At 58.9% G+C, this 227,992-nt stretch carries 220 protein-coding genes, 1 pseudogene and 1 riboswitch (1 of these 222 running past the window's edge); of the genes and pseudogenes, 124 read left to right on the forward strand and 97 right to left on the reverse strand.

Annotated elements, in window-relative coordinates:
* Positions 1 to 118 carry the 3' end of a DUF6473 family protein gene (locus tag FIU92_RS02790; protein WP_254705347.1) on the forward strand. Its footprint begins 686 nt before the window's first position, so only the last 118 of its 804 coding nucleotides appear in the window; its start codon lies beyond the left edge, outside the window; the stop codon is at positions 116 to 118.
* 50 nt (positions 119 to 168) lie between these two features.
* Here the strand turns inward: FIU92_RS02790 and FIU92_RS02795 are convergent, their stop codons facing one another.
* From FIU92_RS02795 to FIU92_RS02820, 6 genes are all read right to left on the reverse strand, one after another.
* On the reverse strand, positions 169 to 1,098 hold the full coding sequence (locus FIU92_RS02795) for an electron transfer flavoprotein subunit alpha/FixB family protein (RefSeq protein ID WP_152457107.1): 930 nt from the start codon (positions 1,096 to 1,098) through the stop codon (positions 169 to 171).
* Complete coding sequence (locus FIU92_RS02800; protein WP_152457108.1) at positions 1,098 to 1,856, reverse strand: electron transfer flavoprotein subunit beta/FixA family protein; 759 nt, start codon at positions 1,854 to 1,856, stop codon at positions 1,098 to 1,100. Before FIU92_RS02800 ends, FIU92_RS02795 begins: the two co-directional genes overlap by 1 nt.
* Positions 1,857 to 2,047: 191 nt before the next feature.
* Complete coding sequence (locus FIU92_RS02805) at positions 2,048 to 2,620, reverse strand: cob(I)yrinic acid a,c-diamide adenosyltransferase (protein WP_152457109.1); 573 nt, start codon at positions 2,618 to 2,620, stop codon at positions 2,048 to 2,050.
* Positions 2,621 to 2,824, reverse strand: coding sequence for a twin transmembrane helix small protein (locus FIU92_RS02810; RefSeq protein WP_152457110.1), 204 nt, complete (start codon positions 2,822 to 2,824; stop codon positions 2,621 to 2,623).
* 78 nt (positions 2,825 to 2,902) lie between these two features.
* Positions 2,903 to 3,730: an SDR family NAD(P)-dependent oxidoreductase gene (locus FIU92_RS02815; protein WP_152457111.1), complete on the reverse strand. Its 828-nt coding sequence runs from the start codon at positions 3,728 to 3,730 to the stop codon at positions 2,903 to 2,905.
* Positions 3,731 to 3,799: 69 nt separating this feature from the next.
* Positions 3,800 to 4,429, reverse strand: coding sequence for an SH3 domain-containing protein (locus tag FIU92_RS02820; protein WP_254705348.1), 630 nt, complete (start codon positions 4,427 to 4,429; stop codon positions 3,800 to 3,802).
* Between the two features lie 203 nt (positions 4,430 to 4,632).
* Here FIU92_RS02820 and parC point away from each other — a divergent pair, with 203 nt between their 5' ends.
* From parC to FIU92_RS02840, 4 genes are all read left to right on the forward strand, one after another.
* The gene (parC, locus tag FIU92_RS02825) at positions 4,633 to 6,981 is read left to right on the forward strand and encodes a DNA topoisomerase IV subunit A (RefSeq protein ID WP_152457112.1); all 2,349 of its coding nucleotides are present in this window, start codon (positions 4,633 to 4,635) and stop codon (positions 6,979 to 6,981) included.
* A gap of 96 nt (positions 6,982 to 7,077) precedes the next feature.
* Positions 7,078 to 7,668: a hypothetical protein gene (locus FIU92_RS02830; protein WP_152457113.1), complete on the forward strand. Its 591-nt coding sequence runs from the start codon at positions 7,078 to 7,080 to the stop codon at positions 7,666 to 7,668.
* 115 nt (positions 7,669 to 7,783) lie between these two features.
* Positions 7,784 to 8,959, forward strand: coding sequence for an elongation factor Tu (tuf, locus tag FIU92_RS02835; protein ID WP_152457114.1), 1,176 nt, complete (start codon positions 7,784 to 7,786; stop codon positions 8,957 to 8,959).
* 177 nt (positions 8,960 to 9,136) lie between these two features.
* Positions 9,137 to 10,084, forward strand: a complete 948-nt coding sequence (locus tag FIU92_RS02840; RefSeq protein ID WP_152457115.1) for an aldo/keto reductase — start codon at positions 9,137 to 9,139, stop codon at positions 10,082 to 10,084.
* A 332-nt stretch (positions 10,085 to 10,416) separates the two neighbouring features.
* Here FIU92_RS02840 and rpe read toward each other — a convergent pair whose 3' ends face one another.
* Positions 10,417 to 11,106, reverse strand: coding sequence for a ribulose-phosphate 3-epimerase (gene rpe / locus FIU92_RS02845; protein ID WP_152457116.1), 690 nt, complete (start codon positions 11,104 to 11,106; stop codon positions 10,417 to 10,419).
* 169 nt (positions 11,107 to 11,275) lie between these two features.
* Positions 11,276 to 11,986, reverse strand: a complete 711-nt coding sequence (gene phnF / locus FIU92_RS02850; protein WP_152457117.1) for a phosphonate metabolism transcriptional regulator PhnF — start codon at positions 11,984 to 11,986, stop codon at positions 11,276 to 11,278.
* A 103-nt stretch (positions 11,987 to 12,089) separates the two neighbouring features.
* On the opposite strand from phnF, the gene phnG reads away from it, so the two are divergent.
* From phnG to phnN, 8 genes are read left to right on the forward strand one after another with little or no spacing between them, the layout of a single operon-like run.
* A complete protein-coding gene (gene phnG, locus FIU92_RS02855) occupies positions 12,090 to 12,548 on the forward strand; it encodes a phosphonate C-P lyase system protein PhnG (RefSeq protein ID WP_152457118.1) in 459 nt (152 codons plus the stop codon).
* Positions 12,548 to 13,123, forward strand: coding sequence for a phosphonate C-P lyase system protein PhnH (phnH, locus tag FIU92_RS02860; RefSeq protein WP_152457119.1), 576 nt, complete (start codon positions 12,548 to 12,550; stop codon positions 13,121 to 13,123). Before phnG ends, phnH begins: the two co-directional genes overlap by 1 nt.
* A gap of 3 nt (positions 13,124 to 13,126) precedes the next feature.
* Positions 13,127 to 14,215 (forward strand): carbon-phosphorus lyase complex subunit PhnI, encoded by a 1,089-nt coding sequence (locus tag FIU92_RS02865; RefSeq protein WP_152457120.1) that lies wholly within the window; start codon positions 13,127 to 13,129, stop codon positions 14,213 to 14,215.
* Positions 14,212 to 14,808, forward strand: a complete 597-nt coding sequence (locus FIU92_RS02870) for an HAD family phosphatase (protein WP_152457121.1) — start codon at positions 14,212 to 14,214, stop codon at positions 14,806 to 14,808. The genes FIU92_RS02865 and FIU92_RS02870 overlap by 4 nt, the downstream gene beginning before the upstream one ends.
* Positions 14,805 to 15,665 (forward strand): alpha-D-ribose 1-methylphosphonate 5-phosphate C-P-lyase PhnJ, encoded by an 861-nt coding sequence (locus tag FIU92_RS02875; protein ID WP_152457122.1) that lies wholly within the window; start codon positions 14,805 to 14,807, stop codon positions 15,663 to 15,665. The genes FIU92_RS02870 and FIU92_RS02875 overlap by 4 nt, the downstream gene beginning before the upstream one ends.
* Positions 15,662 to 16,432, forward strand: coding sequence for a phosphonate C-P lyase system protein PhnK (phnK, locus tag FIU92_RS02880; protein ID WP_152457123.1), 771 nt, complete (start codon positions 15,662 to 15,664; stop codon positions 16,430 to 16,432). Before FIU92_RS02875 ends, phnK begins: the two co-directional genes overlap by 4 nt.
* A 22-nt stretch (positions 16,433 to 16,454) precedes the next feature.
* Complete coding sequence (gene phnL / locus FIU92_RS02885) at positions 16,455 to 17,138, forward strand: phosphonate C-P lyase system protein PhnL (protein WP_152457124.1); 684 nt, start codon at positions 16,455 to 16,457, stop codon at positions 17,136 to 17,138.
* Positions 17,135 to 17,683, forward strand: coding sequence for a phosphonate metabolism protein/1,5-bisphosphokinase (PRPP-forming) PhnN (gene phnN, locus FIU92_RS02890; protein WP_152457125.1), 549 nt, complete (start codon positions 17,135 to 17,137; stop codon positions 17,681 to 17,683). Before phnL ends, phnN begins: the two co-directional genes overlap by 4 nt.
* Here the strand turns inward: phnN and FIU92_RS02895 are convergent.
* On the reverse strand, positions 17,665 to 18,348 hold the full coding sequence (locus tag FIU92_RS02895) for a DUF1045 domain-containing protein (RefSeq protein ID WP_152457126.1): 684 nt from the start codon (positions 18,346 to 18,348) through the stop codon (positions 17,665 to 17,667). The genes phnN and FIU92_RS02895 overlap by 19 nt on opposite strands.
* Before the next feature lie 52 nt (positions 18,349 to 18,400).
* On the opposite strand from FIU92_RS02895, the gene FIU92_RS02900 reads away from it, so the two are divergent.
* A complete protein-coding gene (locus FIU92_RS02900) occupies positions 18,401 to 19,543 on the forward strand; it encodes an alpha-D-ribose 1-methylphosphonate 5-triphosphate diphosphatase (protein ID WP_152457127.1) in 1,143 nt (380 codons plus the stop codon).
* Here FIU92_RS02900 and FIU92_RS02905 read toward each other — a convergent pair whose 3' ends face one another.
* Genes FIU92_RS02905 through FIU92_RS02935 form a run of 7 tightly spaced genes read right to left on the reverse strand, consistent with a single transcriptional unit; the run spans position 19,544 to position 26,037 of the window.
* Positions 19,544 to 20,020 (reverse strand): class I SAM-dependent methyltransferase, encoded by a 477-nt coding sequence (locus FIU92_RS02905; protein WP_152457128.1) that lies wholly within the window; start codon positions 20,018 to 20,020, stop codon positions 19,544 to 19,546.
* 10 nt (positions 20,021 to 20,030) lie between these two features.
* Positions 20,031 to 20,786 (reverse strand): polysaccharide deacetylase family protein, encoded by a 756-nt coding sequence (locus FIU92_RS02910; RefSeq protein WP_152457129.1) that lies wholly within the window; start codon positions 20,784 to 20,786, stop codon positions 20,031 to 20,033.
* Positions 20,783 to 21,925 carry a glycosyltransferase family protein gene (locus tag FIU92_RS02915; RefSeq protein WP_152457130.1) on the reverse strand — a complete coding sequence of 381 codons (1,143 nt, stop codon included), beginning with the start codon at positions 21,923 to 21,925 and terminating at the stop codon, positions 20,783 to 20,785. The genes FIU92_RS02910 and FIU92_RS02915 overlap by 4 nt, the downstream gene beginning before the upstream one ends.
* Positions 21,922 to 22,506, reverse strand: a complete 585-nt coding sequence (locus FIU92_RS02920; RefSeq protein WP_152457131.1) for a histidine phosphatase family protein — start codon at positions 22,504 to 22,506, stop codon at positions 21,922 to 21,924. Before FIU92_RS02920 ends, FIU92_RS02915 begins: the two co-directional genes overlap by 4 nt.
* The gene (locus FIU92_RS02925) at positions 22,503 to 23,579 is read right to left on the reverse strand and encodes a glycosyltransferase family 4 protein (RefSeq protein ID WP_152457132.1); all 1,077 of its coding nucleotides are present in this window, start codon (positions 23,577 to 23,579) and stop codon (positions 22,503 to 22,505) included. The genes FIU92_RS02920 and FIU92_RS02925 overlap by 4 nt, the downstream gene beginning before the upstream one ends.
* Entirely contained in the window at positions 23,579 to 24,826 is a 1,248-nt protein-coding gene (locus FIU92_RS02930; RefSeq protein WP_152457133.1) for a glycosyltransferase family 4 protein, read from the reverse strand. The genes FIU92_RS02925 and FIU92_RS02930 overlap by 1 nt, the downstream gene beginning before the upstream one ends.
* Positions 24,823 to 26,037, reverse strand: coding sequence for a glycosyltransferase family protein (locus FIU92_RS02935; protein ID WP_172978457.1), 1,215 nt, complete (start codon positions 26,035 to 26,037; stop codon positions 24,823 to 24,825). The genes FIU92_RS02930 and FIU92_RS02935 overlap by 4 nt, the downstream gene beginning before the upstream one ends.
* A gap of 386 nt (positions 26,038 to 26,423) precedes the next feature.
* On the opposite strand from FIU92_RS02935, the gene FIU92_RS02940 reads away from it, so the two are divergent.
* On the forward strand, positions 26,424 to 28,799 hold the full coding sequence (locus FIU92_RS02940; protein WP_152457134.1) for a mechanosensitive ion channel family protein: 2,376 nt from the start codon (positions 26,424 to 26,426) through the stop codon (positions 28,797 to 28,799).
* Between the two features lie 23 nt (positions 28,800 to 28,822).
* On the opposite strand, the gene FIU92_RS02945 is transcribed toward FIU92_RS02940, so the two are convergent.
* Genes FIU92_RS02945 through FIU92_RS02965 form a run of 5 tightly spaced genes read right to left on the reverse strand, consistent with a single transcriptional unit; the run spans position 28,823 to position 36,047 of the window.
* Entirely contained in the window at positions 28,823 to 30,178 is a 1,356-nt protein-coding gene (locus FIU92_RS02945; RefSeq protein WP_152457135.1) for a CoA transferase, read from the reverse strand.
* A complete protein-coding gene (locus FIU92_RS02950) occupies positions 30,175 to 31,329 on the reverse strand; it encodes an ABC transporter permease (RefSeq protein ID WP_152457136.1) in 1,155 nt (384 codons plus the stop codon). Before FIU92_RS02950 ends, FIU92_RS02945 begins: the two co-directional genes overlap by 4 nt.
* Positions 31,326 to 32,354, reverse strand: a complete 1,029-nt coding sequence (locus FIU92_RS02955) for an ABC transporter permease (RefSeq protein ID WP_152457137.1) — start codon at positions 32,352 to 32,354, stop codon at positions 31,326 to 31,328. Before FIU92_RS02955 ends, FIU92_RS02950 begins: the two co-directional genes overlap by 4 nt.
* Before the next feature lie 14 nt (positions 32,355 to 32,368).
* Positions 32,369 to 34,282, reverse strand: a complete 1,914-nt coding sequence (locus tag FIU92_RS02960; protein ID WP_152457138.1) for an ABC transporter substrate-binding protein — start codon at positions 34,280 to 34,282, stop codon at positions 32,369 to 32,371.
* The gene (locus FIU92_RS02965; protein WP_152457139.1) at positions 34,275 to 36,047 is read right to left on the reverse strand and encodes an ABC transporter ATP-binding protein; all 1,773 of its coding nucleotides are present in this window, start codon (positions 36,045 to 36,047) and stop codon (positions 34,275 to 34,277) included. The genes FIU92_RS02960 and FIU92_RS02965 overlap by 8 nt, the downstream gene beginning before the upstream one ends.
* A gap of 275 nt (positions 36,048 to 36,322) precedes the next feature.
* Between FIU92_RS02965 and FIU92_RS02970 the strand changes: the two genes are divergently transcribed.
* The 7 genes from FIU92_RS02970 to FIU92_RS03000 all read left to right on the forward strand — a co-directional run bounded on the left by FIU92_RS02970 (position 36,323) and on the right by FIU92_RS03000 (position 44,251).
* Positions 36,323 to 36,778, forward strand: a complete 456-nt coding sequence (locus tag FIU92_RS02970; RefSeq protein WP_254443953.1) for a class I SAM-dependent methyltransferase — start codon at positions 36,323 to 36,325, stop codon at positions 36,776 to 36,778.
* Between the two features lie 18 nt (positions 36,779 to 36,796).
* Positions 36,797 to 37,426: a glutathione S-transferase family protein gene (locus FIU92_RS02975; RefSeq protein WP_152457140.1), complete on the forward strand. Its 630-nt coding sequence runs from the start codon at positions 36,797 to 36,799 to the stop codon at positions 37,424 to 37,426.
* 111 nt (positions 37,427 to 37,537) lie between these two features.
* Positions 37,538 to 39,940: an FAD-dependent oxidoreductase gene (locus FIU92_RS02980; protein WP_152457141.1), complete on the forward strand. Its 2,403-nt coding sequence runs from the start codon at positions 37,538 to 37,540 to the stop codon at positions 39,938 to 39,940.
* Positions 39,941 to 39,942: 2 nt separating this feature from the next.
* Positions 39,943 to 41,487 (forward strand): trimethylamine methyltransferase family protein, encoded by a 1,545-nt coding sequence (locus FIU92_RS02985; RefSeq protein ID WP_152457142.1) that lies wholly within the window; start codon positions 39,943 to 39,945, stop codon positions 41,485 to 41,487.
* On the forward strand, positions 41,488 to 42,162 hold the full coding sequence (locus tag FIU92_RS02990) for a TetR/AcrR family transcriptional regulator (protein ID WP_152457143.1): 675 nt from the start codon (positions 41,488 to 41,490) through the stop codon (positions 42,160 to 42,162). It abuts the gene before it with no gap.
* A complete protein-coding gene (locus FIU92_RS02995; protein ID WP_152457144.1) occupies positions 42,159 to 43,463 on the forward strand; it encodes an FAD-binding oxidoreductase in 1,305 nt (434 codons plus the stop codon). Before FIU92_RS02990 ends, FIU92_RS02995 begins: the two co-directional genes overlap by 4 nt.
* Positions 43,464 to 43,519: 56 nt before the next feature.
* The gene (locus FIU92_RS03000) at positions 43,520 to 44,251 is read left to right on the forward strand and encodes a hypothetical protein (RefSeq protein WP_152457145.1); all 732 of its coding nucleotides are present in this window, start codon (positions 43,520 to 43,522) and stop codon (positions 44,249 to 44,251) included.
* Positions 44,252 to 44,257: 6 nt separating this feature from the next.
* On the opposite strand, the gene FIU92_RS03005 is transcribed toward FIU92_RS03000, so the two are convergent.
* The gene (locus tag FIU92_RS03005; protein ID WP_371419740.1) at positions 44,258 to 44,620 is read right to left on the reverse strand and encodes a DUF3307 domain-containing protein; all 363 of its coding nucleotides are present in this window, start codon (positions 44,618 to 44,620) and stop codon (positions 44,258 to 44,260) included.
* A gap of 244 nt (positions 44,621 to 44,864) precedes the next feature.
* On the opposite strand from FIU92_RS03005, the gene FIU92_RS03010 reads away from it, so the two are divergent.
* Positions 44,865 to 47,861 (forward strand): cyclic nucleotide-binding domain-containing protein, encoded by a 2,997-nt coding sequence (locus FIU92_RS03010; protein ID WP_172978520.1) that lies wholly within the window; start codon positions 44,865 to 44,867, stop codon positions 47,859 to 47,861.
* Positions 47,862 to 47,864: 3 nt separating this feature from the next.
* Here the strand turns inward: FIU92_RS03010 and FIU92_RS03015 are convergent, their stop codons facing one another.
* The 9 genes from FIU92_RS03015 to FIU92_RS03055 form a co-directional block, all read right to left on the reverse strand.
* The gene (locus FIU92_RS03015) at positions 47,865 to 48,152 is read right to left on the reverse strand and encodes a helix-turn-helix transcriptional regulator (RefSeq protein WP_152459822.1); all 288 of its coding nucleotides are present in this window, start codon (positions 48,150 to 48,152) and stop codon (positions 47,865 to 47,867) included.
* A 111-nt stretch (positions 48,153 to 48,263) separates the two neighbouring features.
* The gene (locus FIU92_RS03020) at positions 48,264 to 49,496 is read right to left on the reverse strand and encodes a mandelate racemase/muconate lactonizing enzyme family protein (RefSeq protein ID WP_152457147.1); all 1,233 of its coding nucleotides are present in this window, start codon (positions 49,494 to 49,496) and stop codon (positions 48,264 to 48,266) included.
* Positions 49,497 to 49,515: 19 nt separating this feature from the next.
* Positions 49,516 to 50,610 (reverse strand): Zn-dependent alcohol dehydrogenase, encoded by a 1,095-nt coding sequence (locus tag FIU92_RS03025; protein ID WP_152457148.1) that lies wholly within the window; start codon positions 50,608 to 50,610, stop codon positions 49,516 to 49,518.
* Between the two features lie 82 nt (positions 50,611 to 50,692).
* Positions 50,693 to 51,892, reverse strand: a complete 1,200-nt coding sequence (locus tag FIU92_RS03030; protein ID WP_152457149.1) for a TCR/Tet family MFS transporter — start codon at positions 51,890 to 51,892, stop codon at positions 50,693 to 50,695.
* Between the two features lie 100 nt (positions 51,893 to 51,992).
* Positions 51,993 to 52,706 carry an alpha/beta fold hydrolase gene (locus FIU92_RS03035; protein WP_152457150.1) on the reverse strand — a complete coding sequence of 238 codons (714 nt, stop codon included), beginning with the start codon at positions 52,704 to 52,706 and terminating at the stop codon, positions 51,993 to 51,995.
* A 12-nt stretch (positions 52,707 to 52,718) separates the two neighbouring features.
* Positions 52,719 to 53,507, reverse strand: a complete 789-nt coding sequence (gene pcaD, locus FIU92_RS03040) for a 3-oxoadipate enol-lactonase (RefSeq protein ID WP_152459823.1) — start codon at positions 53,505 to 53,507, stop codon at positions 52,719 to 52,721.
* Positions 53,508 to 53,566: 59 nt separating this feature from the next.
* Positions 53,567 to 54,541 (reverse strand): threonine/serine dehydratase, encoded by a 975-nt coding sequence (locus FIU92_RS03045; RefSeq protein WP_152457151.1) that lies wholly within the window; start codon positions 54,539 to 54,541, stop codon positions 53,567 to 53,569.
* The gene (locus tag FIU92_RS03050) at positions 54,538 to 55,368 is read right to left on the reverse strand and encodes an alpha/beta fold hydrolase (protein WP_152457152.1); all 831 of its coding nucleotides are present in this window, start codon (positions 55,366 to 55,368) and stop codon (positions 54,538 to 54,540) included. The genes FIU92_RS03045 and FIU92_RS03050 overlap by 4 nt, the downstream gene beginning before the upstream one ends.
* Entirely contained in the window at positions 55,368 to 56,054 is a 687-nt protein-coding gene (locus tag FIU92_RS03055) for a haloacid dehalogenase type II (RefSeq protein ID WP_152457153.1), read from the reverse strand. Before FIU92_RS03055 ends, FIU92_RS03050 begins: the two co-directional genes overlap by 1 nt.
* Positions 56,055 to 56,180: 126 nt before the next feature.
* On the opposite strand from FIU92_RS03055, the gene FIU92_RS03060 reads away from it, so the two are divergent.
* Positions 56,181 to 56,609, forward strand: a complete 429-nt coding sequence (locus tag FIU92_RS03060; protein WP_152457154.1) for a peptidylprolyl isomerase — start codon at positions 56,181 to 56,183, stop codon at positions 56,607 to 56,609.
* A gap of 271 nt (positions 56,610 to 56,880) precedes the next feature.
* Here the strand turns inward: FIU92_RS03060 and FIU92_RS03070 are convergent, their stop codons facing one another.
* From FIU92_RS03070 to fabA, 3 genes are read right to left on the reverse strand one after another with little or no spacing between them, the layout of a single operon-like run.
* Entirely contained in the window at positions 56,881 to 57,672 is a 792-nt protein-coding gene (locus tag FIU92_RS03070) for an enoyl-ACP reductase (protein WP_152457156.1), read from the reverse strand.
* A gap of 5 nt (positions 57,673 to 57,677) precedes the next feature.
* A complete protein-coding gene (gene fabB, locus FIU92_RS03075) occupies positions 57,678 to 58,907 on the reverse strand; it encodes a beta-ketoacyl-ACP synthase I (protein ID WP_152457157.1) in 1,230 nt (409 codons plus the stop codon).
* A gap of 31 nt (positions 58,908 to 58,938) precedes the next feature.
* A complete protein-coding gene (gene fabA / locus FIU92_RS03080) occupies positions 58,939 to 59,448 on the reverse strand; it encodes a bifunctional 3-hydroxydecanoyl-ACP dehydratase/trans-2-decenoyl-ACP isomerase (RefSeq protein WP_152457158.1) in 510 nt (169 codons plus the stop codon).
* 186 nt (positions 59,449 to 59,634) lie between these two features.
* On the opposite strand from fabA, the gene irrA reads away from it, so the two are divergent.
* A complete protein-coding gene (gene irrA, locus FIU92_RS03085; RefSeq protein ID WP_152457159.1) occupies positions 59,635 to 60,051 on the forward strand; it encodes an iron response transcriptional regulator IrrA in 417 nt (138 codons plus the stop codon).
* Between the two features lie 6 nt (positions 60,052 to 60,057).
* On the opposite strand, the gene FIU92_RS03090 is transcribed toward irrA, so the two are convergent.
* Positions 60,058 to 60,954, reverse strand: a complete 897-nt coding sequence (locus FIU92_RS03090) for a LysR family transcriptional regulator (RefSeq protein WP_152457160.1) — start codon at positions 60,952 to 60,954, stop codon at positions 60,058 to 60,060.
* 83 nt (positions 60,955 to 61,037) lie between these two features.
* On the opposite strand from FIU92_RS03090, the gene FIU92_RS03095 reads away from it, so the two are divergent.
* Entirely contained in the window at positions 61,038 to 61,859 is an 822-nt protein-coding gene (locus FIU92_RS03095) for a phytanoyl-CoA dioxygenase family protein (protein ID WP_152457161.1), read from the forward strand.
* On the opposite strand, the gene FIU92_RS03100 is transcribed toward FIU92_RS03095, so the two are convergent.
* Positions 61,842 to 62,705, reverse strand: coding sequence for a hypothetical protein (locus FIU92_RS03100; protein ID WP_152457162.1), 864 nt, complete (start codon positions 62,703 to 62,705; stop codon positions 61,842 to 61,844). The two genes, FIU92_RS03095 and FIU92_RS03100, sit on opposite strands and share 18 nt — an antisense overlap.
* A 123-nt stretch (positions 62,706 to 62,828) precedes the next feature.
* Between FIU92_RS03100 and miaB the strand changes: the two genes are divergently transcribed.
* The 10 genes from miaB to cmk all read left to right on the forward strand — a co-directional run bounded on the left by miaB (position 62,829) and on the right by cmk (position 73,315).
* Positions 62,829 to 64,148, forward strand: a complete 1,320-nt coding sequence (gene miaB / locus FIU92_RS03105) for a tRNA (N6-isopentenyl adenosine(37)-C2)-methylthiotransferase MiaB (protein WP_152457163.1) — start codon at positions 62,829 to 62,831, stop codon at positions 64,146 to 64,148.
* 172 nt (positions 64,149 to 64,320) lie between these two features.
* Positions 64,321 to 65,085 carry an outer membrane protein gene (locus FIU92_RS03110; protein WP_254705349.1) on the forward strand — a complete coding sequence of 255 codons (765 nt, stop codon included), beginning with the start codon at positions 64,321 to 64,323 and terminating at the stop codon, positions 65,083 to 65,085.
* A 135-nt stretch (positions 65,086 to 65,220) separates the two neighbouring features.
* Entirely contained in the window at positions 65,221 to 66,243 is a 1,023-nt protein-coding gene (locus FIU92_RS03115) for a PhoH family protein (RefSeq protein WP_152457164.1), read from the forward strand.
* A gap of 36 nt (positions 66,244 to 66,279) precedes the next feature.
* Positions 66,280 to 66,774 carry an rRNA maturation RNase YbeY gene (ybeY, locus tag FIU92_RS03120; RefSeq protein ID WP_152457165.1) on the forward strand — a complete coding sequence of 165 codons (495 nt, stop codon included), beginning with the start codon at positions 66,280 to 66,282 and terminating at the stop codon, positions 66,772 to 66,774.
* Positions 66,775 to 66,810: 36 nt separating this feature from the next.
* Positions 66,811 to 67,698, forward strand: a complete 888-nt coding sequence (locus FIU92_RS03125; protein ID WP_152457166.1) for a hemolysin family protein — start codon at positions 66,811 to 66,813, stop codon at positions 67,696 to 67,698.
* The gene (gene lnt, locus FIU92_RS03130; RefSeq protein ID WP_152457167.1) at positions 67,695 to 69,200 is read left to right on the forward strand and encodes an apolipoprotein N-acyltransferase; all 1,506 of its coding nucleotides are present in this window, start codon (positions 67,695 to 67,697) and stop codon (positions 69,198 to 69,200) included. The genes FIU92_RS03125 and lnt overlap by 4 nt, the downstream gene beginning before the upstream one ends.
* Before the next feature lie 41 nt (positions 69,201 to 69,241).
* Positions 69,242 to 69,291: riboswitch (SAM-SAH riboswitch) on the forward strand.
* 5 nt (positions 69,292 to 69,296) lie between these two features.
* Positions 69,297 to 70,478 (forward strand): methionine adenosyltransferase, encoded by a 1,182-nt coding sequence (gene metK / locus FIU92_RS03135; RefSeq protein ID WP_152457168.1) that lies wholly within the window; start codon positions 69,297 to 69,299, stop codon positions 70,476 to 70,478.
* A 97-nt stretch (positions 70,479 to 70,575) separates the two neighbouring features.
* Complete coding sequence (gene trmB, locus FIU92_RS03140; RefSeq protein WP_172978458.1) at positions 70,576 to 71,286, forward strand: tRNA (guanosine(46)-N7)-methyltransferase TrmB; 711 nt, start codon at positions 70,576 to 70,578, stop codon at positions 71,284 to 71,286.
* 68 nt (positions 71,287 to 71,354) lie between these two features.
* Positions 71,355 to 72,701: a 3-phosphoshikimate 1-carboxyvinyltransferase gene (gene aroA / locus FIU92_RS03145; RefSeq protein ID WP_152457170.1), complete on the forward strand. Its 1,347-nt coding sequence runs from the start codon at positions 71,355 to 71,357 to the stop codon at positions 72,699 to 72,701.
* Positions 72,698 to 73,315 (forward strand): (d)CMP kinase, encoded by a 618-nt coding sequence (cmk, locus tag FIU92_RS03150; protein ID WP_152457171.1) that lies wholly within the window; start codon positions 72,698 to 72,700, stop codon positions 73,313 to 73,315. Before aroA ends, cmk begins: the two co-directional genes overlap by 4 nt.
* A gap of 21 nt (positions 73,316 to 73,336) precedes the next feature.
* Here the strand turns inward: cmk and FIU92_RS03155 are convergent, their stop codons facing one another.
* Entirely contained in the window at positions 73,337 to 73,813 is a 477-nt protein-coding gene (locus FIU92_RS03155; RefSeq protein ID WP_152457172.1) for a YHS domain-containing (seleno)protein, read from the reverse strand.
* Between the two features lie 217 nt (positions 73,814 to 74,030).
* Between FIU92_RS03155 and FIU92_RS03160 the strand changes: the two genes are divergently transcribed.
* The 10 genes from FIU92_RS03160 (at position 74,031) to FIU92_RS03205 (ending at position 84,377) form a co-directional block, all read left to right on the forward strand.
* Complete coding sequence (locus FIU92_RS03160; RefSeq protein WP_152457173.1) at positions 74,031 to 74,567, forward strand: hypothetical protein; 537 nt, start codon at positions 74,031 to 74,033, stop codon at positions 74,565 to 74,567.
* A 207-nt stretch (positions 74,568 to 74,774) separates the two neighbouring features.
* Positions 74,775 to 76,460 carry a tryptophan halogenase family protein gene (locus FIU92_RS03165; protein ID WP_152457174.1) on the forward strand — a complete coding sequence of 562 codons (1,686 nt, stop codon included), beginning with the start codon at positions 74,775 to 74,777 and terminating at the stop codon, positions 76,458 to 76,460.
* A gap of 212 nt (positions 76,461 to 76,672) precedes the next feature.
* Positions 76,673 to 76,906 (forward strand): DUF6525 family protein, encoded by a 234-nt coding sequence (locus tag FIU92_RS03170; protein WP_152457175.1) that lies wholly within the window; start codon positions 76,673 to 76,675, stop codon positions 76,904 to 76,906.
* A 231-nt stretch (positions 76,907 to 77,137) separates the two neighbouring features.
* Entirely contained in the window at positions 77,138 to 78,814 is a 1,677-nt protein-coding gene (gene rpsA, locus FIU92_RS03175) for a 30S ribosomal protein S1 (RefSeq protein ID WP_068337749.1), read from the forward strand.
* A gap of 270 nt (positions 78,815 to 79,084) precedes the next feature.
* Entirely contained in the window at positions 79,085 to 79,369 is a 285-nt protein-coding gene (gene ihfB, locus FIU92_RS03180) for an integration host factor subunit beta (protein ID WP_050603110.1), read from the forward strand.
* A 7-nt stretch (positions 79,370 to 79,376) separates the two neighbouring features.
* A complete protein-coding gene (locus FIU92_RS03185) occupies positions 79,377 to 79,727 on the forward strand; it encodes a lipopolysaccharide assembly protein LapA domain-containing protein (RefSeq protein WP_171117412.1) in 351 nt (116 codons plus the stop codon).
* A gap of 11 nt (positions 79,728 to 79,738) precedes the next feature.
* Complete coding sequence (locus FIU92_RS03190; protein ID WP_152457177.1) at positions 79,739 to 80,380, forward strand: phosphoribosylanthranilate isomerase; 642 nt, start codon at positions 79,739 to 79,741, stop codon at positions 80,378 to 80,380.
* A gap of 224 nt (positions 80,381 to 80,604) precedes the next feature.
* Positions 80,605 to 80,763, forward strand: coding sequence for a hypothetical protein (locus FIU92_RS22695; RefSeq protein ID WP_171170914.1), 159 nt, complete (start codon positions 80,605 to 80,607; stop codon positions 80,761 to 80,763).
* Between the two features lie 68 nt (positions 80,764 to 80,831).
* Positions 80,832 to 82,079 carry a tryptophan synthase subunit beta gene (trpB, locus tag FIU92_RS03200; RefSeq protein WP_152457179.1) on the forward strand — a complete coding sequence of 416 codons (1,248 nt, stop codon included), beginning with the start codon at positions 80,832 to 80,834 and terminating at the stop codon, positions 82,077 to 82,079.
* Positions 82,080 to 82,724: 645 nt separating this feature from the next.
* Entirely contained in the window at positions 82,725 to 84,377 is a 1,653-nt protein-coding gene (locus FIU92_RS03205) for an Ig-like domain-containing protein (RefSeq protein WP_152457180.1), read from the forward strand.
* 54 nt (positions 84,378 to 84,431) lie between these two features.
* On the opposite strand, the gene FIU92_RS03210 is transcribed toward FIU92_RS03205, so the two are convergent.
* From FIU92_RS03210 to FIU92_RS03240, 7 genes are all read right to left on the reverse strand, one after another.
* Positions 84,432 to 84,806 (reverse strand): DUF2237 family protein, encoded by a 375-nt coding sequence (locus tag FIU92_RS03210; RefSeq protein ID WP_152457181.1) that lies wholly within the window; start codon positions 84,804 to 84,806, stop codon positions 84,432 to 84,434.
* Between the two features lie 9 nt (positions 84,807 to 84,815).
* On the reverse strand, positions 84,816 to 85,979 hold the full coding sequence (locus FIU92_RS03215) for a serine hydrolase (RefSeq protein ID WP_152457182.1): 1,164 nt from the start codon (positions 85,977 to 85,979) through the stop codon (positions 84,816 to 84,818).
* Positions 85,980 to 86,062: 83 nt separating this feature from the next.
* A complete protein-coding gene (gene pth, locus FIU92_RS03220; RefSeq protein ID WP_152457183.1) occupies positions 86,063 to 86,743 on the reverse strand; it encodes an aminoacyl-tRNA hydrolase in 681 nt (226 codons plus the stop codon).
* A gap of 141 nt (positions 86,744 to 86,884) precedes the next feature.
* Positions 86,885 to 87,538, reverse strand: coding sequence for a 50S ribosomal protein L25/general stress protein Ctc (locus FIU92_RS03225; RefSeq protein ID WP_152457184.1), 654 nt, complete (start codon positions 87,536 to 87,538; stop codon positions 86,885 to 86,887).
* Positions 87,539 to 87,787: 249 nt separating this feature from the next.
* Positions 87,788 to 88,954 carry an alpha-hydroxy acid oxidase gene (locus FIU92_RS03230; RefSeq protein ID WP_152457185.1) on the reverse strand — a complete coding sequence of 389 codons (1,167 nt, stop codon included), beginning with the start codon at positions 88,952 to 88,954 and terminating at the stop codon, positions 87,788 to 87,790.
* A 147-nt stretch (positions 88,955 to 89,101) separates the two neighbouring features.
* Entirely contained in the window at positions 89,102 to 89,893 is a 792-nt protein-coding gene (gene trpA / locus FIU92_RS03235; protein WP_152457186.1) for a tryptophan synthase subunit alpha, read from the reverse strand.
* Between the two features lie 78 nt (positions 89,894 to 89,971).
* On the reverse strand, positions 89,972 to 90,460 hold the full coding sequence (locus FIU92_RS03240; RefSeq protein WP_152457187.1) for an acyloxyacyl hydrolase: 489 nt from the start codon (positions 90,458 to 90,460) through the stop codon (positions 89,972 to 89,974).
* A 199-nt stretch (positions 90,461 to 90,659) separates the two neighbouring features.
* Here FIU92_RS03240 and ychF point away from each other — a divergent pair, with 199 nt between their 5' ends.
* Positions 90,660 to 91,757 carry a redox-regulated ATPase YchF gene (gene ychF, locus FIU92_RS03245; RefSeq protein ID WP_152457188.1) on the forward strand — a complete coding sequence of 366 codons (1,098 nt, stop codon included), beginning with the start codon at positions 90,660 to 90,662 and terminating at the stop codon, positions 91,755 to 91,757.
* Positions 91,758 to 91,779: 22 nt separating this feature from the next.
* On the opposite strand, the gene FIU92_RS03250 is transcribed toward ychF, so the two are convergent.
* Positions 91,780 to 92,136: a nuclear transport factor 2 family protein gene (locus FIU92_RS03250; protein ID WP_152457189.1), complete on the reverse strand. Its 357-nt coding sequence runs from the start codon at positions 92,134 to 92,136 to the stop codon at positions 91,780 to 91,782.
* Between the two features lie 157 nt (positions 92,137 to 92,293).
* On the opposite strand from FIU92_RS03250, the gene FIU92_RS03255 reads away from it, so the two are divergent.
* From FIU92_RS03255 to fdhF, 3 genes are all read left to right on the forward strand, one after another.
* Positions 92,294 to 93,175: a LysR family transcriptional regulator gene (locus FIU92_RS03255; protein ID WP_152457190.1), complete on the forward strand. Its 882-nt coding sequence runs from the start codon at positions 92,294 to 92,296 to the stop codon at positions 93,173 to 93,175.
* Positions 93,176 to 93,260: 85 nt separating this feature from the next.
* The gene (locus FIU92_RS03260; RefSeq protein WP_152457191.1) at positions 93,261 to 94,964 is read left to right on the forward strand and encodes an NAD(P)H-dependent oxidoreductase subunit E; all 1,704 of its coding nucleotides are present in this window, start codon (positions 93,261 to 93,263) and stop codon (positions 94,962 to 94,964) included.
* Positions 94,965 to 94,977: 13 nt separating this feature from the next.
* Positions 94,978 to 97,761, forward strand: coding sequence for a formate dehydrogenase subunit alpha (gene fdhF / locus FIU92_RS03265; protein ID WP_152457192.1), 2,784 nt, complete (start codon positions 94,978 to 94,980; stop codon positions 97,759 to 97,761).
* Positions 97,762 to 98,038: 277 nt separating this feature from the next.
* Here fdhF and FIU92_RS03270 read toward each other — a convergent pair whose 3' ends face one another.
* The 4 genes from FIU92_RS03270 to FIU92_RS03285 all read right to left on the reverse strand — a co-directional run bounded on the left by FIU92_RS03270 (position 98,039) and on the right by FIU92_RS03285 (position 105,449).
* Positions 98,039 to 102,127, reverse strand: a complete 4,089-nt coding sequence (locus FIU92_RS03270) for a translocation/assembly module TamB domain-containing protein (protein WP_254705350.1) — start codon at positions 102,125 to 102,127, stop codon at positions 98,039 to 98,041.
* Positions 102,124 to 103,932 (reverse strand): autotransporter assembly complex family protein, encoded by a 1,809-nt coding sequence (locus tag FIU92_RS03275; protein ID WP_152457193.1) that lies wholly within the window; start codon positions 103,930 to 103,932, stop codon positions 102,124 to 102,126. Before FIU92_RS03275 ends, FIU92_RS03270 begins: the two co-directional genes overlap by 4 nt.
* A gap of 152 nt (positions 103,933 to 104,084) precedes the next feature.
* Positions 104,085 to 105,071: a type I glyceraldehyde-3-phosphate dehydrogenase gene (locus tag FIU92_RS03280; RefSeq protein ID WP_152457194.1), complete on the reverse strand. Its 987-nt coding sequence runs from the start codon at positions 105,069 to 105,071 to the stop codon at positions 104,085 to 104,087.
* A gap of 54 nt (positions 105,072 to 105,125) precedes the next feature.
* Positions 105,126 to 105,449 carry a hypothetical protein gene (locus tag FIU92_RS03285; RefSeq protein WP_152457195.1) on the reverse strand — a complete coding sequence of 108 codons (324 nt, stop codon included), beginning with the start codon at positions 105,447 to 105,449 and terminating at the stop codon, positions 105,126 to 105,128.
* A gap of 326 nt (positions 105,450 to 105,775) precedes the next feature.
* Here FIU92_RS03285 and FIU92_RS03290 point away from each other — a divergent pair, with 326 nt between their 5' ends.
* Positions 105,776 to 106,132: a hypothetical protein gene (locus tag FIU92_RS03290; protein ID WP_152457196.1), complete on the forward strand. Its 357-nt coding sequence runs from the start codon at positions 105,776 to 105,778 to the stop codon at positions 106,130 to 106,132.
* Between the two features lie 15 nt (positions 106,133 to 106,147).
* Here FIU92_RS03290 and FIU92_RS03295 read toward each other — a convergent pair whose 3' ends face one another.
* Positions 106,148 to 107,083 (reverse strand): glyoxylate/hydroxypyruvate reductase A, encoded by a 936-nt coding sequence (locus tag FIU92_RS03295; RefSeq protein ID WP_152457197.1) that lies wholly within the window; start codon positions 107,081 to 107,083, stop codon positions 106,148 to 106,150.
* A 130-nt stretch (positions 107,084 to 107,213) separates the two neighbouring features.
* Here FIU92_RS03295 and FIU92_RS03300 point away from each other — a divergent pair, with 130 nt between their 5' ends.
* The 4 genes from FIU92_RS03300 to FIU92_RS03315 all read left to right on the forward strand — a co-directional run bounded on the left by FIU92_RS03300 (position 107,214) and on the right by FIU92_RS03315 (position 109,895).
* On the forward strand, positions 107,214 to 107,441 hold the full coding sequence (locus FIU92_RS03300) for a hypothetical protein (protein WP_152457198.1): 228 nt from the start codon (positions 107,214 to 107,216) through the stop codon (positions 107,439 to 107,441).
* A 7-nt stretch (positions 107,442 to 107,448) separates the two neighbouring features.
* Positions 107,449 to 108,255: a thioesterase family protein gene (locus FIU92_RS03305; protein ID WP_152457199.1), complete on the forward strand. Its 807-nt coding sequence runs from the start codon at positions 107,449 to 107,451 to the stop codon at positions 108,253 to 108,255.
* Positions 108,256 to 108,327: 72 nt separating this feature from the next.
* Positions 108,328 to 108,975, forward strand: coding sequence for a DUF1007 family protein (locus FIU92_RS03310; protein WP_152457200.1), 648 nt, complete (start codon positions 108,328 to 108,330; stop codon positions 108,973 to 108,975).
* The gene (locus FIU92_RS03315) at positions 108,960 to 109,895 is read left to right on the forward strand and encodes a nickel/cobalt transporter (RefSeq protein ID WP_152457201.1); all 936 of its coding nucleotides are present in this window, start codon (positions 108,960 to 108,962) and stop codon (positions 109,893 to 109,895) included. The genes FIU92_RS03310 and FIU92_RS03315 overlap by 16 nt, the downstream gene beginning before the upstream one ends.
* Before the next feature lies 1 nt (position 109,896).
* Here the strand turns inward: FIU92_RS03315 and truA are convergent, their stop codons facing one another.
* On the reverse strand, positions 109,897 to 110,664 hold the full coding sequence (gene truA / locus FIU92_RS03320; RefSeq protein WP_152457202.1) for a tRNA pseudouridine(38-40) synthase TruA: 768 nt from the start codon (positions 110,662 to 110,664) through the stop codon (positions 109,897 to 109,899).
* Positions 110,665 to 110,771: 107 nt separating this feature from the next.
* On the opposite strand from truA, the gene FIU92_RS03325 reads away from it, so the two are divergent.
* The 6 genes from FIU92_RS03325 (at position 110,772) to ileS (ending at position 120,356) form a co-directional block, all read left to right on the forward strand.
* Positions 110,772 to 112,187, forward strand: a complete 1,416-nt coding sequence (locus FIU92_RS03325) for a YcjX family protein (protein ID WP_152457203.1) — start codon at positions 110,772 to 110,774, stop codon at positions 112,185 to 112,187.
* Complete coding sequence (locus tag FIU92_RS03330) at positions 112,184 to 112,639, forward strand: GNAT family N-acetyltransferase (RefSeq protein ID WP_152457204.1); 456 nt, start codon at positions 112,184 to 112,186, stop codon at positions 112,637 to 112,639. Before FIU92_RS03325 ends, FIU92_RS03330 begins: the two co-directional genes overlap by 4 nt.
* Positions 112,632 to 113,621, forward strand: coding sequence for a YcjF family protein (locus tag FIU92_RS03335; RefSeq protein WP_152457205.1), 990 nt, complete (start codon positions 112,632 to 112,634; stop codon positions 113,619 to 113,621). Before FIU92_RS03330 ends, FIU92_RS03335 begins: the two co-directional genes overlap by 8 nt.
* A 60-nt stretch (positions 113,622 to 113,681) precedes the next feature.
* Entirely contained in the window at positions 113,682 to 114,392 is a 711-nt protein-coding gene (locus tag FIU92_RS03340; RefSeq protein ID WP_152457206.1) for a VIT1/CCC1 transporter family protein, read from the forward strand.
* Positions 114,393 to 114,570: 178 nt separating this feature from the next.
* Complete coding sequence (locus FIU92_RS03345) at positions 114,571 to 117,279, forward strand: DUF2339 domain-containing protein (RefSeq protein WP_152457207.1); 2,709 nt, start codon at positions 114,571 to 114,573, stop codon at positions 117,277 to 117,279.
* A gap of 164 nt (positions 117,280 to 117,443) precedes the next feature.
* The gene (gene ileS / locus FIU92_RS03350; RefSeq protein WP_152457208.1) at positions 117,444 to 120,356 is read left to right on the forward strand and encodes an isoleucine--tRNA ligase; all 2,913 of its coding nucleotides are present in this window, start codon (positions 117,444 to 117,446) and stop codon (positions 120,354 to 120,356) included.
* 40 nt (positions 120,357 to 120,396) lie between these two features.
* On the opposite strand, the gene FIU92_RS03355 is transcribed toward ileS, so the two are convergent.
* A complete protein-coding gene (locus tag FIU92_RS03355; RefSeq protein WP_152457209.1) occupies positions 120,397 to 122,355 on the reverse strand; it encodes a hypothetical protein in 1,959 nt (652 codons plus the stop codon).
* Positions 122,356 to 122,489: 134 nt separating this feature from the next.
* Here FIU92_RS03355 and FIU92_RS03360 point away from each other — a divergent pair, with 134 nt between their 5' ends.
* Both FIU92_RS03360 and FIU92_RS03365 read left to right on the forward strand, forming a co-directional pair.
* Positions 122,490 to 122,945 (forward strand): methylated-DNA--[protein]-cysteine S-methyltransferase, encoded by a 456-nt coding sequence (locus FIU92_RS03360; protein ID WP_152457210.1) that lies wholly within the window; start codon positions 122,490 to 122,492, stop codon positions 122,943 to 122,945.
* Between the two features lie 76 nt (positions 122,946 to 123,021).
* Positions 123,022 to 123,489: a hypothetical protein gene (locus tag FIU92_RS03365; RefSeq protein ID WP_152457211.1), complete on the forward strand. Its 468-nt coding sequence runs from the start codon at positions 123,022 to 123,024 to the stop codon at positions 123,487 to 123,489.
* 21 nt (positions 123,490 to 123,510) lie between these two features.
* Here the strand turns inward: FIU92_RS03365 and FIU92_RS03370 are convergent, their stop codons facing one another.
* The 4 genes from FIU92_RS03370 to fsa form a co-directional block, all read right to left on the reverse strand.
* Positions 123,511 to 124,206, reverse strand: a complete 696-nt coding sequence (locus tag FIU92_RS03370) for a phosphatidylcholine/phosphatidylserine synthase (protein WP_152457212.1) — start codon at positions 124,204 to 124,206, stop codon at positions 123,511 to 123,513.
* 68 nt (positions 124,207 to 124,274) lie between these two features.
* Positions 124,275 to 125,195, reverse strand: coding sequence for a tyrosine recombinase XerC (locus FIU92_RS03375; protein ID WP_152457213.1), 921 nt, complete (start codon positions 125,193 to 125,195; stop codon positions 124,275 to 124,277).
* Positions 125,192 to 125,899: a DUF484 family protein gene (locus FIU92_RS03380; protein WP_152457214.1), complete on the reverse strand. Its 708-nt coding sequence runs from the start codon at positions 125,897 to 125,899 to the stop codon at positions 125,192 to 125,194. The genes FIU92_RS03375 and FIU92_RS03380 overlap by 4 nt, the downstream gene beginning before the upstream one ends.
* Positions 125,900 to 126,096: 197 nt before the next feature.
* Entirely contained in the window at positions 126,097 to 126,750 is a 654-nt protein-coding gene (fsa, locus tag FIU92_RS03385; RefSeq protein WP_152457215.1) for a fructose-6-phosphate aldolase, read from the reverse strand.
* 88 nt (positions 126,751 to 126,838) lie between these two features.
* Between fsa and FIU92_RS03390 the strand changes: the two genes are divergently transcribed.
* From FIU92_RS03390 to FIU92_RS03405, 4 genes are all read left to right on the forward strand, one after another.
* On the forward strand, positions 126,839 to 129,034 hold the full coding sequence (locus tag FIU92_RS03390) for a primosomal protein N' (RefSeq protein ID WP_152457216.1): 2,196 nt from the start codon (positions 126,839 to 126,841) through the stop codon (positions 129,032 to 129,034).
* Positions 129,035 to 129,113: 79 nt separating this feature from the next.
* A complete protein-coding gene (locus FIU92_RS03395; protein WP_152457217.1) occupies positions 129,114 to 130,346 on the forward strand; it encodes an MFS transporter in 1,233 nt (410 codons plus the stop codon).
* A gap of 66 nt (positions 130,347 to 130,412) precedes the next feature.
* Positions 130,413 to 131,291, forward strand: coding sequence for a 50S ribosomal protein L11 methyltransferase (locus FIU92_RS03400; protein WP_152457218.1), 879 nt, complete (start codon positions 130,413 to 130,415; stop codon positions 131,289 to 131,291).
* An 89-nt stretch (positions 131,292 to 131,380) separates the two neighbouring features.
* Positions 131,381 to 131,737, forward strand: a complete 357-nt coding sequence (locus FIU92_RS03405; RefSeq protein ID WP_224857539.1) for a hypothetical protein — start codon at positions 131,381 to 131,383, stop codon at positions 131,735 to 131,737.
* A gap of 113 nt (positions 131,738 to 131,850) precedes the next feature.
* On the opposite strand, the gene FIU92_RS03410 is transcribed toward FIU92_RS03405, so the two are convergent.
* A complete protein-coding gene (locus FIU92_RS03410; protein WP_152457219.1) occupies positions 131,851 to 132,066 on the reverse strand; it encodes a DUF1127 domain-containing protein in 216 nt (71 codons plus the stop codon).
* A 333-nt stretch (positions 132,067 to 132,399) separates the two neighbouring features.
* Between FIU92_RS03410 and ruvC the strand changes: the two genes are divergently transcribed.
* From ruvC to FIU92_RS03500, 18 genes are all read left to right on the forward strand, one after another.
* The gene (gene ruvC / locus FIU92_RS03415; RefSeq protein WP_152457220.1) at positions 132,400 to 132,897 is read left to right on the forward strand and encodes a crossover junction endodeoxyribonuclease RuvC; all 498 of its coding nucleotides are present in this window, start codon (positions 132,400 to 132,402) and stop codon (positions 132,895 to 132,897) included.
* Positions 132,894 to 133,571 (forward strand): Holliday junction branch migration protein RuvA, encoded by a 678-nt coding sequence (gene ruvA, locus FIU92_RS03420; RefSeq protein WP_152457221.1) that lies wholly within the window; start codon positions 132,894 to 132,896, stop codon positions 133,569 to 133,571. Before ruvC ends, ruvA begins: the two co-directional genes overlap by 4 nt.
* A 4-nt stretch (positions 133,572 to 133,575) precedes the next feature.
* Entirely contained in the window at positions 133,576 to 134,595 is a 1,020-nt protein-coding gene (gene ruvB / locus FIU92_RS03425) for a Holliday junction branch migration DNA helicase RuvB (RefSeq protein WP_152457222.1), read from the forward strand.
* A 63-nt stretch (positions 134,596 to 134,658) separates the two neighbouring features.
* Positions 134,659 to 135,282 carry a hypothetical protein gene (locus FIU92_RS03430; RefSeq protein ID WP_171171017.1) on the forward strand — a complete coding sequence of 208 codons (624 nt, stop codon included), beginning with the start codon at positions 134,659 to 134,661 and terminating at the stop codon, positions 135,280 to 135,282.
* Positions 135,279 to 135,662: a tol-pal system-associated acyl-CoA thioesterase gene (gene ybgC / locus FIU92_RS03435; protein WP_152457224.1), complete on the forward strand. Its 384-nt coding sequence runs from the start codon at positions 135,279 to 135,281 to the stop codon at positions 135,660 to 135,662. The genes FIU92_RS03430 and ybgC overlap by 4 nt, the downstream gene beginning before the upstream one ends.
* Positions 135,663 to 135,772: 110 nt before the next feature.
* Positions 135,773 to 136,468: a protein TolQ gene (gene tolQ / locus FIU92_RS03440; RefSeq protein WP_152457225.1), complete on the forward strand. Its 696-nt coding sequence runs from the start codon at positions 135,773 to 135,775 to the stop codon at positions 136,466 to 136,468.
* A 2-nt stretch (positions 136,469 to 136,470) separates the two neighbouring features.
* On the forward strand, positions 136,471 to 136,947 hold the full coding sequence (gene tolR / locus FIU92_RS03445; protein WP_152457226.1) for a protein TolR: 477 nt from the start codon (positions 136,471 to 136,473) through the stop codon (positions 136,945 to 136,947).
* Between the two features lie 9 nt (positions 136,948 to 136,956).
* Complete coding sequence (locus tag FIU92_RS03450; RefSeq protein WP_152457227.1) at positions 136,957 to 138,060, forward strand: energy transducer TonB; 1,104 nt, start codon at positions 136,957 to 136,959, stop codon at positions 138,058 to 138,060.
* The gene (tolB, locus tag FIU92_RS03455) at positions 138,057 to 139,376 is read left to right on the forward strand and encodes a Tol-Pal system beta propeller repeat protein TolB (RefSeq protein ID WP_152457228.1); all 1,320 of its coding nucleotides are present in this window, start codon (positions 138,057 to 138,059) and stop codon (positions 139,374 to 139,376) included. The genes FIU92_RS03450 and tolB overlap by 4 nt, the downstream gene beginning before the upstream one ends.
* Before the next feature lie 72 nt (positions 139,377 to 139,448).
* Entirely contained in the window at positions 139,449 to 139,955 is a 507-nt protein-coding gene (gene pal / locus FIU92_RS03460; RefSeq protein ID WP_152457229.1) for a peptidoglycan-associated lipoprotein Pal, read from the forward strand.
* A 4-nt stretch (positions 139,956 to 139,959) separates the two neighbouring features.
* Positions 139,960 to 140,784: a tol-pal system protein YbgF gene (gene ybgF, locus FIU92_RS03465; RefSeq protein ID WP_152457230.1), complete on the forward strand. Its 825-nt coding sequence runs from the start codon at positions 139,960 to 139,962 to the stop codon at positions 140,782 to 140,784.
* Positions 140,775 to 142,034: a tRNA lysidine(34) synthetase TilS gene (tilS, locus tag FIU92_RS03470; protein WP_254705351.1), complete on the forward strand. Its 1,260-nt coding sequence runs from the start codon at positions 140,775 to 140,777 to the stop codon at positions 142,032 to 142,034. The genes ybgF and tilS overlap by 10 nt, the downstream gene beginning before the upstream one ends.
* A 75-nt stretch (positions 142,035 to 142,109) precedes the next feature.
* Positions 142,110 to 144,026: an ATP-dependent zinc metalloprotease FtsH gene (ftsH, locus tag FIU92_RS03475; RefSeq protein WP_152457232.1), complete on the forward strand. Its 1,917-nt coding sequence runs from the start codon at positions 142,110 to 142,112 to the stop codon at positions 144,024 to 144,026.
* A gap of 97 nt (positions 144,027 to 144,123) precedes the next feature.
* Positions 144,124 to 144,720 carry an MOSC domain-containing protein gene (locus FIU92_RS03480; RefSeq protein WP_152457233.1) on the forward strand — a complete coding sequence of 199 codons (597 nt, stop codon included), beginning with the start codon at positions 144,124 to 144,126 and terminating at the stop codon, positions 144,718 to 144,720.
* Between the two features lie 144 nt (positions 144,721 to 144,864).
* Positions 144,865 to 146,541, forward strand: a complete 1,677-nt coding sequence (locus tag FIU92_RS03485; RefSeq protein WP_152457234.1) for a formate--tetrahydrofolate ligase — start codon at positions 144,865 to 144,867, stop codon at positions 146,539 to 146,541.
* Positions 146,542 to 146,601: 60 nt separating this feature from the next.
* Positions 146,602 to 146,907: a chorismate mutase gene (locus tag FIU92_RS03490; protein WP_152457235.1), complete on the forward strand. Its 306-nt coding sequence runs from the start codon at positions 146,602 to 146,604 to the stop codon at positions 146,905 to 146,907.
* A 53-nt stretch (positions 146,908 to 146,960) separates the two neighbouring features.
* Positions 146,961 to 147,851, forward strand: coding sequence for a bifunctional methylenetetrahydrofolate dehydrogenase/methenyltetrahydrofolate cyclohydrolase FolD (folD, locus tag FIU92_RS03495; protein WP_152457236.1), 891 nt, complete (start codon positions 146,961 to 146,963; stop codon positions 147,849 to 147,851).
* Between the two features lie 264 nt (positions 147,852 to 148,115).
* Entirely contained in the window at positions 148,116 to 148,814 is a 699-nt protein-coding gene (locus FIU92_RS03500) for a LytTR family DNA-binding domain-containing protein (protein ID WP_254705352.1), read from the forward strand.
* A 2-nt stretch (positions 148,815 to 148,816) separates the two neighbouring features.
* Here the strand turns inward: FIU92_RS03500 and pdeM are convergent, their stop codons facing one another.
* The 15 genes from pdeM to FIU92_RS03575 all read right to left on the reverse strand — a co-directional run bounded on the left by pdeM (position 148,817) and on the right by FIU92_RS03575 (position 164,496).
* Positions 148,817 to 149,479, reverse strand: coding sequence for a ligase-associated DNA damage response endonuclease PdeM (gene pdeM, locus FIU92_RS03505; protein ID WP_152457238.1), 663 nt, complete (start codon positions 149,477 to 149,479; stop codon positions 148,817 to 148,819).
* A 40-nt stretch (positions 149,480 to 149,519) separates the two neighbouring features.
* On the reverse strand, positions 149,520 to 151,931 hold the full coding sequence (locus FIU92_RS03510) for a ligase-associated DNA damage response DEXH box helicase (RefSeq protein ID WP_152457239.1): 2,412 nt from the start codon (positions 151,929 to 151,931) through the stop codon (positions 149,520 to 149,522).
* A gap of 40 nt (positions 151,932 to 151,971) precedes the next feature.
* On the reverse strand, positions 151,972 to 153,279 hold the full coding sequence (locus FIU92_RS03515; RefSeq protein WP_152457240.1) for an ATPase: 1,308 nt from the start codon (positions 153,277 to 153,279) through the stop codon (positions 151,972 to 151,974).
* A gap of 116 nt (positions 153,280 to 153,395) precedes the next feature.
* Positions 153,396 to 153,941, reverse strand: coding sequence for a prepilin peptidase (locus FIU92_RS03520; protein ID WP_152457241.1), 546 nt, complete (start codon positions 153,939 to 153,941; stop codon positions 153,396 to 153,398).
* 3 nt (positions 153,942 to 153,944) lie between these two features.
* Positions 153,945 to 154,796: a lipopolysaccharide assembly protein LapB gene (locus FIU92_RS03525; RefSeq protein ID WP_152457242.1), complete on the reverse strand. Its 852-nt coding sequence runs from the start codon at positions 154,794 to 154,796 to the stop codon at positions 153,945 to 153,947.
* Positions 154,797 to 154,826: 30 nt separating this feature from the next.
* Entirely contained in the window at positions 154,827 to 155,369 is a 543-nt protein-coding gene (locus FIU92_RS03530; RefSeq protein WP_371419729.1) for a tetratricopeptide repeat protein, read from the reverse strand.
* Positions 155,370 to 155,426: 57 nt separating this feature from the next.
* Complete coding sequence (locus FIU92_RS03535) at positions 155,427 to 156,401, reverse strand: type II secretion system F family protein (RefSeq protein WP_152457243.1); 975 nt, start codon at positions 156,399 to 156,401, stop codon at positions 155,427 to 155,429.
* A gap of 10 nt (positions 156,402 to 156,411) precedes the next feature.
* Entirely contained in the window at positions 156,412 to 157,380 is a 969-nt protein-coding gene (locus FIU92_RS03540) for a type II secretion system F family protein (protein ID WP_152457244.1), read from the reverse strand.
* Between the two features lie 11 nt (positions 157,381 to 157,391).
* Positions 157,392 to 158,834 carry a CpaF family protein gene (locus FIU92_RS03545; RefSeq protein WP_152457245.1) on the reverse strand — a complete coding sequence of 481 codons (1,443 nt, stop codon included), beginning with the start codon at positions 158,832 to 158,834 and terminating at the stop codon, positions 157,392 to 157,394.
* Between the two features lie 25 nt (positions 158,835 to 158,859).
* Positions 158,860 to 160,095 carry an AAA family ATPase gene (locus FIU92_RS03550; protein ID WP_152457246.1) on the reverse strand — a complete coding sequence of 412 codons (1,236 nt, stop codon included), beginning with the start codon at positions 160,093 to 160,095 and terminating at the stop codon, positions 158,860 to 158,862.
* A 199-nt stretch (positions 160,096 to 160,294) separates the two neighbouring features.
* Positions 160,295 to 160,924, reverse strand: coding sequence for an OmpA family protein (locus tag FIU92_RS03555; protein ID WP_152457247.1), 630 nt, complete (start codon positions 160,922 to 160,924; stop codon positions 160,295 to 160,297).
* Between the two features lie 17 nt (positions 160,925 to 160,941).
* On the reverse strand, positions 160,942 to 162,348 hold the full coding sequence (locus FIU92_RS03560; protein ID WP_152457248.1) for a type II and III secretion system protein family protein: 1,407 nt from the start codon (positions 162,346 to 162,348) through the stop codon (positions 160,942 to 160,944).
* 195 nt (positions 162,349 to 162,543) lie between these two features.
* On the reverse strand, positions 162,544 to 163,422 hold the full coding sequence (cpaB, locus tag FIU92_RS03565; RefSeq protein ID WP_152457249.1) for a Flp pilus assembly protein CpaB: 879 nt from the start codon (positions 163,420 to 163,422) through the stop codon (positions 162,544 to 162,546).
* A 291-nt stretch (positions 163,423 to 163,713) separates the two neighbouring features.
* Positions 163,714 to 163,953 (reverse strand): hypothetical protein, encoded by a 240-nt coding sequence (locus tag FIU92_RS03570; protein ID WP_152457250.1) that lies wholly within the window; start codon positions 163,951 to 163,953, stop codon positions 163,714 to 163,716.
* A 312-nt stretch (positions 163,954 to 164,265) separates the two neighbouring features.
* Positions 164,266 to 164,496, reverse strand: coding sequence for a Flp family type IVb pilin (locus FIU92_RS03575; protein WP_117869713.1), 231 nt, complete (start codon positions 164,494 to 164,496; stop codon positions 164,266 to 164,268).
* Positions 164,497 to 164,849: 353 nt separating this feature from the next.
* On the opposite strand from FIU92_RS03575, the gene FIU92_RS03580 reads away from it, so the two are divergent.
* Complete coding sequence (locus tag FIU92_RS03580; RefSeq protein ID WP_152457251.1) at positions 164,850 to 165,716, forward strand: lytic transglycosylase domain-containing protein; 867 nt, start codon at positions 164,850 to 164,852, stop codon at positions 165,714 to 165,716.
* 37 nt (positions 165,717 to 165,753) lie between these two features.
* Here the strand turns inward: FIU92_RS03580 and FIU92_RS03585 are convergent, their stop codons facing one another.
* The gene (locus tag FIU92_RS03585) at positions 165,754 to 166,380 is read right to left on the reverse strand and encodes a CoA transferase subunit B (RefSeq protein ID WP_152457252.1); all 627 of its coding nucleotides are present in this window, start codon (positions 166,378 to 166,380) and stop codon (positions 165,754 to 165,756) included.
* Positions 166,380 to 167,084, reverse strand: coding sequence for a CoA transferase subunit A (locus FIU92_RS03590; RefSeq protein WP_152457253.1), 705 nt, complete (start codon positions 167,082 to 167,084; stop codon positions 166,380 to 166,382). Before FIU92_RS03590 ends, FIU92_RS03585 begins: the two co-directional genes overlap by 1 nt.
* Before the next feature lie 163 nt (positions 167,085 to 167,247).
* Here FIU92_RS03590 and FIU92_RS03595 point away from each other — a divergent pair, with 163 nt between their 5' ends.
* The gene (locus FIU92_RS03595) at positions 167,248 to 167,625 is read left to right on the forward strand and encodes a hypothetical protein (protein ID WP_152457254.1); all 378 of its coding nucleotides are present in this window, start codon (positions 167,248 to 167,250) and stop codon (positions 167,623 to 167,625) included.
* 72 nt (positions 167,626 to 167,697) lie between these two features.
* Here the strand turns inward: FIU92_RS03595 and topA are convergent, their stop codons facing one another.
* The 3 genes from topA to tldD form a co-directional block, all read right to left on the reverse strand.
* Complete coding sequence (topA, locus tag FIU92_RS03600; protein ID WP_152457255.1) at positions 167,698 to 170,325, reverse strand: type I DNA topoisomerase; 2,628 nt, start codon at positions 170,323 to 170,325, stop codon at positions 167,698 to 167,700.
* 167 nt (positions 170,326 to 170,492) lie between these two features.
* Positions 170,493 to 171,617 carry a DNA-processing protein DprA gene (dprA, locus tag FIU92_RS03605; protein WP_152457256.1) on the reverse strand — a complete coding sequence of 375 codons (1,125 nt, stop codon included), beginning with the start codon at positions 171,615 to 171,617 and terminating at the stop codon, positions 170,493 to 170,495.
* 238 nt (positions 171,618 to 171,855) lie between these two features.
* Positions 171,856 to 173,277 (reverse strand): metalloprotease TldD, encoded by a 1,422-nt coding sequence (gene tldD / locus FIU92_RS03610; protein WP_152457257.1) that lies wholly within the window; start codon positions 173,275 to 173,277, stop codon positions 171,856 to 171,858.
* A gap of 176 nt (positions 173,278 to 173,453) precedes the next feature.
* On the opposite strand from tldD, the gene coxB reads away from it, so the two are divergent.
* The 11 genes from coxB (at position 173,454) to FIU92_RS03660 (ending at position 183,413) form a co-directional block, all read left to right on the forward strand.
* Positions 173,454 to 174,365, forward strand: coding sequence for a cytochrome c oxidase subunit II (gene coxB / locus FIU92_RS03615; RefSeq protein ID WP_152457258.1), 912 nt, complete (start codon positions 173,454 to 173,456; stop codon positions 174,363 to 174,365).
* 88 nt (positions 174,366 to 174,453) lie between these two features.
* Positions 174,454 to 175,404 carry a heme o synthase gene (gene cyoE, locus FIU92_RS03620; protein ID WP_152457259.1) on the forward strand — a complete coding sequence of 317 codons (951 nt, stop codon included), beginning with the start codon at positions 174,454 to 174,456 and terminating at the stop codon, positions 175,402 to 175,404.
* Positions 175,401 to 175,562 carry a hypothetical protein gene (locus FIU92_RS22700; protein WP_171170832.1) on the forward strand — a complete coding sequence of 54 codons (162 nt, stop codon included), beginning with the start codon at positions 175,401 to 175,403 and terminating at the stop codon, positions 175,560 to 175,562. Before cyoE ends, FIU92_RS22700 begins: the two co-directional genes overlap by 4 nt.
* Entirely contained in the window at positions 175,562 to 176,137 is a 576-nt protein-coding gene (locus FIU92_RS03625; RefSeq protein WP_152457260.1) for a cytochrome c oxidase assembly protein, read from the forward strand. The genes FIU92_RS22700 and FIU92_RS03625 overlap by 1 nt, the downstream gene beginning before the upstream one ends.
* Positions 176,138 to 176,159: 22 nt before the next feature.
* Positions 176,160 to 176,975: a cytochrome c oxidase subunit 3 gene (locus FIU92_RS03630; RefSeq protein WP_152457261.1), complete on the forward strand. Its 816-nt coding sequence runs from the start codon at positions 176,160 to 176,162 to the stop codon at positions 176,973 to 176,975.
* A gap of 157 nt (positions 176,976 to 177,132) precedes the next feature.
* Positions 177,133 to 177,810: an SURF1 family protein gene (locus tag FIU92_RS03635; protein WP_152457262.1), complete on the forward strand. Its 678-nt coding sequence runs from the start codon at positions 177,133 to 177,135 to the stop codon at positions 177,808 to 177,810.
* The gene (thrC, locus tag FIU92_RS03640) at positions 177,807 to 179,195 is read left to right on the forward strand and encodes a threonine synthase (RefSeq protein ID WP_152457263.1); all 1,389 of its coding nucleotides are present in this window, start codon (positions 177,807 to 177,809) and stop codon (positions 179,193 to 179,195) included. Before FIU92_RS03635 ends, thrC begins: the two co-directional genes overlap by 4 nt.
* On the forward strand, positions 179,192 to 180,454 hold the full coding sequence (locus tag FIU92_RS03645; protein ID WP_152457264.1) for a pitrilysin family protein: 1,263 nt from the start codon (positions 179,192 to 179,194) through the stop codon (positions 180,452 to 180,454). Before thrC ends, FIU92_RS03645 begins: the two co-directional genes overlap by 4 nt.
* A complete protein-coding gene (locus FIU92_RS03650) occupies positions 180,454 to 181,038 on the forward strand; it encodes a GNAT family N-acetyltransferase (RefSeq protein WP_117869702.1) in 585 nt (194 codons plus the stop codon). The genes FIU92_RS03645 and FIU92_RS03650 overlap by 1 nt, the downstream gene beginning before the upstream one ends.
* A gap of 102 nt (positions 181,039 to 181,140) precedes the next feature.
* Positions 181,141 to 181,959: an MBL fold metallo-hydrolase gene (locus tag FIU92_RS03655; RefSeq protein ID WP_152457265.1), complete on the forward strand. Its 819-nt coding sequence runs from the start codon at positions 181,141 to 181,143 to the stop codon at positions 181,957 to 181,959.
* 38 nt (positions 181,960 to 181,997) lie between these two features.
* Positions 181,998 to 183,413 (forward strand): FAD-binding oxidoreductase, encoded by a 1,416-nt coding sequence (locus FIU92_RS03660; protein ID WP_152457266.1) that lies wholly within the window; start codon positions 181,998 to 182,000, stop codon positions 183,411 to 183,413.
* 36 nt (positions 183,414 to 183,449) lie between these two features.
* Here FIU92_RS03660 and FIU92_RS03665 read toward each other — a convergent pair whose 3' ends face one another.
* The 3 genes from FIU92_RS03665 to FIU92_RS03675 all read right to left on the reverse strand — a co-directional run bounded on the left by FIU92_RS03665 (position 183,450) and on the right by FIU92_RS03675 (position 184,973).
* A complete protein-coding gene (locus FIU92_RS03665) occupies positions 183,450 to 183,932 on the reverse strand; it encodes a fasciclin domain-containing protein (RefSeq protein WP_152457267.1) in 483 nt (160 codons plus the stop codon).
* A 170-nt stretch (positions 183,933 to 184,102) separates the two neighbouring features.
* Positions 184,103 to 184,642 carry an adenine phosphoribosyltransferase gene (locus FIU92_RS03670; protein ID WP_152457268.1) on the reverse strand — a complete coding sequence of 180 codons (540 nt, stop codon included), beginning with the start codon at positions 184,640 to 184,642 and terminating at the stop codon, positions 184,103 to 184,105.
* Positions 184,643 to 184,724: 82 nt separating this feature from the next.
* The gene (locus FIU92_RS03675; RefSeq protein WP_152457269.1) at positions 184,725 to 184,973 is read right to left on the reverse strand and encodes a hypothetical protein; all 249 of its coding nucleotides are present in this window, start codon (positions 184,971 to 184,973) and stop codon (positions 184,725 to 184,727) included.
* 105 nt (positions 184,974 to 185,078) lie between these two features.
* On the opposite strand from FIU92_RS03675, the gene FIU92_RS22705 reads away from it, so the two are divergent.
* A complete protein-coding gene (locus FIU92_RS22705; RefSeq protein ID WP_171117543.1) occupies positions 185,079 to 185,252 on the forward strand; it encodes a hypothetical protein in 174 nt (57 codons plus the stop codon).
* Between the two features lie 7 nt (positions 185,253 to 185,259).
* Here the strand turns inward: FIU92_RS22705 and FIU92_RS03680 are convergent, their stop codons facing one another.
* Entirely contained in the window at positions 185,260 to 185,889 is a 630-nt protein-coding gene (locus tag FIU92_RS03680) for a LysE family translocator (RefSeq protein ID WP_152457270.1), read from the reverse strand.
* 356 nt (positions 185,890 to 186,245) lie between these two features.
* Here FIU92_RS03680 and FIU92_RS03685 point away from each other — a divergent pair, with 356 nt between their 5' ends.
* Complete coding sequence (locus FIU92_RS03685; RefSeq protein ID WP_152457271.1) at positions 186,246 to 186,911, forward strand: hypothetical protein; 666 nt, start codon at positions 186,246 to 186,248, stop codon at positions 186,909 to 186,911.
* Positions 186,912 to 186,948: 37 nt separating this feature from the next.
* Here FIU92_RS03685 and FIU92_RS03690 read toward each other — a convergent pair whose 3' ends face one another.
* Positions 186,949 to 187,821, reverse strand: coding sequence for an S-methyl-5'-thioadenosine phosphorylase (locus FIU92_RS03690; RefSeq protein WP_152457272.1), 873 nt, complete (start codon positions 187,819 to 187,821; stop codon positions 186,949 to 186,951).
* Between the two features lie 66 nt (positions 187,822 to 187,887).
* Complete coding sequence (locus FIU92_RS03695) at positions 187,888 to 188,448, reverse strand: hypothetical protein (RefSeq protein WP_152457273.1); 561 nt, start codon at positions 188,446 to 188,448, stop codon at positions 187,888 to 187,890.
* Positions 188,449 to 188,614: 166 nt separating this feature from the next.
* On the opposite strand from FIU92_RS03695, the gene FIU92_RS03700 reads away from it, so the two are divergent.
* Positions 188,615 to 190,249: a SulP family inorganic anion transporter gene (locus tag FIU92_RS03700; RefSeq protein WP_152457274.1), complete on the forward strand. Its 1,635-nt coding sequence runs from the start codon at positions 188,615 to 188,617 to the stop codon at positions 190,247 to 190,249.
* 31 nt (positions 190,250 to 190,280) lie between these two features.
* Here FIU92_RS03700 and FIU92_RS03705 read toward each other — a convergent pair whose 3' ends face one another.
* Entirely contained in the window at positions 190,281 to 190,919 is a 639-nt protein-coding gene (locus FIU92_RS03705; RefSeq protein ID WP_152457275.1) for a CatB-related O-acetyltransferase, read from the reverse strand.
* Complete coding sequence (locus FIU92_RS03710; RefSeq protein ID WP_152457276.1) at positions 190,919 to 191,524, reverse strand: flavin reductase family protein; 606 nt, start codon at positions 191,522 to 191,524, stop codon at positions 190,919 to 190,921. The genes FIU92_RS03705 and FIU92_RS03710 overlap by 1 nt, the downstream gene beginning before the upstream one ends.
* A 71-nt stretch (positions 191,525 to 191,595) precedes the next feature.
* Between FIU92_RS03710 and FIU92_RS03715 the strand changes: the two genes are divergently transcribed.
* The 5 genes from FIU92_RS03715 (at position 191,596) to FIU92_RS03735 (ending at position 194,649) form a co-directional block, all read left to right on the forward strand.
* Positions 191,596 to 192,090 (forward strand): GNAT family N-acetyltransferase, encoded by a 495-nt coding sequence (locus FIU92_RS03715; protein ID WP_152457277.1) that lies wholly within the window; start codon positions 191,596 to 191,598, stop codon positions 192,088 to 192,090.
* Positions 192,091 to 192,142: 52 nt separating this feature from the next.
* Complete coding sequence (locus FIU92_RS03720) at positions 192,143 to 192,886, forward strand: EcsC family protein (RefSeq protein ID WP_152457278.1); 744 nt, start codon at positions 192,143 to 192,145, stop codon at positions 192,884 to 192,886.
* A gap of 132 nt (positions 192,887 to 193,018) precedes the next feature.
* Positions 193,019 to 193,480, forward strand: a complete 462-nt coding sequence (locus FIU92_RS03725) for an NUDIX hydrolase (protein ID WP_152457279.1) — start codon at positions 193,019 to 193,021, stop codon at positions 193,478 to 193,480.
* 72 nt (positions 193,481 to 193,552) lie between these two features.
* Positions 193,553 to 194,008: a DUF1178 family protein gene (locus FIU92_RS03730; RefSeq protein WP_152457280.1), complete on the forward strand. Its 456-nt coding sequence runs from the start codon at positions 193,553 to 193,555 to the stop codon at positions 194,006 to 194,008.
* A 2-nt stretch (positions 194,009 to 194,010) separates the two neighbouring features.
* Positions 194,011 to 194,649, forward strand: coding sequence for an SDR family NAD(P)-dependent oxidoreductase (locus tag FIU92_RS03735; RefSeq protein ID WP_152457281.1), 639 nt, complete (start codon positions 194,011 to 194,013; stop codon positions 194,647 to 194,649).
* Here FIU92_RS03735 and FIU92_RS03740 read toward each other — a convergent pair.
* Complete coding sequence (locus FIU92_RS03740; protein ID WP_152457282.1) at positions 194,643 to 194,999, reverse strand: hypothetical protein; 357 nt, start codon at positions 194,997 to 194,999, stop codon at positions 194,643 to 194,645. The two genes, FIU92_RS03735 and FIU92_RS03740, sit on opposite strands and share 7 nt — an antisense overlap.
* Positions 195,000 to 195,164: 165 nt before the next feature.
* Here FIU92_RS03740 and FIU92_RS03745 point away from each other — a divergent pair, with 165 nt between their 5' ends.
* From FIU92_RS03745 to FIU92_RS03770, 6 genes are all read left to right on the forward strand, one after another.
* Positions 195,165 to 196,403: an aspartate kinase gene (locus FIU92_RS03745; protein WP_152457283.1), complete on the forward strand. Its 1,239-nt coding sequence runs from the start codon at positions 195,165 to 195,167 to the stop codon at positions 196,401 to 196,403.
* Positions 196,404 to 196,449: 46 nt separating this feature from the next.
* Positions 196,450 to 198,693 (forward strand): phosphoenolpyruvate--protein phosphotransferase, encoded by a 2,244-nt coding sequence (gene ptsP / locus FIU92_RS03750; protein ID WP_152457284.1) that lies wholly within the window; start codon positions 196,450 to 196,452, stop codon positions 198,691 to 198,693.
* Positions 198,694 to 198,842: 149 nt separating this feature from the next.
* Entirely contained in the window at positions 198,843 to 200,288 is a 1,446-nt protein-coding gene (gene zwf / locus FIU92_RS03755; protein WP_152457285.1) for a glucose-6-phosphate dehydrogenase, read from the forward strand.
* Between the two features lie 2 nt (positions 200,289 to 200,290).
* Positions 200,291 to 202,096, forward strand: a complete 1,806-nt coding sequence (edd, locus tag FIU92_RS03760) for a phosphogluconate dehydratase (protein WP_174818384.1) — start codon at positions 200,291 to 200,293, stop codon at positions 202,094 to 202,096.
* Between the two features lie 3 nt (positions 202,097 to 202,099).
* Entirely contained in the window at positions 202,100 to 202,732 is a 633-nt protein-coding gene (locus FIU92_RS03765) for a bifunctional 4-hydroxy-2-oxoglutarate aldolase/2-dehydro-3-deoxy-phosphogluconate aldolase (protein WP_152457287.1), read from the forward strand.
* Between the two features lie 51 nt (positions 202,733 to 202,783).
* Positions 202,784 to 203,974, forward strand: coding sequence for an alanine--glyoxylate aminotransferase family protein (locus FIU92_RS03770; RefSeq protein WP_152457288.1), 1,191 nt, complete (start codon positions 202,784 to 202,786; stop codon positions 203,972 to 203,974).
* A 130-nt stretch (positions 203,975 to 204,104) separates the two neighbouring features.
* Here the strand turns inward: FIU92_RS03770 and FIU92_RS03775 are convergent, their stop codons facing one another.
* Complete coding sequence (locus tag FIU92_RS03775; RefSeq protein WP_152457289.1) at positions 204,105 to 205,214, reverse strand: pyridoxal phosphate-dependent aminotransferase; 1,110 nt, start codon at positions 205,212 to 205,214, stop codon at positions 204,105 to 204,107.
* Between the two features lie 70 nt (positions 205,215 to 205,284).
* Here FIU92_RS03775 and FIU92_RS03780 point away from each other — a divergent pair, with 70 nt between their 5' ends.
* Positions 205,285 to 206,373 (forward strand): SMP-30/gluconolactonase/LRE family protein, encoded by a 1,089-nt coding sequence (locus FIU92_RS03780; RefSeq protein WP_254705353.1) that lies wholly within the window; start codon positions 205,285 to 205,287, stop codon positions 206,371 to 206,373.
* A 66-nt stretch (positions 206,374 to 206,439) separates the two neighbouring features.
* A complete protein-coding gene (locus tag FIU92_RS03785; RefSeq protein WP_152457291.1) occupies positions 206,440 to 207,222 on the forward strand; it encodes a crotonase/enoyl-CoA hydratase family protein in 783 nt (260 codons plus the stop codon).
* Here the strand turns inward: FIU92_RS03785 and FIU92_RS03790 are convergent, their stop codons facing one another.
* From FIU92_RS03790 to FIU92_RS03805, 4 genes are all read right to left on the reverse strand, one after another.
* Positions 207,223 to 207,555: a DUF1992 domain-containing protein gene (locus FIU92_RS03790; RefSeq protein ID WP_152457292.1), complete on the reverse strand. Its 333-nt coding sequence runs from the start codon at positions 207,553 to 207,555 to the stop codon at positions 207,223 to 207,225.
* 40 nt (positions 207,556 to 207,595) lie between these two features.
* Positions 207,596 to 208,759, reverse strand: coding sequence for a benzoate/H(+) symporter BenE family transporter (locus FIU92_RS03795; RefSeq protein ID WP_152457293.1), 1,164 nt, complete (start codon positions 208,757 to 208,759; stop codon positions 207,596 to 207,598).
* Positions 208,760 to 208,897: 138 nt separating this feature from the next.
* Positions 208,898 to 212,059, reverse strand: a complete 3,162-nt coding sequence (locus FIU92_RS03800; RefSeq protein WP_152457294.1) for a valine--tRNA ligase — start codon at positions 212,057 to 212,059, stop codon at positions 208,898 to 208,900.
* 79 nt (positions 212,060 to 212,138) lie between these two features.
* The gene (locus tag FIU92_RS03805; RefSeq protein ID WP_152457295.1) at positions 212,139 to 212,867 is read right to left on the reverse strand and encodes a dienelactone hydrolase family protein; all 729 of its coding nucleotides are present in this window, start codon (positions 212,865 to 212,867) and stop codon (positions 212,139 to 212,141) included.
* A 113-nt stretch (positions 212,868 to 212,980) separates the two neighbouring features.
* Here FIU92_RS03805 and FIU92_RS03810 point away from each other — a divergent pair, with 113 nt between their 5' ends.
* Positions 212,981 to 215,272 carry a xanthine dehydrogenase family protein molybdopterin-binding subunit gene (locus FIU92_RS03810; protein ID WP_152457296.1) on the forward strand — a complete coding sequence of 764 codons (2,292 nt, stop codon included), beginning with the start codon at positions 212,981 to 212,983 and terminating at the stop codon, positions 215,270 to 215,272.
* The gene (locus FIU92_RS03815; RefSeq protein WP_152457297.1) at positions 215,250 to 216,326 is read left to right on the forward strand and encodes a DUF2235 domain-containing protein; all 1,077 of its coding nucleotides are present in this window, start codon (positions 215,250 to 215,252) and stop codon (positions 216,324 to 216,326) included. Before FIU92_RS03810 ends, FIU92_RS03815 begins: the two co-directional genes overlap by 23 nt.
* Positions 216,327 to 216,329: 3 nt before the next feature.
* On the opposite strand, the gene FIU92_RS03820 is transcribed toward FIU92_RS03815, so the two are convergent.
* The 3 genes from FIU92_RS03820 to FIU92_RS03830 all read right to left on the reverse strand — a co-directional run bounded on the left by FIU92_RS03820 (position 216,330) and on the right by FIU92_RS03830 (position 217,772).
* On the reverse strand, positions 216,330 to 216,821 hold the full coding sequence (locus FIU92_RS03820; protein WP_172978460.1) for a hypothetical protein: 492 nt from the start codon (positions 216,819 to 216,821) through the stop codon (positions 216,330 to 216,332).
* Positions 216,778 to 217,074: a hypothetical protein gene (locus FIU92_RS03825; protein WP_152457299.1), complete on the reverse strand. Its 297-nt coding sequence runs from the start codon at positions 217,072 to 217,074 to the stop codon at positions 216,778 to 216,780. Before FIU92_RS03825 ends, FIU92_RS03820 begins: the two co-directional genes overlap by 44 nt.
* 122 nt (positions 217,075 to 217,196) lie before the next feature.
* Complete coding sequence (locus FIU92_RS03830; RefSeq protein ID WP_152457300.1) at positions 217,197 to 217,772, reverse strand: GcrA family cell cycle regulator; 576 nt, start codon at positions 217,770 to 217,772, stop codon at positions 217,197 to 217,199.
* Positions 217,773 to 217,898: 126 nt separating this feature from the next.
* Between FIU92_RS03830 and FIU92_RS03835 the strand changes: the two genes are divergently transcribed.
* On the forward strand, positions 217,899 to 218,702 hold the full coding sequence (locus tag FIU92_RS03835) for an ABC transporter permease (protein ID WP_152457301.1): 804 nt from the start codon (positions 217,899 to 217,901) through the stop codon (positions 218,700 to 218,702).
* A gap of 75 nt (positions 218,703 to 218,777) precedes the next feature.
* On the opposite strand, the gene FIU92_RS03840 is transcribed toward FIU92_RS03835, so the two are convergent.
* Positions 218,778 to 219,662 carry a DMT family transporter gene (locus tag FIU92_RS03840; protein WP_152459828.1) on the reverse strand — a complete coding sequence of 295 codons (885 nt, stop codon included), beginning with the start codon at positions 219,660 to 219,662 and terminating at the stop codon, positions 218,778 to 218,780.
* Positions 219,663 to 219,935: 273 nt separating this feature from the next.
* On the opposite strand from FIU92_RS03840, the gene FIU92_RS03845 reads away from it, so the two are divergent.
* Together FIU92_RS03845 and argF are read left to right on the forward strand one after the other, a co-directional pair.
* Positions 219,936 to 221,123 carry an aspartate aminotransferase family protein gene (locus FIU92_RS03845; protein ID WP_152457302.1) on the forward strand — a complete coding sequence of 396 codons (1,188 nt, stop codon included), beginning with the start codon at positions 219,936 to 219,938 and terminating at the stop codon, positions 221,121 to 221,123.
* Between the two features lie 76 nt (positions 221,124 to 221,199).
* Positions 221,200 to 222,126: an ornithine carbamoyltransferase gene (gene argF / locus FIU92_RS03850; protein ID WP_152457303.1), complete on the forward strand. Its 927-nt coding sequence runs from the start codon at positions 221,200 to 221,202 to the stop codon at positions 222,124 to 222,126.
* Here argF and FIU92_RS03855 read toward each other — a convergent pair.
* Positions 222,123 to 222,719, reverse strand: coding sequence for a ferric reductase-like transmembrane domain-containing protein (locus FIU92_RS03855; protein ID WP_371419741.1), 597 nt, complete (start codon positions 222,717 to 222,719; stop codon positions 222,123 to 222,125). The two genes, argF and FIU92_RS03855, sit on opposite strands and share 4 nt — an antisense overlap.
* Before the next feature lie 8 nt (positions 222,720 to 222,727).
* On the reverse strand, positions 222,728 to 223,216 hold the full coding sequence (locus tag FIU92_RS03860; protein WP_152457305.1) for a twin-arginine translocation pathway signal: 489 nt from the start codon (positions 223,214 to 223,216) through the stop codon (positions 222,728 to 222,730).
* A gap of 216 nt (positions 223,217 to 223,432) precedes the next feature.
* On the opposite strand from FIU92_RS03860, the gene FIU92_RS03865 reads away from it, so the two are divergent.
* The 5 genes and pseudogenes from FIU92_RS03865 (at position 223,433) to FIU92_RS23175 (ending at position 227,381) form a co-directional block, all read left to right on the forward strand.
* Positions 223,433 to 224,266 (forward strand): phytanoyl-CoA dioxygenase family protein, encoded by an 834-nt coding sequence (locus FIU92_RS03865; protein WP_152457306.1) that lies wholly within the window; start codon positions 223,433 to 223,435, stop codon positions 224,264 to 224,266.
* A gap of 119 nt (positions 224,267 to 224,385) precedes the next feature.
* Positions 224,386 to 224,538 (forward strand): annotated as a pseudogene (locus FIU92_RS03870) (pirin family protein); the annotation flags it as partial.
* A gap of 241 nt (positions 224,539 to 224,779) precedes the next feature.
* A complete protein-coding gene (locus FIU92_RS03875; RefSeq protein ID WP_152457307.1) occupies positions 224,780 to 226,417 on the forward strand; it encodes a recombinase family protein in 1,638 nt (545 codons plus the stop codon).
* A 184-nt stretch (positions 226,418 to 226,601) separates the two neighbouring features.
* A complete protein-coding gene (locus FIU92_RS03880; protein ID WP_152457308.1) occupies positions 226,602 to 226,799 on the forward strand; it encodes a hypothetical protein in 198 nt (65 codons plus the stop codon).
* 144 nt (positions 226,800 to 226,943) lie between these two features.
* Positions 226,944 to 227,381 (forward strand): Bro-N domain-containing protein, encoded by a 438-nt coding sequence (locus FIU92_RS23175; protein WP_152457309.1) that lies wholly within the window; start codon positions 226,944 to 226,946, stop codon positions 227,379 to 227,381.
* Positions 227,382 to 227,992 lie beyond the last annotated feature (611 nt).

Here is a 227,992-nt window from a genome sequence, read left to right on the forward strand (position 1 = left end):
TCTCGAAGATGTTATGTTCGGGACGCTTCAGCAGCCGATTGCGGAACATATGATCGGCCCGTCCGCGCATCGAGAAATTGCCGAACACCTGCTGATCGCCTTGCGGAACCTGAACTGAAAAAGGCCCGCCTGTTGGCGGGCCTTTGCGGATCAATCCGGATATCCGGTTCAGCCGAGCTTTTCAGTCAGTTCCGGTACCGCCTGGAACAGGTCTGCGACCAGGCCGAAATCGGCGACCTGAAAGATCGGCGCCTCTTCGTCTTTGTTGATCGCCACGATGACCTTCGAGTCCTTCATGCCGGCCAGGTGCTGGATCGCGCCCGAAATACCGACGGCGACATACAGATCCGGGGCAACAACCTTGCCGGTCTGACCCACCTGCCAGTCGTTCGGTGCATAGCCCGAGTCAACGGCCGCACGCGACGCACCAACCGCGGCACCCAGCTTGTCGGCCAGCGTTTCGATCAGTTTGAAGTCCTCTTCTGAGCCGACACCACGGCCGCCCGAAACAACGACGCCAGCCGAGGTCAGCTCTGGACGGTCGCTTTCCGCCACCTTGTCCTCGACCCATTCCGACAGGCCGGGGTTTTCGCCGACCGACACGGTCTCAACCGCGGCCGAGCCGCCTTCGCCGGCGGCGTCAAAGCTGGCGGTCCGGATGGTGACGACCTTCTTGGCGTCGTTCGATTTCACGGTCTGGATCGCGTTGCCCGCGTAGATCGGGCGCTCGAAGGTCGAGCCGTCAACCACGCCGGAGGCATCCGAGATCACCATCACGTCCAGCAGGGCTGCAACGCGGGGCATCACGTTCTTGGCGTCGGTGGTGGCCGGTGCCACGATGTGCTCGTAGCCATCGGCCAGGCCCACGATCAGGGCTGCGGTCGATTCCGCCAGGCGGTGGCCCAGCGACGGGTCTTCGGCGACCAGCACCTTGGAGACACCGTCGATCTTGGCTGCGGCCTCACCGGCAGCAGCGGCAGACCCGCCTGCGGCCAGAACGGTTACGTCACCCAGCACTTTCGCGGCGGTCACGGCCTTTGCGGTCGCATCCATCGCAAGTTCGCCGTTGTTCACTTCGGCAAGCAGAAGTACAGCCATTACACAGCCCCCGCTTCTTTGAGTTTCTCGACCAGCTCGTCAACCGAGCCCACGATGATGCCTGCCGCGCGTGCCGGCGGCTCTTCGGTCTTGACGATTTCCAGACGCGGCGTGACGTCGACGCCGTAGTCGGCGGCGGTTTTTTCATCCAGCGGCTTCTTCTTCGCCTTCATGATGTTGGGCAGCGACGCATAGCGCGGCTCGTTCAGGCGCAGGTCAACGGTGATGATGGCGGGCATCTTGACGCTGATGGTCTGCAACCCGCCATCGACCTCGCGGGTGACCTTGGCGGTGTCACCTTCGATGTCCAGTTCCGAGGCAAAGGTGCCCTGGGACCAGCCCAACAGCGCCGACAGCATCTGGCCGGTGGCGTTCATGTCGTTGTCGATCGCCTGCTTACCTGCCAGAACAATGCCAGGCTGCTCTTCTTCGACCACTTTGGCCAGGATCTTGGCAACGGCCAGAGGCTCGATATCGGTGTGTACATCGTCAGCCGCCACAACCAGGATTGCGCGGTCGGCACCCATGGCCAGCGCGGTGCGCAAGGTTTCCTGCGCCTGCTTTACGCCGATCGAAACAGCAACGACTTCGTCGGCCTTGCCGGCTTCTTTCAGGCGGATCGCTTCCTCTACTGCAATTTCGTCGAACGGGTTCATCGACATTTTGACATTGGCGAGATCAACACCGCTACCGTCCGCTTTCACGCGGACCTTCACATTGTAGTCAATCACGCGTTTGACAGGCACCAGTACCTTCATTGTAGCGCTTTCTCCTCAAAAAAACGGTAAGCCGCGCAGGCGACTCCACCAATGCTCTCGACCGACTAGATAGCGCCTGCCGCAGTGGCACAACAGAGCAAAATCGTCACGTCATGGCGTCGGGACGTCGCGTTTTGCAATTTTTTTGCCAAGAGGCGAAAGAATATTACCCGCGACTCTGTATTTCGCGATCAGCGGTTCGCGCCCGGAACCCACAACACGTCGTCTTTGCCGTTTGCGTTTGCGCAGCGTGCTGCAACAAAGAACCAGTCGCTGAGACGGTTGAGGTATTTGACCGCCACGTCGTTGACGGGCTCCATATTCGTCAGCTCGACCGCAAGCCGTTCCGCCCGACGTGAAACGGTCCGGCAGACGTGCAGATGTGCTGCCAGACGCGAGCCACCGGGCAGGATGAAGCTGCGCAGGGGTTCCAGCGTCTCGTTCATTGCGTCGATCTCGGCTTCCAACCGGTCGATCTGGGCAGGCACGATGCGTAGGGGGGGATAATCGGCCTCGGCGTCTTTTTCCATGTCGGGGCGACAGAAGTCGGCGCCCAGATCGAACAGGTCATTTTGAATGCGCGACAGCGCGGTTTCGACATCACCTTCGGCCTCGGTCCGTGCCACGCCGACAAAAGCGTTCAGTTCGTCCACGGTGCCATAGGCTGCGACGCGGCCCGAATATTTTGCCACGCGCTCTCCATTGCCTAGGGCGGTTTTCCCGTCATCGCCAGTGCGTGTGTAGATTTTGTTGAGTACGACCATTTATTGAACTCCCTGTCCGCGCAGATACACGAAAAGCACGATCAGCAACACGGCGATGAACTGAAAGAGGATGCGCAGGCGCATCATCTTGTTGCTTTTCTTGGCCGCTTCCATGCCGCCTTTGCCGAAATTCGCGATGCCTAAGGCCAGCACTACGACAACTGCCGCCATAGCCAGAAGCAGAATGACCATCACAAGGTCCATTTGAAGTCACCGTCCGGTTTTTTTCGATTACCACCCATCTAGCGTCAGGGCGTCGAAAAGCGAACGGGAAATATCGTCTCAGATATCCGAAAGGATTCGATCAGTGGCGTTTGTAGGCAGAATGCGGCGCAGTATCCCGGCGATATATGTCGGAGTGGTCACGTAGTAACGTGGTTTGGGGCGTCGGGCCTCGACCGCATGGGCCAGCTTGTCCGTGACGGCAGAGGCGGGCAGTTCAAATCGGTCTGGCCCACTGCTTTCATAAAGGCGCTTAAGCAGTGAGCCTTCATACTTCTCCCGAATGGCCGAGTTTTCCCAGTCGATGTATTTCTCGAACAATGGGATCGCCTTTTCCCGGAGTTTTGAGGTGATGGGGCCGGGCTCGATCAAGACGACGTGAATGTCGGTATCCCGAAGTTCCAGCCGCAGCGTGTCGGTCAGCCCTTCGATCGCGTATTTTGTGGCGACATACGCGCCGCGCCACGGGAAGGCGACAAGACCCAGAACCGAGGAACACTGCACAATCCGGCCATGACCCTGTTCCCGCATGACGGGAATGACCTGTCGGGTCAGCTCGTGCCAGCCAAAGACATTGGTCTCAAATATATGGCGCAGGCCATCCGTCGGAACATCCTCAACCGCGCCGGGCAAGCCATGTGCGCCATTGTTGAAAAGGGCATCCAGCGAGCCGCCTGTAGCCTCGAGAACGTGGGACAAACCCGATGTAATGCTGTCTGCATCAGTGTAGTCGATTCTGGGGCTTTCAAAGCCTTGTGCGCGTAGGCGATCACAGTCGCGTTGCTGGCGGCAGGATGCAAAAACGCGCCAGCCTCTTGCACGCATACCGTGTGCCGCGTCCAGACCGATGCCTGACGAGCATCCCGTGATAAGAATCGATTTCTGCATATGCCTTCCGAGCCTGATCCCCGCCCATAGCTATGGCGGGGTTTGCGGCAGGGCAATGACACTTCGATGTCAGTTCGTTGTTTTCCGGACGAGTGATGCCGAAATCCACCCAACCTGTTGCCCCGGCAACACGCGCAGGCGCAACCAGCCGGTACCTGAATCCCCGAATACCTCAACCTGCTGGCCGATCCTGGCTTTGCCGATGATCGGATAGATCGTCCCCGGCCCATCACGCAGGTTAACGCGGGTTCCCGAAATTTCACGGATATCCTTGGCGGCCTCGACAGGGGCGGGCAGTTCAACCGTTGGCAGCTCGGCGTCGGTGGTTACCTGTTCGAGAGAGGCCAGACCCTGTTCCAGCGACGCAAGGGTCAGAGTGACGTTTTCGTCAGCGAACAGTGAGGGGTTTGCCTTCAGGCCAGCTGCGACTTGCGACAGCAGCGCTTTGGTTTCTGCTTCGTCCAGCTCGGCCACGGGTTCAGTGACCGGTGCGACCGGCGCCGAGGGCTTTACCGCAGCACGCGCGACCAGAGTTTCGGCGGGCGCGGGTTCGATAGCTGGTTTCGAAGGCCTCGGGGCAATGGCAACACGCTCCGGCTCCGCTGTGCGGACTCCGCGCGGCTCAAAGTCAGGACCTCCGCTCATCACGTAAAAAGTCCAGCCGAGTGCGGCGAAAGTAACAAGTACAAGGCGCGTCATGGCGCATCCCCCAATTCAATCGTAACAACAAAATAGGCAGCAATCATTCAATTGTTGGAATGGTAGCATAATAGAAGGGCAGAGTCGAAAATTCGGGGAAAACACCGACTTGCCTCCCCCTGTTGCAAAAAGCCCGACTTGTCCCCAGTAAAATACGCGTTGCTTGCTTTACCAAGGCGTTCTTGCGTCGTATCACATCATATATGAACGATACGATCGACGACCCCAACATGGAGGCCCCCAACCACGGGGGTGAGGTTGCAGAACCGCTGCGCCGCGCGATAGGCGAGCGTTACCTGACCTATGCGCTGTCCACCATCATGCACCGCGCCCTGCCGGACGCGCGGGACGGATTGAAGCCGGTGCACCGGCGAATCCTCTATGCGATGAGAGAGCTGCGACTCAGCGCAACCGGAGGTTTTCGCAAGTCCGCCAAGATTTCCGGCGACGTGATGGGCAATTACCACCCGCATGGCGACGCCGCGATTTACGACGCAATGGCGCGCCTGGCGCAGGACTTCAACGTGCGTTACCCGCTGGTCGACGGGCAGGGGAATTTCGGGAATATCGACGGCGACAATCCGGCGGCCTCGCGATATACCGAGGCGCGGATGACCATCGTGGCCGAGGCGCTGCTGGAAGGTCTGAACGAAGACGCCGTGGATTTCCGCGACAACTATGATGGCACGCTGACTGAACCGGTGGTGCTGCCTGCGCAGTTTCCGAATCTTTTGGCCAACGGCGCCAGCGGTATCGCCGTCGGCATGGCGACCAACATCCCACCGCACAACATCTCGGAGCTTTGCGACGCCTGCCTGCACCTGATCAAAACGCCTGACGCGCGGGACGACACGTTGCTGAACTATGTCCCCGGCCCGGATTTTCCGACCGGTGGCGTGATCGTCGAACCGCCCGAGAACATCGCGCAGGCCTATCGCACAGGGCGCGGCTCGTTCCGGCTGCGCTGCAAGTTCGAGGTCGAGGATCTGGGGCGCGGCCAGTGGCAGATCGTGGTCACCGAGATTCCCTATCAGGTTCAGAAATCCAAGCTGATCGAAAAGATCGCGGAACTGATCCAGACCAAGAAAATCCCGATCCTCGCAGATGTGCGCGACGAATCCGCCGACGATATCCGTCTGATCCTTGAACCGCGTTCGAAAAACGTGGACCCCGAGGTGCTGATGGGCATGTTATACCGCAACTCGGACCTCGAGGTGCGGTTCAGCCTGAACATGAACGTATTGATCGATGGGGTGACGCCCAAGGTCTGTTCGATGAAGGAAGTGTTGCGCGCCTTCCTCGATCACCGGCAAGAGGTGCTGCTGCGCCGCTCGCGTCACCGCATGGCCAAGATCGACCACCGGTTGGAAGTGCTCGAAGGCTTTATCGTCGCCTTCCTGAACCTCGACCGTGTGATCGACATCATCCGCTATGACGACGACCCCAAAGCCGCGCTGATGCGCGAGGACTGGGGCATCGACCACGTTCGCGCCACCGATGAATCTGGCTACGTCACACCCAAGCCGGGCGAGGGTGAGCTGTCGGAAGTTCAGGTCGACGCCATCCTCAATATGCGCCTGCGCTCCTTGCGTCGTCTGGAAGAGATGGAGCTGGTTCGCGAACGCGACGCGCTGATGGAAGAACGCGCCAATCTCGAAGATCTGCTGGCCGATCCCGCCCTGCAATGGGCCAAGATTGCCGAGCAATTGAAAGAAACGAAAAAGACATTTGGCAAAGACCACGAAGGCGGTGCACGCCGCACCCGGTTTGCCGAGGCGGGGCAGGTCGAGGAAGTGCCGCTTGAGGCGATGATCGACAAGGAACCGATTACGGTCGTCTGCTCGCAAATGGGCTGGATTCGCGCCATGACCGGCCATATCGACCTGAAGCGTGAGTTGAAGTTCAAGGACGGCGACGGCCCGCGTTTCATCTTCCACGCGGAAACGACCGACCGGTTGCTGGTCTTTGCCTCGAATGGCCGATTCTATACCGTCAGCGCAGCCAACCTGCCCGGCGGGCGCGGCATGGGCGAGCCCTTGCGCCTGATGGTCGACCTGCCCAACGAGGCGCAGATCATCGACATTCTGATCCACAAGCCAGGGCGCAAGCTGCTGGTGGCCTCGGACGCGGGCAACGGCTTTATGGTGCCGGAAGATGACGTGCTGGCGCAGACGCGCAACGGCAAACAGGTGCTGAACGTCAAGGGTGGCGAGACCGCGATGATCTGCAAGCCGGTTGACGGAGACCACGTCGCCGTGGTGTCGCAAAACGGCAAGTTCCTGGTTTTCCCAACCCAGGAACTGCCCGAGATGACGCGCGGAAAAGGCGTGCGTTTGCAAAAGTACAATATGGCACGCGGCCGGCAGGGAACGCTCGAGCTGGATGGCGGATTGTCGGATGTAACGACCTTCAACTGGGAAGAAGGCCTGAAATGGTCCATGGGCGGCGACAAGACCCGACATGAGGCGGATATGACGCAATGGCTGGCAAAACGAGCCAGTGTCGGGAAAAAACCGCCCTATGGCTTCCCGCGCGACTATAAGTTTTCGTGATCGCGCTGCTGCGCGGGTGAATTTCCGCCGATACGGCTTTGCACAACCCGTATCGGTGCGCTAGATCAACAAAAAACAGGCCTATCGAGACGAGACATGTTGCGCATTCTGACGCTGATCACCGGACTGGCCCTGATGGCCGCTTGCACACAGACACAGGTGTATGAGCCGCCTGAATCCCTAGGAGAATTCAAGCTTCGTGTGAATTATGCCTTTGCGGACAAGGCCGTTCAGGGACCTGTATCGCGGGACGCCACACCTGACGAATGGACGAAGGCGATCCAGAACGCGGTTGATATTCGTCTGGGGCGTTACGAAGGCAAACAGGAATATGACCTTGGCATCAGCCTTGAGGGTTACATGCTGGCCCCGCCGGGGATCCCTGTGATCTACAACCCCAAAAGCACTGCGATTGTGTTGGTCAACGTCTATGACGTGAAGAAAAAAGAGTTTCTGGCCAAGGGTAAGCAATTCCAGGTGCTGGAAGACACCACCGGCGGAAGTGCCCTCAAAGGATCGGGGCATGAGCGCACAAAAGAAGAACAGATGAGCGGTCTGGCCCTCAAAATAGCCGACCGTGTCGAGGAATGGCTGGCTGAAGAGCACAAGGAAAATGGCTGGTTCGACAAAAGGCCGGACCTGATCCAGCCTCTGGAATCTGTCGAGGTCACGCAAAATCCAACGTGATCGGCGCATTTCCCTCAGGATGTGCTTGATTTTCCCCTTTGAACCAAATATCTCGCGCGCGCAGATGTAACCACGGGACCAAGGGTCCCCCAAATCGCAAAAGGGCGCCTGAGGAATGGCAAAGGAAAAGTTTGAGCGTACAAAACCGCACGTCAACATCGGCACGATTGGCCACGTTGACCACGGCAAGACCACGCTGACCGCAGCGATCACCAAGTATTTCGGTGACTTCAAAGCGTATGACCAGATTGACGGTGCGCCGGAAGAAAAAGCGCGCGGCATCACCATCTCGACCGCCCACGTGGAATACGAGACCGACAACCGCCACTATGCGCATGTCGACTGCCCCGGCCACGCTGACTACGTCAAGAACATGATCACTGGTGCGGCGCAGATGGACGGCGCGATCCTGGTTGTGAACGCCGCTGACGGCCCGATGCCGCAGACGCGCGAGCACATCCTGCTGGGCCGCCAGGTTGGCATCCCGAAGATGGTCGTGTTCCTGAACAAAGTTGACCAGGTTGACGACGAAGAGCTGCTGGAACTGGTTGAGATGGAAGTTCGCGAACTGCTGTCTAGCTACGACTACCCCGGCGACGATATCCCGATCATCGCAGGTTCGGCTCTGGCGGCGATGGAAGGCAACAACCCGGAAATCGGCGAGAACAAGATCCGCGAGCTGATGGCGGCTGTCGATGAGTATATCGACACCCCCGAGCGTGCCGTTGACCAGCCGTTCCTGATGCCGATCGAAGACGTGTTCTCGATCTCGGGTCGTGGTACCGTTGTGACCGGTCGTGTCGAGCGTGGCGTGATCAACGTTGGTGACGAGATTGAAATCGTCGGCATCCGCGACACCACCAAGACGACCTGCACCGGCGTTGAAATGTTCCGCAAGCTGCTGGACCGCGGTGAAGCGGGCGACAACATCGGCGCGCTGCTGCGTGGTGTTGACCGTGACGGCGTTGAGCGTGGCCAGGTTCTGTGCAAGCCGGGTTCGGTGACCCCTCACACCAAGTTCGAAGCCGAAGCCTATATCCTGACCAAGGAAGAAGGCGGTCGTCACACCCCGTTCTTCGCGAACTACCGTCCGCAGTTCTACTTCCGGACCACGGACGTGACCGGCACCGTGACCCTGGCCGAAGGCACCGAGATGGTCATGCCCGGCGACAACGTGTCGTTCGGCGTTGAGCTGATCGCGCCGATCGCGATGGAAAACGGCCTGCGTTTCGCGATCCGCGAAGGCGGCCGCACCGTCGGCGCCGGCGTTGTGTCGAAAATCATCGAGTAATTCGCGCAAGCGAATGATCAGACGGAAAGGGCGTCCGGCGGGGCGCCCTTTTTGTTAGGATTCAAATGCCATGCTTCCCTCGATTTCGAGATAGCACGCCAATACGCCAAGCTTGCGTTGAACGGCGACCCTCGACAAAATTGCAGTCAGAAATGTACTGTACGGGAGGATGGTGGGATGACCAAGCATGTTGAAATCGGCCGGACTGGAGTCAGGCTGCCGCAAATAGGGTTCGGTTCAACAGGCCTGGGAAGCATACCTCAGATATATGGGTACGAGGTAGACGAAGTCCGTGCGCTGGACACAATATGGGCAATTCTCCAGCGCCCGGATGGCTTCATTGACACAGCGCGTGGGTACGCGATGGGTCGAAGTGAAGAGCGTATCGGGCAAGTCATTCGTGAACTGGGGGGGTGGCCTGAAGGCCGGGTTCTGTCCACGAAACTGGACCGGGACATGGAGAGCAACAGGTTTGATGCGACACAAGCGCGAAGGTCACTTGAAGCAAGTCTTCAGGCCCTCGGGGTGGAACAGGTGGATATTCTCCATCTACATGACCCCGAATACGCTGCAGATATTTCGGAAGTGACCGGCACCGGCGGTGCACTTGATGAGCTGTTCCGGATCAAGGAAGAAGGTCTGGCGAAGGCAGTGGGGCTTGCAGGCGGCCGGATTGACGTCCTGATGCCGATGCTGCGTGATCGCGAGTTTGACGTCCTTCTGACACACAACAGGCATACGGTGGTCAACGTGAATTCCGCTCCAATGATCGAGCTTGCGCGGTCCAAAGGTGTGGCGGTTCTGAATGCGGCGCCCTATTCCGGAGGAATTCTGGCCAAGGGAAGTTCTGCTCATCATTATTACGTCTATCAGCAGGCGACCGAAGCCGTTCTGGGCCCGGTTCGTGCAGTTGAGAGTATCTGTTCTCGTTACGATGTACCGTTGGGGGCGCTTGCGTTGCAGTTCTCCGTCAAGAACGCAGACATTGCTTCAACAATCTGCGGGGCGACATGGCCGCAACATGTGGACCAAACATTCGAATGGGCCAACTGGGCTATTCCGGATGCGGTTTGGAGCGAGTTGGCGGAACTGGGTCAATCCCAAAACGATCCTGAAACTGGGTAGGGTCTATCGGTTTTTACGTTGCGCGGTGGCTCATCACCCATTTTACAAACCGTATTGGGGTCCTGGTCGCATTTCGCCCCCTGCCAAGTCCTGCGAACCTCACCAATACACGCGGGTTCTCAACAAGAACGTCAAGGTGGGATGTTTCCCGCCATTTGGGTTTGATGAAGGGTGGTGATGCGCGTCTGTCATCCTCTCAACCGCAATGTCAAGGAAACGGGCAGAGCGCCTTATTTGGGCGTGTTCCGCGCGGGCTTAAGTTCTTGTTTGACAAGGGCTGCGATCCGCACCGGCGGCTGACAGTCTTGCTGACAGCCGCCGGTGATTGCAAATCAGGACAGCGCTGATTCAGCCGCCGCCCGGACGGCGCGGATGTTGTCTCCGTAGACCTGTGGGGTTGAAACCGATCCGCCCTTGAACACCGCGGAACCGGCCACCAGCACATCCGCACCTGCCGCTGCCACAAGCGGAGCGGTTTTCGGGTCGACGCCACCGTCGATTTCAATATGCACCGGACGATCACCGATCATCTGACGCAGTTTTTTGACCTTGCCGGTCATGTCGATGAATTTCTGGCCCCCAAAGCCGGGGTTCACGGTCATCACGCAAACCAGATCCGTGAGGTCCAGCAGATGCTCGACCGCTTCGGCAGGGGTGCCGGGGTTCAGGGCAACGCCGGCCTTCATTCCGGCGCCGCGAATGGCCTGCAAGGTGCGATGGGTATGAGGGCCAGCCTCGACATGTGCGGTCAGAATGTCCGCTCCGGCATCGGCATAGGCCTGGATGTAGGGATCGACCGGCGTGATCATCAGGTGAACGTCCATCACCGTTTTCACATGCGGGCGAAAAGCTTTCACGGCCGGAGGGCCAAAGGTCAGGTTTGGAACGAAATGGCCATCCATCACGTCAACATGAACCCAGTCGGCGCCCTGCGCTTCGATGGCCTGAATTTCCTGCCCGAAATTGGCGAAATCGGCGGACAGGATAGACGGCGCGATCTTGATGGTGCGGTCAAAGCTCATGGTGGCCTCGTTTCAGCTGAAGAGTCGCGGATGCGTATACCCCTGCGCCGGTGGGATGGATAGCCCCCGCAATCGCCGTGTTGCCACAAAACTCTCACCGCGCGGCATCTGACCCAATGGGCTGAGACCTGGGACCGGCGGTCGGAAGCGGCTGAGAACCTGTGTTCGCTTATGCCTCGTTCAGGGTCAGCGTTACACGCTCACCCGCGAAAACTGTGCGGCCGTACTCGACTGGCCGTCCATCCGGGTCGGCATTGACGCCGACCGAGAAGAGAACAGGAGCACCTTCAGGCAATTGAAGTTGCAGCGCCTGCGTTGCGGTCGCCCCGCGCGCGGTCAGGCGAGTCGTCACGCGGACGTAATCCCTGACGCCGCAGGCTTGCAGCGCTTTGGTTACCGACTGGGTTTCGGTCAGTGTCTGCAAGATTTCAGGAAACCGTTCCGCGGGGAAAACGCTCTGAAACAGGGCTATGGGCTGCCCGTCCGCCAGGGACAATCCGTCATAGACGTGCACCGGATCACCCTTGTTCAGGCCCAGAGCTTCGGCTTCGGCTTCATCGGCGACGCGCGTGGTCAAAGCCAGGATTTTCTTGCCCGGTATCTTGCCGCTGGCCGAGATGTTCTTGTGATAGCGCACCCTTTTGCCGATCGGATAGTTCGTTGGCCGTGCCGCAACAAAAACGCCCGCACCGCGCCGAGCGTGCACCAGACCCTGATCAGACATGTCAGCCAAAGCGCGCCGTACCGTGTGGCGGTTGACGCCATAGGTGGCGGCCAGCTGGGCTTCGGTCGGCAGGCGATCTCCGGTTTGATAGCGCCCCTCGGCGATGTCCGACGTCAGGCGCAGGGCAATACTTTTCCAGATCGGCGTTTTGCTCATTTCACCAAACCTTCAAACGGTCGCAGATTGCGTTTTAACAACCTGTCGGTTAATATTTGTCTAGTTGTATAGTTCATGTAGACAACCTGTCCAAGAGGCTTTGATGGCAAACCAGACGGAAATCGGGATCAAGGCACGGAAGGAATGGATGGGTCTGCTGGCGCGCGCGCCGGACGCCGCCCTGATGACGCTGTGGGACGGCATTCAGGACTGCCCGAGTTTCGAATGGCTGCGCAGGCCCGAGGTGGGTGGTGTCATGGTGCGTGGCCGCATCGGAGGAACCGGCGCTTTGTTCAACCTGGGCGAAATGACCGTTACGCGCTGCTCGGTCGTGTTGCAGGATGGTACGGTCGGTCATGGATATGTTCAGGGCAGGTCGAAATCCAAGGCAGAAGCGGCGGCATTGATTGATGCGATGATGCAGACGGCCGCTGCGGATGATTTGCAGGAACGGCTGCTTGATCCGCTGAGACTGCAAATGCAGTCGATCAAGACAGCGCGCGCAGCAAAGGCAGCGGCCACCAAGGTCGAGTTTTTCACGCTGGCTCGGGGGGAAGACTGATGCCAGATCAAATGCGGTTCTCGGGGGGCTTTCAAGACGCACCTGTCGATGCGGCACATGCATTCCGCACGGCCATGACCGTCATGGCGCGTCCGGGTGAAATCCGCGCCCTGATTGGCTGTGAACCACCTGCGCCCCTGTCCGTTGCGGCCGGCACACTGCTTCTGACGCTTTGCGACGCCGAGACAAACGTTCACCTGGCGGGTGAAGCCGACACCGATGTGGTGCGCGAATGGCTGACCTTTCACACGGGTACACCGATGGTGGCGGCGGAAGAGGCTGATTTTGCCCTTGGCACGTGGGATGCACTGGCGCCGCTAAACACCTATCGTATCGGGACGCCGGAATACCCGGACCGGTCCGCGACACTTGTTGTGGAATGCAGGCGCCTGGAGCAGAACGGTGCGGTTCTGAGCGGCCCCGGTATCCGGGACACGGCGCGGCTTTCTCTGTCGGATGTTCCGGCTCTTCAGAACAATGCGCTGCTTTACCCTTTGGGGTGTGATTTTTTCTTCACCTGCGGTGAGGCGGTCGCGGCTCTGCCGCGTAGCACGCAAATCAGGTCCAGGGGGTAAGCCATGTATGTCGCTGTCAAAGGGGGCGAAAAAGCCATCGAAAACGCCCATGCGTGGCTTGCCGAAGAACGCCGTGGTGCGACAGATGTCGCGGAACTGAGCCTTGCGCAGATCCGTGAACAGTTGAGCCTTGCGGTGAACCGGGTCATGGCCGAGGGGTCGCTGTACGATCCCGACCTTGCTGCGCTGGCGATCAAACAGGCACGCGGCGATCTGATCGAGGCGATTTTCCTCGTCCGCGCTTACCGCACGACCCTGCCTCGTTTCGGCTATTCCAATCCCGTCAAAACCGGCGACATGGCCTGTGATCGCCGGATCTCGGCCACGTTCAAAGATGTTCCCGGTGGTCAGGTTCTGGGGCCAACCTTCGACTACACCCACCGACTGCTGGATTTCAAGCTGGCGGCCGAGGGCGAAATTCCAAAGGCGCCTGAAGGCCCCATGCGGCTGGAACCGACGCCACATATTACCGCATTCCTGAAGGATGAGGGTATCATTCAGGATGAACCGGCCCGCGATGACGTTCCGGGCGATCTGACCCGTGAACCGATGGAGTTCCCGTCCACCCGCCCGGTGCGCCTTCAGTCACTGACCCGTGGGGATGAGGGTTTTGTGCTGGGCATGGCTTATTCGACCCAGCGCGGTTACGCCCGCAACCACGCCTTTGTCGGAGAATTGCGTATCGGCAAGGTCGTGGTTGAGCTGGACATCCCCGAGTTGGGCTTTGCCATCGACATCGGCGAGGTCGAGCTGACCGAATGTGAAACGGTGAACCAGTTCACCGGTTCGAAAACGGAACCGCCGCAGTTCACGAGGGGATATGGGCTGGTCTTTGGCCAGTCTGAACGAAAATCCATCGCGATGGCGCTGGTCGATCGGGCCTTGCGGTGGGAAGAGTTGGGTGAAGACAACGTTGGTGCGCCCGCGCAGGATGAAGAATTTGTCCTGAGCCATGCGGACAACATTCAGGCCACCGGCTTTCTCGAACATATCAAGCTGCCGCATTACGTCGATTTCCAGTCCGAGCTGGAACTGGTCCGCAAACTGCGTCGAAAGGCCGAAGAGCGCATGTCAGAGGAGGCCATGGAATGAAAGCCGTCGTTTTTGATATCGGAAACGTGCTGGTCAAATGGGATCCGCATCTGGCATGGCTGGAGGAGATGGGCAGCCGCGAGGCGGTGGCAGAGTTCCTGACGCGCATCAATTTCCTCGAACGCAACCTGCGGGCCGATGGAGGAGAGATGTTCGCCGATCTGGCCGCTGAACTGGAAAATGCGGAAGATCGGCAGCGCCTCAGTGTTTACGTTGAACGTTATGCCAGAACCGTTCCGCAAAAGATCGAGGGAAGCTGGCGCCTGCTTTACCGCCTGAAAGAGAAAGGCACTCCGGTTCACGCGATCACCAATTGGTCAGCGGAAACCTGGCCTGTCGGCGTGGGGGCACATCCCGAATTGGGCGAAGTGTTTGGTGTCACCGTCGTGTCGGGGCAGGAGAAGCTTTTGAAGCCTCAGCCAGAGATTTTCCATCTGCTGTGCAAGCGGGCCGGGCTTTCACCCGAGAACTGCATTTTCATCGATGACGGGCCGCACAATGTCGAAGGCGCGCGTGCGGTGGGCATGGATGGGATCCACTTCACCGCGCCGCACGCGCTTGAACGCGCTCTTTCAGAAAGAGGCTGCTTATGAGCGCGTACAATTTCGCCTATCTGGACGAACAAACCAAGCGAATGATCCGGCGGGCGATCCTCAAGGGCCTGGCCATACCGGGGTATCAGGTGCCGTTTGCCAGCCGCGAGATGCCGATGCCCTATGGCTGGGGTACCGGGGGCGCACAGGTTTCAGCCGCGACGTTGACGCCCGAGGATACGTTCAAGGTGATCGATCAGGGCGCAGACGACACGACCAACGCCGTATCCATTCGCAAGTTCTTTGAAAACACCGCAGGGGTCGCCACCACGGAAAAGACGGAACAGGCCACAATCATTCAGACCCGCCACCGCATCCCCGAGGCGAAGTTGCGCGAAGACCAGATCATCGTTTATCAGGTGCCGATTCCGGAACCTCTGCGCTTTTTGGAACCGCGCGAGACCGAGACGCGCAAGATGCACAGTCTTGAGGAATACGGGCTGATGCATGTGAAACTGTACGAGGATATCAGCCAGCACGGGGCGATTTCGACCGCTTATGCCTATCCGGTGAACGTGGCTGGACGCTATGTCATGGACCCGTCCCCAATTCCGAAATTCGACAATCCAAAGCTTGAGATGGACGCGATCCAGCTGTTTGGTGCCGGGCGCGAGCAGCGGATTTACGCGGTGCCTCCGCATACCAAAGTCGTGAGCCTCGATTTCGAGGACTACCCGTTCGAGGCCACCAAGGCCGATCATCCCTGCGACCTGTGCGGGGCCGAAGACAGCTATCTGGACGAGGTCATCACGGATGACGCGGGCAACCGGATGTTTGTTTGTTCCGACACGGATTACTGCCGGTCACGCCGCGAGGCGGGTTACGAGGATCGATTGGCTGAAGAGAACGCGCAATGATCCCTCTGTTGCAAGTCAAAGGCATTGAGAAAAGCTATGGCCGCCGGATCGGCTGTGCGGATGTGAATTTTGATCTCTTCCCCGGAGAAGTGATGGGGATCGTTGGTGAAAGTGGGTCGGGCAAGTCGACCTTGCTCAACTGTATGGCCGGCCTTCTGAAGCCGGATGCCGGGCAGGTGATCTTTGATACCCGTGCAGACGGCCCGGTCGATACGGTCACAATGTCCGAGCCAGAGCGCCGGATGCTGAGCCGCACCGATTGGGCCTTTGTCCACCAACACGCGCGCGACGGGTTGCGGATGTCTGTCAGCGCCGGAGGCAACATCGGCGAGCGGCTGATGGCTGTCGGCGGTCGCCACTATGGCAGCATTCGGGGCAAGGCCATTGACTGGCTGGGCCGGGTCGAGATTGACGAGAGCCGCGTCGATGACCGCCCCAGCGCGTTTTCGGGCGGGATGCAGCAGCGTTTGCAGATCGCGCGCAATCTGGTGACAGGTCCTCGGCTGGTGTTCATGGACGAACCGACCGGTGGTTTGGATGTGTCGGTACAGGCGCGTTTACTGGATTTGTTGCGTGGACTCGTGCGTGAGATGAGGTTGAGTGCGATCATCGTCACCCATGATCTTGCCGTGGTGCGTCTGCTGGCGGATCGGTTGATGGTGATGAAAAGCGGTCGCGTGGTCGAGGCCGGGCTGACGGATCAGGTGCTGGACGACCCGCAACATGCCTATACGCAGTTGCTGGTGTCCAGCGTTTTGCAGGTTTGAGGCTTTGGGGAAAGATGAAGCGATGATTGAACTTGTTGACGTCAGCAAAAGCTTCACCCTGCACAATCAAGGCGGCGCCACGATCCCGGTGGTTAAAGGCGCGTCTCTGAAAGTGGAGCCGGGTGAGTGCGTCGCCCTGACCGGGCCGTCGGGTGCAGGCAAATCCACGCTGATGCGTGTGATCTACGGCAACTATCTGGCGGCCACTGGTCAGGTGCTGGTCGCAGGGTTGGACGTGGCCAGGGCTGAACCGCGGCAGATCTTGTTGCTGCGTCGTGACACCTTGGGCTATGTCAGCCAGTTCCTGCGGGTCGTGCCTCGGGTGTCGGCGTTGGACGTTGTGGCAGAGCCGCTGCTGGCCGTGGGCTGTGACAGGCAAGTGGCAATGGACAGGGCAGCCGGGTTGCTGAAACGGCTGAATATTCCCGAACGTCTGTGGACCCTCAGCCCGACGACCTTCTCGGGCGGCGAAAAGCAGAGAGTGAACATTGCGCGGGGCTTTGCGCATGAATATCCGGCAATGCTGTTGGATGAACCGACCGCAAGCCTGGATGCGCAGAACCGGGAAACCGTTTTGTCCCTGATCGAAGAGGCCAAGAACAATGGCGTGACGATTGTCGGGATTTTTCACGATCTCGACGCGCGCGAACGGGTCTGTGACCGCGAGGTCGATGTCTCGGACTTCACGCCGGGGATGGCTGCATGACGCTTGCTCCGGTCATAGCGGTCGTGGGTCCTTCGGGGGTCGGAAAGGACAGCGTAATGAACGCGCTGGTGGCCCGGACGCCGGGTGTTCAGAGGCTGCGGCGGGTGATTACCCGTCCCGAAGGCGAAGACGGCGAAGATTTCGACCGCGTCTCGGCCGAAACATTTCAGCGGATGGAACGGGATGGCGCGTTTGCGCTGAGTTGGCATGCGCATGGGCTGTATTACGGTGTGCCGAAGACGATCACGCGGCAGCGGCAGGTGGCCGAGGCCGTTTTGGTCAACCTGTCACGAACGGTGTTGCTTGAGGCGCAGGAGGTGTTTGGTGATCTGATCGTGATTTCCCTGACGGCAAAGCCCGAGGTTCTGTCCGAACGCTTGTCCTTAAGAGGGCGGGAAAGCAAGGCGGAACAGACGCGGCGTCTGGACCGGGCCCAAACGTCTTTGCCCAACGGTTTGAACCAGGTCCTGGAAATCGACAACTCCGGTGCGATGGAAGATACGGTTGCCGAAATCCTGTCGCACCTTCAACCGGAAAGCCCGTAGCGATGGATAAGGTGGAAGCGCCCGTCCTCAGCCTCGCCCGCAAGGGCCAGATCCGTGATCTGGAAGGGCTGCGGCAGCAATGGGACCAGACGGGTTTGCAGCGCGTTCCGAGTTGCTCTCAGGGTTGGTTTGTCCAGCTTGCCGCTCAGCGTGATGTGAAAGCGGAACGCGTCCAGTACGTAAGGATAGCCCCACTGAGCCAGGTTGGCGTCTTGCTCTGGGGTCAACCCGGCGGCGCGGCGGCGGGCCAGTTCGGCCCCAGAGGTGGGCGCACGAAAACAGTCCAATTCCCGAACACAGGCCGCGGCAAGCGCATTCAGCGCCTGGATCTCACCCAGTGGACGCAGGGCCAGAAAACGCCCAAACCGGGCGATCTCCAGGCCATCCAGCGACACAGGTGGTTGGCGGGAGGCGAGCGAGCTGCACGCCTCTTGCAGGGCTTCGAATGTTTTGCCGTCGCGCAGTCTGAACGGTGGCTTCAGTGTCGCGTGCAGCCCGTACTTGCGCGGCACCTCCGTGACGGCGGCAACGTCGATTCCTTCGACAATCGGATGGGCAACCGGCTTTCCCGCCTCGATGTCCCAACCCAGCCAGCTTGTTGCAAATTTCGCCCATTCCTTTCCCGCGGGCGGCGCAAAATAGATCGCGTATCGCGTGAATGTCATATCGGCCTCCTTTTGCGTGGCCTTCCTCGGTCTCAACATGCGTGAAGTTCAGATGACAGAAGACTTGATCCTTGCCAATGCCACGCTTGTATTGCCGAACGAAACCGTAACCGGCAGTGTCCGGATAGTGGGTGAGGCCATCGCTGAAATCGACACCGGAAGCGGGGTTCCCGCGGGCGCGATAGATTGCGAAGGCGACTATGTCAGCCCCGGCCTTGTCGAGTTGCACACGGACAACCTTGAACGTCACATTCAACCGCGCCCACAGGTGAACTGGCCCCATGCCGCCGCAATTCTTGCGCATGATGCGGAATTGGCCGGCGCCGGGATCACGACAGTGTTCGATGCCATGCGGGTTGGATCGATCCCGTCGGGCGCGCGGCGGTATGGGAAATACGCCCGAGGCCTGTCGCAGGAGCTGTGGGATCTGCGCGAACAGGATGCGCTCAAGATCAGCCACTTTCTGCACTTGCGGGCCGAGGTGTGTTCGGAAACTCTGGTTGAAGAGCTGAGCGAATTTGGAGCGGAAGACAGGGTTGGTATTGTGTCCATAATGGATCACACGCCCGGTCAGCGTCAGTTTCGAGATATGGGCAAGCTGGAGACCTTTCTGAAGGGCAAATATGCCATGGATGATGACACGTTCTTTCAGCACGTGGCGCAATTGAAAGGGCTTCGAGATCGCAATGGCGCACTGCACGAGGTCGAAGCTGTCAAAGCTGCCCGCCGTTTCGGAGCAGTATTGGCCAGCCATGACGACACGACTGAAGATCAGGTGAAAGTGTCCGCAGGTCACGGCATCCGTCTGGCCGAGTTCCCCACAACCGTCGAAGCGGCACGCGCCTGCCACAAGAACGACATTCGGGTCATGATGGGCGCGCCGAACATAATCCGCGGGGGGTCGCATTCAGGCAATGTTGCTGCCTACGAGCTGGCCCAGCTTGGGTATCTGGACATCCTGTCTTCGGATTATGTGCCGTCGGCCTTGTTGCTTTCGGCGGTTAGGCTGGGCGAGATCTGGGGCGACATGGCGCGGGGGATGAAGACAGTAACGCTGGCCCCGGCTCGGGCCGCAGGGTTGGAGGAGCGGGGCGAGTTGCGCGCCGACGCCCGCGCCGATGTCATCCGCTTCCGGATGCGCGCGGGTGTACCCGTCCCGAGTTCGGTCTGGGTGCGCGGTCGACGCGTGGCGTAATCAGGCCGTGTAGAACAGGTAACGGTCCGGGGCGATTGTCTTGGGCCCCTGGATCTGGGCAAAGCCGACCAGGGGCTGACCTGAAATCAACAACCCTCCGGGCTGCATGACTTTTGCGATCAGCGGGCTGAGACGCTCTGCTTCGGCGACGTCCTCGTGCTTGATGCCGCGTCCGAAATCGTAATGCGCCAGCGCGATCCTATGCCCGTCGGCCGCCAGTCTGAGCAGCATCGGTTCAGCCTCACCTTGCAGGAAATCCTCGGCCGGGGGGGTGCTGTCCGGATGGCATTGCAGGACCCGGTCCATCACCCAGATCCGGCGCTCTGGCAGGATTTCACGCAGATGGTCATAGGTGCGGCCATTGCCCAGGCCCATATCCAGCACATCCCCCGGCTGGCCACTGATCCGCTCGGCCGCCCAGTTCAGTCCGTCACGTTGGGCCGTCAGTCGGCGCAGCATGGAATCCAATCGGCTCATGGTGATGTCCTCATTCGTTCTCTGGCGCGACCCAGGCTGTGGCGGGCCCGCTCAGCAATTTGCGCAACAGGGCCTCGGTAAAGGTCCAGATGTCCTGATCATGGACCAGATGATGGGTCAATATGCCGAAGGGCTCGGTGTTGTCTGAACGGCCTTCGCGTCGGTCTCGCAGAAGACCAGCAGTCTGCGCGATCAGGGCGTCGGGTGAGATCAAGCCACGCGACCCGCGCCAGTCGATCGGATCAAGGTGGGTATTGATCTGCTCAAGCCCCGGTGCGGCCAGACGTGATTTGCGGGGCGTTGCGGTGGACAGGATGCGGTATCCCAGCTTTGGCAACTGCTTGGCCATCTCGGGTGCAATGCGATTCCAGGGGGGCACGAACATCTGTCGCATATTGTCACCAAACACGGACCGAAGACGCGCCATCCCGGCCTGCGCATCCGTCACCATCACGTCCAGCGGACGGTCGAGCCGAAACTCGGCCTTCTTCTCGCCGCGGGGCGCATGGTTTGTATGCGCCCACCCGTGTACGACCGGAATAAGAGACGCGCGCCCGGCGACGTATTCCGCCAGCGCGGGCGTCGCGTCGCGTGGAATGACGGCCAGATGCACGGGCAGGCCCAGTTTGTCGGCCAGCTCGGAAAGGCGGTCCAATTGCGGTGTTGGCGCAATGGCATCATCATCGCGCCACCACACAGGCAAGGGCAAGCTTTCGGCACGCCAATGGTTCAACTCGACGTCAAGTGGGCGCCAGTCGGGGTTCATGTGCGCTGCTCCAGCAGGCGCTTGGCGATGTGGACGGATTGGATGGCCCCGTCAAAACCGAAATCCTGTTGTACACGGGGGCCGTCGGCCACGACACGCTCCACCGCCCGAGCCAATGTCGCCCCGCTCAATGCTCTGCTTTCCAGAACTTCGATTGCGGGCAGATCGGACAGGCTTTGCCCGCGCAGCCCTTGTTCCACCTCTTTGCCGTCGTCGAAAGGCACAAACACGGCGGGGGTGCCACTTTGAAGGATATCCATGGCAGTGTTGTAGCCGCACATGCTCACTGACGCCGCTGCCAGGGGCAGCATCTGGCGGAAATCCGGCCGCACAGGTTCCAGAACAACCGAAGCACCTTCGGCCATCCGGGACAATTCCGCGATCCGAGCCTTTGCATCCGTTCCACCGACCAGCAGGCGCCAGCGCCTGTTGGGCATCTTTCGGGCGGCCTCGATGGCCGCGCGAAAGATCGGTTGCCCGACGGATCCGCCGCCAGCGCTGACCAGGATTTCATCCTGGCCCGCCGCGTCGGGGTGAGGTTGGGGCAATGCAGGCGCCACAAAGCCGGTGTAGTGAAGTCGCTTGGCCAATCGGTCCGACACCGGCCAGCTGACCGACAGGGGCGTAACGCTTTCGGTCGAATGAACCAGAATGCCGTTATAATACCGAGACACGATTTCATCCGCGCGCTCGGCCTTGGCGGGTTTGGAGGGCGGAGCCAGAATGTCGCGGACCGATCCGAGAATGACGGGACGCTCAGGCAACGCGCTTGCCGCATTCAGGGCCGCATCGAACTCGGCCGACAGTGATCGGCGACCAAAGGGGTAAAGCTCGGTGATCAGGATCTGCGGCTGGAAGCTGTTCACCGCCTGCACCAGGGCGGCCTCGCGCGTGGCGTGATAGGCCGCGTCAGCCTCGTCGCCGCTTTCGGTCAGCAAACGGGTGAAGTTGGTTCCGTCTGATCTGAGCGGCGGCAAGCCGAACAGGGTCATGCCCGTGCTGTCCAATTGCGGCGCGGGCACGCCACCCGTCACGACCATGACGTCGTGGCCATCATCCCGAAAGGCCCGCCCCAATGTCAGCGCCCGGCTGAGATGCCCGGTGCCCAACAGGTGCGTGACGATGATCATCACCTTCATTGCGGGGCCTCGTATTTGATCAGGCGAACGGGGTCGGCGTCGGCGGTCATGGTCTTCATGTCGACGATATACAGCCGATTGCGTTTGATCTTAAAGGGGGCAGGTCCTTCGAAATTCCAACCCCATGCCCAAGCCAGAATGACCCGCATGATACCGATATGACAGACCGCGACCGTATCTTGCCGCAGCGCGGACAGCCAGGGGCGAAGCCTGTCCCGAACCTCGGCCGGGCTTTCTCCGTTTGGTGGACGGAAATCCCAGCCCCAATGCTCGATATGACGATATCCGCTGGATGCGTCCGCGATCAGGTCGACCCCGCGCTGACCTTCCCAATCGCCCCAGTTCATCTCGGTCAACGCGTCCGCGGTTTTCGGGTCGCGACCGGTCACGATTTGCGCCGTCTCACTGGCGCGGTGCAGGGGGCTGGACCAGATGTCAGCCTCGGCCCAGTCCTGTGGCAATCCATAGCCCGCCAATTCGGCTCGGGCGTCATCGTCCAGCGGTATGTCGCTGCGCCCCTGGATTCGTCCCGCTCGGTTCCAATGGGTGTGCCCGTGTCGGAGCAGTGCAAGCCGGGTCATGATACGTCCTTCAGCAGGGGTCGGAGGGTTGCCCACAAGCGCTCGGTCGCCTGTGGCATCAGGTGGCGCTCTGCCACGTAGTTGCGTGCCGCAGCGCCCAGAGTGTGGCGCAGCGTGGAATCCGACAAAAGGGCCTGCATGCCATCCGCAAATCCCCTGGCGCCACTTTCGACGGATGGATAGGCCGCCGGGGACAGAACATCGCGTACGCCGGGCCGATCCTGAGCAACCACAGGCAATCCCGCAGCCTGCGCCTCGAGGTAAATCATGCCGTAAGCCTCATTCACTCCGGGCCATGCAAGCAGAGATGATTGTTGATAGACGCGTTGCAGTTCTTCCCGGTCAAGCTGACCCAGAAAACGCACCCGCTGTCCGAACGGCGCCATCAGCGCCTCAACCTGCCTGCGCGCCGGGCCGTCTCCTGCGATGTTCAGGTGCCAGTCCCCGGTCAAATGCGCCAGGGCCTCGGACAATATCTGATAGGACGCCAGCTTGTCCCCATGCCGCATCATGCCGACGGTCAGCATGGGTGCGCCACCTGTAGCGGCCGGAGGCAGTTCCGAGATCGGCAGGAACGGAGGCAATTCGACCAAAGCCTGATCGCCAAAGCGATCCCGCTCCAAAGTGATCAGGTCGTTGGCTGTATGGTAAAAGATCACATCCGCTGCATCGCAGGCCTGATGCGCCGCCTTGGCGAACTCAGCCCACGGTCCGTTTAACCGACTGGATGCGCGGGTGCTTTCCAGTTGCACATAGGGAATGCCGCGCGCCTTGCAAACCCGAGGGCCCAGCAGGTCAGGTGCCTTGTAATAATTGTGGTAGGTCACCCACAGATCGGTATCTGATGGCATGTCAGAGACAAGTCGTTTCGCTTCATCTTCTGCCGCGCGCCTCAAGGCTTGTTGCAGGTCTTCGTCGCCGCTTTTGTCATAGATGCGCAAGTCGGTCGCCAGAGCGACCGTATCACCCTCGGCGGTCAGCGCCTGCATCAGATTCCGGGCCATTTCACGGTCGCCCGAAGGTTTCGGGCTGTCAGGAGATTTCATCGGGGCATAAAACGCGACCCGCGCCATTACGCGTTTTCCATGCACATGGAATTGAGGCGTTCCGACAGCCGTGCGATGCCGGGGGACATCCGGAACTCGGCGATCAGGCGATCATAGGCCGCATGCGCCATCTGTGACGCTTGCTGCGGATTGGCTGACAAACGTTCCACGGCTTCCGCAAGTGCAGAGGGGGCGTCATCGGACAGAACCCCATGTGTTCCGGTTTCGATAAACTCGGGGATCGCCGAGACCGGTGTCGACAGGATTGGCAACAACTGAGACGCGGCCTCCATCAACACATTCGGCAACCCGTCGCGGTCTCCGTCCTTCGCGATGCGGCTGGGCAGAACGAACAGGTCGGCATCACGCATCGCTGCGATGACCTCGGGCTGGTCGCAAGCCCCTTTCCAGGTGATCCGGTTCGCAATGCCGGCTGCGTTCGCCTGTGCCCGCAAAACGTCACCCAATGCGCCGCCGCCGATATGGGTCCAGTGCCAGTTCAGGTCATCGGGCAGCAATTCAAAGGCCGCGATCAGACGATCGAAGCCTTTTTTCTCGACCAGCCGCCCGACGGAAATCATGTGAAAAGGGTCATTCACAGTACGCAGCTTTCGCGTCGGAGGCTTGGGAAAGCGAGACAGGTCCAAACCGTGATAGATCAGGTCCACGCGCTTGGGGTCATCGGCCAGGCTGCGCAGATGCTCGGCTCCGATGGCTGTGCAGGTGGCGCCAAACGTCGCCCCGTAGGATGCGGCTTGCAGCTTTTCACGTTTTTCCCAATCCGGCGACGTCCAGATATCCTTGGCATGAGCCGAAAAACTCCACGGCAATCCGCGCATGATGGCGGCGTAACGGGCAACGGATGACGGCGTGTGCATGAAATGAGCGTACAGCCCTTGCGTCCGGGCTGGCAATTCCGCGGCCAGAACGCAGGCTTGCCCAAACCGGCGGATGCGATTGGGCGTCGGGTCGCGCTTCAAGTCCTGACGCCAGATCCGATAGGCCCTGTCGTAACCGGGAAGCGTTTGGGCCAGGGCCCGTGCCGCCCAGACCCGTTTGGGTTCGTCGTGAAGATACTCGGGCAGGTATCGAACCCGTCCTGTGAACCGGTCGTGCAAGGGATGGCGTTTCGTATCGGTCGGATGCCGCAAAGACCAGATGTCAAAGCGATGCCCGGCCTCCTGCAAGGCGACAAGTTCCTGCGCAATGAACGTTTCGGACAGTCGTGGCCAGCCTTTGACCACAACCGCCAATCGAGGAGAATCTGAGGTCATCCGGTGGCTCGTTCCTGTTCCCAGGTCAGCAGGCTTTCGATGCGGTCGGTGACATAGTCCAGCCCGTCCAGCAATCCGCTTTGTATCGCCTGCGACGGCAGGGATTGGTGCGGCAATTCCCGAATGGCGCGGATCATCGCCTCTGGCGTCAGGCCATCCCGGTTTTCATCCAGCATTCGGACAAGGCCCAGCCCTTCTGCGCGCGAGGCCCTTATCCACTGTTCCAGACGGGGCGTGGTGCGCGGGACGATGACAGCGCGTTTGTCAAAGGAAAGAACCTCGCAGAACGTGTTGTAGCCGCCCATGCAGACGACGCCTTCGGCCCCTGCAAACAGCGTTTCGATCTGGGATTCGAACCCAACGGCGGTGACGCGACCGTTCAATGCGGCAACGCGGGTTTCGAAATCTTCGCGCAACTCACCGGACAGGAAGGGGCCATAGACCAAAACCGCCCGCGGCGACAGGTTTGGATCTTTTTCATAGGCAGACAGGACGAGGTTGACCATCGCCTTGCCGTCGCCGCCGCCGCCGGGCGTGATCAGGATATAGGGTTGTTGCGGAGGCTCACCGACCGGACCAAGATCGCGGCGCAGATATCCCGTCCAGTGGATGCGGGACTGTGCCGCGGCGCTCAGCGGCAACCCCTTTGTCGGGTCGTAAATCGACTGCAAACCGTAAACCCAGATTTCGTGATAAAACCGTTCGGTGGCTTCAACCGCTTCCTTGCGCGCCCACTCGGCGGCCAGGACTTCGGGTTCATCCAGAACATCGCGCAACCCAAGCACCATTTTGGTTCCGCAGTTCTGTTGCAGGTGGTTCAGTGTCGGCAGCAGCTCACCCCGGAACCCCGTCGGTTCCTTGTCGACGATCAGCACATCAGGGTCGAACTGCTGAACAGCGGTTTGAATCAGACCCGACCGCAACTCGGTCACTTCTTCGATGCCCATCCCGATGGTGCGTGCAGCATAAGACCCGTCTGCGCGTTTGGTGACACCGGGCAGGCGCACGTGGTCAACGCGACGGGGAAAGGTAAACCGTCCGGCCACGGGTGATCCCGTCAGGATCAGCGCAGACGCGCTTTGGTCCGCCTGCGTGATCGCGGCCGCCAAAGCCCGAGACCGGCGAAGATGGCCCAGCCCGAACGTGTCGTGACTGTAAAACAGGATACGCGGTGCGCGGCCCGGTTTGGAATTGGTTTTGCCTAGGCTCATAGTGTTGCCTGTCTTCTTGATCCCGGTTCGAAATCCGCGCGTTTGCAAGCGTTACTGTATATATCCCCGTCACACTTGCCAAAGGAGGAATTGCTCTTCCGCAAATGTTCCAAGCATTGCGATTTGGCAACAGCATATTGACGGTTTCGCGTCATGTCGCACCAAGGCTTGAGAGGGATCGCAAAAGAACCGGTGAACTGGCAAAGGGGCAGGGCCTACAGATCCCGTTCATATTCAATTTTCGCCAGATTGAAAACATCCGGAATCAGGCAGTGCGCCAAGAACACGCCCGGACACGATATTGAGCAGGGCGCGCCCGAGTGTTTGAACTGCCTGAAACCCTTCTGTAATCTGACCGCTATCGGAAAAACTGGATGCAAAACCCCATGAAACATACCTTTCTGGCCGCAACACTTCTGGCTTTGTGGGCTTTTGTACTGGCGCTTCCGGTCAGCGTTTCAGCGCAAACATCCTTGATTCCGGGATACAACGCGGACAGTTCGTCTGCGTCCTCGCCGGAAAGCGATCTGGCTGCCGCAATTCGCGCCGCCAGCGAAGCCGGGGCCAGTGTGATTGTCATCGACAGCGCCGGGCAGGTTGTGACAACGGCAGGCGGCACGGATGCGGGCACGAATGATGCGGCGGGCGATTCGAACAATCCCATGGGTGAGGGATCGCAGCTGATGAAGGCGCAGGAGCGGTTCTCGAAATTCCGTGAGTCCATGCAATCGCGGCTTGAGGCGCTGCCGTATTCGGTGTTCGAAGTAAAGTATATCCTGCGCCAGACCAGTCCGGACGGTCGCATTCAGACCTATGTGGAAGTTCTGGGCTGGAACATCCTGTTCCTGTTGTTGGGGCGCTGGCTGTCTATCGAGATATACGGGAAACGCATCGCGCGCCGCTGGGTCGTGGCGCGGATCAAGGATGAACCGCAGGGTTACCGAGAAAAGATGCCCTTCCTTCTGTTCCGGTTCCTGATGGGGATCGGAGCGACGATCTTTGCCATGCTCATGGCCCTGATCGTCGGATATCTGTTTTTTGGCGAAGCGGACGATATCTCGATCCAGTTCACGGTCACGGCGATCTTCACGGCGTTCTTCCTGTCGCGCACGGTGTCCGATCTTTGGCGGATGGTATTGTCACCTTACCTGAGCCAATATCGGCTGCCACCGTTCTCGGACCGGGACGCCAAGCGGCTGTATCTGTGGGCTTCGGCACTCGCGACCTATGACATCACGGTTGTCCTGTTTTCGACCTGGGTTGCGGATTTCGGGCTGAACTACAACGTCTACGCCATGGTCTATGGCTGCCTTACAATGGTGGGCGCTTTCGGCAATATTCTGATGATCCTGTTCAATGCCCGGGCCATTTCAAATGCCATCCGGGGCGGAAGAGCGCCGGATCAGGTCTCGTGGTTGTTGCGGTTCGTATCCTTCGGCTGGGCACCTGCACTGATCGTCTATGTCGTGTTCAGCTGGTTCCGTCTGGCGGTTGATCTTGCACTGGAGAACCCAACGCCGCTGCCGCTGATCGCAAGCAGCTATATGATCTTCATGTCCGTCGTCGTTGCCTATGGTGCGATGAACTACGTGCTGGAGCGGTATTTTGACCGTTCGCGCAAGATCAACGAGATAAACGAAGAAACCGCCGCTGCCGAAGCGGATGCCGAGCCCGTGGAAACGCCCGAGGCAGAACAGCGCAAACAGTATCTTCTGACCTATGAGGATCTGGCGCGCCGGGTGGCCGGAATTCTGGCCTTTGTGATTGGTGTCTATGCCCTTGTGGTGATTTGGTATCCCGATGCGGACTGGAGCGAGGACCTGCCAGTTGCACGCGTGCTGGATGTAATGGTCATCATTTTCATCGGCTACATCCTGTTTCATTTCTTTCGCATCTGGATCGACAGCAAGATAGCGGAAGAAGTAGATGATGGCACCGAGGCCGAACTGGGCGATGAGGGCGGGGAAGGCGGGCAAAGCCGGCTGGCGACGCTGCTGCCATTGTTCCGCGGCGCAATTCTGGCCGTTGTGGTCGTGACCATCATGCTGATCGTTCTCATGGAACTTGGTATCAATGTCAGCCCGCTGTTTGCCGGTGCCGGTGTGGTTGGCCTGGCTGTCGGTTTCGGATCTCAAACACTGGTGCGAGACATCTTTTCCGGGGCGTTTTTCCTGATGGATGATGCCTTTCGGAAGGGTGAGTACATCGATATCGGAGACGTCAAGGGAACGGTCGAGAAGATCTCGGTCCGGTCCTTCCAGCTGCGTCACCATCTTGGTGCGCTGAACACGATTCCTTTTGGCGAAATCAAGGTTCTGACGAACTATTCCCGTGACTGGGTGATCATGAAACTGCCGCTGCGCGTGACCTATGACACTGACGTGGAAAAGGTGCGAAAGCTGATCAAGAAGCTGGGGCAGGAGTTGCTGAGCGATCCTGTGATCGGCGAAAACTTCATACAGCCGCTGAAGTCCCAAGGCGTGATCGAGATGCAGGATTCAGCGATGATCATCCGGGTCAAGTTCATGACCAAACCGGGCGATCAGTGGCTGGTGCGCAAGAAGGTCTATCAGGAAATTCGCGAATTGTTCGCGCGGGAAGGCATCAAATTCGCGCATCGCGAAGTCACCGTGAGGTTGGCAGACGGCAAAGAGGCCGATGACCTGACGCCGAAACAGCGTGAGGCGGTAACAGGCGCGGTGCAGGCCGCGATCGATGAGGACTACCTGGACGATATCGGCCCTGGGGGCGATGATCGATAGGGGCGCGGCTGCGTACCGGATGGTCAGTTGGCGTCGAGCGGCCAGACAGGTTCCGAACTGCCCAGTTTCGACGCAGGCAAATCCCAGCGCATCGTCGCTTCGCCGACCCTCAGCGCAGGGTTGAGGCGATGGCCCGGCCCCCAGCCGGACACCTCCGTCGCCGTGCCGTAATCCGTTGTTGCCGGGGTGATGGGCGCGGATTGTGCTTCGTCTTTGCCGAGCACGGCCAGAAGTTCGGCGGTGCGCGCCAGAGAGAGATGCGCGTGCATGATGGAATTGCCTGATGCGGCCTCGGCCAGTGCGGACAGGACGGCAGCCGCCATCAGATAGCCGGTCGCGTGGTCCAGAGCTTGAACCGGCAACGGGGTCGGCTTGTCCGCGTTCGCCCACTCCATCCCGGCATGGGCGATACCCGCGCTCATCTGGACAAGGCTGTCAAACCCGCGCCGGGTCGACCATGGACCTTGCCAGCCATAGGCATCCAGCGTGACTTCGATCCGGTTCGGAGCCAGCTCGTCACGTTTGGCCCGGGTCAGACCCAGTGCCTCCAGCGCGCCGGGTCGATACCCGTGTACGAACACATCCGCCTGAGCCAGCAACCCATGCAATCGTTCAAGGCCGGTTTCGGATTTCAAATCAAGATAGGCGCAGCGCTTTCCCAGCGATATGTCGGGGATCACCCCCGGTTCATCCCAGCCAGGTGGGTCGATGCGCAAGACCTCGGCTCCGAACCCTGCAAGCGTTCGGGTAGAAACCGGGCCGGCCAGAACGCGCGTCAGATCCAGCACCCGTAACCCGGCCAGAGGCCGATCAGCGGTGGCCCGAGGTCTGTCGCGCAGATTGACATAGCGCGGTCCCTGCCATCCGATCAAAGGGTCGCGCGACACGGCGCGGCCTTGTGGGTGATCAAGCCATTCCGCCCGGCTGCGCATGGCAGCGGCCACCCCACCTTCGGCAACAACCGCCGTTTCCAGATCCGATATCGCCCACGACCTGACGGCTTTTGCCACGGCTTCACGCTCTGGCCGGGTGCCAAGGACTTTCAACGCGGCAGAGCGATGGCGGGGCAGGTTTGTGTGCAGCCTGATCCAGCCATCAGCGGCTTTGTAGTCGCCCGCGACCGCATCCCACAAACTGGGCATGTCCCAACCTTCCGGTTTGAAGGAATAGCCGAACCACAGAGATGCCAGCCGATGATCGATCGAGACTTCGGGTGCGTTCGTGGACAGGTTGATCGCCTGGATCAGCCGGGCCATTTCCCGCCCCACGGCTGCGAAACTGGCGGTGGCCAATTCGGAAACGGCAAAGGCGCTTGGCAGAACACCGGCACCGACCCTGTGATAGCTGCCGGCAGCGGGAAGCGTGGCAAGAAGACTCATTGCTGATAGGGGTCGAGACTGTCGCGCAGCCCGTCACCAAGGAAGTTGAACGCCAATACCACGACAATGATCGGCAGCATCGGGATTGCCGTCCAGGGATAGATCTCGATCGACGCGAGGTTCTGCGCGTCATTCAGCATCACGCCCCAACTGACTGCGGGTGCGCGCAGGCCGAGGCCAAGAAAACTGAGCGCCGTTTCCCCCAGGATCATGGCAGGGATCGACAATGTGGCCGATGCAATCAGGTGCGACATGAAGTTGGGCAGCAGGTGCTTGCGGATCACACGGCCCGAACTTGCCCCCATCATCTCGGCGGCTCTGACATATTCCTCTTCCCGCAAAGACAGGAACTTCGCCCGAACCGAGCGCGCCAGGCCCGGCCAGTCTAAGATGCCCAGAATGATCGAAATGATGAAGAACACCGCGACCGGGCTCCAGTTCGAAGGCACGGCGGCGGAAAGGGCCAGCCACAGCGGCAGTTCCGGCAACGAACGCAGGATTTCGATGACGCGGTTGATGGTCCAGTCGATACGCCCGCCGAAATAGCCGGCCATCGAACCGAACAGGATGCCAAGGAAGAAGGACACCGAGATACCGATCAGACCCACCGTCAAAGACAGTTGCGCGCCATAGAGAATACGGCTGAAGATGTCTCGGCCCAGACGGTCGGATCCCCACAGGAACAGCGTTGTCCCCTCTGGCGGGCAGAACAGGTGTGTGTCCGACGGTATGAAACCGGCCAGCTTGTATTCAGAGCCTTCGCAGAAGAACCGGATCGGGCGCGGGTCTTCCGTGTCGGGGACGAACTTCCATTGGAAGGTTTCAAGGTCCGCCTCGGCGACGATCGGATAGACATGTGGGCCGATGAACTCACCCTCGTGAAACCAGTTTACCGATTGTGGCGGCGCGTACAGGTGCTCTCCGTTTCGGTCATTTGGCCCGTAAGGCGCAATAAACCCGGCAAAGGGCAGCATTAGATAGCAAAACAGCAGGAAGATGCCTGAGATCAGGCCCAGCTTGTGGGTTTTGAACTTGCGCCAGACCAGAACCCAGTTGGGGGCATCCAGATCGGCGCGTTCCAGCTGTTGAATCGAGGCCTGTGGATCAAACGGCGCGTCATCGACATAGCGGTTGTCAGGACGATCAGTCATGCCTCGCGCCCCTCATACCGAATGCGCGGATCCAGCATCACCAGCAGGATATCAGAAATCATCGTGCCGATCAGCGTCAGCAGGGCGACGAACATCAGGATGAACGCGGACAGGAATTGATCCTGCGTCTTCAAAGCAGTCAGCAGAGTAGGGCCAATGGTTTGCAGGCCCAGAACGACCGATACCAGAACCGAGCCGGACACCATCGACGGCAACAGGTTGCCGATATCGGCGACAAAGGGGTTGAAGGCCACCCGCAGGGGATACTTGGTCAGCATCCGTGACGGGGCCATGCCCTTCGCGATGGCGGTTTCCACATAGGGTTTGCCGAGTTCGTCCAGCATATTCGCGCGCAGACGCTGCATCATCGCCGATGCCCCTGAAGTGCCGATGACGAAGGTCGGTACGATCAGGTGGATGAGGATGGACTTCAATTTCTCCCAGCTCATCGGCTGGCCTTCGAAACTGGGATCCATCAAGCCCCCGATCGGCAGGTTGAAATACTGGTGGCCATAATAGAACAGGATCAGCGCCAGCAAAAAGTTCGGCGTTGCAAGCCCCAGATACCCCACGAAGGCCGAGGTATAGTCGATCCATGTCCGGGACCGAGCGGCGGCAATCACACCCAGCGGCAATGCGACGGCATAAACAAACAGGATCGCAGCCAGATTGACCACAACCGTCAACCAGAGTGTGTCACCGACGATTTCGGAAACGGGACGGTCGAATTCAAAGGACCACCCGTAATTGCCCTGGATCAACCCCGAAAACCCGTGCGGTCCGGGCCAGAATCCCATCCAGATCAGGTATTGTTCCCACATCGGACGGTCCAGAGCGTATTCAGCGCGCAGGAACTCTGCCTTTGCGACACCTGCCGACTGGCCCGAGGCCTGAAGTTCAGCGATCTGGTTGCTCAGATAGTCGCCGGGCGGAAGGTTGATGATTACAAAAACCAGAACCGAGACCACCAACAAAGTCAGCAGCATCGTGAAAAAGCGATACACCACGTAGCGCAGCATGATCATTTAGCTGCTCCTGCTCAGTCGGCGAAAAAGAACTCGTCCGGGCGGTGAATGCCGAAATGTGCACCGGGTTCCCAGGCCCACATAGCCTGTTCCGGAACATTTCGCAGGCGGTTTGACACCACAATGGGCTGGGGCGCGCCGTTCAGGATGCCTATGGCATAGACCTGATCGGCATGGATTTTCAACATCTCGGTCCAGACAGCTGCGCGTTCTTCATCGGTCGTGGCGATTTGCCATTCATGCTCCAATTCCATCAGGCGCTGCGCCTCTGGCATGTCGGGGGCTTCACCCGCTTCGCCACCGGTCTGATAGTGCTGCCCCCATTTTGGCCAGGCCAGGAACACCTGATCTGTCGGGGCCAGATAAGCCGGGGACGTATGCGCCTGCGGAATACCATCATCCCAACCGAACCAGACGGACGCCATCGAATTGCCCGCGAACACGCGGTTGCGTAGGATGTCCCTGTCCAGCGGGCGCATGACCAGTTTGACACCGATTTCACGCCAGGTATCGGTTACGATCTGAAGCGCGTTTTCGACTTCCTGCCGCTCACCTGCGGTTTCGATTACCAGTTCCATTGGGCGACCGTCAGGCAACAGGCGAATGCCGTTCTTGTCGCGCTGATCCAGACCAGCATCATCCAAAAGCGCATTGGCCTGATCAACATCGTATTGCGCCCAGGCCGCAGCGTTTTCTTCACTGTAGAAGGGCGAGGCGGGAAGAACCGAGTTCGCGGCGGGGTGTGCGAGTTTGAAGTAAAGCGCCTGGTTGATGGTCTGCCGGTCGATGGCCAACGACAAGGCGCGCCGCACGCGAACGTCCCTCAGTACATCGCGCCAGACATCATCAGAAAAGTTCAGGTTCGGGTAGATCGCGATCTGCGAGGCCACGCCGGTTTTCCACAACAGCGTTTTGTATCCGCCTTGTGCTTCGCCTTTCTTGAGGATCGACGCGTCTCGGAAGGCAAGGCCACGGCCTTGCAGGTCGCTTTCACCGGCGTTGGTCTTGGCCGCAACAAGACCGGGGGCGACGATCTCCATCTCGACCACGTCAATATAGGGAAGTTGCACCCCCTTGCTGTCGATCCGGTGATAATAGGGGTTGCGCACAAAGTTGTGACGGATTTTCTTGCCCGAACTGGCGTTCAGCCATGGCTGCAACGTGGGAAGTTCGTGGTTGTCGAACTTGTAAAGATTATCCAGCTTGTTGTGCAGCGCCGCCCAGCTTTTGACCCGGGCATCTTCAACCTGAAAGGCAAGCTCTTCCGCGTCCGCGTATTTCTCGTGATACTGTTTCAGAAACGCGGCCGGCCGGTAAATAAACGGCGGTCGTGCTTGTGCCAGAGATTGCAGGAAGTTCGGGTTCGGGTCGTCCCATTCGAAGATCACGGTGGTCTCATCGGGAAACGTGACCGTGGGCAATTTACCTTCGACGATCAGAAAATCGGGTGGGCCTGACGGGCTGAGCAACTCGTTGTTGGCGACGTCTTCCCACCAATAGCGGAAGTCTTCCGAGGTAAAGGGTGAGCCGTCCGACCACTTGTGCCCTTCGCGCAGTTTCAGGGTAAATTTGCGATTGCCCTCGTTTTCATACGAGGCCAGCAGGTCGGGTACCAATTCGTAATCTTGGTTGAACCCAACCAACCTTGCATAGCCATAGACAACCATCTGCCGGATATCTTTGGATCGCGTGACCATGGTGCGCAGAGTGCCACCCGGTTTCCCGAATTCTCTTCCTTTTGCGGCCAGATCCACAATCAGAGGGTCCTTGGGCAAACGCTCCTGCACTGGCGGAAGATTGCCGCTTTCAACCTCGGCGCTCCAGAAGGCGCTTTCCTGAGGTGTTGGGATTGTATCTGCCGCCGCGGGCAGGATCCCTGAAAACGCCAGCATAGCAGCCAGCAGCAGAGGGCGAATGGTATTAAACATGGCAACGTACCTTATGGCCCGGTTCCAATTCCACCAGTGAGGGTATCACGGTGTCCGAGAAACGAAAGGCTTCATCCCAACTGTCCGGCGCGCCGGCACCCAGAGAAACCAATTGAAGGTCAATCGGGCGATTGATGTCGGGTTCGGGTTGAGCGGCAATCAGCGCCTTGGTGTATGGATGGCGCGGATTGTAGAAAAGAGTTTCGGGCGGTGCCTGTTCGACGATCAGACCCCGCCTCATGACAGCAACTTCGTCAGCGATCCGTGCGACAACGGCCAGATCATGTGAGATGAACAGGTAGGACAGGTTCAGGCTGTCTTGCAGGTTTTCCAGCAAGGTCAGGATTTGTTCCTGAACAGACACGTCCAATGCCGAGGTCGGTTCGTCGCACACGATCAACTGCGGGTCCAGCATCATGGCCCGCGCCACTGAAAGGCGCTGTCGCTGCCCTCCGGAAAACGCGTGCGGATAGCGTTTGAGCATATCACCCGTCAGGCCGACGCGCTGCAACATCTCGGCGGCCTTGTCCCGCTGTTCGGCTGTTGTGCCGATGCGGTGGATTTCCAGTGGTTCGGTCATGGCGTCCTGAATGCGCATCCGGGGGCTGAGCGAACTGTAAGGGTCCTGAAAAACCATCTGTGCCTTGCGCTGAAACGCTGTGCGCTGGGCTCGGGTCATGTTGTGCACCGTGATCGGGTCGGCATCGGGGGCGGTACGAAACAGGACTTCACCACCGGGGTCGGGCAATTCAGCCCCCAAGGCGATGCGGGCCGCCGTTGTCTTTCCCGATCCGCTTTCACCGACAATTGCCAAAGTCTTGCCGCGCGCCAGGTTCAGGTCGACACCTCGGCAGGCATAGATTGCTTTGTCAGACTGCCATCCTTTGCTGGACCGCATGGTGTAGGTCTTGGACACATCCTTCATCTGCAGGATCAGATCCGTGTCGGGCATCGGTATACCCACCGCGTCCTGATCCGGTATTTCCGGCGCGGCTTCAAACAGCTGCTTGGTGTACGGGTGTGCGGGCGCGGTCAGGATCGGGGCGGCGGGGCCGGCCTCCATGATACGTCCCTTGTGCATGACGACGACCTGCTCGGCCATGTTGGCGACGACACCCAGATCATGAGTCACCAGAATGAGCGCCATGCCGGTTTCACGCTGCAATTCCTTGATCAGGCCCAGAACTTGCGCCTGCGTGGTCACATCCAGTGCGGTGGTCGGTTCGTCCGCGATCAGCAATTCTGGTTTTGACACCATGGCCATGGCGATCATGGCACGTTGGCGCATACCGCCGGACAACTCGAAAGGGTAGGAGTCATAGGCGCGCTGTGGATCAGGGAACCCGACGCGTTCGAACTGCGTCAGGACCTTTTTGCGTGCCGCGGACTCGGACAGCCCACGATGTAGCCACAAAACCTCGCTGACCTGATTGCCAATCTTGTGCAGCGGGGACAGCGATCTCATGGGCTCCTGAAAGATCATTGAAACCCGATTGCCGCGGATGTCGCGCAGCTCACGTTCGGAAACCGTGGTGAGCTCGCACATGCCCTTGGAATCGTTCAAGGTAATCGTGCCGCTTCGAATCTGCGCCGTGCGGGGCAAGATACGTAAGGCGGCGCGGCATGTGATTGTTTTTCCCGATCCCGATTCACCGACCAGGGCAAGCGTCTGTCCGGCTTGGACATCGAAGTTCACATCCGTGACCACGGAATTGCCCGTACCAAAGCCGATGCTGAGGTCTCTTACGGACAACAACGCGCTCATGCGGGTTTTCCACCCGTTTGACCGTTCGATGACATCGGTTACTTCAACTCCCCGTGATTTTTTGTTCAGTGTCGCGCGGTTCCGCCCGTCTAGTCAAACCCGTTCTTGGGCCGAAATGTCGCGAAATCGTGAAACTATGGGCTTCGTCGCTACACAAAGTCTTGAGATTTTGCCATCAAGGACGGCATCGGGCGCATTTATGCTCTCGATTGCTATCAAGGAGATATTTTCCGGTGTCCGAGAATCAAAGCCGTCTGGATCTGTTCATTGATCGCATGGTGTCACAGCGCGCTTGTCTGGATTACGCAATCCGGCACACTGCGGGCATGACAGGTCCGGTTTTCGAATTGGGTTTGGGCAACGGGCGTACGTATCACCATCTTGTGCAGCACATGGATGGCCGCCCGGTCTATGTGTTCGAACGCGCGGTGGCCTCGCACCCCGACTCGACCCCGCCCGAAGATCACGTGATTCTGGGCGATGTGCGGGATACCCTGCCTGCATCGGTTGAGCGGTTCGGCGCGTCAGCCAGCCTGATCCACGCGGATCTTGGTGGGCACAATCGCGAAAAGAATGACAAATTCGCGCGGTTTGTATCTCCGCTCATCGAGCCTTTGCTTGCTCCGGGCGGGCTGATGGTCTCAAGTGATCGGATGTATTTCGAAGGGCTGACCGAGATGCCGTTGCCCGAAGGCGCCGTCGAAGGGCGCTGTTTCATATATCGCCGCTGACCGAAAAGGGGTAACGGCATGATTTTTTACGATTGCTCCACTGCTCCAAACCCTCGTCGTGCGCGGATGTTCATTGCCGAAAAAGGATTGGATATCGAAACGCGTGAGGTCTCGATTGCGAAAGGTGAACAATTGAGCGAAGCCTTTCGCGCCGTGAACCCTCGGGCCACGATCCCGGTTCTGGTAACGGATGACGGAACCGTTCTGACGGAAAATCTGGGCATTGCAGCTTTTCTGGAGGCACGGTTTCCCGAACCGCCTTTGATGGGCCGAACCCCCGAGGAAAAAGGATTGGTTCTGATGTGGAACGCGATCGTCGAACATCAGGGCGGGGCATCGATTGCCGAGGCTCTGCGCAATGGACATCCTGCCTTCAAGGATCGCGCCATTCCGGGCCCCTCCAATCATGCGCAGATTCCCGAACTTGCACAGCGCGGGCGCGAGCGTGTGGCATCCTTCTTTGAAATGCTGGAATCACGTCTGACGAAAAGCCCTTTTGTGGCCGGTGACGTGTTTTCCCTGGCGGATATCTCGGCTTTCGTTTTTGTCGATTTCGCCCGCGTCATCAAGATGCGTATCCCGGAAGACAACGCGGCCACCCTGGCGTGGTTTCGAGCCATCCAATCTCGTCCAAGCGCAAGTCTGTAAACCTGCCGAACCGTGCCGTGTTGCGTTGTGATCGGCACTGTACAGAAATGTCTAGACAGATGTGAACAGTGCCACTAGCGTCTCCTCAGATTCTGTTCAGGGGAGGTCGGGATGAAATCCCAATATCGCGTCGTGATCATCGGAGGAGGCGTTGTCGGGGCCTCGGTTCTGTATCACCTGGCCAAGTTTGGCTGGTCGGATGTCGTCATGTTGGAGCGGCGGCGGCTGGCGTCTGGGTCGTCCTGGCACGCAGCGGGAGGAATTCATGCTTTGAACGCCGATCCGAACATGGCGTCTTTGCAGGCCTATACGATTGATCTGCTCAGCGAGATCGAGAAGGAATCAGGCCAGAATATCGGCCTGCACATGACCGGTGGTCTGACGCTGGCGGGAACCCCCGAGCGGTGGGAGTGGTTGCAGGCCAATTACCGCATCTTCCAGTCCATCGGCATTGATGACTGTGAACTGCTGAGCCCGGAAGAGGCGCAGAAACGCTGCCCGATCATGTCCACCGATGGCATTCTGGGCGCGATGTGGGCCGACCGCGAAGGCTATATCGACACCACAGGCACCGTGCAGGCCTATGCCACAGCCGCGAAAAAGCGCGGGGCGGAATACTATGAGGAAACCAAGGTCGAGGATTTGATCCAGACGGCGGATGGCTGGCAGGTGGTGACCGACAGGGGCACGATCACTTGCGAACATGTGGTCAACGCCGCCGGCCTGTGGGCCAAGCAGGTGGGGCGCATGGCAGGGGTCGAACTGCCGGTTTCTCCGCTGAAACACCATTACCTGATCACCGACACGGTGCCCGAGGTCGCAGCGGCCGATTTCGAGATGCCGATGACCGTGGATCTTGAGGGCTTCACCTATATGCGGCAGGACCAGAAGGGCGTTCTGGTCGGCATTTATGAGGTCGATCACGAACACTGGGCCATGGACGGCGCGCCGTGGAATTATGGCGAAGAGCTATTCCAGGAGCAGCTGGACCGCATCGAAAACGAACTGACGCTGGGGTTCGAACGCTATCCGGCGATCCAGAACGTGGGCATCAAGACATGGGTGAACGGCGCGTTCACCTTCTCGCCCGACGGCAACCCTCTGGTCGGTCCGGTGCCGGGCAAGCGCGGCTATTGGACCGCCTGCGCGGTGATGGCCGGGTTCCTGCAAGGCGGCGGCGTCGGCAAGACGCTGGCCGAATGGATGATCCATGGCGAGCCCGAGGCCGACGCCTGGCCGATGGATGTGGCGCGCTATGGCGACTATGCCCAGAACAAGCGCTATATCCGCGAGACGACCGGGCAGTTCTATTCCCGCCGCTTCGTGATGACCTATCCGAACGAGCAACTGCCCGCCGGACGGCCGCTGAAAATGGCACCGGCGCATGATGCAATGACCGAGGCGGGTTGCAAATGGGGCGTCAGCTGGGATCTTGAAGTACCGCTTTATTTCGCGCCGAAAGGGTTCGAGGAAACGCCGACGCTCAAGCGTTCGAACGCGCATGACATCGTGGCCGAGGAATGCAAAGTGATCCGCGAAGGTGCGGGCTTGCTGGATATTTCGGGCTTTTCTCGGTTCGAGGTTTCCGGTCCGAACGCAGAAGCCTGGCTGGATATGGTAATGGCCTCCAAGCTCCCCGGCCCGGGTCGTGCGAAACTGGCCCCGATGTTGGGTGAGGATGGGCGGCTGAAGGGCGATCTGACGGTGCTGAACTGGGGCGACGGGACCTGGTGGATCATGGGCAGCTATTACCTGCGAGCCTGGCATATGCGCTGGTTCGACGATCACATGATGGATGGCGTCAATATCCGTGATTTGGGCGAGGAATATTGCGGCTTTGCCGTGGTCGGGCCGAAGTCACAGGCGGTTGTGGAAAAACTGGCGGAACAGGATATCTCGGGCTTGAAGTTCATGGGGTGCGGCAATTTCGATATCGGCCTCGTGCGCGCCCGCGTCGCCCGCATGTCGGTGACCGGAGAAAAGGGCTACGAGATCAACTGCCGCTATGGCGACCATATCAAGCTGCGCCGCATCCTGCTGGAAGCGGGGGCCGAGCAAGGCATCCGCGAATGCGGCTTCAACGCGATGCTGTCAACACGGCTTGAAAAAAGCTTTGGCATCTGGTCGGCGGAATTCACGCAAGCCTATACACCGGGCATGACCGGAATGGATCGCTGGATCGACTGGGACAAGGACTTTGTTGGAAAGGTGGGCGCGCTTGCCGAACGTGACGGCAACGGCCCCGCGCAAATTCAGGCGACATTGGAAATTGATGCTCTGGACGCAGATGCCAGCGGATACGAACCGGTCTGGGCCAATGGCGAACGCGTTGGGTTCGTAACCTCGGGCGGCTACGGGCACTACACCGGCAAGTCACTGGCGATGGCCCTGATCGATCGGGACAAGGCGGAACCGGGCACGGAACTGTCCGTTCACGTGGTGGGGGTTGAACGTCCGGCGCGTGTGATCGCGCCGTCACCTTATGACCCCGAAGGCAAAGCGATGCGAGGCTGATCATGACTGCTGCAGAGCGCGGGCGCCGACGGCGGGGGCGGGGGGCTGAAGCCGCCCCGCAGCCCGGTCGCGATGTGAACTATCGCCAGCTCAGGAACCCTTTCCCACATATGGAAGTGTTCCCGGCCGATCAGATCGCGGATATGCATGACACCGCCTTGCGGACACTGGAAGAGTTGGGGGTAAAGACCCTGCTGCCCGAGGCGCGGAAACTGTTCAAACAGGGCGGCGCGCGGGTGGATGAAGACACTGAGATGGTGTTTATCGGGCGCGAGATGGTTGAAGCCGCAGTCGCGTCAGCGCCCAAATCCATCGCCTGTCGCGCCGGCTCGCGGCGTCGCGATTTTACTCTCGAACTGGGCTCGCTGGTGTTTCAACCCGGAGCCGGCGCGCCGAACGCAACCGATCTTGAACGTGGTCGGCGCCCGGCGACAGGTCAGGATTATCTGGAGTTTCTGAAGCTCACGCATCATTTCGACGTGTTCCAGATGATTTCGCCACAGGTCGAGCCGCAGGATGTGCCGACCCATCTGCGTCATTACTTCACGACTCGGGCGCAGATGGAACTGACGGACAAGTTTCCGTTCTTCTTCTCGCGCGGGACGCCGCAGGTGATGGACTGTTTTGAGATGCTGACCACGGCACGCGGTCTTTCGGATGATGCGTTCCGGGGCAACGCGCATTGCTATACGATCATCAACACCAACAGCCCGCGCACATTGGATATCCCGATGGCGCAAGGTCTGATCGACTTTGCCCGCCACGGTCAGATGTCGATCATCACACCCTTTACCCTGATGGGCGCGATGGCGCCGATCACCGTGGCCGGGGCGATCACCTTGTCTCATGCCGAGGCCCTTGCCGCGCTGACTTTGACCCAACTTGCCAATCCTGGTGCGCCGGTCTGTTATGGCACGTTCACCAGTAACGTGGACATGAAGTCCGGCGCGCCCGCCTTTGGGACACCGTCGCACTTTCAGGCATCACTGGCTGCGGGCCAACTGGCGCGGCATCTTGGTTTGCCCTGGCGGTCGGCTGCCGGATCGGCGTCAAACACAAACGACGTACAGGCCGCAAACGAGAACCAGTTTGGCCTTTGGGGATGCCTTATGGCCGGTGCAACGGTGATCATCCACTCCGCAGGCTGGTTGGAAGGCGGGTTGACGGTTTCCTTCGAAAAGCTGGTCTGCGATGCGGAAGTGCTGAATATGGTCGCCGAACTGTGCGCGGGCGTTCAGGCAGGGCCGTCCGAGATCGGGTTTGAAACTGCATTGAGTGAGGTTGAACCCAGTGGCCACTTCTTTGCATCAAGCCAGACGATGGAGCGCTATAATACTGAGTTCTATCAACCGCATGTCCATGACTACGCCAATTTCGGCACCTGGGCCGAACGCGGGTCTGTGGACGCAAACCATCGGGCAACGGATGTTTGGAAAGGCATTCTGAACGACTTCCAGGCGCCCGCTGTCGACAATGATCGGACAGGTGATTTACATGAGTTCATTGCCCGTCGTACCGCCGAGGGCGGGGCACCGCCGGAGAGTTGAATGAGCCCGAAACCGATCCTTCATCGCGATGACCCCGAGGCCGAACCATTGATCGGCAACATCAAGGTCACGCGTGACGACTGGCTGAACGTGGCAATGGATGTGCTGATTTCGGACGGGGTGGACCAGATCAAGGTCCTGAACCTGGCCGAACGGATGGCAGTATCGCGGTCGTCGTTCTATTGGTACTTCAAATCCCGGCAAGAGTTGCTGGATGCATTGCTGGCGCGCTGGCAGGCCACCAACACCGCCGCCTTGGTCGCGCAGGCCGAAGCACCGGCCGAGACGATAACGGCGGCCGTCTGCAACGTTCACCGGTGCGTGGTGAACACCGATCTGTTCGATACTGCGCTGGATTTTGCGGTACGTGACTGGGCGCGAAAATCAGGCAAGGTGCGGCGTATGCTGGATCAGTCGGACGCCCGCAGGCTGGAAGCGCTGCACGCCATGTTCGCCCGCTACGGCTATTCCGAGATCGAAGCGGAAACCCGGGCGCGCGTGCTGTATTACATGCAGATCGGTTATGATCTGGCGCAATTGAATGAACCTATCGAAATGCGGCTGTCGATGGTGCCGCATTACCTCTACGCCTTCACAGGCGTCGAGCCGAAACCCGAGGAAGTTGAAGAATTCAGCGCGTATTCCCTGCGCTTTTGGAAAGGAAACCAGACATGAGCCAACCAGACGCAATCATCATTGGAACTGGCGTGATCGGCGCGGCCATTGCGTTCGAGATGTCCAAAGCGGGATGGAAAACCCTGTCTTTGGACCGGAATTCTCAGGTCGGGCACGGTTCTACCGCGGGGTCCTGCGCGATTATCCGGATGCATTATTCCACATTCGATGGAACCGCGTTTGCCTGGGAAGGCTACCACTACTGGCGTGACTGGGCCGAGTATCTTGGCTTGCCGGAAGACGCCAACCTTGCGCAGTTCCGCGAAACCGGCTGTCTGGTCATGAAAACCGAGGCGAACGGGATGCTGGAAAAGCACATGCGCAATTCGTCCGAGCTGGATTGCCCGTTCGAGGAATGGTCAGATGAAAAAGTGCTGGAACGCTTGCCGGTCTATTCGCTGGACAGCTTTGCTCCCGCACGACGAATGGACGATCCTGAATTCGGCCAACCCAACGGACGCAAAATGACGGGCGGGGTGTACTGGCCTCAAGCGGGTTATGTCACCGACCCGGCCCTGTCGGCCCAGAACCTTATGGATGCCGCGAAACTGCATGGGGCCGAGGTGCGCACCGGCGCTGAAGTCACGGAAATCCTGACCGAGGGCGGGCGCGTTTCCGGCGTCAAGCTGGCCTCGGGCGAGGAAATCCACGCCAAGGTTGTGGTCAATGTGGCAGGACCTGGTTCGTCCATCATCAACAAGATGGCCGGCGTTCTGGACGATATGACCATCAAAACCCGGCCCTTGCGGCAAGAGGTCGTGCACGTTCCAGCCCCTGAAGGGTTCGATTTTGAACACGACGGAACCATCGTTTCGGACAGTGACATTGCCTGCTATTGCCGCCCGGAACACGGCAATCACATCCTTGTCGGATCTGAGGATCCGGAATGTGATCCGCATCAGTGGTGCGAGGACGATGTGAACTACAATCGTGAATTCACCGATCAATGGACCACGCAGGCCATGCGGTATGCGCAGCGTGTGCCCAGCCTTGGCATTCCATCAAAAACGCGGGGTGTGGTTGACCTGTATGATGCGTCGACCGACTGGATTCCGATCTATGACAAGTCCAGCCTGCCGGGGTTCTACATGGCTTGTGGTTCAAGCGGAAACCAGTACAAGAATGCGCCGATTGCGGGCAAGATGATGGCGTCACTGATCGGTTACTGTGAAGGTGGCGCCGATCACGACGCGAAACCGTTGCAGTTCGAATTGCCATATATCAAGCGGACAATCGACGTGGGCTTCTACTCGCGCAAACGCCCAATCAATGAGGAAAGCAGTTTCTCGGTTCTGGGCTAGTCGCGTTTCGCAAACGGTCTATGTCGTGTGTGGCTGTCAACAAGCCCGGCCCTGACATGACCGACCGAAAGACAACCGTATTGATCCTTGGCAGCGCCCCATCGGCGCTGGAGGCGCGGGCATGGTCGCGCGCGCCTTTCACGCATATCGTCGCCATCAACAACGCGTGGCGCATCCGAGAAGACTGGGATTACCTGATCCACCCCGAAGACTTCCCGGCAGAGCGCCGCCCTGGAAAAGTTTTTGGCACTCAACACATAGTCACTGCCGACGAATACGTCCCAAGACAGAATGACTATGGCGGGTTCGTCTATGCCGGCGGAACGATGGCTTTCACGGCAGGCTATTGGGCTTTGTCAGCCCTGAAGCCGGATGTTCTGGCTTTTTCCGGTTGCGACATGATGTATTCAGGATCGGGACGAACACATTTTTACGGAAATGGCACTGCGGACCCTTTGCGAGAGGACGTGACACTGCGTTCGCTTGAAGCGAAGGCCGCCCGACTGGGACTTTACGCAGCCGCTCAGGGGTGCAGAACCGTACGGTTGTCCAGCGCGCCAAGCCGGCTGGTGTTTCCATCCGTCAACATATCTGACCTGACGGCCGCACCGCTTCCCGATATTGCAGCCATGCACAGTGTGCAGCGAATGGAAGATGATCTTGGATATTATGTAGCCTCTGGTCGGTATTGGGAAGTTGAACACCGGTTCGACCCTGCTGCGATTGACGCATTGGATCGGATGTGGCTAAGGGCCTATCGGCTTGCCGTATCGGAGAACGCGGCCTGACACCGTTCAGGCGGCGGCGAAAGTAACCCAGGCCCAAACCATCGCAACATAAGTTAGGTTGTGCATCAACTGATCCAAACCTGCAGCGCGCCAAAAAGCGGGTTGCGTTGGCTCAAGTCGTTTTTTGTCTGAATAGCTGGCCTTGATGAAATCGATATTGAAATGGATGAACCATTCCAGCGCCCCGACAATCAGAATAAAAGACAACGGCGCGCCGAACACCAAAAAAACGACGACAGAACCCACAACATGCACAGCGGCATGTTGCGCGCGTCCCAAGTGAAAATACTCACCCCGACCGGAAAGCATCTTCGGTGTCTGGAGGTAGTAGTCAGCGAACATATGCTTGATCAGCAAAAGACAAAGCATAAGAAACACTGCGCCAATACTGGCAGTCAAAAGAACCCTCCCGATATCGTTCTGACGCCAACATTAGGCAATAAAACGGGCACGCGTAAATGAACTAGTTCACATTCGGTCAAGAAATTTTCCAAAAGGGAAAAATTTGCTTATCCTGTCTGGATGATATTTGATTCATGCTGTTGAAATTGCATGCATTGCGTTTAATCCACGTCGAAGGTCAGCAGCAGGGGCAGGTTCCATAGAACGCACAATTTTCCGCTTTATCTGGAAATACTCCAAGCGCGAACAGCTGATCCTGCTGGCCGTGACGGCGACGCTGTTTCCTTTGCTGTACCTCACACTTGAGTTGCCAAAACGAATAATCAATGACGCGATCGGGTCGTCCACCTCTGAGGTGACGATCTGGGGCTATTCCATGTCGCAGACCAGTTTTCTGGTCGTTCTGTGCTTTGCCTTTCTGGCGGCCGTGCTGTGCCACGGCCTGATGAAAATGCGCATCAACACCATGAAGGGCGTGCTGAGTGAACGGATGCTGCGGCGCTTTCGCTATCAGTTGATCAGCCGGGCGCTGCGCTTTCCTCAACCCTATTTCGAGCGTGTAAGCCAAGGTGAAATGGTGTCAATGATCACCGCCGAAAGCGAGCCGATGGGCGGCCTGATGGGCGATGCGATCAGCCAGCCGGTTCTTCAGGCCGGCCAAATGATCACCATACTTTCCTTCCTGTTCCTGCAAAGTGTCTGGTTCGGGCTGGCCGCGGTGGCGCTGATACCCTTGCAGGCCTGGTTGATCCCCAAGCTGCAACGCCAGATCAATCTGCTGAACAAAAAACGCATTCAGGAGGTTCGGGTTCTGGCGGCGCAGATCGGCGAGAACGCAGCGGGCGCGTCCACCCTGCGGACCAATGGCGGCTGGCGTTTTCGCCGGTCGATGATCTCAGAGCAATTGGGACGCCTGTTCGGCATCCGTTTCGAGATCTATCAAAAGAAGTTTTTCATGAAATTCCTGAACAACTTCATCTCGCAGCTTACACCGTTCATGTTCTATCTGGTTGGTGGTCTGTTGGTGCTTCAGGGCTCGGTTTCGCTGGGGGCGCTGGTTGCCGCATTGGCTGCGTACAAGGATCTCAGCTCACCTTGGAAGGAACTGCTGACCTATTACAACCAGACCCAGGACATGTCGCTGCGCTGGGATGTGGTTCTTGACCGTTTTGCCCCGGCCGGAATGCATGATGAAACCTTGTTCAAAGGTGAACCTACCGAGTGGCCGCACCTGAACGGCGACATCGTGCTGGATCACGTTTCGGTGCGCGACATGGATGGCAATCAGGTGCTTGATGATCTGGACCTCAGTTTTCCTGCCGGAAAGACAATTGGGATCGCCGCCCCCAGCGAGGAAGATCGACGCGCCATCGGCGAATTGCTGACACGGGAAATACGTCCAAGTGCTGGCCAGGTTCGGATCGGGGATCTGAAACTGGCCGAGGTGCATCAGGCGGTTGTCGCCGCGCGTATCGGGTATGTCACATCACGCCCTGTCATGTTTCAGGGTACGCTGGGCGACAACGTGATGATGCCGATGCGGTTCAAACCGCTGACTGACCCGCCGGACGATCCGGATTTTCTTGAAACTCTGAGGGCGGGCAACAGTGCCGATCCGTTCAGGGCGGAATGGCTGGACCCAACTCTGGCCGGCTTTCAGGACGCCGCAGAACTGCGTGCCTGGTGGTTGCAGTTGATTGATGGAATGGGGTTTGGCGCAGCGCTGTTCCAACGAGGCGCCGAGCAGAGTTTCGATGCGGCCGAGCATTGTGAATTGGCAAAGAAACTGATCGAGCTGCGCCCGGTCGTGCAGCAGGCCGTTCGGGAGGCCGGGCTGGAACAACAGGCGCTTGTCTTTGACCGGAACACCTACAACGCGGCCCTGCCTGTGGCTGAAAATCTGCTTTTCGCAACGCCACGTGTTCCTGTGACACAAGCTTTGCTTGCGCAGCAAAAGGTCTTTCTCGGACAGTTGCGTGAACTGGGGCTGGACGAGACATTGATCGCGTTGACCCGCGATGTGATCGACATGCTGCGCCAGATCTTCGGGATCGATGGAACCGACCACCCGTTGTTCCAAAAGCTGGGTCTTGATGCAAAAACCTATGAAATTGCGGTGGATCTGGTGGACCAGACCCGCAAAGAAGGTTCGGACGGGCTGGATGACGAACAGCTTGCCAACATGTTGGCGGTGCCATTCGTGATCTCTGCCGAGCAGATCGGGCCTGCGTTCACGGATGAACTGAAGGATCGCATCCTCGAACTCCGGAACAGCCATTCCGAGAAACTGATGGAGCGTTTGCAAGACGTCTTCGTCCCATTGGATCCGAACGTCTTTGCGCCCGGATTGACGGTCATGGAAAATGCGCTGTTCGGAAAAGTCAGCCAGATCGGCGGTTCCCGTTCGGACGAAGCCCGCAAGGTGATTGTCGATGTGCTGGCTGAAAACGGCGCGCGCCCATTGGTCACAGAGCTGATCTATGATGTGCAGGTTGCTTTGGGCGGTCAGAATCTTCCGGCGGTATTTGCCGAACCCTTGGCCTTTACCCGTGCGACGATCAAGAAACCTGACATCCTGATTCTGGAAAATGCGCTGGCCAGCTATGACATGAAAACGCAGGTGGCGGTCTATAAACGGCTCCGTGAACTGCTGCCGGACACCACCGTCGTCTATCTGAATGATCAGTTCGAAAACCCCGGTGCATTCGACATGTATGTAGAAATCCGGCAAGGTCGTGTGGTCTCGGACGGAGGGCCTGTGGAGGTGGAGGAAGACAGTGCGGCATCGGCGGATTTGACGCGGAAACTGCGCGCCTTGGAGCAAACCCCCTTGTTTTCGGGTCTGGATCGGCGTCAGCTGCGCCTGCTGGCCTTTGGCGCGCGCTGGTTTGATGCCGAGCCGGGGCAGGTGGTGTTCTTGAAAGATGACCAACCCACCGACGGTGCCTATGTGGTGCTGGAGGGCGAAGCAGGTCTGTACCTGCCGCAAGAACAGGGGCCTGACCAATTGATCACCAAAGTCGGGCCTGGTGCTTTGGTCGGAGAGTTGGGCCTGATCAGAAAAGAACCGCGTGCGCTGAGCATGGTGGCGGAAACCCAGCTTTCCTGCCTGCGGATCGGAGAAGAAGAATTCCTTGCCGTTGTGGAAAACGATGCGGCGACCGCATTCAAGCTGTTGCAGGTGATCGCCGGCTATGTGTCCAATTAGCGATCAGCAGTCCGTGTTGCAGAACAAATCATAAAGCAGATGGATCATTTTTTCCGTGGCTCCGTCGCGCAATGAATAATAGATCGTTTTGCCTTCCCGACGCGTCGAGACCAACTCTTCCTCGCGCAGGCGCGCCAGCATCTGGCTGACTGCGGCCTGCCGCAGCTGAAGCAGCTCTTCAAGTTGGCCGACGGATTTTTCACCACCGCCAAGATGGCACAAGATCATCAGGCGCCCTTCGTGCGCCAGTGTTTTAAGAAATGCAGCCGCGCGTGCAGCATTGTCTTTCATGTCCGGCAGAGCGTCTGTTGGGTGTGCCTGAGGTTCGGTTTCGTTGAGTGCCACTTTCTGACCGTCATATCGCGTTTGTGCTGCCAATATGCATCAAGGCCATTGATATTGTCACCCCTCGGTTGCCGGGGCGCCCCCTTGAAAAGCGTTGCCTTCAACGTAATCGCATGGGTCTTCCTGCATTTGCAGATGCAAACCGTCTCCGTCATATGGGTGCGCGCGGGCGAGGTCTTCATCGACATCGATCCCAAGGCCCGGAGCATCCGGGGCGGCGACAAAGCCATTCTCCACCCGGATCGAGCCCTTGATCAGTTGATCGTGGAAAGGTGTTTCGATGGTTTCCAGAAGCAGCAGGTTGGGAATGGACGCCGCCAGATGAATATTGGCGGCCCATTCCACCGGGCCGGCATAGAGGTGCGGTGCCATCTGCGCGTTGAAGACCTCGGCCATGGCGGCGACTTTCTTCATCTCCCAGATTCCGCCTGCGCGTCCCAGGGCCGGTTGCAGGATTTCGGCGGCTCCGGCGCGCAGGACGGCTCCGAATTCGGCCTTTGTGGTCATCCGCTCTCCGGTTGCAACCGGAATGCGTACATTGCGCGCGACGCGGGCCATGTCTTCGATATTGTCCGGCGGCGTAGGTTCTTCGAACCACAGGGGTTGGTATGGTTCCAACGCCTGCCCCAGGCGAATTGCACCGGCTGTGTTGAACTGGCCATGGGTACCGAACAGCAGATCGGCCCTGTCCCCCGCGGCCTCGCGGATCGCCTTGCAGAAGGCGACGGACATGGAAATGTCGTTCATCGCGGGCATGTGCCCGCCGCGGATGGTATAGGGGCCTGCAGGGTCGAATTTCACGGCGGTGTAGCCACGGCTTACCATTTCCGCCGCCGTTTCACCGGCCTGTTCGGCAGAGGTCCAGAAGTCGTTCAGGTTGTGCTGGGGCAGGGGGTACAGGTAAGTATAGGCCCGGATCCGGTCATTCATCCTGCCGCCCAGCAGCGCATGGACCGGCCTGTCGCGATCTTTGCCCAGAATGTCCCAGCAGGCGATTTCCAACCCCGAGAATGCGCCCATCACCGTCAGGTCCGGGCGCTGCGTAAAGCCGCTGGAATAGGCGCGGCGGAACATGAGTTCAATGTTTTCGGGGTTTTCTCCCAACATATGCCGGTCGAACACGTCCTGAATGACATGCCGCATCGCTTCGGGGCCCACGGACGAGGCATAACACTCACCCCATCCCGTGATGCCGGTATCGGTCGTCACTTTGACAAGTATCCAGTATCGCCCTCCCCAGCCAGGAGCGGGCGGGGCGGTGACGATGACGTCTAGATCCTGAAGTTTCATCCCAAATCCTTTCGGTGGGTCAGGTCCTGTCGAACAGGATCACATTTCGCTTGGCCGATCCGGTTTTGGTGTCGGCGATGGCCTCGTTGATCTGATCCAGAGACCAGCGGCCCGAGATCAGCTCGTCCAGTTTCAACCGCCCCTGCTTATACAGGTCCACCATCCAAGGTATGTCGCGCTGAATGACCACGTCGCCCATTTTCGACCCGACGACACCCTGACCCAGGGCTGCCAATACAACGGGTTCATAGCTGGCCATGTCACCGGAATGTGGCATCCCGATCATGATCGCCTTGCCGCCGCGCCCAAGATAGCGCGGAGCCTGATCATAAGCGGGAACCGCGCCGACAGTGATCAGAACGGCATCGGCACCGCGCCCCCCCAGCGCCCTGTATGCGGCTTTCCAAGGTTGATCCAAGCTGGCCAGGACGCCGTGGGTTGCGCCGAACTCTTTGGCGATCTCAAGCTTTTCTTCGGTCATGTCCACGGCCACGATCCGCCGGGCGCCTGCAATCCGCGCGCCTTGAATTGCGTTCAGGCCTACACCGCCCGCCCCAATGACCACCACGTCCTGACCGGGGCGCACGCCTGCCGCATTCACCGCAGCGCCGACCCCGGTGATCACACCGCAGGACAGCAGGCTGGCCAGTTCCTTGGGCAGGTCATCCGGGATTTTGACGATCTGGCGGTGGCTTACCACGACCTTTTCGGCAAAGGCCCCGCATGCCATCGCCTGTTCGAGCGGGCCGCCATCGCCTGTTTTCAACGGACCTTTGACAGTGTCGTAGGGTGTTTCGCAAATTGTCGGTTGCCCGCCTGCGCAGGCAGGGCAAGACCCGCAGGCGCGGATCAGGGTCACCACCACAGGGTCGCCGACCTTGAAATCCCCGGCCGCCTCTCCGACTGCTGTGATCACGCCTGCGGCTTCGTGCCCATAAACGGCTGGCAGGAACCCTCCCCATGCGCCTTCGGCATAGGAAATGTCCGAATGGCAGATGGCCACGGCATCCAGTGTCACCTCGACCTCGCCCGTGCCAGGGGGGGCCAGATGAACGTCTTCGATCACCAGTGGCTCGCCAAATGCCCGGCAGACTGCGGCTTTGATTTTTTGCATGTTGTCCCTCACTCCCGTTGGGTTCACGGTGGCGCGGGAAAAGGCGGCTCGCAAGGCAGAAACCGCCATTTGCGTGTCGTTGTTACGCTACGACAGGCCGGGACCGTCTAAACAGAAGGAACCCTGCCAGCATCAACAAAAGTGCCAGTAGAAAAGGGGCGCCGGGCAGGTAGAGCGGGGTGTCAGGTCGAATGAACTGCGCGAATACGCTGGTCATCACCAACGGTGAGATCACCATCGAAAGCGCATGCAACGCAGTCAGGACACCTTGCAATTCGCCTTGCTGCGAATCTGGTGTGGCCCGTGACATCATCGCCTGAAGGGCGGGCGTGATGACGGCCCCAATGGCGGTAATCGGAATGAGAAGCAGTGCGATCAGGCCGTTGGTCAGAAAGGCCAGAATGGCGAAGCTCATGATTTCAAAGATCATGCCATAGATGATTGTTGCCCGCTCGCCCAAAAGCCGGATGGCCGGGCGGATCAGACCGCCTTGCACGACGGCCATGCCGATACCATAGATTCCAAGCGACAGGCCGATCATCTGCGCGGACCAACCGAAGCGCTCGGTCGTGAAATAGGACCAGATGGCCGGATAGACGTAGATTGAAACCGAATACAGGAAATAGACCCACAGCATCGGCCGGATGCCGGGCAATGACGCTATGGCGCGAAGCGAGTTCACCGGATTTGCGCGTCGCAAGTTGAAGGCACGCCTGTTTTCATTGGTCACCGTTTCCGGCATCACGAAACATCCGATGCAGAAGGTCAGCGCCGCCAAACCCGCCGCGGCCCAGAATGGTGCGCGGGTTCCAAATTCGCTCAGCAATCCGCCGATCACCGGACCCAGAACGAACCCCACGCCAAATGCCGCGCCCAAAAGGCCGAAATTTGCGGCCTTGTCTCTTGGGGCGGACACATCGGCCATGAAAGCCGCCGCTGTCGAATGGGTGGCCGCCGTGATGCCGCCGACGATACGTCCGACCAGCAAAAGCCAGATGCTGCCCGCCATGGCCATGACGACGTAGTCCAGCGCCATGACGAACAAGGACACCAGCAATACCGTTCTGCGCCCGTAAGCATCGGACAGATTTCCCAGAATGGGGCCGAAGATGAATTGCATCGCGGCAAACGCAGTACTCAGCACGCCGCCCCAGATCGCCGCATTGGCCAGGGTGCCGCCCTGAACCTCGACGATCAGTTGCGGCATGATCGGCATCACAAGACCAATGCCCATAGCATCGATCATGACGATGCCGAGGATGAAGAAAAACGGCAGACGCATGGGACATGAACAAATGAGTTGTGAGCGGCACCCTAGTCATGCACGACGAATGAGGAAAGAGACAGTTCCGCCGGACACCCCATGTCGTTGCGGCAGGTTGCTAGAGTTTGCCCGCCAGTCCGGACAGAAGCTCAGCCAATTCCTGCGGATGTGAAAAAAACGGCGAATGCGAGCTGTCGATTGTACGTCGAAGATTTTCGGGGACGCAGGCGCTCATGTCTGCCTGGTACTCGGTCGGTATCGTGTGGTCGTCGGTTGTTCGGATATAGGCCTTGGGAACTTTGGCAAAGCGCGGACCGACAGGCAGCGGTGTTTCTTGTGGCAGGATGGCTTGCGGACACAGGCGCGCGTATGCGTATGGCAGGACGTCGTCCGGGCAATCGTGATAAAACAGCTGTGGGATCGCATCCACGGACACGGTATAGGAAAGCCCGTCCGCAGATTTTTCCACTGCGTGCGCAATGGTTTGCCGCGGCCCGCGCCTGCGCATTTCCGCCATCGAAAGACCATCCCGGGGGACATAGGCACACAGGTAAATCAAAGCGCGCATTGCATCCGGGCGCGCCTCGGCCGCTGCGCTGATCGGAAAGCCGGCCCAGGAATGGCCGACGACGATCGTATCGGGTGTACAGGCGTTCAAAATGGCATCGCGGCAACTGTCCAGCGTGACGTCGGCCACCGGCGTGGGGTCTGCACCATGGCTGGGCATGTCGATGGCGCGGGCGGTATGGCCCAGGGCTTCCAAAGCGGGGATCAGGTCGCGCCAGCACCAGGCGCCGTGACACGAGCCATGGACCAACAGGAAGGACGCCATTGTCATTCTCCTTCAGACATGTCCGATTTCGGTCAGAAATCCGGTCAGGATCTCTGCGTATTCCGCGGGATTCTCAACGCAAGGCAAATGTCCTGCGCGGCGGATCAGCCGAAATCGGGATCCGGGAACAAGATCAATCGTTTCCCGCACCAGATCGGGCGGGGTCGATCCGTCTTCGCTGCCCGCAATCCCAAGCGTGGGCAGGCGCAGGCCGCTTGTGGGGGTAAAAAAGTCGGTACCGGCAATGGCAGCACAGCAGCCCAGATACCCTTCGACTGGTTGGCTGACCATCATATCGCGCCAGGGCAGGTGATTTTGGGCGCGGCGGAATTCGCGCGAGAACCAACGCTCCATCGTGGCATCGGCCAGAGTCTCGATCCCGCCCTTTCGCACCGCCTGAATACGCTCTTGCCAGATCGAAGGCGTGGCGATCTTGGCAGCGGTGTTCGACAGCACCAGCGCACGAATCTGGTCCATGCGTTTGACCGCCAGCCCCTGCGCGATCATCCCGCCAATCGAGAGACCGACAAAGACGCAATCGCGAACCTGAAGGTGATCCAGCAGCGCCTCGGCATCCCGCACCAAAGCGCCCATCGAATAGGGTGCAGGGGGCACCGAGGATTGCCCGTGCCCACGTTTGTCATACCGGATGACGTGCAGCCCGTCGGGCATGTATGGCAGCACCGCGTCCCAGAGATGCAGGTCGGTTCCCAAGGAATTGGCAAACACAATGGGTGCACCGTCCGTGGGGCCGTCGATGCGATAGTTCAGTTTCACGTCGCCCAGATCAGCGATCATCATGACAAAGGTCCTTGTCGTCATGCGGTCCTGATGCAATTTGCACAGCTTTCGCACCCATGTCAGGTCAGGAATTCCAACGCCTTAGCAAATATTCCCGGATCGACATTCCCGCCCGATGTGACGACGATCACGTCGTCGCCTTCGATCTCGTCGCCCCGGAAAAGGGCCGCGGCCAGGGCTACGGCGCCGCCGGGTTCCAACACGACTTTAAGGCGCAGAAAGGCATATGCCATGGCCTGCAATGCCTCGTCTTCGGTGACAGAAAGTCCGGGGCCGCAAAGACGGTGAAGGATCGGAAAGGTGATGTCGCCGGGCTGCGGTGTCAGGATCGCATCGCATATGTTACCCGACGCCGCATTGTTGTTTTGAATGCGACCTGACGCCAAGGATCGTTTGACGTCGTCGAACCCTTCCGGCTCACAGGGGCGCGCCCGCAAATTCGGCGCGTGTTTCTCCAGCGCCAGCGCAATGCCCGAGGTCAAACCTCCGCCGCCGCAACAGATCAGAACATCCGCCTGCGAAACCCCAATTTCCGCTGCCTGCCTGGCGATTTCCAGCCCGGTTGTGCCTTGCCCCGCGATGACCTGCGGTTCGTCATAGGGGCGGATCAGGGTCAGACCCCGTTCGGCCGCGATGGCTTCGCCTATTTCCTCCCGTCTTTCATTCGCACGATCGTACAAAACGACTTCGCCGCCCAACGCGCGGGTGTTGTCGATCTTGAGTTGCGGCGCGTCCGACGGCATGACAATGACCGAGGCAATCCCGTGCTTCGCGGCGGCCATCGCAACGCCTTGCGCATGGTTGCCTGATGAATATGCGATCACACCACGCTGGCGTATGCCCTCATCCAGCGCCGAAATGGCCGACCACGCGCCGCGAAACTTGAAACTGCCGGTATGTTGCAGGCATTCCGGTTTGACCCAAATCCGGCGGCCCGCAAGCGTGTCGAGAAAGGGCGACGACAGGATCGGCGTTTCGCGAACGTGTCCTTTCAGCCGCTCTGCGGCGGCTTCGATCATCTCAAATGTGCTCATGCGGCGTTCTTCAATACCTTCTGTATCAGGTCCAGTGATTGGGGTTCGTTCAGGAACGGAACGTGCCCGCGATCCGGTACCTCGACCGAGATCAGGCCCGGGTGTCGGTGCCGCATCTCGGCCAGAGTGTCCGCGCCCAGAACATCGGAATTCGCGCCCCGGATCACACCGGTGGGAATGTCGCGCAAGGCTTCGAAGAACACCCATAGATCAGGGGCTGCCCCGCTTGCAGCTTGTTCAAGAAGCGCCTTGCGCAAGGCTGGATCATATCGCAACTTCAGCCCATCCTTGCGCATTTCATACTGAAATTCTGCCTGTTTGCGCCAGGTTTCCAGTGGAACACCGGGAAATTGCGGCTCCATTATGTGTTTCAATTCGGCGGCGGCTTCATCATAGGTTTTGGCCGTGGGCTGGGCCCCGACGTAGGCCATGATCTTGGCGATACCTGACGGCTCGATAACTGGCCCCACGTCATTCAGAATTACGGCGGCCAGACGTTCGGGGTGGCTTGCGGCCAGCGCCATGGCGATCAGCCCGCCGCGCGATGTGCCCAGAATGACTGCTTTAGCGATCCCCAGATGATCGAGCAGCTCAATCGCGTCATGGGATTCGCGGAAGATATTGTAGTTCATGAAATCGGGGTCGTATTCCGAACGTCCGCGCCCCCTGTAATCCATGGCGATCATGCGCAGGCCCGAGGCATGTGGCGCAAAAAACGAAAAGTCGCGGCTGTTTCGGGTCAGACCGGCCAGACACAAAAGCGGCGTGCCGGTGCCGGACTCTTTGAAATAGATGCGCCTGCCGTCCGTTGTCATGAATTCTGACATCAGAGACCGGCCAGCTTGGGAATCGAGGTCAGATCGGACAGCACATGCGCAGGTGTCCAGGGAAGGCGATCCATGGGTTCACCAATCCGATTGACCCATGCGGTCACAAAACCGTACCCGCTGGCCCCGGCAGCGTCCCAGCCATTCGAACTGACGAACAAGACCTCATCGCGTGCGCAGCCAAACCTGTCTTGCACCAGATCATAGACGCGGGCGTGGGGTTTGAAGACGCCGACGCTTTCGACCGACAGCACATCATCCAATGCATCCCCGATTCCCGCGGATTTCACGGCTCCGTCCAGCATGGGGGGCGACCCGTTGGACAGGATCGCCGTGTGCAGCCCACCATCCTTGAGGGCTTTCAGCATGGCCGGAACTTCGGGATAGGCCTGCAATTCCCAATAGAGATCAAGCAGACGTTGTCGCAGTTCCGGGTTGCCTTGCAGGCCTGCGGCCTCCAGAGCCCAATCCAGCCCGTCCTGGGTGACGTCCCAGAAATCCGCATGCGCATCCGCCACGGCGCGCAGCCACGTGTATTGCAGCTGTTTCAGACGCCAATGCCCCGCAACGGTGGTCCATTTGTCTTTCAGGGCTTCGAAACCCGGCTCGTCTGCCGCCTGTCGGGCAGCCGCGGCGACATCGAACAATGTTCCGTAGGCGTCGAACACACAGGTCGTGATCGCCATATGATCCTCCTTTGATTGCGCGCAGGTTGGCACATCGGCGCAGGGGGTGAAAGAGCCGAGGGTTTACAACATTGTGTCAACCTATAGGGTTGGCCGCTTAACCCCTTGGAACGGCCGGAGGCCACGATGACCGAAATCAAACAAGGCGACACGGTTCGCATCCGCTACACCGGGACGTTGCTGGACGGCAAAGTCTTTGACAGCTCGGACGGGCGTGATCCGCTGGAATTCGTGGTCGGGTCGGGCCAGATCATCCCGGGTCTGGACCGTGCCATGCCGGGCCTGTCCACCGGGGACAAGACGCGGGTCGAGATTGCCTGCACCGACGCCTACGGCCCGATCAACCCGGCGATGCGTCAGGAAATTCCCCGTGAAGGCATTCCAGACGACATCCCCCTGGATCCAGGGACACAGTTGCAGATGCAAACGCCAGAAGGTCAGGCCGTGCCTGTAACGGTTGTGGATTCAAACGAAGCCACTGTTACCCTGGATGCAAATCATCCGCTGGCAGGGCAGGATCTGGTTTTCGAGATCGAAGTCGTTTCAGTCAACTGAGACATGGTTCGGGCCGGGTGTCCGGCCCGGATCTCACCCTATCAGAGCGTGAATCGCAGCCCGCACCTGTGGCTGCGTAAAGAAGACAAATACCAGCAACAGCGAAGTCAACGTAAGCAATAGCACCCTGGCCCGTTGGCTGAGAAAGCCGGGCTTTCGCCTGCTTTGCGTCACGCGTGCATTATTTGCAATGATTTGGTCAAGTTTGCTCATATCGATTACCTGCCGCTTAATGATGGTAAAATCTGGGCAGCGGCAGGGAAAGATATGGTCACATGGATTCGGGTTGAGGCATGCCCAGAACGTGGAAACCACCGTCAACGCGGATGATCTCACCCGTCGTGCAGGCGCCGGCATCTGACGTCAGGTACACTGCCGTTCCGCCGACAGCTTCAAGTGTGGCGTTAGAGCGCATCGGTGCATTCTGATCGCAGAATTTGTAGGTCTTGCGTGCACCGCCGATGGCTGCACCGGCAAGGGTTCTCATCGGCCCCGGGGAAATCGCATTCACGCGGATGCCATCGGGGCCAAGATCGTTGGCCAGATAGCGCGTTGCTGATTCCAGCGCAGCCTTTGCGACACCCATCACGTTGTAGTTGGGCACAACCCGGTTGGAGCCCTGATACGTCAGGGTCAGCAGGGAACCGCCATTGTCTTTCATCAACGGATAGGCGCGGCGCGCGACCTCGATGAAGGAATAGGCCGAAACATCCATCGAATGCTTGAAATTGGCCCGTGTGGTATTCAGGAACCGACCTGTCAGCTCGGACTTATCCGAATAGGCGATAGCATGGACCACGAAATCTATGGTGGGCCAACGTTCGGCCAACTCGCCAAAAGCGCGATCCAGAGACTCGTCGTCGGTGACATCCGCATCGACCATGAAATCGCTGCCCAGGCTCTGAGCCAGCGGCTCCAGCCGCTTTCCGAATGCCTCGCCCTGATAGGTGAATGCCAGTTCGGCGCCGGCCTCGTGCATGGCCTTGGCAATGCCCCACGCAATCGAGCGGTCATTGGCCACGCCCATGATCAGGCCGCGTTTACCTTTGAGAAGATCCGACATTACTTTCACCCGTTATACTTTGAAAGAACCATGGACCCGTTTGTGCCGCCAAAGCCGAAGCTGTTGGTCATGACACTGTCCAGTCCTGCGTTTTCAACCACTTGAGTTGCAATTTCACCGGGCTGAATGCCTTCGGCAAGCGTGTCGACATTGATCGATGGTGTAATGAAATCATTTTCCAGCATCAGCAGGCAGAAAATCGTCTCAAGCGCGCCCGCCGCACCCTGAGCGTGGCCTGTCATCGACTTGGTCGAGGAGATGGGGGGTACATTGCCTTCGCCAAAGATGCGGCGCACCGCCTCTACCTCACCCACATCGCCGACGGGGGTCGAGGTGCCGTGGGCATTGATATAGCCGACCTTGCGCCCCTCGGGCAGGGTACCCAGAGCAAGTCGCATCGCGCGCTCGCCGCCCTCACCTGAAGGAGCAACCATGTCGTGGCCGTCTGAAGTTGCGGCATAACCCGTAACTTCAGCATAAATCTTGGCGCCGCGGGCCAGGGCGTGGTCCAGCTCTTCCAGAACAACGATTCCACCGCCGCCCGAAATCACGAAACCATCGCGGTTTTCGTCGAACGCGCGCGAGGCTTTATCGGGTGTGTCATTATATTTCGACGACATCGCGCCCATTGCATCGAACAGGCAGGAAAGCGTCCAGTCCAGTTCTTCACCGCCGCCGGCGAACATCACGTCCTGTTTGCCAAGCATGATCTGTTCGGCCGCGTTGCCGATGCAATGCAGCGAGGTCGAGCAGGCCGACGTGATCGAATAGTTGATGCCCTTAATCTTGAACGCGGTCGCCAGATTGGCCGAGATCGTCGAGCACATGCATTTCGGCACGGCAAACGGCCCGATGCGCTTGGTCGCGCCCGTCTTCAGAACAGTCTGATGCGCCGTCAGCATCGCGCTGGTCGATGGTCCGCCAGAGCCCGCAACCAGCCCAGTGCGCGGATTGATGATCTGGTCTTCGGTCAGACCAGAATCGGCAATCGCCTGGCTCATGGCGATATGTGCATAGGCCGCCCCTGGACCCATGAAGCGCAATGTGCGCTTGTCCACATGCTGGGCCACGTCGATCTTGAGCGTTCCCGCGATCTGGCTGCGAAAACCATGTTCCGCCATCTGTTCGCTGGCCACTATCCCGGATTTACCTGCTTTGAGCGAGGTCAGAACCTCTTCGGCATTGTTCCCGATCGAGGACACAACCCCCAGACCGGTGACGACTACTCGACGCATGTGCGCACTCCTTGTTTCAGACCGTTCAGGCTCAGGCCTCGGACAGAACGACCTTCATGTCCTTGACATCATAAATCATCTCGCCATCGGCTTCGACAATGCCATCCGCCACACCCATTGTCAGGCGGCGCGTTTGAATCGCTTTTTTGAAATCGATTTTATACGTCAGCATCTTACGGTCCGGGCGCACCATGCCGGTCAGCTTTACTTCGCCGACGCCAACGGCCATGCCGCGCCCTTGCCATCCACGCCAGCCAAGGTTGAAACCGGTCAGTTGCCAAAGCCCGTCCAGCCCCAGACAGCCCGGCATGATCGGATTGCCCGGAAAGTGGCACTCAAAAAACCAAAGGTCGGGTGTGATGTCGAATTCGGCCAGCACATGGCCTTTGCCGTGCAGGCCGCCATCGGCAGAGATGTCGGTGATCCGGTCCATCATCAGCATCGGCGGGGCGGGCAATTGTGCGTTGCCGGGGCCAAATAACTCACCGCGAGCGCATTTCAGCAGATCATCTTTGTCAAAACTGCTAGGGAACTGGGCCATTCTGCCACCTTTCCTGCCGGGGGTCTGTCTTTACATCTGGCTTCGTCTAACACCCGTTTGCAAGGTCCTGCAAGAGCGGCGCGCCACATCATGTTGTGTTGGTTCTTATCTTGCGAATGAATTTCATTTGTAATTGCCGGTGATGCGCCCCTATATATAAAGGCAGCAATAATGGGTATCGGATTGATGACACCTCAGAGCCGCGAAATCGCAACAGGTTGGCTGGTGAATGCCGGCTTGCGACCGACGCGTCAGCGCGTGGCGCTGGCCGAGCTTCTGGTGGGCGACGGCCGCCATCGCCATGTCACCGCAGAAAGCCTTTTTGAATCGGCAAAGGCGAACGGGGATGCGGTGTCTCTGGCAACGGTCTACAACACTCTGCGCGCTTTTTGCGATGCGGGTGTGCTGCAAGAAATCACAGTGGACGGATCGAAAAGCTATTTCGACACGAACACGCATGATCATCCCCACTTTTTTTGGGAAGACGACGCAAGGCTAAGCGATGCGCCGTCGGATCAGCTGGTCATTCAGCGTCTACCCGAGGCGCCGGAAGGTGTCGAAATCGCGTCTGTCGATGTCGTCATTCGCTTGCGCAAGAAGTAACAGACCTTAAACGCCTGTCAGCCCGGCCACCAAAACACGTTCGGCCTTTTCTATGACCGTGTCAGGGGGCCCTGTGCCGTGCCGTGCCAGAACGACGGATTCTGCTGTGTCCGGATTGGCAATCGGTACGCTGACCAGATGCTTGTTGTCATAACTGAAGCTGCTGGGTGGGCTGGCATAGCTGATCCCGATTCCCTCACCATGAGCCGCAAGGCTGCGTTGAATCTCAAGGGATGCGGCCCGGTGCGCGACGGTAGGGCGCAGCCCGTGTTGGCGGAACAGGCCGAGAATGTGTTGAGCGGACAATCCTTCCGAAGACAGAATCAGCGGATAACCTTCCAGCGCTGCAAGGGTGACTTCTGTGGTTGCCGCCAACGGATGATCCGGGGACATCAAGGCCTTTGGTCTGCTGTCGAACAGCTTTGTACGGGCGAACCCCGCATCCATGGTCAGGTCGTATGTGATTGCGATGTCAATCTGGCCATCCATCAATCCATTCAGCAGCCCTTCGAAGGACCCGGCCACATACGTAAGGTTGATATCGGCGAATGTGTCGCGAAGAAGTTGCAGGGCCGGAGCCAACAGGAAGGGCGCCAGGTCCGTAAAGCAGCCCAATCTCAGTTTGGTTGTTTCCGGTACGGAGGTATCGGACGCCTCGATTCGGGCGGCATTTTTCAGCAGGACCTCGGCCTGGTCTATGAACATACGTCCCTGAGGTGTCAGTGCCATGGCCGCACCTCGGCGGCGAACGAACAGCGGATACCCCAAATGGGCTTCAACACGCGTCAGCGCAGTGGACAAGGCCGGTTGCGAAACATTGAGATGCTGGGCTGCCGCCGACAAACTGCCGTGACGCCCGACTGCACAGATATATTCATATTGGCGCAGCGAAATATATAACATGAGCTTAATAATAACTTCGAAAGATATGATTTGAACAGAATACATTGTTCCGGGCAAAAACAAAAAAACTTCAGGAGCTTCCGATGCCACACCCTCTTGTTTCTCAGCAGATGATCGACACTTATCAGGCCGACGGTGTCGTACTGGTCAAGGGGCTGTTTGCGGATCACGTGGATCAACTGCGCGATGGTGTGGCCGTGAATATGGCCGATCCCGGTCCCTATGCCTCGGAAAACAAGAAGGCGGGTGAAACAGGTCGTTTCTTTGATGATTACTGCAATTGGACTCGGATTCCGCAGTTCCGCGACGTGATCGAGACGTCTCCCGCAGCTGAGGTTGCCGCGGATCTGATGCAATCGAGACGCGTTCAGATGTTTCACGATCACGTGCTGGTCAAGGAACCCGGTACGTCGATGGCGACACCGTGGCATCAGGACGGCCCATATTATTTCGTCGAGGGTCAGCAGACGATCAGCTTCTGGTCTCCGCTTGATCCGGTCAGGCAGGCGACGCTGCGGTGTGTCGCCGGGTCGCACCGATGGGAGAAAGAAGTTCTGCCGACCCGATGGGTTTCCGAGGACGGCTTTTTCCCGGATGAAGGTCAGTACATCCCTGTGCCGGATCCGGATGCCGAAGGTATGAAGATCGTCGAATTCGAGATGGAGCCCGGCGATGCCGTCGCTTTCAACTATCGCACGCTGCACGGTGCGCGCGGAAACCAGTCGGACAGCCGTCGCCGCGCCTTTTCACTGCGGCTGGTGGGCGACGATGCCCGGTATGTAGAGCGCCCCGGCCGAACCTCGCCCCCGTTTCCCGGTCATGACATGACGCCGGGACAGCGCCTGCGCGAGGATTGGTTTCCGATTTTGTTGCAGCGCCAGGCCGGCTCAGAACCACTGACCTGATTCGATCAGCCCGAGATCCAGCAGCTGGCGGGACTGCCATTCAAACGGCACCGAGTTGCGCCAGCGAAAGCTTCGGATGTCAAAGGTTGACCCCGCATTGGATTTCAGAGCCTTCGCGGCACGGAAGGAACAAATGGCTGCCGTCAGGTTGTGATGCCAGGGGCAGGAATAGGTATTGTATTCCGGTTCGTTGAAGGTGTGATCGGGTTTCAGCACCAGGTTTTTTTGCGCTTTGAACAATGCGATGCGGTCGATCCTGCGACGTTCGTAGGGAACGTGGTCCTCGAACCGCCATCGCAACCCACCGGAAAGATCCACCTGACGGTCCAGCGGTTGGCCGCTTGGGTCGTGGCGGGTATGGGCATAATAGCCAACGCTGTCGAACATGGCCTGATCGGGGGCCACGCCATTGGGATGTGCGGTCAGATCCTCGGCGTATAGGTCAACGACATAGCTGAGCATCGCATTGCGACGCTCTTCACCATGAAAGACAAGCATCTCGCCCACGCTGCGCGTTTCGCAGTAGGGAAAGAACAGGTATTCGGCGTTGTAACAATAATACATCCAGATGCCGGGTGCGGCCTGAATGATCCTGTTTATGGTTTCGAACACAACCAGCCGGGGAACACATTTCAAATTGACCCGATGCACCTTGGCGGACAGGTCCTCTGTCAGGTGAAACTCGTCCGGGGCAAAGACGATCACGGATTTGAAGTCGAGCCTTAGATGATGGTGCAGCGTGCTGGCCAGCTCTACGTCGTCCTCGGCAAAAATCAATGCTACGGGGCCTTTGGACAGTGCGGCCTGTCCCGATTTCAGGAAATGGTCGAGGGAATCGTACGTCATCGGGTGCTTTTTGGTCCGGTCTTGCTGGAAAGTCCTGCCAAATTCGGGTAATTGCGCCCGCATTGCAAGCGGCGTTCGAAGCGTATAGATGACGCCGATCCAGCGAATGCAAAGGCCCGTCCCATGTCCGAACCGAAGAAGCTGTTTATCAAGACTTATGGCTGTCAGATGAACGTCTATGACAGTGAACGCATGTCCGAGGCGCTGGGCGGGCAGGGCTATGTCGAAACCAAAACGCCTGACGATGCCGACATGATTCTGCTGAACACTTGTCACATCCGCGAAAAAGCGGCTGAGAAAGTGTATTCAGAACTCGGTCGCTTCAAGGGTCTGAAGGCCGAAAAGCCTGACCTGAAAATCGGTGTGGCAGGCTGTGTTGCGCAGGCCGAAGGTGAAGAAATCATGCGCCGCCAGCCGCTGGTCGATCTGGTCGTCGGTCCGCAAAGCTATCACCGTTTGCCCGAGATGGAGGCCAAGACCCGTGCGGGCGAAAAGGCGTTGGACACCGATTTCCCCGAGGAAGACAAGTTCGAAAAACTGAAAAACCGTCCCAAGGCCAAACGCGGCCCGACGGCGTTTCTGACCGTTCAGGAAGGGTGCGACAAGTTCTGCGCCTTCTGCGTGGTGCCTTATACGCGTGGGGCCGAAGTCAGCCGCCCCGCGGATCGCATCATCCGCGAAGCCCATGATCTAGTTGAACGCGGCGTGCGCGAGATCACGCTGTTGGGCCAGAACGTGAACGCCTATCACGGGGCCGGCCCCGACGGAGACATGACCCTGGCAGGGCTGATCTGGGAACTGAACAAGGTTGACGGGCTGGAACGTATTCGTTTCACCACGTCGCACCCCAATGACATGGCCGACGACCTGATCGAGGCGCATGGCAGCTGTGAGAAATTGATGCCATATCTGCACCTGCCGGTTCAGTCGGGCTCGGACCGTATCCTCAAGCGAATGAATCGCAGCCACACGGCAGAAAGCTATCTGCGCCTAATCGAACGCATTCGTGCGGCGCGCCCGGATATCGTGATGTCAGGGGATTTCATCGTCGGCTTCCCCGAAGAAACCGAAGAGGATTTTCAGGCAACGATGGATTTGGTTGAAGAGGTCAAATACGGCTACGCCTATTCCTTCAAGTATTCCACACGCCCGGGAACACCGGCGGCCGAGCGGGCTCAGGTTGATCCGGCTGCGGCGGATGATCGATTGCAGCGCCTTCAGGCCCTTATCACAAGACACCAAAGGGAAATTCAGGACGGTATGGTCGGTCTTACAGTCCGCGTTTTGTTTGAAAAACCGGGCCGCCTGCCGGGCCAGATGGTCGGAAAATCCGAGTATCTGCATTCGGTGCACGTGAAGGGCACCGGGATTGCCGTTGGTGATCTGAAAGAGGTCCGGATCACCGACTCGGGCGCCAATTCTTTGGCGGGTGAGCTGCTCTGAGTCGGTAAGATTCCGCCGTTCAGACACCATAGTTGGTGTTTGTTTCGAAAATTTACCCTTGATTTATTGCTTGGAACTATGCTCGGAGAGGAGCCATGTTTTTTCAGGCGCCGTTTTTGCGTCAAAAAAACGATTATTCGCCGATCCCGAGATCGGAGTGATGGAGGTACGAGTGCCAATCTTGAACAGCTTCAGGACCCTGAGCCTAGTGAAAACCTTGCCTTTGGCCTCGGTTGTCACTTTTTTTGCCAGCGCGACGATTGCCGGAGACCTGAAGGGCACGACAACCGATCCTGTCGTTATCAGCCCCAAAAAGTTCAGCAGTGACGTCAGTGCATTTTACCTGGGGATTGCTGGCGGCTACGCCTCTGGCTGGGACGATCGATTTGGTCTGAGAACGCCCGCCGGACTGTTTGATATTGGCGACCTGAACGTATCCGGCGCATACGGTGGCTTTCGTGGTGGTTGGCGTGGTGTTCTGCCTTCAAGGTGGGGGCGTGATTTCGTCTATGGTTTTGAAGTGGGATATGATTTTGGATCCTTGGACGACAGCGTCAGGACCCAGATCGGCGGTTCGAACGTTGAGGGTGGGGCAGAGATATCTGACGTTTTGTCCCTCAAATATCGGAGCGGCCTGACAAGCCGAAACGGTCGAGTTCTGTACTTTTTCAGCGTCGGTTACCTGTGGGGCGATGTTGAAACAACCAACAGCATCACATCCGGAACTACAGTACAGAGCTTTTCGGCATCGGATCGGCGGGGCGGATATACCGCAAGCATCGGTGCCGAACACAAGCTGACAGACAATTGGTCGGTCACCGGCGAATACGAATACGTCCAGTTCAAATCCGAAGACGTTCAATTCGGTTCGGGCTTTTCCACGAAGTCCACACCGAAATACGGCGGCTTGAGATTCGGGCTGAACTATACGTTCTGATGCGCGTCTGACAGGCTTTTTCTTTTGTATGATCGGCGCTTTTGTCATCTGTGGGCTTATTTTTGAAACTGTGGCTTGCGCCCACCGAGATTTGTTGTCTACGCTCAGGGTGAACCGCCAAGACAGGAGAACGGATTGGCCATCGGTGCCCTGACCCCACCGCAAGACGAAATGCCCCAACGCGAGGCGTTTTTAGAGTTTCCCGACAACCGATTGTTGATTGACCTGTGCGGCGAATACGACCGCAATCTGACCGACATCGAAAGCAAGCTTTCCGTCCAGATCGTACGCCGCGGCAACCAGCTTGTCGTGATGGGCGATGAAGACGCCCAGAAGCAGGCTATTGAGGTGCTTCAATCGCTTTACACGCGATTGGAAGGCGGGCGCGAGGTCGAGGCCGCGGACGTGGACCGAGAGCTGCGGATGGGTGGTTCGGAACAGGGGACCGGCAGCCGCGACGGCGATCAGTTGGAAATGTTCAAGGGCGGTTCAGTCGAGATCAAAACCCGCAAGAAACTGGTGGAACCGCGCACGGACGCCCAGAAGGCTTATGTGCAGTCACTGTTTCAAAATGAGCTTGCATTTGGCATCGGGCCTGCTGGCACGGGGAAAACCTATCTGGCTGTCGCCGTGGGCGTGTCGATGTTCATTGGCGGGCACGTGGATCGAATCATCCTCAGCCGCCCGGCGGTCGAGGCGGGTGAAAAACTGGGCTATCTGCCTGGTGACATGAAGGACAAGGTCGACCCCTACATGCAGCCGCTGTACGACGCGCTGAATGATTTTCTGCCCGGCAAGCAGCTGGCCAAGCTGATCGAGGAAAAGCGAATCGAAATAGCGCCGCTGGCGTTCATGCGTGGACGCACGTTGGCCAATGCTTTTGTGGTGCTGGACGAGGCACAGAATGCCACGACCATGCAGATGAAGATGTTCCTGACTCGTCTGGGCGAAGGCAGCCGCATGGTAATCACCGGCGACAGGTCTCAGGTGGATTTGCCACGCGGCGTTCAGTCGGGTTTGCAGGATGCGGAAAGACTGTTGAAAACGATCCCCAACATCAGTTTCAACTATTTCACGTCCAAGGACGTGGTTCGCCACCCGCTTGTGGCCGCGATCATCGAGGCGTATGAGGCGGATGCGGGCCGCGAAACCAGTTGATTGCAAGGCTCATTCACAGGGCTGTTGTGCGATAAGATGAATCTGGAACTCACTGTCGAAGACGACCGGTGGCAAGGGCTTGAAGCTTTGTCGCGGCAAGCGATATCCGCCGTCCTGTCCCATGCGGAACTGGACCCTGAGCTTTGCGAGATCAGCGTTCTGGGATGCGATGATGCGCGCATTTCGGAGCTGAACGCCGAGTTTCGCGGCAAACCAGCCGCCACCAATGTTCTGAGCTGGCCGGTAGAAGATTTGGCCCCGGACGAAGCCGGGCAAGCGCCCCATCCGCCACAGCCGGATTTCACCGGTGAAATTCCTTTGGGCGATATTGCGATTTCCTTCGACACCTGCGCGCGTGAGGCGGATGAGGCGGGCAAGGACATCGATGATCACGTCATCCATTTGCTTGTTCACGGAACGTTGCATTTGCTGGGATATGATCACATTCGTGACCCCGATGCCGCTTTGATGGAAGGGATTGAGGTCGAGATACTTGGCAAATTGGGTATCGATGACCCATATAAGGTATAAGGTGGGTCATGTGACCCGATCAGTTGGAACAAGGTAATGGGCGAAACAGACGGCAGTTCTAGGGCGGCGCAAAGCGCGCAACCTCAGGACAGCGGCAATGATACAGAAGAGAAAAGCGGGTTTATTTCCCGCATTTTCGACGCGTTTTCGGGTCATGAGACTCAGCAAAACCCGGGGATGAATGGGCAGAGCGCAGCGGCCGCTCGGCCTCACGGGATGATGAACCTGCGCCGGATGCGCGTCGAAGACGTGGCCATTCCCACGGCCGAGATCATCGCGGTTCCTTCCACCATCACCAAGGATGAACTGGCCGACGTGTTCCGGGACAGTGGGTTGTCCAGAATCCCGGTTTATGAAGGAACGCTGGATACGCCGTTGGGCTTTGTTCACCTCAAGGATTTCGCACTGACCCATGGTTTCAACGGCGGTGCAGACAAGTTTGACCTGAAATCCATGTTGCGCACGCTTTTGTTCGTGCCGCCTTCAATGCCGATCGGTGTCCTGCTGACCAAGATGCAGACCGAACGTCGCCATATGGCGTTGGTGATTGATGAATATGGCGGCGTCGACGGGCTGCTGACGATCGAAGACTTGATCGAGCAGGTCGTGGGTGAGATCGCGGACGAACACGATGCAGACGAAGATCAGCTTTGGGTGCAGGAAAAGCCGGGTTGTTACGTTGTGCAGGCACGTGTGCCGCTTGAGGATTTCGAGGCCGAGATCGGCAGATCCCTGACCAGCCACGAGGATGTGGATGAAGAAGACATCGACACGCTGGGGGGGCTGGTGTTCATGCTGTCCGGGCGTGTTCCGGCACGGGGTGAGGTCGTGATTCATCCGGAAGGGCCGGAATTCGAAGTGATCGAAGCCGACCCGCGACGCATCAAACGGTTGCGCGTCATGCTGCCGGACGTCGCTGCATGACGCCTGTCCGGGGCTGGCCGTTATCGTTGAGATTGTTTGCCGCCGCCGCACTGGGCGCCTTCGGCGCTTTTGGTCAGGCACCGCATGGGTATTGGGGCGCTACGGTTGTTGCACTGGTTTTGATCGTTCCGGTGTTCCTCGCCAGTGAAACTCGTGCTCGCGCGGGGTGGATCGGCTGGTTCTTCGCCACCGGCTATTTTGCCCATGCGCTCAGCTGGATCATCGAGCCCTTCCAGGTGGATGCAGAGCGCCACGCCTGGATGGCACCGTTTGCGCTGGTGTTTATGGCCGGCGGGCTCGCCCTGTTCTGGGCGGTTGCGTTTCGACTGGCGCGGCATGTTGGCGCGACCGCCATGCAGCAAAGCGTTTTGCTGATCGCAACGCTGTCGCTGGCTGAACTGGCACGGGGATACGTGCTGACCGGGTTCCCCTGGGGCGGAGTGGCGCAAATCTGGGTGAATACGCCCGTGGCGCAAGTGCTGTCTCTGGTAGGGCCGTATGGCCTGAATGCGCTGACATTTGCCGTGGCGTTTCCGATAGGGGCGGCACTGATTCAGGAAAGACGCTTGCGGGCACTGCTCCGTCCACTGGGATTTACATCTGCGGCGGCGGCGCTGGCAGCTGGCTATGCGTCGATGCGGCCAATAGTGCAGGAAGGCCCGCACACAGTTCGTGTTGTTCAGCCCAACGCGCCGCAGCACCAAAAGTGGGACCCGGCATATGCGCCCTTGTTCTTTGCCCGTCAGATTGAATATTCCGCCGCTTTGCCCAGACCGGACCTGATCGTCTGGCCCGAGACCGCAGTTCCAGCCTGGCTGGGCAGCGCGCAACCGTATTTGACGGCCATTGCGGATGCCGCTCAGGGGACGCCCGTGGTTTTGGGGATCCAGCGCGGAGACGGCCCGAGGATTTTCAACTCGATGGTCTATCTGGATGAAGCCGGGCAGCAGGGCGGTCTGTATGACAAACACCATCTGGCCCCGTTTGGAGAATATTTGCCTTTTGGCGAGTTGATGGGCCGTTTTGGGATTTATGGGATGGCGGCCACAACGGGGCATGGATTCAGCGCAGGGCCGGGGCCCGAGCTCTTGGGCCTTGGCAAATTGGGAAAGGCGCTGCCTCTGATCTGTTACGAAGCCGTGTTCCCGCAGGATGTGAACGGGGCGGCGGGTCGGGCGGACTTTCTGTTGCAGATCACCAATGACGCGTGGTTCGGAACGCGTTCGGGACCGTTTCAGCATCTGGCACAGGCCCGGATGAGGGCAATTGAACAGGGTCTGCCGATGATCCGTTCGGCCAATACCGGCATATCGGCCATGATTGACCCATTGGGTCAGGTCACGGCCTCATTGGCGCTGGGCAAGGCGGGATATGTGGATGCGATCCTGCCGCAGCCACATCAGCCAACAGTTTATTCCCGCATCGGGGACAGCCCTGTTCTTGGACTGCTATTGTTTCTTACTGCATTGGCGTGGTTCAACATCCGTCGCCTGACCAAATAATTTAAGATTGACCCCATCTTTAAGCGAGCGTATGCGTCTGTGACCTGTCACAACGGCTTCCTGGCGTGGCGGAGAAACCCCTAATGGAGCGCATTTATGTCCCGACAGAACTATACATTTACTTCGGAATCCGTTTCCGAAGGGCATCCCGACAAGGTCTGTGACCGCATCTCGGATGCTGTCCTTGATGCATTTCTCAATGAAGAACCAGAAGCCCGTGTGGCCTGCGAAACTTTCGCCACGACCAACCGGGTTGTGATCGGTGGCGAAGTAGGTCTGTCTGATCAAGACAAGCTGCACGATTACATGGGTCGCATCGAACAGATCGCCCGCGACTGTGTCAAAGACATCGGTTACGAGCAGGACAAGTTTCACCACGAAACCGTCGAAGTAACCAACCTGCTGCACGAACAATCCGCCCATATCGCTCAGGGCGTTGACGCTGCGGACGACAAGGACGAGGGTGCCGGCGACCAGGGCATCATGTTCGGTTATGCCACGACTGAAACTCCGGCGCTGATGCCCGCACCGATCCAGTATTCGCACGCTATCCTGCGGCGACTGGCGGAAGTACGTAAGAATGGTACCGAACCTGCTTTGGGCCCTGATGCAAAGTCGCAGCTTTCAGTCGTTTATCGCGACGGCAAGCCGGTCGGCGTCAGCTCGATCGTTCTGTCTACGCAGCACCTGGATGAAGCGTTGTCTTCGGATGATATCCGCGCCATCGTCGAGCCTTATATCCGCGAAACCCTGCCTGACGGCTGGCTGTCGGCCGAAACCGAATGGCACGTCAACCCGACCGGCAAATTCGTTATCGGCGGACCGGATGGTGACGCGGGCCTGACCGGGCGCAAGATCATCGTGGATACCTATGGCGGAGCGGCCCCTCATGGCGGCGGCGCGTTCTCGGGCAAAGACCCGACCAAGGTTGACCGCTCGGCAGCATACGCAGCACGCTATCTGGCCAAAAACGTCGTGGCGGCGGGCATGGCCGAACGCTGCACGATTCAGCTGAGCTATGCGATTGGCGTGTCCAAGCCGCTGTCGATCTATGCCGACACGCACGGAACCGGCCAATTGGCGGATGCGGTTATCGAAAAAGCTGTGGGTGAGGTCATGGATCTGACACCGCGCGGCATTCGCCAGCATCTGCAACTGAACAAACCGATCTATCAGCGCACAGCTGCTTACGGCCACTTTGGTCGCCAGCCGAGCGATGATGGGGGTTTCAGCTGGGAGCGCACCGATCTGGTCGATGCGTTGAAAGCCGCAGTCTGATCTGAACAACACAAAGCGCGCCTTGGAGGGCGCGCTTTTTCCTTGTGCGTACCGCGCGCCCTTGCAACGTTCTCTGGCGCGCAGTATGGCGACCGCCATGAGCACCGAGACCCCACAACGCCCGCGCAGAAACTTCTATGGCCGCTTCAAGGGCAAGACCCTGAAGCCCAGCCAAAAGACCTATCTGAACGAAGATCTGGCGGCTTTGTCGCCCGGTGCGGTGGATTGGGATACAAACCCCGAACGCAGGCCGTTGGACCTGAACGCGTTGTTCGGCGGCAAGCCGGTCTGGCTGGAAGTCGGCTTTGGCGGCGGCGAACACCTGGTTCATCAGGCGCAAAGCAACCCCGACATCGGCATCATCGGGGCCGAGCCCTATATCAACGGTGTTGCCATGCTGCTGGGCAAAATTCGGCAGGCGGGGGTTGATAACCTTGCTGTGCATCCCGGCGATGCCCGAGACCTGTTCGACGTGCTGCCAGAGGCCAGCATATCGCGCGCCTTCCTTCTGTATCCTGACCCGTGGCCCAAAACCCGGCATCATCGTCGCCGTTTCGTGACGCCGGAACATCTTGAACCCTTGGCAAAGGTCTTGAAGCCTGGATCGATCTTCCGAGTCGCCACGGACATCCCCGACTATGTGCGGCAGACTCTCGAGGAAGTTCCCCGCGCCGGGTTCGAGTGGCTGGCCGAACGCCCCGCAGATTGGCGCGAGCCGTGGGACGACTGGATTTCCACACGCTACGAGCAGAAAGCCTTGCGTGAAGGTCGCACGCCCCATTACCTGACCTTCCGCCGCAAAGACTGATTGCCGCTGGACCAACCGGTGCCAATTCGCTAATCGGCTTGAGCACTGATAGCGCAAAAGGAGCCCCCATGTCCGGACACGGAACGCCCATCCCAATGACTTCGCATCCCTGCGGCCCGCTGACTGGCACGGCAGAGGTGCCGGGCGACAAGTCGATTTCGCACCGGTCGTTGATCCTTGGCGCGATGGCTGTGGGCGAGACCAGGATCTCGGGGTTGCTCGAAGGTGAGGACGTCTTGGACACCGCAAAGGCAATGCGGGCGTTCGGGGCAGAAGTCACAGATCATGGCGGCGGCGAATGGACCGTGCATGGCGTGGGCGTGGGCGGGTTTGCCGAACCGGATCAGGTGATTGACTGCGGCAATTCCGGCACCGGAGTCCGGCTGATCATGGGTGCCATGGCGACCTCGCCGATTACGGCAACCTTTACCGGCGATGCCAGCCTGAACAAACGCCCCATGGCGCGGGTAACGGATCCGCTTGCGTTGTTTGGTGCGCAGGCCGTGGGCCGCTCGGGGGGGCGTTTGCCCATGACGATCGTCGGTGCGTCGGACCCGACTCCGGTCCGGTACGAAGTTCCGGTGCCCTCGGCGCAGGTGAAATCAGCGGTTCTGCTGGCGGGGCTGAATGCCCCCGGTAAAACCGTGGTTATCGAGAAAGAGGCAACCCGCGATCATTCCGAGCGGATGTTGTCCGGTTTCGGTGCCGAAATTACGGTGGAAGACACTGATGAAGGCCGGGTCATCACTTTGACGGGTCGCCCGGAGTTGAAGCCGCAAGTCATCGCCGTTCCACGCGACCCGTCCAGCGCGGCCTTCCCGGTTTGCGCGGCGCTGATCACGCCCGGTTCGGACGTACTGGTGCCGGGTATCGGTCTGAACCCCACGCGCGCGGGCCTGTTCACGACGCTGCGCGAGATGGGCGCCGACCTGACCTATGAAAACGAGCGCGAAGAGGGCGGCGAGCCGGTTGCCGATCTGCGCGCGAAATACTCGCCAGACATGAAGGGTATTGACGTACCGCCTGAACGCGCGGCCTCGATGATCGACGAATACCCCGTTTTGTCCGTGGTTGCCGCAAACGCCACGGGCACCACGATGATGGGCGGAGTGAAGGAACTCCGGGTGAAGGAAAGCGACCGCATCGATGCCATGGCACGCGGTCTGCGCGCCAACGGCGTCACGGTCAACGAGGGTGACGACTGGTGGTCGGTCGAAGGGTTGGGTATCGGCAAGGTTCCGGGCGGCGGGACGTGCGAAAGCTTCCTGGATCACCGCATTGCCATGTCCTTCATGGTGATGGGCATGGGCGCGCAGAACCCGGTAAGCGTGGATGATGGTAGTCCGATCGCGACATCCTTCCCGATTTTTGAACCGTTGATGGCGTTGCTTGGTGCAAAGGTAGAGCGCAGGTGAGCTTCACTGTCGCCATTGACGGACCTGCGGCTGCGGGCAAGGGCACGATCTCCAAGGCCGTTGCGGCGCATTTCGGGTTCGCGCATCTGGACACCGGCTTGCTGTATCGCGCCGTTGGGCGGCGTACTCTTGAAGGGTTTGGCGCGCTTGAAGCAGCGCAGGCCCTGACCGCCGAAGAGCTTGAGCAGGGTGATCTGCGCACGGCTGAAATCGCGCAGGCCGCATCCAAAGTGGCGGTGATCCCCGAGGTTCGCGCCGCCTTGGTGGATTTTCAGCGCGCCTTTGCCCGAAGGTCGGGCGGGGCCGTCTTGGATGGGCGCGACATCGGGACGGTGATTTGTCCCAATGCCGAGGTGAAGCTGTTTGTAACAGCCAGCCCAGAGGTGCGAGCCGAACGCCGGTTTCTGGAGCTTAGTACAAAAGGTGCTGACGTGACGCGCGAACAGGTTCTGGCAGATGTCAAAGAGCGGGATGCCCGCGACGCAGAGCGCAGCGCTGCGCCGATGAAGCCAGCTGAGGATGCAGTGCAACTGGACACAACGGACCTCAGTATCGAGGCTGCATTGGCCAAAGCGCTTGAAATCATAAGCGCAAAACTGCCCGCGACGCGCTGACGTCGCAGGCAGGGGCGGAGTTTACAGCTCGCCTACGGCGATGCTCTTGATGTTTGCCCACTGTTCGTCCGCCGTTTTTGCGGTGGCGGGAACGTCCTTCAGGAAGGCCGCGCGGGTTTCGGCGTTCAGGAACAGGTACAGTTTTCCATCTGCCACCAGGTACTGATCCGGGTCTCCGTCGAACTTCTTGCCGACCGATACGCCGAATGAACAGAACCCACCATGCTGCGGCAGGTAGGCCTCGGGGTTCGCCTCGAACGCCTCGAGGTTGGCGGCGGTGGTAAAGTAATAGGATGCGCCGTCATAGGTCGCCGAGTGGGTGGCGAAGCCTTCGACCGGGTTGCCATCATTGACCAAAGCAACCAGATCGACCCCATGTGCGGCAAGCGGGGCACCTGCGGCCGAGATGCCGTTCGACACGTTGATTTCGTCCGCGGCAAAAGCCGGAGTGGACAGGGCGATGGCGGCTGCCAGGGCGGTGAAGACGATAGTTTTCATTACACGTTTCCTCTTGGTTCTGGGTTCGGGTCGATCGGATTGTCGACCGGTGAAACATAGTTAGGGGATGAAAGCTGGACGTGTAATCGCAGATAGGCCATCAGATATTGCAGATCGTACAAGTATCTGAATGGCCAGAAGGCGCGTTCACCAAGCTTTGTTTGGTCAGTGTGGATTTGCGTACCTATGCTGAAAGAATGCCCGCAGGAGTGCCATCATGATCCGATTAGCCCTCGTTCTTGTTTTCATTGCCCGAAGCCTTGCCGCGCAAGAGCCCGTGCAAAGCCCACCCGAAGCCGAGCCGCCCATGACGTATGAACGGCTGGGCAACATTCTTTTTGCGCTTGACCCCGAAGCAGAGCCGAGCGGCCCCGGGTTTCAAATGACGATTGCAGGGGTGCAGGTCTTGGTCATCACCGACACCAATGCGGATCGGATGCGGGCCATGGTCTCGATCCGCAGCGCCGAGGCGCTGTCGGAGGAAGACTTGATCCGAATGATGCAGGCCAATTTCGACAGCACGTTGGATGCCCGCTATGCGATTGCCAATGGCACCTTGTGGGCTGCGTTTATCCACCCGTTGTCCCTGTTGGAAAAAGACCAGCTGATCTCGGGGCTGGCCCAGACTGTGAACATCGCCAGGACATATGGCACCCTGTATTCCGGCGGCGCGGCAGAGTTCGGAGGTGGCGACAGCACCGATCTGCAACGTGAGTTGATTGAGGAACTGCTGAAGAAAGGCGAAGAGATCTGACCTGCACCGTGAATATGGGACTGGCGGGACGCCAGCTGGTTGGCCGACGTTGCGCGGACGGGCCTTCAGGCCGGTGCGTCATAGACCCTAGATGGATTCAGGAAAGCTGTTATAGTTTCTTCCCAGCGAAAAGGGAAAGCTGCGACACAACCCGCAAAAAAGCAGGGGCGCAGCAAAAAATTCCCAAGCCAACAGGGACAAAACTACATGAACAATCGTTTGAACAAAATCACCATCGTGGGTGGCGGTACGGCTGGATGGATGACCGCGCTGATCCTGGACATGGTGTTTTCCCGCACGTCAGCGCCCAAGGATCGACCGCAAATCTGCCTGATCGAAAGCCCGAACATCTCGACCGTGGGGGTGGGTGAAGCCACGGTTCCGCGGATGCCTGTCACGCTGCGTCAGGCGGGTATTTCAGAGCGGAGTTTCTTCCGCGAGACCAACGCGTCCTTCAAGCTGGGTGTGAAGTTCTGCAATTGGAACAATGACGCCAAGGGCAATCGCATCGACTACATGAACCCCTTTGCGCACGGCCAGATGCTTGAGGGGCTGGAGGCCGCCGAGTATTTCCTGCGCTTCGGCAATGGCGACAGGGATTTCACGCAGTCCATATCGCCGCATGATGATCTGGCCCGTTTGTGCAAGGGCGCGCGTCAGTTGGGGCAGCCGGAATTCGAACAACGGTTTGGTTATGCCTATCATCTGGATGCCGTAAAGTTTGCAGGCATGCTGACCAGGGTCTGCACGAAGCGCGGAGTGGAGCATATCCGGGATGAGGTGCAAACGGTTGAACTGGATGAACAGGGCAATGTCAGTCATCTCATGCTCGAGGCAAAAGGCCGCCATGACATTGAGATGGTCGTGGATTGCACCGGATTTCGTGGGCTGATCATCAACAAGGCACTTGGTGAGCCATTTTTGGATTACTCTGACTACCTGCCCAATGATCGGGCCATGGCGTTGCAGATCGAGCATCCGGATCCTGACAAGATCGAAAGCGCCACCAGATCCACTGCCTTGGGTGCAGGTTGGACGTGGCGCGTGCCGCTTTTTAACCGTGTGGGCACAGGATATGTCTATTCGTCGGCACACCGCACGGATGATCAGGCAGCGGACGAATACCTTGAGTGGCTGGGTGACAGCGGCAAAGGTTTGACACCGCGCGTGATCCCGATGCGCGTCGGTCGCGTGCGCAATGCCTGGGTCAAGAATTGCGTGGCCATAGGCCTGTCCGGCGGGTTCATTGAACCGCTGGAAAGCACGGCGATCCACATGATTGACCATGCGATACGCTGGTTCGCCGAGCATTTGCCCACTCGAGACATCGAGCCTTCGCTGAGGGACAGATACAATCGACAGATGGACAAGCTCTATAATGAGGTTCTGGAATTCATCTGTTTGCACTATCGGTTGGGCAACCGTACCGATGACCAATACTGGATCGATGCGCGCACCGAGATGAAGATACCGGATCGGTTGGCCGAAAATCTTGACTTGTGGCAGTATCGCCTGCCGATGGATCACGATATCGAGTTCGCCACTTTGTTTGACAGCCGCGTTTATCAGACCGTTCTGTTGGGAAAACAGGTTTATGATACGGGCTATGGTTCGGGCATCCGTGATCGTCTTCGACCGTTGAAGAAACCGATTTGGTTCCAGGGTATGAAGAACGCGAAAATGGATCTGGCGAAGATCGTTAAATCCATGCCGGATCACAAAACACTGTTGCGCGATATCCGGGGGGAACTTGATCAACCTGCCTTTGGAATGGCGGCGGCAATGAAGCCTACAGTGGCGATGCCGGGCACGGCGCCAGCCCCTGTTGTCATCGAGAACATGCCGAACTTTGCTGAAATCCAAAGCGGCAAAAAGGATCTGCAACTGTTCTGACTGCTTCCTGCCCGTCGCGCAGGGAATGTTTGCAGGAAAGGCGGGGTGCAAACTCCCCGTCTTTTTTACTTCCGTGTGCTTTGTTGATATGTAATGTAATTACATACATATTGCGAAAGGCGACCGTATTGCAACAACAGAAGAAACAAGGGCAAACAAGGGGTCGGAACTTGCGGAGTACCCTCAAACGTCGGAGACGACAGGCGGCGCCTATGCAGGTCTACGACTCTCTGCCGTCAGGGCTGCGCCTGTGGTTGGCCTCGGCAAGCTTGCCGTGGAGCCCCGTTTCTGCGAAAAAAATCTGGAACCGGGCCGGAGGTGCGCGCAACCCATCCGCAGCGTTGATGCGACTTGACGCAATTGAACAGGCCATGCTGCGGCGCGATGCCGGGGTTTGGACCTTCAAAACCGGCAACGCGCCTGGGCACAGAGCCGCCAAACCTTGAAAATATGGGCTTTGCCCTTGCACATACCGGGGAATCCGCCTATACGCGCGCTGTCGATACAAGGGCGGTCAACGTCCGGATGACGTTTCTGAGCAGGGCCGGGTTACCTCGGCCCTTTGTGTTTGTTTGCTCAGGGGCGCACCGGATCACGCCTGAAGACATCATGAAACAAGACCGGCGGAGACAACCGCTCGGCCAGCAAAAACGTATTGTAAAGGAAAACAACGCCACATGGCTAACGCATCCATGGAGGAATTCGAAGCCCTCCTGAATGAAAGCTTCGAAATGGACACACCCGAAGAGGGGTCTGTTGTCAAAGGCAAGGTTCTGGCGATCGAAGCCGGCCAAGCCATCATCGACGTAGGCTACAAAATGGAAGGCCGCGTTGATCTGAAAGAATTCGCAAATCCCGGCGAAGCCCCTGAAATCGCTGTTGGTGACGAGGTCGAAGTTTACCTGCGTGCCGCAGAAAACGCCCGTGGCGAAGCCGTCATCTCGCGCGAGATGGCCCGCCGTGAAGAGGCATGGGACCGTCTGGAAAAAGCATATGCCGACGACCAGCGCGTCGAAGGTGCTATCTTTGGCCGCGTCAAAGGTGGCTTCACCGTCGATCTGGGTGGCGCAGTTGCGTTCCTGCCCGGCTCGCAGGTTGACGTTCGCCCCGTGCGCGACGCCGGCCCGCTGATGGGTCTGAAGCAGCCGTTCCAGATTCTGAAAATGGACCGCCGCCGTGGCAACATCGTTGTGTCGCGCCGCGCCATCCTGGAAGAATCGCGTGCCGAACAGCGTGCCGAAGTCATCGGTAACCTGTCCGAAGGTCAGACCGTCGAGGGTGTTGTCAAGAACATCACCGAGTACGGTGCATTCGTTGACCTGGGTGGCGTTGACGGCCTGCTGCACGTCACCGACATGGCATGGCGCCGTGTGAACCACCCATCCGAGATCCTGACGATCGGCGAAACCATCAAGGTTCAGGTCATCAAGATCAACAAAGAGACCCACCGCATCAGCCTGGGCATGAAGCAGCTGCAGGAAGATCCGTGGGATCTGGTTGCTGCCAAGTACCCGCTGGGCTCGGTTCATCAGGGTCGCGTCACCAACATCACCGACTACGGCGCGTTCGTCGAGCTGGAAGCCGGTGTCGAAGGTCTGGTGCACGTGTCCGAGATGTCCTGGACCAAGAAAAACGTCCACCCCGGCAAGATCGTTTCGACCAGCCAGGAAGTCGACGTCATGGTTCTGGAAATCGACGGCGCCAAGCGTCGCGTGTCTCTGGGCCTGAAGCAGACTCAGCGCAACCCGTGGGAAGTGTTTGCAGAAACCCACCCCGAGGGCACCGAGGTCGAAGGCGAAGTCAAGAACATCACCGAATTCGGTCTGTTCATCGGCCTCGAAGGCGACATCGACGGCATGGTTCACCTGTCCGACCTGTCCTGGGACGAGCGTGGCGAGGATGCGATCCAGAACTACCGCAAGGGCGATGTCGTTCAGGCGGTTGTCTCGGAAGTTGACGTCGAAAAAGAGCGTATCTCGCTGTCGATCAAAGCCCTGGGCGGTGACAAGTTCGCCGAAGCCGTGGGCGGCGTAAAGCGTGGTTCGGTCATCACCGTCGAAGTCACCGCGATCGAAGATGGCGGCATCGAGGTCGAATACGAAGGCATGAAGTCGTTCATCCGTCGTTCGGATCTGTCGCGTGACCGTGCCGAACAGCGCCCCGAGCGTTTCTCGGTCGGCGACAAGGTCGACGTCCGCGTCACCAACGTCGACAGCAAGACCCGTCGTCTGGGCCTGTCGATCAAGGCGCGCGAGATCGCCGAAGAGAAAGAGGCCGTGGAACAGTACGGTTCTTCCGATTCGGGCGCATCGCTGGGCGATATCCTGGGTGCGGCGTTGAAATCCGGCGACTGAGCCGAGGCAGTATCCCAAGCATGAATTTCGGCCCCGCACGACAGTGCGGGGCCGTTTTTGTTGCGAATCAATATGTTCCGAACCGCAGGGTTAATAAGGGGATTGATCGCGCATTAAGTGTGGAAATTGGCCTGACGGATAAAATTTCGCGCGAGAATGTGGCAAAATAAAGCCTCAAAACTCAGAGTATCCGTTCCCCCCTTCCGGGTTTTTTCCTATACTGTCAAAACAGTAGACCTGTCACACCGGCTGCCTGGGAGGGTATCACGCATGATCCGTTCAGAATTGATTCAGAAAATCGCTGACGAAAACCCGCATCTCTATCAGCGTGATGTCGAGCGGATCGTGAACACTGTATTCGAAGAAGTCACAGACGCCATGGCGCGCGGTGACCGTGTCGAACTGCGGGGCTTTGGAGCCTTTTCCGTGAAGAAACGCGACGCACGTGTTGGGCGCAACCCGCGCACGGGCGAGACAGTGCAGGTCGAAGAAAAATGTGTACCGTTTTTCAAAACTGGCAAGTTGCTCAGGGATCGATTGAACGGTAAAGCCTGACACCATGATGCGTTACCTTCGATATGCTTTTCTGGCGGCTCTCGGGATCATCCTGATTTCCGTGTCTCTTGCCAATGTTCAGTCCGTTGAACTGAAACTGATGCCGGATGCTCTGGCCGAGCTTCTGGGTTTTAACCTCAGCGCGTCACTGCCGCTGTTTCTGGTGGTTTTAGGGGGTGTTGCAGCAGGATTGGTTATTGGTTTCCTGTGGGAATGGCTGCGGGAACACAAGCACCGCCGCGACGCGACAGTGAAGAAAACCGAAGTGCGCAAGCTTGAGCGCGAAGTCAAGAAACTCAAGAAAAAGCAAAACGAAGGCAAGGACGACGTACTCGCCATTCTGGATGAGGCGAGCTGAGCCTGACCGCTATGCCTGATGTTCGGTTCAAAATCTGCGGTCTGACCGCACCGGATCACGTGCGCGCTGCGGCAGACGCCGGGGCAGGCTATGTTGGGTTCGTTTTCTTTCCGAAATCGCCACGCAATCTGGATGTTTCGCGGGCCGTAGAACTGGCGCATCTGGTCCCAGTTGGCGTTGCCAAGGTGGCTTTGGTGGTGAATGCCACTGACGAAGAATTGGACGGCATCGTTTCGACTGTACCGCTTGATATGCTTCAACTGCATGGCAAGGAATTGCCCGAACGGGTTTCCGAAATTCGCGAGCGATTTGGTTTGCCGGTGATGAAAGCCATAGGAGTGGCCGAGGCCGAGGATCTGGCGGCCATCGATCTTTACTCGGAGGTGGCCGATCAACTGCTGATCGATGCGAAACCGCCCAGAGAGGCTGAATTGCCGGGCGGCAACGGGTTGGCCTTTGACTGGCGGCTGTTGGCCGGACGGAAATACTGGCGGCGACCCTGGATGCTGGCCGGTGGCCTGACACCCCAGAACGTTGCCGAAGCAGTCCGGATGACGGGTGCCCGGCAGGTGGATGTGTCATCCGGTGTCGAAAGCGCGCCGGGCGTGAAAGATGCGGCCCTGATCCGCGACTTTGCATCGGCTCTCAGGTGATCTGAAAAAGATCTTGCTGCGTATCCCTCGAAACAGAGGGGTTGAGCATGCTCGCAGCAATCGGGGGCGTTTCCTTGAAACATTGGTACCATGCGCCGGAGTTTTTCTGGCGCGCGGGACAGGCCTGTCGGCAGGCGCAAGGCGACCCATTGTGCCTGCACGCTGACTTGTTCAGGCAGGATGGCATCTATTTTTCATTCAGTGTCTGGCAAGACATTGAAGCAATGCTGACATTTTCCCAATCCGGCCCCCACAGGCGTGCCGTGTTGGCGGCCGATCGTTTGGCGGATGTGAACAGGTTTCATCATTTTCCGTGCATTGGTGTGCCCTCGCCGGAACAGGCGATTCAGGTCTGGCGTCAAAACACGCAGGTTGTGGAATGATGCGTTTTGCCCATGGCAAATCCCGCTGCCACCACCTATGAACAACAGATACGACGAGGGAGACACCCATGGCCAACGATCTTTTCAATTCCTTCATGTCCGGCCCTGACGAACAGGGACGTTTCGGCATCTTCGGCGGGCGTTTTGTCAGTGAAACTCTGATGCCGCTGATCCTGTCGCTGGAAGAGGAATACAACAAGGCCAAAGATGATCCGACGTTCTGGGCCGAAATGGATGACCTGTGGGCAAACTATGTGGGTCGTCCTTCGCCGCTGTATTTTGCGGAACGCCTGACCGAGCATCTGGGGGGTGCCAAGATCTATCTGAAGCGTGACGAGCTGAACCACACCGGCGCGCACAAGATCAACAACGTGCTGGGTCAGATCATTCTGGCGCGGCGTATGGGCAAGACCCGGATCATTGCTGAAACCGGGGCAGGGCAGCACGGCGTGGCCACCGCCACCGTATGTGCCAAGTTTGGCTTGAAATGCATTGTCTATATGGGGGCGCACGACGTGCAGCGGCAAGCTCCGAACGTATTCCGCATGCGTCTTCTTGGGGCCGAGGTGATCCCTGTGACCTCGGGTCGTGGGACGCTCAAGGATGCGATGAATGACGCGCTGCGTGACTGGGTGACCAATGTGCGCGACACGTTCTACTGCATCGGCACCGTGGCTGGGCCGCACCCCTATCCGGCAATGGTCCGCGATTTCCAGTCGATCATCGGCAAGGAAGCAAAAGAGCAGATGATGAAGGCTGAAGGCTGTTTGCCGGATACGATCATCGCGGCAATCGGCGGCGGTTCGAACGCGATGGGTCTGTTCTATCCCTTCCTCGACGACAAGGACGTCAACATCATAGGCGTCGAGGCGGGCGGAAAAGGTGTGAACGAGAAAATGGAGCATTGCGCCTCGCTGACCGGCGGTCGGCCGGGCGTGCTGCACGGCAACCGGACCTATCTGTTGCAGGATGACGATGGCCAGATTCTTGAAGGCTATTCGATCTCGGCCGGGCTGGACTATCCGGGCATCGGGCCGGAGCATTCTTGGCTGCACGAAATTGGACGCGCGAATTACGTCTCGATCACTGACAAGGAAGCGCTCGAGGCGTTCCAACTGTGCTGCGCCACCGAGGGGATCATCCCGGCGCTGGAACCCAGCCACGCATTGGCCCATGTGATGAAGATCGCACCGGAATTGCCCAAGGATCACCTGATTTGCATGAACATGTGCGGCCGTGGAGACAAGGACGTTCAGACCGTGGCCAAATATCTGAACTTCGATATGTCAGACACCGAAGGCCGTACGGCGGACTGAGTGTGAACCGGGGCGGCATGTCCCGGTTGCTCTGTCTTGGGGTCGATGGCTCAAGCAGTCCTGAAAGCGATAATTCCAAGGCAGGACAGGCGGGATAGTCAAACATGTGACATATCCGCCGAAATCAGGCGCCCTGCAAAAGGGCCGCCGCCAATGCGCATGTGAGGACAACACAGAAGCCCGAGGAATCGCCGGCTGCTGTGAAACCTGGATCATTGTGCCTGCATTTGTTTCCCGACAACTGCCAGTTGCGATCTCTGCCTGGGATTGTTGCGAATATCCCGTCAAAGCCGAGAATTTGTAACCGGCACATTTTGAGCACGTGACTTGCAAAGTCACGGCTTGTTGTGACGTCTTGCCGAGAAGGCTCCCTGAAAACAACGTGCTTCGAAGTGCTTTCCGGCATTTTTCGCCTTTGCCTTGCGGTTTGTGCATGGCCATGTGGCCCGCACGCCAAAGTTGAGTTGCTTCCAATTCTATACAGTGTCTCCAAATTGAATTAACTATTGGATAACTGGCGTAGTTGCCGCCGGTTCAGGGGACGTCTCTGCAATGGATGGGACAATGGATGACGTGGTTCGGGGCAAAGTATCTTTGCCCGGGCGCCCTGGTGTTTAGCGCCCTTGCGGTGTTGTAGGAGGTAAAATGGTCAGGTCCGTTATTTCGAGGCTGTTGTGCCTCTGTTTTCTGATTTCAGCACTCATGATCGGAAGCGCGAAAGAGGGTTCGGCTCTTGGGGGCGGCTTCATCATAACCTCGGTTCCGACGCCGAACGGGGGAAGCATCTTTTTCAACAATATCCCATTTACCGGAACGGCCTTTGTTTCGCTGGGAGGGTCGGGGCAGGTTCCCGGCGGCAGTTTCTATTTCAACAACGGCATTCTGAACCAGAGTGCGATCACGCCTGCCGGCCTTGCTTCCCTTGGCTATATCGGCGCAACCATTCTCAGTCAGGATGGCGCGGATTCCACATATGCGGCAGACGGGTACATGGGGATTACGTTCACTGCGCGCGAAACCGTTGGAGGGCCGCTTTATCGCTATGAGATCGCGTTGTCCGGTGTAACGAACACTCAAATCGTCAACACGCGCGTTCTGGTGGATACGACACAGCCAACTGCAACGATCGGGGCCTTGACGCCGACCGGCAGCGGAACGTTTCAAGCAAGCATTACCCTGAGCGAACCAAGCACCGATTTCACCGTGGGCGACCTGTCTGTCACCAATGCAACGGCCACTCTGACCGGGTCCGGCACCAGCTATGTCGCCACTTTGACGCCCCAGAACAACGGCACCATCGAGCTTTTCATTCCGGCAGGGGTGTTCTCGGACGCGGCTGGGAATCTGAACCTTGAGTCAAACAGGGTCAGCACGCTTCAGGCCGTGACAAATGCTCAACGTCAGATTCAGGCGTTCCAGAACGCCCGGGCCAACAGCCTTGTGACGAACCAGCCGAAACTGACCCAGTTTCTGCAACGTTCGGGGTCGGGTGTTCTGGACGCTTCGGTCACGCAGGGCTCGGGGTATCTGAATTTCGCCAGTGATCCGGCGCGCCCCGTCTGGTTCAGTGTGACCGGCAACTGGAGTTCGCAGGATGATTTTGACAACTCCTATGCACTGGCAGTTGTCGGGGCTCATCGCCAGATCAATTCGAACCTGTTGATCGGTGCCATGCTTCAATTCGACTATGCCGAAACGGAAAACGGCCCGGCCAGCGTGGACGGTACGGGCTGGCTGGTTGGTCCTTATGTGGTGGCAAAATTGCCCAATCATTCGGTGTTTCTTGAAGGGCGCGTTCTTTATGGTCAGGCCGACAACAACATCTCTCCGTTTGGCACCTACGAGGACAGTTTCGACAGTGACCGTTGGCTGGTCCAGTCGCGCGTAACCGGTGAGATAAAGCGTGGCGCCCTGACATTGATGCCATTGCTGGACGTAAGCTATGCCAGTGACGATCAGAAAGCTTATACCGACAGCCTGGGTAATCTGATTCCACAGCAGGATTTCAGTTTGACGACGGCACGGTTGGGTGTGGATTTCAGCCACCCGTTGCAAGTGTCACGAGGAGAGATGATGCTGACGGGCGGGCTTTCTGGGATTTGGAGCACGACTTCGGGTACCGGCACCGCCCCGGGCGTGACACCGATTGGCGACACCGCTCGTGCCCGTGCGGATCTGGGCCTCGACTATCGGTTGGAAAACAACAGCTTGCTTGCAGCAAACGTGTTCTACGATGGCATTGGTGAAAGCGGTTTCGAAAACTACAGCATCAGCCTGATCTGGCAAATGGCATTCTGACATTGGGGCGAAACTGGATCGTGGATCAGGTCTCGCCCCAGGCGCAATGGCTGTCTAGGCATTCGCCTTGTTCTGAAGCAAGATGTCAAGCGGCACAATCTCGAGCGCGCGTTGATGGGTCGCCTCCAGGTGAACCTTTGGGGCGCATCCTTCGTCATGGGCCTGTAGGAACCGGCCGGCACACAGACACCAGCTGTCACCGGGCTTGAGGCCCGGGAAATCGAACTCGGGCCGAGCCGTGCTCAGATCATTGCCGACGTATTTCGAGAATGCCAGAAACTCGGCCGTCATCACGGCACATACGGTATGGCTGCCCTGATCCTCGGGGCAGGTATTGCACGCACCATCCCGAAAGAACCCGGTCAGAGGATCGCGTGAGCAGGGCGCCAGAACGCCGCCGAGTACATTGATACTTTCTTGCTTCTGCATGAACACACCTTACAGGCTTTCTGCGATCTTGCGGAACATTTCGATATTCTGGTCGTTTACGCCAGTGTCGCGGAATTTCCGATCAGCGCCGGTAGACACAATCAGAACGCCGCGAGGTTGGTTGAAATAGATGTATTGCCCATACACGCCCCGGGCCAGAAACTCTCCCTCATGGGCGCCGCGCGGGATCCACCACTGGTACCCATATCCAATCTTCCCCCGAGCGGTCGGGGCGCTGGGTTGAGTTGCCTCGAATATCCAGTCGGCGGGCACCACTTGCCGGCCGTTCAATTCCCCATCTTGCAGGATCATTTGCCCGAACCGTGCAAAGTCACGTGTCGTGAAATTCAATCCGCCCAGAACAAATGCGACACCGGCGCCGTCAGTGACATAATACCCGTCCCGCTCAAGGCCCAGCGGCTGAAGGATTTTTTCCGTCAAAAGATCCGCGACACTGCGACCGGTCGCCCCGCGTATCACCATGCCCAATACATGCGTGTCTATGGAAACGTATTGCCAGGTTTCACCAGGGGGCGCGAAACTGTCCTGCAATGAGGCTGCGAAATCGTCCAGTTCACCGCCTAGGGCAATCACACGGCCCATCCTGTTGATGTCAGATTTCGGGTCCAGATAATCTTCGTCAAACGTGACGCCGCTGGCCATGTTCAGAACGTTCCGAATTGTCGCCCTGTCATATGCGCTGCCTGCAAGTTTGGGGGCGTATTTGACGACGGGATCATCCAATGAATCGATTGCGCCCTCTTGCAGGAGAATGCCGAAAAGCGCCGACAGATAACTTTTTGCCACTGACCACGAAATCCGACGATCATCGGAACCGGTGCCCAGATAGTATTCCTCGAACCGGATCTTGCCGTTCTGCATGATAAGCAAAGAAGTGACCGAGCGTTCATTGATCCAAGTGTCGGTGCCTTCCGGAAGATCGAAACCTTCGCCGTAGGGCAGCTCCCACGTCGGGGCGTTTCCACGCGGCAGATCCACGGTCAGAAAGGCTTCATCCATATGCGAAAAGTTGTGAACGATCTTGTCCTCGGCAAACAGAGAGTTCACCGCCATCAGGCGCTGCAACTCTTCGCGTTTCCAAAGCCCAACAGCAGCGGCGGCCAAAGCCAGCGCCAGCACAATGCGCAGAACCCACTTCAGTATGGACCGCATCGCATAGCCTCCCTTGTTTGCGTGTATTGGAACGCGGACATCCCTCTTTCGCAACGCCGACGTAACGGAAAGAGGGCGGGGCGTTATTTGAACTTGTCCAACAGTTTCTGCATGGCCGACCGTTCGTCAGCCGGTGGCTTCGGAGGTGCCTTACATGCGGTTTCAGCTTTCGGAGCGGCCGTCTTGGACGACCGGGGCGGAGCAGTGCGCAGGGCCACCGCGTTCATGAATTTTCCACCATCATCCCGGGCCAGATGGGGCGCGCCATCCGAAACACCCCGAAGAACGTCGTCCAGCCAGTCACTCTCGGATTTCGCAAAGTCGCTCAGGACATAAGCCGAAACCATTTCCTTGCGGCCGGGATGTCCGATCCCAAGCCGGACACGGTCATAGGCTGCGCCTATATGGTCGTGGATCGAACGCAGACCATTATGCCCAGCGTGTCCGCCGCCCACCTTTACCCGCACTTTGCCCGGGGCGAGGTCCAACTCGTCATGGAACACGACAACATCTGTGGACTCGAGCTTGTAGAAACGCATCGCTTCACCCACGGATTGACCGGACCGGTTCATGAAGGTCTGCGGTTTCAGCAAAAGGGTTTTTTCAGACCCTAACCGCCCTTCCGAGATTTCGCCCTGAAACTTGGATTTCCATGGGCCAAACCCATGGTCTTCCGCAATCCGGTCCACGGCCATAAACCCGATGTTGTGCCGGTTCCGGGCGTATTTCTGCCCCGGGTTTCCCAATCCGACAAAGAGTTTCATTACCAAGCTCCGCCTTTGTAGCCTCGAGGCTATGTGATGCCCGGAATTGCCATGGAAATCCAGCCAGCGCCGCGCGTCTTGGCCATAAAAAAACGGGGCTCGTCAGAACCCCGTTTCAAAATCCAGACGTTTGATCCGGATTTATTCTTCTTCTTTGCCGACGACTTCGACTTCGTCGACTGCAACTTCTGCTTCTTCACCTTCTTCGTCGTCGCTTGTCGACAGACCGGTCGGTGCCGAGACGTTTGCGATCACGAAGTCGCGGTCGATGGTCGGCTTGGTGCCTTTGGGCAGTTCAACCGACGAAATGGTGACAACGTCGTTGATGTTCATTCCGGCCACATCAACGGTGATCTTCTCAGGAATGTCACCTGCGGTGCACAACAGCTCGACTTCCGGGCGGACAACGGTCAGCACGCCGCCCTTCTTGATGCCGGGGGCTTCATCTTCGTTGATGAATTCAACCGGAATGTACAGCGCGATCTTGGTGGTCCGGCGCAGGCGCATCAGGTCCAAGTGTGTCGGCAGGTCTTTGACGACATCGCGCTGAACGTCGCGGCAGATGACGCGAACGTCTTCATGGCCTTCGACCTTCAGGTTCCACAGGGTCGACTTGAAGCGACCGGCCTTCAGGCGCTTGAACAGTTCGTTGAACGGAATCTGAATCGGCAGCGGATCTTTGTCGCCGCCAAACACTACGCCCGGAACCATGCCTTCGCGGCGAGTTTTGCGAGCGGCGCCCTTGCCTGTCCCCGTCCGTTCCAGAGCTACGAGATCAGGAATCTCTCCAGCCATGATAATTCTCCAATGTTAGGGCGGGTATCCTCCAAGGCTGTATACCCGCGTGAAGCCGCGTCCTTATCTCGATTCATCCGGTTTGGAAAGGGGTAATTCACAGCTTGCCGTTTTGTGGGGCTCAGCCGCGCGCTCCGAAGTGTTCTTCGCCAGATCAGTGAAGGGTCCGCTGCTTCATCTGGCCACAAATATCCCGGGGGAGACGCCCGGAACGGGCGGCGGGGGCAGAGCCCCAAATCTCCCGCGGGCTCAGCCTTGCCAGCGACCACCAAAATCTTCTGGTACCAGAAGATTTTGCGCCCCCAGTGCGCTAACGGTTTTTTCACCGCACAGCGCCATTGTTGTATCAAGTTCCTTCTGAATCACTTCCAACGCGGTGGTGACGCCTTTCTGACCCATGGCGCCCAGCCCATAAACGAATGCGCGTCCGATATACGTCCCCCTGGCCCCCAGCGCCAATGCCTTGAGCACGTCCTGACCCGAGCGGATACCACTGTCCAGGTGCACTTCGACATCATTGCCGACAGCGTCCATGATTTCGGGCAATACCCGGATCGAGCTGAGCGCACCATCCAGCTGACGCCCGCCATGGTTCGACACGACAATGGCATCCGCTCCCAGCTTGGCAGCCATTTTGGCATCTTCCGCGTCGAGTATCCCTTTCAGGATCACCTTTCCGCCCCACTGTTCCATCAGTTTTTCGACTTTGCTCCAGTCGAGGGTGGGGTCGAACTGTTCAGCGGTCCAGGCCCCCAGTGAAGACGCGTCCGAGATACCTTGCACATGTCCCACTATATTGCCGAACTCGCGCCGCTTGGCCCGCAGCATTTCAATGCCCCAGGCCCATTTGGTCATCAGGTTCGCGATGGTCTTTGCGGTCAGCTTGGGTGGTGCGGACAGGCCGTTTTTCAGGTCTTTGTGCCGTTGGCCCAGAATTTGCAGATCCAATGTAATCACCAGCGCCGAACACCTGGTGTCCTTGGCCCGCTGGATCAGGCGGCTGACATAGTCAGCGTCCTTCATCGTGTAGAGCTGAAACCAGAACGGCTTGTCGGTGTGCTCGGCCACGTCTTCGATCGAGTTGATCGACATTGTGGAAAGGGTAAAGGGCACACCAAAGTCCTCGGCGGCTTTGGCGGCCTTCATCTCTCCGTCCGCATGCTGCATCCCCGTCAACCCGACCGGGGCCAGCGCGACCGGCATCGACACCTTCTGGCCGATCATTTCCGAGGCCGTCGAACGCCCGGACATATCAACGGCAACCCGCTGACGCAGGCGGATCTTTTCAAAATCGGAACTGTTTTCGCGGAATGTTTGTTCCGTCCAACTGCCGCTTTCAGCGTAGTCGTAGAACATCCGCGGCACGCGACGCTCGTAAATGCGCCTGAGGTCTTCAATATTGGTTATCACAGGCATGACTCAGACCTCCGAACTTACTGGTTCGTTTTCCTTACCAATGCATGTCAAAGCCTGCAATGATCTGGCCCGGCGGCGGGCAGTCAAAAAAGCCTGCCCCAGAACAGTCTGCGGCAGGCTTTCGAGTGTGTTGTGTTATCTGCCGGATCAGGCGCTATGAGCGCCATCCGACAGGGACTTTACAAAATCCAGAACTTCCTCGACCGGTTCGCCTGCACCGATCTGGCTGACGATCGCCGATCCGACTACGGCACCATCTGCCACGGACGCGATATTGCGGGATTTCTCGGGCGTATTGATGCCAAAGCCCACGATCACCGGCAGCTCGGTAGCGGCCTTGATGCGGGCAACCTCGGGGGCCACATCCGTTGCCTGCGCCTCGGCCGCGCCGGTGATGCCAGTGATTGAGACGTAGTACACGAAGCCCGAGGTGTTTTGCAGAACGCGCGGCAAGCGCTGGTCATCCGTGGTAGGTGTTGCAAGACGAATGAAGTTCAGCCCGGCCGCCTGCGCAGGCAGGCAAAGCTCTTCGTCTTCCTCGGGCGGCAGATCGACAACGATCAGCCCGTCAATACCGGCATCTTTGGCATCGGCCAGAAAGGCCTCGACACCCCGGCTGTAAATCGGGTTGTAGTACCCCATCAGGACAATTGGTGTCGTGTCATCTGTTTCCCTGAACGCGCGCGCCAGATCCAATGTGCGCTGCAACGTCATCCCGCCGTCCAGCGCGCGTTGGCCCGCCGCCTGAATTGTGGGGCCATCCGCCATCGGATCAGTGAAGGGCAAACCAAGTTCGATGATGTCCACACCCGCGCCGGGCAGGCCTTTGACCACGTCGAGCGAGGTGTCATAGTCTGGGTCCCCTGCCATCACATAGGCAACAAAAGCCTTCTTTCCTTCGGCTTTCAGGGCGGCAAACTTGGCGTCGATACGGGTCATCGGATGTCCTTGCAATCGGGTTTGGACCCGTGTGCAGAAACTTTGACCGAAAATCAATCCCGCCAAAGCAGGAATAGCTCAGAAGCCCAGATGGTACCGCAGCAGAACCGCGTTTACACCAGGGTTCTCATCATTGGTGCTGGCGTTCGATTTGTGCGTGATCGCAACTGACATTCTGTTGCCGTTGTTCAGGTTATATCCAAGACCCAAAAGGCTGCGGATCTGAAAGTCTCCGCCCAGGTCGTTCTGGTCGTTGCTGGCATTGAAGTACCCTGGCATGACACTGCCTTCGACGAACCAGCGCTCACCCAGAGAATACAGCCCGACCAGCCCCACACCGATATGCGTATCCCCGTCTTCGTCCACAGAAAACGCAGCACCCCAGCCAGCACTGAACCGAGTTGCCTGGTGAAAAGGAGTGTGATGGTACTCGAGAGCGATCAGTGCCTGATCTTCGGACGTCGCCTCGGAAAAATCTGAATACCCGGCACCAAAAACAACCGTCTGAGCTTGGGCTGTAGCAAATGTAGCGACCGTCAGTACGGCTGCAAGAAGTAGTTTTTCCATTATATTCTGCCATTTAATTTGGTCGCGCTATGTTAATTGTTCATCCTACCCTTCGTTTTTCAGGACCGACAAGAACACGATTTGAGAACAATTTCGTGATGTGGCCGAAGGGACTCAAACAAAGTAGCCCCGGCAATCACTTGCGCATTGATGCGGACCTGCATAGAAGCTGCGTTCGTATTCTATGCAGGAGGCCGTTATGGGCTTTAAGATGGGAATCGTGGGTCTGCCAAACGTGGGCAAGTCGACCCTGTTCAATGCGTTGACCAAAACCGCTGCCGCGCAAGCCGCGAACTTCCCGTTCTGCACGATTGAGCCCAATGTCGGCGATGTGGCCGTGCCGGATGAGCGGCTCGACAAGTTGGCGGCAATCGCGTCGTCGAAACAGATCATCCCGACGCGCATGACATTCGTGGATATCGCCGGTCTGGTGAAGGGGGCCTCGAAAGGCGAGGGGCTGGGGAACCAGTTTCTGGCAAATATTCGCGAGGTCGATGCCATCGCCCATGTCCTGCGCTGTTTCGAAGATGGCGACGTGACCCATGTTGAAGGCCGCATCGATCCTGTGGCCGACGCCGAGACCATCGAGACCGAGCTGATGCTGGCCGATCTGGAAAGCATCGAAAAGCGCCGTGCCAACCTGGTGCGCAAGCTGAAAGGCAATGACAAAGAGGCCCAACAGCAGGACCGCCTGCTTGCCGAAGCGCAAAAGATGCTGGAAAGCGGCAAACCTGCACGACTGGTCGAGGTTTCGGACGAGGACGCCAAGGCCTGGAAGATGTTGCAGCTGCTGACCACCAAGCCGGTTCTTTATGTTTGCAACGTGTCCGAGGAAGAAGCCGCTGAAGGCAACGAATACTCGGCGAAAGTTGCCGAGATGGCTGCCGCCCAAGGCAACTCTCACGTCATCATCAGCGCCAAGATCGAAGAAGAGATCAGCCTGCTTGAAGCGGACGAGGCACAGATGTTCCTTGAGGAAATGGGTCTGGAAGAGCCCGGCCTCGACCGTCTGATCCGTGCCGGGTACGACCTGCTGAAACTGGAAACCTATTTTACGGTCGGCCCGAAAGAGGCCCGCGCCTGGACCATCCGCACCGGCACCGCTGCACCGCAGGCGGCTGGTGTCATTCATGGTGATTTCGAAAAGGGATTCATCCGCGCCGAGACCATCGCCTATGACGACTTCATCGCCTGCAACGGCGAGCAGGGGGCGAAAGAGGCAGGCAAGATGCGGGCCGAGGGGAAAAGCTATATCGTCAAGGATGGCGACGTGATGCATTTCCTGTTCAACACCTGACGCCATTTGCCTTGTGCCGACATCAGGGCGTTTCGTTCAAGATGCATTGTCGGATCAGCCACCCGCCGTCCGGCTGTCTGTACAAAACGTTGAGAGAGGTGCCGTCATCAGTTGTTCCTTCGCGGAAAGTCGCCAGGCACCAGCCGATTTGGCCGTCGATGCCAGCCTGCACAACTTCGATGACTTTGTCCTCGCCACCTTCCTCCAGCCATTCCGAATGTATTGTTTCAATGGCTGTTCGTCCTTTGGCTGCGGGGCCAAAAGGTGAGTATAGCTCTGCGTCTTTGGCGAAAAACGATGCGCACCCAGCTGCGTTTCGGGATCGGTAGCATCCGACATACGCGTCAAACAGTTTTTGAAATACGTCTACAGCGGTCATGCGGTACCTCGCCTTCTTGTTCCCAGCGCCCATTAATGGTGGGCAATCTTATACGACAAAGCACCAGTTTCCGACGCGCCCGCGCTGAAAGACGGTGCTTTCTCTGTGCGGTAATGCAGTTAGAGTGGTCTTTGGCCTGATGTTGGAAATTTGAATCATGATCGAAATCCGCGACCTGCAACTGCTCAGCGCGTTGGCGCGGCACCGCCATTTCGCCAAGGCCGCCGAAGAGTGTGGGATTTCGCAGCCCGCCTTTTCCATGCGCATTCGCAACCTCGAGGATCGGCTGGGCGTGTCCATCGTCCGCCGCGCCAACCGGTTTCAGGGCTTGACCGAAGAGGGCGAGATGATCGTCCAACGGGCGCGGCGTATTCTCGATGACACCAAAGCACTGGAACAGCAGGTGCTGGCCACCAGGGGCGAGATCACCGGCACGCTGATCCTTGGCGTGATACCGACGGCCATCGCCTTTACCGGGCGCCTCACCAAACGCTTTCGGCAAGCCCATCCGCGCATCGTTACCCGCATCGAAACCATGTCTGCCACCGCCATTCAACACCGGCTGGACGAAGGAAGCCTGGACGCCGGGATAACATATGGCGACAGCATCGGGACTGATCTGCGACAGGTGCAACCTTTGTACGAGGAAACCTATGTTCTGCTGGTTCCGTCGCATATGACGGACGAAACCGGCCCCTTGCCTTGGGCGCGCGTGGCTGAATTTCCGCTGAGCCTGCTCGAGCCGCAGATGCAAAACCGGCGTATTCTGGACCGTATCTTTGCCGAACAGGGGCTGCACCCGGACGTGGTCGCCGAAACCAGCGGATTCACCGCGTCGATGGTGATGGCACGCGAGGGGCTGGCTGCCACGGTTGTGCCACGTGTCCTTATTCGGGCATTGGGCGAGTTGCAGGGGACAAAGGTGCTGCCGCTGGTCGATCCGATTGTAAGTAAACCGATCTGTCTGGCCACCCTGAGCCGAGATCCTGAACTGCCCACGGTGCAGGCACTGCGCGCTGTGGTGACGTCTTTGCGGTGATAAGATGTCGTTATCGTGCGATTGCAAAAAGCGATTTGACGATATGCTAGCCTGATGAGACACGGGGCCTGAATCGGAGGGCATCATGGCACCATTAGACACCAAGCCATCAGGCGCACCCAAGGGCGTCTGGAAGTCAGGTAAAGGCAAGGGGCGGCACACGCCCAAGGGCCGACAGTTTACGGATGAAGCGCAGGCCGAAATTGCGCGCCTGCTGGGCGACCGCCCACGCCGCCGCGACCTGCTGATCGAGTTTCTGCACCTGATTCAGGACACGCACGGCCATATCAGCGCCGACCATATCGCCGCGCTGGCCGTCGAGATGCGGATCGGGCAGGCCGAGATTTACGAGACCGCGACCTTCTATGCCCATTTCGACGTGGTGAAAGAAGGTGAAACACCGCCCCCCGCGCTGACCATTCGCGTCTGTGATTCCCTGTCCTGCGAAATGGCTGGTGCGCAGCAGTTGAAAAAAGCGCTGGAGGATGGGCTGGACCCGTCCGAAGTGCGCGTTCTGCGCGCGCCCTGTATGGGGCGCTGCGACACGGCACCGGTGCTGGAAATCGGGCACAACCATATTGACCACGCGACCCCTGAAAAGGTGCAGGCTTCGATTGCTGCGGGCGACACTCATGCCCATCTGCCCGACTATGAGACCTTCGCGACCTATGTCGAGAACGGCGGTTACGCCAAGCTGAAAGAGCTGCGCGAGGGCGGCGACTGGGAAGCGGTTCAGGAACAGGTTCTGGCCTCGGGCCTGCGCGGTTTGGGCGGCGCAGGTTTCCCGTCGGGCAAGAAATGGGGCTTTGTCCGCATGAACGACGGCCCGCGTTACCTGGCCGTGAACGGGGACGAGGGCGAGCCGGGCACCTTCAAGGATCGCTACTATCTGGAACGCACGCCGCATGTTTTCCTCGAAGGGATGCTGATCGCCGCCTGGGCGGTTCATGCAGAGACCTGCTTTATCTACATGCGTGACGAATATCCAGCCGTTCTGGAAATCCTGCGGCGCGAGATCGCGGCTTTGGAACAGGCCGGGATCGTCGAGAAAGGCTATATCGACCTGCGCCGCGGCGCGGGCGCTTACATCTGCGGAGAAGAATCCGCGATGATCGAGTCGATCGAGGGCAAAAAGGGCCTGCCGCGTCACCGCCCGCCCTTCGTGGCGCAGGTCGGCGTTTTCGGCCGCCCGACGCTGGTGCACAACGTGGAAACGCTCTACTGGGTGTCCAAAATCTGCCGGGAAGGTCCGGAGATCCTCAATTCGGTTGAAAAGAATGGCCGCAAGGGGCTGCGCAGCTATTCGGTCTCGGGCCGGGTGGCCAAGCCGGGCGTTTACCTGCTGCCGGCAGGGTCGACCATTCTTGACGTGATTGATGCAGCCGGGGGCATGGCCGAAGGTCATGTGTTCAAGGCGTATCAACCGGGCGGGCCGTCGTCAGGTCTTCTCCCCTCCAGCATCGACGACGTCCCGCTCGACTTTGACACACTACAGCCGCTGGGCACCTTCATCGGGTCTGCTGCGGTTGTGGTTCTGTCCGATCAGGACACGGCCCGTGATGCGGCGCTGAACATGCTGCGCTTCTTCGAGGATGAAAGCTGTGGCCAGTGCACGCCCTGCCGGGCGGGCTGCGAAAAGGCGGTCAAGCTGATGCAGGCCGACAAGTGGGATACCGATCTGCTGGAAGATCTGTGCCAGGTGATGGGCGACGCTTCGATCTGCGGTCTGGGGCAGGCGGCCCCGAACCCGATCCGTCTGGTTATGAAACACTTCGCTGAAGAAATCTGAGGGAGACAGAGCCATGCTTGATGCAAGCCCAAACAAGACCGTCACCTTCAACCTGAACGGCGATGACGTCACCGTGCCCGAAGGCACCACCATCTGGGAAGCGGCCAATGGCCGTGGACTGGTGATCCCGCATCTGTGTCACAAACCGGCGCCGGGCTACAAACCCGATGGCAACTGCCGCGCCTGCATGGTCGAGGTCGAGGGCGAGCGTACGCTGGTCGCCTCGTGCATCCGTCCGGCGGCTGACGGGATAGTGGTGAAAACCGACACCGACCGCGCCGAGAAATCGCGCGCCATGGTCATGGAGCTGCTGGTGGCCGACCAGCCCGCGGAAGCGCACGACAAATCGAGCCACTTCTGGGACATGGCCAAGCTGAACGATGTCAGCGACAGCCGTTTCCCGGCGAAAGAGCCCGAGAAGATTCCGCTGCTGGATGACAGCCATGTGGCGATGCGGGTCAATCTGGATGCCTGCATCAACTGCAACCTCTGCGTCCGCGCCTGCCGCGACGTACAGGTCAATGACGTGATCGGCATGGCTGGGCGCGGGCATACCGCGCAGGTGGTGTTCGACCAGAACGACCCGATGGGCGAGTCGACCTGCGTGGCCTGCGGTGAATGCGTTCAGGCCTGCCCGACCGGCGCTCTGATGCCCGCCACCGTGCTGGACGACCAGCAGCACGGCGACAGCAAGGATTACGATTCCGAAACCGAAAGCGTCTGCCCCTTCTGCGGGGTGGGCTGCAAGGTCAGCCTCAAGGTCAAGGACGGCAAGGTCAAATATGTCGAGGGCATCAACGGCCCCGCCAACGAAGGCCGTCTGTGCGTCAAGGGCCGGTTCGGGTTCGACTATATCCACCACCCGCATCGCCTGACCAAACCGCTGATCCGGCGCGAGGATGCACCGGCAAAAGGTCTGAACGTTGATCCCGGCAACCTGTCGACCCATTTCCGCGAAGCGACCTGGGAAGAAGCGATGGATCTGGCGGCCACGAGACTGATGGCCCTGCGCGACCAAGACCCGCGCAGCGTTGCGGGCTTTGGCTCGGCCAAATGCACCAACGAAGAGGCCTATCTGTTCCAGAAGTTCATCCGTCAGGGTTTCAAACACAACAATGTCGACCACTGCACCCGTCTGTGCCATGCGTCGTCTGTGGCCGCTCTGATCGAGAACGTGGGCTCGGGCGCGGTGACGGCGACCTTCAACGAGATCGAGAATGCCGATGTGGCGATCATCATCGGCGCCAACCCGATCGAGAACCACCCCGTCGCGGCGACCTATTTCAAGCAGTTCGCCAAGCGCGGCGGCAAGCTGATCGTGATGGACCCGCGCGGTGTCGGCATGCGCAAATTTGCGGACGAAATGCTGCAATTTCGGCCAGGTGCCGATGTCTCGATGCTGAACGCGATCATGAACGTGATCGTCGAGGAAGAGCTGTATGACAGCCAGTACATCCACCGCTGGACCGAGAACTGGGAGGCCGAGAAAGAGCATCTGCGCCAGTTCACCCCCGAGAAGATGGCGCCGATCTGCGGCATCGAACCGGATCAGCTGCGTCGCGTTGCGCGCACCTTTGCGCAAGCCAAGGCTGGTCTGATCTTTTGGGGCATGGGCGTCAGCCAGCATATCCACGGCACCGACAATTCGCGCTGCCTGATCTCGCTTGCATTGATGACCGGGAATGTCGGCAAACCCGGCGCGGGTCTGCACCCTCTGCGGGGCCAGAACAACGTGCAGGGCGCATCAGACGCCGGCTTGATCCCGATGTTCCTGCCGGACTACAAGACGGTGACGGATGACGGCATTCGCGCGCAGTTCACCAATATCTGGAAATCGGATGATTTCTCGAACGAGAAGGGTCTGACCGTCACCGAGATCATCGACCAAGCCTATGCGGGCAACATCAAGGGCATGTACATTCAGGGCGAAAACCCGGCCATGTCCGACCCGGATGTTGGCCACGCACGTGAGGCCCTGGCCAAGCTGGACCTGATGATCGTGCAGGACATCTTCCTGACCGAAACCGCGAACTATGCCGACATCATTCTGCCGGCCTCGGCGCTGTATGAAAAGAACGGCACGGTTTCGAACACCAACCGTCAGGTGCAACGTGTCCGGCCGGCCGTGGCGCCTCCGGGTGAGGCGCGCGAGGATTGGAAGATCACGGTCGAACTGGCGCAGCGCATCGGGCTGAACTGGGACTACTCCGATGTGTCCGAGGTCTTTGCCGAGATGAAACTGACCATGGAGTCGCTTGACAATATCACGTGGGAACGGCTGGAAAACGAGACGATCACCTATCCGTCGCTCAGCGAAACCGATCCCGGCCAGTCTATTGTGTTCGGCGATGGTTTCCCCCGCGCGGGTGGCAAAGCAAGGTTCACTCCGGCCAATGTCATCCCGCCTGATGAGGCGCCCGATGATGAATACCCGATGATTGCCACCACCGGCCGTCAGCTGGAACATTGGCATACCGGTTCAATGACCCGCCGGGCAAAGGTTCTTGACGCGGTCGAGCCAGAGGCCAATTGCTCGATGAACCCGCGCACGCTGAAGCTGATGGGGATTGATCCGGGCGAAATGATCCGCCTGACCACGCGTCGTGGTTCGATTGAAATCATGGTGCGCGCCGACCGGGCCATTGCCGAAGACATGGTGTTCATCCCGTTTGCCTATGTCGAAGCGGCGGCGAACATCCTGACGAACTCGGCCATCGACCCCTACGGCAAGATCCCCGAGTTCAAATTCTCGGCCATTCGTGTCGAAAAGATCGAGGATGCGATGGCAGCGGAATAAGATCGCGGCCAGACTGAACAAGGGCGGCCTCTGGAAGGGGGCCGCTTTTTCTTTGCCGCGCCGTCTTTCAAACGATTGCACCGTCTGACCTGCCCCGGCAAATCGTCGGGATTTCATTTGGCCGCGGCACCGCGCAATTTCCGCGCTGGCGATTGCATCGCGACCACCAACGAAATCGGAATCAGGCGCCGACAAGGCAATTTGAACACCCGTCACCTGCTTGGGCGACATGAACGGATGGCTCAGCTCGGTTTCTTTTGTGACAGTTGGTCAGTCGTCAGTAGTCACGCTCGAAGAACACACCCACGCCGGTCTCTCCTCGGCCATCGACCGTACCGCGCACGGTGAAATTGTCCGTGACATCGAGGTTCAGGTTCACTTCGGTGTCACCTTCGGTGTTCACGGTGAAGTCCGTATAGAGGTTTTCACCCAGGTACGCGCCCGCGCCCAAACGGCCCGCGCCGCTTTCGGAAGCTCCTATGTCGACCGTGTCGACTCCGGTGGAGTCGCGGAGACCTTTGGTTGCATCCCCTCCCGCACCGCTAAGCTGCGCCAGTGATGCTGCCATTTGCGCGATCAGGAAAGGCGAGATTTCTGAAAACCGGTTCCCGAACAGCAACATTGCCAGTGCTTCTTCAGCCGGACGTTCGGGGTCGGAAAACACATTGACCTCAGGTGAATCCAGCGGGCCGGCAATTTCGATCGTCGCGGTGCCGTCAGACGTGCTGGCTGAAGACTCGAACTCGATATAAGGGGTCAGGTCGCCCTGCAACGTGACGATCCCCTTGGTCAGTGCCAATCTGCGGCCCAGAATGTCGAAATTCCCCCGGATCAGTTCGATCTGACCGGACGGCACGACAGAGGCAGTAGTGCCGCCGATGAAAATTCGACCACCCAGTTCAGCGTTCACCCCGCGCCCTCTGACGAAAACCGCTTTGGGTGCAAGCAGGCTGATATCCAGCGCAATACGGGATGCGCTTTTCTCCGATCCTTCGGTCACGACCAATCCGGCCCGCTCTCGCGTGACGAAACCGGCGCGACTTTCGTTGATGTGCTGGATGTCCGGGATAGGTGCCGCGCCTACCGCGCCGGACGCGGCGGCAAGGTTGATGTTGGTTTCGTCAAACGTGATCTGACCGGCCAACGAACTGTTTCCGGCCAACGCCCCGGTCATGGCAATCTGACCGTTCAGGGTGGTTTCATACAGCAACCGGTCTGTCAGCACTAGGTTGTTCAGGGTGGTGGTAATCTGGGCGTTGAACGGAGGGGTCAGGTCAACAGGCCCGTTGACGGTAAAGTTGCCGCCCGCCCGAACTCCGCCATTCAGTGTAATGTTTGCGCGACTTTGCGCCAGATCCACCTGACCACTGATCCCGGTAATGGTCTGACCAGCATCCGGAATTGCAAGAGATGTGCCCGAAGTGGTGACTGAACCGCTCAGCGACGCCAGCGCCGGAGCACCTTTGAGTGCCAGATCGAAGCGCGCCGAACCGTCGATCTTGTTGGGTGTGATGAAGACATTCGCGATCCCAAGGTTGATGCCGCCCTGTGCCTTCAGATCCGCCTGACTGCTGGTTTCATCAAAAGTGCCGGCCAACGTGGTGTCAATGTCGGCAGGCCCTTGCGCCTTGGCGTCAATCGTCCAGACACCGTTATCGCGTTTGGCCGTTCCCTTTGCTGCCACAGTGCCGGGAAATTCGGGAACGAACTGCTCGATCCGGTTCAGTTTGGCGTCAAAATCCACATCAGCCGAGCCATTCTGGCCGACCGTTCCTTGAAGGCTGGCGTAAGAGCTGTCAGGCCCGTCCAGGCGAGCAGTGCCTTCCAGTCCAGAGCCGGTCGGAGCGACGTTCCCGCTCAGGTTCAGCGGTCCGGACAAGGTTTGCGACAGTCGGGCAAGGTCATCCAGTTTGGCGGAAAAGTCCAAACCGCCGGCGTCTCGGTTCAGCTTGCCCGATGCATTCGCCGAAAGGGCCGTTCCAATCAGTTGGAACGTGCGGATATCCAGACCTTCATCATTGTTCATCGCGTCCACGGTCAGGTTCGTTCGCCCCTGGATCAGGTCGTCAACGGCGTCGATCCCGGTTTTGATGTCGTCCGCCGACAGATTGCCTTTTACGTCGAACGCCTTGCTGCCGACTGCGCCCTTGCCGGCAACATCCGCTCGGATCGCCCCTGCCAGATCGCGTTTTGCAAGGCTGGAAAACGGTGACAGGTCCGGGATGTTCACATTGACCTGCCCGTCAATCGCAAGGTCTTTCCTTGGGTCGTCTATGGTAACAGAGGCTTTGGCGGTCAGGGCTGAACCGTTCACCGATGCGTCGCGGATCACAATCTGTTCCTGGCTCAGCGCTCCGTCGAACGTGATCTCGTTGCGACCGACCAACAGAGGGTCGATCTCGGCCAGACCGGTTTTGATATTCCGGCCCGATACGCTGGCCGTGCCGTCAAACTCCAGCGTCTGAACAGTTCCTTTTCCGTTCAGTTTCGCTTGCACTGCACCCCCAAGCTCGCGTTTGGCAAGGCCGGAAAACACGGACAGGTCCCGGGAATTGACCGTCGCCTGACCATCAATCGTCACGTTGCCATCAGGGGTCGTTACCGTGCCGTCGGCCTGGGCGCGCAAGGTATCACCGATCAGGGTGAAATCTCGGATGGTTACGCCATCTGCGCCGCGCCTGGCGTCGAGCGTTATTGTTGTATTGCCCTTGATCACCGGATCGATGTCATCACGCCCGGTCGAGAGGTCGGTTCCTTCGACCTCCAGTTTGCCGTCGAAACTGCCTTCCAGTGGTGAGCCTTGGCCGTTTAGACGGGCCGAGACCTGGCCTCCCAGCTCCAGGTGGGCCAGTTCCGAAAACCGGGACAGATCCGTGGCTTCCAAAGTGGCGGTGCCGTCGACGGCCAGACCGGTGGACAGGCCGCTGACCAATGCGTCGACGCCCAATTCGTAATCCGCACCAACCAGTTCAAGACCGGTCAGGTTCAGGGATTGGTCACTGCCATATTCGAAAGTGCCATCCAGAGTGACGAGGTCGCCAATTGCTGCATTCAGGGCCTTGTCCGCCAGGTCAATACCGTCCAACGCGGCCTGCAGGTTGCCATTGATTTTTAGTACTGCGCCCTGTTCCAGGGTCCCGTGAGCAGTAATTTGCGCGCGCTCCAAATCAACCTGCTCGGCCTGTACGGCGTTTGCAGTCAGGCTCAGGTCCCAATGATTGCCGTTTTTTTCGTCGTACAGCGCCGAAATCTGTGCTGCTCCAACGGACGTGTCACCGCCCGAAGCTGGAAGAGTTACCCTTTCACCCTCCGGCGGCGTTATGCGTCCTTGCAGGGCCGCGAGTTGCAATCGCCCACCTGCCGCCAACTGTAACTGGCCTTTCAGGTTCAGTGCTTGTGACGAGATCTCAAGCTCGTCAATTTCCAGCGCACCTTCAGGTTGGGTTCGCCCATCCACATAGAGCTGTGTTTTGGCACCGAAAAACGTATCCATTTCTTCGGCGACAAAAGGTGTCAAATCACCGCCGAGATCGGCAGTAAACGCAATGCCCTCTTCCGCGCTGGCCGCGGCAGTCGGGGCCGAGCGTAACCGAACCTGACCCGTCACCCGAGGCTGACCATCGCTGCTGAGACCGATATCGGCCGTAAAATCGGTCACTGGTCCGGATCCTTTCGCTGTCAGCGCGATAGGCGGGGTATCCGGCATTTTAAGAGCGGTCGAGATCAGGCCGCCCGCTGCCTCTGTCACCTGAAGGTCAAGATCAATTTGGCTGTTTGAATTCTGAAAGCCCGCTGTCAACTTGATTTCATCACCTGCCCGGTCCAGCCGTGTGATATCAAGGTTGGTGTCCAGCGTCCCGTCGGCCAGTGACAGGTTGCCACTAACCGCCAGTTCTGCGGCCACTCCGATCAGGGGCTCGCCCAAAGCCAACTCGTCGATGCGAATTTCACCGATTTCGATGGCAACCGGCAGTTCAGGCAGTTGGAAGCCTTTTGCCTCTGCGGTTGGCGGCGGCGTGTCTTTGGTGGTGGTGCCAGGCGCGCGGGCAACGTCGATCTCTTGCGCCGTCAGGGCATTGACTGAGAACCGCCCACGGATCAAAGCCAGTCGGTTCCAGTCAAGTTCGGCATCTTTTATGGTCAGCCAGACCCCTTCGTCATCGGCAACGGTGATCTCGGCAATCGTGGCACGTGAACTCAGTGCACCTTGCAGACCTTCGACAGTAACGTTCTGATCCTCGCCCGACAGGGTATCCTGCAGGAACCGCTCGATCATGCTGCCGCCTTCGTCCTCCTGCGGATGTCCGGCCACAGGCACGACTGCCAGCGCGCCGATCAGCAGAGGATATGAAAGGTACCGTCTCAAAATGCCTGTCCTATCCCGATATAGAACTGTAGCCCGTCCCCGGTGGGACCGCTGACAGGATAGGCCAGATCAAGGCGCAAGGGGCCAAACCCGCCCAGATCGTATCTTACGCCGATACCGGCGCCCGAGTGATCTTCTTGCGCGCCGCTGCCGACAAAGGAAGACGTATCGACGACACCGTAGTCATAAAACCCGACCAACGACAGGCTGTCAGTAACCTTGCCACGGATCTCGCCGGACAAGCCAATAAATGACTTGCCGCCCGCGATGCCGGTCCCGACCGGAATGCCAAGGCTTTCATAGGGTTGCCCGCGAACGGTTCCCGCACCGCCCGAGAAGAACAGAAAGTCAGGCGTGACGCCATCGGCAGGTGGGCCAATCACGGATCCCAGCTGCGCGCGACCGGCCAAAACGATCCGCCCCCCTGTCCCCAGGCTTGTATAGGCCCGCCCATCAAAGAAAAGGCGGAGGCCGGTATCCGTACCGGATATTCCGATAAAGGGCATGACTTGCGAGTCCAGATAGAATCCGCGTGTGGCGCTGACTTTGCTGTCGCGTTTGTCCCATTCAGACCGGAAGGGCAGGATGAAATACCTGAACTTGCGACCAGTGCCATATGCGTCGTCGGCGTCTGACAGCTGAAACCCGGCGGATGCCTCGGCATATAAGTTGTCGGAAAAAGTGCGGCGCGCACCATAGGCCAGCGAAGCCACCGTTACATTATAGTTTTCCGTGTTGCGGCGTTCCAGCAGGGCGCTCCAGAAGGTGTTGTCATCCGGGCCAAGCCGGTCAGGTTGATCCAGACGCAACCCGATCCGGCCATCAATATCCTCTGCACCGCCAATATTTCGAACCGCCACTTCGAAGCGCAGACGTTCTGCGCGCCTGAACATATTGCGATGGGTCCACGTCGCGGTCACATCAACACCATCGCGAGAGGCCAGTTCGACACCAAAGGTCAACCGACGTTTGGGCAGGTCTTCGAACGTGGCGTCGAAATCCAGTGTGCCATCGGGGTTTGGAGTCTCTCGTTCCTGCAACGAGACCACGTTGAACGTGCCGGTCCGGCGCAACCGTGTTCCCACCTTCTGGATTTTCTCAGGGGAATAGACCTCTCCACTTGGGAACCCGGCGATCTTTTCGATGGATCTGTGGCGCACATCTGAATTGCCCTTGATGAACATCTTGCCAAATGTCAGCCTGCGCCCGGGGTCAAGGTCGATCTGAGCATCCAGGCGGGCCTGGGCGTGGCGCGCGATGATTGTCTGACCCGCAATTCCGGCTTTTGCGTGACCCGCGTCCCTCCAACCCTGAACACCGGCCGAGGAGGCCTGTTGAATGGCACCGGTCGTCGCCAGTTTCCCGGGGGCAAAGTCTTCGGGCAGTTCCGTTCCGGGGGCCAGGGGCTTGACAGTGGCGGTGCCGAATTTGAAGCTTGGCCCGGTTTCAACGGTAATCGCAGCACGGTTTATTTGTGCAGGCACCGTGAGAGAGCTCAGCTCGGCCGCTTCCTGTCCATCAAGCTTGATGCTGACGACCGGGCTGAAATACCCTTCGTCGTAAAGGATTTGTACAATCGTACGGTAATCCGACAAAGCTGCCGAGAGGATTTCAAGCGGGGTGTCGAGGCCGCGTTCCTCAGCCGTGGTTACCGAGGATGTCTCCTTGAGGCGTTCAACCAGTTCTTTCGATGCGCCGGGGGCCGAAAGGGAGGTTTCCAGCGCCGCCAGTGTCGTCGGGGCCAAAGTCACAACTGTGGCCATCAGCCAGCGCCCCAGACGGCATTGCCGCTTGCTCCTTTGCATGAATTGCCCCAACTGTCCCAATTCCAGTTCTCTTGTCCGTGTCGTGCACGGCCCTTTGAATTCAGGTTAGAGCATCTGAAAGCGGATGGGGAAAGGAATTATACATGAGACGAGAATTTTTTCGGCCAAATTGTGTTGAGGTTGCCGCCCGGCTATTCGGCTGCCATAAGGCGGGCCACGTCCAGCATTCGCGCCGAGAAGCCCCATTCGTTGTCGTACCAACCAAAGACCCTGACCTGGTTTTCACCCACCATACGGGTCTCGGGCCCGGCAACAACCAGCGATTCAGGGCGGGACCGCAGGTCGGACGAGACCAGCGGCAAATCAGTCCAGCCAAGCACTGGGGATGCAGCAACGGCCTGCTTCAGGGCTCGATCGAAGATCTCTGCGCTCATGCCGCGCTGCAATGTGACCACGAGGTCCACGGCTGACACACTTGCCGTTGGAACGCGGACAGCCGCGCCCGAGATACGCCCGGCCAGATGCGGAAGGACGACATCGATAAGGTGCATCGCGCTCGATGTGGTCGGAACCATCGACAGTGCCCCAGCCCGAGAACGGGCAAGGTCGCCACGCGGCGCGTCGACCATGGGTTGGCTGTTGGTATAGCAGTGGATGGTGGTCATGTGCCCCGATGCAACACCGCCGATATCGTCGATGACCTTGACCAGTGGCACTAGCCCATTGGTGGTGCAGGATGCGTTTGACACAATCCGGGCGCTGCCCAACTGGTCTTCGTTCGCACCCAGAACGATGGTGACATCAGCAGCGGGAGAGGGGCCCGAGATCAGCACTTTTCCTGCGCCCGCAGACAAACCGCGACGTGCAACGTCCGAACTGCGGGCGATACCCGTACAATCCAGCATGACGTCAACGCCCGACAGATCAACGCGGGACAGATCATCGCTGTGGGTCATGGGAATCGAGTGCCCATCCACGATCAGCGCGGCGTCCCCTGCGGACACATCGCCGAGAAAAGGGCCAAACGTGCTGTCGTATTTGAACAGGTATGCACAGGTGTCCAGCGGCGCGATGTCATTGATCAGCACCAGCTCGATATCTGACCCTGCCGGCAGGGCCAGAACCTGCCGCAGGATCGTACGGCCAATACGGCCGAATCCGTTTACTGCGAGTTTCATGCGCAAGCTATGGCAGGCCGGTCGGGCGACCTCAATGCCTGATCTGACGCTGTGTCAGTTGCAGCTGACCTGCGAGAAAAACTGGCCCGAGATGTTCTGGTACATGCTGGCCACGATCGGTTTGCACCCGGTTGCCTGCTGAATCGCTGCAATGGCCTGAACGGTGCGCAGGCGCGGTGGCGGACCGAATGGGTTGAGGTTGTTGTTGTCACGCGTGGCGCGATAAACGACTGGTGCGTCGGAAACCTGTGTCACCGCCCAAGTGCGGCTCATGACGAACACGGATTTGGTTTCTTCCTTGGCCGAGATGGGGGATGCAAAAACGGTCGCGGATGAAGCGAGTGCTGCGACGGCCAGCAGGGCGGGGCGTAGTTTCATGGAACAATCTCCAGTGCTCAAAATCAGAATTTACTTGGATTTCAGCAAATTCCGGCCCGCCTGTGAAGCCCCAAGGTCAGAAATTTGCGACGTCACCCTGTCGGACAAGTGTTACCGGTGAGCTGTGGGCAATGGCAAATGTCGGTTGCAGCCCCTGTGCCGCCAATGCCTGAACCACCCCGGATCGCCCGCGTTGCGGGCTTGCGAACAGAAGTCCCGCAGACAGGTCTGTCCGGGGTGTTTTGAAGGTTCGCGTCAGGGGCTTGGCCCTGCCGGGTTAGGGGTATAACCTTGACCACAAATGATTTCAGCTCTGCGAGGCCGCCATGAATGCCCTATTTTTTACCGCTATCGCCGCATGCGGCATTTTATTGATGAGCACTGTGGTCGAGGCCAAGCCCCTTTCTCGAATCATAGCCGAGATGGGATTGTCTCCGGCAGATTTCGAAGTGGTCAACGCAGCCTCGAACGCGCTTTTGACCAGCGGTACGCCTTCCGTGGGCCAGGAACGGTCATGGAAGAATGACGACACGGGTTCCAAAGGGACAATCCGGGTGCGATCGGTACAGGGAAATTGCGTTGGTCTTCAGCATGTGATTCAGCCGGAAGGCGGTGATCAGAGCAGGGAAATCCGAACCCGCCGCTGCAATGACGGCAACGGCAATTGGATCCTTACGCCCTGATCATCAGCTCGGAATTCAGTAGCCCTGATCACGATTGACTTCATGCAGCAAGGCCGCGCCGGAACTGAGGCGTCGGAAGTTTTCAGCCACATCCGACAAGGCGTCGCCCAGATGCCAGCCTGAAACATGTGGAGTGATTGTCACGCCGGGGTGGCGCCATAGCGGGCTGTCTTGTGGCAAAGGTTCCCGCGAGGTGACGTCCAACACGGCATGCCCCGGAACCCCTGCATCCAGTGCCGCGATGAGGGCGTCCTCATCAATCAGATTTCCGCGCCCCGCGTTCAGCAACTGACTACCGGGTTTCATCGCCGCCAGCATCCGGGCATCAAACAGGCCAGCGGTCTGAGGGGTCGAAGGCAGGATTGCGCAAACGTGGTCACATTGGCCAAGAAGCCCGGTCAACGCGTCCTGCCCATGGATGCAAGTTACGCCGTCAATGGCTTTTGGCGTACGGCTCCAGCCCATCACCTGAAAGCCCACGGCGTGCAGCATCCGCGCGGTGCGGGCGCCGATGTGGCCAAGACCTAGAACACCGACCACGGTGTCCGGCGTAAAAACCGGTGCGCGCGGGGACCACTCGGCGCGGGTTTGGGCCGCTTCGTGAAACGCCATGTGTCGCTGAGCGCGCAGGATATAGGCCAGAAACCACTCGGCAATGCCCTGTGCCGGTGCGTCAGGCTTCAGGCGGGCGATGCGAACGTGACCGGGCAGACCGGGATGGCTGACAATGGTCTCTACCCCTGCGCCCAGCTTTTGAACCAGTTTCAGGTTCGGCAGTCGCGTCGGGTGGTCACGTTGCATGTCAACCACGGCCAGCATCGTTATGTCATCCGGATTGCCCAGCGTTTCGGCGGTGCGGATATCCGCATCCGGTAACACGGCCTGTAAACTGCGGGCAATTTCGTCATCACTTATCCAGTTGGACAGCCCGGTTTCGATCAACAACGCCATGTGCGGCTCCTGCATATGTTTGATGTGGTGACGTCCCGTCACTGCGGTGGACAGGGCCCGGGCAGTTAAGCCATCCTTGCGGCAAAAGTATAGCCCGGACCCGGTGCTTCAGAGGGACATTTCCGAAAACATGACATTCAGCCTGGCCGTGCAAATTCATGATCATCTGCAAGACGTTGCTGATATGACCGGGGCCGAGGTCATTCGGATGGATGACGCATGTTTCCCTGGCGGTGATGGCGAAACTGATCGCAAGGCCGGCGTGTCAAACAAATTCGCCCCCAAAGTCGGAACGGGGAAAGTGTTTGAACGCCTGGGTTCAGACAAACGGAAACGATTTGCGCAAGAACAGACCTGAGGATCACATGGCCGAAGCGCTCGACTTTACCAACACGACCTATTTTCATCAGCGCGAGGACGGGGCGTTTGTTGGCAACGATGCCGCGCGCGGGCCTTGGTCTGCCGCACATTGCCACGCGGGGCCGGTCAGCGGCTTGATCGTTCGGGCCGCAGAAACCGAAATCGGCCCCGAGAAGATGCTGACCCGAATGACTGTCGATTTGCTGAGGCCGCTCCCGCTGGCCGGGCTTCGCGTTGCGGCAGAGACCACGCGCCACACAAAGACACTCGGGACTACGCGGGTCACGGTGCACGATCTCGACGATACGTTGTGCGCCACGGCAACAACCATGCACCTGTTGCGGCGCGATCTGGGGCAGGTGCCGAATGTCGAGATGGATGCGCCGAAAATAGAGAACGTTGTCGATGGCCCTTTTCCGATAGGTGAAATTCGCCACGACCTGCCAGGCTTTGCCCATTACAGCGATATTCGCTATCCCGCAGGGGGAAAACAGGGGGCCGGACCCAAAACGATTTGGATGCGTACTCCGCAGCTTTTGCAAGGCGAGGATCAATCGCCCATACAGGCCCTGTGCCCGTTGGCCGATTGCGGAAACGGTATCTCATGGAATGCGCCGACCACGGAAATGGGGTTCATGAATACGGACCTGACTGTGCATATCCACCGTGAACCGGTTTCGGATTGGCTGGCCTCAACATCGATTTCGCATTGGCAGCCTTCCGGCATCGGCATGTCTCAGTCCGTCCTCTTTGATACACAAGGTCCGGTGGGCACAGCGCTGCAAACACTGGTTCTGTTTCCGCCGACCTGATGGTGGGCCGGATTTCGCATCGGGAGTGAAAATGTCGTTGCCGCCACGCGGAGGGAGACCTATCTTGCGCCTATGCGTTACCTTATAACCACTATGATCCTTTGTTTGCCGATGCAGGCCAACGCCCACCCGCATGTCTTCATTGATACCGGGCTGGAGTTCATCGTGGATGACGCTGGTCAACTGACCCATGTTCGCGTGACCTGGGCGTATGACGAATTCTACTCGTTGCTGGTTCTGGAAGACATGAAGCTGGATCAGGATGCTGACGGCGTTCTGACGGAAAGCGAAGAACGGTTCCTGACCGGGTTCGATACGCAGTGGGTGGAAGGATATAACGGCGATCTTGTCGTTACCGCAGACGGAAACCACGTCGCGCTGTCGGGCCCGATGGAGGCGCAGGCGACAGTTGAAGACGGGCGCGTTGTCACCACGCATCTCAGGGCGGTGGAGGCCGGTTCCGTCGCGGCCGCGGCGCTGTCTGCGAAAGCGTTTGATGAGACGTTTTATACCGCCTACGAGGTGACGCGGCCCGTGACCGTGACGGGCCCCGCCGCGTGCCAGATTGACCGGTTTGACCCGGATATCGACGGCGAACTGGCCCAGATGCAGGCCTTTCTGCTGACCCTGGACGCCGACTATGACCTTGAGGAAAATGACATCCCTCTGGTCGGTGAACGTTTTGCGACCGAGATCCGCGTTTCATGTCCCGCTACCTGATCCTGCCTGTCGGCCTGGCGATTGTACTGCTGCTCTGGTTTTGGGGCAGCGGAGGCTTTGACAGTCTTGCGGCCTGGGCTGCGGGGGAGCAACGAGAATTCCAGAACCAGATCGCCCGATCCTTGCGTGCCGCGCGCGCCGAGCAACCCGAGGCGGTGGCAACGCTGTTGACAGTCTGTTTCGCCTACGGGTTCTTTCATGCCATCGGCCCCGGCCACGGAAAGGTCCTGATCGGGGGTTACGGTTTGGGTCGTCGCGTCGCCTTCTGGCGGTTGTCGGCGATCAGTGTATTGTCCAGCCTGGGGCAGGCGGTGACGGCCGTCGTCTTGGTCTATGCCGGGGTGTTGGTGTTCCAGATGTCCCGTGAAAGCCTTGTTGGAACGACGGAACAGGTCATGGCTCCGATAAGCTACGGAGCGATCGCACTTATCGGTCTTTGGCTGGTGGTCCGGTCCTTGCGCAGTTTTGCAAAGAGACGGAATACCACGTCGCCCCATGAGCACCATCATCATGAAAACGATCACTCGCATCACCCTCACCACGATGGAGAAGTCTGTTCAGATTGCGGCCACCGCCATGGCCCGACTGCGCAAGAAGTTGCAAATGTGGGTTCACTGCGCGAGGCCCTGATCCTGATTGCGGGCATCGCGGCGCGACCGTGCACGGGGGCTTTGTTCGTGCTGATCCTGACGTGGCAGATGGGCATCGCGATGGTCGGTATCGCCGGGGCTTTTGCCATGGCATTGGGCACGGCGTTGGTGACGACATTGGTGGGATGGACGTCCTTTGGCCTTCGCGGAGGTCTGCTGGCCTCAGCCTCAGCCACTCGGTTCGCATCGGTGCTGGCCCCAACCATCGAACTGGTGGCCGGGCTGATCATTGCCGTGATCGCAAGTGGTTTGCTGCTGCGTGCGATTTAGGTCAGTCGAACACCGGTTCCGGATACCCGACCCGCGCCAGATACAGCCCCTGCGGCGGGCATACTGGCCCGCAGGCCGCACGGTCGGCAGCTTCCAGCGCCTCGCGCACCTCTTCCGGGGTCCACGCTCCGGCGCCCACGCGTTCCAGCGTTCCGACGAAACTGCGCACCTGATTGTGCAGAAATGACCGAGCCCTTACGTGGAAATGAACTTCGGGGCCGGAAAAGCCCTGAACCTGTTCAACCCGCAACTCATCCAGAGTTTTGACCGGGCTCGCCGCCTGGCAAATCGACGACCTGAAGGTCGTGAAATCATGGCGACCCAGCAGCATGTTCGCCCCTTCCTGCATGGCCTCGACATCCAGCGGATGGTTGATCTGCCAAACCTGCCCTTTGTCATGGGTTGCAGGCGCGCGTCGCATCAGGATGCGGAACAGGTATTGCCGTTCGACCGCCGAAAACCGCGCGTGCCAATCGTCGGTCACGCGCGCGGCGTCCACGATCGCCACCGGCTGCGGTTTGAGGTGATAGTTCAGCGCCTCGGACAGGCGGAACGGGTCCCAGTCCTTGGCCATGTCGCAATGGGCGACCTGACCCAACGCGTGAACGCCGGCGTCGGTGCGCCCTGCGGCCGCAATCGTATGCGCACCCGGCTGGATACGGGACAGGGCCTGTTCGATTGCGCCCTGCACGGACGGCTGATCCTTTTGCCGCTGCCATCCGGCAAACGGTTCCCCCTGGTATTCGACTTTCAACGCGTATCTGGGCATGTGCCGCTGGTACAGCGCGGCGCGGGAACGGGCAAGGGGGCGAAAGCGCTGGTATGTGCGGTACCCTCTACCTATCTTGGGTGAAACGATAATTGCGGGGCGACGGATTGGTCATCTCATCTCTGGCAGACAGTCTTGTGCGCGGCGTCGAAACCATCGGCGACAGCGTATCCGAGACGTTTTTTGAGCCTGTCATCCGCCTGGGTGTCACCGGGTTGGCGCGGTCGGGCAAGACGGTTTTCATCACCTCGCTGGTGGCGAACCTGCTGGATCGGGGGCGCATGACCGGGTTGGTTGCGCAGCAGGAAGGTCGGATCAATGCCGCCTATCTGCAACCGCAGCCGGATGACACCGTGCCCCGGTTCGATTATGAAACGCACCTGTCCGCCCTAACGGGTCCGACACCGCACTGGCCGGACAGCACGCGCGCGGTGTCAGAGCTGCGCCTGTCCTTCAAAGCCCGCCCAGCCGGCTTGCTTGCCGGCTTGCAGGGACCGCGCACCGTTCATCTGGACATCGTCGACTACCCCGGCGAATGGCTTCTGGATCTGGCCCTGCTGGACAAGTCTTATGCAGACTGGTCTCGGGAAACACTGGAACGTATCGAGGCCCGCTCGGAGGCGGTCGAGTATCTGGGGCAGGTCAATGCCGCAGACCCTTCCGGCGCGCATGACGAGCCGACCGCGCAGGCGCTGGCATCGTCGTTCACGACCTATCTCAATCAGGCGCGTGACGCGGGGTATTACGACTGTACCCCCGGGCGGTTCCTGCTGCCGGGGGACCTGGCCGGATCTCCGGTTCTGACCTTTGCGCCGTTGGTGGTGTCTGGCCCGTCGCGGCGCAGAACGCTTCAACGCGAGATGGAACGGCGATACGAGGCCTATAAAGCCCAGGTCGTGAAACCGTTTTTTCGCGATCATTTCTCGCGCATCGACCGGCAGGTGGTTCTGGTCGATGCGCTGGGCGCTATTCACAAAGGTCCTCAGGCGGTCGAGGATATGCGCCGCGCCATGGCTGATATCCTGTCGGCCTTTCGCCCCGGCCGAAACGCGTGGCTCAGCCAATTGCTGCTGGGCAAAAGGGTTGAACGCATCCTTTTTGCGGCGACAAAAGCGGACCACCTGCACCACATGCAGCACCCCCGCCTGACCGCGATTATCGAGGCGTTGACGCGTGAGGCGCGTGATCGGGCGAATTTCGCCGGAGCCCGGACCGAGGCCCTGTCTCTGGCTTCGCTGCGTGCCACGACCGAAGAACTGCGCCACCACGACGGGACAGACTTGCCATGCGTTCGGGGTACCCTGTTGGAGAGCGGCAAACAGGCCGCCTTCTACCCGGGAGAATTGCCCGAGGATCCAGCGCATCTGTTGGGTCCGGCCAGAAACGGGGCTGATGCGTGGTTGGGCGAAGATTACGGCTTCATGGCCTTTGCCCCGGCGAAGCTGTCGCTGAAACCCGGTGATGGCCCGCCGCATATCCGGCTGGACAGAGCGGCACAGTTCTTGATCGGAGATCGGTTGTGACGATAATTCTGCGCCGCGCGCGCTCGACGGATGCGGGCACCATCGGGTCGATCCTGCACGGTTTCGCCTTGGAAAACGACTGGATGCCTGAATTGCACAGCTGCGCCGAGACGATCGCTTTCTGTGGTCGAATGATTGATCTGGAATGGGTGACCGTGGCCGAAACTGAGGCCGGCGTTGTCGGTTTTTTGGCGCTCGACGGTCGTGAAATCCATTCGCTTTATCTGGATGCTTCGGTTCGGGGCCGCGGGATTGGTCGGCAATTGCTGGATCACGCCAAATCGGCCCGCTCGGAGCTGAGCTTGTACGCGTTTCAGAACAATGCCCGAGCCTGCCGGTTTTATGAACGTAACGGCTTTGCCGAGGTGGCTCGCAGCGATGGGGCGGACAACGACGAAAACCTGCCGGACATACGGTTTGTCTGGCGCAGCGAGGATGTGATCAATGGCTAAAGGCCCGGTTTTGATCGATCTTGAAACGGATGAGCCCCCTGCCGATGTCGCCAAGGCCCCGCCGGTGCCGGACATCGCGCAACCACAAGGGCAGGCGATGCAAAGCGCGGCGCGGCTGGCGGCGCGCAAACCATCGGCTCTGGCACGCTGGTTCTGGGGGCTTGCACTGGCAGTGATCGGGGCGGCCGTATCGGTGGCCGCGTGGGATTTTGCAACTTCGCTGGTGGCGCGAACACCTGTTTTGGGGTGGATCGTAACCGGGTTGATCGCCGCGCTGGTTCTTGTGGCGCTTATGATCGCAATCCGTGAACTGGCCGCATTGGGGCGATTGTCCCGTGTGGATGGCCTGCGCCGGGCCGCAGATACCGCGTTGGCAGAGGACGATCTGGCTCAGGCCCGCGCAGTCACCAATCGTATCATCGCATTCTACAAGGGCCGGGAAGACACGCGCTGGGGCCGCGAACGATTGGCCGAGCGGATGGCGGATCAGTTCGACGCGTCGGCTCTGCTGGAGCTTGCCGAAGTTGAGCTGTTGGCGCCTCTGGACGAAGCCGCCAGCCGCGAGGTCGAGGCCGCGGCCCGGCAAGTTGCAACCGTGACCGCATTGGTGCCATTGGCGCTTGCGGATGTGATAACCGCGCTGGCCGCGTCATTGCGGATGATCCGCCGGGTTGCCGAAATCTATGGCGGGCGCGCGGGTACGTTGGGCGGCTGGCGTCTGACCCGCAGTGTATTTGTGCATCTGGTGGCGACAGGGGCGGTTGCAGTCGGCGATGATCTGCTGGAGCCTGTCCTGGGCGGTTCCGTTCTGAGCAAACTGTCACGCCGGTTCGGCGAGGGTCTGGTCAACGGGGCCCTCAGCGCTCGTGTGGGTGTGGCCGCGATGGAGGTGTGCCGCCCGTTGCCCTTCTCGGACAGGCACAAACCTTCGACGCGGGGCATCATCAAGCGCGCCTTGCAGGGCCTGTTTTCCAAGGGTTGATCCAAAGCAAGGCGCCCCGGCCTGCGCTTCGGCACACTGAATGTGTCAAAGGAGCCAGCCATGACGGATCACGGTCACAGCCCGCAGGAAATCGCCGAACGGATCAACGCGCCGCCCGGACGCGGCGTATTGCGCGATGTCGTCTATGGCGGCATCGACGGGTCCGTCACCACATTTGCCATTGTGGCAGGCGTTGCAGGGGCAGGTCTTTCCCCTTTCGTTATCGTGGCGCTTGGCCTGGCGAATGTTCTGGCTGACGGGTTTTCGATGGCTGCGGGCAATTATTCGGGCACCAAGGCCGAACTGGACAACATTCGCCGCATCCGCGCGGTCGAGGAACGCCACATTGCGTTGTACCCGGATGGTGAGCGCGAAGAAGTGCGAGAGATCCTTGCGCAAAAAGGGCTGTCTGGCGACATTCTGATCGATGCCACGGCAGAGATCACCTCGAGTACCGAAAACTGGATCAACCTGATGATCGAAGGTGAATATGGTCTGGGCAGTGTCGACCCGCATCCAATGAAAGCGGCTGTGGCCACCTTCTTCGCGTTTCTGGTGGCGGGGATGATCCCATTGCTGCCGTTTCTGGCGTCCGTGCCGAACGCGTTCGCGATCTCGGCCTGGATGACCATGGCTGTCTTTTTTGCGATTGGCGCGCTCAAAAGCCGGTGGTCACTGGCTCCCTGGTGGCGGTCGGGGATCGAGACGTTTTTGATCGGCGGGCTGGCCGCGCTGATCGCGTATCTCGTCGGGTCCCTGTTCCACCCATGAAATTTGCGGCGCTGGGATGACGGTTGTTGCAGTGGGCCTTACCGCAGACCCCGGACCTTTTCAGGCCGACGATCGCGCGCCCGGCGATTTCGGTGCTTTAGATCGGATCACAGCTTTCCTGACTGTCACTTTCGGACGGCTCAAGATAGCCTGACCTCCAAAAGGATCGGAGACTCGGTTGGAATCGCTGCTTGTTCTTGTTGGCCTGATAGTTCTGGCCATCCCTGTGACATTGATCGCTCTTTTGGTCGGGCATTCCCGATTGCGTCGCCGGGTAGAGCAGCTGGAAGCGCAAATCGACGCATTGGCCTCAGGCGATGCGACCGTCCTGCCGCAACCGGAACAGGAAACGCCTGCAACGCAACCTGCTGCCGAAGAGAAGCCGCGCAGGCCGGCACCCTGGTCGGCTCCAAAACGGCAGGAAGACAACAGTGCCGACGCTCAGGATGCAGAGATTTCTTCTCCGGCTGTCGTGTTTCGCCATGACAGGTTTGCGGCTTTGGGCGCGTGGCTGCGCGAGAACTGGTTTTATGTGGTTTCGGCCCTGTCTCTGGCATTGGCCGGTATTTTCCTTGTGCAATACGGCGTCGAAAACGGTTTGCTGCCGCCGGCGGCCCGTGTCGTCGCTGCCCTGGGTTTCGGCACGGTTCTGATCCTCGGAGGAGAAGTCCTGCGCCGCAAGTTCGGTGATGACGAAGCGGTGGCAACCGCCTATCTGCCCTCGGTCTTTTCCGGTGCCGGGCTTGTCACTTTGTTCGGGGCGATCCTGTCCGCGCGCCAGCTGTACAACCTGATCGGTGCCGAAACGGCACTGGCAGGGATGGTCGTTGTCGCGCTGGTGGGCCTCGTTCTGGGGTGGTTCCACGGTCCGCTGCTGGCTGCGGTCGGTTTGATCGGTGCCTTCGCGGCGCCTTTCCTGGTCGGGGGCACGTCCGATGATCCGTCGTGGCTTTACGCGTATTTCCTTCTGGTCGCCGTCTTGGGGCTGGGTATCGACACGGTACGGCGCTGGGCATGGATCTCGGTCCTGACACTGTTCGGGTCCTATGCGGCGAACCTGCTTCTGGTGATGGGCGCGCCGAGTACGGAATCGGGATACCTGATCGCGGCAACGGTGCTGGCGCTTTTGGCAACCGCCATTCCGGTGCGGCGCATTTGGCCAAATCACGCGGGCCCCATGCTGACTGAGATGATCCGCCGCCCAAAGGCCCGCCCCTGGCCAGAATTCCCAACTCGACTGGCCGCCGGGGCCATCGCGGCAAGTACAGTGATCCTGTCCTGGCATTGGGCGGACACGGAACCCGAATTCTGGTTGGGCGTTAGCCTGTTGTCTGCCCTTGTTCTGGCGCTGCTTCTATGGGCCAAGGATGCACCGGCCCTCCGGGACCTGACCGTCCTGCCTGCGGCTGGTTTGGTGGTCTTTGTCGCCTCTCATGGGCTTGAGAATGGCGCGGTTCTGGACAGGTTTGCGGGCACTTACGCGGAAACGCCCGAGGCCGACTATCCGATGGTGGTCACTGTGCTGGTCGCTTTGGGAGGTTTGATGTCGGCCCTGATGGCGTGGCGGTCATTCAAGGCAAGCCAGTATCGCGCCGTCTGGGCCGGAGGAGCCGCGCTTTTTGCACCGGTGCTGGCCATCGCGCTGGAAATAGGCTGGCATCCGGCTTTGGTGATCGGGGCTTATCCTTGGGCGCTCCACGCGATTGCGCTGGCTGTGTTGATGGTGGTTCTGGCTGAACGCTTTGCCCGCGTCGACGGCGATGACCGGATGCGGGCGGCACTGGCCACCCTGTCCATGCTGTCGTGTCTGGTCTTTGCCTGCGTCATCGTGCTCAGCTCGGCGGCGCTTACGGTTGCTTTGGTCGCCAGCGTTGTTGTTGCGGCCGCGTTGGACCGCAGGTTCATCCTGCCGCCGATGAGCTGGTTCATCTGGGCCGGTGTCTTTACCGTCACGGTGCGTTTGGTGCTTGATCCCGGGCTGGACTGGGCCAATTCCGCTCCGGTGTCCGAGATGGCGATGGTCTATGGCGTGGCCACATTGGGATTTGTCGGGGGCTGGTGGCTTTTGCGTCCGTTGAAGCGCCCACTGGCGGCGCTGCTGCTGGAAAGTGCGGCCTGGGCGACATCGGGTATCCTGCTTTCCTTGCTGCTTCTGCGTTGGCTTGAAGGCTTCGGCGAGGGCGGCGCTGACAACAGCCATTGGGGCCTGGGTCTGTTGGCCGTCATCTGGCTTTTGCTTGCGTTCGCGCAGGTGCAGAGGTTCGGGCTGGGTGGCAAACTGAACTACCTGCGATACCTGCTTGCTATGTTCTTTGCGGGTCATGGCCTTTTCTATCTGTTGCTGGCATTGGCGGACCAGAACCCCTTGTTTGATCCGAATGCCGATCCGGTGCTTGGGCCGCCGGTTTTGAATACGCTGGCCGTTGCCTATCTGTTGCCCGCATTGGCCATCGGCGGATCGGCCTGGAGGATCCGGGAAATGCCGAAACCGATCATGCAAGCAAGCTTTGCCGTTGCAGGGACGTTGGCCGCAGTTTGGTTGGGTTTGACGATCCGTCACGTCTGGCAGGGCGCGGCGGGGATGTATGAAGGCAACGGCGTCACCCAGCCGGAACTGTATACCTACACTTTGGTGCTTCTGCTGATCGGGGCCGCTCTGTTCTATCAATCTCTTGCCCGCCGATCCGACCTGATGCGCAAGGCAGGGCTGGCGGTGATCGGGCTGGCGGTGGTCAAGGTCTTCCTGATCGACATCGCCGGTCTGGGCGGCCTGATCCGGGTGTTTTCGCTGTTGGCGCTGGGCCTTGCGCTGGCCGGTCTTGCGTGGCTGAACCGGTGGGCAAAACTGCGCCATTCGCCGCAGCGGGCAGAACCTCTGGACCATTAGGTGCAGGCGTCATATAAGCGCGCCATGCATGACCGGATGGCCATCATTATTCGAATTATATCCCCGGCGCTCTGACCTCCTGAGACGCCGGGCAAAGGTGTTTGAGACTTCGCACCGACCGCTTCGATCCAATAGACGACCAGATCATCCAAAGGACGCCCCAAATGTGCGCCGACACGATCCAGACACCTGATTACAAAGACACGCTGAACCTGCCCAAAACCGATTTCCCCATGCGCGCCGGCCTGCCCAAGCGCGAACCCGCATGGCTGGAACGGTGGGAGACCATCGGTGTCTATGACCGCCTGCGCGAGAAAAAGGGCCGCTCGCCCTTTACGTTGCACGATGGCCCCCCTTACGCGAATGGTCATCTGCATATCGGCCACGCCCTGAACAAGACCATCAAAGACATGATCGTGCGATCCCATCAGATGATGGGCTTTGATGCGCGATACGTGCCCGGCTGGGACTGCCACGGCCTGCCGATCGAATGGAAGATCGAGGAACAGTACCGCAAGAAGGGCAAGAACAAGGACGAGGTGAACATCGTCGACTTCCGTCAGGAATGCCGCAAGTTCGCCGAGGGCTGGATCGACATCCAGCGCGAAGAGTTCAAGCGTCTGGGCATCACCGGAAATTGGGCCGATCCCTACATCACCATGGATTATCACGCCGAGGCGGTGATTGCGGACGAATTCATGAAGTTCCTGATGAACGGCACGCTCTATCAGGGCTCGAAGCCTGTCATGTGGTCGCCCATCGAAAAGACGGCCCTGGCCGAGGCCGAGGTCGAGTATCACGACAAGGAAAGCTTCACCATCTGGGTGAAGTTCAAAGTCGTGAATGCGGGCGATCTTGATGATGCCTATGTGGTAATCTGGACGACGACGCCGTGGACCATGCCGTCGAACAAGGCCGTCGTCTATGGCAAGGACATTTCCTACGGTCTCTACGAAGTTACCGGCACGCCCGAGGAATGCTGGGCCAAGGTAGGCGACAAGTTCCTGCTGGCCGACAATCTGGCCGCTGACGTTCTGGGCCGTGCCCGTCTGAACGACGATCAATGGACCCGTGTGCGCGACGTGACCGCCGACGAATTGGAGAGCGTGCAGCTGCTTCACCCGCTGGCCGGGGCCGAAGGCGGCAATGGCGAATGGGACGACATCCGCGATTTCCGCGCCGCTGACTTCGTGACCGATACCGAAGGCACCGGTTTCGTCCACTGCGCGCCGTCCCACGGGATGGAGGAATTCGAGCTGTACCGTGATCTGGGCATGCTGGAGCAGGTCATCACCTACAACGTGATGGACGATGGCTCGTTCCGCGCTGATCTGCCGTTCTTTGGCGGCAAATACATCCTGTCCCGCAAGGGCGGCGAGGGTGACGCAAACAAGGCCGTCATCGACAAGCTGGCCGAGGTCGGCGGTCTGCTGGCGCGCGGCAAGATCAAGCACAGCTATCCGCATTCGTGGCGCTCGAAGGCGCCGATCATCTATCGCAACACGCCGCAGTGGTTCGCATCCGTCGACCGCAAGCTGGATGACGGTATGGGCGAGATGGGCGACACCATCCGCGAACGTGCCCTGCGGTCGATTGACGAGCTGGTGAAGTGGACGCCGCAGTCCGGCCGCAACCGCCTGTATTCGATGATCGAAGCGCGCCCGGATTGGGTTCTGTCGCGCCAGCGTGCATGGGGTGTGCCGCTGACCTGCTTCACCAAGAAGGGCGCTCTGCCCACCGACGCGGATTACCTGCTGCGCAACGCCGAACTCAACGCCCGCATCAAGGCGGCGTTCGAGAAGGACGGTGCGGATGTTTGGTACACCGACGGTTTCAAGGAAAAGATCCTCGACGGAATTGCCAACCCGGACGACTACGAACAGGTCTTTGACGTGCTGGATGTTTGGTTCGACTCGGGTTCCACCCACGCGTTCGTTCTGCGCGATCGCGAGGACGGCACCGAGGACGGCATCGCCGACGTTTACATGGAAGGCACCGACCAGCATCGCGGGTGGTTCCATTCCTCGATGCTGCAAGCCTGTGGCACCAAGGGTCGTGCGCCCTACCGCAATGTAGTAACCCATGGCTTCACGCTGGACGCCAAAGGCAACAAGATGTCCAAGTCGCTGGGCAACACCATCGTGCCGGAAGAGGTCGTCAAACAATACGGCGCCGATATCCTGCGCCTGTGGGTGGCGCAGACCGATTATACCGCCGACCAGCGGATCGGGCCGGAGATTCTGAAGGGCACCGCCGACAGCTATCGCCGTCTGCGCAACACCATGCGGTTCATGCTGGGCTCATTGGCCGACTTCACCGAGGCCGACCGCGTCGCGCCCGAGGATATGCCGCGTCTGGAACGCTGGGTTCTCAGCCGTCTGGCGGAATTGGATGAGCAGGTGCGCAAGGGTTATGCCGCGTTTGACTTCCAGGGTGTTTTCAGCGCCGTGTTCAACTTTGCTACGGTTGATCTGTCGTCCTTCTATTTCGACGTTCGCAAGGATGTTCTGTACTGCGACGGAGACAGCACACGCCGCCGCGCCGCGCGCACTGTTCTGGATATCCTGTTCCACCGTCTGACCACCTGGTTGGCCCCGGTTCTGGTCTTCACCATGGAAGAGGTCTGGCTGGAGCGGTTCCCGGGCGACGACAGTTCGGTCCATCTGGTGGACTTTCCGGACACACCCGCCGATTGGCGCGATGCCGAGCTTGAGGCCAACATGGCCAAGGTGCGTCGTGTGCGCCGGGCCGTGACTGCCGCGCTGGAGGTTCAGCGTCAGGACAAAGTGATCGGCTCCAGCCTCGAGGCGGCACCGATCGTGCATGTCGAGGATGGCGATACCCGCGATCTGCTGGCCACGTTCGACGTGGACGACATGTGCATCACCTCGGGCCTGACCGTGACCGGCGATCCCGCCCCGGCCGAGGCGTTCCGTGTGCCGGAAATCGAAGGCGTTGCCGTCGTATTCGAAAAAGCAGAAGGCGAGAAATGTCAGCGTTGCTGGAAAATCCTGAATGATGTGGGCCGCCACACCCATGCGGGCGTCTGCGGGCGCTGCAATGAGGCGCTGGGATAAATCAACGCGCCCCCCGAATTCAGTCGGGGGGCATTTTGGGCTATGTCTGCACAGATTGCGGTGTTGGATTGAACAGATCAAAGCCAATGGCAGGATCTGACAGTGCTTTCCAAACCTGATAGTCCGTAAAGTAACCGGTGTGCCCGCCAGGATCGACCGGGATGTTTCGATTTGCAAAAATGAGCCCACCCTCGATCTCGGTTCCGACAAAATCGTCCTGCCGGAAGATGTTGAACCACGCGGCGTTCAACTGACTGGCCGTGATGATGAACATCTCGGGAAAATAGCGCTGATAGATATGGGTGACCGGAGAGCCCATCGTGATGAGTGTCAGGGTCCGCCCGCCGATGCGTCTCTGGACGCGTGGGTCAGCAAGCATCTGCGTGGCAATCACGGTGCCCTGCGAATGGGATATCACCGTAATATGATCCGCTGGAAAGATATCGAGAACATAGTACAACGTGCGATAGAAACGTTCGTCTATCGCCTTGCGATCCGGATAGTTGCGTTGTCGCGTTTCCAGATCTTTTCCCAGATAGCATTTGTCACGAATGGCGTAGGTAACGATATCCCGTGCAACGCCCAGCCCGGCGGAAACAAAATCAGAAAACCGGTACATCAACGCAGTTGCGCCAAGAACGATCAGGCCGATCTCGCCTTGCGAACAGGCCAACCTGTCCAAAGCCCAAGAGATCGGGTTGGTTTCACCTATGCCCACGTTGCATGCGGCCTCAAAACTCTGGTTGGCTGCGATCTCTCGGATCGTGACCAGAACCAGCACGATTGTACCAAACAGAAAGACCCACTGCGCCAGCCGGTTTACAATCGCCCGGCTGATCAGACCGCTGCGGGTGTGAAGGTTGGCCTTGTACGTTTTGCGACCTGCAAAAAGCCCGACGCCAACGAACCCCAACAGAACGATGGCCACAAAGGCCACGCTGAGTGTTTCGATGGACTCGTTCAAATTGCTTTCAAAAAGACGTTGCAGCTGACCGCCGGACAAGCCCGAAACAGTTTCCAGCAATTGCTCTATGGTCAACCAGAGGCCGGAAATGAAGAACATCCAGAAAACCAGCATGCCTGCACAGATGCTGGGGTACAGCCGCCTGTGCTCTGAAAGTGTGTCATTGATCTGCAGCGTCCAGGCGGACAACGCGTAAAGAATGAGTGTCAGGAAGATAAGAGTGGCCCAGAAAATGGACAGCAGAAAAACCTGAAACGCCACGAATTGCTCCAGGGCCGGCGGGCAATTTCCCGTGTCGGAAGGGACGCAGACCCACAATTTCAGGCCCAGCGGCCCAATGACCAGGCACAGAGTCAGTGCTGTTCCCATTGCGAGCATTCCACGCCAGAAGACCCGCCTGAGATAGGTCGGCGCCGATCGGCTTTGCCCCAGCCCGACAATGGCCCCGCCGGCGTACAGCCCGAACAGAAGCCAGAACAACAGGGCAGGGTTCTGAAAAACCGAGACAGGTATCCGGTCGGTCATGACCGCTGCGGCACCAATCAACAAAAAGACGTTCAGCGTCGCAACCGCACCGAAGAAGATCCATGTGAAAAGATGTACCAGCTGTGCCGCAAGTGTATTCCTGCCATTGGGCTGGTCCGAGGCAACGCCTTTGCGGATGTGGGTTTGCTCGACATTGTCCATCGCCAGATATCCCAACGCCAGAACGACCCAAATCAGGTCCAGCACGGTTTTGATCGCTCCTTTCGGGGCCGGAGAGCGATCAGCCCAATAAACCTCGGCAAACAGGGCCTTGTCCTGAGGAACAGCCGGGTCAGTCACCGTGCGCAGATTGACTTCGAACAGCTCTGCATTTCTTGGATTTCCGTCGAAGGTGGATTCGGCCAGTTCGATCATGCCGCGTTCGACTTCGATCGGTGGTCTGGGGTTTCCATCCAGCCAGGTTGTGGCCGCGCCGACCACCTGGTCGACGGTTTCGCCGGGTTTTTGTTCACCGATTCCATGTACCGTGAGGATCAAATGCCGACCCATTGCGTTCTCCAAAATCTCTTTAAGTAACGGCAGAAGCGTATCATGAATGGCACCAATGCCCAAAAATGACTTTTTGCGTAGCCTTGCACACTCCCGCGCTTGCGCTGGGCGCTTTGATCTGAAACCGTCGATCCATGGCGATGATTTCCGTTGAAACCCGGTTCGGGCGACTTGGTGTTGAAGAAACAGACGGTGCCCTTACGCGGCTTGTCTGGAACGGCAGGGACGAAGGAGAGCCGACCGCGCTGCTGCACGAAGCCGCCGCCCAGTTGAGGGCCTATGATCAAGGACAGCTTGACCGTTTCGATCTGCCGTATCGCATTGACGGGTCAGAGTTTCAAAAGCGGGTCTGTGACCTGATGTATGCCATCCCGCTTGGAGAAACGCGCACCTATGGCGAAATCGCCAAAGAACTGGGGCAACCCGCCCAGCCGGTTGGCCAAGCCTGCGGATCAAACCCCATTCCCGTGATCATTCCCTGCCACCGGGTACTGGCCGCAAATGGCTTGGGCGGTTTTTCGGGCGACGGTGGTGTTGAGACGAAAGTTGCCCTGTTGCGGCATGAGCGGGCGGCAGGTCTTTTGATCTGAGCGTCGAAATTCGGTTGCAATCCGCTTTTTGCAGACACAACTTGTAACCATTGCTGAATTTGAAGGACCGCATTGCATGACCACTGAACAAGACCGTGCAGCCCGCAAGAAGGCCATTATCGACCGGTTGATGTCGCTTGAAGCGCAAGAGCTTGCAACGGCGCAGGCGCATTACGATGCGTTTTTGAAAGATGCCCAGTTGGACGACCGGGAAGGTCACGACAAGGATGACATTGCCGCATCGCGGGAAAACGCCGATCTGGCGGCTGCCTTCGACGCGCCTGTCCATGCGCATCATGCAAAGATTGATGTCATCGAAAATACCGATTTCAGCCTTGCCGACACGGTCAGGCCAGGAGCTGTGATCAAGTTCAACAACCGCAGATTTGTTGTGTGTGTTTCAACAACGCGGTTTGAAGTGGATGGCAAGACCTATATGGGCATTTCAACCCAAAGCCCGATATATCTGGCGATGGCAGGTCTGCAAAAGGGCGACGTCTTTACCCATAACGGCACCGAATTCGAGGTGCAGGACGTTCTGTAAAACGGGACGGGCAGCGCTGCGTCAGGCGCGGCGCTGCGGAACAACCTGTTGGGCGATGCCTGCGAAGGTCAGGTACAGGCTGGTGATGACCAGCCCCCAATGGGCCCAGCTTTCCGGGTGAAAATCGACCCATGCGGCCCAACCCGCGAAGAACGTCCATGCCAGCGCCATCGGCAAAGTCAGGCTGCGCCAGCGCTCGGTGCGCACGGGATGAACGAATTTCAGCGGCAGAAACATGGCCAGCGACAGCAGGGTGACCAGCAGCAGGATGATCCAGAAATTCGGTTCCAGCGCGAAGATCACGATCACGAACATGTTCCAGCACCCGGGAAAACCGGAAAAGGAATTGTCCTTGGTTTTCATGCGTGTATCCGCGAAATACATCGCACTGGCAAATGTGATGACGATGATCGCGAACCATCCGGTCCAGCCGTCCATCAGCCCCGATTTGAACAGGGCAAAGGCCGGGATGAACACATAGGTCAGGTAATCGATGATCAGATCCAGCAGAACGCCGTCGAACTCGGGCGCGTTGTGCTTGACGTGATAATGTCGCGCCAGCGGGCCATCGATACCGTCTACAATGAAAGACACGACAAGCCAAAGATACATAAGGCTCCATTTCTCTTCGACTGCGGCCAGCATGGCCAGCATGGCAAAAACAGCGCCTGTTGCAGTAAAGAGATGAACGGAAAGAGCTTTGAATCTGAGTGTCATGCGAGCGTCATGACTGATGCGCGTCCGAGATGCAAACCAAAAGCCCGGGTTTTCGAGTCATGTGCACGTCAGGCTTTGGGATGCGCGCGGTTGTAGACCTCCATCAACCGCGCAGTGTCGACTGCCGTATAGGCCTGCGTCGTCGACAAGGAGGCGTGGCCAAGAAGCTCTTGGATGGCACGCAGGTCGCCTCCGGCTGAAAGCAGGTGGGTGGCAAAGCTGTGCCGCATCGCGTGGGGTGTTGCGGTTGAGGGCAACCCCAATTGCATACGCGCCTTGGCCATAACCCCTTGGATTGCACGTGGGTTCAATGGCCCGCCACGGACACCTCGAAATAGGGCTTTGTCCTGTGCTCGTGGATGGGGGCATAACTTCAGGTATCTGTCGACCGCTTCGCGGGCGGCAGGAAGAACCGGTACGACCCGTTCTTTGTCGCCTTTCCCGACTATGCGCAGCGTGGCGGGCAAAGGCACGTCCGCTCCGGTCAGGGACAGCGCCTCGGATATGCGCAGGCCGCATCCGTACAGCAGCGTCACAACCGCGACGTCGCGCGCCGCGACCCAGTCGGATGTGGATTGCAGTTCCACCGTATCGATCATGGCGCGGGCTGCATCTTCGGCCAGCGGACGGGGCAGTTTCTTGGTGAATTTCGGCGCGCGGGTGGACAGAACGGCGGTGGGCTCGAACCCCTCACGCTCTGCCAGCCAACGGTAGAAGCTTTTGACCGCCGACAGTTTGCGCGCCAAAGACCGCGCGCTGACGTCTGCGCCGCGCTGATCCGCCATCCAGGCGCGCATATCCGACACCGTGATCCGTTCCAGTGCCTTCAGGCCATGCCGTTCGGCGTGATGCAGGGTCATGAACGACAGAAACTCGACGACATCGCCACGATAGGCGTTTAGCGTATTCTCGGATCGTCCGGCCAGTGCGCTCAGGCCGTCCAGCCAATGCTGAAGCGCGTCGCGGCAGGCAGGCGAGATCAGGCTCACGACAACCAGTGGCGCATCGAGCGTTCGAACACGCCGGCAAAAAAGGCCAGAAGATCGGTGCCCAGCTGCGGTGTGAAATGCCGAGGGTCGCGGGCGGCCATGACGATCATGCCAGGCAGTCGACCGGCCCCGAGGTCCAGCTTCAGACAGGCCTCGGAACGAAGCTGATCGGCTTGTGACCCGAAAATACGCCGACTCGGCTGATGGATTTCCCGCAAGATCACATCCCGCGCAGGACCGCCGCGATCAATGGTCAGGTACCGGTCGATGAAACCGGGTTCCGCGATCGTCAGGACCCCGCCCAACGTGTCGATTGCGGGATCGTTCTGAACCACGGTGGTTTCCAGAACCAGCGTAACGCTGTCGACGCGCAGGATGTCCGCCACATCGGCGCCCAGCGTGCGCAGGAAATCTTCGAACTCGACAGGTTCCAGCAATCGCAGAATGGCGCGGTGGACCTGATTGGTGCCCGCGAGGTTTTCATAGGCCGCAGCGATGACGGAACGGTGGGTGTCTTCCAGCCGATCCAGCCGCGCCTCGAGCCGTTGCATCGCGATGCCGCGCAGGTCAATCACGTTGTCGCCGCGCGCTTGCTCGTTGGCTGCGACAAGCGCCTGCATCAGGTCTTTGTCGTCCAGTACGACATCCGGCTCGGCCAGAATCGCCGCGCGGAGGTTATCCTCGAGTTTGGGGGTGCTGCTCATGTCCCGTCCGGTCTTTTTTTGTTGTCGCGGTTTATAACATGCCGGACCGGATTTGCCTTGGAAAAAATGCACGCAAGGGTGGATTTCCTTGCATGCTGTGGCAAGAGGCTCCCGCCCGCCATGCCTGATCACAGATCAGGCATTTGGCCGTTGGGCCGGGCGCGGCGCCTTTCGACACCGCGCGGTCGGGTCTGGGATCAGAGGATCTTCTGACCGGTTTTGGCCCAGTCCGCGAGGAAGGTTTCCAGGCCTTTGTCCGTCAAGGGATGGTCGGCCAGTTTCTTGATCACGGCAGGCGGTGCGGTGATCACATCGGCCCCGATGCGGGCGCTGTCGGTCACGTGGTTGACGGTACGGATCGATGCGGCAAGGATTTCGGTCTCGAACCCGTAGTTGTCATAGACCTGACGGATGTCTGCGATCAGGTCCATGCCGTCGAGGTTGATATCATCAAGCCGTCCGATGAAAGGCGAGATGAATGTCGCGCCCGCTTTTGCAGCCAGAATCGCCTGATTGGTTGAGAAGCAGAGTGTCACATTGACCATCTGGCCTTCGTCGCTGAGCGTCTTGCAGGTTTTCAGGCCGGCCCATGTCAGCGGCACTTTGACGGCGATATTCGGCGCGATCTTGGCCAGTTTGCGGCCTTCGGCGATCATGTCGTCAGCTTCGGTGGCGACAACCTCGGCCGATACCGGGCCATCGACCAGATCACATATCTCTTTGGTCACTTCCAGAATGTCGCGGCCCGATTTCAGGATCAGCGAGGGGTTGGTGGTTACGCCGTCCACCATGCCCAGATCGTTCAGTTCGGCGATGGCATCAATCTCGGCGGTGTCTACGAAGAATTTCATGAGGGCAGTCCTTTGATGGGTTGGCCTTGGTCGCGGATGGCTTTACCTCAAAGAGACCCATGCTGGAACCCCCTGCAAAGGATATGCAGTGAGCGCTAACGCATTTTTCGACCAAGGAGAGCTGGTGGCAGTGCTGACCACACAGCCGCTGGACCGGACGCTGGATTACAAAGCGCCCGAGGGCGGGTGTTTTCTGGGTGCATTTGTCGAGGTGCCTTTGGGGCCGCGCAAGGTGCTGGGCGTAGTCTGGGGGCCGGGGCAGGGCGGCTTTGACATCAGCAAGGCGCGGTCGGTCATCCGGGTGCTTGAGGTCGCGCCGATGCGTGAAGAGATGCGGGTGTTTCTGGGTCGTGTCGCCGATTACACGCTGACGCCGATGCCTGCGATGTTGCGGCTGGCAACGCGCGCGCCCGGGCTGGGTGATCCGCCGTCGATGCGCAAGATTTATCGTCTGGGCGATGGTGAGCCGGATCGGATGACCGATGCGCGAACCCGTGTACTTGAGGTGCTGCGGGATTTTGGTGGGCTGGCATTCACGTTGAAAGAGCTGGCCGAGCAGGCAGGGGTGACATCCTCTGTTGTCAAAGGGCTGGTGAAACAGGGTGCGGTTCGGGAAGAGGACAGTCCCCGCGATCTGCCCTATCCACATCTGGACCCCGACCTGCCTGGAAAAGAGCTAACCGAGGATCAGGCGGCTGCAGTTGCCAAGCTTCAGGTCGGGCAGCGGACGGGTGACTACGGAACAACGTTGCTAAAAGGTGTGACCGGGTCGGGCAAGACCGAGGTCTATCTTGAGGCCGTCGCCGAAGCGCTGCGCATGGGGCGGCAGGCCTTGGTCCTGCTGCCCGAGATTGCCCTGACCGCAGAGTTTCTGACCCGGGTCGAGGCGCGGTTCGGTGCGCGCCCGGCGGAATGGCATTCCGGCGCAACCATGACGGAACGGCGGCGGGTCTGGCGGATGGTCGGGCAGGGCAATGCGCAACTGGTCGTTGGCGCCCGGTCGGCGCTGTTTCTGCCATTTCGCGATCTGGGGCTTCTGGTCGTCGATGAGGAACACGACACGTCCTACAAACAGGAAGACGGCGTGCACTACAGCGCACGCGACATGGCGGTTCTGCGCTCGGCGATCTGTGGCGCGCGGGTGATTCTGGCCAGTGCGACACCTTCGCTGGAAAGTTGGGCCAATGCCGAGGCGGGTAAGTACGAAAGGCTTGACCTGACCTCGCGCTTCGGAGCGGCGGTATTGCCCGAGATGAAGCCCATCGACATGCGGGCCGAGCAGATGCAGCCCGGAACGTGGGTTTCTCCGTCTTTGCGGCAAGCGGTGCAGCAGCGGATCGAAAAAGGTGAACAATCGCTGTTGTTCATCAACCGCCGTGGCTATGCGCCGGTCACGTTGTGCCGGGCCTGTGGTGAGCAGATCGCCTGTGATCAGTGCGACGCACGCATGGTCGAGCACCGGTTTCTTAAGCGATTGATGTGCCACCAATGCGGCGAAACCAAGCCGATGCCCGAAGCCTGCCCTTCCTGCGGCGTAGAGGGCAAGCTGGCCCCGGTCGGGCCGGGGATCGAACGGCTGGCGGAAGAAGCCGAGGCGACCTTCCCCGAGGCGAAAATCGCGATGCTGAGTTCCGATCTTTTTGGTTCAGCCCGGGCATTGAAAGCCAAGATTGAAGAGATCGCCGCCGGGGATGCCGACATCATCATCGGTACGCAATTGGTGGCGAAGGGGCACAACTTCCCCAAGCTTACATTGGTCGGTGTGATTGACGCTGACCTTTCCCTGCACGGCGCGGATCTGCGTGCGGCCGAGCGTACGTTTCAATTGATGCGGCAAGTGGCTGGGCGCGCGGGACGGGCGGACAAGCCGGGGCAGGCGCTTTTGCAGACCTTTCAACCGGAACACCCGGTGATCCGGGCCATCCTGTCAGGTGATGAGGAAGGGTTCTGGAAAGCCGAGGCAGCGGGTCGACAGGCAGCAGGCGTGCCGCCCTATGGTCGCATGGCCGGGATCGTGCTGTCGGGCCCCGAGGTCGGGCCGGTCTTCGATATCGGCAATGCAATGGCCCGCAACGATGCGCCCCTGCGCGCCATCGGTGCTCAGGTCTTTGGCCCTGCGCCTGCACCCATTGCGCGTATACGCGGTCGCCACAGAGTGCGCTTGTTGGTGAAAGCCCCGAAAGGGGCGCCTATTCAAGATGCCATCGCCCGCTGGATCGCCCCATTGCGCCTGAAGGGCGATATCCGCCTGACCGTCGATATCGACCCACAGAGTTTTTACTGACCTCTGCATCTGTGCAGGGTGATTGTGCGCAGACCGCTTCCCTCTCGCCAAAGCGGTGAAATGGGCGTAGAGGGGTCTCATGCTGAAACCCATGCCCCTTACCGAGGCGCAGAGCCTGCCGTTCTGGCGCCGCCCCATCACGCTGTTGTTCATGATGGCGCTGACCATGCCCATTGCGTTCAACGCATGGAGCGCGCTGCTGAACAACTTTGTTATTGAGGTGGCGAACTTTGATGGCGCGGATATCGGTCTGCTGCATACGGTGCGCGAGATTCCGGGGTTTCTGGCGGTTGGCGTGATTGCCGTCATCATTTTCATTCGCGAGCAGGTGCTGGCGATGATCTCTCTGATGATGCTTGGCGTCGCAACGGCGGTGACCGCGTGGTTTCCCAGCCTGGGCGGGTTGCTGTTTGTGACCTTGTTCAGCTCGATCGGGTTCCATTACTACGAGACCGTAAACCAGTCGCTTCAATTGCAGTGGCTGCCCAAGGATCGTGCTCCGCAGGTGCTGGGATGGCTGGTTGCGATGGGATCGGCGGCGACCATGGTGGTGTATGGGCTGATCGTACTGACCTGGGATCGCTTTGATCTGTCCTACAACTTTGTATTCATGGCGTCGGGTGGAGTTACGGCTGCGCTGGCCCTGTTCTGTCTGTTCGCCTATCCGCAATTCGATGCGCCCACGCCGCAGACCAAGAAGCTGATCCTGCGTCGCCGGTATTGGCTGTATTATGCATTGCAGTTCATGGCAGGCGCGCGGCGGCAGATATTTGTCGTCTTTGCCGGGTTCATGATGGTCGAGAAATTCGGCTTTGAAGTGCATGAGCTCACCAGCCTTTATCTGATCAATCTGATGATCAACATGATGGCCGCCCCATTGCTGGGAAAGGCGGTGGCAAAGTTCGGTGAGCGGCGCACGCTGATATTTGAGTATACCGGTCTGGCCATCGTGTTCGCAGCCTATGGCGGCATCTATTGGTTCGGCTGGGGTGTTCTGCTTGCGGCAATCCTTTATGTGATCGACCACGTGCTGTTTGCGCTGGCTTTGGCATTGAAAACCTATTTCCAGAAAATCGCCGACCCTGCTGATATCGCGCCGACCGCTGCGGTGGCCTTTACGATCAATCATATTGCGGCGGTGTTTTTGCCCGCTTTGCTTGGCCTGCTTTGGGTCGTGTCGCCGGGCGCCGTGTTTGGCCTGGCCGCGGCGATGGCGATCGTTTCGCTGCTGTTGTCGTTGTTGATCCCGCGTCACCCCGAGCCCGGCAACGAGACCATCCTGACCAAATACGCTCCGGCCCCTGCAGAATAGGTCTCGGCGCTTGACGTTGACGGCGCGGCGTCCTAGGCGCGGTGTCAATCGAGACAGGAGGCCCCAATGCCCACATTCACCGCACTGACGACGCTGACAGGTAAGAAGGCCGCCGAAGGTCTGGGCGAGGCGATGGAACGTCTGGAGCCAGAGCCAACCGGCGTTGGTGTGTTCGAAGTCGAAGACGGATCCGGCCTGTGGGAGGTCGGCGGATATTTCACCGAAGCCCCCGACGAGACCGCACTGGCGGTTCTGGCAGCGGCGTTCGAGGCCAAACCGTTTGTTGTTTCAGAACTGCCGGAAACCGACTGGGTTGCGCATGTACGGCGCGAGCTTGCGCCCGTCGAGGCGGGGCGTTTCTTTGTCTATGGAAGCCATGATGCCGACAAGCTGCCCGAAGGCCGCATCCCTTTGCTGATCGAGGCCGCAATGGCCTTTGGCACCGGCCACCATGGCACGACGTTGGGTTGCCTCAAGGCCTTTGACAGATTGCTGGACGAAGGGTTCACCGCGGCGAAAGTGGCGGATATCGGCTGCGGCACCGCCGTTCTGGCCATGGCCGCAGCCCGGGTTTGGGACGGCGACATCATTGCCAGTGACATTGATGAAGTGGCCGTTGACGTGGCCGAAGCCAACCTCAAGGCGAACGGGATGTCCGGTGCCGTACGGTGCGTGGAAGCCGCTGGTTTCGACCACCCCGATCTCAGGGCGCACGCGCCCTACGACCTGATCTTTGCCAATATTCTCAAAGGTCCTCTGGTCGCCCTCTCGCCGGAAATCGCGGCGAATCTGCGTCCCGGAGGGTATGCAATCCTGTCGGGGATCCTCAACGAACAGGCCGATGATGTGGTGTCCGTTTATTCTCAAAATGAATTCAATCTTACCCATAGGGACGAGATTGGTGAATGGACGACCCTAATCTTAATGAAACAGGGCGCAAACTAGGCCATTTGCAGGAGTTTTGTGGAATTTTGCCACGTTTTTGTCGTAATCTCTTTTTACCGTTTTCTGACTGAAGTCGAGGGGGGCGGTTTTTGGAGGCTGCCATGACGGGTAAACAACTGGAGTTCACTCAGCGCGTTAATCGCCTGAACAAAAAACATCAAAAGATGAGCCGTGGCTATCGCGCGACGATGCGAAAGGATGGCCTGGTGGTTATGAAGCCGCAGCGGGTAAGCTCGGCAGTGCCGGCCAGGGTGCTGTTGCTTACGCTTCTGAGTGTTGTGGCGTTCAAGGCGTTTCTTTTGTCCAGCCTTGGCCCGACCGGATACCAATATCGGATCGACAGTTTAAACGAAGGCACATCGGTCGAAAAAGCAGGTGCCTGGGTGATGCAGATTGACCCGGTGTCGCAGGCGATTGCCGTGCAACTCAACAAGATTTTATACTGAATCTCAGTTTTGACTCAGTTTTCGGACGAAAAACACCGCGTGCACGGGGCGCGCGGTGTTTCTGTTTGCCCCTCAAGGGAGGAGGAAGGGGCGTATGCGAGTAGTGGTCGGTATTACCGGCGACCTTGGGCGATGGCGTCGATGTCGCCACGGCACAGGCCGATATCTTCCAGTTCACGATCGGTTAGACCGGTCAGCGCGTTGCGGGTAACGCGGGCGTCATTCCATTCGACGGCGGCGTTCACAGCCGATACAAAAAATGCGCCGATACGGCCAACGAGGCCGAACGAGCCAGTGGAGGCGAAGCGGGTGGTGTCCAGTGCAGCCATATCCTGTTTCCTTCTGGTTGGTGTTCACTTTGCGGTCTTGCGATCTGCCCGGCATCTAGTGCCGCCAAATCGCCCGCACAAGTTCAGTTTTTGCATGTGTCCTATGCGTTTCCTGCAATGCTCCAAAAGGCTGTAATCCCCTTAAATAATTGGTGAAAACGCGTTCACAAAAGTGTCGAATTCAGACTTTTTGAAGTCGCAAATGGCGTGTTGAGTCGCCTATGGGACAGGTGTGTCGTTTTCAGGCCTTGGGTCAATTCGCTTGGAAAATGTTCACGCTTCGTGCTAGGCGTTGAAAAAAGATCACAGAACCCGAGCAGGCCGAGGCAAAACATGCGAATTCTGGGCATTGATCCGGGGCTTAGGACCCTGGGGTGGGGCGTCATCGAATCAAATGGCAGCCGCCTGAGCCATGTGGCCAACGGTTTGTGCAAGTCGGATGGGGATGATCTGGGTGAGCGGCTGTTGTCTCTCCACAACCAGATTGTCGAAGTCATCGCCGATCATCAACCAGACCAGGCAGCCATCGAACAGACCTTTGTGAACAAGGATGGCGCCGGTACGCTCAAACTGGGTCAGGCGCGAGGCGTGGCGTTGCTGACGCTGGCACAGGCCGGATTGCCGGTGGGGGAATACGCCCCGAACCGGGTCAAGAAAACGGTCGTGGGTGTCGGGCACGCGGAAAAGGAGCAGGTGTTGCACATGGTCAAACTGCAATTGCCCGGATGTCAGCCCAAAGGGGCGGATGCAGCAGATGCTCTGGCGATTGCGATTTGCCATGCCTATTACGGCAAGACCCAACAGGTGCGTGTGAAAGAGGTGCGGGCATGATCGGAAAACTCACCGGAAGGCTGGACTATCGCGCAGCAGATCACGTGCTGATCGATGTCCGGGGTGTGGGATACATCGTCTATTGCTCTGACCGGACCATGGCTGCACTGCCGGGTGTAGGCGAGGCGGTTTCGATCTATACGGACATGGTCGTGCGCGAGGACCTGATGCAGCTTTATGGCTTTCTTTCGCTGGTCGAGAAGGAATGGCACCGCCTTTTGTGCTCGGTTCAGGGGGTCGGAGCGAAAGTCTCTCTGGCGATCCTCAGCGCGCTGGGGCCGGACGGTGTCAGCCGCGCAATCGCACTGGGAGATTGGGCGGCGGTCAAGGCGGCGAAAGGTGTGGGCCCGAAAACGGCGCAGCGGATCGTTCTGGACCTCAAGGACAAGGCGCCGGGCGTGATGGCCATGGGTGGCACCTTGACCGATGCGATGGATGGCCCTTCGATCGAAGTTGTAGAGCCTGTCGAGGCAGCGCCTGCTCCGAAGCGGACGCCAAAACCGGCCTCTGGGGCCGCTGCGGTGTCCGCGGGTGCGCTGTCTGCCTTGTCCAATCTGGGTTATGGGCCGTCGGATGCAGCAGCCGCGGTTGCCGAGGCGGCCGCCAACAACCCGGATGCAGACGAAGCGGGTTTGATCCGTGCCGCCCTGCAATTGCTGGCTCCGAAAGGCTGAATGAATGGTAGACGCTGATCCCACTGTGCGCCCCGATCCATTGCCCGAGGACAACGACCGCGCATTGCGCCCGCAGGGCTTGGATGAGTTCATCGGTCAGGCCGAGGCGCGGGCCAATCTGCGTATCTTTATTCAATCCGCTAAGCAACGGGGCGAGGCGATGGATCATACCTTGTTCCATGGCCCTCCGGGGTTGGGCAAGACGACGCTGGCGCAGATCATGGCGCGAGAATTGGGTGTGAATTTCCGCATGACGTCTGGCCCGGTTCTGGCGAAAGCGGGCGATCTGGCTGCGATCCTGACCAATCTCGAAGCGCGGGATGTCTTGTTCATCGACGAAATCCACCGCCTGAACCCGGCGGTGGAAGAGGTGCTTTACCCCGCGATGGAAGATTTCGAGCTTGATCTGGTGATCGGCGAGGGGCCCGCCGCGCGAACGGTTCGGATCGAGTTGCAACCCTTCACGCTTGTCGGGGCCACGACGCGCATGGGTTTGCTGACCACACCTTTGCGCGACCGGTTTGGTATTCCGACCCGGTTGCAGTTCTACACCGTGGACGAACTGCATGAGATCGTCACCCGAAACGCGCGAAAACTCGGCGCTCCGGCGGATGATGAGGGCGCGCGCGAGATTGCGCGCAGGTCGCGCGGAACACCGCGCATCGCCGGACGTCTGCTGCGGCGGGTGGTGGATTTCGCCATTGTCGAAGGAGATGGGCGGATCACCCGCGAACTGGCTGACGGAGCCTTGACGCGGCTGGGGGTGGACCATTTGGGGCTGGATGGTGCGGACCGCCGGTATCTGAAACTGATCGCCGAGAATTACGGTGGTGGTCCTGTCGGGATCGAAACGATGTCAGCCGCCTTGTCTGAAAGCCGGGACTCGCTGGAAGAAGTGATTGAGCCTTTTCTGTTGCAACAGGGGTTGATCCAGCGAACACCGCGTGGGCGGATGTTGGCGCAAAAGGCCTGGACGCATCTGGGCATGGCTGCACCCAAACCGCAGAGCGATCTGTTCGGTTGAAGCTTGCGCTTGGAAATTTTATGCCTTCGGCGAGAGTAATTTCGAAAAGATGAAGGCCTGATCGTGACACCGGAAGAGATTGAGGCGCTGTTCACGCGCGAAAGCGGTGAGTTTCTGTTTGCCCGTTGGGGACGACCCATTGTGCCGATTGTGTTTGGTGTTGAAGATGAAACGCTGTCCACTGTGAAGGGCGCCTTCGAGGCGGTTGTCACCTTGGCCGGTCACAAAATGGCCGAAACCGACCCCGAACTTGGTGCCAACTGCATGGTCTTCTTCTTCCGGGATTGGCAAGAGCTGCTGGACGTGCCGGATCTTGATCGTCTGATCCCCGATCTGGCACCGTTGGTCGGGCGCTTGGTTGAAGCGGATGCAAACCAATATCGCATTTTCCGGTTCGAGGAAGACGGCGCGATCCGTGCGGCTTTTGTTTTTCTGCGCATGGACAAGCAGTTGTCCAAGGTACCGGCGGAAACGCTGGCACTGAGCCAGGTGGTGCAGACCATCCTGCTTTGGTCCGATACTGCGTTTCGGACGCAATCTCCGCTGGCCGTGGCGGGCGAAACCACGATCCTGCGCCCCGATATTGCTGCGTTGATTCGGGCTGCTTACGATCCGGTTTTGCCTGGTTCGGCGCAGGATGCGTCTCATGCGCTCAGGTTGTTTGCCCGGTTGGAGCCACTGCAATGAAACATACCTACCCGGTTCGCGTATTTTATGAAGACACCGACATGGGCGGCGTCGTCTATCACGCGAACTATCTGCGGTATATCGAACGTGCGCGTTCGGATTGGGTGCGCAATCTGGGCAATGACCAGAACGCGATGCGGGAAGAGGGCATTGTTTGGGTCGTGCGGCGGGTCGAGGCCGATTACCTTTCGCCCGCCAGGTTCGATGACGAACTGATCGTCGAAACCGAAGTCACGGAAATCTCGGGTGTGCGGCTGACCATGGCGCAGCTGGTCCGGCGCGGCGAGACCGAGATTTTTCGCGCCTCGGTCACTGCCGTGTGCATCAACAAGGATGGCAGACCGATCCGGCTTCCGGCAGAGATTCGCGCATTGATGTAACAATTTGCGGGTCAGGGGTGGTTATGTTGGCATTTCAGCCCCAACTGCGTTAGCGTTTGGCAAAACAAGGCCAAACAAACGGCCGTCAGGCAAAAACAAAGAGCAGGTTCATGGAAGCTGAAACGCTGGCGCTGGCGCAGGAGATCGATTTCTCCATGTGGGGGCTGTATGCCCGCGCGACCTTTATCGTCAAATTGGTGATGTTGATGCTGATCGGTGCATCCATCTGGTCCTGGGGCATCATCATTCAGAAGCTGATTAATTATCGCGCGGCCCGTCGCGAGGCGCAGGCATTTGACGAGAGCTTCTGGTCCGGCAACCCTTTGGACGAGTTGTTCGAGCAGATCGGAACCCAGCCGGATGGCAGTTCAGAAAAGATCTTTGCTGCCGGAATGATCGAATGGCGCAGGTCGCACCGAAATGATGGCGGATTGATTGCCGGAGCGACCGCGCGGATAGACCGGTCCATGGATGTGGCCATAGCGAAAGAGGCAGAGACCTTGCAGAAAGGTCTGCCCATCCTGGCCACGGTTGGATCGACTGCGCCGTTCATCGGCCTGTTTGGTACCGTCTGGGGCATCATGAATGCGTTTATCGAAATCGCCGAACAGCAGAATACCAATCTGGCGGTCGTGGCCCCGGGTATTGCCGAGGCACTATTGGCAACGGGGCTCGGCCTTCTGGCCGCGATCCCGGCGGTTATTTTCTACAACAAGCTCAGTGCAGACTGTGACCGCATCGTGGGCGGCTATGAGGCCTTTGCTGACGAGTTCGCGACCATCCTGTCGCGTCAGTTGGACAGCTGACAATGGGCGCGGCGGTTCAGCAATCCTCGGGTGGAAACGGGCGCAGACGCGGTCGGCGTCGCGGGCGCGCGCAACCCATGGCCGAGATCAACGTGACACCGTTTGTGGATGTCATGCTGGTTTTGCTGATCATCTTCATGGTGGCCGCGCCATTGCTGACCGTCGGTGTTCCGGTAGATCTGCCCAAGACCGCCGCCAGCGCTTTGCCCGGTGACAATGAAGAACCTTTGACCGTGACCCTGACGGCAGATGGACGTGTGCAGATCCAGACAACAGACGTGTTGCGCGAGGAACTGATCGGCAAGCTGCGGGCCATCGCCGCAGAGCGGAGCAGTGACCGGGTTTTCCTGCGCGCCGATGGCGCGATTCCTTACGCGCAGGTCATGCAGGTCATGGGCGCGCTGAACGCGGGCGGGTTTTCCAACGTTGGGCTTGTGACCGATACGGGCGGGCCGACGCTGGACGAAGGTGGAGAGTGAGGGCGCACGGTGGATACCGGCACCAAGATTTCGGCGATTGCGCATGTCAGCCTGATCGGAGTGGCGCTTTTCGGCGGTACCTTCCGGTCCGAGCCTTTGCCGATGGCCGTACAGGATGTGTCCGTGATCACCGCTGAACAATTCGCGGCCATGACGGCCCAGCGGGATGCGCCTGAGATCCCAGAGGTGCCGGTGGCATTGCAACAACCGCCCGAACCACAGTCTGATAGCACGCCGCCAGAACCTGTGGTCGAGGAACAGCCCCGCCCTGAACCCGTCGTGCCTGCCGAACCCGAACCCGAGCCTGCGCCCGTTATCGTCGAAGCACCGCCGGAACCGGACGTGCCGGATGAGCTGCCGGTACTGACAGAGCCCGAGGTCGAACCTGTCGCACAGCCTGTGCCTCCGGGGCCTGAGGCGCAGCCGCGCCCGTCCGATCGTGTTGCCCCCGAGGCCATAGCGCCACCACCGCCCGAGGCAAAACCGGATGATTTCGAAACGCCGCCCGTTTCACTGGATGAGGGCGCCGAGGTTCAGCAGGAACAACAGGATCAGACCGCGCCGGAAGAAGCGGCCCCCGAGATCGTGACCGAGGCAGAGGAAACCAAAGAGCAGTCTCCGCTTACTTCTCCGCGACCGCGGGTGCGTCCGAACCGCCCAAGCCCACCGCCCGAACCCGATGTGGCAGAGACGCCCGAGGCGGCGCCCGAACCGAACGCGCAGGCCGACGAGGCCGCGATCAATGACGCTCTGGCCGAAGCCTTGGGCAGTGGAACCCAGCCATCCGGCCCACCGCTTACCAGCGGCGAGAAGGACGCGATGCGATTGGCCGTGTCCAAGTGCTGGAATGTGGGCTCTTTGTCTACGGATGCACTGAGTACTGTGGTCGTTGTGGCTTTTTCGCTAAACCGTGATGGTACGGTTGTGGATGGCAGCATTCGGATGCTGGACAGTTCTGGTGGGTCTGCTGGCGCGGCCAATCAGGCCTATCAGGCCGCCCGGCGCGCGATTTTGCGCTGCGGGGCCAGAGGATATGACTTGCCTGCTGACAAATACGCTCATTGGCAGGATGTTGAGATTACATTCAATCCCGAGAGGATGCGGATCAAATGATGAAACTTCTGACCAGCCTCTTTGTCGGCCTGACGCTGATGTCTACGCCGGTTCTTGCACAGAACAGTCCCCTGCGGCTGGAATTGGACCAGGGCATTATCGAACCATTGCCCTTTGCGGTGCCGAACTTTGTTCCCGATGGCCCGTCAGCGGCGCAATATGCACAGGACATCTCGCGCGTGGTGGCCGCTGATCTGACAGGAACCGGGTTGTTCCGCGAGATCTCTTCGGATGCCTTCATCAGTCGGGTCAGCAGCTTTGAGGCTCCGGTTCAGTTCGCCGATTGGAAAGCGATCAATGCTGATGCGCTGATCACGGGTGCAGTCAATGTTTCGGGCAAGAACCTCACGGTTCGATTCCGGGTCTGGGATGTGTTTTCGGGTCAGGAATTGGGCAATGGGCTGCAATTGGCAGGCACCACCGAGGGCTGGCGGCGCATGGCTCACAAAGTGGCCGATCAGGTGTACAGCCGGATTACAGGCGAGGGCGGATATTTTGACAGCCGCGTGGCCTTTGTTTCGGAAAGTGGGCCGAAAAACCAACGCCTGAAACGTCTGGCGATCATGGATTATGATGGCGCGAACGTGCAGTACATGACCGACAGTGCCGCAATCGTTCTGGCGCCGCGCTTTTCGCCTACTGGCGATCGGTTGCTGTACACCAGCTATGAAAGCGGCAGCCCGCGCATCTATGTTCTGGATGTGGGCCGCGTCAAACGACAGGAACTGAAGACGCAGGACGGAACCATGAGCTTTTCGCCCCGCTTTTCGCCGGATGGCCGGTCGATCGTGTATTCCTTGATTCAGGGGGGAAACACGGACCTGTGGAAAATGGATCTGGCGTCGGGGCAAAGCACTCGTCTGACCAACACGCCGGCGATTGAAACAGCCCCCAGCTATTCGCCGGATGGCAGCCGGATCGTGTTTGAAAGCGACCGTTCTGGTACGCCGCAGCTTTACGTGATGCCCGCGAATGGCGGCGAGGCCACGCGGATCAGCTTTGGCTCGGGTCGTTATGGCACGCCGGTATGGTCGCCGCGCGGCGATCTGATTGCCTTTACCAAGCAAAACCAGGGCCGCTTCCACATCGGGGTGATGCGCACGGACGGATCAGAGGAACGCTTGTTGACCGCCTCGTTTCTGGATGAAGGCCCAACCTGGTCGCCCAATGGCCGCGTCATCATGTTCACCCGTGAAACGCAGGGTGCCAGCGGCCGGGCCTCGCTGTATTCGGTGGACATCTCGGGCCGCAACTTGCGCCCGGTGCGAACACCGGATGGCGGCAGTGATCCGTCATGGGGCCCACTACAGAATTGATCGCAGCAAAGTTCACAACGAATCGTCCCTGTGGTAGACAGGCGGCAACAATCAAAACACGAGGCACTTGAAATGAATGTATTGAGCAAAGTCCTGGCGTTGGGCGCGCTGAGTGTGATCGCCGCCTGTACGAACAATGACCCATCCGCCTTGGGCGGCAGCGGTGCCGGCGGAACAGGCGCAATCGTACCGGGCTCGCCCAGTGACCCGCGTTCGCCTGCGTATTTCCAGCAGACCGTCGGGGATCGTGTTCTGTTCGCCGTGGACCAGTCCACCCTGACACCACAGGCGCAGACCGTGTTGCAAGGGCAAGCGGACTGGCTTCTGGCCAATCCGGATTTTGTTGCCACGATCGAAGGTCACGCGGACGAGCAGGGTACGCGCGAGTATAACCTTGCGCTGGGTGCGCGTCGCGCAAATGCCGCTCGTGAGTATCTGATTTCGCGCGGTGTTGCTGGCAACCGTCTCAAAACCGTCAGCTACGGCAAGGAGCGCCCAATCGAGATTTGCAGCGTTGAGGAATGCTATTCCAAGAACCGCCGCGCAGTGACTGTGCTGACCGGATCAACACTGGGGTAAGAAAATGCGTATGGCAGGATGGGTATTGGCGGCGGTCATGGCGACAGCCGGTGTTGCACAGGCACAGGATCAGCAAACCCTGGCCGACATACGTCAGGAGCTGACGGTGCTGCATGTGGAAATTCAGCGCCTGAAGCGCGAGTTTTCCACCACAGGATCGCCAGCGCCAAACTTGTCCGGCAGTTCGGTTCTTGAACGGGTTGACGCCATTGAAGCGGAACTGCAACGCCTGACCCGTCAGACCGAGCAGCTGAACCAGCGTGTGCAAAACATTGTCTCGGACGGCACCAATCGCATCGGAGATCTGGAGTTCCGCCTGTGCGAGCTTGAGGCAAACTGCGAGATTTCAGGCGAACCGACCAGCACACTGGGCGGAGAGGGCACAGATGTAGGTACGGCCGTTATCACGCCTGCCACGCCATCCCAAACCGATCAGGGTGAACTGGCCGTGGGCGAGCGGGCGGATTTCGACGCGGCATCGCAAGCACTGGCCGATGGGGATTACCAGACTGCGGCTGATTTGTTTGCGCAGTTTGATACGAACTATCCCGGCAGCCCCCTGGCGCCCGAAGTGAATCTGAAACGGGGTCATGCGCTTGAAGGCCTTGGCGACACCCGCGAAGCGGCACGGGCGTTCTTGGCAAGCTTTACCGGAGATTCCGAAGGAGCATTTGCCCCCGAGGCCCTGTTCGAGCTGGGCGCGGCGCTGGGGCGTCTGGGGCAGACCGATCAGGCCTGCATCACGCTCAATGAGGTTGGCGTGCGCTTTCCATCCGCACCGGCGTTTGCGGATGCGACGCAAGAGATGTCTGCGCTGGGGTGTTCTTGAACCGTCACAGCGAAAACCTGCTTGCAGAGCTTCGCGCCCGGCTTCCCCAAAGGCTTCCGCCTAAACTGGGCGTGGCGGTCTCGGGCGGTGGGGATTCCGTCGCGTTGATGCATCTATTGCATCAAGTCGCCCAAAACGAAGAGATTGCCCTTTTTGTGGCCACGGTCGATCACGGCTTGCGCCCCGACGCAGCGCAGGAGGCCGTGACAGTGTCGCGCCAGGCCGCTGCTTTGGGGCTGCCGCATGACATTTTGCATTGGGCGGGTTGGGACGGATCGGGCAATGTTCAGGACGAGGCCCGCAAGGCGCGTTACAGCCTGCTTGCCGGTTGGGCGCAACAGCGCGGCATAGACGCCATCGCGTTGGGGCACACGGCGGATGATCAGGCGGAAACGTTTCTGATGCGACTGGGTCGTTCATCAGGTGTTACGGGACTGTCCGGCATGTCGGCAAGCCGGCAATGGGAAGGTGTGACATTGCTGCGGCCAATGCTGGGGATCACACGCAAGGATCTGAGAACCTACCTGACCGGTATCGGCGCAACATGGGTCGAAGATCCGTCGAATCAGGACCCTCGTTTCGACCGGATCAAGGCACGAGAGGCCGTGTCCGGCCTCAAACCACTGGGAATTGACGCGCTTTCATTGTCGCGAGTGGCCGAAAATCTGGCGCAGGCCCATGCAGCCCTGGGTGTGTTTGCGCAGGAATCCGCACGTAATGTCGCCCAGCTCGAACAGAGCGACGTGAAGGTGGACAGGGCCGGTTTTGCCGCATTGCCCAAGGAAATCCGACGCCGCGTGTTGCTTGGATGCCTTGCCTGGATCGCAGGGCAGGGATATCCCCCGCGTCAGGCGGCGGTCGAGCAGGCCATGAAGGCCATAATCGACGGGCGGGCAGGTTCGCTCAGCGGTTGCCTGTTGGTGCCAGAAGGGATGAGTGTTTGGATTTGCAGGGAATTCAAGGCCGTGGAGGCTCGGGTTTCAGCGCCTGACGAAGTTTGGGATGGCAAATGGGTCTTGACCGGGCCCGAGATTTCCGGTGCCGAGATCCGCGCTCTGGGTGAAGACGGGCTGCGACAGGTGGCCGAATGGCGCGAAACAGGCCGGCCCAGGCTGGCCTTGAGTGCGACGCCCGCGGTCTGGAAGGGGGGCGTGGTGCTGGCCGCTCCGCTTGCGGGATTTGCGAACGGATGGCACGCGGACACGATGCCGGAATGGCCCGAGTTCCACGCATCTTTTTTATCGCATTGAACATACCACAATCCTCTCTATTTTAAGAGGTAACTTGGCAGCTCCTCACCTGCCGGAACTTTTGGGAGAATTTCCTTGGGCAACGCTCGCAATATCGCGTTTTGGGTCGTTCTGTTTCTGCTGATCCTTGCACTGTTCAATCTGTTCAGTGGACCGGGCGGAACGCTTCAGAGCAATGAAAGAACTTATTCCGATTTCGTCGGCGCCGTGCAAAGCGGTGAAGTCAAGAACGTGACGCTAGACGGCGAACAGATCCGCTATACGACCGAAAGCGGTGCGACTTACGTAACGATCAAACCCGGCGACGCCGAGGTCACCAAGCTTTTGATCGATGAGAACATCCCGGTTCAGGCGGTCAAGCAACAGCAGTCGGGCTTCCAGTCTTTCCTGATCACGCTCTTGCCGTTCCTACTTCTGATCGGTGTCTGGGTCTATTTCATGAACAGGATGCAGGGCGGCGGCAAAGGCGGTGCGATGGGCTTTGGCAAGTCGAAGGCCAAGATGCTGACCGAAAAGCATGGCCGCGTCACGTTTGACGACGTCGCGGGCATCGACGAAGCCAAGGAAGAACTGGAAGAGATTGTCGAATTCCTGCGCAATCCACAGAAGTTCAGCCGCCTTGGCGGCAAGATCCCGAAAGGCGCGCTGCTGGTGGGCCCTCCGGGCACCGGTAAGACGCTGCTGGCCCGCGCCATCGCGGGTGAGGCGGGTGTGCCGTTCTTCACTATTTCGGGGTCCGACTTTGTCGAGATGTTCGTGGGTGTCGGTGCATCCCGTGTCCGAGACATGTTTGAACAGGCCAAGAAGAATGCGCCTTGTATCGTCTTCATCGACGAGATCGACGCCGTGGGTCGCCATCGTGGCGCTGGCTACGGCGGTGGTAATGACGAGCGCGAACAGACCCTCAACCAGTTGCTGGTTGAGATGGACGGCTTTGAGGCCAATGAAGGCGTGATCATTCTGGCGGCCACCAACCGCAAAGATGTTCTGGATCCGGCGCTGCTGCGTCCAGGCCGTTTTGACCGCAACGTGACCGTTGGTAACCCCGACATCAAAGGCCGTGAGAAAATTCTGGGCGTGCACGCGCGCAAGACGCCTCTGGGCCCCGATGTCGATCTGCGGATCATCGCGCGCGGTACGCCGGGCTTCTCGGGTGCCGATCTGGCGAACCTTGTGAACGAGGCCGCGCTGATGGCCGCCCGTGTGGGACGCCGCTTTGTCACCATGGAAGATTTCGAAAACGCGAAAGACAAGGTGATGATGGGGGCCGAGCGCCGCTCGATGGTGCTGACGCAGGACCAGAAGGAAAAGACAGCCTATCACGAGGCGGGGCATGCCGTTGTCGGCCTGACCCTGCCGTTGTGCGATCCTGTCTACAAAGCCACGATCATTCCGCGCGGTGGTGCGCTGGGTATGGTGGTTTCGCTGCCTGAAATGGATCGCCTGAACTACCACCGTGATGAGTGTGAGCAAAAGCTGGCCATGACCATGGCCGGCAAAGCCGCCGAGGTTATCAAATACGGTGAAGACCACGTTTCGAACGGCCCGGCCGGGGACATCATGCAGGCCAGCCAGTTGGCGCGTGCCATGGTGATGCGCTGGGGCATGTCGGACAAGGTCGGTAACATCGACTATGCCGAGGCGCACGAAGGCTATCAGGGCAACACCGCAGGGTTCTCGGTGTCGGCGCATACGAAAGAGCTGATCGAAGAAGAGGTGAAACGCCTTATCCAGCAGGGTTATGAGCGCGCGCACCAGATTCTGACCGAACAGCGCGAAGAATGGGAACGCCTGGCGCAGGGCTTGCTTGAATACGAAACCCTGACGGGTGATGAGATCAAGCGTGTCATGAATGGTGAATCACCCACCGAGGATGATGATGAAGGCGACAAGCCGGATGAAGGCAGCGCGCCCAGTGTCACGGCCATTCCCAAGACAAAGGCCAAGAAATCTCCGCCCGATGGCGGGATGGAGCCCGAACCTACCGCATAGTCAAAATAGACCCGGCGCATAGTCCGGGTCTTTTTTCTTTTCATCGGTGTTTTGCCGGGCAATATGCACGCAAGAAAAAGAGCGAAAAGGGAAGGCTATGCCATTTTTGCGTGAAACCGAGTTTGCCGCCGAAGCGGTCTGGCTTGGCCATGTCTCTGCGGGAACCTCTTTACGGGCCAAGGCTGTTGACACGCTGGATCTGGGTTTTGACGGCGTGAAGGGTGAACGCCACGAAGGCCTCAATCGGGCGTCCTGTGTCAGGGTCTCGAACCTTTACCCGAAAGGCACTGAAATTCGAAACGTGCGTCAGCTTTCAGTTTTGTCCGAGGAGGAATTGCAGCAAATTGCGCAGGACATGGGGTTGGATCAGCTTGACCCGTCCTGTCTTGGGGCTTCCATTGTGCTGCGTGGGATCCCGGATTTTTCGCATATCCCCCCGTCTTCACGTCTTCAGGCAACGAGCGGGGCGACGATAACGGTGGACATGGAAAACGCCCCTTGTGTTCTGCCGGGGCGCGAGATCGAAGCGGATCAACCGGGGCATGGCGCAGCTTTCAAACCTGCGGCGGTCGGGCGTCGGGGCATCACCGGATGGGTTGAACGTCCGGGGCGCATTCAACTGGGGGACCGGCTGAAACTGTTTGTTCCCGATCAACCTGCCTGGGCTTGGGAAAACGGGCTTGTTTCCGATTAGAAACCCCTGAAACGAACTTACGACGCTTCGCGACGCCAGAATGTCGGAATCCATGGCTATCGGGATTGTACACAAGGGTATGGAATGCACAGCGCCGACGCCCCGCGTCGGTTTTGCACGGTATTCAATCAAGGACCCCGGCCAATGAGCTACAAATCCGATATCGAAATCGCCCGCGAAGCGAACAAAAAGCCGATTCAGGAAATCGGTGCCAAGATCGGCATCGACTCTGCGGATCTGCTGCCTTACGGCCACGACAAGGCGAAGGTCAGCCAGAACTTCATCAACTCGGTTCAGGACCGCGAAGACGGCAAGCTGATCCTGGTGACTGCAATCAACCCGACCCCGGCAGGTGAGGGCAAGACCACGACCACAGTGGGTCTGGGTGACGGCCTGAACCGCATCGGCAAGAACGCGATGATCTGTATCCGCGAAGCCTCGCTTGGCCCGAACTTCGGTATGAAGGGCGGCGCCGCGGGTGGCGGTTATGCGCAGGTCGTTCCGATGGAAGAGATGAACCTGCACTTCACCGGTGACTTCCACGCCATCACTTCGGCTCACTCGCTGCTGTCGGCGATGATCGACAACCACATCTATTGGGGTAACGAGCAGGAGATTGACACCCGCCGCGTCGCATGGCGCCGTGTGGTCGACATGAACGACCGTGCCCTGCGTCAGATCACAGCTTCACTGGGTGGTGTATCGAACGGCTTCCCGCGTGAGGCGGGTTTTGACATCACCGTAGCGTCCGAAGTCATGGCGATCCTCTGTCTGGCGAACGACCTGAAAGACCTGGAAAAGCGTCTGGGCGACATCATCGTTGCTTACCGCCGCGACAAATCTCCGGTCTACTGCCGTGACATCAAGGCCGAAGGCGCAATGACCGTTCTGCTGAAGGACGCGATGCAGCCGAACCTGGTGCAAACGCTGGAAAACAACCCGGCCTTCGTCCACGGCGGCCCGTTCGCGAACATCGCGCATGGCTGTAACTCGGTCATCGCGACCAAGACCGCTCTGAAAGTCGCCGACTATGTCGTGACCGAAGCCGGTTTCGGTGCGGATCTGGGTGCCGAGAAGTTCATGAACATCAAATGCCGCAAGGCGGGCATTGCCCCGTCGGCAGTTGTTCTGGTTGCGACCGTGCGCGCGATGAAGATGAACGGCGGCGTTGCCAAAGCCGATCTGGGTGCGGAAAACGTTGAGGCCGTCAAATCAGGCTGTGCCAACCTGGGCCGTCACATCGAGAACGTGAAATCCTTCGGTGTGCCGGTTGTCGTCGCCATCAACCACTTTGTCACCGATACCGATGCCGAAGTTCAGGCCGTGAAAGATTATTGCGGCGAGCACGGCGTCGGGGCGGTTTTGTCGCGTCACTGGGAGTTGGGTTCCGAAGGGTCTGCGCCGTTGGCCGAGAAAGTCGTCGAAATCGTCGAAGGTGGCACCGCGAACTTCGCACCGATCTACCCCGACGATATGCCTCTGTTCGAGAAGATCGAAACCATCGCCAAGCGCATCTACCGCGCTGACGAGGTTCTGGCTGACAACAAGATCCGCAACCAACTGCGTGAATGGGAAGAAGCCGGATATGGCAACCTGCCGGTCTGCATGGCCAAGACGCAGTATTCCTTCTCGACCGACCCATCGCTGCGCGGTGCACCCACGGGCCATTCGGTTCCGGTGCGCGAGGTACGCCTGAGCGCGGGAGCGGGCTTCATCGTGGTCGTCTGCGGCGAGATCATGACCATGCCTGGTCTGCCCCGCAAGCCGGCTGCTGAAACCATCTGCCTCAATGACGCAGGTGAGATCGAGGGCTTGTTCTAAGCCGCCGAATAGGACATCTCGTGGTCCGGGGATTCATTCCCGGGCCATGAGGAGATGACGATGCCCACTCTGATACCGCCTCAGAACTGCAACACGATGCAGGAGCTGCGGGCTGAGATCGACAAGCTGGATCGCCAACTGATCGAAATGTTGGTAACGCGCGCGACATATATTGACCGCGCGTCGCAGCTGAAACCGGGCGAGGGCCTTCCGGCCCGTATCCCGGAACGTGTCGAAGAGGTGGTGCAACGCGTGCGTGCAAGCTCGGACGCGCTGGGGATGGACCCGGATCTGGCCGAGAAGCTGTGGCGCATATTGATTGACTGGTCGATTGCACGCGAAGAGCGCGTGATTGGCACCGACTGACTGACCGGGCGTTCTGTGCGCCCGATCCGTTTTTTGAAAGAAGGGATCGAAGTATGGTAGCTCAGGTTATCGACGGTAAGGCCTTTGCCGCAAAAGTGCGCGGTCAAGTTGCCGATCAGGTCGCAAAGCTGAAAGAAGAAAACGGCATCACCCCTGGCCTAGCCGTGGTTCTTGTGGGCGAAGACCCAGCCAGCCAGGTTTATGTCCGCTCGAAGGGCAAAATGACCGTTGAAGTCGGCATGAATTCATACGAGCACAAACTGGACGCCGCGACGTCGGAAGAAGATCTTTTGGCGCTGATCGACAAGCTGAACAACGACCCGGCCGTGCATGGCATTCTGGTCCAGTTGCCGCTGCCCGAACACCTGAACGAAGATCTGGTGATCAACTCGATCGACCCGGCCAAGGATGTGGATGGCTTCCACATTTCGAACGTGGGCCTGCTGGGTACCGGTCAGAAGTCGATGGTGCCCTGCACCCCGCTGGGCTGCCTGATGATGCTGCGGGACCACCACGGTTCGCTTTCCGGCATGGACGCCGTTGTGATCGGTCGCTCGAACATTGTGGGCAAACCGATGGCGCAGCTGCTGCTGGGCGATAGCTGCACCGTGACCATCGCGCATTCGCGCACCAAGGATCTGCCGGACGTCGTACGCCGTGCCGATATCGTCGTGGCTGCCGTGGGGCGTCCGGAAATGGTGCCGGGTGACTGGATCAAGGAAGGCGCGACCGTGATCGATGTAGGCATCAACCGCATCGAACGCGACGGAAAGAACAAGCTGGTCGGTGACGTGGACTATGCCAGCGCGTCCCAGCGTGCTGGCGCCATCACTCCGGTTCCGGGGGGGGTAGGTCCGATGACCATTGCATGCCTGTTGGCCAACACTTTGACAGCGTGCTGCCGCGCCAACGCTCTGCCCGAACCAGAAGGTTTGACGGCGTAAGGTAATCTGGTCGGGTCGATCATGTCGGCCCGGCACACTCCTCGGTTGTGCATGACCCCGCGGGACAATCATCGGACGCTCCAGTCAATTTGCCCTGAATGGGTTTGACAGCTTAGAAAATCGTGATATCCCTGTATTCCCAGTTGGTTACAGGTAAGGTGCTTCAGTGCTTGTCGTGCTAAGGTTGAATATAATTAAGTCATGCGCAAAAGCGGTATGACGTCTGGGATTAACACTATTCGGAATGCTTGTACCCCACAGCGAGTGACGGCGGGCCTTGTCTTTCTTCCATTGCTTGCCTACGCGTTTCCTCCATTTCTGGTCGCGGATCTGAGCTTCGGTTTGCGTCTTCTTTTCTGGACCGGGGTTATGTTTCTTGCCCTGACAGTCACCGGGTTGGCGCGCAACTTGATGCAAAAAAACCCCGTTCTGTTGAATGTTCCCGTCCGTGATCTGGCATTCGCGGCACTGATCCTGGTTCTGTTCACGCCGTCCCTTTGGATGTTGGCATGGGTCCTGTTCACCTGCGGAGGTCACATGGCACCAGGCGCCCAGACCGTCGCGGTATATGGGGTCCTGTTTGCAACGGGTTTGGTTCTTGTGCAACGCAATGATCTGAACCCATTGATGGCCTCGACACCTGAAACCGAGAGGCCGCGTCTGATCAGGCGTCTGCCGCCTGACTTCCATGGTCAAATCCATCGTTTGACGGTCAGGGATCACAATGTGGATATTGTCACTTCGGAAGGCACGTTCACGGTCCGCTCGCGCTTTACGGACGCAATTGCCGAGATGGAGCCGGTTCCCGGACACTGTTCGCACCGTTCACATTGGGTGGTGGACGCATCAATCGTTGGGGTTGAAAAATCGGGGGGCAAAACCTTTATGCGCCTGATGAACGGCGATCTGGTTCCAGTAAGCCGCAAGTACAAACCGAAATTGGAAGAAGACGGGTTGATCTGAACTCAACGCGGCATTGGAATCATCTGTGGTTGCTGGCCCGTCAGAATGGCCATGGCGTCCGCGCCCATGAGATCGGAAAGTGCCCGATCCGAACTGCGCAACCCCCCGGTGTAAGTTCCGTAGGCAGGCAGGATCAGCCGGTTTCTGTCCAGCAGAAAGGCAGGCCGTGAAATGTACCTGCCTTTCGTCCGAATCTGTGCTTTCGGATGGAAATGGCCTGAAATTTCACCTTGCGGCTGATCCTGGGCGATGTGACGAAAGACGAGAGGGCCGCACTGCCATTCGACCAGATGAGAGCCCCCCATCTCGATCGGGCCGGGATCGTGGTTGCCTTCGATCCAGATCCATTGGCGCCCGGCCTGCAACGTTGCAATCCTCAACCCTTCTGCGTCGGGCAGGGCCTGGGCCGCTTCGAGATCGTCAAAGCTGTCACCTAGGCAGATGACGGTTTCGGCGTTGGTGTGTTCGAGATCGCGCGCCAGCCGGTCAAGCGTTTCGCGACTGTCATAAGGCGGCAGCGTAGCCCCGCGCCGACGGGCCATACGTTCGGATTTTCCCAGATGCAGGTCCGAAACACAGAGCAGTCGCCGCGCCGGCCACCATAATGCGCCAGACGGCAACGCAGCGAGTTGCTGGCCTGCAAAGGAAAACTTGCACACGTTCATGATACGTTCTTGGCCTGATTCCACATCTTGCGCAAGGGAATCAAAGCTGGTCCAGCCCGGCGGCTTCCAGCAGGCGCGCGCTTTCTTCTGCAAGCAGCCTTTCTTCGGCGGCCCCTTTGACAGGCACCTTTCCGACCTCAAGAAACAGCGGCGCGGCCAGTGGGGAAACGCGGTCTAGACGCAGCAGGTCGATGCGGTCGCCGATGCGCGCCAGCATTGCCTCGATCCGACCGAAGTCAACCAACCCGCGCATGGCTTCTTCGCGGGTGATCTGCATCAACAGATGATCGGGATCATATTTCAGCAAAGTGTCATAGAGAATATCCGACGAAAACGTGGCTTGCCGCCCGGTTTTCCGTTGCCCGGCCATGTTGCGTTCGATCAGACCGGCAATCGTGGCCGACGCGCGAAAGGTACGCTTCATGACTGCGTTGCCTGCCAGCCATGTGTCCAGCCCGTCACGCAGCGCTTCGGGTTGAAACAAAGGGCGTGGGTCAGTGACCGCATCCAAACCCCAAATCAGCGTGGCATAGTCTGTGGCGACAAACCCCAGCGGCGCCAAACCGGTATCCTCCATCCGCTTGGTCAACAGCAGCCCAAGTGTTTGTTGCGCGTTGCGGCCGGCGAATCCGTATACGCACAGATGCTCTCGGCCGTCGCTTGGAAAGCTTTCGATCAGAAGACGATCGCGTTGAGGCAGGCGGGACATTTGGCGCTGCAAGTCCAGCCAATCAGCCGTATGGGAGGGCAGGTGCGGCCAGTCAGTTTGGGCGAACATGCGCAGAATGCGGTCGCTGAGTTGCGTTGAGGTCGCAAATTTCGTGCCCGAGAAGGTCGCGATCTTTGGTTTGCGATCGGCGCGACGGCTGACTTCGACCACCATTTCGCGCAGACCTTCATACCGTACGATCTGTCCGCCGATCAGGAAGGTATCGCCGGGGGTCAGCGAAGCAGCAAAGGCTTCCTCGACTTCGCCCAACGGTTTACCGCCACGGCTGCGTTTAAGGCGAACTTTGAGTGTATCCGTGTCCTGAATCGTGCCCAGATTCATGCGAATACGCGACGCTGCGCGAGGATCGCGCAATTGCCATTGCCCGTCGGCACGCTTCTGCAACCTTTGCCATCGATCATAGGCGCGCAAGGCGTAGCCGCCGGTGGCACAGAAATCCAGACAGGCGTCAAATTCCGGTCGGGTCAACTGTGCGTAAGGTCCGGCGGATGTCATCTCGGCATATAGATCATCAGCGTCAAAGGGCCCGGCACAGGCCGCAATCAGAATGTGCTGGCACAACACATCGCGGGGGCCGGGGCCTCGGGGTTCTCCGTCCAGTTCATGGGCTTTGGCAGCCTCGAGCGCAGCGACGCATTCGACAACCTCAAAACGGTTCGCAGGAACCAGCAGCGCCTTGGAAGGCGCGTTGTAGCGGTGGTTGGCCCGACCAATCCTTTGCACCAGCCGCTTGACGTTCTTGGGCGCACCGATCTGAATCACCAAATCGACATCGCCCCAATCAATGCCCAGATCGAGGCTGCCGGTGCAGACGATGGCGCGCAATTCGCCACGCACCATCGCGGCCTCGACCCGCTCGCGTTGCTGTCGGTCAAGGCTGCCATGATGGATGCCGATGGGCAGGCCGTCGTCATTCGCCAGCCATAGATTGTGAAAGTAGATCTCGGCCTGCGCGCGGGTGTTGTGAAAGATCAGCGTGGTCCTGTGCCGCCGGATCTGGTCCAGCACAGCTGGAATCGAATAGGCCGCGCCTCCGCCGGACCAGGGCGGCATTTCCGTTGTTTCCAGCATCTGGATGTCCGGGTCCGGGCCGGGATCGGCCTGCACGATCTGGCAGGGGTCCGGGTGGCGCGCCAGAAAGCCGGCAATTGCTGCGGGGTCTTCGACCGTGGCTGACAGGCCTACACGACGCAGACCCGGGTTGAGGCGGTGAAGACGTGCCAGGGCCAGCATCAGCTGATCGCCGCGCTTGCTTTCCGCCAGCGCGTGGATTTCGTCGACGATGATCCGCTGTACCCCATCGAACATGCGCGGCGCATCTTCGTATGAGGTCAGCAGTGCAAGGCTTTCCGGTGTGGTCAGCAGGATATGGGGTGGATCGGCCCTTTGGCGTTTTTTCTGCGTGGCCGAGGTGTCACCGGTGCGATCCTCGATTCGGATGGGCAGGCCGATCTCATCCACCGGGGTTCGCAGGTTACGTTTGATATCCGCCGCCAGCGCCTTGAGCGGCGAGACATAGAGCGTATGCAAACCGTTGTGGTCCCCGTCGGCCAGCTCGGACAGGGAAGGCAGAAATCCGGCCATGGTCTTGCCGCCACCCGTTGGGGCGATAAGGAGGGTTGCCGGCTCCTTCGCCCGGTCGAACATCTCTTTCTGATGTGGGTGGATGGACCAGCCTTTGGAGGAGAACCACGTACCAATCCGAGCGGGAATCTGCGTCATGGTTGCAGATTACCCGCCCGGAGGAGGGATTGGCACGGCGTTATTTGACGATTTTCTCGTCTTTTACGAACATGTTGGCCCAGGCACGGTCAATCAGGTCCGGACTCATCTGATAAGGGATGCCTTCGAACTCGCAGATCGAGATCATCTGATCAATCAGGAAGATCGGTTGATAGTTGGCGTAGATATTGTTGATAGTAGGGTATTTGACCTTCAGCAGGTGCACCAGCGCCGCCTCATCCAAAGGCATTCCGCGTTTGCGGGCTACCATGGCAAAGATTTTCAGGAAGTTTTCTTGGTTCGGACCGTCAATCTTGATCTTGAAGAAGATCCGGCGCAAGGCCGCTTGGTCGAAGATCTCATTGGGGTGGAAGTTGGTCGAGAAGATGACCAGCGTGTCAAACGGAACTTCGAACTTTTCACCTGATTGCAGGCCGAGGATATCCTTGTTTTCTTCAAGCGGGACAATCCAACGGTTGACCAGCGCCTGCGGCGGTTCGGCCTGACGGCCAAGGTCATCTACGATGAAAATGCCACCGGTGGATTTCAGCTGCAACGGGGCCTGATAGGTTCGGGCGGTCGGGTTGTAGACCAGATCCAACATGCTGAGCGAGAGCTCACCACCGGTTACGACGGTGGGGCGTTCACACTGAACATAGCGAGAATCGAACCGCTTGCGACGGCGCAGGCTGTTGGGGTCGTCCGGCTCCTGTTCGATCGCCGTGTGCACGATCGGGTCATAGACCGTGATCACCTGACCTGCATATTCGATAGCATAGGGCACATAGACGTTATCACCCAACGCATCCCGGATGCCGTTCGAGATCGAGGATTTACCGTTGCCCGGAGGACCGTACATCAGAATCGACCGGCCCGCGCTAACCGCCGGGCCCAGATGGTCCAGCAGGCTGTCGGGCAGAACGAGATGACCCATTGCGCCAACCAGTTGCTCTCGCGTGACCTGAATATTTCGGATCGACTGGCGTTTGACCTGCTCGCGATAGACATCCAGCGGCACCGGCATCGCGCCGAAATATTCGGATTGGCTCAGCGCATCCAGCGCACGGGCCTTGCCTGCATCGGTCAGCTGATACCCCATCTCATTGCCGCTATTGGCGTTCAGTGTCCCGGTCGCTTCAAGCAGTTTCTGATCGCGCGCGATATCGACCAGTTCCTGAGTTACCGATCCCGGGAGACAGATCGCTTCGGCCACTTCTGAAACCGTGCTCGCGTTTTTGCGAAAAACCGTCTTCAGAAGGATGTCCCGCATCATTACAAGCGGAAGCTTCATTTCGCCCAAACCCTTGGGGGCAGGGGGGGCCATAACAGAGGAATTCTGCATATTCATGCGCGGTGCTCGTCCATCAATTTGTCACGCCAAGAACCCGAAAAAGGGCGTCTTGAAGAAAAATGAACCAGCTTTGTGGCGGGACAAAGGCAGCGACAAGGCGCGCTGATGATAGTTTACGATCCGAGAACAGTACCCAAAATCAGGTACATGGCCAATGATCCGCCCAAGGCGAAACCCATCGGAAACTGCTTGCCCCGGCTCCAGCTTTCCCAATGCGGCGCGATCGTGCGCAGCCTTGTGATTTTGGCCAAACGATGTGTGACCACGGCAGCCAGAACACAGGCGGTCAGGATCATCAGTATAATTCTCAGATCGCCCAGCCAGACAAACGCCGAAGCGGCGGCCAGAAATTTGGCATCGCCAGCGCCCATGGTGCCCGCGGCATTCAGGAAGATGCCAATAACCAAAACCACGACAATATGCAGCAATTGCCAGAAATAGATCGGCATAGACACGGTGACCGGCCCTAGATTGCCGCTGAGGCTGCCTGTAGACCAGGGTGGAATGGCGATCAGACCTATCACGATGTAAACCAGCGTAAGCGCAAGGACTGCATGGTTCTTGATCCGCATCTCACGCATATCCGTGAAGGCCACGTAAAAGCAGATCGGCAGCACAAACGGCAGAAACCAGGCCGCTGCCACTGCGGGTATTTGCATGTGTCAGGCCCCTTCAAGTGCCCGAAGCGAGCGGACCGCCTCGTCGAAATGCTGCGGGTGGGTTGAAATGGCTTCGCGGAATAGGTTCTTGGCGGTGGTTATATCGCCCTGTTTGACTGCCGAAATACCCATCGTGTTGAGCAGACGCGCCCGCTCGACCTGAGTCATCGGGACGACTGGCAGGCTGTAGTTGCCTTGCGCCGATCGGGCCAAAACCAGGTTGTTCTTGGCAGTAAACAGCGAGTTGTCCTGGCGGATCGCTTCCGAGAACAACCGCTCGGCTTCGGCATATTCGCCGCGGGTCAGTTTGGAATATCCCCAGTTGTTCATCACACTGCCCGGACGTGTCGTCAGCCCGACAGCGGTTTCATAGAAATGATCCGCGCGTTTCCACTCTTTCCGGGAATCCGCAACGACTGCCTCGAGGCGATACCGTTTGAAGGTTTCAAAGGTGGGGGGAACCGAATCCAGAACCGTTTTGGCCTGCGACCAGTCGCCGTTTCGGACCAATGCGTCCGCGTATTCAACCTTGTCCGCGGCGTTCGAGCCTTTCATCGTTGTGACGCGCTTCCATGCGGTCACGGCCTCGGTCGTGCGTTTGGCGCGGCCCAAAGAAATTGCCAGTCCGCGCTGAAGATCGATCCGGTCCGGGTTCTTGAGCGCTGCACCGTGGAAATAGGTCACTGCTTCGTTTGGATCTGCGGCGCTCAGAAGCACATCGTTCAGGTTTGTTTCGTCAATAACGTTCACTTCCTGAAACGTTCGTTCAACCTTTTCCTCTTCGGTTTCCTTTGCACAGGCCGACAGGATCAGACCACTGATAACAACACTCGGAATCAAGAATTGCTGGCGCATTTTTTGCGTCCTTTACTGCTCTCGCCTCAATTACTGGATCTTGCGTAGCGTGAATTGCCCGTCGCCAAGCTGCTCCAGTGTGTATTCTTGTTGTTCTTGTGGGGTATTATTAACAGGATTTTCCATTTTTGCGAGTGCTAAGCGCAGATTGTCCCGGATTGCGTCACTTTCGCCATTGTCCAGCGCATAGGCCCGCTGAAACACTTGCGCTGCCTCGGGGTATTCCTGTTTTTCCATCAGCAGGACACCGAGATTGTTCCAGGCCACCGGCCAGTCCGTGTCGTCTTCTACGGCTCTGCGCAGCAGTTTTTCGGCCTGTCCCAAGCGGCGTAGCCCCACATTTGCGGTACCCAGAGAAGTCAGGACCTGGGGCGTCATACCCTGTTCAAGCGCGGCCCGGGTAAAGGTTTCAAGCGCCAGTTCGTATTCTCCGGCGGCCATCAATCTGTTTCCGACCTCGATGTTGTCCTCTGCCTGACCCTTGGCGTCAATTCCCGGTGCATCCAATCCGTTGGATGACAGGCCTTCTGTGCAAGAAGCCACCATGGCAAAAACCATGGTGGCCCGGAGCATTCGGCGAAACCCGGAAGGGAAGCACCTGAATTCAGCTTTCATATGGTTCTATCCGACCTAGCGTCCAAAACTCGAAATAACATTCGCCGACGGGCCAACCAGAATAATCAGCAGCGGCGGGACCGTCAGCATCATTGTGACAAGAGTCATCTTGGTCGGCAACTTGTTCGCGGCCTCCTCGGCGCGCATCACGCGTTTGTCGCGCATCTCGCCGGCGTAAACCCGCAACGCCTCGGCAATCGATGTACCAAATGTCGCCGATTGGATCATAACGGTGACAAAAGAGTTCACATCCTGCACACCACATCGCACGCCGAAATCACGCAGGACGGTGTCCTTGTCCTTACCAGCCTTCATTTCGTGCGCGACAGTTTCGAATTCCTGCGCGATATCCGGATATGACGCACTCATTTCGCTGGCAACGCGAACGATGGCCTGATCAAGCGATTGGCCGGCCTCGACACAGACCAGCATCAAATCGAGCGTATCAGGAAAGCCAGCGGTAATTGCTTCCTTCCGTTCTTCAACCCTGCGCGTGATCCAGTATTTTGGAGCGAAATAGCCAATCGCACCGGGGACAAGCACTCGGATCATCATCTGTGTTCCGGTAAATTCCTGGCCGCCGGAAAAGACCGTGACCAGCAGAACACCAATGAAAATACCAAGGATACCCAAGGAAAACTGCGCAAAGTGGAAGAACCGAACCGAATCCTTCGACCTGTAGCCCGCTTGGCGCAGCTTCAGCTCGACGGCCGAGTATTCTTCTTCGTTTTTGGGCTCAAGGAATGTAGCAAACTTCTCAAGCTGCTCGTTTCGGCTTGAGTTTCGAAGCTGCTCTTTCTTCCCTTTTTTCTGCTTGGGAGGAGCCGCATTCGATCTTTGCAGTTTCTTCAGCGGGTCTTCCGGCTGCTTCATCATCAGTGTGACAGCGACCAGAACCATAAGCAGGCCAAGTACGCCGACAATGATAAGAGGGCCGAATTCGCCCAGGTGCTGGGTTAACAGGTCATTGATGCTGGTCAGGATTTCCATTGTGCTGCCCTCAGACCTTGATGTTGGTGATGATTTTCATGACGATCAGGTTCAATGTCAGCAGGATGGCGACAACAAAACACGCGGGAATAAACCACGGGTGATCCAGCACCTCGTCGTAATACCCCGGATCTTTGACCAAGATGAAAATCAGACAGGCAACGGGAAACCCGGACAGGAACTTGCCGGACCATTGTGCCTCGGCCGTAATCGCCTTGACGCGACGGAACAGGCGAAAACGAGCGCGGATCACCTTTGCCAATCCGGCCAGAATTTCGGCAAGGTTGCCGCCGGATTGCTGCTGAATACCCACGGCTACGGCAAGAAAGCGCATATCCTGCATGTCCAATCGTTCAGCCATGTCCTTCAGCGCCTCGCCCACATCGCGACCATAGGCACATTCATCAGCGATAACGCCAAACTCGGTTCCCAGCGGATCCTGAACTTCGTTTGCAACCACCTGAATCGTCGACACAAATGGATTGCCAACACGCAGAGATCGAACCATCAGCTCAACCGCATCGGGCAGTTGTTCTTCGATCATACCCATGCGTTTCTTGGCCTTGTGGTTGACCCAGGCGTAAACGCCGCCGATGCCGATTGCGATGGAAACAACGATACGAAGTGCCGTGTCCGTAGCGGTGCCAATGCTCAAACCGACAAAGGCCATGGCTGATACCAGACCCATGATCATGATCAATTGACGGGGAGAGAACGCGATTGCAGCCTTTTGCGCCTTGTCAGCAAGAAGTGAGTACAGAGGAATGCTCTGCGATTTCATATGCTGCTGCATCTCTTTGCGCAGCTGCTCCAGCACCTGTTCGCGTCCGGCACCCTTTTCCAGCATATCCAGGCGTCGGTTGACCCGGCTGTTCAGGCTGATGGACTTGCCGAAGGCGACAAGATAGATGCCCTCGACCAAGGCAAGAACCCCCACAAAGATGGCGACATAAATGATCGCCTCCATAGGCAATTGCATACCTGGTTCTCCTACATTGTGGTTGGGTCGTAGATGGACGCTGGCAAGTCAAAGCCCCACAGACGGAACCGTTCCGAATAGTGGCTGCGGACGCCAGTGGCGGTGAAATGCCCGATGATCTTGTTGTCTGGTGTCAGGCCAACGCGTTGAAAACGAAAGATTTCCTGCATGGAAATCACGTCACCTTCCATCCCGGTGATCTCGGTGATCGAGGTCATCCGGCGTGAACCATCCTGTAGGCGGCTGGCCTGTACGATCAAGTTCACAGCCGAGGCGATCTGACTGCGGACCGCCTTAATCGGCATTTCGATCCCGGCCATCGCGATCATGTTTTCCAGACGTGAAATGCCGTCACGGGCCGAGTTGGCGTGAATCGTGGTCATCGATCCGTCGTGACCGGTGTTCATGGCCTGCAACATGTCGATGACCTCGGCGCCGCGTGTCTCACCCACGATGATGCGGTCAGGACGCATACGCAGGGCGTTTTTCAGACAGTCGCGCGGGCTGACTTCACCTTTGCCTTCCACGTTGGGCGGGCGGCTTTCCATCCGACCCACATGCGTCTGTTGCAGTTGAAGTTCAGCCGTGTCCTCGATGGTCAGGATCCGCTCGGCATCGTCGATGAAGCTGGACAGGGCGTTGAGCGTGGTTGTTTTACCCGAACCCGTACCCCCGGAAACGATGATATTCAGTCGGGTAGACACGGCGGCCTGCAAATACGCGGCCATTTCTTCGGTGAACGCACCGAAATTGACCAGATCATCAATGCCCAGCTTGTCTTTCTTGAATTTACGAATGGAAACAAGCGATCCGTCCACCGCGATCGGAGGCACCATGGCATTGAAACGCGATCCATCGGCCAGACGGGCGTCAACATACGGGTTGGATTCATCGACGCGGCGGCCCACGGCGGACACGATCTTGTCGATGATCCGCATCAGGTGCTTTTCATCCTTGAAGGTAATGTCGCTGAGTTCCAGCTTGCCGGCACGTTCCACAAAAATCTGTTGTGGACCATTCACCAGAATATCGTTGACCGAATCGTCCTGAAGCAGCGCCTCAAGCGGGCCAAGGCCCGTCACCTCGTCATACAGTTCCTTGTTCAGTTGGGACCGGTCTTCGCGGTTCAGAACAATGTTTCTTGTTTCCAGAACTTCGCTGGCGATAGCACTGATTTCAGTGCGCAACTCGGCTTCGCCGGCGTTTTCCAGCGCTGCCAGGTTCAGGTTTTCCAGCAGTTCACGGTGCAGTTCGATCTTGATCTCACCCAACCGCTCCTTGCGTTTGCGGTCTTTGTCTGAACTTGCGACCTCACCTGCAATCTTTTTCACGGGTTTGCGTGCCACCGCGGTCGCGACAGGTGTCGCCTGTGCAGAAGACGCCGCTGTTTCAGCCGGTTGTGCCGGCGTTTTGACGGGCTGCGCTGCGGGTTGCTTTTTGTATCTTGAAAACACGGCTTATCCCCCCTTTGGGATGATGTTACGCAGCTTCTTCGGCACTGCTGCCGAGGCTGTGAAGCGACTTCGCCAGCTTTGCGATTTCGCGGCGCAAAGGGTTCTTGGCGGCCGCATTTGCCAGAGGCAGACCATGATCCCCACTTTGCATGACCGGTTTGCCACCATCAGGCAGCAGCAGGTCGATGGAGATTCCAAGACTTTCCCCCATGCGTTTCACGCGGCTCTTCCCGTTCAGATCGGTAAATTTCGGCGCTCGGTTCAACGCAAAACGCAGCTTGTTGAATGGCAGTTCCTCAGCCTGCAATGCGCGTTTCAGGCGCAGGGCATTCTGGGCGGACCGCATGTCCAACTCGATCAGGGCGAAATACACATGGGCGGCCTGCAAAACTGTTTCCGACCACAGGACCAGCGTTTTTGGCATGTCGACAATGACATAGTCGAAATGCGCGCGCGCCATGTCGATCACGCGCTGAATGTCTTCCGGAGTGATCAAGTCCAGTGGCACCATATCGGAGGGTGCGGTCAAAACTTGAAGCTTTTCTTCATATGTTTGAAGGGCTTGCGAGAATACTTCGCTGTCCATCGCATCGGTATCCGACAGCATTTCAAACACGGTCTCTCGTCGCGGCAGATCCAGATAGGTGGAAACAGTCCCGTATTGCAGGTCCAGATCGATCAGACACACGGTCGGCGCGTCCTTGTCAGAGGCACATGCCAGTTCCCAGGCCAAGTTAACGGCCAGTGTCGTTGCACCGACACCACCTGCCAGGCCCTGAACGACAAACAAAGCGCCTTCTTTGGACGCGCCGCCGGCCAAAGGAACGGCGGCTGCTTGCGCAACGGCAACCGGATCGGGCTGCTTCATACGCTCGATGGCTTCCTGCAATTCGCCTTCGGGAAGAGGATAGGGCACGAACTCGTCAGCACCCTTGCGCAGCAGTTGGTGCAGGGATGCCGGAGTAACATCCTCGGCGATCAATACAACTTTTACTTTCTTTTCATTGGCTTGAGTGATTATCTCACCTAGCAGAGAAAGGTTGTCTTCGTCTTCTCCGTCGATCGCCAGTGCTACGAATTCCAGCGTTTCAGCTTCGGGTTGGCTGAAAAAGGCCAACGCTTCTGCAAATCCCAGATCTCCCCAGCGTTCGCCCAAGATGGCTTCCATGTCTTCGATCAGAAGGTCGAAATTCTGAACATCCCGACTGATGGTGCAGGCCAAGATTGCAGTATTGTCGTCTTGCGGCGTTGCGCTGGTCATAAACACTATCCTCGTCGTGAGGGCTCAGCATGTCATATGAACGAAATCCGCCAGATTGATGTGCTGTCGCCCCAATACGGTCAAATTTGGCCGCAGGTCACCCTATTGTTCACAATGTTGCTTTGAAGTTGGGCGAGAATTGGGCGCAAAAGAACCAATTGTAGGGAAATGGGCGACGATGCCGCCCATTTCAAACGTATTATCCACCGCTGCCAGCGTCCTGGGCGTTCACTTCCTGAATCTGGCTTACAGCGGTCGCACTTTCCACATATTCGCGGTAAATGATCTGAGCGTACTTGCCGTCCAGAAGCTGTGGGTTGCGATCAACGAATCCTGAAACTTCAGTGACCGTTCTGCGATTCCTGCGATCCCGGTTTTGCGTTGCGATCAGCGGTTGCGTTTTGCCAAATGATACCACCGCCTCAAGCCGTGAGCGCGAGATACCCTGCTGCCCCAAAAACGCGACAACTGCTTGCGCGCGGCGAAGGCCAAGACTTTTGTTGTAGCTGGCCGACCCCACAGCATCCGTATGTCCGTAAACGCGGAACCGGGCCTCGGGGAACTGCTTGATCCAGTCAGCCTGTTGCAAAAGAATGCGCTGAGCCGAAGCATCCAGTTGCGAGCTGTTGAACGCAAAGTTCACCTGGCTGGGTACATCCGCGGCAAACCGGCGGCTGAGAATCTGCGCGTAGGTCAATTCGCCGCTTTGTACCTGGACGTTGTTGAGCGTCGCGTTTCCGAAAGTGCCTGTATCGATCTCGTACCCGGCCTCGCGGGTGCATGCGGCGACAGCGACCGAAAGACCCAGTGTGATGATCCACTTATGCATTGGTCCTATCCTCCTGATCAATCTAGGACGTAGCCGTAGGAGCTGCCGAAGTTTTGCTTGGCAACTTCTGACGCTCCGCCGGCGCCCGTGCGCTGTGTGCGCGCCACCTGGCCGTTCAAGAACAAGTCAAATTCGCTGGGCGGTTTTACCCGATCGGTTGGAAGCGCAAGAGTTTCGCCCCGTGTCGGTGAAACCAGATGCGCGGTGATGATAACGACGAGTTCACTTTGCTCGCGCTGGTAGTTGGCGCTGCGGAACAACGCGCCCAGAACCGGCACATCCCCCAACCATGGGATCTGGTTGCTCAGATCCGCGAAATCGTCCTGGATCAGGCCTGCAATGGCAAAGCTTTCACCATCGCGAAGTTCAATCGTTGTTTTTGCCCGGCGGGTGATGAAGCTAGGAACCGAATCCCCGTTGATGGTAAAATCCGAGCTGTTGTCGATACTTGAAACAGCCGTGCCCATCTCAAGGTTGATCAGATCGCCATCCACGACGCGTGGGATGAAGTCCATTTCAACGCCGAAGGCTTTGTATTCGATGGCCACAACGCCGTCATCCTGCGGTACCGGGATGGGAACTTCGCCACCGGCTAGGAACGACGCCTCCTGGCCGGACAGCGCGGACAGATTCGGCTCGGCCAGGCTGCGGGCCAGCCCCTTGGTTTCCAGCGCTTCCAGCAACAGGCGAACCTGCGTCGAACCCGCGCCAAACCCAAACAGGATGGCACCGGTATTGGCCTGAACTGCCGGAATGTTGTTCGCCAAAGCGTTGTTCAGTGCGAACTGGTTGTTGAGCGTGTTAAAGCCTCCGGTAACGTCGCTTCCACCGAAGCCAAGCGACGCTGTCAGGCTTTTGGCGACCGAGCGGTTCATCTCTGCAAAGCGGACCTTCAGCATGACCTGCTGCACACCACCGACCGACATCAGGTTCGAGACACGCTCGGGGGCATACCGTTCAGCCAGTTCCAGCGCGCGCGCCAGTTTAGCCGAGCTGGAGATCGTACCGGACAAAACAATGCCATCATTGGCTGTGCGAACCTCGATGGGTTCGTTGGGCAGGATTTGACGCAGACGTTCCTTGAATTCTGTAACATCCGGTGCGACCCGGACGCGGACATTGGCCAAAAGATTGCCCGCGCCGTCAAACAGTGTCAGCGTAGTCAGGCCGGGCGCCTTGCCCAGAACATAGATCGTGCGCTCCGACAAAGAAGAGATGTCTGCAATGCCTGCGTTGGCAATGCTGAGCTCTGCGAAAGGTTGTTCGCTTTCTACGACAATTGCGCGGTTCATCGGGACGTCCAGTGTTTCCACAGTCCCTTTTTTCACCACGCGCAAAGTTTCAGCCCAGGCGGTGTCGCCAATGGGGCCCATAACAAGCGACAACCCCAGCAGGGTTGCGCTGATCCAGGTACGTATTGTCATGTGACCTGCCTCTCCGATCACGCCTCGTTTTTTTGGGTCTTATGCCCTATGGGAGGAGAGACTGCGCGAAATCCGAATTTATTGCAATAATCAATGGTTTCCGTAAGTTTCCTTATGTGGGGAATTGGCAACATCCGCAAAAAAATGAGCCGCACCAAGGGCGCGGCTCTGAACCTGTAACGTTCTGAATTGGCGTCAATTTGTGCAGGGGATAGGCACATTTACAATTTCGCCACCGCGGCGAATACGTGTCGTGCATACCCTTTCGGCTTTTGCTTCTGGTTCCGGCGCGGCTTCTTGAATTCCCAACAGCTTGCGCTGATCCACTTCAATCGTAGAGGCAACGGACTCATCCTGTACCCCAACCAGAGCCAAGGAAAGACGCCCCGTGTTCTGAGCCTGTGCCAAAGCCGCGACCTGTTCAGGTGTGGCTGCGACCGTGACTGTACGTGCAATGGTTGTGTTGGTGACGTCTGAACCAGCGGTCTGATCGACGGCAATGAGCTGCACGTTGGTTTCGATCAGGCGGGTAATTCCGCCGCTGTTCCCTTCGATGGTTCCACTGGAACCGGTCCAATAGATGTCGACACTGTCGCCGGGCCGCAGGAATCCTGAAACGCCAGAAGCTACGTCAACGCTGATCGCAAAGGCACGCATACCTTTTTCCAGACGTGACGTCAGGCCAGCCTTTTCGCCTGGACGAGTGATCTTGACCTCCATGATCGCTTCGTCTTTTTCCATTGCCCTCAAAACGAAACGTTCATTTGCGCCGCTTTCGGGGAACAGGGCTGTGAGCTCTGTGAATGTACCTTCCGGAATCGCGTTTTCCGGCCAGTCAACTGCGCGGATATCTTCCTCCGTCAACCGCTCGCCGTATTTAAGGGCGCGGTTCGACACCAATACAGTGACTGTCGGAACAACATCGACTTTGGCATTGGCCAGAGCCTCTTCCGCAGCAAGCCTTTGGCGTGCCAGTTCACTTTGGTAAGCCGCGATATAGTTTCGCGCCATGTATACGGCGCCCCCGGCCAGTGCAACGCCGACAATCAGGACAAGTCCGAAAACTGCTCGCATGCGTGTACCTCATTCTTTTGTTTGGTCGAATACTTAGCGGCCAAGGAACCACATTGAAACAGCCTATTTGCTAACCGCAAATTGTGTCGAAATGTGGGACAAAAATGCCTGATTGTCAGATTTCTGCGCCTTCTTCCGCACAATTCCGCATGGTTATTGTTACCTTTCCCATGATTGCCAGCGGACCGAGCGTAACAAAACAACGCTGCACCCAACGGGCGCAGCGCTTTGCTTCGAAACGGTTAAGCAAGACGTTTTTGGAAACCAGCCAGAGCGCGCACCAGCTGCAACTTAGCCGCCGCCGCCGGCAGTTCCCGCCGTGATAATACCAGACGGTGCAGTATTCGAGCCGGTGCTGACGACGGCGCTGTTCATGGCCCCGTTGATATTGCCGCCCATGCTGTCGACGCTTGAGCTTATTACAAGGTAGGTCGCGCCCGACAATCCTATGACCACTGCGGTCAACACCACCCAGTCAACTGTCACCGCTCCTGCTTCGTCAGATTTGAACTGATTAAGGAACCTTAACATGTGCTTATCTCCAAATACGTCGCGTCAGTGCTAACAACAGGTTGGCCTGAAACTGGTTCGCATGGATGGCGAAAGTTGGGCTAAATATTGATTTCGTAGGGAAAATTTGAGCTCCTACCAGGTTTCGCGCGTTAGTCGAATTGATTGGAGCAGAAGAAACGCGGCAATTACAGCAAAACGCCATGATCGTCGCGATTGCCTTCACAACTTGCGCGCGGGCAGGCTCCAGCGAACTTGGGATGGAGCAGTTTCAGATCATTAAAAAGGCCGCGCCCGATGAGCGCGGCCTTGGAAATTCTCTAGATCAGCAACTTAGTTGCTTTTGCCTTCGCCGGTGATACCACCTGTCGCGGTGTTGCTGCCGGTGCTCAGCGATGCGGCGTTCAGCGCCTCGTTTACGCCGGTTGCCAGGCCAGTGGCGCCAGCCGAGATCTGCTGATAAGCAACGGCGGCCAGGCCGATGACTGCTGCGGTCAGAACAACCCAGTCAACTGTTACTGCGCCGTCTTCGTCTTTGCGGAAGTTCTTGATGAACTTGATCATGTTACGTCCCTCCTAAAGGATCAAAAAGAGTTTAACAAACCTAGGCGTCTTTCAGAGCTTTCTCTCTCAGTCCGCTCATGTCCGTCTCGGTATGGGACTATGTTTGACCGTTGGGCGTGGCAGGAATTGGGCCAAACACAGATTTTTTTTCGCATGGCTTAACTTTTTGGTTATAATTTTTGTAACTTACGGAAAATAAAAGATAAAAAAATCACAACGATTGAAGCAAAGGCCCTGCAGCGATGCAAAATTGCGCCAAATGAGGCGAAACTGCCCCATTTCGCTTTGTTTTTCTGGCCTTGCGGGAAGATTCGGGGTTCAAATCGCCTAAAAAGAAAACATGAGGCAGGCAAATGAATCTCCGGAACGCACTTCAATGCGCCGGTGTGCTGGCGTTTCTGATATCGGGCACCGCATCTGTAAATGCGACCGAGACAGAGCCGCGCGGCGTATACAAGCGCGTCAAAGCCCCAAAACCCGGTGAACGTCCGCGTGTGACCGTGCAGATCACTCCGGAAGAACACGCAGCTAACCCTTCAGCGCCCAGCACGGGCACTGAACTGGTAGTCCCGGAAATCATCGCGCGTACCAAAGTCGCCCCGCTGCCAACGCCGGGTGCGGAAGTCAAACGAGATCCCAAAGGATCGTACAAGGCTTTCTGGAGCCGGATTTCACCGCACATTGATGAACGCGGGGCCGGGCGGCTTGACGCGGCGATCAACGCCCTGGCCGCAACCAACGTGAGATCACCGCGACTGCAATCGCTGCAAGATATCGCAAAGGAACGCGGGATCGATATCCTCCGTTCCACTGTGGGAACTAATGTTTCACCTGCGCTGGTGCTTGCGGTCATCTCGGTGGAATCGGCCGGACGTGCAGACGCGGTCAGTTCCGCAGGCGCACAGGGGCTTATGCAATTGATGCCCGCGACAGCGGCCAGATTCGGGGTAAAGGACAGCCTTAAGCCCTCTGAGAACATTGCGGGCGGTGTGAAATACCTCAACTGGCTGATGGAAGAGTTCGGGAATGATCCAATACTTGTATTGGCTGGATACAACGCGGGAGAGGGGGCCGTGCGCAAACACAGCGGTGTGCCACCCTATGCTGAAACTCGGGACTACGTGCCAAAAGTCCTCGCCGCGTTTCAGATCGCGCGGGCTTTGTGCGCAACGCCGCCAGACCTGATTTCTGATGGCTGTGTTTTTCAGACGTCCAACTAATAAGGCCCGCCGTGATCCGGCGGGCCTTTCCATTTGATCAGGAAACGATTGTCGCTTCCGTTGCGGCGCGCAGCTCGTCTTCGCTGACACCTTCCGCCAGTTCGACGATTTTCAGACCGCCTTCAACCACATCCAGCACACCCAGATTGGTGATGATGCGATCCACGACGCCCTTTCCGGTCAGTGGCAGGGTGCATTCCTTCAGGACCTTGCTGTCGCCATGCTTGTTGGTGTGATCCATCACGACAATCACTCGGCCCACGCCTGCAACCAGGTCCATCGCGCCGCCCATGCCCTTCACCAGCTTGCCGGGGATCATCCAGTTTGCCAGATCGCCCTTCTCATCCACTTCCATGGCACCCAGAATCGCCGCAGCGATCTTGCCACCGCGGATCATGGCGAAGGATGTGGCACTGTCGAAATAGGCCGTGCGGGACAGTTCGGTGATCGTCTGCTTGCCTGCATTGATAAGGTCCGGGTCTTCTTCGCCCTCAAAGGGGAAAGGGCCCATGCCCAGCATGCCGTTTTCCGATTGCAGAGTGATGTCCTTGTCACCCACATAGTTTGCCACCAGCGTCGGGATCCCGATGCCCAGGTTCACATACATGCCGTCTTCCAGTTCCTCTGCCGCGCGTGCGGCCATCTGATTGCGGTCCCAGGGCATTATGCTTCCTCCTTCTTGCGGGTGGTGCGCTGTTCGATGCGCTTTTCGTGTTCGCCCTGAATGATGCGATGCACATAGATACCGGGCAGGTGGATGCAGTCGGGGTCCAGCGAACCGCGCGGAACGATCTCTTCCACTTCGGCAACGCAGATCTTGCCACAAGTCGCAGCAGGAACGTTGAAATTACGGGCGGTCTTGCGGAAAACCAGATTGCCGGTGTCGTCAGCCTTCCAGGCTTTGACGATGGCCAGATCGGCAAAAATGCCTTCTTCCAGAATGTAGGTCTCGCCGTTGAAGTCCTTGTGCTCTTTCCCTTCGGCGATCACGGTGCCGACGCCGGTCTTGGTGTAGAAGCCCGGGATGCCCGCGCCACCGGCGCGCATCCGTTCGGCCAATGTTCCTTGGGGGTTGAATTCCAGTTCCAGCTCACCACTCAGATACTGGCGCATGAACTCGGCGTTTTCACCGACATACGAACTGATCATCTTTTTGACCTGCTTGGTCTGCAACAGGATGCCGATTCCGAAATCGTCCACACCGGCATTGTTCGACGCAAAGCTCAGGTCTTTGACGCCCGAGTCCCTGATGGCCTCAAGCAACAGTTCCGGAATTCCGCAGAGGCCAAACCCGCCTGCGGCAATCAGCATGCCATCCGACAGCACCCCATCGAGCGCCTCGGTGGCATTGGCATAGACTTTCTTCATGGAAAACTCCCCCAATGACATGGTGATGGGCTGGTTGTGCCGCCGTGTCACGGGGAAGTCAATGAAACCAAGGGGGAGGTGGTATTTCTACCAGTGAAATGAGCTGTTGCAATGAACCGGACGGTTCAGCATAAGCGCCGTACCTTTATAGGAGATTGAAAACATGGAACGAATTTGGGTCGGAACGGTCGCAGGTGTTGCGCTTTTGGTTATGTCAGCCTGTGAGCCTGAGCAAGCGACCGTACTTCCGCTCGACGATAACAAGATCAAAGTTATAGGAACCGGTTATTCTGAGAAGTCTTCACTTGAATCCGCAATTTCAACCGCCAACGCACGGTGCGCACAGCAGGGCAAAGAGGCCTTCGTTCTGGCCAGCGATACCGGCTATCAGGGGGTGGACAAGAATGCAGCCCTGATCATCGATGTCCTGACGGCTGCTGCCCAGAACTCAGGCAGCGCACCCGGCTACTATCCTAGCTCAAGCAGCTCGGAAGACTGGCAGACGACGCTCGAAGTCCGGTGCGGCCCACAGCCCAAGTAACACGCTGACAGCCCCCCGTAATGCCGAAACGGCGATTGCGGGGGGCTTGTTCAACCCCGAACACCTGACCGCCTAGGTTGTTGCTTTCTTGGTGGTTGCTTTCTTTTTGGACGTGGCCTTTTTCTTGGTGCCTTTTTTGGCTGCGCGCTCGTTGACAAGCTCGATGGCCATTTCCTGCGTCACGTCCTCGGGTTTGATGTCCTTGGGGATCGTTGCGTTGACCTTTTCCCATTTCACATAAGGCCCATAGCGCCCGTCCAAAACCTGCATCGCGCCGCCATCGGGATGCTCGCCCAATTCTTTCAGAGGTTTTGCCGCGGCCCGCCGCCCACGACCAGGGTTTGCCCGTTTTTCGGCCAGCAATTCAACGGCGCGGTTCATGCCGATCTCGAACACGTCATTGGGGTCTTTCAGATTGGCATAGACCGGCTTCGGCTCCTCCGGCAGCTGATGCATCAGGTAAGGCCCGAACCGCCCGAAATTCGCGCTGATCATGCCGCCTTCGGGGTGTTCGCCGATCTGACGAGGCAGGGACAGTAGCGTCAGCGCCTTTTCCAGATCCATGTCATCCTTGCTCCACCCGCGCGGAAGGGATGCGCGCGGGGGCTTTTTGTTTTCGGGCGTGGGTTCGCCCCGCTGAACGTAAGGACCGAACCGGCCGGATTTCAGCCAGATCTCATCCCCGGCATCTTCGCCCAGCAGCCTTTCGTCACCTTCCGCGCCTTCACCGGCAATCGGGCGTGTATAGGTACATTCCGGATAGTTCCCGCATCCAACGAAGCCACCCGTACGAGAGGTCTTCAGGTGCAACTGACCGGTGCCGCATTTCGGGCAGATACGTGGATCGGACCCATCCTCGCGCGGCGGGTAGAGCTGCGGAGCCAGAGCTTCGTCGAGCTTGTCCAACACTTCCGAAATCCGCAGTTCGGAGGTCTCGCCAATCGCGGCTGAAAAATCACGCCAAAACTTGCCCAGCAGGTCCTTGTAGTCGCGCTCCCCGGCGCTGACGTCATCCAGTTCTTTTTCCAGATTGGCAGTGAATTCATACCCCACGTACTGCCGGAAGAAATTTAGCAAGAAGATCGTGACGATCCGGCCTTTTTCCTCGGGGATCAGCCTATTCTTGTCCTTGCGGACATATTCCCGGTCCTGGATCGTCGTTACGATCGAGGCATAGGTTGATGGGCGCCCGATCCCCAGCTCTTCCATCCTTTTGACCAGTGTCGCTTCGGTATAGCGCGGGGGCGGTTGGGTGTGGTGTTGAAGGGCCAGAACGGATTCGTTCTCGGACAGGATCGCCTCTTTCGCGATTTTGTCGCCGCCGTCGCTGGTCGCCTTGGCAAACTGATCCTTCAGAGAGGTTTTGGCAAAACGGGCCGGATCGCCCTGCGTGATCTGTGGCAGGCGCTTTTCATCCTCGTCCGCGACGTCATCCCGGCCTTCTTCGTATACCCGCATGAACCCATCGAACATGACCACCTGGCCCGTGGCGCGAAGGCCGACCTGACCGTCGTCGCTGCCGATCTCGACGGTGGTGCGCTCCAGACGCGCGGCAGCCATCTGACAGGCGATGGTGCGTTTCCAGATCAGATCATAAAGCTTGCGCTGATCCTCGTCTGTCACTTTCAGCGCCTTGGCATCGCGCGACATATCCGTCGGGCGGATACACTCGTGCGCTTCCTGAGCGTTCTTGGCCTTGTTCTTATACATGCGCGGGCTGTCCGGTACATATTCAGCGCCGTATCGATCCGCGATTGTTTCGCGGGTCGCGGCAACGGCCTCGGGCGCCATGTCGATGCCATCGGTCCGCATATAGGTAATGTACCCGGCCTCATAAAGCCGCTGCGCCACCTGCATTGCGTGGCGCGCGCCCATGCCGAACTTGCGGCTGGCTTCCTGTTGCAAGGTCGATGTCATGAACGGCGCGCTGGGGTTGCGGGCGGCGGGTTTGGCCTCGACCGAAGTCACGCTCAGCGCGCGGCTGGTGATGGCCTGAACCGCAAGCTCGGCCTGCGTCGCATTGGCCAGATCGTGCTTGTCCAGCTTCTTGCCGGCCAGCGTGACCAGACGCGCCTCATAGGTCTGCCCGCGCGGTGTCTCGAACAGCGCCCGAACCGACCAGTATTCCACCGGCTTGAATGCCTCGATTTCCATCTCGCGTTCGACGATCAGGCGCAGACAGACGGATTGCACGCGACCCGCCGACTTCGCACCTGGCAGTTTGCGCCACAAAACCGGAGACAGGTTGAACCCAACCAGATAATCCAGCGCGCGGCGGGCCAGATAGGCCTCGACCAACGGCATATCGACCTGACGCGGGTTCTGCATCGCCTCGGTCACGGCGTCCTTGGTGATGGCGTTGAAGGTGACGCGGCTGACGGGCGTATCCTTCTTGATCGAACGGCGTTTGGTCAACGCCTCCTGCAGGTGCCAGCTGATCGCCTCGCCCTCGCGGTCGGGGTCGGTGGCAAGGATCAGCGCATTGTCTTCTTTCAACGCGTCGGCAATGGCCTTGACATGCTTGCGGCTGTCGTTGCCGACCTCCCATTTCATCGAGAAGTCATGTTCAGGATCGACCGATCCATCCTTTGGCGGCAGGTCCCGCACATGGCCGTAAGAGGCCAGAACCGTGTAGTCGGGGCCCAGGTATTTATTGATTGTTTTTGCTTTGGCCGGAGATTCTACAACAACTACGGGCATTTAAGGGGAAACCTCGCTCGACGAATTTGGCGCCTTCTATCGTGGTGCAAAATGTGTGGGGCAAGCAGGAATTGTCAATGCGTTCCTTTCGCCGGTGGAAAAGCGCCGTGATTTCAGTGCGCTACCACCGATCTTCAGAAACCGGGCACGCCGGTACGAGGGTACGATCAACTTGCCAGCGACAGCAGACCTCCGGGCTGACGCTGGATTCGCCCATCAAGTTCAAGGTCGATCAGCGCCGGTCCAAGCTCACCGGCCGACGCCGCGATATCCCGCAGCAATTGATCTTCGGCGATGGGTGAGGGGCCAAGCCGCGCGATGATTTGCTCGTGCAGGTTTCTTGCAGGACGCGCGATTGGTTCCGAGGGCGGTTCGATTGGCCGGGAAAACAGGTCGTCCTGCCTCGGCAAGGCTTCAATAACGTCTTCGGCGGATCGGACAAGTGTGGCGCCATCACGAATCAATAGATTGCAGCCGGCGGCCCGCGCATCGAACGGATGGCCGGGAACGGCCAGAACCTCGCGCCCCTGATCCAGTGCGTCCCGTGCAGTGATCAGACTGCCGGACTTGGCGGCAGCCTCGACGACGACAACCGCCTGCGCAAGCCCCGAAATGATCCGATTTCGGCGTGGAAAGTGCCGGGCCTGGGGTGTCACGCCCATCGGTTGTTCCGAAATCCGCAAGCCGCGGGACGCGATGTCATGGGCCAGTTCCGTGTTTTCGGCCGGATAGATCACATCAACGCCACCGGCCATGACTGCCACCGTGCCGGTTTCCAGCGCGGCCATATGCGCGGCTGTATCGATGCCACGCGCCAAGCCCGAGACGATAACGTGCCCTTTGCTGCCCAGTTCGGTGGCCAGGCCACGTGCCATCCGCGCGCCGAGCGAGGAACAGTTTCGCGCGCCGACCATCGCAATTGCTGGTTTTTGCAGCAGCGAAACGTCTCCGATCGCCCAAAGCAGCGGCGGGGCTTCGTTCAGTTCAGCCAGGGCCGCAGGGAATTCAGCGGACCCAAGGCACAAAAGCCGCGCTTTAGCGGCTTTTGCGGCCCTGAGTTCCGCCTCGATCACGCCGGGGGGGCAGGTTTCATACCCTTTTATACCGGCGGCGCGTGCCATTTCAGGCAGCGCGGCCAGCGCGTTCTGCGCTGAGCCATGTTCGCGAAGCAGCCGACGAAATGTCACCGGACCGACCTTGCGAGAACGCAACAGACGAAGCCACGAGAACCGGTCCTCTTCCGTGGTGGGTGGGAGTGGGGGGTGATTGGAAGAAAGCTGCTCTTCGGTCATCCGTTGCTCCGCCTTGTTGCAGAACTGGTTTACGGGACAGGCAGTTAACAGCTTGTGAATCGTTGAAAATTAGAAGTGTTTTTTTGCAATTCTGTCGGGGGAAAGCACATAACACATTGATAATAAGTAAAATAAATAATGCTCAATCAGAAAGGGCGCTTTGGTCACCTAAGGCGATCTTCGGAAAAAAAGAGGCGCTGGGTTAACCCTGCGCCTCTTGGACTGCGCCGCGTCCGACTCAGGCGGCCGAACCGCCGACAGTCAGCCCGTCCATAAGGACGGTCGGCTGGCCAACACCTACCGGCACCCATTGTCCGTCCTTGCCACAGGTTCCCATGCCCGGGTCCAGCGCCATATCGTTGCCCAGCCCTCGGATACGTTTCAAGGCCGATGGCCCGTCACCAATCAACGTGGCGCCCTTGACCGGCGCGCCGATTTTGCCGTTTTCGACACGATACGCCTCGGTGCACGAGAAAACGAACTTGCCATTGGTGATGTCCACCTGACCGCCGCCGAATCCAACCGCCCAGATACCGTCCTTGATATCGGCTACCAGAGCCCGCGGGTCGGCTTCGCCACCCAGCATGATCGTGTTGGTCATGCGCGGCATGGGTTTGTGCGCATAGCTCTGCCGCCGCCCGTTGCCCGTAGGAGCAACCCCCATCAGCCGCGCATTCTGGCGGTCCTGCATGTAGCCGGTCAGCACGCCATCTTCGATCAGCACCGTGCGCGCGCTGGGCGTGCCCTCATCATCCACGGTGATCGAACCGCGACGATCAGCAATCGTGCCGTCATCCACCACGGTCACACCTTTTGAAGCAATCTGCCGCCCCATCAACCCGGCAAAGGCCGAGCTGCCCTTGCGGTTGAAGTCGCCTTCCAGGCCGTGGCCGATGGCCTCGTGCAGCAGGATGCCGGGCCAGCCGGGGCCAAGCGCAACTTCCATGACACCGGCCGGCGCAGGAACTGCGTCCAGGTTGACCAGTGCGATACGCAGGGCTTCGCGGGCCTTGGCCTGCCAGTCGGCGGGGTCGATCAACCCGCTCAGGCCAACCCGGCCACCACCACCGGCGGATCCGCTTTCGCGGCGTCCGTTCTGTTCGACAATGACCGATACGTTCACGCGGGTCATGGGGCGCACATCGCGAACCATCACACCGTCAGGGCGCAGAATCTCGATTTCTTGCACGGCTGCCGCGATCGTGGCGCTGACCTGAACCACACGCGGGTCCAGATCGCGGGCGAAGGCGTCGATCTCACGCAATGTCTCGATCTTGACCGGGAACGCGGCAGAATCAATCGGGTCTTCGTCCGTGTAGAGGCGCGTATTGGTGGAGCGCGGAGCATCCGCCAAGACCCCGCCGCCATCCCCGACAGCCAGTCTTGCCGTTTCCGCCGCCCGTTTCAGGGCAGGAATCGAAACGTCTGTGGAATGCGCATATCCAGCCACTTCACCTTGTACGGCACGCAGCCCGAACCCTTCCGACGCATCGTAAGACGCGGTGCGCAGACGGCCGTCATCGAACACGAGAGACTCGGATTTTCGCCGCTCGACAAACAGCTCTCCGTCCTCGGCCCCGTCCGTGGCCGAGTTCAAAATGGCAAGCGCTTCATCGTGCGGTAAAGCGCTTTCAAATGGGCGAAACGGGGCGTCGGACATGGGTTGGGACCTTTCGGGTTTGATCCAGATCAAAAATAGCGTCTGTTTGACGCAAGCATTTTGCTTTATCTACCCGACGGAATATGGTTTTTAACGCGGCCAAAGACAACGGGAGAGGTGCGACCGATTCACACCTTTTCGCCAGGGACGCAAAGATCAAACGATCAGGACAGAACATGAAGAATGCTTTGATGCTTTCAGGGTTTATGACAGCCCTCTCCAGCCTTCCAGCCATGGCTCAGGAGCTTGAGATTATTGGCAAACCGGTTGACGGCGGTATGGGCTTTCAGCCGGCAGCCACCAGCCTTGCCACAGGAATTCAGCGTCTGGACGGCATGATTCTGGTGATCATCACCGTCATCTGCCTGCTGGTTGCCGGCCTGCTGGTATATTGCATTGTGCGTTACAACGAACGCGTTAACCCGAAACCGGCACGTTTTTCGCACTACACCCCGGTTGAGATTGCCTGGACCCTTGGCCCCATCCTGATTCTGGTCTTCATCGGTGCGTTTTCGCTGCCGGTCCTGTTCAAACAGCAGGAGATCCCGGAAGGCGATATCACCATCAAAGTCGTGGGCAACCAGTGGTATTGGACCTATGAATATGTTGATCACGATTTTGCCTTCGACAGCTACCTGCTGGGCCATCCGGCCACTCTGGACGAGGGCGCGCGCCCGGCTGACGCCGACGTGACCCCGTTTGTGCTTGACGATGCCATGCGCGCGAAGCTGGCAGATGCGGGTTACAGCGATGACGAATGGCTGCTGGCCACGGACACTGCCGTTGTTGTTCCGGTTGGCAAGGTTATCGTGATGCAGGTTACCGCATCTGATGTGATTCACTCCTGGACCATCCCATCCTTCGGCGTAAAGCAGGATGGCGTGCCCGGGCGTCTGGCGGAACTATGGTTCGAGGCCGAGAAGGAAGGCATCTACTTCGGTCAGTGTTCGGAACTCTGCGGCAAAGACCACGCCTATATGCCAATCACCGTGAAAGTCGTCAGCCAGGAAGCGTATGACCAGTGGCTGCAAGGCGCGATCGAAGAATATGCCGGTTTGCCGCAAAGCTATCAGGTTGCATCGAACTGAGCACACTGAGGGCGGGTTAAAGCCCGCCTGACACGAAATGCAGGCTGTGCGGGCTGACCGCGCAGCTTTCGCCCCAGAAGGACCCGAGATGACCGACGCAAGCATCAATGCCAGCACAGCGACCGCCCACGCGGACGAGGCCAGCTTTGGCGATTACTTCGCCTTGCTGAAGCCACGCGTGATGTCTCTAGTCGTGTTTACGGCGCTGGTCGGTCTGCTGGCGGCCCCGGTTCCGGTCCACCCCTTCGTCGGGTTCTGCGCCATTCTGTTCATCGCCATCGGTGGCGGCGCATCCGGTGCGCTGAACATGTGGTGGGATGCGGATATCGACAAGGTGATGAAACGCACCAAAGGTCGCCCGATCCCCTCCGGCAAGGTGGAAGAGGGTGAGGCGATGGCCATCGGCCTAACCCTGTCGGGCCTGTCGGTGATCATGCTGGGCCTTGCGACCAATTGGTTCGCGGGTGCGTTTCTGGGCTTCACAATTTTTTTCTATGTCGTTGTCTACACGATGTGGCTGAAGCGCTCAACGCCGCAGAACATCGTGATCGGTGGTGCGGCGGGCGCTTTCCCTCCGGTGATCGGCTGGGTGGCCGCAACAGGGTCCATGGCGGTTGAGCCGTGGCTGATGTTCGCCCTGACCTTCATGTGGACACCGCCGCATTTCTGGGCTCTGGCCCTGTTCATGCGCTCGGACTATGACGATGCGGGCGTGCCCATGCTGACTGTGACTCACGGCCGCCGTGCAACGCGTGTACACATTCTCGTCTATACGGCCCTGCTGGCGATACTGGCGGTGGGAACCGCATTCTCTGGCATCGGTGGTCCCATCTATCTGACCGTGGCTTTGGTGTTGAACGCGTTGTTCCTGCGCGGCGCCTGGCAAATTTCGCGTCGGACCGAGGATGACTCGGAGGCCGATAATTTCAAGGTCGAACGCAGCTTTTTCAAGCTTTCGCTGCTCTACCTCTTCCTGCATTTCGGCGCTATTCTGGCCGAAGCCTTGCTGAAACCCTATGGTTTGGGAGGATGGTCATGAGCCTGCGCAAAAGCCATGAACTGCATCAGCGACGGTTCAGCCGCAATCTGGGCGTTGGACTGACACTGGTTGCCTTTATCGTGATCATTTTTGGCCTGACGATCGTCAAGGTCTCGGGCACTGATTTCAATATGGCCACACAGGAGGTCCAGAACTGATGGCTTTGTCTGGTCCACAGAAAACGGTCGCTCAAACCGTAGGTGTGGTTGTCCTGATGGGAAGCCTGGCCTGGGCGGCGGTACCATTCTACGACTGGTTCTGCCGCGTGACCGGATTTGGCGGTACAACCGGTGTGGCCGAAGCCGCCCCCGAAGACATTCTGGACCGCACGGTCACCGTACGGTTTGATGCGTCCAAGGCCAAAAACATGGCCTGGGAATTCAAACCGGTCGTTCGCGAGATGGAAGTGCGCATCGGCGAGACCGGGCTGGCTTTCTATGAGGCCTACAACCCAACGGATCGTCCAATAGCGGGTCAGGCCTCATACAATGTGGCACCCTATTCGGCAGGCGGGTATTTTCAAAAAATTGCCTGTTTCTGCTTTGAAGAGCAGGTGCTGCAACCTGGCGAGCGGGTAGAGATGCCGGTGACCTTCTTCGTCGATCCTGAAATGGTCGAAGATCTTGAAGCAAAGTATGTTCATACGATCACGCTGTCGTATACATTCTACGAAATTGACCTGCCAGAGGGCTATGCCGCCCTTGAAGCGCAGGCAGAAACAAACACGAACTAACGCCTGTAGGTGAGGGACGCTGATGGCACACGCTAAAAACCATGATTATCACATTCTGGCCCCGTCGATCTGGCCTCTGATCGGAGCTGTCGGCGGCTTTGTGATGTTGTTCGGAGCCGTCCTTTGGATGCACGGATTGACCCCGTGGATGTTCTGGGCCGGTCTGGTCGCAGTTCTTTACACCATGTTCGCATGGTGGTCCGAAGTTGTTGTCGAAAGCCGCCAGGGGGATCACACCCCTGTCGTTCGCATCGGTCTGCGTTACGGTTTCATCCTGTTCGTCATGTCCGAGGTGATGTTCTTCTTTGCCTGGTTCTGGTCGTTCTTCAAACATCGCATGTACCCGATGTACGACTATGCCGGCACCGAATACATCCAGCCGGACATCCACGCGGTTGACCCGTTCCACCTGCCGCTGATCAACACTCTGGTTCTGCTGCTGTCAGGCTGTGCTATTACGTGGGCGCACCACGCGCTGGTGCATGACAACGACCGCAAAGCGCTGATCAACGGCCTGGCCATCGGTATCGTTCTGGGCATTGCCTTTACCGGTTTGCAGGCGTTCGAGTATTACGAGCTGCTGGCCCATGAAGGCTGGAAATTTGGCGATGATCAGTTCTATTCGAACTTCTTCATGGCGACCGGTTTCCATGGATTCCACGTCATCATCGGCACCATCTTCCTGTCGGTCTGCCTGATCCGGGCCCTCAAAGGCGACTTCACACCGGAAAAGCATGTCGGGTTCGAAGCGGCGGCCTGGTACTGGCACTTCGTTGACGTTGTCTGGCTGTTCCTGTTTTTCGCGGTCTACATCTGGGGACAGGCCCCGCTGATGTAAGCCCGATCAGCTGATCAAATTGCAAAAGCCGCCCTTGGGGGGCGGCTTTTTCTCTGTTCCGGGCGCAAGATTGCGCCCCATACAATTGCGTGGTTGCAATTTGGCCCACACGCCCCTTAACAAGACGCCGGTTCCTGAAACGAGGTTCGACCCTGCCATGCGCCGCATTCTGTTCCTGCTGATCTTCGGCCTCGCCGGTTTGGGCGTTCTGCTGTCGCTGGGGATCTGGCAGACGCAGCGTCTGGCCTGGAAACAGGAGCTGTTGGCAGAGATCGAAAACCGCATTTCAGCCGACCCCATCGCCTTGCCCAGGCAGGTTTCAGAGGACACCGACAAATACCTTCCGGTAACGGTTTCGGGTGAGATGGAACCAGGCGAAATCCATGTGCTTGTTTCGGTCAAACAGGTCGGGGCAGGGTATCGCATCATCCAATCGTTCAGCACCGAGGACCGCACAATTCTGGTCGATCGGGGGTTTGTGCCGACAACGGCAAAACAGGCGCCGCGTCTGACCGGTCCGATGGAGATCAGCGGCAACCTGCACTGGCCAGATGAGGTCGACAGCTATACGCCCGAGCCCGATATTGACGACAACATCTGGTTTGCCCGGGACGTGCCCAATCTGGCCGCCGCTTTGGGGGCCGAGCCGGTGTTGCTGATCGCGCGGTCTCAGACCGACCCGAACGTGATGCCTTTGCCGGTGGATACGGCGGGGATTCCAAACGATCACCTGCAATATGCAATCACCTGGTTTGGCTTGGCTCTGGTCTGGGCTGTGATGACCGGTTATTTCCTGTGGCGCAATCGCGCCCCTTCTGAGAGTGAAGAGCAATGAAATACATCTCGACCCGTGGCCAAGCGCCAGAACTGACCTTTGAAGAGGCGATGCTGACCGGATTGGCCCGCGATGGGGGGCTTTATCTGCCCGCCGAGATCCCTGTGATGAGCCATGACGAGATCGCGGCGCTTGCTGGTCTGCCCTATGAAGACATCGCATTCCGTGTGATGTGGCCCTATGTCAGCAGCTCCTTTGCCGAGGATGAGTTCAAGCAGATCATTGCCCGCGCTTATGAAGGGTTCGGTCATGACGCCCGCGCGCCATTGAAGCAGTTGAACGAGAACCATTTTCTACTGGAACTGTTCCATGGGCCCACGCTGGCGTTCAAGGACTTTGCCATGCAGTTGATCGGCCAGCTGTTCCAGGTGGCCCTGAAACGGCGCAATGATCGCGTGACCATCGTCGGCGCGACCAGCGGTGACACCGGCTCGGCCGCGATCGAGGCCTTCCGGGGGCTGGATGCCGTGGATGTATTCATCCTGTTCCCGCATGGCCGCGTGTCCGAGGTGCAGCGCCGCCAGATGACCACGCCTGCGGACAGCAATGTTCATGCTCTGGCCGTGGATGGCGATTTCGATGATTGTCAGGCTGCGCTGAAGGACATGTTCAACGATTTCGACTTCCGCGACGGGGTCAAGCTGGCGGGTGTGAACTCGATCAACTTCGCCCGGGTGCTGGCGCAGATCGTCTATTACTTCTCGGCCGCCGTCAGCCTCGGCGCGCCGCACCGCAAGGTCAGCTTCACCGTGCCGACCGGCAATTTCGGCGACATCTTCGCGGGCTATCTGGCCAAGCGCATGGGCTTGCCCATCGACCGTCTGGTCGTTGCAACCAACCAGAACGACATCCTACACCGGTGTCTGTCGGGTGAGGGGTATTTCAAGGGCGACACCATCCCCTCGATCAGCCCGTCGATGGACATTCAGGTCAGCTCGAATTTTGAGCGTGCGTTGTATTACGCCTATGGCGAGGACGGCGGTGCCGTGGCGCAGTTGATGGATGAGCTCAAGTTCGGCGGCTTCAACGTCAGCCAGGGCGCGATGGAAGCGCTGCGCGAGACTTTCGACTCGGGCAGGGTGTCCGAGGAGGAAACGCTGGCGACGATCAGGCATACGCTTGCCCACAGCGCGGAACTGGTCTGCCCCCACACTGCGGTCGGGATCAAGGTCGGCGAAGACCACCGTGCCACCGATACCCCGATGATCACCTTGGCCACTGCGCATCCCGCCAAGTTCCCTGCGGCGGTCGAGAAGGCGAGCGACGTGCATCCGCCTCTTCCATCCCGCATGTCTGATCTGTATGAACGTCCGGAACGGGTGACCCGGATCGCCAACGATCTGGGCGCCATCGAGGATCATATCAAAGGGCACATCGCCGAGTGACTGTCAGACAAGACCAACTGAAGAACGGCTTTCGTATCGTCAGTGAACACATGCCGGGGCTGCAATCTGCGGCCATCGGCATCTGGGTAACCGCCGGTGGGCGGCATGAGCGGATCGAACAGAACGGCATCGCGCATTTCCTTGAGCATATGGCGTTCAAGGGAACCGAGCGACGTTCGGCGCTGCAAATCGCCGAGGCGATCGAGGATGTGGGCGGGTATATCAACGCCTATACCTCGCGCGAGGTAACGGCCTATTACGCGCGCGTTCTGAAGGACGACGTGGCGCTGGCGATGGACGTGATCGGCGATATCGTTCTGAACCCGGTTTTCGATCCGCGCGAAATCGAGGTTGAGCGCGGCGTGATCCTTCAGGAGATCGGCCAGGCCTATGACACGCCGGACGATGTGATCTTTGACTGGTTGCAGGAGCAGAGCTATCACGACCAGCCTTTGGGCCGCACCATTCTGGGACCATCCGAGCGGGTCAGTGCGTTCTCGCGCGAGGATCTGTCGGGGTTCGTGGCCGAGCATTATGGCCCCGATCAGATGATCCTGTCCGCTGCCGGTGCCGTGGATCACGATCAGCTGATGAAAATGGCCGAAGAGATGTTCGGTCATCTGCAACCACGCACCGGGCTGATCGCCGAGCCTGCGCGTTTTACCGGTGGTGAAGCGCGGCAGGAAAAAGTGCTGGAGCAGGCCCATTTCGCACTTGCGCTGGAAAGCCCGGGCTATCGCGACGATGCGATCTATACGGCGCAGATCTATTCCACCGCTTTGGGTGGCGGCATGTCTTCGCGGTTGTTCCAGGAGGTGCGCGAGTCGCGCGGGCTGTGCTATACGATCTTTGCCCAGACCGGTGCCTATGCCGATACCGGTACGACGACGATCTACGCCGGTACCTCGGCAGAACAGGTGGCAGAGCTTGCCACCATCACCATCGACGAAATGAAGCGCGCGGCAGAGGACATGACCACGGAAGAGGTTGCCCGTGCCCGTGCGCAGATGAAAGCCGGGATGTTGATGGGGCTGGAAAGCCCGTCAAACCGGGCCGAACGCTTGGCGCGGCTGGTTCAGATCTGGGGGCGGGTCCCGTCTCTGGAAGATACGGTGGCCCGGATTGATGCGGTCAGCACCGAAGATGTGCGCGTATTTGCCGAGCAGATGGCCGTAAACGCACCTGCCGCTTTGGCGCTGTACGGGCCGGTTTCGGGGGCGCCGACATTGGCCGAACTACAGGAGAGGCGGGCGGCGTGATGCTGTTGGGCAGACGCAAGCTGAAACTCGAGACTGCGCGGCTCAGCCTGCGCCCGCCAGTACATTCGGACTTCAACGATTGGGCTGCGTTGCGGCGCGCCTCGAAAGACTATCTGACACCTTGGGAACCGATCTGGGCCAAGGACCACCTGAGCCGCAAATCCTTTACAAACCGTGTGTATTGGGCACAACGTTCTGTAGCGGCCGGGACGGCAATCCCGCTTTTTCTGTTTCGCCGCGAGGATGACGTGTTGGTTGGGGCCATCACGCTGGACAACATTCGGCGCGGTCCCGCGCAGGCGGGCACATTGGGGTACTGGACCGGTCAGGCTTTTGCCCGACAAGGGTATATGCGTGAAGCCATCGGCGCGATGGTTCACCATGCCTTTACCCGTTTGGACCTGAGCCGGATTGAAGCCGCCTGCCTGCCGGAAAACCGGGCGTCGCGCGGGTTGCTGGAAAGTTCGGCCTTCAAGTACGAGGGCGTGGCGCAGTCGTATTTGCAAATCAACGGGCGGTGGCGGACGCATGTTCTGTATGCCAGCCTGCGGTCTGACCGACGCGGAAAGACCGACGCGGGATAGGGGGCGCTGCCCCCGTCGCGGCAAGCCGCGCCTCCCCCGGGATATTTGGGGCCAGATGAACAAGGGGCATGACTTGTCGTCGTTCTGCGCTACACTCGGGGTATGCGCTGGTTGATTGCGGCATTGATGGTGATTTCGGGCGGGGCCGCTGCGCAGGAGCGTCGGCCAAGTCACTGTGTCGCCATTGCCGATGCGGCGCCCGGAATCGAGTATCTGCACAGGGCGGCCTGGCAGGATCCGGTGCCGGAATTCTCGGTACGGATCAGCTATATCGCGCATGCCTCTTTCATGATCCAGACCCGTGGCGGGCTGAATGCGGTGACGGATTTTACCGGATTTATCGGCAGCGCGAACCTGATCCCCGACGTGGTGACGATGAACCATGCCCACGGCACGCATTGGACGGCGCATCCCGACCCGGCCATTCCGCATGTTCTTCCGGGGTGGGGAGAGTTCGGGAAAGGTATCGAACATCATCTGGATCTGGGGGAGATGCTGGTGCGCAATGTCTCGACCGATATCCGGTCTGTTTATGGTGGGGTCGAAGAACGCGGCAATTCAATTTTTGTGTTCGAGGTTGAGGGGTTGTGCATAGGTCATCTGGGACATTTGCATCATGTCCCTTCGGATGAGCAGTTTGCCGCGCTCGGGCGGTTGGATGTTGTCATGGCCGCCGTTGATGGCGGGACCACCATGCCTCTGCCCGAGATGATTGCGGTTCTGAAACGGCTGAAAAGTTCTGTCATCATTCCGATGCACTGGTTCTCGCAGTTTTCGCTGGATCGCTTCCTGGTGGATATCAGGGATACATTTCCGGTTGAGCGCGACGGGGTGTCGGAGATCACCGTGTCGTTGCGGAACCTTCCGGACCGACCCACGGTTGTGGTGCTTGAGCCGCGCTATCTGATTGATCTTGAATAAGGCTTGCGGCAACCGCATCGCTTGGGCATTGAAGGCGTATGAGTTTGAACCCCGCTGATGACAGTTTTGCCGCGCTGATCCGTTCGAAACTGGGCGACGGGGTGCTGCGCCCCGTAGAAGAACGGTATTTGGAAGAACCGCGCGGGCGGTTTTCGGGACGGGTCGGTCTGTTGGCCTTGCCGCGCAACACCGATGAGGTGGCGCAGCTGGTAAAAATGGCTGCGCAGGCACAGGTTCCGATCGTTCCATATGGCGGCGGCACAGGCCTGGTCGGCGGGCAGGTGATGTCGGCGGGGCCTGCGCCGTTGGTGATTTCGTTGGAACGGATGACCGCCATCCGGTCTGTCTTTCCAACCGAAAACGTTCTGGTCGCCGAAGCCGGTGCCATTCTTCAAGATGTTCAGGCCGCAGCCGAGGCGGTAGACCGGTTGTTTCCTCTGTCATTGGCGGCACAAGGATCCTGCCGGATCGGGGGCAACCTGTCGACCAACGCAGGGGGCGTCAACGTTTTACGGTATGGCAACGCGCGCGACCTGTGCCTGGGGCTTGAGGCGGTGCTGCCCAGTGGTGAGATCTGGCACGGCCTCAGCCGGCTGCGAAAGGACAACACCGGCTATGACCTGCGCAACCTGCTGATCGGGGCTGAGGGGACGCTGGGGATCATCACTGCCGCATCGCTCAAGCTGTTCCCGCGACCTGCCGGTGTCGGGACGGCGGTGTTTCAGGTGGCTTCTCCCGAAGCGGCGATCGACCTGCTGGCTTTGGCGCGGGACAAGGTGGGTGAGGCCGTCAGTACGTTTGAGCTGATCCACCGGCAGGGGCTAGATTTCCTGACCGAGGTTCTGCCGGATGTCCGTCAACCGTTCGCCTCGCCGCCGGAGTGGAGCGTATTGATCGAGCTGGGTCTGGCTGACGGGCATTCACCATTTGCCGCATTGGAGGGACTCTTTGTTCGCGCTGAAGAGCTTGGTCAGGTTCAGGACGGAGTAATCGCCCAAAGTGAAGCGCAGCGGGCCGATTTGTGGGCGGTGCGTGAACGCATTCCCGAAGCCAATCGTTTGATCGGGTCAGTGTCGAGCCATGATATCTCGATCCCGATTTCCAGAATTCCCGATTTCATTTGCGAAGGCAGAAAATTGATTGCAGGCCTGGGGCCCTTCCGGATCAATTGCTTTGGCCATCTTGGTGACGGCAATCTGCATTACAACGTGTTCCCGCCCAAAGGGCGGCACCGATCGGAATTTGATGATCAAAGAGGCGCGATCAAGCAGACCGTCCATGATCTGGTTTACGCCTTCGACGGTTCGGTCAGTGCCGAACATGGGGTCGGGCGCCTCAAGACCAACGATTTGGAACGCTATGGCGATCCAGCCAAGCTGGGCGCGATGCGGGCTATCAAACTGGCATTGGACCCGCAGGGCATCATGAATCCCGGCGCGGTTCTGAAAGGGTGAACACGGCCCGAGCGTCGGACCGTGCCCGGTTGTTTCTTAAGAGGCAGGCAGGATCACTTTGTCGATCACATGGATCACACCGTTCTTGGTTTCGATGTCGGCCTGAACCACGTTGGCGTCATTCACCATCACACCCGAATCCAGATCGATCGTGATGTCGCCGCCTTGTACGGTTGCAGCGGTCATGTCATCGCTCAGATCACCTGACATCACTTTGCCCGGCACGACATGGTAAGTCAGAATGGCAACCAGCTGATCCTTGTTTTCGGGCTTCAGCAGGTTTTCGACGGTGCCATCGGGCAAAGCCGCGAACGCGTCATCGGTGGGGGCAAACACAGTGAACGGGCCTTCGCCTTTGAGTGTGTCCACCAGTTCGGCGGCCTGAACTGCCGCAACGAGTGTTTCAAAGCTGCCAGCGGCGACGGCTGTGTCGACAATGTCTTTGCCGTGACCATCGGCGAATGCAGCAGTGCTGAACAGGATCGAGGCGACACCGGCGGCGGCGAATTTGCGGAACATGAGCTAAACTCCCTAGGTTGAAATGCTTCAAGCAGCATCATTAGGAGTACGGGGCAACCTGACCACAAGATCACTTGTATTGATCCGTTTTGCGCCTTGATCGGCGCAAAAACCGCGCTAAGCCCGCCCGGTTTTCAGTTTCCAGTCACGTTTTTGTGAAAAACTCCTGGTCAGAGTCCTTCGAATTCGCACAGGACATGCACGTCCATGCCCATCTCTTCCAACACTTTACTGCCGCCAAGTTCGGGCAGGTCAATGATGAAGGCGCACGAGACGATTTCGCCCCCAAGCCGTTCGATCAGCTTAATACCCGCCGCGGCAGTTCCGCCCGTGGCCAGCAGATCGTCAACCACCAGAATTTTTTCACCGGGTTGGATGGCATCGTCATGAATCTCGACGATCGCCTCTCCGTATTCCAACTTGTAGTCCTGACTGATTGTCGTGCCGGGCAGTTTGCCCTTCTTGCGGATCGGGACAAAACCGACGCTCAACTGATGCGCAATCGCACCGCCCAGAATGAACCCGCGTGCTTCAAGCCCGACCACTTTGTCGATCCGCTCACCGGCATAGGGGTGCAGCATCTGGTCAATCGCCATCCGAAACCCGCGGGGGTCGGCAAACAGGGTTGTCACATCCCGAAACATGATCCCTTCATGGGGGAAATCGACTATGGTTCGGATGTAATCTTTGACAGATTTGTTTCTGGACATGGACCAACCTTTTAGCGTCAAACACAGGTATTGTGTTTGGCCCAAGAGGGTTGGCCATGCAAGGAACAATTCCAAGGCCGGATCAGCAGCGGATTTGGGTTGCAGCGTTGAGCAGGCCAAAAACCGAGGCAACCATGCGCTGGCCAAGATAAGTCTCCGACCCATTTTTTAGCTTGCTGCCACCTGTTCCAAACAGCCCCCGCGCTCGGATTTCCGGGCGTGCAACGAGCAATCTGTCTGGTTTGCAATTCGACATGTCCGGGTCACAGGCGCGGTCGAATTCAATTGCGAGGAACCGGTTAATGAATTGCCCGAAAGTGGCAAGGTTCATTGTCAATTTCCTGTCCTTGCCGTTAAGTGCCCGATAACGACAAAAACTATGCTATGAATTACACGGCGTCGACAGATAGAGCATAACTTCGTTGGGAAAATACACGTGGCCAGGAATGAAGGCAAAGGATCGACCAAGAAAAACAGTCAGTTGGTCTTGCGCCTCGACAGGGACGAACGTGACTCGTTTGTCGAGCTTTGCAAAGAACTGGACACGTCGGCTGCGCGCGAAATCCGCAGATTTATCCGTGGATTCATGAAAGAGCACGCCGAAGACTGATGCGGTATCAGGCCGGTCGGCGTAGGACCGCCGTGGCCATGCCCATGCCGATCAAGGTCAACCCGCCAAACCGTGTCATCGCAGTGATCACGCTGGCGCGACCGATAAGCCGCCGCAACCTGTCTGCCAACAGGGCGTAGGCCAACGCATTCAACCAGGCCAGCCCGACGAACGTGGCAATCAGGATGATGAACTGAGGTCCAAGCGGTTCAGCAGGGCGTAAGAACTGCGGCACAAAGGCAATGAAGAAGGCGATGGATTTCGGGTTCAGGGCAGTGACGGCGGCTGCGTGGCCGAATACGCTGCGCGGTGTGACATCCCGCCCGGTGTCGACCGTGCTCAATCCACCGTCTGGTGCGCTGCGCAACAGTTTGACCCCAAGCCAGACCAGATAGGCTGCACCGACCCATTTCAGCACGGAAAACAGGGTTGCCGATGCAAGAACAAGCGCGCCAAGCCCCAGCAAAGATGCGGTCATGGCCACAAGATCGCCCACCGCAACACCTGTGGCGGACGCGACGGCGACACTGCGCCCCTTAGACAGGGCATAGCTGAGAACGAGCAACACCGTCGGGCCCGGGATCAGCAGCAGGGCGGTGGATGCAGCAACAAAGGCCAGCCAGAGATCGAGTTGCATCGTCAAATTCCTGATCAGATCGCCCGAGATTGAGAGAATCAGCACCGGGGGTCAACCTGCTTGTGCCGCGTGAATGTCCCGTAAGCCAGTTCTCATCTCCCGTGAATCACAAATTTAGTCAATTGCTTGTTCGTGTTCTGGGGGGTTTGGGGACAAAATATTCAATTTGTGCTATAATAACCCCGTTTTTTTAAATTCATTTTAGAAGGAGGTTCGTCATGAAACTTGCCGTTTCTATTTTTTTGTTGAGCGTGTTGCTGATGCCGACTGCCGCTTCTGCCTGCCCAGACGGTTACTTCAACTGCGGCGGGTCGTTATGCTGCCCCAAACCTCAGAACTAGTTCGGAGGGCTTGGGATGTCTGTTATCAGTTTACGCAATGCTGTCATTGTTGCTGGAGCGCTGGCAATTATGGGCGCTGGTAAAACGCTTGTATTGAATGCGAATGAACTGGATTTACAATACCAGAAGCTCATTGTTCCGAAGGGTTCACTACATGCGCCTGTGCTTGGTGCGGCTTATGCCCTGGATCATTCAACCGGAAGATTTAGACCCACAAAGATATGTAATTTGTTTGTTGGGGGGAACGAATCTGGCCCGGAAGATGTCTCCTTCACCAGCCTTAGCCTTGTGGCAATCGGCTGGAACGGTGCCATGGATGCCGTAACCGACTACGTCGGTGAGAAAATCGTAAATTCCATGAAATTCTCGGATGAGAGTGCCAAGTGGGAATTCCAAAAAAGGTTCTGGAGTGCCCGCGAGGGTATGTCATTCAGAAGCACGTGCAGGTCTCTTGTTGAGGAAACCGCTGCGAACCCCAACTACTCTGTTTTTCTTGTAGAAACCATCTTCTTCGATCCGGTTTCCGACGAAAAACAGGTAATGGTTCAAATGTCTCAGACTTCGGTGGTATTTGATGGCTGCGAAGATGCATGTCCACAACCTGTCTCGCTTCAATCCGTGCTAAATGTTGGTTGGCTAGCTCGCTCAAAGGGCGACTGGGGCATCGTTCGCATCCATTGAGGTCATTGAGGCCCTAGCCAATTTTCTCGAGTCGGTCTTACAGAATACGCCTGGCCACCGCATCCAACTTGGCCAAAAGCGCCGGATCGCGGTTTTCCGGTGCGGTCAGGATTGCGTATTCCAGCGCCCGGTCGCAGCCATGCGGGCAGGGTGCTCGTTCGGCCCCCAGAAGGGATGGCAGGCCCTTGACTAGTGTGCGGCCCTTGTCGGCATTGCCGGTCAGGGTGGCGATGATCGTGGACACGTCCACCTCGCCATGGTCCGGGTGCCAGCTGTCATAGTCGGTGACCATCGCGATCGACGCGTAACACAGCTCGGCCTCGCGGGCGAGTTTCGCCTCGGGCATGTTGGTCATGCCGATCACGTCACAGCCCCATTGCTCGCGATACATCCTGGATTCCGCAAGGCTGGAAAACTGAGGGCCCTCCATCGCCAGATAGGTGCCGCCCCGGTGGATGGTGATGCCGGCGGCCTTACCTGCCGTCTCGCATGCGTCCGACAGGCGTGGGCAGGTGGGATGAGCAACACTGACATGGGCAACGCAGCCGGTTCCGAAAAAGCTCTTGTCCCGTGCAAAAGTGCGATCGATGAACTGATCGACAATCACGAAGTCACCCGGAGCCATATGTTCGCGGAACGACCCGCAGGCCGAAACCGAGATCACGTCCGTCACGCCCAACCGTTTCAGCGCATCGATATTGGCGCGATAAGGTACATCGGTGGGTGAATGCACATGACCGCGCCCATGACGTGGCAGAAAGGCCATATCGATACCGTCAAGCGACCCTGTCAGGATCTGGTCTGACGGCGTTCCCCAAGGGGTCTCAACCTCTACCCACTCCGGGTTTTCCAGCCCATCGATGTCATAGATGCCTGATCCGCCGATGACGGCTATCTTGGTTTGGGTCACTGTCCTGCTCCGCCTGAATAACTGATGTTGAATTTGTGCGGGTTCAGCCGAGGTTTGACAAGAGGCCTATTCCCGTATCGTCAACAGGTTGCGCTGCTGCGATTGCACGGTGAAATCATCCCAGGCCGCGCCAAACATGCCCAGAGACCAGGTCAGATCCTGTGATTGTCCGTGCCGGTCTCGGAACACGAAGCGGAACGCATCGCCGGTTAGCATGGCATCCAAAAGCGCCTTGGCGCGTTGGCCTTCGAAGGTACAGCCAAGCCCGGTCAGGCATCCGGGGCGCCGCGTGCGCCATATGGCTTCTTCGCCGTTGTCGATGCGAAATCCGGATGGGTTGAAGAAAGTGCCCGGCTCGATCCCGAATTCAACTTTGAAACCTTCAGGTTCGGGCGTAATGAAAACGAACTGTGCCGCAAATTTTGGCCGAAAGGAAAACACCTCTGCCCGTCGGATGTAGCACCGCTGCCGCAGGGCACCGTCTTCTTCGCGCTCGTCACAAATCGAATTCCAGATGCCGAAAATCTCGTGATGCGTTACCCGCCAGTTGCCGGCCGTGTCATTGCCATCCAAGTCCTGTGCAAGGACGGGAAGGGCCGGGAACAGTAAGAAGAGGATCCAACGCATGGCCTCACATGTTGTGGCTTCATCATGGTTCTGCAAATCAACTTGCCGCGAGCGCCACGTATGCGTCACACGCATGGCTGCATCCCGTTTTATGCAGTAGCTCAATGCCGGCGCGCCAGCTACAACGACGCCTTCGCGCGAACATATAATCCTATAGGACTGTCTGATGCCCCGAGCCTTGCTGGCAAGCTTTGCCAATCGCCTCGCCATTCCCGATCTGCGCTGGGTTCCAGATGAAGGGCTGACCTTCTCACGCCTGCGGATCGAGCTGCTGTCCGGCCTGACGGTTGCTCTTGCACTGGTCCCCGAGGCGGTGGCCTTTGCCTTTGTGGCGGGCGTGCACCCGCTGGTCGGTCTTTATGCGGCGTTTTTGGTCGGTTTGATCACGGCACTGATCGGTGGACGACCGGGCATGATCTCGGGTGCGACCGGCGCACTTGCGGTTGTCATGGTGGCACTGGTGGCCGAACATGGGGTTGAATACCTGTTCGCGACCGTTGTTCTTATGGGAATCCTTCAGGTCATCGCCGGGGCGATGCATTGGGGGCGCTTCATCCGTTTGGTGCCGCATCCTGTCATGCTGGGCTTTGTGAACGGTCTGGCCATCGTGATCTTTCTTGCCCAGATGGGACAGTTCAAAGTGCCCGGAACCATGGAAAATACCGGTCATGGCATGGGCGGCGGCGAATGGCTGTCCGGGATGCAGCTTTACACCATGCTGGGACTTGTCGGGCTGACAATGGCAGTGATCTGGATCATGCCCCGGATTACACGCATCATTCCTGCGCCGCTGGCCGGTATTCTGGTTGTCGCGGCAATCGTGATCGGTTTTGGCCTCGATGTGCCGCGCGTCGGCGATCTGGCATCGATTGAAGGCGGCCTGCCTTCGTTCCATATTCCAATGGTACCTCTGAACTGGGAAACCTTTGAGATCATCCTGCCATATGCAGTCATTCTGGCCGCCATCGGCCTGATCGAATCCCTGCTGACCCTGAACCTCGTGGGTGAGATCACGGGCAAGCGTGGTGGGGCGTCTCAGGAATGCATCGCACAGGGCGCGTCGAATATCGTGACCGGGTTTTTCGGCGGCATGGGCGGTTGTGCGATGATCGGGCAGTCGATGATCAACGTGAAATCCGGCGGGCGCACTCGTATTGCCGGAATTGCGGCAGCGCTTTTCCTGCTGATCTTCATCCTGTTCGCATCACCCCTGATCGAACAAATCCCGCTGGCCGCGCTGGTTGGCGTGATGTTCATGGTTGTGATCGGCACCTTTGCGTGGAACTCATTCAAAATTCTGCGCAAAGTGCCAATGACCGATGCCTTCGTCATCGTTCTGGTCACCGTCGTAACGGTGATGGAGGACTTGGCCGTTGCCGTTGTGGTCGGCGTCATCGTCTCTGCGCTGGCCTATGCCTGGAACAATGCCAAGCGCATTCACGCGGTCACGCGTGACTCCGAGACCGAGAAAGGCGCGAAAGTCTATGAAATTCAGGGGCCGCTGTTCTTTGGGTCTTCTGACGGCTTTATCGAACTGTTCGACGTCCCGAACGACCCCGAAACCGTTATCATCGACTTCGCCGAAAGCCGCGTGGTGGATCAGTCCGCCCTGCAAGCCATCGAAAACATCGCCGCAAAATACGAGGCGGCAGGCAAACGGGTCATGCTGCGTCACCTGAGCCGCGACTGTCACAAACTGCTGAAAAAAGCGGGACACCTCATGGTCGACAGTGATGATGATCCGGATTACGAACTGGCGGTGGACTACTCTGTCCGCACCGGCATTCTGGGCGGGCACTGACTTTGAAAGGCGGCTGAACAAGCCGCCTTTTTCAAAGGGCCAGACGCTCCAGGTTTTCGATATCTCCCCTCAACAGGCCGCTTTCGGCTTCGATGATCAATTCGGCTGGCCAATCCCACCACTTCAAAGCAAGCAACCGCTCGATCTTGTCGGCGTCAAAACGATACCGCCTTACCTCGGCAGGATTGCCGGTGACAACAGAATAAGGCGGGATCGTCCCGCGAACAACTGAACCCGCACCAATTATCGCTCCGTCACCGATACTGGCTCCAGGCATGATCAGCGCGCCATAGCCGATCCAGACATCGTTGCCGACTAGGGTGTCCCGGACGTCTGGCTGATATTCCAGCATCCGTTCCGGATCGAAAACCGGAAAGGGAAAACAGGTTATCCCATCCGTTGCGTGATTTGCCGAAGCTGTCACAAAGCGGACGCCATGGGCAATTTGGCAAAACTTTCCCAAAACCAGCTTTTCGCGCGAGAACTCGAAAAGGTAAGGCGCCAAACGATTGGCCCAATCCTCGGGCGCGTCAAAATCTGACGCATAGGTGTAATCGCCCACCTGAATTCTGGGGTGGTTGATCACCTGTGACAGAAAGGCTGTTCCTCTGTGTTCCGTACCATCTGGCAGAGTGACAGGATATCGGCGCGCAGCGTCAGGAAGTGGCATCAGTCATCCGGTCTCGAAAGGCTGAACAACTCGGAAACGACGGAGTAATCGCGATACCCGAGCCGCGCCAAAGGTTGGAACGAGGTCACGTCAAACTTGCCGTCCCGAATGTGATCGTCGTGCAGGTGCACACCCGTCACCTCGCCAAACACCACCCGATTGGCTTCACCGGGCAGCGAGACGATCTGGGTCAGCTTGCATTCCAACGCAGCTGGGACCCCTTCGATCCGTGCGCAGGGTATGGTTTCGCATTCTATGGGTGAAAGCCCGGCATGCGAAAACTCATCAACTTCTTTCGGCAACCCGGCCGAACTTGCATTCATTGCGTCCCGATGCGCATGGGCCACGACATTTACGCAAAACACGCCCGTGGCCTCGATATTGGCGATGCTGTCCTTGCCGGCGTTCTGATCCTGTTTGGTGCCGGTTGAGGCAAACATGACCTGCGGTGGCGTATAGGCGACGCCGTTGAAGAAGGAATAAGGCGCCAGATTGTTGATCCCATCCGCGTCCCTAGTCGAAATCCAGCCAATCGGGCGCGGCGTGATGATGGCGTTGAACGGATTGTGCGGCAATCCGTGGCCGTCTTCGGGGCGATAGAACATCTGATCTCCAAGCGTTTGCCCAAGGCGTAGCGAAGTGCTAGGGCGATTGCCAGCAAGTAAATGAGGGCAGGGTGCAGCAATTCGGGATCAGGCCGGAAGAGCCGGACGACTGGTGGGAGGTCGAAGCCCTGTATGACCTGTGTTTTGCGCCGGGTCGCGAGGCTTTGTCGTCCTACCGCTTGCGTGATGATGTACCGCCGGTTGCGGGCCTGTCTTTGGTCGCGCGCGACGGTCAGGGGATTCTGGCCGGTGCGATCCGGTTCTGGCCGGTTCATGTCGGTGATCACGATGCTCTGCTGTTGGGGCCGGTTGCCGTGCACCCCACCCATCAGGGTGAAGGCCTTGGCGGATATCTGATACATGCAGGAGTCGAAGCGGGGCACACCCGCGGTTGGCAAAGGGTCATGCTGGTCGGGGATGAACCCTATTACAGCCGGTTCGGTTTCACGCGATTGCACGCGGTCGAGATGCCTCCGCCCACCAACCCTGACCGGGTTTTGGGGCTGGAACTGGTGCCCGGTGCCTGGTCCGGGGTTCAGGGCGCGGTGACACGTTGGAGCCGCTGACCTATTGAAACCATGCTGCGCAACGCCGATGTTGAAAGGCAGGAGGGCGTGAATGCAGAACGTTGTTCTTGTTGAAAACGTGGATACCGAGGCCGAACTGGATCGTTTGGCGGATCACTACCGATCCGCCGGAGGGGCTGGCGTGAAACTTCTCAACAAACTTGGAGGATCAGCCGAGTCATTGCTGGAGCAATTGCCAGAACCCGTTCGGAATGGCCTGACAGGCGCAACCGAGCAGGCGTTATGGCTGGCGATGCACGCGGCCGAGGGCTCGCGGCGCGCGGTTCCTGATCAGCAGCCCTGGGTCAATACCGCGGTGACGACTGCCATGGGTGCGGCCGGGGGGCTGGGCGGTGTTTCGACAGCCCTGATGGAGCTGCCCGCGACAACCGCGATGCTGCTACGTGCCATTCAGGGGGCAGCGGCGCGCGAGGGGTTTGATCCCTCTGCCGAAAACGTAAAGTTCGATTGCGTCCGCGTCTTGTCGGCAGCGGGACCATTGTCGCATGACGATGGGGCGGACCTGGGTTTTTTCTCGGTCCGGCTGACCCTGACAGGACCGGCCATGCAACGCCTGATTGCCGCCGTTGCGCCGCGTTTTTCGATAGTACTGGGGCAAAAGCTTGCAGCCCAGTCCGTTCCTGTGCTGGGGGCATTGGCCGGCGGTGGCACGAACTATGTCTACACGCGCTATTATCAGCAAATAGCGCGCGTGCATTTCGGTTTGCGCCGGCTGGCAGTTGACGCTGACATCCCCCATGAGGATCTGGCACGGCGGCTTTCTGCCCGAATGTAGGCGATACCTTGGGCGACGCGAGTGACTTGGCGTGTGATACATGATGTGGTATGATTGTAGGTGTCGGCCGCTAGATTAGGTGAGCGTACCAATTTGGATGGCTGACGTTCGACCGAAAGGGAGCGTCGCTCGATGAAAGCACGATTGTTGCTTCATGACCTTCCAAAAGCTGCAAGGCAGCCAGTTTTGCGGCAATCCTCGGCTTTATGTTTCCGGATCAAGCGCGGCCGACCCAAGGTTTTGTTGGTCACGACACGCAAGTCGCGGCGATGGATCATTCCCAAAGGATGGCTCATCCCCGGTCTGAGCCCGCAGGAAACCGCATTGCAAGAGGCTTGGGAAGAGGCGGGTGTATCTGGCCGGATCAACGGGGCGCGACTGGGGCAGTTCCTGCACCACAAACATCATTCTAACCGGCCCCCATCCTTGTGTCTGGTGGATGTTTTTCCAGTGCATGTAAGCACTGTGTCGCAGGAATACCCGGAAAAGACCGAGCGTCGGCGCAAATGGTTTTCGCCGAAAAAAGCAGCGCTAAAGGTCGATTCTCATGAGCTTGCTGAATTGTTGCGCGACTTTAAGCCGTACTCACATTAAAGTAGCATCTGATAGGCTTGATATTGTCACCTTGATCGGTATCTATTCGCCAATCGTTTTTTTGGACTGAACATGATTCAATACGCGTTGAAATGCAGCGAAGGCCACAGTTTCGACAGTTGGTTCCAATCCGCAGAAGCCTATGACAAGCTGGCCTCTGTGGGTATGGTCACCTGCGCGGTTTGCGGGTGCACGCAGGTCGAGAAAGCGGTCATGACGCCACGCGTCCGCCCGGCGCGGAATGCCCGGAAGGAAAGTGAAATCCGTTCCGCCCCGGAACAAAAGATCGACGTTGCCACCCCATCGCCCGAAGTCGAGAAGGTTTTGGCCGAGATGCGCCGCCATGTCGAAGAAAACTCGGATTATGTCGGGAAAGATTTCGCCAGCGAGGCGCGCAAGATTCATTTGGGCGAGGCGCCGGAGCGTGCCATTTACGGAGAAGCCAAGCTGGATGAGGCGAAATCCCTGATCGAAGATGGCGTGCCGGTGGCTCCGCTGCCGTTTGTCCCCAGCAGAAAGACCAATTGATCATGCACATCATGATCACCGGCGCCAATCGCGGCATCGGGCAAGCCCTGGCAAAGCGTTACGTGAACCGGGGGGACAAAGTCACTGGGACGGCGCGTGACGGCAGCATGCAGGTGCGTCTGGATGTGGCCGATCCCGTGCAGCAATCAGCCATGGCAGAACAGATGAAAGACCAGCCTGTCGACCTGCTGGTCTGCAATGCCGGCGTGTATCTGGACAAGGGGCATTCGATCGATGGCTATCCGGCCGACATGTGGGCGCACAGCTTTGCGGTAAATGTCACGGGGGTCTTTCTGACGATACAGACCCTTTTGCCCAACCTGCGCGCCGCGGGCGGTAAAGTTGCGATCCTTTCGTCGAAAATGGCGTCGCACACACTTGCGCCGGGTGGCAGTTATATCTACCGCGCATCCAAGGCGGCGGCTCTGAACCTTGGGCGGAATCTGGCGATGGATCTCAAAGATGACGGGATTGCCGTCGGCATCTATCATCCGGGCTGGGTTCAGACGGATATGGGCGGTGCAGCGGCGGATATCGATGTGGATCAGGCCGTGTCCGGCCTGATTGAACGATTTGATGCCTTGTCGCTAAGCACAACGGGCTGTTTTGAAACCTATGACGGGCAACCGCACGCCTACTGAGAGGTCAATGCGGCTTTGGGGATTTCAAAGACCTCACCAGGTTCAATGTAGACCACCATCATATCGCCTCGCGTTTCATGTGAGATTTTCGAGGTCGAATTGCTGGATTCCGGCACACCATCCTTGAAATAGATATTGCGCACATGGCCGCCTCCCAGGGCCACCGCGACCGTTATGTTTCCGTCATCATGGCGGCGCAGTTCGGCGTGGCAGCTTTGTACGGGATCACCGGCATTTGCAGCGCAGGGAATTGTGCCCAACGCGTTCTTGCCGTCCGTCCCGGCGACACTCGCGACCTGGGCCAGTGCAGGCGATGACAATAGGGCAAAGGCGAGGGCTAGGCGAAACATAAAGAACCTCTTGATCTGGTTGGTGTCCTTAGGCTGACATTGCGCCAGTGCAATGTAAAGCGGCCCTGCGCCGCAGGGGCGGCCGCTTTGCGCCCTTGCCCTTGCGGTGCCCCTCGCTTATGAGGCACGGAACTTCTAATCCAAGGCGCGGAGACTTTTGCCCCCATGCCCGTACTCGTAATGAAATTCGGCGGCACATCGGTCGCCAATCTGGACCGCATCCGCCGCGCCGCCAAACGTATCGGCGTTGAAGTTGCCAAGGGCTATGACGTGATCGTCATCGTCTCGGCCATGTCGGGCAAGACCAACGAGCTTGTGGGCTGGGTGAACGAAACGTCGCCTCTGTTCGACGCCAGGGAATACGATGCCGTCGTGTCCTCGGGCGAGAACGTAACCGCTGGCCTGATGGCCCTGACCTTGCAGGAAATGGACATCCCCGCGCGCAGCTGGCAGGGCTGGCAGGTGCCGCTGCTGACCACCAGCGCGCACAGTCAGGCGCGGATCGAGGAAATTCCGACAGAGAACCTGAACCAGAAATTCAGCGAAGGTATGCGTGTTGCCGTGGTTGCCGGGTTCCAGGGCATCAGCCCGGAAGGCCGGATCACGACATTGGGCCGGGGTGGGTCGGATACAACGGCGGTTGCCTTTGCGGCAGCCTTCGACGCCGAACGCTGCGATATCTATACGGACGTTGATGGCGTCTATACCACCGATCCGCGCATCTGCGAAAAGGCACGTAAGCTGGACCGCATCTCGTTCGAAGAAATGCTGGAACTGGCGTCGCTTGGTGCCAAGGTTCTGCAAACCCGCTCGGTCGAACTTGCGATGCGATACAAAGTGAAACTGCGCGTTCTCTCAAGCTTTGAAGAACAATCCGATGAGGCCGGCACGCTGGTCTGCGACGAGGAGGATATTATGGAATCCAATGTTGTGGCCGGTGTGGCCTATTCCCGCGACGAAGCCAAGATGACCGTTGTTTCCGTGGCCGACCGACCGGGCATCGCCACGACCATTTTCTCGGCGCTCAGCGAAGAGGGGGTGAATGTCGACATGATCGTCCAGAACATCTCGGACGAGGGGCGTACGGACATGACCTTTTCCTGTCCCACCGATCAGGTGGCCCGCGCCGAAAAAGCGCTGCTGGCGATCAAGGAAAAGGGCGAGCTGAACTATGCCGAACTGGTTGCAGATACTGATGTCTGCAAGGTCTCGGTTGTGGGTATCGGGATGCGCTCGCAATCGGGCGTGGCGGCCAAGATGTTCAAGGTGCTCTCGGATGAGGGGATCAACATCAAGGTCATTACAACCTCCGAGATCAAAATTTCCGTGCTTGTCGACAGGAAATACATGGAACTTGCTGTTCAGGCACTGCATGATGCCTTTGAACTGGACAAGGCGGCCTGAGCTTATCGGCCAAAGGTATCGCCTGACACACTAAATCGGTTGGGCCATGGCGGACGGCACGGAAACAGAATCCCGCAAGCTGCTGCGGCGGTTGCGCGAAGAAATGGCGAGCGAAGCCGCCGGTCAGGAACGTCTTGACCGGATCACGCACCTGATTGCCGACAGTATCAGGGCCGAGGTGTGTTCCATCTACCTGTTTCGCGATGAAGACACGCTGGAACTTTGCGCGACCGAGGGGCTGTCTCCGGAAGCGGTCCATAAAACCCGGATGCGCATGGGCGAAGGTCTTGTGGGGCGGGTCGCCAAGTTCGGCAAGGTCGTCAACACCGCCGACGCGCCGTCGGCCAAGGGCTTCCGCTATATGCCGGAAACCGGCGAGGAACGATATTCCTCGTTCCTTGGTGTGCCGGTTCAGCGCCTTGGGGAAAAGCTGGGCGTTCTGGTCGTCCAGTCCCGCGAGGCGCGCGAGTTTTCCGCCGATGAGGTCTATGCGCTGGAAGTGGTGGCCATGGTGCTGGCCGAAATGGCCGAGCTTGGCGCTTTTGTCGGCGAAGGCGCGGCCCTGTCACCCCTGCACCAGCAATCGGTTCTGCTGCGCGGCGGCCCGGCGCAGGAAGGGTCTGCCGAAGGGCATGTCTGGCTGCACGAACCCCGCGTGGTGGTTACCAACCCCATTGCCGAAGACCCGCACAAAGAGCGCGAACGTCTGGTCGAGGCGGTGGAGGAATTGCGCGTCGGCGTCGACAAGATGCTCGAAATTTCGCAGGGCGGCGACAAGGAACAGCTGAAGGTTCTGGAGGCTTACCGTATGTTCGCCAATTCCAAAGGCTGGATGCGGCGGATGGAGGAAGACATAGCCCTGGGTCTCAGCGCCGAAGCCGCGGTGGAAAAAGAACAATCTCAGGCCCGGGCGCGCATGGGGCAGGTCACCGATCCGTACTTGCGTGAACGTCTTGCGGATCTGGACGATCTCAGCAATCGCCTGCTGCGCATCCTGACCGGGCAAGGCAAGACGGACAGTGCTGATCTGCCACCCGATCCGATCCTGATCGCGCGCAATATCGGCCCTGGCGACTTGCTGGAATACGGACGGGCGCTGAAGGGGATCGTACTTGAAGAAGGCTCTGTCGGCAGTCATGCCACGATTGTTGCGCGGGCGCTTGCGATTCCTTTGGTCGTGCATGTGGGCCGGATCACCACCGAGGCCCTGAACGGAGATCACATTCTGGTGGATGGTGATCAGGGCGTTGTGCATCTGCGCCCGGAAGACAGCGTGGTCAGTGCCTTCCGCGACAAGATCGCGATGCAGGCAAAGGCGCAGGAACGTTATGCGTCGATCCGCGAAACACCCTGCGTCACGCGCGATGGCTCGCGTATCAACCTGGTGATGAATGCAGGTCTGATGGCCGACCTGCCATCGCTTGGCACCTCGGGCGCCGAGGGCGTTGGCCTGTTCCGCACTGAATTGCAATTCCTGATCCGCAACCAGATGCCGAAACGGTCGGAACTGGTCAGCCAGTATCAGCGCGTTCTGGACGCGGCTGGTGGCAAAAGGGTGGTGTTCCGGACACTCGATATCGGGTCGGACAAGGTTCTGCCCTATATGAAGCACGTGGCGGAACCAAACCCGGCGCTGGGCTGGCGCGCCATTCGGGTCGGTCTGGACAAGCGCGGCGTCATGCGGATGCAGTTGCAGGCCCTGCTGCGCGCCGCCAATGGTCGACCGCTGACCATCATGTTCCCATTTGTCGCGCAGGCCGAGGAATATCGCGAAGCCCGCTGGGAAGTGAACAAAACCATCGAGCGGGAAAAACGATTGGGTCATGTGCTGCCCGAGATGCTTGAAGTTGGCGCGATGCTGGAAACGCCGTCGCTGGCCTTTGCGCCGCAGAAGTTCTTTGACGAAGTGGACTTCATTTCGATAGGCGGGAACGATCTAAAGCAGTTCTTCTTTGCTGCTGACCGTGAGAACGAACTGGTCCGGCGCCGCTATGACACGCTGAATGTCAGCTTCCTGAGCCTGATGGAACGCATCGTCGAACGCTGCGATATCTCGGACACGCCGCTCAGCTTCTGTGGTGAAGATGCAGGCCGCCCGGTAGAGGCCTTGTGCCTTGCGGCGATGGGGATACGGACGCTGTCGATGCGGCCTGCCTCGATCGGCCCAGTCAAAAGCCTGCTGTTGCGGTCCAATCTGACGGAGGTTCGCAAAATCATCGCTGACGCGCGCCACCGCGGAGAGCAATCGGTGCGTCCTGCGGTCATGGACTGGCTGCGCCATCAGACCTGATGCGCTAAACGGCACGGTTTCTTCAAACTGTGCTTGATTTTTCATGGGCGGTTTTCTAATAGACATGCAATGTTAGCGATAACATGTCAGGTTTTGCGGGGTATCACGCCGTGCTAAGCTGATATCGGCAAATTCAGAAGGAGCCTGTGATGGTTTCACGCGTAATTCCGGTAGAGCCATTTGATCTGGTGCTTTTCGGTGCGACCGGCGATCTGGCGCAGCGTAAAATCCTGCCGGGCCTGTACCATCGCTTCGAGGTCGGGCAAATGCCCGACGGCGCGCGGATCATCGGTACGGCACGCTCTGATATCGACAATGACGGGTTTCGCGATCAGGTCCGCAAATCGATGGAACAGTTCGCGCCCGGTTTTTCCCGGGAAACATTGGATCGGTTTCTTGCCCATGTCGAATATGTGCCCGTGGATGCGCTGGGCGAGGCCGGGTGGTCCGACCTGAAAGAACGGATGCGCGAAGACGTCGTGCGGGCCTTTTATTTGTCCGTTGGTCCAAGCCTTTTTTCGGGTATCGCGCAGCGGCTGCATGACGCCGGTCTTGCGACACCGGACAGCCGCATTGTCGTCGAAAAACCATTTGGGCACGATCTTGCCTCGGCGAAGGCGCTGAACGAAGGCTTGCGTGCCTGTTTCGAAGAACATCAGATTTACCGGATCGACCATTATCTGGGCAAAGAGACCGTGCAGAACCTGATGGCGCTGCGCTTTGCAAACTCGCTGTTCGAACCGCTCTGGAATTCGACCCATATCGATCACGTGCAGATCACGGTGGCCGAGACCGTAAGCGTCGAAGGGCGCGGGGCCTATTACGATCAGTCCGGCGCGATGCGGGACATGGTCCAGAACCATCTGGTGCAGTTGCTGTGTCTGACCGCGATGGAGCCGCCGTCGAAATTCTCGCCCAACGCGGTGCGAGATGAAAAGGTCAAGGTGATCGAAGCGCTGGAGCCCGTCGCCCAATCCGACATCGCGCGCGGCCAGTACCGGGCCGAAAAGGGCGAGGGCGGTTATGTCGATCATGTCGGCAACCCCGCCAGCCGTACCGAAAGCTTCATTGCGCTCAAGGTTCATATCGGCAACTGGCGCTGGGCAGGTGTGCCGTTCTATCTGCGCACTGGCAAGCGCCTGCGGGCCCGCGAATCCGAAATTGCGGTGTTCTTTCGTGACCCACCGCATACGATTTTCCCCAATGTCGGCCCGCTGCACGGAAACGTATTGGTGATCCGGTTGCAACCTGATGAAGGCATCACCTTGCGCACCACGATAAAGGACCCGGGGCCGGGAGGCTTCCGGCTGTCGGACGTTGCGCTTGACATGAGCTTCGCCGATGCGCTTGGGGACGAAGCGCAAGCCCCCGACGCTTATGAGCGGCTGATCATGGATGTCATCCGTGGCGATCAGACATTGTTCATGCGCGGGGACGAGGCCGAGGCCGCCTGGGCCTGGGTCGATCCCATCATTCAGGGCTGGGAGCAGCGCGGAGACCGCCCATCCCGGTATGATCAGGGCAGTTCAGGCCCCGAAGAAGCATTGATGCTGATGCATCGCGATGGGCGTCGCTGGCGTCAGATCGGAGGGTAATCATGGTTCACTCAGTCATTTCCGATGTCACCAGACGGATCATCGACCGCAGCGCCGATCTGCGCGGCCCACATCTTGAACGGATGGAACAGGCCAGATCCAAAGGTCCTGCTCGTGCGCATCTGTCCTGTAGCGGTCAGGCCCACGCCTATGCGGGTGCAGGCGAAGATCAGCAATCGATGGCCACCGGTACCGCCGGCAATCTGGGCATCGTCACCGCCTATAATGACATGCTTTCGGCCCATCAGCCGTTCGAACGGTATCCCGCCCTGATCCGCGACGCGATCCGCGCCGCCGGAGGAACGGCACAGGTGGCAGGCGGTGTGCCAGCCATGTGTGACGGTGTCACCCAGGGCGAAGCAGGGATGGAGCTGTCGCTGTTCTCACGCGATGTGATCGCACTGGCGACCGGTGTGGCGCTCAGCCATAACACGTACGACGCGGCCGTGTTCCTCGGGGTTTGTGACAAGATTGTCCCCGGTCTGATCATCGGCGCGCAGGCCTTTGGCCATCTGCCAGCCGTGTTCCTGCCCGCAGGACCGATGACCAGCGGCTTGCCGAACGACGAAAAAGCCAAGGTCCGACAGAAATTCGCCGCCGGAGAGGTGGGCCGCGAAGAACTGATGGCGGCCGAAATGGCAGCCTATCACGGCCCCGGCACCTGTACCTTCTACGGCACCGCCAATACCAACCAGATGCTGATGGAGTTCATGGGCCTGCACCTGCCGGGCTCCAGCTTCGTCAACCCGAATACCCCGTTGCGCGATGCCCTGACCGAGGAAGGCGCGCGGCGTGCCCTGTCGCTCAGTGCGTTGGGCAACAGCTATACACCAGTTTATCAGGTTCTGGATGAACGCGCCTTCGTCAACGGCATCGTGGGCCTTATGGCGACCGGTGGGTCAACCAATCTTCTGATCCACCTGATCGCCATGGCGCGCGCCGGTGGCATCGTGCTGGACTGGCAGGATTTTTCAGACATATCCGCAGTCGTGCCGCTGGTCGCGCGAGTTTATCCCAACGGTCTGGCGGATGTGAACCATTACCATGCGGCCGGCGGCCTAGGGTACACGATCGGTACGCTGCTTGAAGATGGCCTGCTGCACCCTGACACGCTGACCGTCGCGGGGCAGGGGCTACACAACTATACCAAGGAACCCAAGCTGATTGATGGTGAGCTGATCTGGCAGGACGGCGCGGGTCACAGCCTGAACGAAAAGATCCTGCGCCCGGCCAAAGACCCGTTCCAACCCACAGGTGGCCTCTCGCGCCTGACAGGAAATCTGGGCACCGGGGTCATGAAAGTATCAGCCGTCGCGCCAGAACATCAGGTCGTCGAAGCCCCCGTGCGCGTGTTTCACGGTCAGGATGAAGTCAAAGCCGCATTCAAGGCCGGAGAGTTCACTGATGACGTCATCGTCGTGGTCCGCTTTCAGGGGCCAAAGGCCAATGGGATGCCTGAACTGCATTCGCTGACACCTATCCTGTCGATTTTGCAGGGCCGTGGACAGAAAGTGGCACTGGTCACAGATGGCCGCATGTCGGGTGCATCCGGCAAAGTACCCGCCGCCATCCATGTCTGCCCCGAGGCGCTGGACGGCGGGCCCATCGCCTGCCTGCAAGACGGTGACATCCTGCGTGTCGATGCGGTCAACGGCGAACTGGAAATCCTGACCAATGGGGTTTTGGACCGGTCCCCCGCCACCGCCGACCTTTCCGCCAACCAACACGGTGTAGGGCGCGATCTTTTCGCTGCGTTCCGGCAGAATGTCGGGTCCGCCGACACTGGCGCCAGCATATTCGGAGCATAAGAGATGTCCAAAACTCAACGCACCCGCGAAATCTGTGCCCTGGCGCCCATTGTTCCCGTGCTGGTCGTCGATGACGCCGCACAGGCCCGCCCTCTGGCCGAGGCGCTGGTCGCAGGTGGTTTGCCCGCGCTTGAAGTGACCTTGCGCACCCCGGCGGCGCTGGATGCAATCAAGGCCATGTCCGAAGTGCCCGGCGGCGTGGTCGGTGCAGGCACGCTGGTCACGCCCGATGATGTCCGGGCTGCCAAACAGGCCGGCGCGCTGTTCGGCGTTTCCCCCGGCGCCACGGATGCCCTGATCGCGGCGTGCGAAGCCGAAGACCTGCCGCTGCTGCCCGGAGCCGCCACGGCAAGTGAAGCGATGGCGTTGCTGGAAAAGGGCTATGATATGCTGAAATTCTTCCCGGCCGAAGCCTCAGGTGGTGCACCTGCGCTGAAGGCGATCGGCGCGCCGCTGCCACAGATCAGCTTCTGTCCTACGGGTGGTGTGTCCGCCTCCAACGCCCGCGACTACCTGTCATTGCCCAACGTGATCTGCGCCGGCGGCAGTTGGGTCGCGCCGAAGCAAATGGTCGAAAACGGCGACTGGGCCGGGATCGAAACACTTGCGCGCGAGGCATCGAAGCTGGCGGATTGACGCTGCGCGACCCCTCGGTAATGTGGGTGTCAATTCATACAGGTTGACCCCATGACACAGACAGTTTCCCTTTCCCAGGGGCGGGCATATTTGGCCATTCCGGGCCCTTCGGTCATGCCGGACGCGGTTTTGCAAGCCATGCACCGCCCGTCGCCCAACATCTATGATGGCGAACTCATTGATATGATGCCCGGCCTGACGCGCGATCTGTGCCGGGTTGCCGGTACAAAGCACAACGTCGCCATCTATATCGCCAATGGCCACGGCACGTGGGAGGCGGCGCTGTCCAACGTGATCGCCCCCGGCGAAACCGTTCTGGCCCCGGCCTCGGGCAGGTTCACCCATGGCTGGGCCGAAATGGCTGAAGGGATCGGGGCAAAGGTCCAATTGATCGATTTCGGCACCTCTTCAGCCTGGGATTTCGACCGGATCGCAGATGCGTTGCGTGCGGATCAAAGTCACCAGATCAAGGCGGTTCTGGCGGTGCACGTGGATACATCCAGTTCGATCCGGAACGACGTCCCGGCGCTGCGCAGGCTTCTGGACGACTTGCAGCACCCGGCGCTGTTGATGGCAGACTGCATTGCTTCGCTGGGCTGTGACAGGTTCGAGATGGATGGCTGGGGCGTGGATGTCACAGTTGCCGCTTGCCAAAAAGGCCTGATGACCCCGGCGGGCATCGGCTTTGTTTTCTTCAACCAGAAAGCACAAGCCAAACGGGCCACCATGCCGCGCGTTTCGCAGTATTGGGACTGGCAGCCGCGCGCTAACCCGGACCTGTTCTATCAGTATTTCAACGGCACCGCACCCACACACCACCTCTACGGCCTGCGCGCCGCGCTTGATCTGATCCATGCAGAGGGGATCGAACAGGTCTGGGCCCGCCATGAGCGCCTGGCCAATGCCATCTGGGCGGCCTGTGAGACCTGGGCCGAAGGCGGCATGTTGCACCTGAACGTTGCCGACCGTGCCTTTCGCAGCCACGCCGTCACGGCCTTGCGATTGACGGAAGGTCGCGGTACGGCCCTGCGTACGTTCACCGAAACCCGGTTGGGCCTGACACTGGGCATCGGCCTTGGGATGGAGGATTATGACAGCTGTTTCCGTCTCGGCCACATGGGGCATATCAACGGGCAGATGGTCATGGCGATTCTGGGCGGTGTGGAAACGGGCATGGCTGCACTTGACATATCGCGTGGCAAGGGGGCCCTCGAAGCCGCCGCCGCCGTGCTGGCGGCCTGACACCCTACGGGCGTCTCCGCAGTATCCGCCTCTTCATCTGGCCAAAAATATCCTCGGGGGGAATCGCGCCCTGGCGCGATGGGGGGCAGACAGCCCCCCTTTGCCGTCCTACTGGGCGCAAAGGGATCAATCAACGCACCCGCGCGACCGCGAGCGCCTTGGGCAACGCGGCGGCAAACGCGTCCAGATCAGACGCCGGACAACAGCTTACCCGAATGCACCTGTTCTGCGGTGCCGCGAACGGCATTCGGACAAAAAACCCCTGCGCCACCAGGGCGTCCAGCACGGCCTTGGCAAAATCCCCATCGCGCCCGCAGTCAATCGCCACGAAATTGGTGGCCGACGGCAGGGCCGCCAATCCATTTTCCCGGGCAATCGTACCGATCCGCGCGCGCGCCTCTGCGATCTGCGCCTGAACATGCTCCAGCCACGCGCCATCCTGTAAAGCCGCCAAAGCACCGGCCTGCGCGGCGCGGTTCATACCGAAATGGTTGCGCACCTTGTTGAAGGCCGCGATCAGATCTGGCGTGCCCATGGCATAGCCAACCCGCGCACCCGCCATGCCATAGACCTTCGAAAAGGTCCGCATCCGGATCACGCGCGGATCACCTGCACTCACAGGTGCCGCCGTCCCCTCGGGTGCACATTCCACATAGGCCTCATCCAGAACCAGCAGGCAGCCATCAGGCAAGGCATCCATGGCGGCCACGATGTCCGCGCCGGAATGCCAGCTGCCCATCGGATTGTCCGGATTGGCCAGATAGACCAGCTTGGCACCAACCTCAGCCGCCTTGGCAAACAGGGCCGAGGGGTCCTCGTGATCACCTGAATACGGCACTTTGTGAAGAATGCCGCCGAACCCGGCCACATGATAGTTGAAGGTCGGATAGGCCCCGTCCGAGGTGACAACCGCATCTCCGGGCCCGACGATCAGCCGCACCAGATAGCCCAGCAGCCCGTCAATACCTTCGCCCACGACGATATTTTCCGGCGATACGCCGTGATGGTCGGCCAAAGCATGGCGCAGGTCATGGTTTTCGGGGTCGCCGTACATCCAAATCTCTGACGCGGCTTGCGCCATGGCCTGGGTCGCGCGGGGCGAGGGGCCGAAAATGCTCTCATTGGCACCCAGTCGGGCCACAAAGGACGCGCCGCGCTGGCGCTCTTGCGTTTCCGGGCCGACAAAGGGCACGGTGGCGGGCAGGGATTGGGCAAGCGGGGTGTATCGAGGTCCGGTCATGACCGCAGATAACCCCAAGCCCGATCAATGAGCAAGCGCGCACAGGCGTTGGGCGTGCTCGAAAAGAAGTATGAATAAAGGAGCGCAGATGCGCATTCTCTCGATCGTTATTCTCTTGGGGCTCGCCTATCTTCTGATCTGGCCGGTCCCGGTAAAACCCGTCGCCGTCGAAATGCCGGAAGATGCCGGGTTTGTCGGGGATTTCGTTGAAAACACGGCACTGGATGCGGCGCAGTTGATCCGCCTGCCGGGTCAAGAGATCGGGCCCGAAGACATCGCCGTCATGCCAGATGGCACGATCTACACAACCGGCCTGTCAGGTACCCTTTACCGCATCGACGGGGCGGAACCGGTCGAGGTTGACCAACTTGGCGGGCGTCCGCTGGGCCTCAAGGCCGGGCCGGATGGCGCGCTTTACATCGCTGACAGCTATCGGGGCGTGATGCGTTGGACCGGTCCGGGCACATTGGACACGCTGGTAGGTGACATCAACGGCGCACCAGTGATCTACGCCAACCAGTTGGATGTGGCGCGGGATGGCACGATCTACTTCTCGAATTCATCTGACCGCTTCGATCCTGAAACCATGGGCGGGACCAAACCGACCTCTGTCCTCACCATCTGGGAACAGTCCGATACGGGTTACGTCGCGCGTCGCACACCCGACGGCCGCACCGAGAAAATCGCCGAAGGCTTTGTCTATACCAACGGTGTCGCGCTTTCACCTGACGAGGATTTTCTGCTGATCGCGGAAACTGGTCGCGCGCGCGTGCACAAGCTGTGGCTGACCGGACCAAATGCAGGGCGGCAAGAGATCCTGCTGGAAAACCTGCCCGGCTATCCCGACAACCTCGAGGCTCAGGACGACGGCACCTATTGGATGGCCTTCGCCAGCCCGCGTGTCCCGTCCGAGGCACTGATGCCGTACCCGTTCCTGCGCAAGGTGATCTGGCGGTTGGGTCCGGCAGTGCGCCCTGCGCCGATCCATCGCGGCATGATGGTGCAGTTCGATGGCGACGGAACGATCCTGCGCACGCTACAGGACCCGCAAGGCCGCTTGGGCATCACGACCGGCGGAAAGATCGCAGGCGATCAGTTCTATGTCATGACCCTCGACTCCCCGTGGTTCGGGCGAATGCCTGTCAGCGACATGCCCTGACGTCGCAGTGGTATTCCGCATTCTGTCCGGGCATGTTTGTCACGATTGAATTACCGGAGGTCCTCCATGTCACGCGTATCCGTTGCCTATCAAGACCACGTTGCCCATGTCACTCTGACCCGAGGCGACAAGATGAATGCGCTGGATGATGCAATGATCAAGGCGCTTTTGTCCGCCGGGCAAGAGGTCGCCGCGTCGGACGCCCGTGCCGTGGTCCTGTCCGGCGAAGGCAAAAGCTTTTGCGCCGGACTCGACATGGCAAGCTTTGCTAAGATGGCCCATATGGACCCCACGGAATGGCTGATGACCCGCAGCCATGAAGACGCCAACGAGATGCAGGAGCTGGCGCTGATCTGGCGTCGCGTACCGGTTCCGGTGATCTGCGCAATTCAGGGCGTGGCTTATGGCGGTGGCCTGCAAATCGCGCTGGGCGCGGATATCCGTATCGCGCATCCCGAAGCGAAACTGGCCGTTATGGAGATGAAATGGGGCATCATCCCCGACATGGGCGGCATGGTTCTGCTGCCTCGGCTGGTCCGGTCGGACGTACTGCGGCTGCTGACCTACACGGCCCGCCCGATCGGTGCGCCGCAGGCAGCGGAGTGGGGCCTTGTGACGCAATTGTCCGACGATCCGTTGACCGAAGCGTTGGCCATTGCCGAAAACATCGCGGGTCAAAGTCCTTCGGCCATCCGTGCTGCCAAGCGTCTGATCGAGGTCGCTGAAACTCAGCCCCGCGCAGACGTTCTGATGGCGGAATCCGCTGAGCAGGTGGAACTGATAGGCAAACCCGACCAGATGGAAGTTGTCATGGCGCAGATGCAGGGCCGCAAGCCCGTGTTCAAATGATCACCGCATGAAGGCCCGCCGTGCGTCGCGGGCCATGTTGTAGCGCATTTCCAGGTCGGCGATACGGGCCATTGCGGCCTTGCGCTCGGCGGGGTCCGTCAGGGTCGCATAGTCCTGCCGCGCTGTGTCGAGCTGCTTTTTGATGTCGAATTCTTCCGGAAACACGCCTGCCTGTGCCATGATCCGATGGCCGGCGGCGGTGGCCGGATCGCTCAATGCCTCGGATGACCGGTCAGGCAGTGGTTGGCCTTCGCCCTCGAGGCCCTGCAACTGACCCTCGGCCTGGGCTTTCTTGATCTGGCGCTCGACCAGTTTTCCCAACGCTCCAAACATGGCCTCTTCATACTTGCTTTGAAGTGCGGTTTGAACCCGTTTACCGAAAGCGTTGTTTCACAAGATAGGCCATCCCGCCTGCCAGCAAGCCCCAGACCGCCGCACCAAGCCCGAACGCGGTGATCCCTGATGCAGTGATGGCAAAGGTCAGGATGGCCGCTTCGCGCTCGGCCGGAACTTCCAGCGCGGCGGATGTGGCATTGGCCATCACCCCGATCAGCGCAACACCGGTCAGCGTACCCATCAACAGTGGATCGGCATGAATGGCGAACCCGGTAATCGCCACGGCGAACACCCCGAACAGGCAATAGAACAATCCACCCATCACGGCAGACCAATAGCGTTGCGCGGGGTCGGGGTGGCTGTCCTCGTTCGCGCACATCGCAGCGGTGATCGCCGCAAGGCAGGTGGCGGGGGCACCGAACGGAGAGGACAAGATGCTGGAAATGCCCACGGACGAGAACAGTTTGCCGGTCTGCGGCGCATAGCCAAAGCTGCGGATCACTGCGATGCCGGGGATGTTCTGGGTCGCCATCGTGACGATGAACAGCGGCACGGCAATCCCGATGACCGAAGCCACAGAGAAGCTGGGCGTGGTCCAGACCGGAGCCGCGACCCATTGCGTCGGCGTCAGCGACGCGTCCCCAGCGTTCAGAACGACGACGGCTGCCGCTGCCACGACCGCAGCCGGAACGGCAAACAGGCGGTTGATCCGGCCAGCGATGAACCATGTCAGAATTACCGGCAAGGCTTGCCATGGCAGGTCAACCGCTGCCTGAAAGGGCAATATGCAAAGCGGCAGCAACACGCCCCCCAACATGGCCTGCGCCAGGGTCGTCGGTATCGCCGCAGCCATTCGCCCCAATGGTCGCCACAGCCCTGCCAACACGGTCAAAGCCCCCGCACAAAGGAACGCGCCTGTCGCTTCGGCAAACCCCAGTGCAGGTGTGGCGGAAACCGCCAGCAGGGCCGCACCCGGCGTGGACCAGGCCACGCTGATCGGCTGCCGGTACCACAGGCTCAGCACGATGGCGGTCAGGCCCATGGCGATCGCCGCCATCATCAATCCGGACGCCGCCTGCGCCGGGGACGCGCCCATCGCCGCCAACCCCTGCAAGACGATCGGGAAAGAGCTGAAAAAACCGACGATTGCCACAACCAGCCCGGTCGAGACTGTCTGGAACGGTGGGGCTTTGTGCGTCATGACGGCCTCGGAGAAATGTGTTCGCTGATTGCTAACAAGCAGGGGCAGGGTCGGGCAAGGCCCGAGCGTGCAAAAGAAAACCCCGCCGTTGTGGCCGCGGCGGGGTTCCGGATTTGAGTATTTGTGAAAAGATGAAGATCAGGCGATTTCGGTCAGTCGGGCCAGCGCCTCGTTCAGTTTCGCCTCTTCCTCTTCGCGGGCGGCGAGGTTGGCTTTGGCCTCTTCCACGACCTCTGCGGGGGCCGAGGTCACGAATTTCGGGTTGTTCAGACGACCGCGCAGGCCACCAAGTTCCTTGGCCAGCTTGCCCTTGGCCTTTTCCAGCCGTTCCTTTTCCGCGCCGATGTCGATGATATCCGCCAGCGGCAGGCCAAAGGACGCTCCGGGCGCCGCGATCGAGATCGTGCCCTTGGGCAGCGTGTCGGCCTTGGTCAGGCTTTCGATCCGGGCCAGTCGCTTGATCAGCGCCTCGTTCCGGTCCCAGGCGGCCTGGCCGTGGGCGTCGATCTCGGTCACCAGCATCGGCACGTACAAACCGGCCGGAACGCGCATCTGGGCGCGGGCCGAACGGGTGTTCTCGATCACCGAGATCACCCAGTTCATTTCGCGATCCGCGTCGGCTTCGACCAGTTCGGCGGCGGCATAGGTCGGCCAGTCGGCATGCACCAGCATCTTGGCACGGGTGCCGGTCAGGCCCCACAGTTCCTCGGTGATGAAGGGCATGATTGGGTGCAGCAGGACTAGGCACTGATCCAGAACCCAGCGCATGGTGGCGCGGGTTTCAGCCTGGGCCTCGGCGTCATCGCCTTGCAGCAGAGGTTTGGACAGTTCCACATACCAGTCACAGACCTTGCCCCAGATAAAGGCATAAAGCCCGTTCGCCGCGTCGTTGAAGCGGTAGCTGTCCAGCGCCGCGTCGACCTCTTCGCGCACCCGGGCGGTTTCGCCGATGATCCAGCGGTTCACGGCGGCCTTGGGTTTCAGATCGGCAACGTCCAGCTGCGGGACGGCATCGGTGAAAACCTCGTTCATCTCGGCAAAACGGACGGCGTTCCACAGTTTGGTGCCAAAGTTGCGATAACCGGTGATGCGTTCGCGGGACAGTTTCAGCACGCCGCCAATCGCCGCCATCGACGCGTTGGTGAAGCGCAGCGCGTCGGCGCCGAATTCGTCCACAATCTCCAGCGGGTCGATGACGTTGCCGGTGGTCTTGGACATTTTTTTGCCCTTCTCGTCGCGGACGAGCTGGTGCAGATAGACGGTGTGGAACGGGATCTGATCGACCACGGCCAGCTGCATCATCATCATCCGGGCGACCCAGAAGAACAGGATGTCGAAACCGGTGATCAGGACATCGGTGGGGAAGTAGCGCTGCAACTCATCGGTCTGTTCGGGCCAGCCTAGCGTGCCGATGGGCCACAGGCCGGAGGAAAACCACGTGTCCAGCACGTCAGGGTCGCGCCACACCGGGTAAACCAGCTTGGTCGGATCCTGTTCAACGGCGTACTGCGCCAGGCTTTCGGCGAACCGATGGATCGCCTCCTGCTTGTCGGCGACTTCGATCACGGTCGCGTGGCTCAGAGGGCTGGGAATGTCCGCATTGTCGTCCAGGAACTTTTCGGTAACGGCCTCGAAGCTCGCGGCACATTCCATGACATTGCCACGGTGCAGCATGCCACCTTCGTTCAGCAAACGACCCAATTCAACCAGATCAAGGTCGCCATCGTTCTCGTCGTCAATGAAGTCTTCTGCGGACAAGTCGAGACCATACCAAACCGGAATCTGATGTCCCCACCACAGTTGGCGGCTGATGCACCAGGGTTCGATATTTTCAAGCCAGTGGTAATAGGTCTTCTCGCCCGACTCGGGGATGATCTTGACCGTGCCGTCCTTGACCGCGTCCAGCGCGGGGCCGACGACCTTGGCGGCATCGACGAACCACTGATCGGTGAACATCGGCTCGATCACCACCTTCGACCGGTCGCCGAAGGGCTGCATGATCGGTTTGCTTTCGACCAGCGGCACCAGCGTGTCGGCGCCTTCCTGATCCGGCTTCAAAGCGGTTGATCCCAGGCGCGGATCATCCGCGCGGGTCATCACGGCCAGACCATCAGCGGTGATCTCTTCCACCACCTTGGCCCGCGCTTCGAACCGGTCGAGGCCACGCAGATGATCCGGCACCAGATTGATCGCGTCGATTTCGTTCTCGGTGAACGCGCGCCCACGCGCATAGTCCTGCGCCTTCCCTGCCTCTTCGGCATAAGGGGCCCCATCGGCCCGCATCGCGCCCTTGGTGTCCATCAGGCGGTACATCGGAATACCGCCGCGCTTGGCGACCATGTTGTCGTTGAAGTCATGTGCGCCGGTGATCTTCACCGCGCCCGAGCCGAAATTCGGGTCAGGGTAGTCATCGGTGATGATGGGGATCTGGCGGCGATGCTCTTTCGGACCAACTGGGATTTCGCACAGCTTGCCGACGATCGGCGCATAGCGTTCGTCCGAGGGGTGCACCGCAACCGCGCCGTCGCCCAGCATGGTCTCGGGGCGGGTCGTGGCGATCGAAATATAATCCCGCTCTTCGCGGAAGATCACATTCCCATCTTCATCTTTTTCCAAATACTCATATGTCTCACCGCCCGCCAAAGGGTACTTGAAGTGCCACATATGGCCGGCGACCTCGATATTCTCGACCTCGAGGTCCGAAATCGCGGTTTCGAAATGCGGATCCCAGTTGACTAGCCGCTTGCCGCGGTAGATCAGGCCCTTGTCGTACATGTCGACAAAAACCTTGATGACCGCGTCGTGGAAGTTGGGGCTGTTTTCATGGCCCGTGCGCGGGTCGCCCGCCGCGCCGGCCATGGTGAAGGCGTTGCGCGACCAGTCGCATGAAGAGCCGAGGCGTTTCAGCTGCTCGATGATGGTGCCGCCGTATTCACCCTTCCATTCCCAGACTTTCTCCAGAAACTTTTCGCGGCCCAATTCGTTGCGGCTGGGTTGTTGGGTGGCGGCCAGCATCTTTTCGACCTGCATCTGGGTTGCGATGCCGGCGTGATCCTGCCCGGGCTGCCACAACGTGTCAAAGCCACGCATCCGGTGCCAGCGGATCAGAATGTCCTGTAGAGTGTTGTTGAACGCATGGCCCACATGGAGCGCACCGGTCACGTTCGGCGGCGGGATCATGATGCAAAAGCTCTCGTCGCGCGATTTGTTCGCGCCTGCCTTGAAGGCTCCGGCCTGTTCCCAGGCCTTGTAGATCCGGGCCTCGGCCTCGGCCGCGTTGAATGTCTTTTCCATCGCCATGGGATGCGTCCTGCGTCAACAAATTCGGGTCAGCGCCTGCAATAGCGAATGCGCGCGGCAAGGGGAAGGCCTAGTGCGCCTACGCCATGCCAAAGCGTGCTTTGAAATAGGCGTCAACGCGTTGATAGGCGGGTTCATGGAAATCCAGCGTCAGCAGCGAATGATCCTTGCCGGGATATTCGACGGTTTCCAGCAGATTGCCGAATGCCTGTTCAAGCGCCCGCATCAGTTTCTTTGGTGCAAGCTTGTCTTCGGAATACCGCATCGCCAGACCGGGGCCTTTCGCAGCCATACCCGCAGAGGCCGCGCCGATGTCTTCAGCGCTCATATGCAGATGGCGGCCCCCGAGGATCGGCAGCGCTGGTTGGCTGGCTACCCCGCCCAGAACGGCGTCTTCTGCCATGAGGGTAAGGGCGAAACTGCCGGTCAGGCACATGCCGATGACGCCCACACCGGCGCTGTTTTCGCGTTGCTTGATCTCACGGGTCAGGGCGCGCATCCATCCTGCAATGGGGCTCTGCCTGCCACGGGCGAAAATGTTGAACTCGCGCCGCACGCAGAACAACCGGGCCATGTTCTTGCCCATTTCAACCTTGCCATAGGTTCCAAACAAATGAGGCAGGTAGACGCGAAAGCCGGATGCGTTGAGCTTGGCGGACAACGCCAGCGTTTCGGGCCCGATCCCGGGCAGTTCCTGAAGGATCAGGATCGGTGGGCCTTCGCCTCCGACATAAACGTCATGTGTGGTCGACTGCCCGCTGGTCATCGGGGCAGAGAAGGGAAAAACGGTTTCATGCGTCCAGCTCATGGCCAAAGGCTAGCCGAACATCCTTTGGGCGCAAACGAATTTCGGTGAACCCCGCTGGACATCGCCGGGTCGCGGGCTAGGCTCGCCCCTGATATCGCGCAGGAGGGCCACCCATGGAAAAGTTCGGCAGAAGCCAGCCGGTGAAACGGACCGAGGATCAACGGTTCCTGACCGGGCAGGGGCATTACATGGATGATGCGGTACCCGGGAACGCTTTGTTTGCCGCATTCTTCCGCAGCCCGGTGGCGCATGGTGACATCACCTCTCTGGATGTCGATGCCGCGCGGGCTGCCGACGGTGTTCGGCTGGTCATGACGCTGGACGATCTGGCCGCATCAGGCATCGACACGGTTCTGAATGCGGCGGTCTTGCAGAACCGGGATGGGTCCAGGGCCGCTGCGCCCGATCGGCACATGCTGGCCAGGGATCGCGTGCGTTTCGTGGGCGAGCCGGTGGCAGTTGTCATTGCGGATACCCTGACGCAGGCGCAGGACGCGGTTGAATTGATCTGGATGGATACGCAAGAGCGCCCGGCCAAGTTGGACGTCGAGGCCGGGGGCGAGATCCTGCACGCGGAAGCGCCCGAGAACCGAGCTTTCGATTGGGGGCTGGGCGACGAAACCGCGACCCGGGCAGCCTTTCAGGCGGCCGCGCATACCGTGTCGCTGAACGTCGCCGACAACAGGGTCATCATCAGTTCGCTGGAGCCGCGCGGATGTCAGGCGAACTGGTCCGAGGGGCGCCTGCATTTCTCCTACGGAGGTCAGGGCGTATGGGCGATGAAGGCCCAACTGGCGCAAAAACTGAAACTGGATGCGGACGACATACGCGTCACGACCCCGGATGTCGGTGGTGGTTTCGGTATGAAGGTGATGCCATACCCTGAATATTTCTGCGTCTCCGTGGCGGCGATGAAGCTGGGTCAGCCGGTGCACTGGATGTCCGACCGATCCGAGGCGATGCTGTCTGATCATCATGGCCGCGATCTGACCTCGCTGGCCGAGCTGGCCTTTGACGCCGATCACAAGATCACCGCCTATCGCGTCCACAGCAAGGTGAACCTTGGCGCATACAACAGCCACTTTGGTCAGGCGATCCAGACCAGCCTGTTCAGCAAAGTGCTGATGGGTGTCTATGACGTTCAGACCACCTATTTGCGGGTCGAAGGCTTTTATACGAACACGACGCAGGTGGATGCGTATCGCGGTGCGGGCCGCCCCGAGGCGATTTACGTGCTTGAACGCGCGATGGACCGCGCCGCGCGTGAACTGGGCGTTGACCCATGGGAACTGCGGCGCAGGAATTTCATCCGCCCCGCCGATTTCCCCTACACCACTTCCACCGGCGAAACGTATGATGTCGGCGATTTCGACATGGTTTTCACCCGCGCGGCCGACCAGACCACAGGGTTCGAGGCCCGCAAAGCTGCGGATGCCGAACGCGGTCTGATCCGGGGGCAGGGTCTCTGTTACTATATCGAAAGCATTTTGGGGGACCCTTCCGAAAACGCGAAGGTCGCGTTTTGCGAGGATGGAACGGTGAATCTTTACGTCGGCACACAATCGAACGGGCAGGGGCATGAGACGGTCTACGCCCAGTTCCTGTCAGATCAGACGGGTATCCCCATGGACAAGATCACCGTCATTCAGGGCGATACCGACCGGCTTGCCCATGGCGGCGGCACTGGCGGGTCCCGCTCGGTCACGGTGCAAAGCACGGCCGCCCTGGCCACGATTGACAAGATGATCGCCGCATTCACGCCTTATCTTGCCGATAAGATGGGGGTCGAGGAAAATGATGTGAGTTTTGACCACGAGACATTCCGAGCGCCGGGCTCCAACCTGACGCCGACCCTGACCGAAGCCGCCGAGATGGCGCGTGCCGATGGTCGAACGGATCTGCTGCAACATGAGGCCCGCGCCAACCTGGATGCGCGCAGCTACCCGAACGGCGCGCATGTTGCCGAAGTCGTGATCGATTCTTGCACCGGCGAAACCTGGGTGGACCGCTACACGGTGGTTGACGATTTTGGCAATCTTATCAATCCGATGCTGGCTGAAGGTCAGGTACATGGCGGGGTGGTGCAGGGTATCGGCCAGGCCCTGACCGAACATGTCGTGCACGATGCACATGGGCAACTGCTCACGGCTTCGTTTATGGATTACGCCTTGCCCCGTGCAACCGACATACCCATGATTAAGTTTACCTCGGCGCCGGTTCCGTCGACTTCAAACCCGATGGGGATGAAAGGGTGTGGCGAGGCTGGCACCGTGGGCGCGCTGGCCGCTGTGGCAAACGCGGTTCAGGATGCGCTCTGGGACCACGGGGTGCGGCAGGCGGACATGCCTTTCACACCTCACAAAGTATGGGAATTGCTGACGCATGAATCTGTCGCGGCTGAGTAGAAAGGTTCTGGGATGGCTCGGGCGCCCTTTGCGGTCCGAGCATTCCGCCGAGACGCGGCACCGCGAACCGATCAGCCATGTCATCATTCTTGATGGCACCATGTCCACTCTGGAACCGGGGTTTGAAACCCATGCCGGTCAGACATTTCGCCTGTGCTGCGAGATGGGCAGCAAGGTTTCGGTGTTCTACGAGGCCGGCGTGCAGTGGGAAAGCTGGAAGTCCTCGCTGGACGTGATGATGGGCCGGGGCATCAACCGCCAGATCCGTCGCGCCTATGGGTATTTGGCGTCCCGCTACAAGCCGGGCGACAAGATCTTTTTCATCGGCTATTCGCGCGGTGCCTATGGCGTGCGCAGTCTGGCCGGCGTGATCGATATGATCGGCCTGCTCAAGGCGGAACACGCCACCGAGCGAAACATACTGCAAGCGTATCGCCACTATGAATGCAACCCAGACGGCATCGCCGCCAGCGAATTCCGCCGACGTTTCTGCCACGACGGCGTCGAGATCGAGATGATCGGCGCCTGGGACACGGTCAAGGCGCTGGGTTTGCGTCTGCCGTTGCTGTGGCGCTGGGCCGAAGAGAAGCACGCCTTTCACAACCATCAGCTGGGCCCAGTCACCCGCCACGGGTATCACGCTTTGGCGCTGGATGAGACGCGCGAAGTGTTCGAACCAGTTCTGTGGACCTGCACGCCCGAGTTCAAGGGCCATGTGGAGCAGGTCTGGTTCCGTGGAACCCATGGCGACATAGGTGGCCAATTGAACGGCTACGAAGAGGCGCGGCCGCTGAGCAACATTTCCCTGATCTGGATGCTGGACAAGGCGGAATTGCACGGTCTGACATTGCCCGACGGCTGGCGCGATCGGTTTCCCATTGACCCCCATGCGCCGTCGGTTGGCACATGGCGCGGCTGGGGCAAGATTTTCCTGCTGCGAAAGCACCGCAAGGTCGGGCAGGACCCTTCAGAACGCCTGCATGTTTCAGTTTCGCCGGACGAACTGCCCGGATGGGTCGCGATGCCAAATTTACCATCGCATCCGGCGCAGTAGGGGTCAGCTTGGGACGCAGACATTTCTGACTGACACAAGCATTGCATCCGGGCGCTCAACCAGATCGAAACGCCATCTTCCTGGAGACCAGTTATAGACCCGTTGCGCATCGGGGTGATCTACTATCATCAGGCCGTGAAAGTACCATTTTGACGTGGATTTGTATCCCGTCGCAGTCGTGTAGAATGAGAAGCCCCGTAAATCGCGTACTGCCTCGACTGGCGCGTTTTTCGAGTGTTCAGCGATGCAATAGGGCGCGCCGTCCGCAATGAAATGCGCTTGAACAAGGATCATCGGAACTGTCAACAACGACCAGAGCGCGGCGATTGTCCCGATTGAAATACCAATCTTCGCCACCAGAGAAGGCTGTGGCTGCCCGCCCGATCCCGACCAAAACAGAAAGCTTGCGGCGACGGCTGTCGTCAGGGTGACACCGTGCAGAATCTGGGTGTCAGAACCAAGCGACAGCACCATGCCAAATAACGTCAGAAACAAACCGGAAACGATTGAAAAAAACGGCAATACATCTGGCGACGAGTCGTGGAATCGAAGGCAATCCCAGTAGCACAAGGCCACCAATGAACGCGGGAATGGCGGGCGCAAGCCATGAATACAAGTATGTGGCCTGAAAAAACAAAGGCAGGGTTTTTCCGCGCTCATTCGGCTCGAATATCGAAGGGTCAAACGGCTCAATGTATGCCGCGAAAATCAGCACGCTGTAGGCGCAGAACAGGATCTTGTATTTCATGGCGGGCTGAATGACCAAATCTCTTGGTTCAAAAAAAATACTGCCCACTCATCTTGCGACGGGTGGGCAGCTGAGAAAGAAGATAATGTCACGCCGCTAAAAGCAGCGTTCATAGCTGAATTCTAACGCCGACGATCCCTGCGCGAGCTCATCGGCTGGAAGGCCACTCCCACATGCGCCTCGCAATAGGGTTTGCCCGCCTCAACCGGAAGGCCGCAGAACCAGAAATCCTCGGTCGCGGGGTCGCCCACGGGCCACTTGCAGGTCTTCTCGGTCAATTCCATCAGAGTCAGCTTCTTGGCTTTCTTTTCAACTTCGTTGACCTTGGCCAGCGCCTCGGGGCTGATCTCGTTGGCCGATGGCTGCGGTGGCAGCGGCTGACCGGCGGGGATGATCTGACGGCGGGCCGGAACGACCGGTTTCGCCTCGGCGGTCGGGGCCGGGGCCGGACGCGCCGGTTCGGTCTTGGGCGCAGGTTTGGGCTTGGCCTCGGCCTTGGGGGCGGGCGCCGGTTTTTCTTTCGGTTCCGCCTTGGCCGGGGATGCGCCTGCCGTCCGGTTCGACAGGCCCAGGCGGTGCACCTTGCCGATCACCGCATTGCGGGTCACGCCGCCCAGTTCCTTGGCAATCTGGCTGGCCGACTGGCCTTCGCCCCACATCTTCTTCAGCAGTTCAACACGCTCGTCTGTCCAGGACATCGTTAGCCTTTCAAAAGCGGAAAGCGGCCCCGGATTCGGGCCGCCTTGGGAATTCGTCTCAGCCCCCTATTCTAAACACTGCTGCCCGAGTTACAAGCTGTCTTCGAATCAGGTTGAGGGCAAATCATGCAAAATCCCGCAGATCAGACCGCGCGTCGCTTCGGAGCAGTCAACTGGATGGGCCTGTACACGCTGGCGCAGCGCGAAACCCTGCGTTTTCTGGCCGTCTGGACGCAGACGGTTCTGGCACCACTGGTTACGGCGGGGCTATTCCTGTTGATCTTCACCATCGCCATCGGACCCAGCCGGCCCGATGTCATGGGTGTACCGTTTGTGATGTTTCTGGCGCCGGGGATCATGATGATGACGGTGATCCAGAATGCCTTTGCCAATACCTCGTCCTCGATGGTGATCGCCAAGGTGCAGGGCAATATCGTCGATACATTGATGCCACCGCTGTCCCCGCTCGAGATTCTGCTGGGTTACCTCGCGGGTGGCATTGCCCGAGGCGTGATGATCGCACTGGTGATCTCGATTGCGTTTCTGGTCTTGCTCTCCATTGCGCCTCAGCACCCCCTGATCGCGCTGACCTTTGTTGTTCTGGGTGGGGCATTCATGGGCGCATTGGGCCTGTTTGCCGGTATCTTCGCCAACAAGTTCGACCAGATGGCAGCAATCACCAACTTTATCGTCACGCCGCTGGCCTTCCTGTCGGGTACGTTCTACTCGGTCGAGGCGCTGCCGCCCGTGCTGAACCGCCTGACCCACCTGAACCCGGTGTTCTATCTTATCGATGGTTTGCGCTATGGAATGATCGGAGTGTCCGACAGCTCTCCGTGGCTGGGGATGGCGGTATGTACGTTTGCGACTTTCGTGATCGGAGCCATCACCTGGCTGATGCTGCGCACCGGATATCGCCTCAAGGCTTAGCGCGGCCCGGCCATCGCGGCCGGTTGCACGGGCCGGGATGCAGGCGCACCCGCTCCCGCCGTGCGGGGCAGGCTCTCAGGCGCGGCGCCGCACCGCTTCTCGCCAGACCAGGATCAGCCCGCCGGCCAGGATGGTCGCAGACCCGACCAGACTGATCCAGTCGGGGATCACATCAAAGACCGCAAAGTCGTAAAGGGCGGCAAAGATCAGCGTGGCATAGCTGATAGGGGCCACAAAGGATGCATCCGCCCGCGCCATGCCGTTGACGAAACAGGCCTGGGCGCAGGCCATCAGAACGCCGATCCCCACCAATGCCGCCCACTGCTGCGGGGTTGGCATCTGAAAGACGAAGCTGACAGCTAAAGTGGCGATCAGCACCCCCATTGCGTTGTTGATCAGCAGGATCTGCATAGGTGGCTCGCGCCCGGACAGTTTTTTGATGAAAATCAGCTCCATCCCGATCAGCGCAGCCGCTGCCAACGCCAGAAGGGCGGCGGGCTGAAAGCTGGCGGGGGTCGGGCGCAGCAGGATCATCGCGCCCGTCAAGGCGACAGCCGCCGCCAGCCAGCGCCATGGGCCGACCCGCTCGTGCAGCAGCGGAATGGCCAGCACCATACCAAAGACAGGGTTCAGAAAGGATATGGCCGTCGCATCCGCCATCGGAATGAAGGCAACCGATGCGAACATCAATGTCACCCCCGCCCAGCCAAAACTGGTTCGCCCGACGTGAAGCCCCCAATGGGGCCGCACCAACCGGGGCCGCAAAGATGCAACCGCCAGCACAATCGCCAGCAGGGCAAACAGAAACCGCCCGTGACTGATCTGCATGGCGTGCAAGGGCGGGCCCAACGCATCCGTCCCCAGCGCCTTGGCCAGCAGCGTCGTCGCCGCGATAAAGGCGGTGGCGACAAAAATCAGCGCAGCGGCAAGCGGTGGATTGTGGTGCTTGGGTTCGAACATGGCCAAGCGGTGCGCGGTTGCACAGGCTTTGGCAAGGGCAAAATTCGATCCTTGCAAAATACCGGCTTCCCAACCTGCGCAAGCATCGCTATACGGTCGGCCATGATCAAACATGTGCATATCCAACTGCTCCGACGCCGACGCATCTTTGCGTAACCGGCCTGTTTGATCTCATGTGCCCGGCAAATCGGCACAGACCTCACCAAAATTGTTGACGAACAGGGCCTTCGTGTATCACTCACGAGGCTCATACCACCTGAAAAGGATGATCCCATGATCCCGTCCGTTCTGCCGACCTATAACCGTGCGCCCCTGACCTTCGTGAAGGGCGAAGGCGCCTGGCTGACCGAGGCGGATGGCCGACGTTTCTTGGATCTCGGCGCAGGGATCGCCGTGAACGCGCTGGGCCATGCCCATCCGGCATTGGTCGCCGCGCTGACTGACCAGGCCCATGCGCTGTGGCATGTCTCGAACCTGTACAACATTCCTCAGCAACAGGCGTTGGCTGACAAGCTGGTGGAACACAGTTTTGCCGATACGGTTTTCTTTACGAACTCCGGCACGGAATCCTGCGAACTGGCCGTGAAAATGGCCCGCAAGTATTTCTATAACAAAGATCAGCCCGAGCGGGTCGAGATCATCACTTTCGATGGTTCGTTCCACGGCCGGTCGTCAGCGGGCATCGCCGCTGCCGGGTCCGAGAAAATGACCAAGGGCTTCGGCCCTCTGCTGCCGGGTTTCGTGCATGTGGCCTTCGGCGATCTGGACGGCGTGACCGACGCCATCACCGACAAGACCGCCGCGATCCTGATCGAGCCCATCCAAGGCGAGGGCGGTATTCGCCCCGTCCCCGACGCCGAACTCAAGGCGCTGCGTCAGATCTGCGACGACAACGGGCTATTGCTGATCCTTGATGAAGTCCAGTGCGGCGTCGGCCGGACAGGCAAGCTCTTTGCCCATCAATGGGCCGGCATCACACCTGATATCATGATGGTCGCCAAAGGCATCGGCGGGGGCTTCCCGCTGGGGGCCGTCCTGGCGACGGAGGACGCGGCATCCGGCATGACCGCAGGCACCCACGGTTCGACCTATGGCGGCAACCCGCTGGGCTGCGCGGTGGGCTGCGCGGTGATCGATCATGTGGCAACACCTGCCTTTTTGGAAAGCGTCAACCGCAAGGCGGGCCTGCTGCGCCAAAAGCTCGAAGCCCTGATCGCAGATCACCCCGACGTGTTCGAAGAGGTGCGCGGATCGGGCCTGATGCTCGGCCTCAAGTGCAAGCCTGCCAATATCGACGTGGTCAATGCAGGTTATGACAACCTCGTCATCACCGTTCCCGCCGCCGACAACGTGATCCGCCTGTTGCCGCCTCTCACCCTGACCGAGGACGATATCGCTCAGGCCATGATCCGCCTCGACAAGGCCGCCCGGCAGATCGAGACCCAACTCCAAACCGCCTGACCTTCATCTTTTCCCAAATACTCCGGGGGTCCGGGGGCAGCGCCCCCGGCAACCGACAGCCAGGAAACGAACCGACATGAACCATTTTCTTGATATCCACAAAACCGATTCCACCGATCTGCGGGCCATGATCGATCAGGCGGGCGTGATGAAACAGGCGCGTTTGGGCCGCCCCAAGGCCGCCCCTGACGACGAACAACCGCTGAAAGATCGCATGGTGGCGCTGATCTTCGAAAAACCTTCGACGCGGACGCGCGTGTCTTTCGACGTGGGCGTGCGCCAGATGGGCGGGCAGACCATGGTGCTGTCCGGCAAGGACATGCAGCTGGGTCACGGCGAAACCATCGCCGACACCGCCCGCGTGCTGTCGCGCTATGTCGACATGATCATGATCCGCACCTTTGATGAAACCATCCTGACCGAAATGGCTGAATACTCGGACGTGCCGGTGATCAACGGCCTGACCGACCGCACCCATCCCTGCCAGATCATGGCCGACGTTCTGACATTCGAGGAACATCGCGGCCCCATCGCTGGCAAAAAGGTGGTCTGGACCGGTGATGGCAACAATGTCTGCGCTTCCTTCCTGCACGCCGCCGGACAATTCGGATTCGATCTGACCTTCACCGGCCCCGCTCAGCTTGACCCGGAAGAAGAGTTCATGGGGTTTGCCCGCCAGAAAGGTTCGAAAATCGTGATCGAAAGAGATCCGCACAAAGCGGTGGAAGGCGCGGACCTCGTCGTCGCGGACACCTGGGTTTCGATGCATGATTCCCAGTCGGCCAAAGAGCGCCGCCACAACATGCTGCGTCCATATCAGGTCAATGCTGAACTCATGTCGCATGCCAAACCGGATGCGCTGTTCATGCATTGCCTGCCGGCCCACCGCGAGGAAGAAGCGACCTCCGAGGTCATGGATGGACCGAACTCGGTCATTTTTGATGAAGCCGAAAACCGTCTGCATGCACAAAAGGCGGTGATGCGCTGGTGCCTGGGCGTCTAAGGGCGTCGACGGATATCCCACACTTTCAATTTGGCGAGCGTACTTGCGCTCGCCAAGAGGACCAGTGCGCAAAGCGCTGTTTTGGTTACGATCTCCATCGTGCCTTCGATCAGCATGGCGTGAACAAGGCTGCCGACAATCGTCACCCCGGCCAGTGCGGTGTGGCTCAGCCGCCAAAGACGAAAGCGCTGGCGCAGACGTTTGCGGAAGACCCCTAACAGGGCCGCCCCGAAAGCGGCCCACATGGCAATGACACCCCAGGCCGAGAACGGCGTTGGCGATACGAACAACAACGCATCCACCACATCCGGCGGGCTGGTAAGCCACAACCCCGCGACATGGACCACAATCGCCAGCACCAGGGTCAGACCGATCCAGCGGTGAATGTGGCGGCTTATCACTGCGGACAAGCCCGGAAGGTATCTTCCGGCCAGAAGCGGCTGCAGCAACAGCAGGCCCAAGCTCAGAATTCCGGCAAACCCGGCGAGGATATAGGTTGGATCGCGCCACGCAAGATACGGGCTGCCTGCCGCAGCGATTAAAGGAACGGCAAGGGCGGCGATCAGGGTCGCCCAAATGACACCGGTTCGGATCACCGGGATCAGAGCGGTTGCAACACGAAATGCGCAGCCAGTGTCTTGTCTTTGGAACTGGACATCACAGGCCGCAGGAACACGGTTTCGAACGCGCCGCTGTCATAGGCCAGATGCCCGTGCGGTTGACCGAATGCAGGAACGATCTGCGGCATTTCCAGGCGGAATTCACCCTTTTCATCCGTCAAGGTCGCTCCATGGCTTTGCGGGTCACGCTCGTGCCCTTCTGTGGTATGGGCCCAGATCTGAATGCGCTGGCCGGGCAGGGGAGCGCCATCGCCCGCCCGTCGTACGGTGCCGGTCATCCAGAACCCGCCGCCACCGATCCGGTCCACGATTGGCGCACCGGGGCGATAGTTGTTTGATCCGCCCCGCATTGAAGGCGTCGGCGCAATCCCGGCTGCGCGGGCAGGCACCAAAAGCCCTGTGGCGCCGGTTGTCAAAACGGCAACACCTTGGGTGATCAGGGAACGACGGGACAGCAACGCATCTGTCATTGAGAAACCTCCAATACGCGATCCAATCTTGTCAGTCTGCGGCTTCCATCTGAAACATAGCATGTTTCTTTCAAAATCCGAGGCCGTGCGCGGTTGGATTCCCGCGCCCTCACGGTTCTGTGAGTGATTCCGGATCGTCGAAACGAATCTCTTTGACCTCTGGCGGTGCGTGGTGCGATGCTCGGGGCCACCGAACCACATCGGGATGTTCATTCCATGACGACAGCAGATCTGGTTACACAGGAAGACATTGCCGCCTTCCAACGCGATGGTGCTGTTGTTCTGCGGTCGAAATTCTCATCCGATTGGTTGTCATTGCTGCGCGCAGGTATCGACGCCGACCTTGACACGCCGACCGATAATTTCACCTGTCATACCAAGGATCCGAACGCCCCGGGCTATTACGAAGACTACTGGGCCTGGAACAAAATCCCGCAATTCAACGAATTCGTTCACAAGTCCCCCTGCGCACCGCTTGCCGCCGGGTTGCTGGGGGCGCCATCCATTAACCTTGTCATGGACAACTGGTTCCTGCGCGAGGCCGGCTCGACCTCGCGCCCGCCCTTCCATCAGGACCTGTCGTACTTCGACTTCGAAGGCACGATGTGCGTCCTTTGGCTGCCGCTGGAACCTGTGACCAAGGAAAACGGCATCGCATTCGTGAAGGGTTCACACCTGTGGGACAAGCTGTTCATGCGGGTGCGGTTTGCCGATGGACATCCCAGCTATGAGCCCACCGAAGTCGCCGGGCTGACCTATCACCCGCCACCCGATGTCAATGCCGACCCCGGCGCGTATGAGTTGCTGCAATGGGATCTGGAGCTTGGGGATTGTATCTTTTTCGACATGCGAACGCTGCATGGCGGGCTGTCCTCGACCACGCCGTCGGAAACGGTGCGGCGCTTCACCCTTCGCATGACGGCACCTGATGGTGTCATCCGGTATCGCGGCGACTGGGCCAAGGACGAGCGCGCGCAGTTCGAGGCGGCAGGCTATGGCGAGGGGGATCGGATTGACGGGCCGTTTTTCCCGCAACTCTGGCCGCGTTGATTGGAACGGCGCCGCACTCAATCTGTGCGATTGTGCACTTTATGGGCTGCTTTGCGTGGCTATTTCTTACCTGAGTGAACGCGGGTGGCCTGACCATCTGCAACGAAGGGAGAGCTGAAATGAGTTGGAACCCGACACACAATCCGGACTGCATCTCGGAGAATCCGGCGCTGGACACATTAATCATCCCGCGTGCCCGTGACCTGGGTGGGTTCGAAGTGCGCCGCGCGTTGCCTTCGGTAAAACGACAGTTGGTGGGCCCTTTCATATTTTTGAAGTGAATTCGAAATGACCCTATCAACTACGCATGCTGAGGTTGCTTGGTGTGTGCATGAGTTGGTTCGGGTTGTTCCTTCGTTCATGTCCTTTCCAGTGTCCTCAGTCACCAGACGAAACAAAGGGCAACACCATAGGTACACTTGACCGTGATCGGCCTCATCTCCAATAGGACGCGGAGAGATATCGGACCGATCACCCAGGGTGAACCTACCGGTACAACGGAGAGACACGGGAATGGATACCAACGCAGCGTTCGGCAACGACGGCACGGGCAGACCCCTAGCATTCAGCTATAGGAGGTTCTCCTCGGCGCAACAGAAGGACGGTAACAGCATCAAGCGTCAGACCGAAGCTGCTCAGGCGTGGTGCGATGCGAACGGCTACGAACTGTCGTCGAGTAACTTCGAGGACCTTGGGGTGTCTGCCTTCAAAGGTGCGAACGCCGAAGTAGGGGCCTTGCGGGGCTTTCTCGAGGCCGTGGAAGAGGGTTCTGTGCCGCATGGCTCAACCCTCCTCGTGGAGTCTTTGGACCGCCTGTCACGTCAACACTGGCAGCGTGGTCTTGCGTTGTTGCAGGACATTGTTGAGAGCGGAGTTAACCTCGTGACTCTGTTCGATGGGAAGATGTTCAAGGCGAATGAGCTTATCGACTTTGCAGACGGCATCATGCTGCTGGTTGGGTTCCAGAGAGCGAATGAGGAAAGTGAGGTCAAGTCAAAGCGCCTGACCGCAGCTTGGGGTGCTAACACGGATGAGACACTCGCAGGTAACCGTGTACGCTCCTCTCAGACACCTGCGTGGATCAAGGTTCTTGGTGACCCCAAGACATCCAGAGAGTTCGAAGTCATCAAAGATAAGGCTGATCTGGTCCGTGATGTATTCGAGAGATTTGCTAACGGTGAACGCCCTGTCGGTATTGCCCGTGATCTAGCCGCTCAGGGTGTACCCGCGTTGGTCCGGGGGCAGTGGCGGGGGCAGACTGTAAGCCAATTGGTACGCTCAGAGGCCGCGTATGGCACCCTCGAGATAGGCCGCAAGATTAAACCCGAGGAGAAGGACGGCACGGTACCGCTCGCCAAGGGGCTTTACCGCAAGTCTGACCGTGTGATCATCGACAAGGTGAGGGATTACTTCCCGAGGATCGTGGATGAGGACACTGAGCGGCGCGTTAGGTTCCGTCTTGAGCAGCGTGAGGCTGCTGGGGGTGCTTCGGTCAAAACAACATCGCCCGTTGAACCCATGCGTCGGCAGACCAAAGCGGCACTGACGGGTGTACTCAAGGTTCCCGGTACTGACAGGAACGCAAAGCGTAAAGCCTATGCTCGAACCGCTGCCTACATTGATCCAGTATTGAATACCTACATAGGGGCCGTGTCCCACATCGACGGAGTATTGATCGATTATTGGCCTGAGATCAGGAAGGCCAACGCGGTCGAAACCACACCAGAGACCGAGGGCCTCGAGGCAGCACTGTTGGATGCTCAAGGAACACTCGAGTACCTCCAATCGAAACCCGCAGTGACACCCCGCTTGCAGCTTGCGGCACAGGCTGAGGTCGAGGAACTTGAGGCCGAACTGAAACGGATCACCGAGAGTGCCGGTCTGGGTGTGATCGATCTTCCCCGCGATGTGAGTGACCTCGAGCCTCACGAGTTGAATGCGCTGGTGCGTCGGGTTGTTGCTCGTGTTGACGTCTACAAGGGCGAGGAGATGCGCCTCTCAAAGACACCTCGAAAACGTGCCAAAGGCATCAGGGTGCCGCATCCAGTCTATGACCTCAGCGTCACCATGCGGAACGGGATAAAGCTGAACATTGGGAAAGGATTGAGTGGCCTCAAACCGAGGAGGTCAACAGACGAAGTGATCCACTAGGCGTCTGCTTAAACAACCTTGAGAGTGGGCCGCTACTGGCTACCAGAACCTTATAGATACTTGCGATATCGCAAGGTTTAACATATTGTAATCCTTGCAAAAATGCCTTGTAGTTGTTGTTGACGCCACTGATTCCGACCCGCTATTCAGGTCCCATCAAACACGGAATAGAAGGAATTACCGAATGACAATGACACACTTCGCGAATACCCAAGATGCAATTGCGTTCGCCATCGATGAGAAGATCGCCGATTTGCGAGAAGAACACGCGGCGGCAATGGGATCACTTGCCGATCAGTACACCGACGAGGAGTTCCATGCGTTGGAGGGCAGGATCACCGATTTGGAGACGGTCGGTCGCTCTATGGGCCTGAAGGTTTAACCCCGTCTAGGCAATTACAACTGACTTCTGAATGAACCCAAAACGTCTCGGCTGGTGTCCATCTGGCCGAGGCTCTGAAAACCCCTAAATCAGCGTTTTGTAGGTCACCCTACCTGACCCCTGTTTTTAGGCTCTTATTTCCCAATGAAATCAAAGGCTCACAGTAGCCAAAATGGAAGGTCGAGGGTCTGCGAGGTCGATACCATCCGCGTCGTGGAAATCGACGGGAACCCGTGGTTCAACGCTCATGACGTCGTCCAAGTTCTTGGCGTCAAAAACACAGCCAATGCGATCCGGCCACTGCATGAGAACGAAACAAGTGTTTATCGGATGAACACTTCGGGACGCCCCAGCCGGATCATCTCCGAGAGTGGCCTCTACAAGATCATCATGCGCTCCGACAAACCCGAGGCCCGTGCGTTCCAAGATTGGGTCACTCAGGTTGTCCTCCCGGCTATCCGCAAGGACGGTGGATCACCCGACGACCGCCGAGGGAACACGGGTGCCGGAAACCCAATGAAACAAGGGGTTTTGAATTTGTGGCCCCTTATGAGAAGAAGAAACGAAAAGATTTACCTATAATGTACACCCAGAGTACACCTCAGGTTCACTCCCGGTATCTCCTCAGTGTGATTGATCGATGATGGACACAGTTGATGGTCATTCACCGGTCGATGACACGCTAGGTACATCTCGTTGTAAATCAATGGGTTGGAATTAGTGCTGACTTATGAGTGACAGATACCAACAGTTATACCTATAGTTACACGATCAGGTTCCTCGCAAGGCTTCACAGCTCTCTATCAGTGTACCTCAGGTGCCTGTCCACCACCGATAATCAACCAACTACTGTGACCATCAATCCTAACCCCTATACCGCATCGATCTTGGTCCTTTGGTCGATGCTGGTTCAAGTCTCACGCGCATCCCTGTCGTAACTGACGGGTCGATGTAGTGAGACCTTTACCGTTTCACTCCGCCCGTGTTGTCTTTGTGAGCTTGACACATGGGCGGGGCGAAGAGGGTGTTCCTGTTCCTTCCGACTGTATCGCAGGGACACCCTCAGTAATCCCAAAGCACAACCCAGCACCAGCATCCAATGAGGCCACCATGACCACCAGCCTACAAGGCTTCGTCTGTGCCTCTGCCACATGCGAGAACCCACTGCCCGCCTTTGAGTACACCGAAAGACC

This window comes from Ruegeria sp. THAF33 (assembly GCF_009363615.1).
Lineage (GTDB): Bacteria > Pseudomonadota > Alphaproteobacteria > Rhodobacterales > Rhodobacteraceae > Ruegeria.

Coding starts and splice junctions, on each gene's coding strand:
- FIU92_RS02795 (WP_152457107.1), bottom strand. CDS start 1,098: ATGGCTGTACTTCTGCTTGCCGAAGTGAACAACGGCGAACTTGCGATG.
- FIU92_RS02800 (WP_152457108.1), bottom strand. CDS start 1,856: ATGAAGGTACTGGTGCCTGTCAAACGCGTGATTGACTACAATGTGAAG.
- FIU92_RS02805 (WP_152457109.1), bottom strand. CDS start 2,620: ATGGTCGTACTCAACAAAATCTACACACGCACTGGCGATGACGGGAAA.
- FIU92_RS02810 (WP_152457110.1), bottom strand. CDS start 2,824: ATGGACCTTGTGATGGTCATTCTGCTTCTGGCTATGGCGGCAGTTGTC.
- FIU92_RS02815 (WP_152457111.1), bottom strand. CDS start 3,730: ATGCAGAAATCGATTCTTATCACGGGATGCTCGTCAGGCATCGGTCTG.
- FIU92_RS02820 (WP_254705348.1), bottom strand. CDS start 4,429: ATGACGCGCCTTGTACTTGTTACTTTCGCCGCACTCGGCTGGACTTTT.
- parC (WP_152457112.1), top strand. CDS start 4,633: ATGAACGATACGATCGACGACCCCAACATGGAGGCCCCCAACCACGGG.
- FIU92_RS02830 (WP_152457113.1), top strand. CDS start 7,078: ATGTTGCGCATTCTGACGCTGATCACCGGACTGGCCCTGATGGCCGCT.
- tuf (WP_152457114.1), top strand. CDS start 7,784: ATGGCAAAGGAAAAGTTTGAGCGTACAAAACCGCACGTCAACATCGGC.
- FIU92_RS02840 (WP_152457115.1), top strand. CDS start 9,137: ATGACCAAGCATGTTGAAATCGGCCGGACTGGAGTCAGGCTGCCGCAA.
- rpe (WP_152457116.1), bottom strand. CDS start 11,106: ATGAGCTTTGACCGCACCATCAAGATCGCGCCGTCTATCCTGTCCGCC.
- phnF (WP_152457117.1), bottom strand. CDS start 11,986: ATGAGCAAAACGCCGATCTGGAAAAGTATTGCCCTGCGCCTGACGTCG.
- phnG (WP_152457118.1), top strand. CDS start 12,090: ATGGCAAACCAGACGGAAATCGGGATCAAGGCACGGAAGGAATGGATG.
- phnH (WP_152457119.1), top strand. CDS start 12,548: ATGCCAGATCAAATGCGGTTCTCGGGGGGCTTTCAAGACGCACCTGTC.
- FIU92_RS02865 (WP_152457120.1), top strand. CDS start 13,127: ATGTATGTCGCTGTCAAAGGGGGCGAAAAAGCCATCGAAAACGCCCAT.
- FIU92_RS02870 (WP_152457121.1), top strand. CDS start 14,212: ATGAAAGCCGTCGTTTTTGATATCGGAAACGTGCTGGTCAAATGGGAT.
- FIU92_RS02875 (WP_152457122.1), top strand. CDS start 14,805: ATGAGCGCGTACAATTTCGCCTATCTGGACGAACAAACCAAGCGAATG.
- phnK (WP_152457123.1), top strand. CDS start 15,662: ATGATCCCTCTGTTGCAAGTCAAAGGCATTGAGAAAAGCTATGGCCGC.
- phnL (WP_152457124.1), top strand. CDS start 16,455: ATGATTGAACTTGTTGACGTCAGCAAAAGCTTCACCCTGCACAATCAA.
- phnN (WP_152457125.1), top strand. CDS start 17,135: ATGACGCTTGCTCCGGTCATAGCGGTCGTGGGTCCTTCGGGGGTCGGA.
- FIU92_RS02895 (WP_152457126.1), bottom strand. CDS start 18,348: ATGACATTCACGCGATACGCGATCTATTTTGCGCCGCCCGCGGGAAAG.
- FIU92_RS02900 (WP_152457127.1), top strand. CDS start 18,401: ATGACAGAAGACTTGATCCTTGCCAATGCCACGCTTGTATTGCCGAAC.
- FIU92_RS02905 (WP_152457128.1), bottom strand. CDS start 20,020: ATGAGCCGATTGGATTCCATGCTGCGCCGACTGACGGCCCAACGTGAC.
- FIU92_RS02910 (WP_152457129.1), bottom strand. CDS start 20,786: ATGAACCCCGACTGGCGCCCACTTGACGTCGAGTTGAACCATTGGCGT.
- FIU92_RS02915 (WP_152457130.1), bottom strand. CDS start 21,925: ATGAAGGTGATGATCATCGTCACGCACCTGTTGGGCACCGGGCATCTC.
- FIU92_RS02920 (WP_152457131.1), bottom strand. CDS start 22,506: ATGACCCGGCTTGCACTGCTCCGACACGGGCACACCCATTGGAACCGA.
- FIU92_RS02925 (WP_152457132.1), bottom strand. CDS start 23,579: ATGGCGCGGGTCGCGTTTTATGCCCCGATGAAATCTCCTGACAGCCCG.
- FIU92_RS02930 (WP_152457133.1), bottom strand. CDS start 24,826: ATGACCTCAGATTCTCCTCGATTGGCGGTTGTGGTCAAAGGCTGGCCA.
- FIU92_RS02935 (WP_172978457.1), bottom strand. CDS start 26,037: ATGAGCCTAGGCAAAACCAATTCCAAACCGGGCCGCGCACCGCGTATC.
- FIU92_RS02940 (WP_152457134.1), top strand. CDS start 26,424: ATGAAACATACCTTTCTGGCCGCAACACTTCTGGCTTTGTGGGCTTTT.
- FIU92_RS02945 (WP_152457135.1), bottom strand. CDS start 30,178: ATGAGTCTTCTTGCCACGCTTCCCGCTGCCGGCAGCTATCACAGGGTC.
- FIU92_RS02950 (WP_152457136.1), bottom strand. CDS start 31,329: ATGACTGATCGTCCTGACAACCGCTATGTCGATGACGCGCCGTTTGAT.
- FIU92_RS02955 (WP_152457137.1), bottom strand. CDS start 32,354: ATGATCATGCTGCGCTACGTGGTGTATCGCTTTTTCACGATGCTGCTG.
- FIU92_RS02960 (WP_152457138.1), bottom strand. CDS start 34,282: ATGTTTAATACCATTCGCCCTCTGCTGCTGGCTGCTATGCTGGCGTTT.
- FIU92_RS02965 (WP_152457139.1), bottom strand. CDS start 36,047: ATGAGCGCGTTGTTGTCCGTAAGAGACCTCAGCATCGGCTTTGGTACG.
- FIU92_RS02970 (WP_254443953.1), top strand. CDS start 36,323: ATGGTGTCACAGCGCGCTTGTCTGGATTACGCAATCCGGCACACTGCG.
- FIU92_RS02975 (WP_152457140.1), top strand. CDS start 36,797: ATGATTTTTTACGATTGCTCCACTGCTCCAAACCCTCGTCGTGCGCGG.
- FIU92_RS02980 (WP_152457141.1), top strand. CDS start 37,538: ATGAAATCCCAATATCGCGTCGTGATCATCGGAGGAGGCGTTGTCGGG.
- FIU92_RS02985 (WP_152457142.1), top strand. CDS start 39,943: ATGACTGCTGCAGAGCGCGGGCGCCGACGGCGGGGGCGGGGGGCTGAA.
- FIU92_RS02990 (WP_152457143.1), top strand. CDS start 41,488: ATGAGCCCGAAACCGATCCTTCATCGCGATGACCCCGAGGCCGAACCA.
- FIU92_RS02995 (WP_152457144.1), top strand. CDS start 42,159: ATGAGCCAACCAGACGCAATCATCATTGGAACTGGCGTGATCGGCGCG.
- FIU92_RS03000 (WP_152457145.1), top strand. CDS start 43,520: ATGACCGACCGAAAGACAACCGTATTGATCCTTGGCAGCGCCCCATCG.
- FIU92_RS03005 (WP_371419740.1), bottom strand. CDS start 44,620: ATGCTTTGTCTTTTGCTGATCAAGCATATGTTCGCTGACTACTACCTC.
- FIU92_RS03015 (WP_152459822.1), bottom strand. CDS start 48,152: ATGAAAGACAATGCTGCACGCGCGGCTGCATTTCTTAAAACACTGGCG.
- FIU92_RS03020 (WP_152457147.1), bottom strand. CDS start 49,496: ATGAAACTTCAGGATCTAGACGTCATCGTCACCGCCCCGCCCGCTCCT.
- FIU92_RS03025 (WP_152457148.1), bottom strand. CDS start 50,610: ATGCAAAAAATCAAAGCCGCAGTCTGCCGGGCATTTGGCGAGCCACTG.
- FIU92_RS03030 (WP_152457149.1), bottom strand. CDS start 51,892: ATGCGTCTGCCGTTTTTCTTCATCCTCGGCATCGTCATGATCGATGCT.
- FIU92_RS03035 (WP_152457150.1), bottom strand. CDS start 52,706: ATGGCGTCCTTCCTGTTGGTCCATGGCTCGTGTCACGGCGCCTGGTGC.
- pcaD (WP_152459823.1), bottom strand. CDS start 53,507: ATGATGATCGCTGATCTGGGCGACGTGAAACTGAACTATCGCATCGAC.
- FIU92_RS03045 (WP_152457151.1), bottom strand. CDS start 54,541: ATGAGCACATTTGAGATGATCGAAGCCGCCGCAGAGCGGCTGAAAGGA.
- FIU92_RS03050 (WP_152457152.1), bottom strand. CDS start 55,368: ATGTCAGAATTCATGACAACGGACGGCAGGCGCATCTATTTCAAAGAG.
- FIU92_RS03055 (WP_152457153.1), bottom strand. CDS start 56,054: ATGGCGATCACGACCTGTGTGTTCGACGCCTACGGAACATTGTTCGAT.
- FIU92_RS03060 (WP_152457154.1), top strand. CDS start 56,181: ATGACCGAAATCAAACAAGGCGACACGGTTCGCATCCGCTACACCGGG.
- FIU92_RS03070 (WP_152457156.1), bottom strand. CDS start 57,672: ATGTCGGATCTTCTCAAAGGTAAACGCGGCCTGATCATGGGCGTGGCC.
- fabB (WP_152457157.1), bottom strand. CDS start 58,907: ATGCGTCGAGTAGTCGTCACCGGTCTGGGGGTTGTGTCCTCGATCGGG.
- fabA (WP_152457158.1), bottom strand. CDS start 59,448: ATGGCCCAGTTCCCTAGCAGTTTTGACAAAGATGATCTGCTGAAATGC.
- irrA (WP_152457159.1), top strand. CDS start 59,635: ATGACACCTCAGAGCCGCGAAATCGCAACAGGTTGGCTGGTGAATGCC.
- FIU92_RS03090 (WP_152457160.1), bottom strand. CDS start 60,954: ATGTTATATATTTCGCTGCGCCAATATGAATATATCTGTGCAGTCGGG.
- FIU92_RS03095 (WP_152457161.1), top strand. CDS start 61,038: ATGCCACACCCTCTTGTTTCTCAGCAGATGATCGACACTTATCAGGCC.
- FIU92_RS03100 (WP_152457162.1), bottom strand. CDS start 62,705: ATGACGTACGATTCCCTCGACCATTTCCTGAAATCGGGACAGGCCGCA.
- miaB (WP_152457163.1), top strand. CDS start 62,829: ATGTCCGAACCGAAGAAGCTGTTTATCAAGACTTATGGCTGTCAGATG.
- ybeY (WP_152457165.1), top strand. CDS start 66,280: ATGAATCTGGAACTCACTGTCGAAGACGACCGGTGGCAAGGGCTTGAA.
- FIU92_RS03125 (WP_152457166.1), top strand. CDS start 66,811: ATGGGCGAAACAGACGGCAGTTCTAGGGCGGCGCAAAGCGCGCAACCT.
- lnt (WP_152457167.1), top strand. CDS start 67,695: ATGACGCCTGTCCGGGGCTGGCCGTTATCGTTGAGATTGTTTGCCGCC.
- metK (WP_152457168.1), top strand. CDS start 69,297: ATGTCCCGACAGAACTATACATTTACTTCGGAATCCGTTTCCGAAGGG.
- trmB (WP_172978458.1), top strand. CDS start 70,576: ATGAGCACCGAGACCCCACAACGCCCGCGCAGAAACTTCTATGGCCGC.
- aroA (WP_152457170.1), top strand. CDS start 71,355: ATGTCCGGACACGGAACGCCCATCCCAATGACTTCGCATCCCTGCGGC.
- FIU92_RS03155 (WP_152457172.1), bottom strand. CDS start 73,813: ATGAAAACTATCGTCTTCACCGCCCTGGCAGCCGCCATCGCCCTGTCC.
- FIU92_RS03160 (WP_152457173.1), top strand. CDS start 74,031: ATGATCCGATTAGCCCTCGTTCTTGTTTTCATTGCCCGAAGCCTTGCC.
- FIU92_RS03165 (WP_152457174.1), top strand. CDS start 74,775: ATGAACAATCGTTTGAACAAAATCACCATCGTGGGTGGCGGTACGGCT.
- FIU92_RS03170 (WP_152457175.1), top strand. CDS start 76,673: ATGCAGGTCTACGACTCTCTGCCGTCAGGGCTGCGCCTGTGGTTGGCC.
- rpsA (WP_068337749.1), top strand. CDS start 77,138: ATGGCTAACGCATCCATGGAGGAATTCGAAGCCCTCCTGAATGAAAGC.
- ihfB (WP_050603110.1), top strand. CDS start 79,085: ATGATCCGTTCAGAATTGATTCAGAAAATCGCTGACGAAAACCCGCAT.
- FIU92_RS03185 (WP_171117412.1), top strand. CDS start 79,377: ATGCGTTACCTTCGATATGCTTTTCTGGCGGCTCTCGGGATCATCCTG.
- FIU92_RS03190 (WP_152457177.1), top strand. CDS start 79,739: ATGCCTGATGTTCGGTTCAAAATCTGCGGTCTGACCGCACCGGATCAC.
- FIU92_RS22695 (WP_171170914.1), top strand. CDS start 80,605: ATGCTGACATTTTCCCAATCCGGCCCCCACAGGCGTGCCGTGTTGGCG.
- trpB (WP_152457179.1), top strand. CDS start 80,832: ATGGCCAACGATCTTTTCAATTCCTTCATGTCCGGCCCTGACGAACAG.
- FIU92_RS03205 (WP_152457180.1), top strand. CDS start 82,725: ATGGTCAGGTCCGTTATTTCGAGGCTGTTGTGCCTCTGTTTTCTGATT.
- FIU92_RS03210 (WP_152457181.1), bottom strand. CDS start 84,806: ATGCAGAAGCAAGAAAGTATCAATGTACTCGGCGGCGTTCTGGCGCCC.
- FIU92_RS03215 (WP_152457182.1), bottom strand. CDS start 85,979: ATGCGGTCCATACTGAAGTGGGTTCTGCGCATTGTGCTGGCGCTGGCT.
- pth (WP_152457183.1), bottom strand. CDS start 86,743: ATGAAACTCTTTGTCGGATTGGGAAACCCGGGGCAGAAATACGCCCGG.
- FIU92_RS03225 (WP_152457184.1), bottom strand. CDS start 87,538: ATGGCTGGAGAGATTCCTGATCTCGTAGCTCTGGAACGGACGGGGACA.
- FIU92_RS03230 (WP_152457185.1), bottom strand. CDS start 88,954: ATGCCTGTGATAACCAATATTGAAGACCTCAGGCGCATTTACGAGCGT.
- trpA (WP_152457186.1), bottom strand. CDS start 89,893: ATGACCCGTATCGACGCCAAGTTTGCCGCCCTGAAAGCCGAAGGAAAG.
- FIU92_RS03240 (WP_152457187.1), bottom strand. CDS start 90,460: ATGGAAAAACTACTTCTTGCAGCCGTACTGACGGTCGCTACATTTGCT.
- ychF (WP_152457188.1), top strand. CDS start 90,660: ATGGGCTTTAAGATGGGAATCGTGGGTCTGCCAAACGTGGGCAAGTCG.
- FIU92_RS03250 (WP_152457189.1), bottom strand. CDS start 92,136: ATGACCGCTGTAGACGTATTTCAAAAACTGTTTGACGCGTATGTCGGA.
- FIU92_RS03255 (WP_152457190.1), top strand. CDS start 92,294: ATGATCGAAATCCGCGACCTGCAACTGCTCAGCGCGTTGGCGCGGCAC.
- FIU92_RS03260 (WP_152457191.1), top strand. CDS start 93,261: ATGGCACCATTAGACACCAAGCCATCAGGCGCACCCAAGGGCGTCTGG.
- fdhF (WP_152457192.1), top strand. CDS start 94,978: ATGCTTGATGCAAGCCCAAACAAGACCGTCACCTTCAACCTGAACGGC.
- FIU92_RS03275 (WP_152457193.1), bottom strand. CDS start 103,932: ATGCAAAGGAGCAAGCGGCAATGCCGTCTGGGGCGCTGGCTGATGGCC.
- FIU92_RS03280 (WP_152457194.1), bottom strand. CDS start 105,071: ATGAAACTCGCAGTAAACGGATTCGGCCGTATTGGCCGTACGATCCTG.
- FIU92_RS03285 (WP_152457195.1), bottom strand. CDS start 105,449: ATGAAACTACGCCCCGCCCTGCTGGCCGTCGCAGCACTCGCTTCATCC.
- FIU92_RS03290 (WP_152457196.1), top strand. CDS start 105,776: ATGAATGCCCTATTTTTTACCGCTATCGCCGCATGCGGCATTTTATTG.
- FIU92_RS03295 (WP_152457197.1), bottom strand. CDS start 107,083: ATGGCGTTGTTGATCGAAACCGGGCTGTCCAACTGGATAAGTGATGAC.
- FIU92_RS03300 (WP_152457198.1), top strand. CDS start 107,214: ATGACATTCAGCCTGGCCGTGCAAATTCATGATCATCTGCAAGACGTT.
- FIU92_RS03305 (WP_152457199.1), top strand. CDS start 107,449: ATGGCCGAAGCGCTCGACTTTACCAACACGACCTATTTTCATCAGCGC.
- FIU92_RS03310 (WP_152457200.1), top strand. CDS start 108,328: ATGCGTTACCTTATAACCACTATGATCCTTTGTTTGCCGATGCAGGCC.
- FIU92_RS03315 (WP_152457201.1), top strand. CDS start 108,960: ATGTCCCGCTACCTGATCCTGCCTGTCGGCCTGGCGATTGTACTGCTG.
- truA (WP_152457202.1), bottom strand. CDS start 110,664: ATGCCCAGATACGCGTTGAAAGTCGAATACCAGGGGGAACCGTTTGCC.
- FIU92_RS03335 (WP_152457205.1), top strand. CDS start 112,632: ATGGCTAAAGGCCCGGTTTTGATCGATCTTGAAACGGATGAGCCCCCT.
- FIU92_RS03340 (WP_152457206.1), top strand. CDS start 113,682: ATGACGGATCACGGTCACAGCCCGCAGGAAATCGCCGAACGGATCAAC.
- ileS (WP_152457208.1), top strand. CDS start 117,444: ATGTGCGCCGACACGATCCAGACACCTGATTACAAAGACACGCTGAAC.
- FIU92_RS03355 (WP_152457209.1), bottom strand. CDS start 122,355: ATGGGTCGGCATTTGATCCTCACGGTACATGGAATCGGTGAACAAAAA.
- FIU92_RS03360 (WP_152457210.1), top strand. CDS start 122,490: ATGGCGATGATTTCCGTTGAAACCCGGTTCGGGCGACTTGGTGTTGAA.
- FIU92_RS03365 (WP_152457211.1), top strand. CDS start 123,022: ATGACCACTGAACAAGACCGTGCAGCCCGCAAGAAGGCCATTATCGAC.
- FIU92_RS03370 (WP_152457212.1), bottom strand. CDS start 124,206: ATGACACTCAGATTCAAAGCTCTTTCCGTTCATCTCTTTACTGCAACA.
- FIU92_RS03380 (WP_152457214.1), bottom strand. CDS start 125,899: ATGAGCAGCACCCCCAAACTCGAGGATAACCTCCGCGCGGCGATTCTG.
- fsa (WP_152457215.1), bottom strand. CDS start 126,750: ATGAAATTCTTCGTAGACACCGCCGAGATTGATGCCATCGCCGAACTG.
- FIU92_RS03395 (WP_152457217.1), top strand. CDS start 129,114: ATGCTGAAACCCATGCCCCTTACCGAGGCGCAGAGCCTGCCGTTCTGG.
- FIU92_RS03400 (WP_152457218.1), top strand. CDS start 130,413: ATGCCCACATTCACCGCACTGACGACGCTGACAGGTAAGAAGGCCGCC.
- FIU92_RS03410 (WP_152457219.1), bottom strand. CDS start 132,066: ATGGCTGCACTGGACACCACCCGCTTCGCCTCCACTGGCTCGTTCGGC.
- ruvC (WP_152457220.1), top strand. CDS start 132,400: ATGCGAATTCTGGGCATTGATCCGGGGCTTAGGACCCTGGGGTGGGGC.
- ruvA (WP_152457221.1), top strand. CDS start 132,894: ATGATCGGAAAACTCACCGGAAGGCTGGACTATCGCGCAGCAGATCAC.
- ruvB (WP_152457222.1), top strand. CDS start 133,576: ATGGTAGACGCTGATCCCACTGTGCGCCCCGATCCATTGCCCGAGGAC.
- ybgC (WP_152457224.1), top strand. CDS start 135,279: ATGAAACATACCTACCCGGTTCGCGTATTTTATGAAGACACCGACATG.
- tolQ (WP_152457225.1), top strand. CDS start 135,773: ATGGAAGCTGAAACGCTGGCGCTGGCGCAGGAGATCGATTTCTCCATG.
- tolR (WP_152457226.1), top strand. CDS start 136,471: ATGGGCGCGGCGGTTCAGCAATCCTCGGGTGGAAACGGGCGCAGACGC.
- tolB (WP_152457228.1), top strand. CDS start 138,057: ATGATGAAACTTCTGACCAGCCTCTTTGTCGGCCTGACGCTGATGTCT.
- pal (WP_152457229.1), top strand. CDS start 139,449: ATGAATGTATTGAGCAAAGTCCTGGCGTTGGGCGCGCTGAGTGTGATC.
- ybgF (WP_152457230.1), top strand. CDS start 139,960: ATGCGTATGGCAGGATGGGTATTGGCGGCGGTCATGGCGACAGCCGGT.
- FIU92_RS03480 (WP_152457233.1), top strand. CDS start 144,124: ATGCCATTTTTGCGTGAAACCGAGTTTGCCGCCGAAGCGGTCTGGCTT.
- FIU92_RS03485 (WP_152457234.1), top strand. CDS start 144,865: ATGAGCTACAAATCCGATATCGAAATCGCCCGCGAAGCGAACAAAAAG.
- FIU92_RS03490 (WP_152457235.1), top strand. CDS start 146,602: ATGCCCACTCTGATACCGCCTCAGAACTGCAACACGATGCAGGAGCTG.
- folD (WP_152457236.1), top strand. CDS start 146,961: ATGGTAGCTCAGGTTATCGACGGTAAGGCCTTTGCCGCAAAAGTGCGC.
- pdeM (WP_152457238.1), bottom strand. CDS start 149,479: ATGAACGTGTGCAAGTTTTCCTTTGCAGGCCAGCAACTCGCTGCGTTG.
- FIU92_RS03510 (WP_152457239.1), bottom strand. CDS start 151,931: ATGACGCAGATTCCCGCTCGGATTGGTACGTGGTTCTCCTCCAAAGGC.
- FIU92_RS03515 (WP_152457240.1), bottom strand. CDS start 153,279: ATGAATATGCAGAATTCCTCTGTTATGGCCCCCCCTGCCCCCAAGGGT.
- FIU92_RS03520 (WP_152457241.1), bottom strand. CDS start 153,941: ATGCAAATACCCGCAGTGGCAGCGGCCTGGTTTCTGCCGTTTGTGCTG.
- FIU92_RS03525 (WP_152457242.1), bottom strand. CDS start 154,796: ATGCGCCAGCAATTCTTGATTCCGAGTGTTGTTATCAGTGGTCTGATC.
- FIU92_RS03530 (WP_371419729.1), bottom strand. CDS start 155,369: ATGCTCCGGGCCACCATGGTTTTTGCCATGGTGGCTTCTTGCACAGAA.
- FIU92_RS03535 (WP_152457243.1), bottom strand. CDS start 156,401: ATGGAAATCCTGACCAGCATCAATGACCTGTTAACCCAGCACCTGGGC.
- FIU92_RS03540 (WP_152457244.1), bottom strand. CDS start 157,380: ATGCAATTGCCTATGGAGGCGATCATTTATGTCGCCATCTTTGTGGGG.
- FIU92_RS03550 (WP_152457246.1), bottom strand. CDS start 160,095: ATGACCAGCGCAACGCCGCAAGACGACAATACTGCAATCTTGGCCTGC.
- FIU92_RS03555 (WP_152457247.1), bottom strand. CDS start 160,924: ATGCATAAGTGGATCATCACACTGGGTCTTTCGGTCGCTGTCGCCGCA.
- FIU92_RS03560 (WP_152457248.1), bottom strand. CDS start 162,348: ATGACAATACGTACCTGGATCAGCGCAACCCTGCTGGGGTTGTCGCTT.
- cpaB (WP_152457249.1), bottom strand. CDS start 163,422: ATGCGAGCAGTTTTCGGACTTGTCCTGATTGTCGGCGTTGCACTGGCC.
- FIU92_RS03570 (WP_152457250.1), bottom strand. CDS start 163,953: ATGTTAAGGTTCCTTAATCAGTTCAAATCTGACGAAGCAGGAGCGGTG.
- FIU92_RS03575 (WP_117869713.1), bottom strand. CDS start 164,496: ATGATCAAGTTCATCAAGAACTTCCGCAAAGACGAAGACGGCGCAGTA.
- FIU92_RS03580 (WP_152457251.1), top strand. CDS start 164,850: ATGAATCTCCGGAACGCACTTCAATGCGCCGGTGTGCTGGCGTTTCTG.
- FIU92_RS03585 (WP_152457252.1), bottom strand. CDS start 166,380: ATGCCCTGGGACCGCAATCAGATGGCCGCACGCGCGGCAGAGGAACTG.
- FIU92_RS03590 (WP_152457253.1), bottom strand. CDS start 167,084: ATGAAGAAAGTCTATGCCAATGCCACCGAGGCGCTCGATGGGGTGCTG.
- FIU92_RS03595 (WP_152457254.1), top strand. CDS start 167,248: ATGGAACGAATTTGGGTCGGAACGGTCGCAGGTGTTGCGCTTTTGGTT.
- topA (WP_152457255.1), bottom strand. CDS start 170,325: ATGCCCGTAGTTGTTGTAGAATCTCCGGCCAAAGCAAAAACAATCAAT.
- dprA (WP_152457256.1), bottom strand. CDS start 171,617: ATGACCGAAGAGCAGCTTTCTTCCAATCACCCCCCACTCCCACCCACC.
- tldD (WP_152457257.1), bottom strand. CDS start 173,277: ATGTCCGACGCCCCGTTTCGCCCATTTGAAAGCGCTTTACCGCACGAT.
- coxB (WP_152457258.1), top strand. CDS start 173,454: ATGAAGAATGCTTTGATGCTTTCAGGGTTTATGACAGCCCTCTCCAGC.
- cyoE (WP_152457259.1), top strand. CDS start 174,454: ATGACCGACGCAAGCATCAATGCCAGCACAGCGACCGCCCACGCGGAC.
- FIU92_RS22700 (WP_171170832.1), top strand. CDS start 175,401: ATGAGCCTGCGCAAAAGCCATGAACTGCATCAGCGACGGTTCAGCCGC.
- FIU92_RS03625 (WP_152457260.1), top strand. CDS start 175,562: ATGGCTTTGTCTGGTCCACAGAAAACGGTCGCTCAAACCGTAGGTGTG.
- FIU92_RS03630 (WP_152457261.1), top strand. CDS start 176,160: ATGGCACACGCTAAAAACCATGATTATCACATTCTGGCCCCGTCGATC.
- FIU92_RS03635 (WP_152457262.1), top strand. CDS start 177,133: ATGCGCCGCATTCTGTTCCTGCTGATCTTCGGCCTCGCCGGTTTGGGC.
- thrC (WP_152457263.1), top strand. CDS start 177,807: ATGAAATACATCTCGACCCGTGGCCAAGCGCCAGAACTGACCTTTGAA.
- FIU92_RS03650 (WP_117869702.1), top strand. CDS start 180,454: ATGCTGTTGGGCAGACGCAAGCTGAAACTCGAGACTGCGCGGCTCAGC.
- FIU92_RS03655 (WP_152457265.1), top strand. CDS start 181,141: ATGCGCTGGTTGATTGCGGCATTGATGGTGATTTCGGGCGGGGCCGCT.
- FIU92_RS03660 (WP_152457266.1), top strand. CDS start 181,998: ATGAGTTTGAACCCCGCTGATGACAGTTTTGCCGCGCTGATCCGTTCG.
- FIU92_RS03665 (WP_152457267.1), bottom strand. CDS start 183,932: ATGTTCCGCAAATTCGCCGCCGCCGGTGTCGCCTCGATCCTGTTCAGC.
- FIU92_RS03670 (WP_152457268.1), bottom strand. CDS start 184,642: ATGTCCAGAAACAAATCTGTCAAAGATTACATCCGAACCATAGTCGAT.
- FIU92_RS03675 (WP_152457269.1), bottom strand. CDS start 184,973: ATGAACCTTGCCACTTTCGGGCAATTCATTAACCGGTTCCTCGCAATT.
- FIU92_RS03680 (WP_152457270.1), bottom strand. CDS start 185,889: ATGCAACTCGATCTCTGGCTGGCCTTTGTTGCTGCATCCACCGCCCTG.
- FIU92_RS03685 (WP_152457271.1), top strand. CDS start 186,246: ATGTCTGTTATCAGTTTACGCAATGCTGTCATTGTTGCTGGAGCGCTG.
- FIU92_RS03695 (WP_152457273.1), bottom strand. CDS start 188,448: ATGCGTTGGATCCTCTTCTTACTGTTCCCGGCCCTTCCCGTCCTTGCA.
- FIU92_RS03700 (WP_152457274.1), top strand. CDS start 188,615: ATGCCCCGAGCCTTGCTGGCAAGCTTTGCCAATCGCCTCGCCATTCCC.
- FIU92_RS03705 (WP_152457275.1), bottom strand. CDS start 190,919: ATGCCACTTCCTGACGCTGCGCGCCGATATCCTGTCACTCTGCCAGAT.
- FIU92_RS03710 (WP_152457276.1), bottom strand. CDS start 191,524: ATGTTCTATCGCCCCGAAGACGGCCACGGATTGCCGCACAATCCGTTC.
- FIU92_RS03720 (WP_152457278.1), top strand. CDS start 192,143: ATGCAGAACGTTGTTCTTGTTGAAAACGTGGATACCGAGGCCGAACTG.
- FIU92_RS03725 (WP_152457279.1), top strand. CDS start 193,019: ATGAAAGCACGATTGTTGCTTCATGACCTTCCAAAAGCTGCAAGGCAG.
- FIU92_RS03730 (WP_152457280.1), top strand. CDS start 193,553: ATGATTCAATACGCGTTGAAATGCAGCGAAGGCCACAGTTTCGACAGT.
- FIU92_RS03735 (WP_152457281.1), top strand. CDS start 194,011: ATGCACATCATGATCACCGGCGCCAATCGCGGCATCGGGCAAGCCCTG.
- FIU92_RS03740 (WP_152457282.1), bottom strand. CDS start 194,999: ATGTTTCGCCTAGCCCTCGCCTTTGCCCTATTGTCATCGCCTGCACTG.
- FIU92_RS03745 (WP_152457283.1), top strand. CDS start 195,165: ATGCCCGTACTCGTAATGAAATTCGGCGGCACATCGGTCGCCAATCTG.
- ptsP (WP_152457284.1), top strand. CDS start 196,450: ATGGCGGACGGCACGGAAACAGAATCCCGCAAGCTGCTGCGGCGGTTG.
- zwf (WP_152457285.1), top strand. CDS start 198,843: ATGGTTTCACGCGTAATTCCGGTAGAGCCATTTGATCTGGTGCTTTTC.
- edd (WP_174818384.1), top strand. CDS start 200,291: ATGGTTCACTCAGTCATTTCCGATGTCACCAGACGGATCATCGACCGC.
- FIU92_RS03765 (WP_152457287.1), top strand. CDS start 202,100: ATGTCCAAAACTCAACGCACCCGCGAAATCTGTGCCCTGGCGCCCATT.
- FIU92_RS03770 (WP_152457288.1), top strand. CDS start 202,784: ATGACACAGACAGTTTCCCTTTCCCAGGGGCGGGCATATTTGGCCATT.
- FIU92_RS03775 (WP_152457289.1), bottom strand. CDS start 205,214: ATGACCGGACCTCGATACACCCCGCTTGCCCAATCCCTGCCCGCCACC.
- FIU92_RS03780 (WP_254705353.1), top strand. CDS start 205,285: ATGAATAAAGGAGCGCAGATGCGCATTCTCTCGATCGTTATTCTCTTG.
- FIU92_RS03785 (WP_152457291.1), top strand. CDS start 206,440: ATGTCACGCGTATCCGTTGCCTATCAAGACCACGTTGCCCATGTCACT.
- FIU92_RS03790 (WP_152457292.1), bottom strand. CDS start 207,555: ATGTTTGGAGCGTTGGGAAAACTGGTCGAGCGCCAGATCAAGAAAGCC.
- FIU92_RS03795 (WP_152457293.1), bottom strand. CDS start 208,759: ATGACGCACAAAGCCCCACCGTTCCAGACAGTCTCGACCGGGCTGGTT.
- FIU92_RS03800 (WP_152457294.1), bottom strand. CDS start 212,059: ATGGCGATGGAAAAGACATTCAACGCGGCCGAGGCCGAGGCCCGGATC.
- FIU92_RS03805 (WP_152457295.1), bottom strand. CDS start 212,867: ATGAGCTGGACGCATGAAACCGTTTTTCCCTTCTCTGCCCCGATGACC.
- FIU92_RS03810 (WP_152457296.1), top strand. CDS start 212,981: ATGGAAAAGTTCGGCAGAAGCCAGCCGGTGAAACGGACCGAGGATCAA.
- FIU92_RS03815 (WP_152457297.1), top strand. CDS start 215,250: ATGAATCTGTCGCGGCTGAGTAGAAAGGTTCTGGGATGGCTCGGGCGC.
- FIU92_RS03825 (WP_152457299.1), bottom strand. CDS start 217,074: ATGAAATACAAGATCCTGTTCTGCGCCTACAGCGTGCTGATTTTCGCG.
- FIU92_RS03830 (WP_152457300.1), bottom strand. CDS start 217,772: ATGTCCTGGACAGACGAGCGTGTTGAACTGCTGAAGAAGATGTGGGGC.
- FIU92_RS03835 (WP_152457301.1), top strand. CDS start 217,899: ATGCAAAATCCCGCAGATCAGACCGCGCGTCGCTTCGGAGCAGTCAAC.
- FIU92_RS03840 (WP_152459828.1), bottom strand. CDS start 219,662: ATGTTCGAACCCAAGCACCACAATCCACCGCTTGCCGCTGCGCTGATT.
- FIU92_RS03845 (WP_152457302.1), top strand. CDS start 219,936: ATGATCCCGTCCGTTCTGCCGACCTATAACCGTGCGCCCCTGACCTTC.
- argF (WP_152457303.1), top strand. CDS start 221,200: ATGAACCATTTTCTTGATATCCACAAAACCGATTCCACCGATCTGCGG.
- FIU92_RS03860 (WP_152457305.1), bottom strand. CDS start 223,216: ATGACAGATGCGTTGCTGTCCCGTCGTTCCCTGATCACCCAAGGTGTT.
- FIU92_RS03865 (WP_152457306.1), top strand. CDS start 223,433: ATGACGACAGCAGATCTGGTTACACAGGAAGACATTGCCGCCTTCCAA.
- FIU92_RS03875 (WP_152457307.1), top strand. CDS start 224,780: ATGGATACCAACGCAGCGTTCGGCAACGACGGCACGGGCAGACCCCTA.
- FIU92_RS03880 (WP_152457308.1), top strand. CDS start 226,602: ATGACAATGACACACTTCGCGAATACCCAAGATGCAATTGCGTTCGCC.
- FIU92_RS23175 (WP_152457309.1), top strand. CDS start 226,944: ATGAAATCAAAGGCTCACAGTAGCCAAAATGGAAGGTCGAGGGTCTGC.